The organism is Shewanella dokdonensis, assembly GCF_018394335.1.
Lineage (GTDB): Bacteria > Pseudomonadota > Gammaproteobacteria > Enterobacterales > Shewanellaceae > Shewanella > Shewanella dokdonensis.
In genome coordinates this window covers 3747215-3977900 of the sequence record NZ_CP074572.1, presented here as the reverse complement: position 1 = coordinate 3977900, position 230686 = coordinate 3747215, and the positions used below count along the sequence as shown (strand labels likewise).

At 47.3% G+C, this 230686-nt stretch carries 195 protein-coding genes, 8 tRNA genes and 49 pseudogenes (2 of these 252 cut by a window edge); 111 read left to right on the top strand and 141 right to left on the bottom strand.

Annotated features, from left to right (window positions below):
• The 3 genes and pseudogenes from KHX94_RS19240 to rmuC form a co-directional block, all read right to left on the bottom strand.
• Nucleotides 1-95, bottom strand: partial view of a transglycosylase SLT domain-containing protein gene (locus KHX94_RS19240; RefSeq protein WP_244859244.1) — the beginning only. Its footprint begins 1432 nt before the window's first position; the window shows 95 of its 1527 coding nt (coding positions 1-95); it begins with the start codon at nt 93-95; the stop codon falls past the left edge of the window.
• 32 nt (nt 96-127) lie between these two features.
• Nucleotides 128-490, bottom strand: coding sequence for a hypothetical protein (locus KHX94_RS20860; protein ID WP_244859243.1), 363 nt, complete (start codon nt 488-490; stop codon nt 128-130).
• A 37-nt stretch (nt 491-527) separates the two neighbouring features.
• Nucleotides 528-1519: pseudogene (gene rmuC / locus KHX94_RS19235) on the bottom strand (DNA recombination protein RmuC).
• Nucleotides 1520-2215: 696 nt separating this feature from the next.
• On the opposite strand from rmuC, the gene msrP reads away from it, so the two are divergent.
• Together msrP and msrQ are read left to right on the top strand one after the other, a co-directional pair.
• Nucleotides 2216-3241: a protein-methionine-sulfoxide reductase catalytic subunit MsrP gene (gene msrP / locus KHX94_RS19230; RefSeq protein WP_213681817.1), complete on the top strand. Its 1026-nt coding sequence runs from the start codon at nt 2216-2218 to the stop codon at nt 3239-3241.
• A complete protein-coding gene (gene msrQ / locus KHX94_RS19225; RefSeq protein ID WP_213681816.1) occupies nt 3241-3843 on the top strand; it encodes a protein-methionine-sulfoxide reductase heme-binding subunit MsrQ in 603 nt (200 codons plus the stop codon). The genes msrP and msrQ overlap by 1 nt, the downstream gene beginning before the upstream one ends.
• Before the next feature lie 3 nt (nt 3844-3846).
• Here the strand turns inward: msrQ and KHX94_RS19220 are convergent, their stop codons facing one another.
• From KHX94_RS19220 to KHX94_RS19210, 3 genes are all read right to left on the bottom strand, one after another.
• A complete protein-coding gene (locus KHX94_RS19220) occupies nt 3847-5163 on the bottom strand; it encodes a diguanylate cyclase domain-containing protein (RefSeq protein ID WP_213681815.1) in 1317 nt (438 codons plus the stop codon).
• Entirely contained in the window at nt 5160-6158 is a 999-nt protein-coding gene (locus tag KHX94_RS19215) for an ABC transporter substrate-binding protein (protein ID WP_213681814.1), read from the bottom strand. The genes KHX94_RS19220 and KHX94_RS19215 overlap by 4 nt, the downstream gene beginning before the upstream one ends.
• A 260-nt stretch (nt 6159-6418) precedes the next feature.
• Entirely contained in the window at nt 6419-6736 is a 318-nt protein-coding gene (locus KHX94_RS19210; protein WP_213681813.1) for a hypothetical protein, read from the bottom strand.
• A gap of 195 nt (nt 6737-6931) precedes the next feature.
• Here KHX94_RS19210 and KHX94_RS19205 point away from each other — a divergent pair.
• Nucleotides 6932-7425: pseudogene (locus KHX94_RS19205) on the top strand (putative 4-hydroxy-4-methyl-2-oxoglutarate aldolase).
• A 34-nt stretch (nt 7426-7459) separates the two neighbouring features.
• Nucleotides 7460-9299, top strand: a pseudogene (locus KHX94_RS19200) (AsmA family protein).
• A gap of 74 nt (nt 9300-9373) precedes the next feature.
• Here the strand turns inward: KHX94_RS19200 and KHX94_RS19195 are convergent.
• The 3 genes and pseudogenes from KHX94_RS19195 to gloB form a co-directional block, all read right to left on the bottom strand.
• Entirely contained in the window at nt 9374-10927 is a 1554-nt protein-coding gene (locus tag KHX94_RS19195) for a methyl-accepting chemotaxis protein (RefSeq protein WP_213681812.1), read from the bottom strand.
• 169 nt (nt 10928-11096) lie between these two features.
• Nucleotides 11097-12642: pseudogene (locus KHX94_RS19190) on the bottom strand (lytic transglycosylase).
• A gap of 248 nt (nt 12643-12890) precedes the next feature.
• Nucleotides 12891-13700, bottom strand: a complete 810-nt coding sequence (gene gloB, locus KHX94_RS19185; RefSeq protein ID WP_425314080.1) for a hydroxyacylglutathione hydrolase — start codon at nt 13698-13700, stop codon at nt 12891-12893.
• Nucleotides 13701-13829: 129 nt separating this feature from the next.
• On the opposite strand from gloB, the gene KHX94_RS19180 reads away from it, so the two are divergent.
• Complete coding sequence (locus KHX94_RS19180) at nt 13830-14549, top strand: class I SAM-dependent methyltransferase (RefSeq protein ID WP_213681810.1); 720 nt, start codon at nt 13830-13832, stop codon at nt 14547-14549.
• 28 nt (nt 14550-14577) lie between these two features.
• Nucleotides 14578-15490, top strand: a pseudogene (locus KHX94_RS19175) (LysR substrate-binding domain-containing protein).
• Here the strand turns inward: KHX94_RS19175 and rnhA are convergent.
• Complete coding sequence (rnhA, locus tag KHX94_RS19170) at nt 15472-15948, bottom strand: ribonuclease HI (protein WP_213681809.1); 477 nt, start codon at nt 15946-15948, stop codon at nt 15472-15474. The pseudogene KHX94_RS19175 and the gene rnhA sit on opposite strands and share 19 nt — an antisense overlap.
• 66 nt (nt 15949-16014) lie before the next feature.
• On the opposite strand from rnhA, the gene dnaQ reads away from it, so the two are divergent.
• The 4 genes from dnaQ (at nt 16015) to KHX94_RS19150 (ending at nt 18280) form a co-directional block, all read left to right on the top strand.
• Nucleotides 16015-16749, top strand: coding sequence for a DNA polymerase III subunit epsilon (dnaQ, locus tag KHX94_RS19165; protein WP_213681808.1), 735 nt, complete (start codon nt 16015-16017; stop codon nt 16747-16749).
• A gap of 20 nt (nt 16750-16769) precedes the next feature.
• A complete protein-coding gene (locus KHX94_RS19160) occupies nt 16770-17915 on the top strand; it encodes a TIGR03503 family protein (RefSeq protein ID WP_213681807.1) in 1146 nt (381 codons plus the stop codon).
• Entirely contained in the window at nt 17906-18082 is a 177-nt protein-coding gene (locus tag KHX94_RS19155; protein WP_213681806.1) for a hypothetical protein, read from the top strand. Before KHX94_RS19160 ends, KHX94_RS19155 begins: the two co-directional genes overlap by 10 nt.
• A 121-nt stretch (nt 18083-18203) precedes the next feature.
• Nucleotides 18204-18280, top strand: a tRNA-Asp gene (locus tag KHX94_RS19150).
• Nucleotides 18281-18533: 253 nt separating this feature from the next.
• Here the strand turns inward: KHX94_RS19150 and KHX94_RS19145 are convergent.
• Nucleotides 18534-19427, bottom strand: a complete 894-nt coding sequence (locus tag KHX94_RS19145) for a LysR family transcriptional regulator (protein WP_213681805.1) — start codon at nt 19425-19427, stop codon at nt 18534-18536.
• Between the two features lie 256 nt (nt 19428-19683).
• Between KHX94_RS19145 and KHX94_RS19140 the strand changes: the two genes are divergently transcribed.
• From KHX94_RS19140 to KHX94_RS19115, 4 genes and pseudogenes are all read left to right on the top strand, one after another.
• The gene (locus tag KHX94_RS19140) at nt 19684-20187 is read left to right on the top strand and encodes a (R)-mandelonitrile lyase (protein WP_213681804.1); all 504 of its coding nucleotides are present in this window, start codon (nt 19684-19686) and stop codon (nt 20185-20187) included.
• A 97-nt stretch (nt 20188-20284) separates the two neighbouring features.
• A pseudogene (locus KHX94_RS21965) lies at nt 20285-21138 on the top strand (DUF3737 family protein).
• A gap of 5 nt (nt 21139-21143) precedes the next feature.
• Nucleotides 21144-22309, top strand: a pseudogene (locus tag KHX94_RS19120) (MalY/PatB family protein).
• 104 nt (nt 22310-22413) lie between these two features.
• On the top strand, nt 22414-22857 hold the full coding sequence (locus KHX94_RS19115; RefSeq protein WP_213681799.1) for a (R)-mandelonitrile lyase: 444 nt from the start codon (nt 22414-22416) through the stop codon (nt 22855-22857).
• Nucleotides 22858-23044: 187 nt separating this feature from the next.
• Here the strand turns inward: KHX94_RS19115 and KHX94_RS19110 are convergent, their stop codons facing one another.
• The 5 genes from KHX94_RS19110 to KHX94_RS19095 form a co-directional block, all read right to left on the bottom strand.
• A complete protein-coding gene (locus tag KHX94_RS19110) occupies nt 23045-24094 on the bottom strand; it encodes an NAD(P)-dependent alcohol dehydrogenase (RefSeq protein WP_213681798.1) in 1050 nt (349 codons plus the stop codon).
• A 200-nt stretch (nt 24095-24294) separates the two neighbouring features.
• Nucleotides 24295-24525 carry a tautomerase PptA gene (gene pptA, locus KHX94_RS19105; protein WP_213681797.1) on the bottom strand — a complete coding sequence of 77 codons (231 nt, stop codon included), beginning with the start codon at nt 24523-24525 and terminating at the stop codon, nt 24295-24297.
• Nucleotides 24526-24591: 66 nt separating this feature from the next.
• The gene (locus tag KHX94_RS21300; protein WP_280529593.1) at nt 24592-24717 is read right to left on the bottom strand and encodes a hypothetical protein; all 126 of its coding nucleotides are present in this window, start codon (nt 24715-24717) and stop codon (nt 24592-24594) included.
• 119 nt (nt 24718-24836) lie between these two features.
• Nucleotides 24837-25190, bottom strand: coding sequence for a cyclophilin-like fold protein (locus KHX94_RS19100; protein ID WP_244859242.1), 354 nt, complete (start codon nt 25188-25190; stop codon nt 24837-24839).
• A gap of 89 nt (nt 25191-25279) precedes the next feature.
• The gene (locus KHX94_RS19095; RefSeq protein WP_213681795.1) at nt 25280-26482 is read right to left on the bottom strand and encodes an MFS transporter; all 1203 of its coding nucleotides are present in this window, start codon (nt 26480-26482) and stop codon (nt 25280-25282) included.
• A 608-nt stretch (nt 26483-27090) separates the two neighbouring features.
• Here KHX94_RS19095 and KHX94_RS19090 point away from each other — a divergent pair.
• Together KHX94_RS19090 and KHX94_RS19085 are read left to right on the top strand one after the other, a co-directional pair.
• Nucleotides 27091-28247: pseudogene (locus KHX94_RS19090) on the top strand (iron-containing alcohol dehydrogenase).
• Nucleotides 28248-28391: 144 nt separating this feature from the next.
• Nucleotides 28392-29291: an AraC family transcriptional regulator gene (locus tag KHX94_RS19085; protein WP_213681794.1), complete on the top strand. Its 900-nt coding sequence runs from the start codon at nt 28392-28394 to the stop codon at nt 29289-29291.
• A gap of 106 nt (nt 29292-29397) precedes the next feature.
• On the opposite strand, the gene KHX94_RS19080 is transcribed toward KHX94_RS19085, so the two are convergent.
• Nucleotides 29398-30552, bottom strand: a complete 1155-nt coding sequence (locus tag KHX94_RS19080; protein WP_213681793.1) for an NAD(P)-dependent alcohol dehydrogenase — start codon at nt 30550-30552, stop codon at nt 29398-29400.
• An 890-nt stretch (nt 30553-31442) separates the two neighbouring features.
• On the opposite strand from KHX94_RS19080, the gene KHX94_RS19075 reads away from it, so the two are divergent.
• Nucleotides 31443-33317 (top strand): cation:proton antiporter, encoded by a 1875-nt coding sequence (locus tag KHX94_RS19075; RefSeq protein WP_213681792.1) that lies wholly within the window; start codon nt 31443-31445, stop codon nt 33315-33317.
• A gap of 43 nt (nt 33318-33360) precedes the next feature.
• Here the strand turns inward: KHX94_RS19075 and KHX94_RS19070 are convergent.
• Both KHX94_RS19070 and fadE read right to left on the bottom strand, forming a co-directional pair.
• Nucleotides 33361-34589 (bottom strand): IS3 family transposase gene (locus tag KHX94_RS19070; RefSeq protein WP_213681791.1). Its coding sequence is split into 2 segments (ribosomal slippage): nt 33361-34238 and nt 34238-34589, totalling 1230 coding nucleotides; the frame shifts between segments, so codons are not numbered across the junction.
• 95 nt (nt 34590-34684) lie between these two features.
• A complete protein-coding gene (gene fadE / locus KHX94_RS19065) occupies nt 34685-37135 on the bottom strand; it encodes an acyl-CoA dehydrogenase FadE (protein WP_213681790.1) in 2451 nt (816 codons plus the stop codon).
• Between the two features lie 236 nt (nt 37136-37371).
• On the opposite strand from fadE, the gene KHX94_RS19060 reads away from it, so the two are divergent.
• Nucleotides 37372-38175, top strand: coding sequence for a class II glutamine amidotransferase (locus KHX94_RS19060; RefSeq protein ID WP_213681789.1), 804 nt, complete (start codon nt 37372-37374; stop codon nt 38173-38175).
• A gap of 56 nt (nt 38176-38231) precedes the next feature.
• On the opposite strand, the gene KHX94_RS19055 is transcribed toward KHX94_RS19060, so the two are convergent.
• Together KHX94_RS19055 and KHX94_RS19050 are read right to left on the bottom strand one after the other, a co-directional pair.
• Nucleotides 38232-38849, bottom strand: a complete 618-nt coding sequence (locus KHX94_RS19055) for a DUF3108 domain-containing protein (protein ID WP_213681788.1) — start codon at nt 38847-38849, stop codon at nt 38232-38234.
• Between the two features lie 16 nt (nt 38850-38865).
• Nucleotides 38866-39228 (bottom strand): MGMT family protein, encoded by a 363-nt coding sequence (locus KHX94_RS19050; RefSeq protein WP_213681787.1) that lies wholly within the window; start codon nt 39226-39228, stop codon nt 38866-38868.
• 246 nt (nt 39229-39474) lie between these two features.
• Here KHX94_RS19050 and KHX94_RS19045 point away from each other — a divergent pair, with 246 nt between their 5' ends.
• From KHX94_RS19045 to KHX94_RS19025, 5 genes and pseudogenes are all read left to right on the top strand, one after another.
• Complete coding sequence (locus KHX94_RS19045) at nt 39475-39747, top strand: LapA family protein (protein ID WP_213681786.1); 273 nt, start codon at nt 39475-39477, stop codon at nt 39745-39747.
• 18 nt (nt 39748-39765) lie between these two features.
• Nucleotides 39766-40908: a lipopolysaccharide assembly protein LapB gene (gene lapB, locus KHX94_RS19040; RefSeq protein WP_280529592.1), complete on the top strand. Its 1143-nt coding sequence runs from the start codon at nt 39766-39768 to the stop codon at nt 40906-40908.
• 30 nt (nt 40909-40938) lie between these two features.
• Nucleotides 40939-41634, top strand: a complete 696-nt coding sequence (gene pyrF, locus KHX94_RS19035; protein ID WP_213681785.1) for an orotidine-5'-phosphate decarboxylase — start codon at nt 40939-40941, stop codon at nt 41632-41634.
• Between the two features lie 9 nt (nt 41635-41643).
• Nucleotides 41644-42189, top strand: coding sequence for a DUF2058 domain-containing protein (locus KHX94_RS19030; RefSeq protein ID WP_213681784.1), 546 nt, complete (start codon nt 41644-41646; stop codon nt 42187-42189).
• 209 nt (nt 42190-42398) lie between these two features.
• Nucleotides 42399-43030, top strand: a pseudogene (locus KHX94_RS19025) (YchE family NAAT transporter).
• Nucleotides 43031-43033: 3 nt separating this feature from the next.
• On the opposite strand, the gene KHX94_RS19020 reads toward KHX94_RS19025, so the two are convergent.
• The 3 genes and pseudogenes from KHX94_RS19020 to KHX94_RS19010 all read right to left on the bottom strand — a co-directional run bounded on the left by KHX94_RS19020 (nt 43034) and on the right by KHX94_RS19010 (nt 46297).
• Complete coding sequence (locus KHX94_RS19020; protein ID WP_213681783.1) at nt 43034-44365, bottom strand: anti-phage deoxyguanosine triphosphatase; 1332 nt, start codon at nt 44363-44365, stop codon at nt 43034-43036.
• 14 nt (nt 44366-44379) lie between these two features.
• Nucleotides 44380-44967 (bottom strand): 5'-deoxynucleotidase, encoded by a 588-nt coding sequence (gene yfbR / locus KHX94_RS19015; protein WP_213681782.1) that lies wholly within the window; start codon nt 44965-44967, stop codon nt 44380-44382.
• Nucleotides 44968-45085: 118 nt separating this feature from the next.
• Nucleotides 45086-46297, bottom strand: a pseudogene (locus KHX94_RS19010) (pyridoxal phosphate-dependent aminotransferase).
• A gap of 545 nt (nt 46298-46842) precedes the next feature.
• Here KHX94_RS19010 and KHX94_RS19005 point away from each other — a divergent pair.
• Nucleotides 46843-48225, top strand: a complete 1383-nt coding sequence (locus KHX94_RS19005; protein ID WP_213681781.1) for a Na+/H+ antiporter NhaC family protein — start codon at nt 46843-46845, stop codon at nt 48223-48225.
• 158 nt (nt 48226-48383) lie between these two features.
• Here KHX94_RS19005 and gap read toward each other — a convergent pair.
• The 3 genes and pseudogenes from gap to KHX94_RS21960 form a co-directional block, all read right to left on the bottom strand.
• Nucleotides 48384-49392 (bottom strand): annotated as a pseudogene (gap, locus tag KHX94_RS19000) (type I glyceraldehyde-3-phosphate dehydrogenase).
• Between the two features lie 208 nt (nt 49393-49600).
• A pseudogene (locus KHX94_RS18995) lies at nt 49601-50248 on the bottom strand (DUF2989 domain-containing protein); the annotation flags it as partial.
• A complete protein-coding gene (locus KHX94_RS21960; protein WP_425314079.1) occupies nt 50242-50469 on the bottom strand; it encodes a DUF2989 domain-containing protein in 228 nt (75 codons plus the stop codon). The gene KHX94_RS21960 and the pseudogene KHX94_RS18995, both read right to left, overlap by 7 nt.
• A gap of 196 nt (nt 50470-50665) precedes the next feature.
• On the opposite strand from KHX94_RS21960, the pseudogene KHX94_RS18985 reads away from it, so the two are divergent.
• The 5 genes and pseudogenes from KHX94_RS18985 to KHX94_RS18965 all read left to right on the top strand — a co-directional run bounded on the left by KHX94_RS18985 (nt 50666) and on the right by KHX94_RS18965 (nt 53121).
• A pseudogene (locus KHX94_RS18985) lies at nt 50666-52107 on the top strand (glyceraldehyde-3-phosphate dehydrogenase).
• A gap of 188 nt (nt 52108-52295) precedes the next feature.
• Nucleotides 52296-52371: transfer RNA gene (locus KHX94_RS18980), tRNA-Gly, on the top strand.
• A 5-nt stretch (nt 52372-52376) separates the two neighbouring features.
• Nucleotides 52377-52450 (top strand) — tRNA-Cys (locus KHX94_RS18975).
• A gap of 11 nt (nt 52451-52461) precedes the next feature.
• A tRNA-Leu gene (locus KHX94_RS18970) sits at nt 52462-52548 on the top strand.
• Nucleotides 52549-52833: 285 nt separating this feature from the next.
• A complete protein-coding gene (locus tag KHX94_RS18965) occupies nt 52834-53121 on the top strand; it encodes a hypothetical protein (protein ID WP_213681778.1) in 288 nt (95 codons plus the stop codon).
• A gap of 38 nt (nt 53122-53159) precedes the next feature.
• On the opposite strand, the gene KHX94_RS18960 is transcribed toward KHX94_RS18965, so the two are convergent.
• The 9 genes from KHX94_RS18960 to KHX94_RS21600 form a co-directional block, all read right to left on the bottom strand.
• Entirely contained in the window at nt 53160-53864 is a 705-nt protein-coding gene (locus KHX94_RS18960) for a tyrosine-type recombinase/integrase (protein WP_213681777.1), read from the bottom strand.
• 314 nt (nt 53865-54178) lie between these two features.
• Nucleotides 54179-54400, bottom strand: coding sequence for a DUF4224 domain-containing protein (locus tag KHX94_RS18955; RefSeq protein ID WP_213681776.1), 222 nt, complete (start codon nt 54398-54400; stop codon nt 54179-54181).
• Nucleotides 54397-55008, bottom strand: a complete 612-nt coding sequence (locus KHX94_RS18950) for a DNA N-6-adenine-methyltransferase (RefSeq protein ID WP_213681775.1) — start codon at nt 55006-55008, stop codon at nt 54397-54399. The genes KHX94_RS18955 and KHX94_RS18950 overlap by 4 nt, the downstream gene beginning before the upstream one ends.
• Complete coding sequence (locus KHX94_RS18945; protein WP_213681774.1) at nt 55005-55214, bottom strand: hypothetical protein; 210 nt, start codon at nt 55212-55214, stop codon at nt 55005-55007. The genes KHX94_RS18950 and KHX94_RS18945 overlap by 4 nt, the downstream gene beginning before the upstream one ends.
• A 45-nt stretch (nt 55215-55259) precedes the next feature.
• Complete coding sequence (locus KHX94_RS18940) at nt 55260-55733, bottom strand: hypothetical protein (RefSeq protein WP_213681773.1); 474 nt, start codon at nt 55731-55733, stop codon at nt 55260-55262.
• Nucleotides 55734-55806: 73 nt separating this feature from the next.
• The gene (locus KHX94_RS18935; RefSeq protein ID WP_213681772.1) at nt 55807-56100 is read right to left on the bottom strand and encodes a hypothetical protein; all 294 of its coding nucleotides are present in this window, start codon (nt 56098-56100) and stop codon (nt 55807-55809) included.
• 104 nt (nt 56101-56204) lie between these two features.
• Nucleotides 56205-56426, bottom strand: coding sequence for a hypothetical protein (locus KHX94_RS18930; protein WP_244859241.1), 222 nt, complete (start codon nt 56424-56426; stop codon nt 56205-56207).
• Nucleotides 56423-56737: a hypothetical protein gene (locus KHX94_RS18925; RefSeq protein ID WP_213681771.1), complete on the bottom strand. Its 315-nt coding sequence runs from the start codon at nt 56735-56737 to the stop codon at nt 56423-56425. Before KHX94_RS18925 ends, KHX94_RS18930 begins: the two co-directional genes overlap by 4 nt.
• Nucleotides 56734-57336 carry a hypothetical protein gene (locus KHX94_RS21600; protein WP_342345782.1) on the bottom strand — a complete coding sequence of 201 codons (603 nt, stop codon included), beginning with the start codon at nt 57334-57336 and terminating at the stop codon, nt 56734-56736. Before KHX94_RS21600 ends, KHX94_RS18925 begins: the two co-directional genes overlap by 4 nt.
• Before the next feature lie 118 nt (nt 57337-57454).
• Here KHX94_RS21600 and KHX94_RS18915 point away from each other — a divergent pair, with 118 nt between their 5' ends.
• Complete coding sequence (locus tag KHX94_RS18915; RefSeq protein WP_213681770.1) at nt 57455-58072, top strand: hypothetical protein; 618 nt, start codon at nt 57455-57457, stop codon at nt 58070-58072.
• 443 nt (nt 58073-58515) lie between these two features.
• On the opposite strand, the gene KHX94_RS18910 is transcribed toward KHX94_RS18915, so the two are convergent.
• The 4 genes and pseudogenes from KHX94_RS18910 to KHX94_RS21955 form a co-directional block, all read right to left on the bottom strand.
• The gene (locus tag KHX94_RS18910; RefSeq protein ID WP_213681769.1) at nt 58516-58869 is read right to left on the bottom strand and encodes a hypothetical protein; all 354 of its coding nucleotides are present in this window, start codon (nt 58867-58869) and stop codon (nt 58516-58518) included.
• A 58-nt stretch (nt 58870-58927) separates the two neighbouring features.
• Nucleotides 58928-59653: a hypothetical protein gene (locus tag KHX94_RS18905; protein WP_213681768.1), complete on the bottom strand. Its 726-nt coding sequence runs from the start codon at nt 59651-59653 to the stop codon at nt 58928-58930.
• Between the two features lie 15 nt (nt 59654-59668).
• Entirely contained in the window at nt 59669-60151 is a 483-nt protein-coding gene (locus KHX94_RS18900) for a S24 family peptidase (protein WP_425314078.1), read from the bottom strand.
• Nucleotides 60152-60193: 42 nt separating this feature from the next.
• Nucleotides 60194-60373 (bottom strand): annotated as a pseudogene (locus KHX94_RS21955) (helix-turn-helix domain-containing protein); the annotation flags it as partial.
• Nucleotides 60374-60503: 130 nt separating this feature from the next.
• Here KHX94_RS21955 and KHX94_RS18895 point away from each other — a divergent pair.
• The 16 genes and pseudogenes from KHX94_RS18895 to KHX94_RS18820 all read left to right on the top strand — a co-directional run bounded on the left by KHX94_RS18895 (nt 60504) and on the right by KHX94_RS18820 (nt 67975).
• Entirely contained in the window at nt 60504-60713 is a 210-nt protein-coding gene (locus KHX94_RS18895) for a Cro/CI family transcriptional regulator (RefSeq protein ID WP_213681767.1), read from the top strand.
• A gap of 207 nt (nt 60714-60920) precedes the next feature.
• The gene (locus KHX94_RS18890) at nt 60921-61127 is read left to right on the top strand and encodes a DUF2116 family Zn-ribbon domain-containing protein (RefSeq protein ID WP_213681766.1); all 207 of its coding nucleotides are present in this window, start codon (nt 60921-60923) and stop codon (nt 61125-61127) included.
• 183 nt (nt 61128-61310) lie between these two features.
• The gene (locus KHX94_RS18885) at nt 61311-61493 is read left to right on the top strand and encodes a hypothetical protein (protein WP_213681765.1); all 183 of its coding nucleotides are present in this window, start codon (nt 61311-61313) and stop codon (nt 61491-61493) included.
• Entirely contained in the window at nt 61490-61750 is a 261-nt protein-coding gene (locus tag KHX94_RS18880; RefSeq protein ID WP_213681764.1) for a hypothetical protein, read from the top strand. Before KHX94_RS18885 ends, KHX94_RS18880 begins: the two co-directional genes overlap by 4 nt.
• Before the next feature lie 134 nt (nt 61751-61884).
• Nucleotides 61885-62118: pseudogene (locus KHX94_RS21950) on the top strand (hypothetical protein); the annotation flags it as partial.
• The gene (locus tag KHX94_RS18870; protein ID WP_213681763.1) at nt 62105-62578 is read left to right on the top strand and encodes a hypothetical protein; all 474 of its coding nucleotides are present in this window, start codon (nt 62105-62107) and stop codon (nt 62576-62578) included. The pseudogene KHX94_RS21950 and the gene KHX94_RS18870, both read left to right, overlap by 14 nt.
• A complete protein-coding gene (locus tag KHX94_RS18865) occupies nt 62575-62775 on the top strand; it encodes a P-loop NTPase family protein (protein ID WP_213681762.1) in 201 nt (66 codons plus the stop codon). Before KHX94_RS18870 ends, KHX94_RS18865 begins: the two co-directional genes overlap by 4 nt.
• 24 nt (nt 62776-62799) lie before the next feature.
• Nucleotides 62800-63300 (top strand): ATP-binding protein, encoded by a 501-nt coding sequence (locus tag KHX94_RS18860; RefSeq protein WP_213681761.1) that lies wholly within the window; start codon nt 62800-62802, stop codon nt 63298-63300.
• Entirely contained in the window at nt 63287-63685 is a 399-nt protein-coding gene (locus KHX94_RS18855; RefSeq protein ID WP_213681760.1) for a hypothetical protein, read from the top strand. The genes KHX94_RS18860 and KHX94_RS18855 overlap by 14 nt, the downstream gene beginning before the upstream one ends.
• 213 nt (nt 63686-63898) lie before the next feature.
• Complete coding sequence (locus KHX94_RS18850; protein WP_213681759.1) at nt 63899-64165, top strand: hypothetical protein; 267 nt, start codon at nt 63899-63901, stop codon at nt 64163-64165.
• Nucleotides 64162-64395 carry a hypothetical protein gene (locus KHX94_RS18845; RefSeq protein WP_213681758.1) on the top strand — a complete coding sequence of 78 codons (234 nt, stop codon included), beginning with the start codon at nt 64162-64164 and terminating at the stop codon, nt 64393-64395. Before KHX94_RS18850 ends, KHX94_RS18845 begins: the two co-directional genes overlap by 4 nt.
• Complete coding sequence (locus KHX94_RS18840) at nt 64395-65645, top strand: tyrosine-type recombinase/integrase (protein WP_213681757.1); 1251 nt, start codon at nt 64395-64397, stop codon at nt 65643-65645. Before KHX94_RS18845 ends, KHX94_RS18840 begins: the two co-directional genes overlap by 1 nt.
• Complete coding sequence (locus KHX94_RS18835) at nt 65645-65929, top strand: helix-turn-helix domain-containing protein (protein WP_244859240.1); 285 nt, start codon at nt 65645-65647, stop codon at nt 65927-65929. The genes KHX94_RS18840 and KHX94_RS18835 overlap by 1 nt, the downstream gene beginning before the upstream one ends.
• The gene (locus KHX94_RS18830) at nt 65919-66278 is read left to right on the top strand and encodes a hypothetical protein (RefSeq protein ID WP_213681756.1); all 360 of its coding nucleotides are present in this window, start codon (nt 65919-65921) and stop codon (nt 66276-66278) included. Before KHX94_RS18835 ends, KHX94_RS18830 begins: the two co-directional genes overlap by 11 nt.
• Entirely contained in the window at nt 66275-66865 is a 591-nt protein-coding gene (locus tag KHX94_RS18825) for a hypothetical protein (protein WP_213681755.1), read from the top strand. Before KHX94_RS18830 ends, KHX94_RS18825 begins: the two co-directional genes overlap by 4 nt.
• A gap of 957 nt (nt 66866-67822) precedes the next feature.
• Complete coding sequence (locus tag KHX94_RS18820) at nt 67823-67975, top strand: hypothetical protein (RefSeq protein WP_213681754.1); 153 nt, start codon at nt 67823-67825, stop codon at nt 67973-67975.
• Here the strand turns inward: KHX94_RS18820 and KHX94_RS18815 are convergent.
• A complete protein-coding gene (locus tag KHX94_RS18815) occupies nt 67972-68577 on the bottom strand; it encodes a Fic/DOC family protein (RefSeq protein WP_244859239.1) in 606 nt (201 codons plus the stop codon). The two genes, KHX94_RS18820 and KHX94_RS18815, sit on opposite strands and share 4 nt — an antisense overlap.
• Before the next feature lie 588 nt (nt 68578-69165).
• On the opposite strand from KHX94_RS18815, the gene KHX94_RS18810 reads away from it, so the two are divergent.
• Entirely contained in the window at nt 69166-69558 is a 393-nt protein-coding gene (locus KHX94_RS18810; RefSeq protein WP_213681753.1) for a hypothetical protein, read from the top strand.
• A 102-nt stretch (nt 69559-69660) separates the two neighbouring features.
• On the opposite strand, the gene KHX94_RS18805 is transcribed toward KHX94_RS18810, so the two are convergent.
• Entirely contained in the window at nt 69661-69876 is a 216-nt protein-coding gene (locus KHX94_RS18805) for a hypothetical protein (RefSeq protein WP_213681752.1), read from the bottom strand.
• A gap of 450 nt (nt 69877-70326) precedes the next feature.
• On the opposite strand from KHX94_RS18805, the pseudogene KHX94_RS18800 reads away from it, so the two are divergent.
• Together KHX94_RS18800 and KHX94_RS18795 are read left to right on the top strand one after the other, a co-directional pair.
• A pseudogene (locus tag KHX94_RS18800) lies at nt 70327-71519 on the top strand (amino acid aminotransferase).
• A 148-nt stretch (nt 71520-71667) separates the two neighbouring features.
• On the top strand, nt 71668-72495 hold the full coding sequence (locus KHX94_RS18795; RefSeq protein ID WP_213681751.1) for a glucosaminidase domain-containing protein: 828 nt from the start codon (nt 71668-71670) through the stop codon (nt 72493-72495).
• Between the two features lie 77 nt (nt 72496-72572).
• On the opposite strand, the pseudogene trxB reads toward KHX94_RS18795, so the two are convergent.
• Nucleotides 72573-73525 (bottom strand): annotated as a pseudogene (gene trxB, locus KHX94_RS18790) (thioredoxin-disulfide reductase).
• A 147-nt stretch (nt 73526-73672) separates the two neighbouring features.
• Nucleotides 73673-74788 carry an alanine dehydrogenase gene (gene ald / locus KHX94_RS18785; protein ID WP_213681750.1) on the bottom strand — a complete coding sequence of 372 codons (1116 nt, stop codon included), beginning with the start codon at nt 74786-74788 and terminating at the stop codon, nt 73673-73675.
• A 201-nt stretch (nt 74789-74989) separates the two neighbouring features.
• Between ald and lrp the strand changes: the two genes are divergently transcribed.
• The 7 genes and pseudogenes from lrp to KHX94_RS21290 all read left to right on the top strand — a co-directional run bounded on the left by lrp (nt 74990) and on the right by KHX94_RS21290 (nt 81921).
• A complete protein-coding gene (gene lrp, locus KHX94_RS18780; RefSeq protein ID WP_213683519.1) occupies nt 74990-75457 on the top strand; it encodes a leucine-responsive transcriptional regulator Lrp in 468 nt (155 codons plus the stop codon).
• 185 nt (nt 75458-75642) lie between these two features.
• Nucleotides 75643-78140 (top strand): annotated as a pseudogene (locus KHX94_RS21295) (DNA translocase FtsK).
• Nucleotides 78141-78158: 18 nt separating this feature from the next.
• The gene (lolA, locus tag KHX94_RS18770; RefSeq protein WP_213681749.1) at nt 78159-78776 is read left to right on the top strand and encodes an outer membrane lipoprotein periplasmic chaperone LolA; all 618 of its coding nucleotides are present in this window, start codon (nt 78159-78161) and stop codon (nt 78774-78776) included.
• Between the two features lie 3 nt (nt 78777-78779).
• On the top strand, nt 78780-80111 hold the full coding sequence (locus KHX94_RS18765; protein WP_213681748.1) for a replication-associated recombination protein A: 1332 nt from the start codon (nt 78780-78782) through the stop codon (nt 80109-80111).
• Entirely contained in the window at nt 80104-80478 is a 375-nt protein-coding gene (crcB, locus tag KHX94_RS18760) for a fluoride efflux transporter CrcB (RefSeq protein WP_213681747.1), read from the top strand. The genes KHX94_RS18765 and crcB overlap by 8 nt, the downstream gene beginning before the upstream one ends.
• Before the next feature lie 18 nt (nt 80479-80496).
• The gene (gene serS / locus KHX94_RS18755; protein WP_213681746.1) at nt 80497-81783 is read left to right on the top strand and encodes a serine--tRNA ligase; all 1287 of its coding nucleotides are present in this window, start codon (nt 80497-80499) and stop codon (nt 81781-81783) included.
• 15 nt (nt 81784-81798) lie between these two features.
• Nucleotides 81799-81921 (top strand): hypothetical protein, encoded by a 123-nt coding sequence (locus tag KHX94_RS21290; protein WP_280529591.1) that lies wholly within the window; start codon nt 81799-81801, stop codon nt 81919-81921.
• A gap of 222 nt (nt 81922-82143) precedes the next feature.
• On the opposite strand, the gene KHX94_RS18750 is transcribed toward KHX94_RS21290, so the two are convergent.
• From KHX94_RS18750 to punR, 6 genes and pseudogenes are all read right to left on the bottom strand, one after another.
• Nucleotides 82144-82473, bottom strand: a complete 330-nt coding sequence (locus KHX94_RS18750) for a TusE/DsrC/DsvC family sulfur relay protein (protein WP_283104931.1) — start codon at nt 82471-82473, stop codon at nt 82144-82146.
• A 2-nt stretch (nt 82474-82475) separates the two neighbouring features.
• Nucleotides 82476-82760, bottom strand: coding sequence for a sulfurtransferase complex subunit TusB (gene tusB / locus KHX94_RS18745; protein ID WP_213681744.1), 285 nt, complete (start codon nt 82758-82760; stop codon nt 82476-82478).
• On the bottom strand, nt 82757-83113 hold the full coding sequence (gene tusC / locus KHX94_RS18740) for a sulfurtransferase complex subunit TusC (protein WP_213681743.1): 357 nt from the start codon (nt 83111-83113) through the stop codon (nt 82757-82759). The genes tusB and tusC overlap by 4 nt, the downstream gene beginning before the upstream one ends.
• Nucleotides 83113-83500: pseudogene (tusD, locus tag KHX94_RS18735) on the bottom strand (sulfurtransferase complex subunit TusD). Before tusD ends, tusC begins: the two are co-directional and overlap by 1 nt.
• Before the next feature lie 61 nt (nt 83501-83561).
• Nucleotides 83562-84221 carry a Bax inhibitor-1/YccA family protein gene (locus tag KHX94_RS18730; RefSeq protein ID WP_213681742.1) on the bottom strand — a complete coding sequence of 220 codons (660 nt, stop codon included), beginning with the start codon at nt 84219-84221 and terminating at the stop codon, nt 83562-83564.
• A gap of 115 nt (nt 84222-84336) precedes the next feature.
• Nucleotides 84337-85250, bottom strand: a pseudogene (gene punR / locus KHX94_RS18725) (DNA-binding transcriptional activator PunR).
• A gap of 195 nt (nt 85251-85445) precedes the next feature.
• On the opposite strand from punR, the gene KHX94_RS18720 reads away from it, so the two are divergent.
• Together KHX94_RS18720 and KHX94_RS18715 are read left to right on the top strand one after the other, a co-directional pair.
• Nucleotides 85446-85535 (top strand) — tRNA-Ser (locus KHX94_RS18720).
• Between the two features lie 491 nt (nt 85536-86026).
• Nucleotides 86027-86542 (top strand): hypothetical protein, encoded by a 516-nt coding sequence (locus tag KHX94_RS18715; protein WP_244859238.1) that lies wholly within the window; start codon nt 86027-86029, stop codon nt 86540-86542.
• Between the two features lie 52 nt (nt 86543-86594).
• On the opposite strand, the gene KHX94_RS18710 is transcribed toward KHX94_RS18715, so the two are convergent.
• From KHX94_RS18710 to KHX94_RS18640, 15 genes are all read right to left on the bottom strand, one after another.
• Nucleotides 86595-86933, bottom strand: a complete 339-nt coding sequence (locus KHX94_RS18710; RefSeq protein WP_213681741.1) for a hypothetical protein — start codon at nt 86931-86933, stop codon at nt 86595-86597.
• Between the two features lie 77 nt (nt 86934-87010).
• Nucleotides 87011-87157, bottom strand: coding sequence for a hypothetical protein (locus KHX94_RS18705; RefSeq protein WP_213681740.1), 147 nt, complete (start codon nt 87155-87157; stop codon nt 87011-87013).
• Nucleotides 87158-87159: 2 nt separating this feature from the next.
• On the bottom strand, nt 87160-87333 hold the full coding sequence (locus tag KHX94_RS18700) for a hypothetical protein (protein ID WP_213681739.1): 174 nt from the start codon (nt 87331-87333) through the stop codon (nt 87160-87162).
• 2 nt (nt 87334-87335) lie between these two features.
• On the bottom strand, nt 87336-87809 hold the full coding sequence (locus KHX94_RS18695) for a hypothetical protein (RefSeq protein WP_213681738.1): 474 nt from the start codon (nt 87807-87809) through the stop codon (nt 87336-87338).
• 2 nt (nt 87810-87811) lie between these two features.
• A complete protein-coding gene (locus KHX94_RS18690) occupies nt 87812-88210 on the bottom strand; it encodes a hypothetical protein (RefSeq protein ID WP_213681737.1) in 399 nt (132 codons plus the stop codon).
• Complete coding sequence (locus KHX94_RS18685) at nt 88164-88577, bottom strand: virion protein (RefSeq protein WP_213681736.1); 414 nt, start codon at nt 88575-88577, stop codon at nt 88164-88166. The genes KHX94_RS18690 and KHX94_RS18685 overlap by 47 nt, the downstream gene beginning before the upstream one ends.
• Complete coding sequence (locus tag KHX94_RS18680) at nt 88574-88816, bottom strand: hypothetical protein (RefSeq protein ID WP_213681735.1); 243 nt, start codon at nt 88814-88816, stop codon at nt 88574-88576. The genes KHX94_RS18685 and KHX94_RS18680 overlap by 4 nt, the downstream gene beginning before the upstream one ends.
• Nucleotides 88813-90324, bottom strand: coding sequence for a hypothetical protein (locus tag KHX94_RS18675; protein ID WP_213681734.1), 1512 nt, complete (start codon nt 90322-90324; stop codon nt 88813-88815). The genes KHX94_RS18680 and KHX94_RS18675 overlap by 4 nt, the downstream gene beginning before the upstream one ends.
• Nucleotides 90324-91136, bottom strand: a complete 813-nt coding sequence (locus KHX94_RS18670; RefSeq protein WP_213681733.1) for a hypothetical protein — start codon at nt 91134-91136, stop codon at nt 90324-90326. The genes KHX94_RS18675 and KHX94_RS18670 overlap by 1 nt, the downstream gene beginning before the upstream one ends.
• Nucleotides 91136-91495, bottom strand: coding sequence for a hypothetical protein (locus tag KHX94_RS18665; protein WP_213681732.1), 360 nt, complete (start codon nt 91493-91495; stop codon nt 91136-91138). The genes KHX94_RS18670 and KHX94_RS18665 overlap by 1 nt, the downstream gene beginning before the upstream one ends.
• Nucleotides 91471-91656, bottom strand: coding sequence for a hypothetical protein (locus KHX94_RS22040; RefSeq protein ID WP_213681731.1), 186 nt, complete (start codon nt 91654-91656; stop codon nt 91471-91473). The genes KHX94_RS18665 and KHX94_RS22040 overlap by 25 nt, the downstream gene beginning before the upstream one ends.
• Before the next feature lie 127 nt (nt 91657-91783).
• Nucleotides 91784-92017 (bottom strand): hypothetical protein, encoded by a 234-nt coding sequence (locus tag KHX94_RS18655; protein WP_213681730.1) that lies wholly within the window; start codon nt 92015-92017, stop codon nt 91784-91786.
• An 8-nt stretch (nt 92018-92025) separates the two neighbouring features.
• The gene (locus KHX94_RS18650) at nt 92026-92169 is read right to left on the bottom strand and encodes a hypothetical protein (RefSeq protein ID WP_213681729.1); all 144 of its coding nucleotides are present in this window, start codon (nt 92167-92169) and stop codon (nt 92026-92028) included.
• Between the two features lie 8 nt (nt 92170-92177).
• Nucleotides 92178-93035, bottom strand: coding sequence for a major capsid protein P2 (locus KHX94_RS18645; protein ID WP_213681728.1), 858 nt, complete (start codon nt 93033-93035; stop codon nt 92178-92180).
• Nucleotides 93036-93265: 230 nt separating this feature from the next.
• Nucleotides 93266-94282, bottom strand: a complete 1017-nt coding sequence (locus tag KHX94_RS18640; protein ID WP_213681727.1) for a hypothetical protein — start codon at nt 94280-94282, stop codon at nt 93266-93268.
• Nucleotides 94283-95503: 1221 nt separating this feature from the next.
• Here KHX94_RS18640 and etrA point away from each other — a divergent pair.
• The 3 genes from etrA (at nt 95504) to ttcA (ending at nt 98292) form a co-directional block, all read left to right on the top strand.
• Nucleotides 95504-96247, top strand: a complete 744-nt coding sequence (gene etrA / locus KHX94_RS18635) for an electron transport transcriptional regulator EtrA (protein WP_213681726.1) — start codon at nt 95504-95506, stop codon at nt 96245-96247.
• Nucleotides 96248-96344: 97 nt separating this feature from the next.
• Nucleotides 96345-97274 (top strand): universal stress protein UspE, encoded by a 930-nt coding sequence (uspE, locus tag KHX94_RS18630; protein WP_213681725.1) that lies wholly within the window; start codon nt 96345-96347, stop codon nt 97272-97274.
• Between the two features lie 70 nt (nt 97275-97344).
• Complete coding sequence (ttcA, locus tag KHX94_RS18625; RefSeq protein WP_213681724.1) at nt 97345-98292, top strand: tRNA 2-thiocytidine(32) synthetase TtcA; 948 nt, start codon at nt 97345-97347, stop codon at nt 98290-98292.
• Between the two features lie 107 nt (nt 98293-98399).
• Here ttcA and rplT read toward each other — a convergent pair whose 3' ends face one another.
• Genes rplT through thrS form a run of 4 tightly spaced genes read right to left on the bottom strand, consistent with a single transcriptional unit; the run spans nt 98400 to nt 101523 of the window.
• Nucleotides 98400-98759, bottom strand: a complete 360-nt coding sequence (gene rplT / locus KHX94_RS18620) for a 50S ribosomal protein L20 (RefSeq protein WP_133039520.1) — start codon at nt 98757-98759, stop codon at nt 98400-98402.
• A gap of 15 nt (nt 98760-98774) precedes the next feature.
• Complete coding sequence (gene rpmI, locus KHX94_RS18615) at nt 98775-98969, bottom strand: 50S ribosomal protein L35 (RefSeq protein ID WP_011759880.1); 195 nt, start codon at nt 98967-98969, stop codon at nt 98775-98777.
• A gap of 25 nt (nt 98970-98994) precedes the next feature.
• Nucleotides 98995-99591, bottom strand: a complete 597-nt coding sequence (infC, locus tag KHX94_RS18610; RefSeq protein WP_213683517.1) for a translation initiation factor IF-3 — start codon at nt 99589-99591, stop codon at nt 98995-98997.
• Between the two features lie 3 nt (nt 99592-99594).
• A complete protein-coding gene (gene thrS / locus KHX94_RS18605; protein WP_213681723.1) occupies nt 99595-101523 on the bottom strand; it encodes a threonine--tRNA ligase in 1929 nt (642 codons plus the stop codon).
• A gap of 421 nt (nt 101524-101944) precedes the next feature.
• On the opposite strand from thrS, the gene KHX94_RS18600 reads away from it, so the two are divergent.
• Nucleotides 101945-102139, top strand: a complete 195-nt coding sequence (locus KHX94_RS18600; protein ID WP_213681722.1) for a CPXCG motif-containing cysteine-rich protein — start codon at nt 101945-101947, stop codon at nt 102137-102139.
• 1 nt (nt 102140) lies between these two features.
• Here KHX94_RS18600 and KHX94_RS18595 read toward each other — a convergent pair.
• Nucleotides 102141-102754, bottom strand: a pseudogene (locus tag KHX94_RS18595) (riboflavin synthase subunit alpha).
• Between the two features lie 28 nt (nt 102755-102782).
• Here KHX94_RS18595 and KHX94_RS18590 point away from each other — a divergent pair.
• The 5 genes from KHX94_RS18590 to KHX94_RS18570 all read left to right on the top strand — a co-directional run bounded on the left by KHX94_RS18590 (nt 102783) and on the right by KHX94_RS18570 (nt 105652).
• The gene (locus tag KHX94_RS18590) at nt 102783-104147 is read left to right on the top strand and encodes an MATE family efflux transporter (protein WP_213681721.1); all 1365 of its coding nucleotides are present in this window, start codon (nt 102783-102785) and stop codon (nt 104145-104147) included.
• 147 nt (nt 104148-104294) lie between these two features.
• Nucleotides 104295-104371 (top strand) — tRNA-Val (locus KHX94_RS18585).
• A gap of 18 nt (nt 104372-104389) precedes the next feature.
• Nucleotides 104390-104466: transfer RNA gene (locus tag KHX94_RS18580), tRNA-Val, on the top strand.
• A gap of 233 nt (nt 104467-104699) precedes the next feature.
• Nucleotides 104700-105356: a hypothetical protein gene (locus KHX94_RS18575; RefSeq protein ID WP_213681720.1), complete on the top strand. Its 657-nt coding sequence runs from the start codon at nt 104700-104702 to the stop codon at nt 105354-105356.
• A gap of 11 nt (nt 105357-105367) precedes the next feature.
• A complete protein-coding gene (locus KHX94_RS18570) occupies nt 105368-105652 on the top strand; it encodes a hypothetical protein (RefSeq protein ID WP_213681719.1) in 285 nt (94 codons plus the stop codon).
• Nucleotides 105653-105952: 300 nt separating this feature from the next.
• Here KHX94_RS18570 and KHX94_RS18565 read toward each other — a convergent pair whose 3' ends face one another.
• The 10 genes and pseudogenes from KHX94_RS18565 to radC form a co-directional block, all read right to left on the bottom strand.
• Nucleotides 105953-106315: a hypothetical protein gene (locus KHX94_RS18565; RefSeq protein WP_213681718.1), complete on the bottom strand. Its 363-nt coding sequence runs from the start codon at nt 106313-106315 to the stop codon at nt 105953-105955.
• A 5-nt stretch (nt 106316-106320) separates the two neighbouring features.
• Nucleotides 106321-106746 (bottom strand): hypothetical protein, encoded by a 426-nt coding sequence (locus KHX94_RS18560; protein ID WP_213681717.1) that lies wholly within the window; start codon nt 106744-106746, stop codon nt 106321-106323.
• Between the two features lie 382 nt (nt 106747-107128).
• On the bottom strand, nt 107129-109012 hold the full coding sequence (locus KHX94_RS18555; protein WP_213681716.1) for an ATP-dependent nuclease: 1884 nt from the start codon (nt 109010-109012) through the stop codon (nt 107129-107131).
• Between the two features lie 310 nt (nt 109013-109322).
• Nucleotides 109323-109421, bottom strand: a pseudogene (locus KHX94_RS20840) (hypothetical protein); the annotation flags it as partial.
• Nucleotides 109422-109629: 208 nt separating this feature from the next.
• Nucleotides 109630-109767 (bottom strand): hypothetical protein, encoded by a 138-nt coding sequence (locus KHX94_RS18545; RefSeq protein ID WP_213681715.1) that lies wholly within the window; start codon nt 109765-109767, stop codon nt 109630-109632.
• Nucleotides 109767-110069 carry a hypothetical protein gene (locus KHX94_RS18540; RefSeq protein WP_213681714.1) on the bottom strand — a complete coding sequence of 101 codons (303 nt, stop codon included), beginning with the start codon at nt 110067-110069 and terminating at the stop codon, nt 109767-109769. The genes KHX94_RS18545 and KHX94_RS18540 overlap by 1 nt, the downstream gene beginning before the upstream one ends.
• Before the next feature lie 52 nt (nt 110070-110121).
• Nucleotides 110122-110697 (bottom strand): hypothetical protein, encoded by a 576-nt coding sequence (locus KHX94_RS18535; protein ID WP_213681713.1) that lies wholly within the window; start codon nt 110695-110697, stop codon nt 110122-110124.
• A gap of 2 nt (nt 110698-110699) precedes the next feature.
• Nucleotides 110700-111254 (bottom strand): recombinase family protein, encoded by a 555-nt coding sequence (locus KHX94_RS18530; RefSeq protein ID WP_213681712.1) that lies wholly within the window; start codon nt 111252-111254, stop codon nt 110700-110702.
• 364 nt (nt 111255-111618) lie between these two features.
• Nucleotides 111619-112065, bottom strand: coding sequence for a DUF2787 domain-containing protein (locus tag KHX94_RS18525; protein WP_213681711.1), 447 nt, complete (start codon nt 112063-112065; stop codon nt 111619-111621).
• Entirely contained in the window at nt 112062-112547 is a 486-nt protein-coding gene (gene radC / locus KHX94_RS18520) for a RadC family protein (RefSeq protein WP_213681710.1), read from the bottom strand. The genes KHX94_RS18525 and radC overlap by 4 nt, the downstream gene beginning before the upstream one ends.
• Nucleotides 112548-112707: 160 nt before the next feature.
• On the opposite strand from radC, the gene KHX94_RS18515 reads away from it, so the two are divergent.
• Nucleotides 112708-113118: a hypothetical protein gene (locus tag KHX94_RS18515; RefSeq protein ID WP_213681709.1), complete on the top strand. Its 411-nt coding sequence runs from the start codon at nt 112708-112710 to the stop codon at nt 113116-113118.
• Between the two features lie 244 nt (nt 113119-113362).
• Here KHX94_RS18515 and KHX94_RS18510 read toward each other — a convergent pair whose 3' ends face one another.
• The 8 genes and pseudogenes from KHX94_RS18510 to KHX94_RS18480 all read right to left on the bottom strand — a co-directional run bounded on the left by KHX94_RS18510 (nt 113363) and on the right by KHX94_RS18480 (nt 121756).
• Nucleotides 113363-114067 (bottom strand): zeta toxin family protein, encoded by a 705-nt coding sequence (locus KHX94_RS18510; protein ID WP_213683516.1) that lies wholly within the window; start codon nt 114065-114067, stop codon nt 113363-113365.
• A gap of 38 nt (nt 114068-114105) precedes the next feature.
• The gene (locus tag KHX94_RS18505; RefSeq protein ID WP_213681708.1) at nt 114106-114303 is read right to left on the bottom strand and encodes a hypothetical protein; all 198 of its coding nucleotides are present in this window, start codon (nt 114301-114303) and stop codon (nt 114106-114108) included.
• Nucleotides 114304-114701: 398 nt separating this feature from the next.
• Complete coding sequence (locus KHX94_RS18500; RefSeq protein WP_244859237.1) at nt 114702-117494, bottom strand: type I restriction endonuclease subunit R; 2793 nt, start codon at nt 117492-117494, stop codon at nt 114702-114704.
• A gap of 6 nt (nt 117495-117500) precedes the next feature.
• Nucleotides 117501-117929: a type VII toxin-antitoxin system HepT family RNase toxin gene (gene hepT, locus KHX94_RS20835; protein ID WP_244859236.1), complete on the bottom strand. Its 429-nt coding sequence runs from the start codon at nt 117927-117929 to the stop codon at nt 117501-117503.
• Nucleotides 117929-118357 carry a type VII toxin-antitoxin system MntA family adenylyltransferase antitoxin gene (gene mntA, locus KHX94_RS20830; RefSeq protein WP_244859235.1) on the bottom strand — a complete coding sequence of 143 codons (429 nt, stop codon included), beginning with the start codon at nt 118355-118357 and terminating at the stop codon, nt 117929-117931. The genes hepT and mntA overlap by 1 nt, the downstream gene beginning before the upstream one ends.
• Nucleotides 118358-118429: 72 nt before the next feature.
• On the bottom strand, nt 118430-119356 hold the full coding sequence (locus tag KHX94_RS18490; protein WP_213681707.1) for a restriction endonuclease subunit S: 927 nt from the start codon (nt 119354-119356) through the stop codon (nt 118430-118432).
• On the bottom strand, nt 119332-119772 hold the full coding sequence (locus KHX94_RS18485) for a hypothetical protein (RefSeq protein WP_213681706.1): 441 nt from the start codon (nt 119770-119772) through the stop codon (nt 119332-119334). Before KHX94_RS18485 ends, KHX94_RS18490 begins: the two co-directional genes overlap by 25 nt.
• Nucleotides 119769-121756 (bottom strand): annotated as a pseudogene (locus KHX94_RS18480) (type I restriction-modification system subunit M). The gene KHX94_RS18485 and the pseudogene KHX94_RS18480 overlap by 4 nt, the downstream one beginning before the upstream one ends.
• Nucleotides 121757-122324: 568 nt before the next feature.
• Here KHX94_RS18480 and KHX94_RS18475 point away from each other — a divergent pair.
• The 3 genes from KHX94_RS18475 (at nt 122325) to KHX94_RS18470 (ending at nt 125480) form a co-directional block, all read left to right on the top strand.
• Nucleotides 122325-122648, top strand: a complete 324-nt coding sequence (locus tag KHX94_RS18475) for a helix-turn-helix domain-containing protein (protein WP_213681705.1) — start codon at nt 122325-122327, stop codon at nt 122646-122648.
• Nucleotides 122649-122785: 137 nt separating this feature from the next.
• Entirely contained in the window at nt 122786-123514 is a 729-nt protein-coding gene (locus KHX94_RS20825) for a CHC2 zinc finger domain-containing protein (protein ID WP_244859234.1), read from the top strand.
• 67 nt (nt 123515-123581) lie between these two features.
• Nucleotides 123582-125480 carry a phage/plasmid primase, P4 family gene (locus KHX94_RS18470; protein ID WP_244859233.1) on the top strand — a complete coding sequence of 633 codons (1899 nt, stop codon included), beginning with the start codon at nt 123582-123584 and terminating at the stop codon, nt 125478-125480.
• A gap of 55 nt (nt 125481-125535) precedes the next feature.
• Here the strand turns inward: KHX94_RS18470 and KHX94_RS20820 are convergent, their stop codons facing one another.
• From KHX94_RS20820 to astE, 10 genes and pseudogenes are all read right to left on the bottom strand, one after another.
• On the bottom strand, nt 125536-126216 hold the full coding sequence (locus KHX94_RS20820; RefSeq protein ID WP_244859232.1) for a site-specific integrase: 681 nt from the start codon (nt 126214-126216) through the stop codon (nt 125536-125538).
• 3 nt (nt 126217-126219) lie between these two features.
• Nucleotides 126220-126657 carry a hypothetical protein gene (locus tag KHX94_RS20815; RefSeq protein ID WP_244859231.1) on the bottom strand — a complete coding sequence of 146 codons (438 nt, stop codon included), beginning with the start codon at nt 126655-126657 and terminating at the stop codon, nt 126220-126222.
• A 91-nt stretch (nt 126658-126748) separates the two neighbouring features.
• Complete coding sequence (locus KHX94_RS20810; protein ID WP_244859230.1) at nt 126749-127165, bottom strand: DUF6538 domain-containing protein; 417 nt, start codon at nt 127163-127165, stop codon at nt 126749-126751.
• 118 nt (nt 127166-127283) lie between these two features.
• A tRNA-Ser gene (locus KHX94_RS18460) sits at nt 127284-127371 on the bottom strand.
• A gap of 166 nt (nt 127372-127537) precedes the next feature.
• A pseudogene (locus tag KHX94_RS21940) lies at nt 127538-129530 on the bottom strand (methyl-accepting chemotaxis protein).
• A gap of 132 nt (nt 129531-129662) precedes the next feature.
• Nucleotides 129663-130729 (bottom strand): annotated as a pseudogene (gene nadA / locus KHX94_RS18445) (quinolinate synthase NadA).
• 144 nt (nt 130730-130873) lie between these two features.
• Nucleotides 130874-132403: a dihydrolipoyllysine-residue acetyltransferase gene (locus KHX94_RS18440; protein ID WP_213681702.1), complete on the bottom strand. Its 1530-nt coding sequence runs from the start codon at nt 132401-132403 to the stop codon at nt 130874-130876.
• Between the two features lie 9 nt (nt 132404-132412).
• Nucleotides 132413-133388: pseudogene (locus KHX94_RS18435) on the bottom strand (alpha-ketoacid dehydrogenase subunit beta).
• Between the two features lie 2 nt (nt 133389-133390).
• The gene (locus KHX94_RS18430; RefSeq protein WP_213681701.1) at nt 133391-134569 is read right to left on the bottom strand and encodes a thiamine pyrophosphate-dependent dehydrogenase E1 component subunit alpha; all 1179 of its coding nucleotides are present in this window, start codon (nt 134567-134569) and stop codon (nt 133391-133393) included.
• 150 nt (nt 134570-134719) lie between these two features.
• Nucleotides 134720-135748: a succinylglutamate desuccinylase gene (astE, locus tag KHX94_RS18425; protein ID WP_213681700.1), complete on the bottom strand. Its 1029-nt coding sequence runs from the start codon at nt 135746-135748 to the stop codon at nt 134720-134722.
• Nucleotides 135749-135900: 152 nt separating this feature from the next.
• On the opposite strand from astE, the gene msrA reads away from it, so the two are divergent.
• Nucleotides 135901-136380, top strand: a complete 480-nt coding sequence (gene msrA / locus KHX94_RS18420; protein ID WP_213681699.1) for a peptide-methionine (S)-S-oxide reductase MsrA — start codon at nt 135901-135903, stop codon at nt 136378-136380.
• A gap of 116 nt (nt 136381-136496) precedes the next feature.
• On the opposite strand, the gene pgm is transcribed toward msrA, so the two are convergent.
• Both pgm and seqA read right to left on the bottom strand, forming a co-directional pair.
• Entirely contained in the window at nt 136497-138149 is a 1653-nt protein-coding gene (gene pgm / locus KHX94_RS18415) for a phosphoglucomutase (alpha-D-glucose-1,6-bisphosphate-dependent) (RefSeq protein ID WP_213681698.1), read from the bottom strand.
• Nucleotides 138150-138176: 27 nt separating this feature from the next.
• Nucleotides 138177-138740, bottom strand: a complete 564-nt coding sequence (gene seqA, locus KHX94_RS18410; protein ID WP_213681697.1) for a replication initiation negative regulator SeqA — start codon at nt 138738-138740, stop codon at nt 138177-138179.
• Nucleotides 138741-139031: 291 nt separating this feature from the next.
• On the opposite strand from seqA, the gene KHX94_RS18405 reads away from it, so the two are divergent.
• From KHX94_RS18405 to efp, 5 genes and pseudogenes are all read left to right on the top strand, one after another.
• Nucleotides 139032-139814 (top strand): alpha/beta fold hydrolase, encoded by a 783-nt coding sequence (locus tag KHX94_RS18405; RefSeq protein WP_213681696.1) that lies wholly within the window; start codon nt 139032-139034, stop codon nt 139812-139814.
• A gap of 227 nt (nt 139815-140041) precedes the next feature.
• The gene (ybfE, locus tag KHX94_RS18400; protein WP_213681695.1) at nt 140042-140326 is read left to right on the top strand and encodes a LexA regulated protein; all 285 of its coding nucleotides are present in this window, start codon (nt 140042-140044) and stop codon (nt 140324-140326) included.
• A 50-nt stretch (nt 140327-140376) separates the two neighbouring features.
• Nucleotides 140377-140903: pseudogene (fldA, locus tag KHX94_RS18395) on the top strand (flavodoxin FldA).
• A 58-nt stretch (nt 140904-140961) separates the two neighbouring features.
• The gene (earP, locus tag KHX94_RS18390) at nt 140962-142116 is read left to right on the top strand and encodes an elongation factor P maturation arginine rhamnosyltransferase EarP (protein ID WP_213681694.1); all 1155 of its coding nucleotides are present in this window, start codon (nt 140962-140964) and stop codon (nt 142114-142116) included.
• Nucleotides 142117-142162: 46 nt separating this feature from the next.
• Nucleotides 142163-142726: an elongation factor P gene (gene efp / locus KHX94_RS18385; RefSeq protein WP_213681693.1), complete on the top strand. Its 564-nt coding sequence runs from the start codon at nt 142163-142165 to the stop codon at nt 142724-142726.
• Between the two features lie 224 nt (nt 142727-142950).
• Here the strand turns inward: efp and KHX94_RS18380 are convergent.
• The 4 genes and pseudogenes from KHX94_RS18380 to dapA form a co-directional block, all read right to left on the bottom strand.
• A pseudogene (locus KHX94_RS18380) lies at nt 142951-146047 on the bottom strand (efflux RND transporter permease subunit).
• A 14-nt stretch (nt 146048-146061) separates the two neighbouring features.
• The gene (locus tag KHX94_RS18375; RefSeq protein ID WP_213681692.1) at nt 146062-147117 is read right to left on the bottom strand and encodes an efflux RND transporter periplasmic adaptor subunit; all 1056 of its coding nucleotides are present in this window, start codon (nt 147115-147117) and stop codon (nt 146062-146064) included.
• 310 nt (nt 147118-147427) lie between these two features.
• Nucleotides 147428-148542, bottom strand: a pseudogene (gene bamC / locus KHX94_RS18370) (outer membrane protein assembly factor BamC).
• Between the two features lie 4 nt (nt 148543-148546).
• Nucleotides 148547-149430: pseudogene (gene dapA, locus KHX94_RS18365) on the bottom strand (4-hydroxy-tetrahydrodipicolinate synthase).
• 173 nt (nt 149431-149603) lie between these two features.
• Between dapA and KHX94_RS18360 the strand changes: the two are divergent.
• Both KHX94_RS18360 and bcp read left to right on the top strand, forming a co-directional pair.
• Complete coding sequence (locus KHX94_RS18360; RefSeq protein WP_213681690.1) at nt 149604-150152, top strand: glycine cleavage system transcriptional repressor; 549 nt, start codon at nt 149604-149606, stop codon at nt 150150-150152.
• Nucleotides 150153-150174: 22 nt separating this feature from the next.
• Nucleotides 150175-150642, top strand: a complete 468-nt coding sequence (gene bcp, locus KHX94_RS18355) for a thioredoxin-dependent thiol peroxidase (RefSeq protein ID WP_213681689.1) — start codon at nt 150175-150177, stop codon at nt 150640-150642.
• A 95-nt stretch (nt 150643-150737) separates the two neighbouring features.
• On the opposite strand, the pseudogene KHX94_RS18350 reads toward bcp, so the two are convergent.
• A pseudogene (locus KHX94_RS18350) lies at nt 150738-151828 on the bottom strand (AI-2E family transporter).
• Between the two features lie 303 nt (nt 151829-152131).
• On the opposite strand from KHX94_RS18350, the pseudogene bepA reads away from it, so the two are divergent.
• From bepA to KHX94_RS18335, 3 genes and pseudogenes are all read left to right on the top strand, one after another.
• Nucleotides 152132-153603 (top strand): annotated as a pseudogene (bepA, locus tag KHX94_RS18345) (beta-barrel assembly-enhancing protease).
• Between the two features lie 89 nt (nt 153604-153692).
• Nucleotides 153693-154042: pseudogene (arsC, locus tag KHX94_RS18340) on the top strand (arsenate reductase (glutaredoxin)).
• 249 nt (nt 154043-154291) lie between these two features.
• Complete coding sequence (locus tag KHX94_RS18335; RefSeq protein ID WP_244859229.1) at nt 154292-156100, top strand: hypothetical protein; 1809 nt, start codon at nt 154292-154294, stop codon at nt 156098-156100.
• A gap of 47 nt (nt 156101-156147) precedes the next feature.
• On the opposite strand, the gene hda is transcribed toward KHX94_RS18335, so the two are convergent.
• Nucleotides 156148-156858 (bottom strand): DnaA inactivator Hda, encoded by a 711-nt coding sequence (hda, locus tag KHX94_RS18330; RefSeq protein WP_213681688.1) that lies wholly within the window; start codon nt 156856-156858, stop codon nt 156148-156150.
• Nucleotides 156859-156987: 129 nt separating this feature from the next.
• On the bottom strand, nt 156988-157971 hold the full coding sequence (locus KHX94_RS18325; RefSeq protein WP_213681687.1) for a DUF2066 domain-containing protein: 984 nt from the start codon (nt 157969-157971) through the stop codon (nt 156988-156990).
• A 218-nt stretch (nt 157972-158189) separates the two neighbouring features.
• Here KHX94_RS18325 and KHX94_RS18320 point away from each other — a divergent pair, with 218 nt between their 5' ends.
• Nucleotides 158190-159422 (top strand): uracil-xanthine permease family protein, encoded by a 1233-nt coding sequence (locus KHX94_RS18320; RefSeq protein WP_213681686.1) that lies wholly within the window; start codon nt 158190-158192, stop codon nt 159420-159422.
• Nucleotides 159423-159509: 87 nt separating this feature from the next.
• Here KHX94_RS18320 and ruvB read toward each other — a convergent pair whose 3' ends face one another.
• The 5 genes and pseudogenes from ruvB to aspS all read right to left on the bottom strand — a co-directional run bounded on the left by ruvB (nt 159510) and on the right by aspS (nt 164293).
• Nucleotides 159510-160517: a Holliday junction branch migration DNA helicase RuvB gene (ruvB, locus tag KHX94_RS18315; RefSeq protein ID WP_213681685.1), complete on the bottom strand. Its 1008-nt coding sequence runs from the start codon at nt 160515-160517 to the stop codon at nt 159510-159512.
• 15 nt (nt 160518-160532) lie between these two features.
• The gene (gene ruvA / locus KHX94_RS18310; protein WP_213681684.1) at nt 160533-161147 is read right to left on the bottom strand and encodes a Holliday junction branch migration protein RuvA; all 615 of its coding nucleotides are present in this window, start codon (nt 161145-161147) and stop codon (nt 160533-160535) included.
• Nucleotides 161144-161664: pseudogene (gene ruvC, locus KHX94_RS18305) on the bottom strand (crossover junction endodeoxyribonuclease RuvC). The gene ruvA and the pseudogene ruvC overlap by 4 nt, the downstream one beginning before the upstream one ends.
• An 8-nt stretch (nt 161665-161672) precedes the next feature.
• Nucleotides 161673-162422, bottom strand: coding sequence for a YebC/PmpR family DNA-binding transcriptional regulator (locus tag KHX94_RS18300; protein ID WP_213681683.1), 750 nt, complete (start codon nt 162420-162422; stop codon nt 161673-161675).
• A gap of 92 nt (nt 162423-162514) precedes the next feature.
• A complete protein-coding gene (gene aspS / locus KHX94_RS18295) occupies nt 162515-164293 on the bottom strand; it encodes an aspartate--tRNA ligase (protein WP_213681682.1) in 1779 nt (592 codons plus the stop codon).
• Nucleotides 164294-164593: 300 nt separating this feature from the next.
• Between aspS and cmoA the strand changes: the two genes are divergently transcribed.
• The 6 genes and pseudogenes from cmoA (at nt 164594) to KHX94_RS18265 (ending at nt 169123) form a co-directional block, all read left to right on the top strand.
• Entirely contained in the window at nt 164594-165325 is a 732-nt protein-coding gene (gene cmoA, locus KHX94_RS18290) for a carboxy-S-adenosyl-L-methionine synthase CmoA (RefSeq protein WP_213681681.1), read from the top strand.
• Between the two features lie 109 nt (nt 165326-165434).
• Nucleotides 165435-166288 (top strand): annotated as a pseudogene (gene cmoB, locus KHX94_RS18285) (tRNA 5-methoxyuridine(34)/uridine 5-oxyacetic acid(34) synthase CmoB).
• Nucleotides 166289-166364: 76 nt separating this feature from the next.
• A complete protein-coding gene (locus tag KHX94_RS18280; protein ID WP_213681680.1) occupies nt 166365-166628 on the top strand; it encodes a hypothetical protein in 264 nt (87 codons plus the stop codon).
• Nucleotides 166613-167155: a M3 family metallopeptidase gene (locus KHX94_RS18275; RefSeq protein ID WP_213681679.1), complete on the top strand. Its 543-nt coding sequence runs from the start codon at nt 166613-166615 to the stop codon at nt 167153-167155. Before KHX94_RS18280 ends, KHX94_RS18275 begins: the two co-directional genes overlap by 16 nt.
• 5 nt (nt 167156-167160) lie before the next feature.
• Entirely contained in the window at nt 167161-168009 is an 849-nt protein-coding gene (locus tag KHX94_RS18270) for a hypothetical protein (RefSeq protein WP_213681678.1), read from the top strand.
• A 205-nt stretch (nt 168010-168214) separates the two neighbouring features.
• On the top strand, nt 168215-169123 hold the full coding sequence (locus tag KHX94_RS18265; RefSeq protein ID WP_213681677.1) for a LysR family transcriptional regulator: 909 nt from the start codon (nt 168215-168217) through the stop codon (nt 169121-169123).
• 1 nt (nt 169124) lies between these two features.
• Here the strand turns inward: KHX94_RS18265 and KHX94_RS21935 are convergent, their stop codons facing one another.
• Nucleotides 169125-170075, bottom strand: coding sequence for a putative metalloprotease CJM1_0395 family protein (locus tag KHX94_RS21935; protein WP_213681676.1), 951 nt, complete (start codon nt 170073-170075; stop codon nt 169125-169127).
• 36 nt (nt 170076-170111) lie between these two features.
• A pseudogene (locus tag KHX94_RS18255) lies at nt 170112-170392 on the bottom strand (chemotaxis protein).
• A 291-nt stretch (nt 170393-170683) separates the two neighbouring features.
• On the opposite strand from KHX94_RS18255, the pseudogene trhA reads away from it, so the two are divergent.
• Nucleotides 170684-171330 (top strand): annotated as a pseudogene (gene trhA / locus KHX94_RS18250) (PAQR family membrane homeostasis protein TrhA).
• A gap of 456 nt (nt 171331-171786) precedes the next feature.
• On the opposite strand, the gene ihfB reads toward trhA, so the two are convergent.
• The 4 genes from ihfB to aroA form a co-directional block, all read right to left on the bottom strand.
• On the bottom strand, nt 171787-172074 hold the full coding sequence (ihfB, locus tag KHX94_RS18245; RefSeq protein ID WP_213681675.1) for an integration host factor subunit beta: 288 nt from the start codon (nt 172072-172074) through the stop codon (nt 171787-171789).
• Between the two features lie 73 nt (nt 172075-172147).
• A complete protein-coding gene (gene rpsA / locus KHX94_RS18240) occupies nt 172148-173815 on the bottom strand; it encodes a 30S ribosomal protein S1 (protein WP_213681674.1) in 1668 nt (555 codons plus the stop codon).
• Nucleotides 173816-173912: 97 nt separating this feature from the next.
• Nucleotides 173913-174608, bottom strand: coding sequence for a (d)CMP kinase (gene cmk / locus KHX94_RS18235; protein WP_213681673.1), 696 nt, complete (start codon nt 174606-174608; stop codon nt 173913-173915).
• Nucleotides 174609-174754: 146 nt separating this feature from the next.
• On the bottom strand, nt 174755-176035 hold the full coding sequence (gene aroA, locus KHX94_RS18230) for a 3-phosphoshikimate 1-carboxyvinyltransferase (RefSeq protein WP_213681672.1): 1281 nt from the start codon (nt 176033-176035) through the stop codon (nt 174755-174757).
• Between the two features lie 378 nt (nt 176036-176413).
• Between aroA and KHX94_RS18225 the strand changes: the two genes are divergently transcribed.
• Complete coding sequence (locus KHX94_RS18225; protein WP_213683514.1) at nt 176414-177604, top strand: amino acid aminotransferase; 1191 nt, start codon at nt 176414-176416, stop codon at nt 177602-177604.
• A 56-nt stretch (nt 177605-177660) separates the two neighbouring features.
• Here the strand turns inward: KHX94_RS18225 and serC are convergent.
• A pseudogene (gene serC, locus KHX94_RS18220) lies at nt 177661-178754 on the bottom strand (3-phosphoserine/phosphohydroxythreonine transaminase).
• 78 nt (nt 178755-178832) lie between these two features.
• Nucleotides 178833-181535, bottom strand: coding sequence for a DNA topoisomerase (ATP-hydrolyzing) subunit A (gyrA, locus tag KHX94_RS18215; protein WP_213681671.1), 2703 nt, complete (start codon nt 181533-181535; stop codon nt 178833-178835).
• A 325-nt stretch (nt 181536-181860) separates the two neighbouring features.
• On the opposite strand from gyrA, the gene ubiG reads away from it, so the two are divergent.
• The 5 genes and pseudogenes from ubiG to yfaE all read left to right on the top strand — a co-directional run bounded on the left by ubiG (nt 181861) and on the right by yfaE (nt 187410).
• Complete coding sequence (ubiG, locus tag KHX94_RS18210) at nt 181861-182571, top strand: bifunctional 2-polyprenyl-6-hydroxyphenol methylase/3-demethylubiquinol 3-O-methyltransferase UbiG (RefSeq protein WP_213681670.1); 711 nt, start codon at nt 181861-181863, stop codon at nt 182569-182571.
• A 4-nt stretch (nt 182572-182575) separates the two neighbouring features.
• The gene (locus KHX94_RS18205; protein WP_213681669.1) at nt 182576-183259 is read left to right on the top strand and encodes an HAD family hydrolase; all 684 of its coding nucleotides are present in this window, start codon (nt 182576-182578) and stop codon (nt 183257-183259) included.
• Nucleotides 183260-183639: 380 nt separating this feature from the next.
• Nucleotides 183640-185924, top strand: a pseudogene (nrdA, locus tag KHX94_RS18200) (class 1a ribonucleoside-diphosphate reductase subunit alpha).
• A 45-nt stretch (nt 185925-185969) separates the two neighbouring features.
• Nucleotides 185970-187101, top strand: a pseudogene (nrdB, locus tag KHX94_RS18195) (class Ia ribonucleoside-diphosphate reductase subunit beta).
• A pseudogene (gene yfaE, locus KHX94_RS18190) lies at nt 187076-187410 on the top strand (class I ribonucleotide reductase maintenance protein YfaE). Before nrdB ends, yfaE begins: the two co-directional pseudogenes overlap by 26 nt.
• 58 nt (nt 187411-187468) lie before the next feature.
• Here the strand turns inward: yfaE and KHX94_RS18185 are convergent.
• On the bottom strand, nt 187469-189472 hold the full coding sequence (locus KHX94_RS18185; RefSeq protein WP_213683513.1) for an NADPH-dependent 2,4-dienoyl-CoA reductase: 2004 nt from the start codon (nt 189470-189472) through the stop codon (nt 187469-187471).
• Nucleotides 189473-189659: 187 nt separating this feature from the next.
• Here KHX94_RS18185 and sppA point away from each other — a divergent pair, with 187 nt between their 5' ends.
• A complete protein-coding gene (gene sppA / locus KHX94_RS18180; protein ID WP_213681668.1) occupies nt 189660-191513 on the top strand; it encodes a signal peptide peptidase SppA in 1854 nt (617 codons plus the stop codon).
• Nucleotides 191514-191606: 93 nt separating this feature from the next.
• The gene (gene ansA / locus KHX94_RS18175; protein ID WP_213681667.1) at nt 191607-192620 is read left to right on the top strand and encodes an asparaginase; all 1014 of its coding nucleotides are present in this window, start codon (nt 191607-191609) and stop codon (nt 192618-192620) included.
• 90 nt (nt 192621-192710) lie between these two features.
• Here the strand turns inward: ansA and KHX94_RS18170 are convergent, their stop codons facing one another.
• From KHX94_RS18170 to KHX94_RS18150, 5 genes are all read right to left on the bottom strand, one after another.
• Nucleotides 192711-192992, bottom strand: a complete 282-nt coding sequence (locus KHX94_RS18170; protein ID WP_213681666.1) for a DUF1315 family protein — start codon at nt 192990-192992, stop codon at nt 192711-192713.
• Nucleotides 192989-193306 (bottom strand): zinc ribbon domain-containing protein, encoded by a 318-nt coding sequence (locus tag KHX94_RS18165; protein ID WP_213681665.1) that lies wholly within the window; start codon nt 193304-193306, stop codon nt 192989-192991. The genes KHX94_RS18170 and KHX94_RS18165 overlap by 4 nt, the downstream gene beginning before the upstream one ends.
• A 9-nt stretch (nt 193307-193315) precedes the next feature.
• A complete protein-coding gene (locus KHX94_RS18160; protein WP_213681664.1) occupies nt 193316-194443 on the bottom strand; it encodes a M14 family metallopeptidase in 1128 nt (375 codons plus the stop codon).
• Between the two features lie 155 nt (nt 194444-194598).
• Nucleotides 194599-196386 (bottom strand): DUF885 domain-containing protein, encoded by a 1788-nt coding sequence (locus KHX94_RS18155; protein ID WP_213681663.1) that lies wholly within the window; start codon nt 196384-196386, stop codon nt 194599-194601.
• Nucleotides 196387-196495: 109 nt separating this feature from the next.
• The gene (locus KHX94_RS18150; RefSeq protein WP_213681662.1) at nt 196496-196963 is read right to left on the bottom strand and encodes a hypothetical protein; all 468 of its coding nucleotides are present in this window, start codon (nt 196961-196963) and stop codon (nt 196496-196498) included.
• Between the two features lie 131 nt (nt 196964-197094).
• Between KHX94_RS18150 and dgt the strand changes: the two are divergent.
• Nucleotides 197095-198545: pseudogene (dgt, locus tag KHX94_RS18145) on the top strand (dGTPase).
• 8 nt (nt 198546-198553) lie between these two features.
• On the opposite strand, the gene KHX94_RS18140 reads toward dgt, so the two are convergent.
• The 4 genes from KHX94_RS18140 to KHX94_RS18125 all read right to left on the bottom strand — a co-directional run bounded on the left by KHX94_RS18140 (nt 198554) and on the right by KHX94_RS18125 (nt 202584).
• Nucleotides 198554-198823: a hypothetical protein gene (locus KHX94_RS18140; RefSeq protein ID WP_213681661.1), complete on the bottom strand. Its 270-nt coding sequence runs from the start codon at nt 198821-198823 to the stop codon at nt 198554-198556.
• A 488-nt stretch (nt 198824-199311) separates the two neighbouring features.
• The gene (locus tag KHX94_RS18135; protein WP_213681660.1) at nt 199312-200001 is read right to left on the bottom strand and encodes an SDR family oxidoreductase; all 690 of its coding nucleotides are present in this window, start codon (nt 199999-200001) and stop codon (nt 199312-199314) included.
• A 147-nt stretch (nt 200002-200148) separates the two neighbouring features.
• Nucleotides 200149-200931, bottom strand: a complete 783-nt coding sequence (locus KHX94_RS18130; RefSeq protein WP_213683512.1) for a CLCA_X family protein — start codon at nt 200929-200931, stop codon at nt 200149-200151.
• Nucleotides 200932-201030: 99 nt separating this feature from the next.
• Nucleotides 201031-202584, bottom strand: coding sequence for a methyl-accepting chemotaxis protein (locus KHX94_RS18125; RefSeq protein WP_213681659.1), 1554 nt, complete (start codon nt 202582-202584; stop codon nt 201031-201033).
• 499 nt (nt 202585-203083) lie between these two features.
• On the opposite strand from KHX94_RS18125, the pseudogene KHX94_RS18120 reads away from it, so the two are divergent.
• A pseudogene (locus KHX94_RS18120) lies at nt 203084-205779 on the top strand (bifunctional acetate--CoA ligase family protein/GNAT family N-acetyltransferase).
• Nucleotides 205780-205839: 60 nt separating this feature from the next.
• Here KHX94_RS18120 and KHX94_RS18115 read toward each other — a convergent pair.
• The 3 genes and pseudogenes from KHX94_RS18115 to dmeF all read right to left on the bottom strand — a co-directional run.
• Nucleotides 205840-207407, bottom strand: a pseudogene (locus KHX94_RS18115) (phosphoethanolamine transferase).
• 202 nt (nt 207408-207609) lie between these two features.
• A complete protein-coding gene (locus KHX94_RS18110) occupies nt 207610-208038 on the bottom strand; it encodes a MarR family winged helix-turn-helix transcriptional regulator (protein ID WP_213681658.1) in 429 nt (142 codons plus the stop codon).
• A gap of 141 nt (nt 208039-208179) precedes the next feature.
• Nucleotides 208180-209108 (bottom strand): annotated as a pseudogene (gene dmeF / locus KHX94_RS18105) (CDF family Co(II)/Ni(II) efflux transporter DmeF); the annotation flags it as partial.
• Between the two features lie 199 nt (nt 209109-209307).
• On the opposite strand from dmeF, the gene KHX94_RS18100 reads away from it, so the two are divergent.
• Complete coding sequence (locus tag KHX94_RS18100; protein WP_213681657.1) at nt 209308-210003, top strand: tRNA/rRNA methyltransferase; 696 nt, start codon at nt 209308-209310, stop codon at nt 210001-210003.
• A gap of 261 nt (nt 210004-210264) precedes the next feature.
• Here the strand turns inward: KHX94_RS18100 and KHX94_RS18095 are convergent, their stop codons facing one another.
• Entirely contained in the window at nt 210265-210675 is a 411-nt protein-coding gene (locus tag KHX94_RS18095) for a hypothetical protein (protein ID WP_213681656.1), read from the bottom strand.
• 576 nt (nt 210676-211251) lie between these two features.
• Between KHX94_RS18095 and hxsD the strand changes: the two genes are divergently transcribed.
• The 6 genes and pseudogenes from hxsD to hxsA all read left to right on the top strand — a co-directional run bounded on the left by hxsD (nt 211252) and on the right by hxsA (nt 214806).
• Nucleotides 211252-211566 (top strand): His-Xaa-Ser system protein HxsD, encoded by a 315-nt coding sequence (gene hxsD / locus KHX94_RS18090; RefSeq protein WP_213681655.1) that lies wholly within the window; start codon nt 211252-211254, stop codon nt 211564-211566.
• Nucleotides 211567-212160: 594 nt separating this feature from the next.
• A pseudogene (gene hxsB, locus KHX94_RS20795) lies at nt 212161-213036 on the top strand (His-Xaa-Ser system radical SAM maturase HxsB); the annotation flags it as partial.
• Entirely contained in the window at nt 213029-213403 is a 375-nt protein-coding gene (locus KHX94_RS20790; RefSeq protein ID WP_244859477.1) for a hypothetical protein, read from the top strand. The pseudogene hxsB and the gene KHX94_RS20790, both read left to right, overlap by 8 nt.
• Nucleotides 213403-213747 carry a 4Fe-4S cluster-binding domain-containing protein gene (locus KHX94_RS20785; protein ID WP_244859470.1) on the top strand — a complete coding sequence of 115 codons (345 nt, stop codon included), beginning with the start codon at nt 213403-213405 and terminating at the stop codon, nt 213745-213747. Before KHX94_RS20790 ends, KHX94_RS20785 begins: the two co-directional genes overlap by 1 nt.
• On the top strand, nt 213669-214232 hold the full coding sequence (locus KHX94_RS20780) for a hypothetical protein (RefSeq protein ID WP_244859476.1): 564 nt from the start codon (nt 213669-213671) through the stop codon (nt 214230-214232). Before KHX94_RS20785 ends, KHX94_RS20780 begins: the two co-directional genes overlap by 79 nt.
• Nucleotides 214216-214806: a His-Xaa-Ser repeat protein HxsA gene (gene hxsA / locus KHX94_RS18075; RefSeq protein ID WP_213681654.1), complete on the top strand. Its 591-nt coding sequence runs from the start codon at nt 214216-214218 to the stop codon at nt 214804-214806. Before KHX94_RS20780 ends, hxsA begins: the two co-directional genes overlap by 17 nt.
• A 238-nt stretch (nt 214807-215044) precedes the next feature.
• On the opposite strand, the gene KHX94_RS18070 is transcribed toward hxsA, so the two are convergent.
• Nucleotides 215045-215824, bottom strand: a complete 780-nt coding sequence (locus KHX94_RS18070; protein WP_244859227.1) for a tRNA-uridine aminocarboxypropyltransferase — start codon at nt 215822-215824, stop codon at nt 215045-215047.
• Nucleotides 215824-217130, bottom strand: a pseudogene (gene pssA / locus KHX94_RS18065) (CDP-diacylglycerol--serine O-phosphatidyltransferase). The gene KHX94_RS18070 and the pseudogene pssA overlap by 1 nt, the downstream one beginning before the upstream one ends.
• A 320-nt stretch (nt 217131-217450) precedes the next feature.
• On the opposite strand from pssA, the gene KHX94_RS18060 reads away from it, so the two are divergent.
• The 3 genes and pseudogenes from KHX94_RS18060 (at nt 217451) to dacB (KHX94_RS21275) (ending at nt 219075) form a co-directional block, all read left to right on the top strand.
• Nucleotides 217451-217615 carry a hypothetical protein gene (locus KHX94_RS18060; RefSeq protein WP_213681653.1) on the top strand — a complete coding sequence of 55 codons (165 nt, stop codon included), beginning with the start codon at nt 217451-217453 and terminating at the stop codon, nt 217613-217615.
• Nucleotides 217605-218389 (top strand): annotated as a pseudogene (gene dacB, locus KHX94_RS21930) (D-alanyl-D-alanine carboxypeptidase/D-alanyl-D-alanine endopeptidase). Before KHX94_RS18060 ends, dacB (KHX94_RS21930) begins: the two are co-directional and overlap by 11 nt.
• Nucleotides 218335-219075, top strand: a complete 741-nt coding sequence (gene dacB, locus KHX94_RS21275; protein ID WP_213681650.1) for a D-alanyl-D-alanine carboxypeptidase/D-alanyl-D-alanine endopeptidase — start codon at nt 218335-218337, stop codon at nt 219073-219075. The pseudogene dacB (KHX94_RS21930) and the gene dacB (KHX94_RS21275) overlap by 55 nt, the downstream one beginning before the upstream one ends.
• Before the next feature lie 35 nt (nt 219076-219110).
• Here dacB (KHX94_RS21275) and KHX94_RS18040 read toward each other — a convergent pair whose 3' ends face one another.
• The 5 genes and pseudogenes from KHX94_RS18040 to KHX94_RS18020 form a co-directional block, all read right to left on the bottom strand.
• A complete protein-coding gene (locus KHX94_RS18040; protein WP_213681649.1) occupies nt 219111-220877 on the bottom strand; it encodes an acyl-CoA dehydrogenase family protein in 1767 nt (588 codons plus the stop codon).
• Nucleotides 220878-221045: 168 nt separating this feature from the next.
• Nucleotides 221046-223247 (bottom strand): glucans biosynthesis glucosyltransferase MdoH, encoded by a 2202-nt coding sequence (mdoH, locus tag KHX94_RS18035; RefSeq protein ID WP_213681648.1) that lies wholly within the window; start codon nt 223245-223247, stop codon nt 221046-221048.
• 20 nt (nt 223248-223267) lie between these two features.
• Nucleotides 223268-224932, bottom strand: coding sequence for a glucan biosynthesis protein G (locus KHX94_RS18030; RefSeq protein ID WP_213681647.1), 1665 nt, complete (start codon nt 224930-224932; stop codon nt 223268-223270).
• Nucleotides 224933-225759: 827 nt separating this feature from the next.
• Nucleotides 225760-227820, bottom strand: a complete 2061-nt coding sequence (locus KHX94_RS18025; RefSeq protein WP_213681646.1) for a S9 family peptidase — start codon at nt 227818-227820, stop codon at nt 225760-225762.
• Between the two features lie 84 nt (nt 227821-227904).
• A pseudogene (locus KHX94_RS18020) lies at nt 227905-229424 on the bottom strand (fumarate hydratase).
• A gap of 223 nt (nt 229425-229647) precedes the next feature.
• Here KHX94_RS18020 and pabB point away from each other — a divergent pair.
• Nucleotides 229648-230686, top strand: partial view of an aminodeoxychorismate synthase component I gene (pabB, locus tag KHX94_RS18015; RefSeq protein ID WP_213681645.1) — the 5' portion only. Its footprint extends 359 nt past the window's final position; 1039 of the gene's 1398 nt are visible here — the first part of the coding sequence; the start codon lies at nt 229648-229650; its stop codon lies beyond the right edge, outside the window.

The window sequence follows — 230686 nt, the reverse complement described above, 5'->3', positions numbered from 1 at the left end:
AGTGAATGGCCGGTAAGCCACAGCTCGCCAGCGCCTTTATAGGCCGCGGAGCTATCCCCGGTATTTAATTTGGCTTGATAGTAGTAGCACTGCAACTCAGTGGCTCGCGGCAGATCGGCCGATACTTCTAAAAATCCTGCCAGCGTTTAGCGTCACCTGCCTGAAGTAGATAGCGATGGCGCGCCATGTCATACAGTGGTGAGGTAACAAACGGCTGCATGGCCGCATAGGCCTGTTTGCCGCGCATTTTCAAAATGGCATCAAGATTGGCATTAAAATCCAGATAGATCACCAACGGATAGCCATCCAGTTGTTGGCGCAATTGTTGATAGGTGTCTGTCTGGTTATTTTTCAGCGCGTCTCTGGCATCCAGATATAGTTGGCGTTGTTTTTTATAATCACTGGCGGCAGTGACAGTTGCAGGCAATAGCAGCAGTAGGGTGCTGACCACTAAGGTCTGCAGGCTACTTTTACGCCAAATCAAAGACATACACACTCCTACTGTTGAATCCTAATACTGCTGCAATCTAGGATCCGTTCACCGCTTTTCTGGCGGCATCCAAATGTCCAATTGTCTCTTCGCCATCGGCGTCATTGCCTAAAGCTTTATCCAACAAGTTGCTGTCCAGTTGTTTGCTGGTTTCGGCTCCCAGTTGTTTTATCTGCTGGGCTTGCTGGATCAGGTTGCCGCGGCCGCTTGTGAGTTTGTTCATCGCCCCACTAAAGCATTTATCTGCACTCGAAAGTGCGCGGCCGAGTTTGTCCATATCGTCAACGAATCCACAAAGTTTATCGTAGATTTTGCCTGCTTGACGGGCGATGCGCTGCGCATGTTGATTCTGATACTCGTAGCGCCAGATATTATTGATCGTTCTTAACGCCACCAACAGATTAGTGGGGCTCACCAGCATAATATTATTTTCCAGCGCGTAGTTAACCAGTTGCGGTTCTTGTTCCAGTGCCAGCAAAAAGGCGGGTTCCAGTGGTATGAACATCAACACATAGTCTAGGCTCTTGAGTCCATGTAACTTCTGGTAATCTTTTTGTCCCAGACCTTTTATGTGGGTGCGCAGCGAGTTGACGTGCTCTTTAGCTGCCAGCAGTTTTTCTTCATCAGTATTGGCATTGAAATAACGCTCATAGGCCAGCAGTGACATTTTTGAGTCAATCACGACGTCTTTGTCATCGGGCAGATGGACGATGACGTCAGGTTTGAAATGCTTGCCGCTGTCATTTTGCAGATCCTGTTGAATCTCATATTCGTGCCCCACACGCAGCCCACTTTCAGACAGCACCCGCTCCAGGATCACTTCCCCCAGTTTCCCTGCTGTTTGTTATCGCCTTTAAGGGCGCGGGTCAGATTGACCGCATCTTCACTCATCCGTTGATTGAGTTGCTTTAATTCTTCTAACTGATGTTTAAGCGAGAAACGCTCAGCCTGTTCTTTTGAATAGGATTCACTTATCTGTTGTCTAAAACCTTCAAGTTGTTGTTTGAGCGGTGCTACAAAACCATCCATTTGCTGGGCATTTTGCGATTGCAACTTAGCACTTTTGTCATCAAAAATTTTGTTTGCAAGATTCTCAAATTGGGTTTTAAGCCGCGCTTCACTGCTTTCTAACAAGGCGAGTTTGTCGTTCAGCGCTTGCTGTTCGGCGTCAAAGCGGGCGCTGAGAGTCTGTTGCATAGCATTGGATTTTGACAGATTTAGCTGGGTTTCCATCAGCTTATGTTGGGTGTCTTTAACTAACAGCTCCAAGGCGGGTACTCTTTCCGCTCTGGCTTGCGCCATGCCCAACTCATTGGTTTGCTGCTGCAACCGTTCCTGGGCACTCAACAGTTGCTCTGTGAGTTGCTGTAACTGTTGCTGATACAGTGCATCGCTGGTTTGTTGCAGTTGTGCCTGACGGCGTTTTGTCTGCCAGATGCACAGCAATCCACTCAGTATTACCGCAACTAGCAACCAGATGATAGAGAGTCTTGGGGCCAAAAGTTCACTGACCAAATCCATGCCGTTGTTCCTGTCACAAACGATTTATAGATTAGGGTCGCACGGATAAGTAGTGGCTTCAAGCCCTTGTCGTTACTGGATTTGACAGCTGCTCAAGGCTTGTACTTTGGCGGATGGCGCACGGTATTTCAGTATTTGCACATGCAACTGAATGGCACTAGTGTTGTCTAATGTAAATCCGTTATTGTCTGAGGCGTATGAGCTATGAATCGCAAATTTATCAAAGGCATCCGGCAGCAACTCCATTGGGATTTGCCTGCGTCAGAGGTGACGCCCGAGGCGGTTTTCCGCGACCGACGGCGCATCACGGCCATGTTGGGATTTGGCAGTATTGCCGCGAGTTTGCCTGGCTATGTTCAGGCGGGCATATTTGATCTGTTTGGAGAGCCTCAGACGTTATTTGCCACTCGGCAACTGAATTTCACCGTGGATCAAGGTTATCAGACCGCAGAAACACAAACGCCTTACGATAAAATCATTCGCCACAATAATTTTTATGAATTTGGTACGGGTAAGCAGGATCCGTTTGAGAATGCACAAAAACTGCAAGTGGATCCCTGGACACTGACCATTGACGGCTTGGTCGATAAACCTATGACAATAGGGTATGACGAGCTTTACAAGTTATTGCCATTGGAACAACGGACTTATCGATTGCGCTGTGTTGAAGCTTGGTCAATGGTGATCCCTTGGGTCGGGTTTCCGCTGGCGGCATTGTTACAAAAAGTCGGCGTCAACAGTAAGGCAACTCATGTAGCGTTTGAGACGCTGTTTGATCCGGAACAACTGCCTGGACAACGTAACCCTTTGATGGGGGGCGGTATTCATTATCCTTATGTTGAAGGGCTGCGGCTGGATGAAGCAACGAATGAACTGACATTTATGGCCGTTGGCCTTTACGATAAAACCTTGTCGCCGCAGAGTGGTGCACCTATTCGTTTGGTGGTGCCGTGGAAGTATGGTTTTAAGAGTATTAAGTCGGTGGTACGTATTCGACTGGTCGATAAACAGCCGCCTGCCAGCTGGAATCAGTTGGTGCCACATGAGTATGGGTTTTATGCCAATGTGAATCCGCAAGTTGATCATCCGCGTTGGTCTCAAGCCAGCGAACGGCGCATTGCGGAAGGCGGGCTGTTTAACGCTAAACGGATCCCAACCTTGCCTTTTAATGGTTATGCGGCCCAAGTTGCTGCGCTATATCAAGGGATGGATTTGAGGAAATTTTTCTGATGTGGCGTATTTCCAGACGGCAGTTGTTTTGGGGCAAAGCCTTGTTGCATCTTGCCGCTGCCTTGCCATTGTTATGGCTATTGTTAGCCGTGAATAGTGATGCCGCCGGTGGCGATCCGGTGCAATACATTATTCATTTTTTAGGGAAAGGGGCACTCAATCTGCTACTGCTGACGCTGCTGGTTTCACCGTTGGCACGCTGGAGCAAGCAAGGCATGCTGATGCAGTTGCGCCGCCCGCTGGGGTTGTGGACTTTCAGTTACGCTTGTTTGCATCTGGCTGCATATTTCAGCCTAGATCTGTTATTTGCTTGGCAATTATTAGTGCAGGAAATCGTTAAGCGCCCCTACATTGTAGTGGGAGCGAGCGCCTGGTTGATACTTTTATCATTGGCGCTGACCTCTTTTAAAGCAGCACAACGGCGCATGGGTCGACATTGGCAACAGTTACACTATGCGGTGTATCCTGCGGTGATGTTGGTGACGGTACATTATTATTGGTCAGTCAAATCGGAGATTATTGAACCCAGTATTTACATAGTGCTGGCACTGCTATTGCTGTCATTGCGAATAAAACCCCTTATTGCTCGGTGGCGGCGCTAAGCGTTACTCAGCCATTTTCGCTGGGGTGATGTCGTCAGTACGTTGGTGCCGTTGCAGCCGCTTTTTGGTTTCATACATGGCGGAGTCGGCGTGATTCAGGAGTGCGTTAAGCGTGTGTCCGTCGTTAGGATAAACGCTGATGCCAACACTTAAGCCCACATCCAGCGTCTGCTCGTAGAGGGTGATGGCTCGCCCTGTGTCCTGAACTTTTTCGGCCACCAGTTCAATTTCATCGTGATTATGTACCGGTTCCAACCACACGATGAACTCATCCCCACCGATACGGGCGATCATATCGGAAGCCCGTAGGCTGTGGTGCAGACGTTGCGCAATCTCTTTCAAGACGGCATCACCTGCGGCATGACCCAGGCTATCATTGATGGGTTTGAAACGGTCAAGGTCTATAAATAACAGTGCGGCTTGCTGTTGTTGGCGTTTGCAGCGTTCAATGGCCAGTTCAATCTGGGTGGTGGCGGCGCCACGGTTTAAGACGCCAGTCAGGTCGTCGTGTTCGGCCATATGCCGCAATTTTTCCTGTTGCTGCTGTAGGCGGCGGGTTTGCTCTTCTACTTCCTGTTGCAGTTGATCGCGCTTACGGGTTGCCACCAGCAACTCCTGTTTCATGCGGTTGAACTCTTCTGCCACTTCACCAAATTCTTCACCCTTGGGCATTCTGACTTTGCTGAATAGATCGCCATCTGCCAGATCCTTTATGCCTTTTTTCAATGTCGATAAGTGCATCTTAAAGCGCGACAGTGTTTGCAGTGAAAAGAGGGTGACCAGAACCGCAATGGCAGACAGTAAAGTGCCATTAAAATACAGATGTTGTACTTGAAGATTTCTAGCATTATCAATCACCTGAGTTTGCAGTCGTAGCAAATCTTCACTCATTGACTGGATGATGGCGCTATATCTTGCTGTCAGCACATTATTACTGCTCGACTGCGGTGCTTCCCCATTGCTGAAGTTCTGCCGGGAAAGCTCCAGCAACACCCCGATATTATCCTCATGGCGCTTAAGATTATTCAGTAATTTGGTTTCCCGGCCGTCCATTTCTAGAGCTTGTGCCGTATCGACGAAATGACGCAGATTATCCAATGCCCTGGCGGTATCGTTGATTGCTTTTTGATCCTGATATTGCTGCAACAGCCACAAATGAGAGCGTAATAGATCAACCCGTAACTGTACTTCGGTCAGGTGGTTTATCTGCTCGAAGGAACGCACCATCATAGTGCGTTGGTTGAGCAGCGCAATGCCATGAGCAACAGCGAGGATTACACACAAGGCCACCAGTAATTTCAGGCGTTTTGATATTCTCATTCTTTGCGTACCAGGGGTCGGTGTATCACTTGGTTGAGTGCCGTTGGCTCAATGTAAAAACGGTAATCAGGCACGGCCTGAGGTTTAACCAAATTAGCCTCTATTGCCCAACGGCTCTGTGACTGTAGATTACTGAGCAGCGTATTGCCTAAGGATAGTCGAAACAGGTAATCGGGCCACAATGCGGCAACTTCGGCCGTTGGTACTTTTAGGTAGTCGGACACCAACTGCTGGGATTTTTCAGGTTCGTTGATAATGTACTGAATGGCTTCATCAAGGGCTTTAAGTACGCCGATATGCTGCTGTAAATGCGTGGTAATATCGTCACGCCGCACCAACAGATTAAAGGTTAAGTTATAAATGCCTTTAGTGTTAAACCGATATATTTGTTGTGGATACTGTTGTTGTAACTGGAAGGCAAACGGTTCCCAAATTGAGATAGCATCAACCGCATCGGCCAGCAACGCATCTCCTAAATCATTCGGGGAAATATCGGTTTTTTGCACCAATTGCTGTGGGTATTCGTGCATCAATAACAGTGCATCCATGAAATATTCACTGGCACTACCGGCAACAATTCCAACATTGTGATGCAACAGTTGCTCTAGTTGCTGAATACCTGAAGCGCTTTTGGTCAGCAGCTTTATATCGTTATCGGATTCAGCAAAACTACTGATGATACTGAAATCATTACGCTGAAAACTGTTAAACATCACCACGGTTTCAGAACTGGTTGCGAGATCGGCATCTCCGCGCATCAAGGCATCAAAGCAGTTGTTCCCGCCTTTTATGGGTAGCAGTTGTACCGTGAGATGCTGTTTACTGAACATCCCCATACGCTCGGCAACGATGATCGGCGAGGAGAGTGGTGAGGTTGATACTGCGATGCGTAATGGGCGTGCTAAAGGTGAAACATAGGTGGGATCAGCGGATACTCCCAACCACAACAACACACTGCTAATCAGTAAAAATAGCAGCAAAAGGTATTTTTCCATATTATGCGCACCAAGAACCCAGATACTGATAGTGATAACACCTATAAAGGGTAGCGCTTTTAAGTCTAGTAGAAGTGCGTATGAACGCCAGTATCCAATATGCTGTACTATAAAGCAGTGGGCACTATCAGGAATATTTTATAGTAGAGGGTGTTAAATTTAATTTTGCAACAATGAATATATTAGATGTGAATAATGATTTGGCTTTATATAAAACGGTAGCCGCTAATAACCGCGGCCACTGGAAGAGTAATACAAATTTATTTACTTTGAGAGGCTGACATGTAATTGACAACCTCGTCATAGCTCATATTCAGTTCCTTGGAAAGGTTAATCACTTTGGTTTTGAATGTCTGAATTTTTTCGTGCTTTACTTGTTGATTCTGCATTTCGTCTACTAACTCATTGACCGCGTCCTGTAGCAGTTGCATACGCTTCAGGCTGTAATCCAGAGATTTAAGATAGCGGGTCATTTGCAGTTTGTTTCTAGCTTGTTCAAGATCCGTTGAATGCTTTTTATCATATCCATATTCGTCAAGTGCCGCGATAGCGCTTTGCAGGTCGAGATCTTTGCTCATGTTATTCTCTTAAATAAAAGTAAATGTTCCCACCAGGACAGGATAAATCACTGCTCTGAAAAAATAGAACAGCGGTGCGAGTTTATATTATTTTCTACTATTTACTCAAGTAGTATAACGCAACAGCTTAAACTTGAGACTGAGCAATAAGGTCGCTAGTCTTATAAGTAAATATTTGTAAAAGGCCTGTTTATCATGTTGGATTTACTTCCTGAACTTTTTGACACCTTTCCTGAACAGATACAGTTGTTGCCGCTGCCACTAAAACAATATGGTGGTCACCATATATTTTGGGGGAGGTCGTAACCGTACAGTGTTACGAAGATAATTCTATGGTCAAGCAACTGCTGGCTCGGCCGGGGAAGGGCAAAGTGCTGGTGGTTGATGGTGGTGCCTCGTGCAATAAAGCGTTGATGGGCGATTTAATCGGACAAAGTGCCGTAGATAACGGTTGGGCCGGGGTGGTGATCAATGGCGCCATTCGTGACGCGGGCGCGCTGGCTCAGATGCCGTTAGGCATTAAAGCGCTGGCAACGGTTCCCATTAAAACCGAGCGTAAAGGCGCCGGTGAAGTTAATTGTCCGTTGCTATTTGGTAATCAAACTGTGCTAAGTGGGATGATAATCTATGCCGATGACAATGGTTTAGCGATCAGCGATACAGCATTGGATCTGAGTCTGATAAGCTAATCAACTATCAGGATGCAAGTAAAAGGACTGAATAATGAGAGCATTAAAGTGGATTGTTGGCATATTACTACTGGTTGTAGTAGGCCTTGGGTTCTACCTGACAGTATTGTTTGACCCCAACGATTTTAAACCACAGATCATTGCTGCTGTTGAGAAACAGACCGGCAGAACCATGACAATTGATAGAGATCTTAGCTGGACGTTTTTCCCCTCCTTGGGTATTGAAGCGGGTGGTATCACGCTCAGCAATCCTAAAGATTTTGCAGAAAAAGATGGTGGCAGTCAACCAAATTGTGGCCAATGTTGCCTTGTTACCACTGCTAAGTAAGGATGTGCAGATTTCTGAGCTGAAGCTGGATGGATTACAGCTCAATCTTGAGACCGCCAAAGATGGACGCAACAGTTTTGATGGGTTGGCGGGTAAGGCGACATCCTCCGCACCGAAAACAGATACCCAAGTGGCTGACAGCCATAGCAATAATTTGACCTTGGCGGGATTGAATATCGGTGGCATCAGTGTCACCAATGCGCAGGTGCGTTTGCTGGATCGTCAGCAGGGTACAGAAAATATTTTTACCTTGTCCTCACTAACACTCGGGGCACTGGCCTTGGATAAATTTGCGCCACTTGCCTATCAATTCAGCGGTGAGATGCCACAGATGACGCTCGCCAGTGAAGGCGAAGGACAACTGAAAATATCTGCAAATCTGCAACAGCTTGACCTAAAAGATTTTTCAATCAAAAACACCGTAAAAGGTGGCTCGATTCCACATGGCGAAATGCAAGCTAATCTGAATGCAGACATTCATATTGATACCGCCAAACAGGCCTTGTCTTTAGTGTTAAGCCAATTAACCGTTGCTGATATCTCCGGTAGCGGCGATATGACCGTTGCCTATGGCGGCAAGGTGCCTCAGGTAGAGACTAAGCTGGCATTTGGGGATATCGACCTGGATAAGTTACTGCCAGCGGCACCAGAAACATCCAATAAGGATGCGCAGCCTAAGGCAAGTAGTCCGGCGGCGACCACCGAGCCAGATCTCAGTGGTATGAAGGCCGTTAATATGACGCTGGGACTCTCGGTCAAATCATTAAAGGTGGCAGGGTTAACCACAGAGAACTGGGTGATGAACGCCAAATTGAATAATGGCGTTTTGGAACTTCAGCAAATGACGGCGGATCTGTACCAAGGTAAATTGAACGCCTCCGCAAAAGTGGATGGCCGCCAGCCGGTGGCAAGTTACAGTTTCAATTCATCACTCAGTCAGGTGCATCTGCGCCCCTTGCTGACCGATGCCGCGCAAATCGATATGCTGGCAGGAAATGCCAATATTACCGCCAAAGGCAGTGGTAGCAGTCTGTTGCCCGATAATATTAAAAAGAATCTGGATGTGAATGGCAGTTTTAATATTGCTGATGGTGCGTTATACGGAATCAATATTCCGCTGATGATCCGTAATGCGCAGGCCAAACTGAAAGGTGATTTGAGTAGTCCCAAAGCCGAAGAACAGAAAACCGACTTTACCAGTCTTACTGGCAACTTTACGGTAAAAGATGGGGTTGCTAACAACCCAGATCTGGCCATGTCATCACCACTGATTCGGTTATCAGGGGCTGGTGGTGCGAATTTGCTGCAAGAATCTTTGGATTATCGCTTGAAAACCGCGTTGGTAGACACTCTAAAAGGGCAAGGTGGTAAAGGCTCCGAGCAATTGGCGGGTATTGAGATTCCGTTATTGATCAGTGGCTCTTTTGCCGAACCGAAATTTTCACTCGATACTGATGCCTTGTTTAAAAACAAGCTGAAAGATGAAGCAGAAAAAGCCAAAGATAAGCTAAAAGACAGCCTATTTAAAAAGCTGGGTGTGCAGTAGGTTTTATTTTAGGTGATAAAAAAGTCAGACTTTATGTCTGACTTTTCTTTTTGAAACAAATAATTAGCTCAGTTTTATTTGAATTGCGAGATCAACTCTTGTTGCCGTTCACTCTGGCGTCTTAACTCTTCACCATGGGTGCTGGCTTCCTGGCTGTTTTCCTGCAATTTAGCAACACCACTTTGCAGACGGCATGAATTCAGATGGAGCTGTTCTACCGTGTAGGCTTGCTCCTCGGTGGCTACTGCAATCTGGTGACTGTTGGCGGTGATCCGGCCAAGTGCCTGAGCTTCCTCGTTCAAACGATTCACCAGTTGCTGTTCGAGTTCCATACTGTGCTGCGTAAGTGTCTGGCTTTTATCCATTTCCGCAACCGCTTGGCGACTCTGATCACTGAGCTGATGAATGATGGCAAAAATCTCTTTAGCCGACCCCGAAGAGCGTTGCGCGAGTGCCCGGACTTCGTCGGCAACCACAGCAAAACCACGGCCAGCTTCACCCGCTCTGGCCGCTTCAATGGCGGCATTGAGTGCCAGTAAGTTAGTCTGTTCAGACAGCTGTTCAATCACTTCCAGCACGGTATTAACACTGGCGCATTGCTGATCCAATTCGGCAATCTGCGTTGCGACTTTCTGTAGTAAACCACTCATCTCTGAATTAGCGGCGCGACTAGCTTGTAGCGCTTTCATCGTATCCTGATTGCTGGTTTCAAGATCGGTGACGTCCGTGGCGGTATTGGAAGAGGTTGACGCAATTTCAGTAATGGCACTTTTCATCTGGCTAATCGCGGCCGCCAGTTCATCTAATGCTAACGCTTGCTGTGACAGCTCTTTATGGTTGGCATCAACGGATTGTTGGTGAGATTCCAGATTATTCGTCAGGTGTTCACTGGTGTCGTCAATCCGCGCGGTGATAGCGATGATCTCGGCGCGTTGCATGCGGAGACTCAACTCTGCCGCAGAGAGAACATCTGTATCCCCGGTGTAAATTGCCTGCATCAGCTTACTTTGCTGTACTTCATCACTGAGTTGTTGCAGACGACGACAGCGAGAGAGCAATTTGCCAATAGTTATCCCCATAAGTAGCAGTGCAGCTAAGACGGCTAAGATGCCAGCACTGGCAGGAATGAAGGGTAAAGTTACTAGCAATATTGATGAGAGTGCCCAAGCAATACCGATTTTGGCTGGCAGTGATAACGCCAGTTTAGGGAGCGGCAGTTTGCCTTTCTCGATGTCGGCATAGCAGGCTGTGGCACGTTGCACTAGGGCGGGATCGGCCTTGGTGCGAACGGACTGGTATTCGAAAATTTTGCCTGCGCGGCGAATCGGGGTAATAAAAGCATTGACCCAGTAATAGCCACCATCTTTGCGGCGGTTTTTTACTAGCCCCATCCAGTTTTTACCCTGTTGGATGTCATGCCATAAATCAGCAAACGCGGCTTTTGGCATGTGCGGATGGCGTACTATATTATGCCCATGCCCTAATAGTTCCTGCTTGCTATATCCACAGATATCGCAAAATTGCTGATTTATATGGGTAATTCTTCCCTTTAAATCGGTAGTGGAAATAATGCGGCCATCTTCAGGCACAGCAGTTTCCACATCAGTGATGTAGTTATCTCGCGTCATATCCACACAGCGCAGTTAATCGTTAGTTTATTTTTATTATGCTAAATTATGAGTGTCAAAATTGTGACGCCTCACTTATGGATTACTATCGGCGCAAGTGGGATTCTGAATCTTTGATTGAGGTCAAGCGAATGCCACAAAATGTGCCATTCGCCTCAAAAAACAACGGTTAACTACCGCTGGCAGTGATATCAACAAATAAGGTGAGTACCTGGCCCGGTTGTAGGTACTTCTGCCGTTGTAGCTGATTCCACTCTTGTAATTGGGTAACAGTGACATTGAACTTGTCGGCAATTCTTGCCAAAGAGTCCCCATCGCGAACCTTATATTTTACAGTACGGGTAATGGCACTGTTATCTGTGCTACGGTTGTGCCACAACACCAGCAGTTTACCCGGGCGCAATGGCGCTTTTACCGACATTCCGTTCCAACTGGCAATTTCGCTGACACTGAGGTTATTAGCCCGAGCGATTTTCCACAAAGAATCACCGCTACGCACTTTATAGGTGACCTTATATCGGCCTTTACTCTGTTTGTTTTGTAACCGATTATCAGCAGAAAGCGGATAGGCACTGGCATCTTGTAACGACACAGGGATCAGCAGATGTTTGCCCGCAATAATGTTATTGCCTTGAATATTATTGACCGAGCGGATGATATCAACGGTGGTCTGATGCTGTTTAGCAATCTGTCCGAGTGAATCCCCAGGTTGAATTTCATAACGTAGCCAGTTAAGGCGATCAGCTGGGTCGGTTGTCGCGAGTGCTACTTCGAAGTCCTGTGCTTTATCTACGGGTAACACCAGCTTGAATGGGCCTTTAGGCGCCGTGGCCCAGCGATTATAACCAGGGTTAAGTTGCTGTAACTCACTGATATCCATGCCTGCCAGTTTGGCGGCTAAAGCCAGGTCAATCTGGCTACCAATATCGACCACTTCAACCGCGGGCTGATTATCAATCGGAGACAATTGCACGCCATATTGGTCCGCATGCTTGATTACATCGGCTAACGCCAATAATTGCGGCACGTAACGCTCGGTTTCCTTAGGCAGCGACAGTGACCAAAAATCTGTGGGTTTACCCTGGCTGGCGTTGCGTCGAATGGCATTGAGCACTCGGCCCTCACCGGTATTGTATGCTGCGATAGCATACAGCCAGTTGTTTCCTGTCTTTTGATACAGATACTGCATCATGTCCAACGCGGCTTTGGTGGCGGCAGGCACATCACGCCGACCATCATACCACCAGTTTATTTTCAGCCCGAAATGACGCGCCATGGGGAGGTGAATTGCCACAGCCCTGACGCCGCACCAGGGGAATAAGCATAGGGATCAAAAGCACTTTCAACTATTGGTAACAGCGCCAGTTCCATCGGTAGGTGACGCTGTTCTATCTGATCAACGATGAGATACAGAAATGGGGCAGCACGTTCAGAAATCTGCTGCAGATGTTTGGGGTTTTGAATGTACCAGTTGCGATATTGCTGTACTAACTTGTTATCTGGAACCGAGAGCTCGAGCTGATTGCGCAGTCGTTGCCACACATCCGTCACCGCCAGTTGTGGTTGCTGTGGTTCCTGTGGCGCTTTTTGTAGCACCTCAGCGGCATTGGCCGGAGGCTTTGGGGAGCCGTTTGCGATGACTGTAACGGTACAGTCTGACAGCCCGCAAGAAACACTACTATCCCAGCGGTGGTGAATAAATTCCGTTGCTTCAAAAGCGCCTATCCTCAAAAAGCTGTCGTGCGACAGAAAACGTTATTGAACCAGCACCGTTAGTTTGTCTGGCGCAGGTGATAAAACATGCCAGACAGGTACCGGGTGAGAACCCGGCATAATGTTATTTTCGGCGAGAGGTGCTGGCCGAACTTCTGTAGTACTTCTTAATTATCATAAAGTTATACTACTAGCGCAGAGCTCAATAGCGGACTGAACTGCGCCAAAGCGACTCATTGTAACCAAGAATTCAGCAATTGTCTTTCCACTGTCGGAGAAGTTTTAAGCGGGTCACGGCAGAATCTGCTGCGGTTTGCCAATGCTGGCTTAATATGGGCGCTAAGCGTGCATCATCGCAGTGCAAAAATGGGTTGATCGCTAACTCCCGGGCAACGGAGCTGGGAAGTGTGGGGCGTTGTTGTTGCCGTAACTGTTTGGCCTGTTCGGTAAAGCTGGCTAATGCCTGGTTATCGGGTTCGGCCATGGCGGCAAATTTGAGATTGGACAGGGTATATTCATGGGCAGGGTAGATTTTGGTGTCTTGGGGTAACTGGGCAATTTTCTGTAACGACTGGTATAGCTGCTCTGCGCTGCCTTCAAACAGCCGGCCACAGCCCGCACAGAACAGCGTGTCACCGCAAAAGAGTGCATCATCGATAAGATAGGCAATGTGATCTAATGTGTGCCCCGGCACCGCATATAGTTGCAGCGATAATGTCGTATGCCCGGCTGTCAGCCGATAATCACCTTGTTTGGTAAGCGGATGACTGATGCCATGTATGGCGGTATTGTCAGGGCCATAGACAGGTGTTTGTTTGCCAAAATGGCGCAATAACGCATCTATCCCGCCAGTGTGATCCCGATGATGATGGGTGATCAGTATGCCCGCCAACCGCAGTTTCTTTTGCGTCAGGGCTGCGATAACCGGCGCTGCATCACCGGGATCGACCACCCAAACCTGGTCGCTACTTTCAGGTTGTATGCACCAGATATAGTTATCGTTAAAGGCCGCAATGGGAAAAACTGCAAAGTGCTGATGCTGAGTTGCTGGGTATTCCATAACAGACATTGGAAATCTCCTTAGTTGCACGCTAGCTGACCGTAATCAATTTTACCTGTTGCAGACCTTGCCTGCGGAGGCCGTTCATTATTAAGCTATTGTTATCGCTGTAGTCAAATCGGAGAGGTTATGTCCCCAGATCCGCATGGCTCAAACTGGGACGCGCTTCCCGGTGGACAACAATTACGTAATGATTTGCAACAGTCATTAGCTTACTGGTGGCCGAGAATATTTGGCTACCATCTATTGCAGTTAGGGCCGTTAAGCGCTGAAGTTGACAGCAGTCAATGTGCAGTAAAACACCAATTTTCTGTTTATCCTGCCCATGGAGCCACGCTACAGGGCGAATACTGGCAGTTACCACTGAAATCCGCCAGTATCGATGCCGTTGCCATGCATCTGTTGCTGGAATCAGAGCAAGATCCCTACCGTATTTTGCGTGAAGTGGACCGAGTACTGGTAAGTGGTGGTTATCTGATCATCAGTGGTATCAATCCGTTCAGTAGCGCCTATCTGGGTAAGTTATTGCCAAAATACCAACAGCGTTGGCCGTGGAATGGCTGCTTTTTTATGCCAGCACGGGTTCGAGATTGGCTCGGGCTGTTAGGCTATCAGCTAGTCGATGATCAGCGGTTGTGTTACCACGCCTTTATGCCTGACTGGGACTTTCCCTTGTTAATGCGCCAATGGCAGCACCGCTGGTTGCCAGGTACTGGCGCGGTATACCTGTTGGTGGCGCGTAAGCTTGAAGCGCCATTAACGCCAGTGGCTAATCGGCAACGAAAACGTGTGAGAGGCTGGCAACCTGCCGCCACCGCCGGTTATTCTGGACGAATGAAACGGGAATAAGGCTAGGGCCGAAAGGCAACTCACTCATATGCGCATCACGCTGAAACAATTGCAGATATTTGAGGCCATCGCCCGCAGTGGTCAAGTTGCCAAAGCGGCTGAGATGGTGAATCTATCAGCGCCGGCAACTTCCATGGCGCTGGCGCAACTGGAACGTCAATTGGCCACGCGGCTATTTGAGCGTTCAGGTAATCGGCTATTACTTAATTCACAGGGCAGCATGTTACTGCCAATGGCCAGCAAAGTATTACAACAGACTGCCGATATCGAAAGTGCCTTTGCCAATCCCTCCGCACTGTTGGCGGGGACATTGAATGTCAGTGCCAGCAACACCATCGGTAATTTTCTGCTGACCAAAGCTGCGGTGGCGTTTAGTCAGCAGCACACCGATGCCAGAATTGAACTTACCATAGACAATACCCGCAACGTGGTGCAGCAGGTGGCCGATTTTCGTGCCGAACTGGGGTTTATTGAAGGCTATTGTCTGGATAGTCGTATTGTCACTGCGCCTTGGCATCAAGATAGACTGAGTATTTTCTGTCATCCAGCCCATCCGTTGGCCGGTAAATGTGTCAGCCCTGAGCAGTTAATTGGCTGTGCGTGGGTGCTGCGTGAAGAGGGCTCGGGGACGCGAGAATATTTCGTCAATAACGCCAATCAGCTGGGGTTACATCCGGAAGTCAAATTTAGCTTTCCCACTCCTGATGCCATTAAGCCAGGCAGTAAAGCAGGGGGCAGGGCTGGGCGTGTTATCAGAGCTGACGATTGAACGAGAACTGGCAAGGCGCGAATTTGGTGTGGTGACGGTGCAAGGTATGGCGCTGACAAGGCCGTTTTACCTGATCCGTCACAAGCAACACAGCTTTACACCACTTGCCAGCGCGTTTGTGCATTTCTGCAATGATTTTTTGCAGTTATCACATCAAGTTGATGCCAAATAACCACTGTCAGTGGCTTGCGGGTGAGCCTCGGCGGCTTCGCGCGCCAAGGTATCACAACGTTCATTTTCAGCATGGCCAGCATGGCCTTTCACCCAGCGCCAGTCAATGTGATGTTTTTCGGTGGCTTTATCCAAGCGTTGCCACAAATCGACATTCTTGACGGGCGTTTTATTGGCGGTGACCCAGCCTTTACGCTTCCAGTTGTGGATCCATTGGGTTATTCCCTGGCGCATATACTGGCTATCACTGGTGAGGATAACATGGCAGGGCTCTTTCAGGCTTTCCAACGCGACAATCGGTGCCAATAGTTCCATCCGGTTATTGGTGGTGAGGGCGAATCCCCCAGAAAGTTCTTTGCTGTGTTGTTTGTAGCGCAAGACTACCCCATATCCACCCGGCCCAGGGTTGCCAAGACAGGAGCCATCGGTAAAAATTTCTATCTGTTTCAGTTCGTTCATCAAGTTGCTAACATAGCTGGCAAAGCAGTCATCTTAAGTTGTTATTGAGTAAGCAGCAAAAATAATATGAATATTGTCTCTAGTGCCGCTCGCCAGATCATTCTTGATACCGAAACCACTGGCATGAACCAGAGTGGCGGCCCTGTGTATGTTGGGCACCGGATTATTGAAATCGGCGGTGTGGAAGTGATCAATCGCCGTCTGACTGGCAAAACCTTTCACAAATATATCAACCCACAACAGGCCATTGATGAAGAAGCCATTGCGGTTCATGGTATTACCAATGAACGCGTGGCCAATGAACCGCTGTTCAAGGATATTGCTACCGAGTTTGCCGCCTTTATCGAGGGCGCTGAACTGGTGGCGCACAATGCATCGTTCGACGTGAGCTTTATCGATCACGAATTTGCGCTATTGCACCCTAAGGGGCCGAAGGTCAAAGATCTCTGTTCTATCCTTGACTCACTAGCTATCGCTAAATTCCTGCATCCAGGGCAGAAAAACAATCTGGATGCACTGTGCAAGCGCTATCAAATTGATAATTCTCGCCGTGAATATCATGGCGCGTTACTTGACGCCGAGATCCTTGCGGACGTGTATCTGGCGATGACGGGCGGGCAGACCAAATTTAACTTGAGTCTCGATGGCGGTCATGCCGAGGGGGCTGAAGGCGGTATTGTCCGGCTTGATAATAATCGTTCGAGACTTAAAGTGATCAGTGCTTCTGCCGATGAACTGACTATGCATGAGCAGCGGTTGGATTTGGTGGCTAAGTCCGGTAAGTGTTTGTGGCGTAATTAAAACAGGAAATTTCGGGTAGCATGAAGATCTCGCCCTTTGGCTGCATATTCTTGGCATTGATGGCGCTGGCGCGTCCAGCCTTCGCGGCACAGGACGTAACGTTGCCGTTGGCACAAGCCTCAGAGCTTAAGAATCGGTTTCGCATCGATCATCTGGTGGATGAACTCACCTTGGTGATACAGCGGGAGTATGGCTCTGCTCCAGTAATAGTGGTTTTGCCAGACGGCAGTAAATGGTATGCCAGTCGTCACCCTGAATCCGTGCGTTGGGAAGACGGCCTCAGCGGCGATATGATCCAAATAAAACACCCGCAGCCAGGGCCTTGGCAGCTGTTAGGCCGCATAGTTCCTGGATCACAAATTACCAAGATTTCTAAACTCGGCATCTGGGCCGAGCCGTTGCCACAGCCGCTATATCAAGGGGAACACCTCAAGCTAACTGCCGGATTGACCGGGGATAATCTGCAAATGCGTTTACCCGGTCTCGAATACATGTTGCAGTGGAATGCAAAATTTATCTCCGAGCACCAACCTAAAGATGAAAATTTTGCGGCGGGAACCCTTTCGGTTGGCAGTTATCAAGATAATGGGGAAAAGCTGGACGAACGCCCAGATGACGGTATTTTTACTGCCGATATTAATCTCAATCAACCCTGGGGCCATTACACGCTTAACTTGAAAGTTGAAAATGCGGTGTTCGAGCGGGAGTACCAACAAGCTTTTATGTTGTCGCCAAAACCGGCCGACATTCAGGTGCAAGCGCCAGAAAATCCACATGAACAATCGTGGGGATTGAAGTTGATCGTCGATACCAAAGAGCTGCAATTAGCTGAAACCTATTATCAGATAGAGATTGTCGGCCCCATGGGCTTTCAGCTATCTCTTACGGTGCGGGATTTACCACAAGCTGAACATGTGTTGGAGCTGCCCCAAGTCACCGAATTTGGTAGCTATCGTATCAAAGGGACATTATTCAGTACGAATTGGGCTGGACGCGAAATTGTGATGACCTTGCCCGAGCGGTTCTTTAACTATGTTGAACCCCCGCGCCGCCACCTAGTCCAGAGCAACTTGCGGCGATGCAGGCACAAGCGGCCTCAGAGGAAGAACGGCAAGCTAAAGATCATGCGTTACTGTGGATCATTGTTGGTAACAGTGTGTTGTTGATTGTGGGACTCGGCTTGCTGCTGTTTATGCGTAAGCGGGCATCCCTCAAACAGGCACTTGCGGCGGCAGAGCAGGAGATGCAGGCCAAACAGCAAGCGCAGACACCACCGCCTGAGTTACAGGATATCGATCTATCGATGCCGGATGAAGACGAAAAACCACAATAGCTGTTTGTGCGGCATAAAGGCGTTAATAGTATTGTTTGGCATGAGTGCTCAAAAATGCCAACAGTAAAAAAAATTGTTGACGATTTTCAATGTACTACCGTATTATTCGCAACGATTAGTTGGGGTGGTAGTTCAGTTGGTTAGAATACCGGCCTGTCACGCCGGGGGTCGCGGGTTCGAGTCCCGTCCATCCCGCCACTAAATAAAAAACCTAAGCTCTTAACCTAGCTTAGGTTTTTTATTTTTAATGGCTGAGTAAATGATATGGTAACTTCGCACTCATAACAGCATTGCACCTAGATAGCTGTATCCAAGGGTATCAGCAGCGCCCTGGTGGCATTTATCGCAAAATCATCGGTAACCACACATCACTGAAATTCACCGAGAAAACTATCTAGATAAATTTATAACCTGCTGGAATTATTTGAAATATCACAATCAAATTTTACAGTTACTGAGTATTTTTCAGTGCGTTGACGATAACATCAAACGCGGGTGATGAACGCATCCGATTGGGAAAATACAGATGATATCCTGCAAACGGTGGACACCAATCCTGTAGTACCCGAATGAGTTGGCCATCATTGCAGTAGCTCGCAAAAATATCTTCCGGCAGAAAGGCAATCCCATGCCCAGACAAGCAAGCATGAAGGATTTGACGAACGCTATTAAAGATCAATTGGCCTTCAACATTGACATTAATTTGTCTTTCACCTTTTTCAAACTCCCACGAATACAGGCCACCATAAGTTGGAAAGCGCAGATTAATGCAGTTGTGGCTGAGCAGATCATTGGGCACCAATGGTTTGGGATGGGCGGCAAAATATGCGGGTGAAGCTACAGCGGCCATACTGAGATCCTTTCCAATGCGGATGGCAATCATGTCATTGGATATCGCCTCACCAAAGCGCACCCCGGCATCGAAGCGCCGCTCAACAATATCGGTAAAACCGTAATCGACGCATAACTCAAGTTTGATGTCAGGATAATTTTTTAATACCGCATCTAGCTTCGGCCACAATACCGTATCAATGGCATGATCACTGGCAGAAATTCTGATTGTTCCGGCCGGTTTATCGCGTAGTTCACTTAATAGGGAGATCTCTGTGTCTATCTCATCAAATTTGGGCGAGATCCTCGTGAGTAAGCGTTCTCCCGCTTCAGTGAGCGAAACATTACGTGTTGTGCGACTTAATAAGCGAATACCCAAACGTTTTTCAAGCCCCTTCACGGTATGGCTTAACGCGGATTGTGTGAGCCCTAAATGGGCGGCTGCCTTGGTAAAACTACGTGCTCGTGCAACCGCGATGAAGGCGATTAGCTCATTGTAATTTTCTCTAGCCATGATGATTAATCTCTCTTATGAACCAGCAGCATATGATCAAAATTTAAAAATTAATAGGGTGATTAGTGATAGCAATATGAGCGGCGTAATAAATTAATTTGTTATTATTCATGTGGTTATTTTTATATATTAAGAGGATTCATAACTGTAAGTATAAAATAGCGATTTATTCATGTGCCAATTTGCGACAAAGTTTTAAGCAACTCCTGACTATCTGCCAGTGGATAGCCGAACGATGTTGCGAAGGACAAATGCCATGAAACACCTTATCCCATTAACCTTTTTGTACTGCTCTAGTGCCATTTTTTCAGTGGCGGCTGCGCCGCAACAACAGCCAAAAGTAGCCGCTGAGATGGAAATTATCCCCGCCGGTAGTCAGGCAGTGATTGTTGGTCCTGAAAAAATTTTTACTGGCAAGGCCATGATCGATCCTCTTTATTTGCCAACAGATCCCAAAGGGAAAGAGATATCAGCGGCATCCGTGACATTTGAGCCATGTGCGCGTTCTGCTTGGCATACCCACCCGAAAGGGCAACTGCTAATCGTTACCGCCGGGAAAGGCTGGGTGCAGCAGCAAGGACAGGCCAAACAAACTATCAACGCAGGCGATGTTATTTGGACTCCACCCGGCGTGATGCATTGGCATGGTGCAACCGATAAAACCTCGATGACACATATCGCCGTGCAGCCGTATTCCGCTGATGGCAAGAATGTGGTCTGGCTGGAAAAAGTAGCGGATAGCACATATTTCGGTAAGTAACTTTGGCATCACGAGGTTTGCACCTTCTGGCCGTGAGTTATCGCTCGCGTTGCTACTCCTTGAGCTTATCTTTTCGTCATTCAGCACTATGTAGATTATGGAATTAATTAAAGACACCTTTTTTGAAGGCGAGCGCCCCTGTTTTGCTGCCCGTAATACCCGCTTGGAATATGTCAAATTCTACCCTGGTGAATCGGCACTCAAGCACAGTAACAATATTGAAGCCTTTAAATGCGAATTCATGGGCAAATACCCGTTCTGGCACGATGAGAACGTGCTGATAGAGAACTGCCTGTTTACTGTGTATGGTCGTACCGCTATTTGGTATTCAAAAAACGTTAAGGTATTGAATACACAGGTAGATGCGCCAAAAATGTTTCGTGAGTGCGACAATATCTATGTGGCAAATGTCAACATGCCCAATGCAGAGGAAACCGGTTGGAACTGTCGTGATATTGAGCTGCACAATGTTGCAGCCAAACAGGGCGATTACTTTTTGTTAATGCCCGCAACGTCATGGCAGATAACCTGAATTTACAGGGCAACTATGGTTTTCAATATGCGCGCAATGTGGTCATTCGCAACTCCCATTTAGACTCAAAGGATGCGTTATGGGGTGCAGAGAATGTCACCGTTTATGATTCGGTCATCAATGGTGAATATATGGGCTGGCATTCTAAGAATCTGCGTTTGGTGAATTGCACTGTGCGAGGAACCCAGCCTTTGTGTTACTGCACTAATCTGATCATGGAAAACTGCATTATGGAAGACGCAGACTTGAGCTTTGAATATAGCGAAGTCGATGCCGAAATTGTCAGTGACATTATCAGTGTAAAGAATCCCAAGAGCGGGCGTATTCGCGCGCGTGAAATTGGTGAAGTGATTATTGACCAGCACTGCATTTCCCCTGGCAAGTGCGATATCAGCACCGATGCAACGGTTTGTGCTTGAGGTTTATGATGAGCTTTGATTTTGATGAACCGGTGCAGCGTCGCGGTAGCCATTCTTATAAATGGGATAGTGCTGAAGATGATGGGATGTTACCAATGTGGGTGGCGGATATGGATTTTCGCACCGCGCCCGCCATTATTGAGGCGCTACAAGCTCGTGTCGCGCATGGTATTTTTGGCTACAGCAAAGTCTCTGAGGATTATTTTAACGCGGTAATATCATGGTTTGCACGTCGCCACCAGTTTCATTTTGATGCCGGTTCGCTGTTATTTACCACAGGTGTTGTGCCAGCACTTTCGGCCATCATTCAGGCGCTAGTAAGACCAGGTGATGGCGTAATTGTGCCCACTCCTGCGTATAACTGCTTTTTTCATCGATTCGCAATGCGAAATGTCAGCAAGTTTCCAGCCCCTTGCTAAATGATAAAGGCAATTTCACATTTGATTTTGACGATATTGCCACCAAAGCTGCCGCGCCGAATAACACTATGTTGTTGTTATGCAACCCTCATAATCCTGTCGGGCGAGTATGGCGGGAAGATGAGTTGAGAAAAATTGGCGATATTTGCTTCGCCAATAATGTCATTGTTCTTGCTGATGAAATCCATTGTGATTTGATGATGCCAGGGCAACAGCACATTCCATTTGCATCGCTAGGTCGAGAGTTTCTGGAACGATCTGTTACCTGTAGTTCTCCAAGTAAGTCTTTTAACCTCGCAGGCATCCATGCGGCCAATATCTTAGTGGAAGATGCGGATTGGCGTCGGCGTATAGACAAGCAGCTCAATATCAATGAGGTCTGTGAAATTAGCCCATTTGCCATTACGGCTGTTATTGCCGCCTATGAGTTTGGTGAAACCTGGCTGGATGAACTAAGGCAGTACATAGCAAGAAACTATGCTCTTGTGCGCGAATTTATTGCTGAACATCTCCCCATGATAAAGGTTACCCCATTACAGGGCACTTACTTGGTGTGGTTGGATTGTCGAGCGCTGTCTGTAGGCAGTGGCGCTTTGGCTGCAAAACTCTATAACGACCATCATTTATGGCTAAGTGAAGGATCAACATATGGTGTTGAAGGGGAGGGCTTCTTGCGCATGAATATTGCCACCAACCAAGCACGCGTTTTGGATGGATTAAATCGCTTCAAGCGCGCTATTCATGGACGATAACACACGCTCTTCCACCACGGCCCAACCGAGTTAATAACTTGACACGATGATTTTCATTACACTTCGATACACATCGGAGCGCCCATGTTAAATAGGAGTCTTTTATGAGTGACACAGATAAATCTAATGAGGATATGCAGGTGATTCGTGCGGGTTCTCAGAACGCCATTAAAGGTCCAGAAGCCTGGTTCACCGGTACTGTGCGTATTGATAAGATGTTTAACGCCCCGGCGCCATCACGCGTTGGTGTGGCTGTTGTGAATTTTGAACCGGGTGCCCGCACCAACTGGCATACTCATCCATTGGGCCAGACACTGGTAGTAACCGATGGTTTGGGCTGGACCCAGTGTGAAGGTGGCCCGCGTACTGAACTGCGGCCAGGCGATATCATCTACTGCAATTGTGGTCGTCGTCACTGGCATGGTGCAACAGATTCTACTTACATGCAGCACATTGCTATTCAGGAATCACTGAACGGTTCACCAGTTGAATGGCTTGAACCCGTCACAGATGAAGAATATTTAGCTGGAGCTGTTAAAAAAGATTAGTTCTTTATAAAAATAAAAAATCCCTTGATGAGTTGCTACCAAGGGATTTTTTATTATCTTGCCGTTGTTATTATCACCAATAATATCCAACAGTGTGCACTTTGATTAACCACGGCGCAGTTAGCAACGCCGTGGCGAATGTTGATGCTAAAACCCGTGACCGCGTATCAAAATAATCGATAGCGATTTACGCTTCCTGTAAGGATGACATATCGATAACAAAACGATGTGCCAAATCGCCCTTTGCTAGACGAGCAAACGCATCATTAATCTGATCCATTTTGATCATCTCACAATCAGGATAGACATTGTGCTGGGCACAGAAATCCAATACTTCCTGAGTCTCCGCAATACCTCCAATCAATGAACCGGCGATACGGCGACGGCCAAACACCAATGGCACGCTCATTAACTCTTCCAGTGGCCCTACTTGCCCGACTACCACCAGTGTACCGTCGATATCCAGTAACGAAGCATAGGCACTAACATCATGTTTTACTGGTGCAGTATCTATGATCAGATCAAAGGAATTGGCCGCCGCGGCCATGGCGTTGGCATCAGTAGATGCCAAGATGCCTTTGGCGCCCATGGCAATGGCTTCTTTTTCCTTAGTTTTGGTGCGACTAATCGCGGTGACTTCGGCGCCCATGGCATGCGCCAGTTTCACCGCCATATGACCAAGGCCGCCGAGACCGATGACACCGACACGGGAGCCGTTAGTTACCTTCCAAGTACGGAGCGGCGAGAAAGTTGTAATGCCAGCGCAAAGTATCGGTGCAGCTTTTGCCATATCCATATTATCTGGAATGCGCAATACGAACTCTTCGCGCACGACAATATGTTTTGAATAACCACCTTGAGTCGTTTCACCACTGATACGATCAGGAGCGCCATAAGTGGGCGTCATCCCGTGGCGACAGAACTGTTCTTCGCCATGATGGCATTGATCACATTCCTGACAACTATCGACCATACAGCCAACAGCGACACGGTCACCTACTTGGTAGTTTTTGACATCTGAACCAACCGATTGCACTACACCCACGATTTCGTGGCCAGGGACTAAGGGATAAGGCTGTGGCCCCCAGTCACCATTGACTGTGTGCAGGTCTGAATGGCAGACACCACAGTAGAGAATCTCAATCGCGACATCATTTGCGCGCAGATCACGACGTTCAAAATGGTATGGCACCATGTGTGCGTCGGCGGAGTGAGCCGCATATCCAATAGTTTTCATAAGGTTATATCCAATATTTGTAGTGAAAAGTAACGATGAAAAGCACTTTCATAAGGCTATTATAGAAGTACTTCGCGGCGCATTGTTTGCCTAATCCTCGAACATCCTTGCTTAATTTCATCGCTTAATTGCGGCTTTTGCGTGTTGATGGACGAGTTATGCAAGACGATCACTCAGTTCAATAACAACATAGGTATTCGCTATAACTGATAACCCGGTTTTTTGGCTAATGTGCTGAGATTGGGCTTGATGATGGGGTCGTAAACTTGTGCTTTCCAGTCAGCTGCATCAACTTCATGCATGGCGATGGAAATGGCATCATCCGTGGTATTTAAGTGTTGTTTTAGCACGCTAGCGATAGCTTCCGCTAACGCCTGTTTATCTTGTGCAGTAAGATCTCGTGGATAATATTTTAAATCTACATGTGGCATCGTACAGCCCTCCAAAAACTTGTTGATCCGTGAAGCAGTGCTGCAATTTAATGTAGCGTTTAGTTATTACTGCGGTGTTTTGGCTGATTGTTCAATTGCATCAATCACTTCATGCAATGTAATTGCATCACTTTTCCCAGCATCTAACGCCGCAGTGACTAATGCCAGATGGTGTGGCACCTTAACCGCCACCGCCTCTAAGTCCACTTCTGGAGAAAAGGGGGTGTCACGGAGTACTCCTTAGTAGTAAAAGTGGTTTAGCATCACACGATTCTTCTGCGGAAATGCGCTGATAGGTGTGATTGCCGTTGTCATTCTATACGTCTGATCGTCACATCGATTGCGCCTGTTTTGCGTAATAGCGCGACACCTGAATCCAGCGTGCCGAGTTTGACTAAGCCGTTAGCATGCCCAAAAGGTTTATGAAAAATCGCTAGGTTGCCCCACGGCGCATAGTAAGTGATATCACCGGTTTGCGCGGACGTGCTTGCCGGTTCGCCCGTTGTTGCGAGGCGTTTGGGGAGATCTGCCACTTTTTCTGTTGACGCATAGTCCGTCAGCGTCAATGACAAAGGTAGCAGTGCTAAAAAATCATTCACTGCTACACTATTTGGTTTTAACGTTGCCGTGAGTGTTTGAGCTTGGATGTCGATGGCTATTTTCACTTGATTCTCCTGCTTAACCATATTCGTTGATCGCGGTGTGGTGGCAAACGCTACGCTCGAAAAACATACCCCGAGAATGCAGCCTGCAATTATCCTTGTAATCCGCATTGTTGAAATTCCCGCTGTTGATACTTCCTTGAAAAGATAACTGTGATGGCGCCGAATAACGCCAGCACGCCATAACCACAGGCGACCTGTAACAAGCTATGGTTTTCAGACATCTGCCCGGCGATCAGAGTAGGGATTGCCGCACCTGTATAAGAAGTGACATAGATAACCGATAACACATTGGCGCGTTCCTTAGGCTGTAAGTTCGCTACCATGGTTTGAATACTGCCAGTCAGTACCATGCCTTGGGCTATCCCGGCTAAGACACTGGTAATTAAGAACAGCACTAAGGTGCCTAATTGCAGAGCTAATAACAGACCGCCAACAAATACAGCAAAGCTGAGCATGCCATAGAATTGCGCATTGGTAGCCTTCATCTTGCCTGCAATGGAGGCACCAATAGTGCTTGGTGCCATAATGGACGCAAATACTAAGGCTGCGGCAATCGCATTGGATGTATGTAATTGTTCATGAGCCATAGCAGGTCCAAAGGCCTGAAAAAAGCCGCCCAATGCCCATGTGCTGATAAACGTAACCGCCGCAACCGGAAAGAACTTTTTAGCATTTGCTGGCAGACCCATGCGTGGTTTTAGTGAACCGATGGCACCCGGGGCGGATGGCATGGTTTCGTTACTTCGCATGATTAAGACGACACAGATCAGCAACAGCACCAATACCAAGTAAAATGGCAACTGACGAGGTATGGGGCCATATTCAACTAACACACCTGAGACAATGCCGCCGATGGTTAACCCTGTCATTGGGCCACAGCTAATTACCGCTGGCGCTAACCATTGGGGGACACTGTGAGCACAATCAACAATCCAAGCTGCAAGGGCTGTGGACGCCAAGCCACAGGCCAGCCCTTGTAAAAAACGTCCCACAAGGAGTGGGGTAGCATCATGTAATTGTAAGAAAGAGATAGATGCCATTGCCGCCAAAATAACCGCTGCAATCGATACTGGGCGGCGACCAAGATGGTTGGATAATCTTCCAAAAACCAGTAACGCAGTAACGGCACCGACAAAGTACACCACAGAGCTAAGTGATAGCCCCAAATAACTGATACCGTCTACCCGCTGATAAGTTCCGTATAAAGGAATGGGAGTCGCAGATGCTACAAACGTGGCAGCTAATGAGATTGCCGCGGCCCAAAATGATGCTTTATTTCCTCTATTTTCCAATCTAGGCTCCTTCATTGCGAACTTTGGAAATTTACGTGTTGACGGTTTTATACACATCAATTATCTGTAGCGGGAAACGTATATTTTCTTCTCTTTAGAAGATCTCTTGTCTTTGAGTGCTAATTGGTTAACGTATTAATATTCATTAGGTTATATAAAATATATAGTGATTTTGATGAGTGTGATTAGCGGTGTGATATTGGCAATAAACTCGATGTAACGTAATTCGCTAAGGGCAGTTTAGGGGGATGGTATATAACAAACAAGTTCAATAAAAAACTAACAGTAATGAGGAAAAATCATTAATAAATTCATTCGGCGCTAACTCGCTAAATTACCAGATTATATTGATTTTAAGTGTGAAAAGATCTGTTGCTTGGTGATATTTTGCCTCTTTGAGTATATTGCCAACAGCATATTTCACCGTTCAAAATACGCTCACCAGTAATTGCCGATCGCAATCAATATTCAACAACATTGAATAATGGCAAGCTATTTGATCCCAGCATTTTCGGGCCAAATGTTGCTACATTGTGGCTTATTGCGACCAACACTTATTATGACGGCTGATGAAATATCACCAGATAAAATTTTGGAATTAAATGGTTATGAATAATTTTAGTTTTTTCAACAATACCAAAATCCTTTTTGGTGAAGGACAAATCGCCAATCTGAAAGCAGAAATACCCACAAATGCGAAAGTCATGATTACTTTTGGTGGTGGTAGTATCAAAAAGAATGGCATTTTTGAACAAGTAACGACAGCGTTAGCAGATATCAATTGGGTCGAGTTCGGGGGATTGAACCTAATCCTCACTATGAAACCTGCCTAAAGGCGGTCGAACGAGTCAAAGCGGAAAAGGTGGATTTTCTGCTGGCTGTCGGTGGCGGTTCTGTTATCGATGCCACCAAATTCATTGCCGCAGCGGCCAAACACCAAGGTGATGCTTGGGAGATAATTCAATCTTTTGGTGGCGCGGTACAAAACGCTTTACCTATCGGCTGTGTATTAACTTTAGCGGCCACAGGATCAGAGATGAACCCCACCGCAGTGGTTACCCGCGCAGATACTCAAGACAAATTGTTCTTTAATTCAGATTTTGTGCGGCCACGGTTCTCTATTTTGGATCCACAAACCACCTACACGTTACCTGTTCGCCAAGTCGGCAATGGTGTTGTGGACTCCTTTGTACATGTGCTGGAGCAGTATGTTACTTACCCGGTTAATGCCAAGGTTCAGGATCGTTTCGCCGAAGGTTTGCTATCAACTATTTTGGAAGATGGCCCTAAAGCGCTGCTAGAACCTAAGAATTATGAGGTGCGTGCCAATCTGATGTGGGCCGCCACTATGGCCTTGAATGGTCTTATCGCATCTGGGGTTCCAGGCGATTGGGCAACGCACTTAATCGGTCAAGAGCTGACCGGGTTATATGGTCTCGACCACGGTCAAACTCTGGCGATTGTGATGCCAGCTGTATGGACATATAAGCTGGCGCAAAAGCGCGAAAAGTTGGCTCAGTATGGACGCCGGGTATTGAATATCAACGAAGCTGACGATGCGGTTGTTGCTGAACAAGCGATTGTTCGTACCCGTGAATTTTTTGAATCCATGGGGGTAAAAACCCATCTGGCCGATTACGGTTTAGGTGCCGAAGTCATTACCCCCGTTGTAGAAAAGCTGCAAGCACATCAATTTACGCAACTGGGGGAGCGTGGTGATATCACTCCAGCAGATGTGGCTAAAATCCTCGAACTGGCATTGTAATCGGGTTATTAAAGCCACTTAATTCTGTATATTGAGTGGCTTTGTGCCGCGGTATGGCCATCATAGTACGAATACCAAGACGGTGATGCACATGCCTACTGTCGCTAGCATGTAACGCCGATATTGCGAAGCAAAGGGCAAAAAATGGAAGATATTCAGCGTTCATTGTGCCGATCAATTAGCAAGTGGCAGCAGGAAGCCGGGGATTCAGATAGCGCTATCAGTGGCCTGAGTTTTTTCCGCCGAGAGTCGGTGTCAGAACCCGCATATTGTTTAATAGAGCCGAGTATTGTGTTTGTTGTGCAGGGCGCTAAACAAATTGTTATTGGAGACGAGTTTTACACTTATGACACGTCAAACTATCTCATCACTTCGTTAGATCTTCCCGGAAGTTCACGTGCCATTGCGGCGAGTAAAGATAAGCCTTGCCTTGGATTGACGCTAAAACTCGATTTTTCGCTGTTATCGGAGCTGATCCCCCAATGTAAAATTCCGCTGATAACGCCAACTGCACATACTCGAAATATTAGCGCGAGTTTAGGGGATATGGATGAACGCTTGTTATTACCATTCGAGCGATTAGTTGCATTATTAGATGAGTCTGAAGCGATCGATATTTTAGCTCCCTTGCTTAAAAAAGAGATCCATTATCGCTTGCTGATGGGAAAACTGGGGCCTTTGCTCAGGCAAATTATCTCTTTTGACAGCCAAGCTTATCGAGTATCAAAAGCAATAAACTGGTTAAAGCGCAACTATCAACAGAATATTTGTACCGAAGATTTGGCGTCTCTTGTTCAGATGAGTGTTTCATCATTTCATTCCCATTTCAGGCAATTAACGGGAATGAGTCCGTTACAATATCAAAAATGGTTACGCTTGAACGAAGCCAAACGCCTTATGTTGGCGAATAAATTTGATGCGGCTAGTGCCGCGTTTGAAGTGGGATACAGTAGTCCCTCGCAGTTTAGCCGCGAGTATAAGCGGCTGTTTGGTAAACCACCGAAACTAGACACTGCGAAGGTAGAAAATTCGATCATTTCGTAAACGGCTCATGTGTCCCAAAAACTGAGTACTATCGGTGTGTAAAAAGAAAGGGCGATAATTATTATCACCCTTTAAATTCAATGTGTTATGTTAAAAGTGGGTAGTATTAAAAGGTCGCCGCGTCGATAACATAACGATATCTGGCTTCTTTATTCACCACACTTTCCCACGCATCATTAATCTGTGCTGCTTTGATCTTTTGGATCTTAGGCAACACTTTATGCTCAGCACAGTAGTTGACCATTTCCTGGGTTTCTTTGATGCCGCCAATTAATGACGCATTGAAGTTTACCCGGGCGAATGCCAAATACAGCGCATTTACGGTCACTTCGGACTTAATCGGCATGCCAACCTGGGTAAAAGTACCATAGGGTTTTACCACTGCGGCATAAGCGGCCACATTGAAGTCATATGGAATAGTACTCAGCATATAATCCATTTTACCGTTATAGGGCGCTAGTTTACTCAGGTCATCAACGACAATCGCTTCTTTGGCTCCAAAGGCTAAGATATCCTTCACTTTGGCAGGTGAGGTCGTGAAGGCATACACCTCAGCGCCTTTGGATACTGCAATCTTAATTGCCATATGGCCTAAACCACCAATGCCGGCAATGCCCACCTTAGTGCCGGGTTGCAGATTGGCGCGCATTAGCGGCGAATATGTGGTGATACCGGCACACATCAGTGGTGCGGCTTCCTCAAAGCTGATGCTATCAGGGATATGCATCACGAAATTTTCTTCAACCACAATATTGTTAGCATAACCGCCTTGTGAAATCCCCGTAGGTGAACGGTCATCTGGATAGCCATAAGTGAAGATGGTATCTGGGTTGTACTGTTCTTCATCTGTGTCATGGTGATGGTTGTGGTTACCCACCATACAACCTACACCTGCACGATCACCCACCTTAAATTTGCTGACATTTTTACCTACTGCCGCAACAACCCCCACGATTTCGTGACCAGGTACTTGTGGGTATTTCTGTTTACCCCAGTGACCTTTTTCTTGGTGAATATCGGAGTGACAGATACTGGCAAACTTAATATCAATCAGCACATCATTATCGCCCACTGGCCGGCGTTCAAATTTCCAGGGTTTCAGCTTGCCTGACTCATCAAAAGCCGCGTAACCACGTGATTGCACATTACCTAAAGACTCACTGGCAAATACATTCATTGGCCCGGCCAACACGGCTCCCACACCCACGGCGCCTGTCAGTTTTACCACTTTCCGTCTGGTTTCATCGGTATCATTGCACATTCAAAAACTCCTTAGTCAGGTTACTTGCTATAAGGTGTGGTTACCTTGCAAAGCTATGCGCCAAAATTGTTAATCTGTTAATTATATTGAGAATTTCTACTGAATAATTACGCGTAATAAACGCTTGAAGTGGTGATAACAACAGCGACAACTACCGATAAAACGGGTCACGCTTTTGCAAAGTTCACACACGACTTACCACAAGATGTAGGCATCAATTAATACAAGCCTATTTTGGGTGATTTAAAAAAATGGCAGTAGAATGTTTCTCCAATTTTATTGCCTGATTTTACAAACTTACGCTCATCGTTCCGAAGCGGGATTATGTGGCGGCAATAAGCGTCGTAACTTTTCCCTAGTCCGCAATTCGTCGGTATTTAATACGTTGAGGCATCCGGCAAAAACGATGTTTATGTACAGTTGGATTAAATAGTGATGCAAAAATGTGTTTTTGCCGACTAAATGGGGTGCGCACAAGATCGGTATTGGTTGCTGTATGCGCTTAAAAATCGCTCATAGTCACTAAGGTTTTTGGGTGACATACCTCAGTAATGAGTGGCGCTTGCTTTAAGCGCTAAAGTAAATGTACTAAGGATTTTTACATTGATTATCAAATAATTATAACTAGTGTCTTTTGAATGATTGCAAAAAATGCTGCGCTTATGTCGGCCGCAATGGTTCTGAACTGGCCCAGCCCGGTAACATTTAAACCTATCCATTGTGCAGGTTTTTTGTTATTTATCGTTCATAAATGTCGAGTTTAATATCTTTATATTTCAGGCGAGCGTTGGGCTGGTCCAGAATTTCTTTACATACTTTCCGATGTTCACGTATGTGAACTGTCATCTACGTTTGCCTGATATCACGGAAAAAACCAGGGGTTGAACTTTATGGTAGAAAAAATTACCGCCATGCTGGCCTTTATTGGCGTGCTTTCATTGATCTGCCAGTGGTTGGGGTGGTTGTTTCGTTTGCCTGCCATTTTGCCGTTGTTGCTATGTGGGCTGTTACTGGGGCCTGGTTTAGAACTGTTACAGCCAGACGCGATATTTGGCGATCTGCTCTTTCCCATTATCTCGCTTGGGGTTGCGGTTATCTTGTTTGAAGGGGCGCTGACGCTGAATTTCAAGGAGATTAAAGATCATGGCCGGATGGTGACACATCTGGTATCTGTTGGCACCTTCATCACTTGGGGCTGCATCGCGCCCGCAGCACATTTCATGTTGGGATTTGATTGGTCTCTGGCGTTATTGTTTGGCGCCTTGGTAGTGGTGACTGGGCCAACGGTGATAGTGCCTATGTTGCGAACTGTACGTCCTAAAGCACAGTTAGCCAATATTCTGCGTTGGGAAGGTATTGTTATTGACCCTATCGGTGCCATGCTGGCGGTGTTGGTGTTTGAATATATTACGGTCAGCAGCGATCAAACCTCACATGTGTTAACCGCTTTGGGGTCAATGCTGGGAATTGGTTTCGGGCTTGGCATTTTGGCCGGTTATGCGGTCGGCATCATTCTCAGGCGCAATCTGTTACCACATTATCTGACCAACACCGCGGTACTGACAATTATGCTGGGCATTTTTGTCGGTTCCAATCTGTTACAGGAAGAGTCCGGCTTACTTACGGTTACCGTGATGGGCATTTGGCTAGCCAATATGCGCGGGGTCAATATCGCCGATATTCTTGAATTTAAAGAAACCTTAACTGTATTACTGATCTCGGCACTGTTTATTTTACTGGCCGCCAGACTGGATTCTCATGCCATGTTGGATCTGGGGTGGGGCGGTATTGGCGTATTGCTGGTGGTACTGTTTTTGGCTCGGCCGCTCAGTGTGTGGATTTCTGGAGTTGGGACATCGCTTGGCTCCCGTGATAAATGGTTTCTGAGCTGGGTAGCTCCGCGAGGCATTGTTGCGGCGGCGGTGTCTTCACTCTTCGCCATTAAACTGGAGAGCCGTGGCTTTGAAGGAGCCGATGCCTTAGTGCCGTTGGTGTTTCTGATCATTGTTGGCACGGTTGTGTTTCAGTCGCTTACCGCCAGACGTTGGGCCAACTGGTTGGGGGTTAAATCCGATAGTGCCGAAGGTTTGCTGATCTTCGGCGGCTCAAAGTTTGCCCGCGAATTTGCCAAGATTTTGGTAGGCAAGGGCATTAAAGTGATTATTGCGGATAGCAACTGGGATAACGTACGCCAAGCGAGAATGGACAATATTCAGGTCTATTTCGGCAATCCGGTGTCTGAACATGCGGAGACCTATCTGGATCTCAGTGGTATTGGTCGTGTGTTGATCCTCTCTCCATATCAGCAACTTAACCCCGTCGTCTTTTTTCATTTCCAAGATATTTTTGGGGCTGAGAAAGTGTTTGGGGTTAATACCAACGATGGCAATGGCGCCAGTGCCAGACATCAGTTATCCGAGTCTTATCTGCGGCGTATGTGTTTGTTTAGCGATAGTGTTTCATACTCGCGACTACATAGCTTAATGTCACGAGATGCGGTGATTAAAAGTACCAACATTACCGATGCATTCACTTTTCATAACTTCCGTGAACGCTACGGCGAAACTGTTATACCGCTGGCTTATATAAAGGCTGGCAAAGTGATTGTGGTAACCGCTGAAACTAAAGATTTACCTACAGGTATCGAACTTATCAGTCTGATCCCGAAAGAAGCCATGGAGTTACATCAACAAAAAGCGGCTGAAGAAAATCTTCGTAAAAAGGGTGGTGATGTACAGACGAAAACGGTCGGGCAGGTGAGTTAACGCTGTATCAATAATGTCCCGTCCTAAGATAGGTTGACAGTTTTTAGGCCAGCTCCCGTAGCTGGCCTTTTCTATTGTGCACCTGGTTGGGTGTTGCCATATCTAAACTCAGGTGCGGTCTCATTTCGTTATATATCGCTATCGATTCTCGAACAAGTATCTTCAGCTCTTCCAGCGTTTTACATCGATACAGGAAAAACTCTTGCTTCAGTATGCCATTGACTCTTTCCGCTAGTGCATTTTGATAGCAATCATAACCGTCTGTCATTGACGGCTGAATATGGTTCGCTATCAGTTCATCCTGATAAACGGCTGAGCAATATTGCACTCCCCGGTCTGAGTGATACACTGCATTAGCGATATAGCGCTTATCCCTAACCGCCATTTTCAGCGCTTTCACCACGCTGTCTGCTTTCATGTCTGTACTCAAGTGATGACCGACTATCTTGCGTGATACGGCATCGGTAACCAGTGACAAATAGTGCACGCCTTGGTCTGACTCAAGATAGGTGATATCGCTGACCAACACATGCTCTGCATCATGCAGCCCTTCCACTTTCAGTAAGTTAGGATGCTTTTTCATCCAGTGCTTGCTAAATGTGGTTTTTGTGTAGCTTTTCTTGGGTTTAACCAGTAAACCTTCACGCCTCAAATAGGTAAAAAAACCGTCTCTTCCCAGTTTAATATCATGTTCAACCAACTTGGGCTTTATCAACGAATAGAGCTTACGCGTCCCTAACCTCGGCATATATTTACGCCAGTACAGAACCCAGTCTTTGATGACCGATAGTTCAGCTCTTCGGCTTTCCATTCGAGCTACTGCTTGATAGACACTTTGCCTTGAAATACTGGCTGCACGACATGCTGCGGCTAAGTTTATTTCTCTTTGGGTTTTGGCTTGCCAGACATACCGGATAAGTACTTTTTTCTTAAACCAGCTCCGTATTCATTATCCATGATATCGACCATACCATTGAGGATTTGGTTACGCAGTTTCTCTTCGGCTAGCTCACGCTCAAGGCGCTTGATAGTTTGTGATGGGGTTTCTTTTGAATTAGGCATAAGGGGATGCTGAAAAGGTTTCGACCAATCGAGTCTACCATGCTTTCTGAGCCAAACGAGTACGGTTGTCTTGCCCTGAATGCCAAAGCGCTGCTGGGCTTGTTTGTACGTCATTTCGCCTTTTTCGACACGCTCTACGACACCTAATTTAAAGGCTAAGGTGTAATCACGTTGTGTGCGCTTACGGCTTGAGTTAGTTGATGTTGCCATAAAGAAGTCCTCTTTATGTCAACGTATTCCAGGACGGGACATAATTGCAAAAAAGAGACCGGCAACGGTCTCTTTTTCGAACTAGTTCTGATTTATCAAGCCGCTTGCTCACTGGTTTGGTCTTGATCAAGACGTTGGGCTTTTAATTCCTGTGCCGCAAAATCATCAACATTGATAGATTTCAGTCGGCCAATTTCTGCTTTCTCAAGCAGTTGCACTTCTTCGTCAGACAATACCCCCAGCGCTTTACCTTCAGCCGCAACCTTATCCAGATACATAAATGGCAGGCGTTTACCGGCGGCTTGGCAGACTTTGTCATACAATGGTTCAGCGCTCAGAATATCCCGTAGCGTCTGTTCCTGTACCCCCATGGGGTTATTGTTGCAGGCGCGCAAGAACTGGCCTTTACCAAGGCGTTCACGGCTGGCACATGGGGTTTGCATAATTCTGGCAACTCGATGATCCAGCTTGTCGCTGGGGCGCTTCAATGGTCGGCCAAAGGGGAACAATACCACGCGCAGCATGCCGCCTAAGCCAGCAGGGAAGTTATCCAGTAAATCATCCAAAGAACTCTGTAGTTTGTACAGGGCATCTTCGACCGCCCACTGAACCAACGGCAGATCCTCACTGAGTCGGCCATCGTCCTGATAACGTTTCAGTGTGGCTGATGCCAGATACAGTTGACTTAACATATCCCCCAAGCGGGCAGAGATCCGTTCTTTACGTTTCAAGCCGCCACCGAGGGTAGCCATTGCCAGATCTGACAGCAATGCTAGGTTAGCGCTGAAGCGATTCATCTGCTGATAGTAACGTTTGGTCTGATCACTGAACGGAGCATTAGACAACCGCGCGCCGGTTAAACCTAGCCATAAACTACGCACAAAGTTGCTTAAACTGAAGCCCATATGACCAAACAGTGCGGCATCAAACTGGCGTAAACCGCGGCCTTGGTTGTCATCAAAAGCTGCTTCCATCTCCGCTAGAATGTAGGGATGACAGCGGATAGCCCCTTGACCATAGATAATCATTGAACGGGTAAGGATGTTGGCCCCTTCCACCGTAATCGCAATGGGCGCCGCCTGATAAGCTCGTCCCAGATAGTTATTCGGGCCAAGACAAATACCTTTGCCACCATGAATATCCATGCCGTCAATCAGGCACTTCTGCATACGGTCAGTGAGATGATATTTAACGATGGCGGAGATCACTGAAGGTTTCTCACCCAGATCAATCCCTGTGGTGGTCAACGCGGTCACAGCATCCATCAGATAAGCATTACCACCGATACGAGCCATCGGTTCTTCAATCCCTTCGAGTTTGCCGATGGGCAGTTTGAATTGGCGGCGGATCCGGGCATACGCCCCTGTTGCCAGCGCCAGCATTTTAATACCACCAGCAGAGTTCGACGGCAGGGTGATACCGCGACCAACTGACAGACATTCTACCAACATCCGCCAGCCCTGACCGGCCATATCCGGGCCACCTATGATGAAACTCAGGGGAACAAAGACATCTTTCCCTGTGGTTGGGCCGTTCTGGAACATACAGTTAAGCGGGAAGTGGCGGCGGCCAGTTTCAACACCTTCTACATCCGTTGGAATTAAGGCACAGGTGATACCGATATCTTCTTGCTGCCCTAATAGATGCTCAGGATCGCGCAGCTTAAATGCCAATCCCAATACCGTAGCTACCGGGGCTAAGGTGATATAGCGTTTGTTCCAGGTCAGTTTCATCCCTAGCACTTCTTCCCCTTGCCACTCGCCCTTACAGACCACGCCATAATCTGGAATGGCGCCTGCGTCAGAACCCGCTTCTGGGCTGGTTAGGGCAAAGCAAGGAATTTCATCACCACATGCCAATCGGGGTAAGTAGTGGTTTTGCTGTTCTTCAGTACCATAGTGCTGTAACAACTCGCCTGGCCCGAGGGAGTTAGGAACCCCAACGGTGGATGCCAACTCACTACTCACCCCTGCGAGTTTCTGTAACACTCGTGATTGGGCATAGGCTGAAAACTCAAGACCACCAAATTTTTTCTTGATGATCATGGCGAAGAAGCCTTTGTTCTTGAGATAACTCCACACTTCTGGAGGGAGATCCGCCAATTCGTGAGAGACATGATGTTGACTGACCATGGCGCAAACTTCTTCTACCGGGCCATCAAGAAAGGCTTGTTCTTCAGCACTCAGACGTGCTTTTGGGTAGTTATGCAATTTTTTCCAGTTGGGACTGCCGGCAAACAGATCTGCCTCCCACCAAGTGGTACCAGCTTCAATGGCATCCTTTTCTGTGCTGGACATTTCCGGCATGATGCCGCGGTATAGTTTTAGCAGTGGCCGGGTGATAACACTTTGCCTGAAAGGGCTGACATTCAGCGGCAAAGCAATCGCTAAAAATACCACCCAGGCCCATCCGCCAATAACCCCAAAAAGGTTGCCAATGAGCAGCGTGGCAGCAGCGGCCAACGTTGCGGTCATCAACGAAACTCTCAGGTAGGCGGCTGCCCCCAAAATCAACAATAATGCGATGATCCAAAGCAGGGTAGTCACTGTGATTCTCCTTTTTCTTGCCTTTTTCAAGGACTGTATGCCGACAGGTTTTATCGATCACTATCACAATTTTAGTCTGTGGTCAGACCTGTGTCGCACTAAAAGTAAACGTGATTGCGATCTAACTCAAGCACTTTTCAAACAAACGTTTGAATATTTTTAATACGCACAATTTCACTTCTGCCAGCAGATGGATACAATGCCCTGAGATTACGTGATTTTCTGAGAAGTGGCTGATGTGTGAACTACTGGCGATGAGTGCCAATGTCCCTACCGATATCGTGTTCAGTTTTACTGGACTGGCAGAACGAGGTGGTGTTACCGGGCCGCATGTTGATGGCTGGGGAATTACTTTTTACGAAGGTAAGGGCAGCCGAACCTTTAAAGATGCAGCGCCCAGCAGTCGCTCTCAGGTGGCAAGATTAATTAAGTCATATCCCATCAAGAGTGAAGTGGTCGTCAGCCATATTCGTCAGGCGAATCGCGGCAAAGTGTCGCTGGAAAATACGCATCCGTTTACGCGCGAGTTATGGGGGCGTTACTGGACTTATGCTCATAACGGGCAGTTGACGGGATACCAGCAAAAATTTGTCACCCATCGCTATCAGAGTGTCGGTGAAACTGATAGTGAAATGGCGTTTTGCTGGTTGTTGGAATCGTTAGTCGCCAAATTCGGTGAACGTGAACCGGCGAACATGCAGCCCGTATTTCATTATATTGCGGTACTGGCAGAACAGATCCGCCAGCTTGGGATCTTCAACATGATCCTGAGTGATGGACGTTACCTGATGAGTTTTTGCAGTAATAACTTGTGCTATATCACCCGAAGAGCACCTTTTGGTAAGGCCAAACTTATTGATACCGATGTGGTAATCGATTTTCATCAGGAAACCACACCCAATGATGTGGTGACTGTGGTGGCAACCCGGCCGCTGACAGATAACGAGCAATGGCAACTGCTGCAACCGGGAGAATGGAAACTATTCTGCCTGGGCGAGTTGCTCCTGTCCGGTCGCGCCAGTGAACTGGACTTGCTTTAAGGTCAGCTCCATCGCGCTACCTTTTTCATCGTGGATAAATTTTACTGGCAGATAGCCTAATTCAGGCGCCATCCATACATCGGTATGGCGTTTTTGGCTCTTACGTATGAGCTGCAAGTGTACCGCTTGGTAACTGCCGCTGGGTAGCGTGACCGTTTCGCCCCCAAATTACGGAAATGGTAATCTTCTATCTCGTTATCTTTCACCATCTTGTAGTTGAATTGTTGTTTGCCTTCTGTCAGATCAAGACGAAACTGCAACTGTAGCATCATGGCGTCATACAAAGCGCCAGCATAGTCCAGTTTGCTTTTCTCACCTTTATAGACACTGAATACCTTTCCCAAATCTTTGGCAAATGCGATCTGCTCCGTGAAGTTCCTGCCAGTACCTGTGCGTTCGTGGAGAAAGCGCAGTGGTAAAAGTTGCCCATTTTCTTCGGTAAACACACTGCTGATCTTGCGCTTGTCTGATAACAACAGCAGGCTTAAATTGCTATCCATTTCATAGTGATAGGTATTACCTTGGGGCGCCGTTAAGGTAAAACGGGCACCACCGAGGCTGAAACTGCCATATTTGACCTGATATTCCACAACTTGTGGTGCTAACGGGCTGGGGGCGGCGACTACCGTTAACGGTAATAACCACAGCAACAATAGCAAACGACAGGTTTTCAAATAGTTTCTCCTTTGATTAAAACGGCAAACACAATACCAATGTTGCCAGATCTGGTTGCCACTCAAATTCAGACAAGGCAACTCGTCCATGGTTCACCGTTATCCCTTCCTTACGTAACAGATAGCATTGCTCTCTAAATGCGTCAGAATCTGAAGCGAAGGCAATTTTCCCCTGCGCATTGATCACTCGGTGCCAGGGTAATTGCAAGCTGTCAGGCGCTTGTTTTAGCGCTCTGGATACATAACGTGCTCGCCGCGGTAGTCCGGCGTAGTCTGCCACTTTACCATAGCTGCTGACTTTACCTTCTGGGATCATTGCCACTACCTGCCAGATACGCTGTTGCGGTGACGGTTTTGCAGCTTCTGTAGGGAATGACATAAGGCCAACGGCTTTCTAAAATATTTAGCGTGATTGTAGGCAAAACTACGCTTTTACTAAAGTGGCACTTATGTTGTGGTGATCTCGGCAGCAAACTCGGTCGCCGCCGCTGTTAGACTGTAACAATAGCGGAAGAATAGCCGCAATCACCGCAATTCTTTATGTTTGGCTTAAGGCAATGCTGGTCAGTTCCTGCAAATTACTGGATAATCAGCGCATTGAATGCGGCGATTCTTGGAGTTTAATGTGAAATCATTTATAGCCACGATTGTGCTGGCGTTGCTGTTTGTATTGGCGCTGCTGTTTGGTTCCCGTAATGAACAGATGGTTACCATCAGCTATTTTGTCGCACAGGGTGAGTACCGCCTGCCAATCGTCTTGGCAGTAGTATTTTTAGCTGGTTTTTTAGTGAGTTGGATTATCGCTTTCTACTACATTATCCGTCTTAAATTATCACTGAAAAGCGCCCGCAAGAAGCTGATGTCAGTAACCACCGCACCACAGGAGCACAACGCCTGATATGTTGGAACTGCTTTTTTGCTGTTGCCCATCGCCGCCGCTTATGGCTGGTATATGGGGCGCCGCAACCTGAGACAAAAGCAGAATCTTAAGCAGAAGCAGCTTAGCCGTGACTATTTCACTGGGCTGAATTTTTTATTGTCTAACGAATCTGACAAAGCGGTTGATCTGTTTATCAGCATGTTGGATGTGGACGATGAAACCATCGACACCCATTTATCCTTGGGATCCTTATTTCGCAAACGCGGTGAAGTCGACCGGGCTATCCGTATTCATCAAAATCTTATCGCTCGGCCATCGCTCGCTACAGAACAGCGAGATTTAGCCATGATGGAACTGGGCAAGGATTATCTTGCCGCGGGTTTTTATGATCGTGCTGAGGAGATTTTTCTTAATCTTGTTGGACAGGAAGATCACTCTGAAGACGCAGAGAAAGAGCTTATTGCTATTTATCAGATGACCAAAGAATGGCAAAAAGCCATTGATATTACCCGGCGATTACCGCGCAAAAGTCAGCAGTCGTTAAAACCCGTCATTGCCCATTTCTATTGTCAGTTAGCCGAAGAAACCGAAGATAAAAACTTACAGATTAAAATGCTGCGGCAGGCACTAAAACAGGATGCTGAATGCGGCAGGGCATTACTGGCACTGACCAAAATATATCTTGAATTTAAACAGTTTGACGAGGTGCGGCAGACATTGGAAAAACTCAGTGAAGCGGATGCTGAACTCTTTGCCGATGCGTTGCCTTACGCCAAACAACTGCTGAAAGCAACGGGTGATAATCACTATTATCGGCAGTTATTAGTCAGCGCCATCGATAAAGGCGCCGGGGCGTCAGTGGTCGTGGCGCTGGCATTGCAAATGTTGGATGCCGGCGATATTAAAGGGGCTGAAACATTGGTGCTTGATGCATTATACCGTCACCCGACGATGCGTGGCTTCCAACTGTTGATGCAGATGCACATCCGTCAGGCGGAGAAAGGCCAAGCGCGCGATAGTCTGGCAATGCTGGAACAGTTGGTTGAGCAGCAGATACGTTTTCGTCCCAGTTATCGTTGCCGTGAATGCGGCTTCCCGTCACATACCCTTTACTGGCATTGTCCTTCTTGCAAAAATTGGGGCAGCATTAAGCGTATTCGTGGTCTTGATGGTGAATAAGCCGTCAAAAACTGTTTTGTTGGAGTTCAAATGTTGGAAAATCCTATTGTTGTGGCACTTGATTTTGATAATAAATTTCAGGCACTACAGCTCGTAGATAAACTAGATCCTAGCCTTTGTCGGTTAAAAATCGGCAAAGAGATGTTCACCCTGTTTGGGCCTGATTTGGTAAAAGAGATCCAAAATCGTGGCTTTGATGTGTTTCTGGATCTGAAATTTCACGATATTCCTAACACAGTTGCCAAGGCGGTCACCGCGGCGGCGGAATTGGGGGTATGGATGGTGAATGTTCACGCCAGTGGTGGCCTAGCCATGATGGAAGCGGCTCGCAAGGCGTTATTACCTTACGGCGAAAATGCACCATTATTGATTGCGGTAACGGTTCTCACCTCTATGAGCAGTGATGAACTCCAATTAATTGGGGTTAATGCCTCAGCGGCTGAACAAGTCACCCGCTTAGCACAATTGAGTTTTGATGCCGGCCTGAATGGTGTGGTTTGTTCAGCACAAGAAGCTCCTATATTAAAGCAACGTTTTGGGGAAGATTTTAAGCTGGTGACACCCGGTATCCGGCCACAAGGCAGTGATGTTGGCGATCAAAAACGCATCATGACACCTAAGAGTGCATTAGACGCTGGTGCCGACTATCTGGTGATCGGTCGTCCCATCACCCAGGCTGCCGAACCTTTGGCAGCGCTGGAAGCAATATATCAGTCCATCCGCTAAGGAGGTTTTATGGCAAACGCACTCCAGGAGCAGTTACTGAAAGCGGGCTTAACCAATAAGCAGAAAATAAAAGACGTTAAAACTCAGAAGAAACGCAATCGCAAGGCTAACGTTGATGATGGCAGTGAAGCGCTAAAGCAACAGGTCGCCGCGCAAAAAGCTGAGCAGGCCAAACGTGATAAACAACTAAATGAACAGCGTTTTGCTGAAGCCAGTGAAAAAGGTCTGGTGCGCAGTCTGATCAGTGAAATTAAGAGAAAGGCAGTGAGTGTGCCCAGCGATGGTGAGATAAAATTCAATTACACGTTACTGAATAAAATCTACCCGCTGTATCTCAACAGTTCCCTGCAACAACAGTTACTTAATGGCAAACTGGGGATTGTGCGGCTAGAAGATCACAGCTATTTGGTTCCCCATAAATTGGCGGAGCGGGTTAACTTGCTGGTGCCTGATTGGGTCGGTTATTTATGGCAGGCGGATAGCACATCATCGCAACCGCAAGATGCAGAAGATCCTTACGCCGATTATGTGATCCCTGATGACCTCATGTGGTAATACATAAAGGCTCCCTCAGGAGCCTTTATTACATCGGAAATTATCAATTTTTCAGTTTCTGCCGCTGTTTTTCGATGTTCCTGCAATCCCCAATAAAATTAGGGATAACCCCAAAAATCTCATTTTGTAAAACTTTCAGGCTGGAGTAGATTATGCGCCTCGAAAATGCCGCGACGGCGTCATTCAGGTGTTATGTAAGGGTTTAAATAGTGGAACTCACTCTCTACGTGAAATTCTTTCTGGGCCTTTTAGCCATTATCAATCCTATTGGTTTGCTGCCGGTATTTGTCAGTCTCACTAGCCATCAAACTGCTGCGGAGCGGGATCAGACGGCTAAAGTTGCCAATTTTGCAGTAGTAATTATTTTGCTGAGCACTATTGTTGCTGGGCAGCTGATCTTGAATATGTTCAGTATTTCGCTGTCAGCGTTCCGCATTGCGGGGGAACGCTAATCGCCATTATCGCGATGTCGATGTTGCAAGGGAAACTCAGTGAAGTTAAACGTAACCCAGAAGAAGATCGCGAAGCCTCTATGATGGACTCAGTTGCGGTAGTGCCCTTAGCATTACCGTTAATGGCGGGGCCTGGTGCCATCAGCTCGGTGATTGTGTTTGCCGCCGAGCACAAAGGTGTTTGGAACCTGTTAGCAATGTCGTTTACTGTGGTGCTGTTTGGTTTACTCAGTTTTGCATTATTTCGTATGGCCAGTGCCATCAACAAACTGCTGGGCAAGACCGGCATCAACGTTATTACCCGGTTAATGGGGTTATTGATGTTGTCCATCGGCATTGAAGTGATGGCCGCCGGTCTTAAAGGGTTATTTCCCAGTCTGCTAGGCTGATGCCTAGATGTGACTAAACTCCATCAATGAAGCTGCCCGCGGACTGAATAGCTGCTGATGCAGCCGGGCAGCGAATTCATCTGTCATCCCGGCAATATAATCAGCAATCACCCGCAGACTGTTTCCTCCGAGCTGCTGCGCCGATTGCCAACGTTCTTGAGTATTAAATGGCAGTAACCGCAGAGGATCTGAAGCGAGTGCTTCAAACAGCTCCATCACTATCTGTTGTCCTTTATATTCCAGCATCTGGATTTCTGGTTTTCGAACCACATATTTCAAGACAAACTGTTTGAGGATCTCCAGCATCTCATCATACGGCGCCTCAAGGACGGCTTGATGGCGCAGCAGCGGTTCACTAAATAGGTCGTTTTCTTTAATACAAATCGCGGTTACCAGTGCGTTGACTAGCGTACCGATAGCGTCTTTACGGCGGTAATGTTTGCTGGAAAACAGTCTGCCGTCGATATTATCCAGTTGTTCCTTGATCCAAGGGTCTTGCAGACAGGACAAGCGGGGCGAGACAAATTCCAGCCACTGCTCACGGCTGACAATTCCCATGACGATTGCATCTTCCAGATCATGTACGGCGTAGGCAATATCATCGGCCAGCTCCATAATGGTACTGTCAAAGGACTTATGCAGCGTGCGCTGATGCCCGCCGTCAGTGGATTGGCTGCTCCGAATAAACTCGGCACGGTCGTGGGCCGTCAATGGTGCCAGTACCCAGTTGAAGACCGCGGCATCGTCATTAAAAATTGCTTTAACCGGCGGCCATTGACTGGGTTTCAACTGGCGATAATTGGTGATTGCTGGCTGTGAATATTTTTGTCGCAACGATTCCGCCAAGGCGGGATATTTAATAACCCCGAGCAAGGTTCTGCGGGTCAGGTTCATCCCGTAATGTTCGGTATAGGGCTCCAATTTCGTCAGAATGCGAAAGGTCTGCCCGTTGCCTTCAAAACCACCATGATCGCGCATCATATAATTAAGGGCCGTTTCGCCACCATGTCCATAAGGTGGATGGCCAATGTCGTGGGCCAGACACAAGGATTCAATTAGGCTCATCGAATCGAGCCAAAGCAGCATTTGTGGATAGCGCTGTTTTAATTGCGCGGCGATACCGGTACCGATTTGGGATACTTCCAGCGAATGGGTCAGGCGGGTCCGATAAAAATCATTCATCCCAACCCCTAACACCTGGGTCTTTGCCTGTAATCTGCGAAAGGCCGCTGAATGCATAATGCGCGCGCGGTCGCGTTGATATGGTGAACGATGATCATTGCGGCGCTGGCTTTGATCGCGCTCGCGGCGTTCCAGCCAAGGAGAAGTTTCCATCGAGAGATTCCCTGTTACAACAACTGATTAATCTGATCTAAATCGAGGCTAAAGCTGGGAATAAATTCCTGTCGAAAATATTGCACAGCAGGATCGGGATTACTATCCAGCATCTGTTCCAAGCGCCGTTTGGCCGAGTTGAATTCGCTGTTGCCTGCATGTTTTTCTTCCAGGCATTTGAGATAAGCACACAGTGTATCGGCTGACTTTACCAACCGCCGATAATCGCTGTCGATGTCATCGCTGATAAATAACGCCTGATAATCTTCCCGAAATATTTCTGGCACCATCTGCAATAAACGTGTTTCGGCAATCGCTTCGATTTTTTTATATTCGGTTTCAATGTCTTTGTTAAAATATTTCACCGGTGTGGGTAAATCTCCCGTCAAGACTTCACTGGCATCGTGGAATATCGCCAGTGTTGCCGCGTGTTCGGGTGAATAGTGGCCCTGATATAAACGGTTACTGATAATCGCCAGAGCATGGGCAACCATGGCAACCTGCAACGAATGCTCTTGCACATTTTCTTGACGAATATTGTGCATTAGCGGCCAGCGTTGAATTAATTTCATTCTGGCGAGGTGGGCAAACAGATGACTCATCTTTTCCTCTTCGATGACTCATAGGATGTTCACTACTTTAACGCAAGCCAGGCAGGGAATGGCAGTTGCAGTGCCAACAATCAGTCAAAGCCGTGACCAGCACGGCTTCTTCATCAGATTATTGGTGATAATGGCTCAGAAAATCGCCAAAGGCGAACAACGCCCGTTGCAGATCTTCTTTATAGGGGAGGAACACTACACGCAGATGATCCGCTGCGGCCCAGTTAAAGGCGGTTCCTTGTACCAGCAGGATTTTTCTCTTTTAATAAATCCAGCACTAGCCGTTCATCATCGCGGATACTGAAACGTTTCGCATCTAGCTTCGGAAAGGCGTACATCGCGCCTTTGGGCTTTTTACAGCTGACCCCGGGGATCTGGTTGAGTAGCTCGTAACAGGTATCGCGTTGAATGGTCAGGCGGCCTTCAGGTGCCGTCAGTTCCTTAATACTCTGATAGCCCCCAACGCTGTCTGAATTCCGTGCTGGTTGGGCACATTGGCACAAAGCCGCATGGAGGACAGCATTTCTAATCCTTCAACGTAGCTTTTGGCCGCTTTTAGATTCCCTGAAAGCATCATCCAGCCGATACGAAATCCGGCAGCGCGGTAAGCTTTTGACAGGCCATTAAACGTAACCGTCAATATGTCATCAGATAAACTGGCCGCATGGGTATGCTGAACGCCGTCATACAGAATTTTGTCGTAAATCTCATCAGCAAACAGAATTAATGAATGCTCACGGCAAATCTCTACAATTTCCAGCAACAGTTCTTTGGGATATACCGCCCCGGTGGGATTGTTTGGGTTGATGATAACAATGCCGCGAGTCCGTGGGGTAATCTTACTGCGGATATCGTCCAGATCTGGGAACCAGTCGGCTTCTTCGTCGCAAATATAATGCTGTGCTTTACCGCCAGCGAGGTTGACTGCCGCGGTCCACAACGGATAGTCCGGTGAAGGAAGCAGCACTTCATCGTCAGCATTCAGCAATCCCTGCATCGACATCATAATGAGCTCAGAAACACCATTACCTATATAAATGTCTTCAATATCCACCCCACGGATACCTTCAGACTGGTAATGCTGCACAATGGCCTTACGGGCAGAGAACAGACCTTTTGATTCACAATAACCCTGAGAAGATGGCAGGTTCAGGATCACATCACGGACAATTTCTTCAGGAGCTTCAAAGCCAAAAACGGCAGGGTTCCCTATATTGAGCTTGAGGATTCGGTGACCTTCATCTTCCAGGCGGCGGGCTTCCTTATGAACTGGACCCCGAATGTCATAACAAACGCTATCCAGTTTATGGGATTTGATTATGGGCCGCATATTACCTCGAAGTTGATGGTTTAAAACAATTTGATTGGACGAAGAACAATAGCGAATTTCTCCCCATTAAAAAAGAGGGAAATACAAAAATATCCATATTTTTCAGTTGATTTATCCGTGATAAAGAAACTTAAAATCAGATGACGATATAAAAAACTGGTGTTTTTGTTAAATGGCATATATTTCACTTAAAAATTGCGGTTGTGAGTGATAAATTTATATTCGCTTTTATCAAATAAGTATCCTTTATCTATGCCAGTCTTGCGCGCGGCGGTAGCCACATAAAGACAGGGCTAATGGTATGAATTAACGTATAAAGATGATTTCTAGCCATAGCTTGAGCAGTCGAGAGGATTAGCATAGATATTTGGTTGACTAGAATTCATAAGCGATTTATTTTCAGCCAGATGTTCTTGGAATGGTGTTCGGATCGCTGCGTCAGGGCTGAGTGAAACCTACCAAACAGTTAACAGGTGCGATGCAAGTAGAACAAAGCATCTTGGACTAGTGGCCTTGTGGCCCCTTACTTTTGAGGACCTAAGTGCATGTCTGAACCGACAGCGTTAAGTCTTATTCCCCCCATTGTGGTTTTAGTGTTTGCTATCTGGCTAAGACGGCCGATCTTGGCATTGCTCATCGGTGCGGTTACTGGCTTATTGCTGGTAGATCCTGCGGAAGTACTCAACAGTTTTGCGGATATATCACTGAAAGTGATGGGCGATGAAACCATCGGCTGGCTGATCCTTGTCTGTGGTAGCTTCGGTGCATTAATCGCGTTGTTAGTCCGTACTGGCGGTGCGCTGGCGTTCGGCCGCAATGCTATGCGTTTTGCCAAAGGCCCCAGATCATCACTATTGATGACGTTTATTCTGGGAATTGTCATTTTCATTGATGATTACCTGAATGCGCTGACGGTTGGCGAAACCATGAAACGCGTTACCGACAGATTCAAAATTTCTCGCGAAATGCTGGCTTATATTGTCGATTCTACAGCGGCACCCGTCTGCGTTATCGTGCCTTTGTCAACCTGGGCGGTGTTCTTTGGTGGCTTGCTAGTCGATAACGGCGTGGCCGCGAAAGGTGAGGGGATCCATGTTTACATGCAAGCTATCCCTTATATGCTTTACGCTTGGTTAGCGGTATTGATGGTATTGTTGGTGGCTATGGGTATAGTGCCTGCCATTGGCCCAATGAGAAAAGCCGAACGTGCAGCTAAAGCGGGGAAACCGGCCAAGGCGCAGGGCGATCGTGATGAAGTGCTGACCTCTGACGAATATGCACTGCAAGCGATTGAGAAAGAGTTCCAACATGCCGACCAGCAAGGCAAGTTGCACAACTTTTTAGTGCCTATGTTACTGCTGGTTGCCTTTACGGTTTACTTTGATATTGATGTCTGGAAAGGGCTGTTGGCGACATTAGTGATCACTGTGCCTTACTATGCGTTGCAGCGGTTAATGCCTTTGGCTGAAATGATGGATCAGATGATCGATGGCTTCAAAAGTATGTTGCCCGCCATAGGTACCGTCATCGCCGCCTTTGTTTTTAAAGATGTTTGCGATCAACTAATGCTGCCGCAGTATGTGATTAATGTGCTTAGTCCCTATATGACTGCCCAGATGTTACCTGCACTGGTGTTTGCGGCAATGGCCATCTTAGCCTTTGCGACAGGATCGAGCTGGGGGATTTTTGCCGTGACAATTCCAATTGTCATGCCATTGGCAAAATCGGTAGATGCTGATATTCCTTTGGTGATTGGTGCACTGTTATCAGCATCATCCTTTGGCAGTCAGGCGTGTTTTTATTCTGATTCCACCGTGTTAGCGGCACAGGGATCTGGATGTAATTTGGTAAGCCACGCAGTCACCCAGTTACCTTATGCGTTAATTGCCGCCATCATCGCCTTCTGTGGTTTTATTATAATTGCGTAAGCGATAGAGCGGTCAGAGAATGACTGGCCGCTCGTGACTAATACAACAGATAGCTGTCTTAAATAACGCATGCCGAGCAAAAGAAAACGGCCTCAACAGCGGCCGTTCATATTATAAAGATGCGGTGTCATCAACACCTCGACAAGTCGCCAATTAACTTATTTGGCATTCATCAAGGCTACAGCGTTATCCAACATCCGGTTACTGAATCCCCATTCATTATCGTACCAAGACATCACTTTAACGAGTCGACCATTTACGCGGGTCTGGGTTGCATCAAAGTTAGATGAGTAAGGATTGTGGTTAAAATCAATGGATACCAGCGGCTCAGTATTGATTGCTAGCACTTCATTCATCGGTGATTGCTGCGCAGCCCGAGTGATGATGTCATTCACTTCTTCAACTGTGGTATCTCGGGAAGCGATAAACGATAGATCTACCAGTGATACGTTAACGGTAGGAACTCGAACCGCCAAACCATCAAACTTCCCTTGTAGCTCAGGAACAACCAAGCCTACCGCGGCGGCAGCCCCAGTTTTGGTGGGGATCATTGACAGTGTCGCGGCTCGCGCACGGCGTACATCTTTATGGTAAACATCGGTCAAACGCTGGTCGTTGGTATAGGAATGAATGGTGGTCATTAAACCTGATTCGATACCCAACATATCGTTCAACGGTTTGGCAATGGGTGCCAGACAGTTAGTGGTACAAGAGGCGTTAGAGATCACCGTCATATCGGCTCGCAGCACCTGATTATTAACGCCATAGACCACGGTGGCATCAACATTTTCCCCGGTGCGGAAATGATCACTTTTTCGCGCCCGCATTCAGATGCGGCTGAACACTTTCTTTGCTGGTAAAAATGCCGGTACATTCAAATACAATATCAATGTTGAGTTCGGCCCATGGCAGGTTGGCAGGGTCACGCTCAGAGAATGTCAGAATTTTATCACCATTAACATAAATGGCTTGGTCATCGTGTTCTACCGTGGCGTTGAAACGGCCATGAACAGAATCATATTTAGTTAAATGTGCATTGATACTGGCATCGCCGAGATCATTAATAGCAACAATTTCAATTGGATAGTTTTTGTCGCTTTCATATAACGCCCGTAAGATGTTGCGTCCAATGCGACCATAACCGTTGATAGCTATGCGGATAGTCATGAGATATCCCTCTGATTAGATATAAACTGGTAATAAAATTACAAAACTGCATGGTTCAGTCAAGTTAAAACCGGATAAAAGCTAGAATATGTCGATATTGTGACCGGTTTTAGTATTCATCTTCAAATTTTGAAAAATAATTATGTAGGAGTAACTGGGGTGACAGCTACTGTAACAGCGTCGTGGAATAAGCAATGACAGAACCAGCTTAAGGTTTTGCTGGGGTTTCCGCTGGAGCGGCTTCCGTTGCCACTTTAGCCAGTATAGTAGGCCAGTCACTGCTGGCATATTTACCGTCACTTAATGTATCTGCCAAAGCATCAGCTTGATCATCCAGTTGTGCCAATCGCCGTTTGTCGCCCACCAGCGCATTGAGTTGTGCTTCATTTACCGGGTGGTTGCTCAGCAGCAAATTGGCTCTGGACATCAGATAACTTTGCTCTGGTAAACCCAACTGCATAAAGGCCTGACCGGCACCTAACAACCAGTCGCTGTTAAAGTCTTCCTCTGAAGCGCCTTTCATCGCCTCCAGATATAAGGCAAGCGCCTTGTGACTGTCTCGTTTTAGGTAGTAACCACCTAACGCTGCGAGGATCTCTGGGGTATGGATCTGCTGCTGTTTTTCGGCGGTTAACAGTATCGCTAATGCCGATTCATCACCTAAGCGGCTCCAGTGATAAAAGGCGAGTAGGGGATCTTGACTATTTTTCGTTTGTTCCTGCAAGGCAGAGAGTGCCTGCGAACTCATGGCATATGCTCGGGCACGATCATTACTGCGTTCTGGATGTTCAATGTGTTTCACTCCAGAACCTAACCAGACACAGTTGTTATAGCGCTCAGTGTCCAGCATTAAGCGGTAAAGCTGTTCGCCTGTTGCCGAGGGGTATTTTTAATTTCAAGCCGATCACTGACTAATGCTGTTCGCTGGGCTCGACACCAGCCATCTTTATGCAAATCAGCACAAATTTCGGGATTATTCTTACAGATTTTGGCTGTGGCTGTGAGTCTTTCACAACCACTTAGCAGGGTTATACAAGAAAATGATGTAATTATTACAAAATTCCGTGTTAACAGCATCATTTCTCCCTGAAAAATATAATAAAATTACAAAGTTACTCAGAATTCCGGACTGGCCTGTACAGTAAGATTTCTTTAAAATAGCGCCGACCAAAAATGATGGTATCGATGCCATTGTTCTGATTATTGGTCGTTTCTATTTGTTACTCAATCATTTCCTGTCATTTTTGGAGATTGAGACCTAAAGGATCTGTAAATGAGCGCTGATAAATACCTGCAAAGTTGGCAAGAACGTTTTGAACTGGCTGAAGCCATGCAGCCGATGTTGGGTAAACTGTACCGTAATCAGGGCGTTGAAGTAGTGGTTTACGGTAAACCACTGTTGAACGCTTCCACAATCGATATTATTAAGGCCCATCGTCTGGTAAGACGGCATGTTGGTGAAAAACTGCGCCTGCGGGAAAGTTTTCCTTTTTGGAAGCGCTCAGCAAATTGCCGGTAAGGCAATGCAAAGTGGATATCGGTAAGCTGGCCGTTAAGTATTGGGCCAGCAACACAGGTACCGAAGCCATTGAAAGTTACATGCGAGACGAGCTGGCAGTAGCGATTGCCTGCCAGGATGAAGTTGAACCTCGCAACGTCGTTCTTTACGGTTTTGGCCGTATTGGCCGTTTGTTGGCGCGCTTGCTAATCGAACGTACAGGTCGCAGCAATAAATTGCGTTTACGCGCCATTGTGTTGCGTGGCGGCCGCCCAGGCGATCTGGAAAAACGTGCCAGTTTACTGCGCCGGGATTCAGTGCATGGCCCCTTTAACGGCTCAGTGGAAGTCGATGAAGAAAACAACGCCATCATCGCCAATGGTACTTATATCCAGGTTATTTACGCTAACTCTCCGGATGAAGTGGATTACACCAAATATGGTATCGATAACGCATTAGTGGTTGATAATACTGGGATCTGGAAAGATGAAGCCGGGCTTGGTCAACACTTGAAATGTCCCGGTGCTGCTAAGGTGCTGTTAACTGCTCCGGCTAAAGGTAACATCAAAAACGTTGTTTACGGTGTAAATGACAGCGATATTTTGCCGGAAGATATTATTGTTTCTGCCGCTAGCTGCACTACCAACGCGATTACGCCAGTATTAAAAGCGGTGAATGACCACTATCACATCATCAACGGACATGTCGAAACTATCCATTCTTATACCAACGATCAAAACCTGATCGACAACTATCATAAGGCCGATCGCCGTGGACGCAGTGCGCCGCTGAACATGGTGATCACCGAAACCGGAGCTGCCAAAGCCGTTGCTAAGGCTCTGCCCGTATTAGCAGGTAAGTTGACAGGCAACGCTATTCGGGTGCCAACGCCAAACGTATCTTTGGCAATCTTGAGTCTTAATCTGGAAACCGACACCAGCAAAGACGACATGAACGAATACCTCAAAGGTGTTGCGTTGCATTCAGCGCTGCAGAACCAAATTGACTTCACTGAATCACACGAAATTGTGTCCAGCGACTTGGTCGGCTCTCGTTACGCCGGGGTGGTCGATTCTCAAGCAACTATTGCAGACGGCAACCGTGCCATTTTGTATGTTTGGTATGACAACGAATTCGGTTATAGCTGTCAGGTCGTTGGTGTCATGCGCAAAATGCTGGGGCTGGAATTTGTTAGTCTGCCAAAGATTGACGAGTAACAACGGAATAGGGCGAACAGGGAGGTTCGCTTAGCATTGTGAATGCGCGGGAAAATCAATCAATTGGACAAATAGGCAGCATCTGATTCAGCATTGCTTTAAAATGCCAAATTGGCGATTGACTCCCTTAACTAAATAGGTAGAATGCCAACCGCTGTCAGGGCAAAAGCTTCGACAGCGAAAGGAACGCGACATTAGCTCAGTTGGTAGAGCGATACCTTGCCAAGGTATAGGTCACCGGTTCGAACCCGGTATGTCGCTCCAAAAAAGGCGCGATGGCAGAGTGGTCATGCAGCGGATTGCAAATCCGTGGACCTCGGTTCGACTCCGGGTCGCGCCTCCATTTATCGATGAGCCCGAGTGGTGGAATCGGTAGACACAAGGGATTTAAAATCCCTCGCTGGTTACAGCGTGCCGGTTCAAGTCCGGCCTCGGGTACCACCTACATCGATAAGTAAATCAAGAGGTTAAGCTAAATTGTTTGCCTCTTTTTTTATGCCTGTAATTCACCAAAAGCTCATTTCAGAAGATTTTCAGAAGATGGTTTCAGAAGATGGAGCCAATTTTTTCTTCTTTCCATACTTATCTATGTTCTGCTTCCAACTCTGTCATTGTTAGACTGGAAGATAATTGACCTAATTTTATTGTGGGTACATATTGTCCCTGAGCTTGATGATGGAATTGAATCATCATGATAAATTTTCAAAATTGTATGGGGATAGTTGTATGGCGGTTAAAGTTGGTAAGAAACACTTACAGGAAGGTAAATACAAATACACTTGGAGCCGTGACAAAGGTGACGGTGAGTATGCAGGGAAATTGGACCAAATTAAGGTAGATAAAGATGAAGGTTATGAAGTTCTATACTTCATCCAGAGTTTTATGAATAAACATGGATTGACTACTACAGGTGACGTTCACAAAATTGAAGATGCACTTCATAGCCCTAAACTTAGCACAGTTGTTATGCGGGAATATTTAGTCTCTGGTGTCGAATCAATATTGGGATACTAATACGGAGTCAAAGGCTAAGTTAGGCGTTGGATAATTAGTCAATCCTTGCTGTTTTTTTCAGTACTAACCCGCTTAGTTTTCCGATCATATCTGGCTGTTTGTCCAGCTGACTTGTGGCCAGATATCGCTTGTTTCTCTTGCAGAGTGCCATCGATATCCGAAATGCCTTTGGCTTTGAGATCGTGAAAGGTGAAGTCTAAGGGCAGACCGGTGGTTTCCCTGGCTTTGCTTCTGTCTGTACTCCAGCGGCTATTGAAGCCGTCTCGTGTCCATTTTCCGCCATACGACTGACTTAGCACAAAGGTTGATGTAATCCCAGGCTTGGTAAGTGTTTTAGATAGCTCTATGGCTGCCCGTAAGCGTGGGGACCATAGTTTAATCTGCTCGGTTCCCGTCTTCCCCTGGGTAATAAAAATGCCTTCCTCAAGTATCTGTGATGTGCGCATAGCGAGTATGTCGCCTTGGCGGGCACAGCACAGGTAAGCCAACTCCATCGCAATTTTCACCACATCCGATGCGTGATCATACAGAGCCTGATATTCAATATCGGTGATGTAGCGTTTGCGCGCTTCTTCTTTGAACTTGCGCACCCCTTTACAGGGATTGGTTTTACATAGCCCTCGTTCAAATCCATAGCGGTAACAGCGGCTGAAAAAGGCGTGCTCTCGGTTAGCTTGCACTCGGCTTTTAAGGCCGCGTTTGTCCATGTAGATGCGAATATGCTGTGGTTCAACTTTGTCCACGTGCATCTTGCCAAACACTGCCAGAATGTTTTTGAATACTTCCGATAGTCCTTTTGAGTTTCCCTGCTAAGTTCGTGAAAGTCAGCGCTGTTGAAGAATCTTTCGACTAATCCATTGATCGTCGAGGCTATAGCAAATTCGTTGTTCAGCGTTTCCCATCTACGCCACACCTCAGAAATCGGCGCGTCTAACGCGCAAAGTCTTACAGTCGTTCCGTCTTTAGGCTTCCATTCATATGCGCTGCGCCCACGGTAAACACGGGTAGGTAGCGCGTTATCTACTTTGTTTTTCCGAATGCCTACCATGATTGCCTTCTAAATTTTTGAAAAGTCAGGGCCGTCATTAGCGGCCACGTACCGCACTGGATTGTTGAGTTGGTACCACGTTAGCCGTGGTTTACCGTTTCTATCAACAATATGATTGATACCATTTTTCGCAAGTATCGAGATTTGCAACGAGGCAATTTTAGCTCCGGTGATGTACTCAACTTCTTGCTCAGTTAAAAATGTCATTTCAGGAATAGGTTCAGCCATCATGCTGCCTCCTTGTATGGCACTTTGATTGTGCCGAGGTGTCCGAATGCCTTGGCGAACGCAGCGGTGCGGGTGCCGATGTATGTGATCACACTGCCTTTGGTGCAGCCTTTTACACGCTGGCCGTCTTGTCCGATGTAATGCACTCGGCCGTGTGGGAATAGCTGCGGCCACATCAATAGCGGTTTAAACCATGTTTCTGATGAATTGCAGAATGTGATACATACAGCTTCTGTTATATGACCAGCCATGTATTCGTGCAGCAGCTTGTTAATCCAGTCAGCATTACCTGGTATTGCCTTGGTGATGTGATAGCCGCGTTGCTGGCAGGCTTTCTTTTTGCACTTGCTGTGGTTACTGATGCAAGGCGCTTCCCCACGGTGGAAAGGGTGATTCATCCACACACGGCCATGCCACTGCTGCTTTAATCCATCATCTTCTTGCGAGAAGTAGCGATCTGCTTTTACCATTTCGTTAGCGATGGCGTTACTTGCCGGGTCCAGATCAATGGCACCCATCAGTTCACGTGCCGCAACCGTCCACACTGGCGGTGTGTAGTATTCAAAACCCGCTTCGGCGCTGGTCTGGTTTACTAAAGAGGCGTTGTTCATGCTGCCTCCTTAGGTATTACACCTTTGGTGGTAAGCACTTTAAATTCGATTACCCAAACCCAAGGGTTAGATAACCAAGATTCACCGCCATATATTGATACCCATAATTCTGAGAATTCTGAGTAACCACTTTCCCCTCCGGTAACATCATCATCATAGCCTTCACAACCTTCAGCCCAAGCATCTTGCTCGCTTATATCCTGCAAGCGCTCAACGCGAACATTGGTGATTCCATCGATTATGCGGCAGGCCTAGCGTGGCATGAACCTCGCCGCTTTATAGCACCAGCAGAATTTGTTTCCAGTATTAGGGCTAACCACATCGGTATCTGGCTTATCAGGGTGATCAGAAACGTAATAGATCGGAGCGCTGCGCAGCGGCTTGTTGCGGTACTTGGCACGGCCTGTCGGTGTAGTGCCGTTCGGGATACGTTCACACCACATCCATGCCGACTCTTTGACATAGAGTAGATCACCGCGGTGACTGCCGTAAGGGCAGGCATCGCCAGCAAGGCCCGTCCATCCGCCATATCCGTTCTGCAACTCTCCCTCGACGTGAAGCATCGACTGGTGCTTGTTGCTAGGCCACCGATGTCCTTTCTGTCCATAATAATCGTCAGGTGTTGGTTTTGGCTGCGGTTTCATGATGCGCCGTGTCTGCGTTTTACGACCTTCAATGATGGCGCGCACCATGTCGCCGTTGAAAATTATTGGACGTTCTTTCATGCGACATCCTCCACCAGTGGCCACGGTTGAAATTTCATGATCGGTTGTTTGGTTTTCGGATTCGTCCTGCCTTTCACCGGTGCTCGCTGGAATATCCGCAGGTTTTCGCAAACAGTTGTTTTTTTGCTAAAGCAATGAACTCTTTGGCGGCAGATGGTTGCGTCATATCAGCCGATATTTTGGGTGCAGTTTTCTTGCCAGCCTTGATGTCGTCAAATAACTTTTGGGCGTACTTGGTGACCTCGCTTTCCCATTCTTCAGCGGTCAATTGCACCAGGTTCTTGCCGTTACCATTAACGGGTTTAACGCGCGTTCTGGCTACCTTGGTGCAGTAGTCCAGTGATGCGCCGAATACTGCAAAGCTCATGCTGTACCTCCATTCCACTCGCGTTCTGGCAATGCATCCCAACGGCAAAAGCTGATAAAGCTATCGAAGCAATCCCCATATTCAAGAAAGCGTTGATAGCGTTGCTATGACTTTGTTGGTTTGCGGATCATGCCAATCTCTCCGTATTCAACCCGCCATATTGGATGGCAGTTTGAGATAGTACCTGGCGTATCGCTGTCGAAGTTGACACCAATGTAATTCCCACGAGCAGAAACGATGACTCCTAACCGGCCATCAACAACCACTTTGCGCCCAGTAAAAGCGTTAACGCCGTAGTATTGGTTGATATAATCAAACTCGCTCATGCTGCAACCTCCTTGTTAGCTGGCTCACAAGTGTGAGGCTGTTGAATGAAAGGGGATTTGTAGCCGAAGAGTGCCCAGTCTTCCTCTTTGCAGATTTCGACTTTGGCGGCGACAACTTCCAGACTGATACAGGTCCGTGAAAAGTTACCTTCATCCAAACCGTTGATTGCCGCAGCTGCTGTTTGGGTGTGGCCTTTCACGTAGCGGTGGTGCAGCGCGGTTTTCACATCATCGCTGGTGATATCGGTGAGTGAGATCAGCGCGTTGATCTTGCGGGCGGTTTCGTGCCCGGGAACCAGAGGCTTTATCATGCTGCCTCCTTAGCCGCTTTACGGTCTAAGCGCTCAATCTCTGCGAGGATTAATGCTGCTGCTTTAACTAAGTCTCGGCGTGGATTAGCTGGCTTCCACCACTCACTAGCCCAAGGCCATAATTGGTCTGGCTTCTTTTTGATAGTGAACTTTTCGTCAGTGAAGGAAGCTTTGAGGTAGCAAAGAGCTGCAGTGGCTAACTCGCTATCGTTGTACTTGTCATCATGGTCAGGTGTCCAACCTTCTACAGATAACTGGCGCTGACGTTCTGCAATCACATCAAGCACTGCTTTTGACGAATTTGGCACAAAGAACAGTGCAACCGGGCCATCTTCGGTGTCGTGAATACTCAACAAGAAGTTTCCTTCCTTGTTGCAACATGGGTACCAGTAGCTACAATCTGGTTCTCCAACTTCAAAATAGCGGTCTGTTAGTTCCTGCGGTGCGTTACCATCCATCCATTCAACGTGAATAGTTCCACCATTCTCTGACGCCCAAGCATCAACCTGTTCCTTCGTTGTTCCTTCATCCCACTCTGGCAAATCAGGGTGAGTCCATAACCCATCGTTATCACGAATAATATCTGCTGGCTTGATCATGCTGCTCTCCCGGTCAGAATGTGGTCTGCTTTGGCGCTGAAGGCTTCGGCGGCGTTCTGGTCGAAGGCATCGGCCTCGGTGATGCTCGCGCTTTTCCTTGGTTGTGCTTGGTGTGTTGGTGAGTATTGTCATGTGTTTCATCCCTGTAGTTATCAAGGTACGAAATCACTATAATAATAGTTATCAGGAATTAACAAGAAGATTTGATAATAAAAGTTATAATTTTTTAACTAAGGTTACTCTGCCACCATTTGCGATGTATGTTAATGGATTGAAAACAAACAACTTTACATGGATAAGTGCTATGAAATGGATTTTTATGTTGCTAATGGCTGTTTCAACAAGTACGCCAGCTGAAATTTTTAAGTGTGAGGTGGATGGTAAGGTGACTTTTAGCTCAATGCCGTGCAGTGATGATGCTGAGATTATTACGGTAAGCGAGCAGAAGAAGATGTTAACTGACAAGGGCGGTTATAGCCTAGATGAATTAGCGGAACAGTGTTTTAACGTGATTCACGAGCGGGTACAGTTTAAAGATCCAAGGTCAGCGTATATCTCAAAGTACAGACTGGATTGGGCCTCTGATGATTCAGGCCCTCGTAGGGTATTGGTAGTATCAATCAATGCCAGAGAAGTTGCCGGTGGATACGTTGGTGATGAAGAATATAAATGCTTGCTCAACTATGATGGTACTAGACTCAGCAACATCCCGTTTTTTATTGATAAGTCCAAGTAAAATTTGCTGGAAGCTATGACTGGCTTTTGTTGGTTTATGCTAACAATCCATAGTAAGTGAAATTAATTTCACTTCTAACATTGGTACAATGCGCAATCGTAGGCTAGGGAACCGATACTATCTTTAGCGCATGAACCTATCCGATGCAATGGAAAGTGTATCTGTTATGATCCATAACTATATGTAATTCTTTGATAAAAATAAACCCACATAAATTGTGGGTTTATTTAGAATGCATTAAGTTCATTTTAGACGCATTAAAATATAGCTACGGGCCAGTATAATCGCCTTTGAACATGTTCCCTCCTCAACTAAGTTCCATTTAGTGATACGTTAGCATTGTAAGATACAACAGAAATCTTGTTTTATTGTAGTTGTGGCTCGTCCAGTGTCAACTAGTTTTAGTCTATAGCCATACTTGACTGGTTCAAAGCTTGGTGAAGTCAGTCATTAGCGGTAACTGTGCAATCGGCAATTGGGACTACGACATCATCAACATCGTTGCAAGTAAGTTCGTCAAGCGTGCTTTCCAACACTAATGTTATCTTTTCATCTGGAATAAAAGAGCCAAACTCAAAATTTGTATGAGAACCTGATTTGATGGTTATATGTTCACCATTAGGATAGTTACTAGGTGATATCAGGTGGATCTTTAAATCAAATTTTAGTTCGTTATGTAATTCTAATTTCTGACTTGATGTATATCTTGCTGCTGTATATGTAATTTTTTCCCATGAAGTTTGTAACATCCAGCCACTAGAAATAAACTGAATTGACTCTTGTGCTGCTAGTTCCATTTCATATTTTTTTCAAATTTGCATTTATCATCATTTGTCAACTTCTGCTCACATGTTATCAAGTTAATTTTTTCTGATAGTTCATCTTGATTAATTTTTTTATTATAGCGAGATCATGTATTTCACCTAAAAGGTCAACATTTAGACTTGTATCTACTTTGTCAGCAGTAGCTCTAAAAATTGCACAATCATTATTATATTGATGATTGTTATGAATGTTTTTAATCAAAGAGTTTGATTTTGTGTATGTTTTTATGGCGTACTTGTCAATATCATCGAACCTAACTAGTTCTTGAAAAGTAACAACTCTATGAACTTGTGGGCTTATGCATGCCAATGCAGATATCTTATCTTGTAAAAATTTAATCAAAGACGGATCTGAGTCATAACCTGGAAAAATGTATGAAACTTTAGTTCTGAGAGTTTCATCCTCAGGTTTTTTAATAGATAACAAGAATGTTATTAACCCAATAACGATAAAAAATATTAAACTATCCAATGATGATGCAGCATATGAAACAGAAAAATCAGATGGTTCATTATTTCCTCTAAAGTGTTTAATTATAAATTCATTATTAAAAAACCAAAGATTAGCATAAGCCATCCAAAAAGTTACCCATCCAGAATATATTACTAGAGATAAAAATATAGAAAAAATAATTCTCTTATTCTTAATTTTTATTTTTTTAAATGTGTTAATGAAAAAAATTTTAAATGTTTCAAATTTATAAATAACGAAAATAAAACAAACTAAAATTAAAATTATAAATACTTTAAAATCCATTTTTAATAATCCTTTTCACAAAAGCACTGAGTACCAGAAGATCTTACCTATGACAGTGATCACTTTAGCTTGGTCGCCGGGGTAAATCTCGTCTGGGTATTCATCTTGATTATAGCTGCGAACGCGGATGCCGTTACCCGGTAGTTTGTAGAGCAGTTTGATGCGTAACATGCCATCGTGATTGATTGCGTACATCTTGCCATCAATGATGTTTTTGGTGGCAGTGTCGATGCCTACGGTGGTGTTGTTAGGGAGTACCGGCTCCATGCTGTTGCCCGCCACTTTTACACAGACTGCGGCGAGTGGATCTACTTTTTGATTGCGTAAGGTGGATTTTGAGAACCTGAGTTTTGGCCCGCGATTTTCGTTTACGGCAATAATCCCATTGCCAGCAGCCAGTTGTACTTCCGTGTAAAAAGGCAGTTCCACTTCATCCTCTCCGAGTGTGGTTGAATCATCCCAAGCGTCTAGCATCCCCATGTAACTCGCGTTTTGCACGGGATCTCTTTTAATTGGATCAATACCGTATAAAAGACGTTCAGGTGAACACTGTAATGCCTTAGATAATTCGAGGATTTTAGTCGTGCCTTTAACTTTTCCAGATATCAATTTGTGGATTGTTACTTGCGATAGTCCTGACATATCAGCAACTTCACGCTGAGTTAAATTCAGTTCCGTCATCCTTTTGTGGATGTTATCTCCAAGGCTAGATTCAGTCATACGTATAGGAATCATCATATTTACCTAAATGATATAACATAGGTTATAAGAGTTCATTAAACTTTAGCTATTGAATGCTGATAACAATTGTTATATTGTGGTATGTGTAATCACATTACAGGTGCCAATCATGACCAAATCTGACGTACTTAATGTCTTCAAAACTCAGCAAGGTGTGGCTCAGGCACTTACCAAAGCTGGGTTTCCAATATCTCAGGCGGCAGTTTCAAAGTGGCCTGAGGTCATTCCACAGCTTCGCACTTTTCAACTTGAACGCATCACCAAGGGTGAACTTAAGGCCGATGATCCGCTGCTGATGCAGTTGGATGATGCTGCCTGACTTCGGTTAGCCAGTTAACCATAACCCCACAGGGAGGGGAGTACATGAAACGTAAATCACGCATGGCGGTGATTGATTTGGGGCGGAACCCAGCAAGCAGCAGTTAATGCAGTGTCATCAGGAGTTGCGTGAATCGCGGGCAACCACTCAGGCCAGCATTGATCTGCTTGAAACTGAATATCCGTTTTTGAAGCAAGCGCAGGCCGTGTGATGGCGAATGAGGCGGATAAATCGCAGCCTTCGCAGGAGTTAGCCATTGTGCTGGCAGTGCGCCAGGCGCGTAAGGCGAGTGAGTTAACGCCTACGGGCCACTGCGGTTATTGCGGTACTGCTTTGGCGGGTGAACTGCGCTTTTGTGATGCTGATTGCCGGGACGACTATGAGCGCCAAGCGCTAAGGCGGCGGTATGGATGACATTGATATTCAAATGACCTGTGATGCCCGCGATTGGGTGTATCAGCAGCATGAGAACCGTGCTGCGTATTCTGAGGCGAAGTTGGCCGGGATACATGACGTGATGCTTGATGCCCATTTCAATGAGTTACGAGAACTGTGTCAGGAAATTGAAACCCTGCCAGATGGGCTAAAAAAGCGCGTATGGCGATTTTTATTGCGAAGTTGTCGCGGGAGTTTGACGAGCGCATTAAGCGCTTGGAGCAAGAGCAGGCGTTAACCATCGCCTGGGTGCGATTCACGCGGGAGCTGCGCGCCGCGGTCAAGCGTGAAGTCGCTGAGATTAAAGACTGGTTTGCCGCTGTCACCAGCGGATGGAGGGGATGATGAACGATAAGGTTGTGCCGTTGCATGTGCCTTTGCATGTTGAAACGGAATCACCGGAGGAGCGCGAGCTTTTCGAGCGCATGAGCAACCAGCCGCGTATTGGTGATTCACGCTGGCGTTATAACGAGCAACGGCAGCATGAGATTAACCGGATTGCTGCGGTGGTGCGACTTTCGCCCACGATGTCGGCCGAGTCGATTGCCACGTTGCTGTATGACGCGGGTTGTCAGTTACCGGAGCCGCAGGGTGCTGCGTAGGGGCTGCTTTGGGAGATAGATAATGGTAACGCTTAAAATAAAACGCCCACGCAATCTTGGCGGACGAGTGGGCGAGTGCAACATGACCATGTGGATAGTGAGCTGCGCTTGTATGTTAGCCGACAAGTTATCAGCATATTGCCGATCAATGTGAGATTGCCCATTCCACCGTGCGTAAGCACATCAAAGATCTGGAATCTGCTGGCTATTTAACAATTCATCCACGCAAGACGGAGTTAGGCCACGCATCCAACATTTACAAGCTACAACTGCCACCCAAACCTCCTGTGTCATCAGATGACGCACCTATGCCGCCAAATAGCATAGGGGTATGCCGTCATATAGCACACCCCTATGCCGTCAGATAGCACTAGAACCAGTCACTCTTTTGAACCAGTCAATGAACCTTTAAAAGCTTTACCGCACGAGGCGCAAAATTCATCGGGTAAATCAACTAAAAAATCTGCCTGTGCTGGCAAGCAAAAAGCGAGTAGTGATGATCTCGATTATTCATCGTGGCCTACCGAGCCAACTGAACAGGTTCTCAATGACTGGCTGGCTATCCGCAAAGCCAAGCGGTTGCCATTGACGCAGACGGCGGTTAATCGATTGGCGCGGCATCTTCATCAGGCAGCGCAACATGGGCTTTCAGTCGATGATTGTTTGGCTGAGTGCGCAGTGCGTGGTTGGGCAGCCTTTGAGTTTAATTGGCTGGTGAATGCCGGCATGTTGCAGCGCAATTGGCATGGAAATTCGTCATCGCTATCAGTGCCGGATCATTCATCCACAAGACAGACCGATGAACTAGGTCCGTGGGAGGGCGAATGAAACCAATCTCTGACTTAGAGCGGATCATGGCAAAAGTGCCGCCGCACATCAAACCTGCAAGCCGGGAAGAAATCGAACAGCGCAAGCGTGAAGACGAGATCAAGTTATCGCAAGAACACCGCATGCGTGTTTCAGCGGCGATTGTGGGTAAATCGGGTATTACGCCGTCATTTTTGAAATGCACGTTTGATAACTAACAGTGCAGTTGTAAAGGCCAGTATGTGGCCCGCGATGCGGCAAAACGATTTGCTGATGACTTTGCAGAGCATGCCAGCAATGGCAGCGGTTTTATGTTTATGGGCAGTTGCGGCACGGGTAAGAACCACCTGGCGAGTGCGATAGCCGTTGACCTGATGCGGCGGCATCACATTGTGGTGATGGTGTCGGTAATGGACTTAATGGCGCGTGTTCGGGAGTCATATTCCGGTGCGGTTACTGAGGAACGTTTACTGGCTGATTTATGCCGTCCTGAGCTGTTGATCATTGATGAAATTGGCTTGCAACGGGATACGTTGGACGAACGACTGTGGCTAACGCGGATCATCGATAAGCGGTTGCAAGCCAAGATGCCAACGGGGTTTATCACCAATTTGGACACCGAAGGGCTTAAAGCGATGTTAGGTGAGCGGGCATTTGATCGCTTGCGTGACGCTGTGGCCCTTAGGATTAAATTCAACTGGCCTAGCCATCGTGGTAAGGGGGTTGATCATGCTGCTGCGTAAAGACTTACCCACTAATGCCCCAGATGGTTTTGAGTTTATTCAGGCGGCTAATAGCCCTAATTGTGATGCTGCAAACGAGAGTTTGTTGCCTGAAATACCTGTTTGTTACGTGCCTGCAGATATTGGCTCTGCGGCGCATCCATATCGCCGTTATCCGATTTTTTATTATGGTCGAACCAAGATTTCTGACATCGATTGGATCATGCAGCGGCTTGCGTGCTTGCCGGATGATCCTCTGCTGGTTCACCACGTGTGCGTTGAGTACGAGCGGTTGTATTTGACCACTGAAAACGCCGATAAGCGCAAGGTGGCGAATACCTGGCTTAATTCGGTGGCGATGGCTTACAAAGCATTGGCTATGAACAAGAGGAGGGCAGTTGCATGACGATTCGAGCAGAAGCTAAAGCTGCGGAAGCGGCAGATCCATCAGCGGTGACGTTTACGTGTACTAAGCCATGCCTTGGTTGTGGTGGTACCAAGCGTTATGTGAAAGGTGGCCACGCTTGTGTAAATTGGCAGTGCAGTAAATACAAAAAAGCGTATTACCGATGCTGGTGCAAAGCGCGATATAGCCAGTGCAGAACGGATAGAAAAGGCGGTGAAATATTTCCAGACGCTGAATGTTGGGCTTTGTAAGTCGGCAAGTATGGCTGGTGTGGGTACCAACAGGCTTAAGCGTGAGTTGGCAGCGCGTGGGATTAGAAAGCTGCAAACAAAGTATTCCAGAGAAACACCAGTGAAATTATATGGATCTGGTGCGTCAGGAAACATGATGCAGGAGGAGTTTGCCGCAGCAGCTCCATCGATTAAGGCGATGGCACTGTTTAATGCCGCATATCGCAAACACCATCAGGAGGCCGCATGAGCGAAGTTAATCAAGCCCCTAAAACCCAAAAGCAGCGCTTGGTGGCGATTTTGAGTGATGGTAACTGGCACACGTTGTTTGAAATCCAGTCGTTAAGTCGTTCGATGTTCGGTGCGTTAGATAGCGAAACTGCCTTGAGTGCTCGCTGGCGTGAATTGCCAACCGAAGGCCGCGAAAAGCGAGTTCGCCCGGGTACCAACAACACGTTTGAATACAGGATGGTTGCCTGATGGCTAGTGGTGTTGATGTCGGCAAGTTGAACCGGGCAAACCTAAGGCGGTGGCTAAAGGATGGTGTAACGAGGGATTTTCGGGACACACGTTATCCATCGGTGAGGCTACGGGCAACAACTGACAGGCAACGCGCTAGCGTGTTTTTGGTCGTGAATGAACGTAATCGGACTAAGTGGGATAAGCAGGGCACTTGGCCGGATATGTGTATTGATACCTTTGTTGAGCAGTTGCCGGTGATGCTGGCGCAGCGAAGTGCAGGAGGCGATATGGTGACGGGGGCTATTGAGATGGTCAGTGGTGTGCTGCTTTGGTATGTGCAGCATGTGATGGGAAATACCACCTTAAGTGATAGTTGGCGCCGCAATGTGCAGTCAGCAGTTACTCGGCATCTGTTGCCAAGGTTAGGCCACTTGGCGTTATCTTCGCTGTCGTTTATCGAGATTGACCGCCTGTTAGTCAAACCGTTGCTAGATGAAGGCTATAAGCCGAGTTACATCACTGAGCTGGTGAATAAGCTGAAATCGGCGTTCTCGGCGGCGTCTGACATGCGGGTGATTGAGCAGAACCCGCTGGCTGGGTATCGGTCGCGGATGTCGCTAAAGGTGGCGGCTAATGATACCCGGCTGTTTGAGTCTGAGTTAAGCGAGCTTTTTAGTCGGTTGAGTGCGGCACCTATGCGCATTGCGATGTTGTTTGTGCTGATGATGATGTTTGGTAGTCGCATTAACGAAACCCGACAGGCTCGCTGGGAGCATTTTGCCGGGGGTATGTGGGTTATTCCGGCGAGTCATACCAAGACCAAGCAAGAGCACCGGATCCCGCTTACTCATGCCGCTATTGCGTTGATTGAGCATTATCGCCGTTGGCAGCTCAAGAACGTGGGTAAGCGTGCTTATTTGTTCCCTGGCACCAATGGCCCTGTGTCTATCCGCACTGCGCAGAAGTGGAGTGAGGATATTCGGTTCAAGCATTTTACTTCTCATGATCTGCGGAAGCTTTTTCGTACCATCATCGCCGATATGGGTGTTGATACCGTCATTGGCGAGAGGCTGGTTAATCACTCGCTACCGTTGCTTTTGCGTACCTATATGTTGAGTGATTTGAATAAGGGCATGAGACGGGCGATTGAGCGGTATCACGAGTATTTGATTGAGCATGGTTTTAATCAGGTTGCGCCCGAGATAATCCCTAGATCGTCCTCAGATCGTGGGAATGCTGAAACAAAGATGGCAAGCGGGTGGCTGTGATGATCGATGCATCATTGACTAAAGAGGATGCACTCAGCGAAAAACAGGGGATTTTGATGGATAAAAATGACGGTTTGAAAGGTGCTGATTTGCTGAAGTTAGGCCGCAAGTTGCGGGGGATGACGCAGGATGAAGTCGCCAGCATCTACGGGGTGAGTCGGTCAACGTATCAGCGCTGGGAGAACGGAGCCTCTGCCGTGTCATATGATGACCTGTGCGCCATCTGTGTGGGTGTTTTCAAGCTGGAACTGGATAACTTGCGGGGGATGAAGCATGCAGCATAAGCACGATGCACAGCATGAGCAGTTGATGAACATGAAGCAACTCCGGCTTGAGCTGCGCGCCTGGGCTAACTGGTGGCTGCGTCATGAGTACGGGCAGGGATACGCATCACGTAGTGCATGCGACAAGATAAAAGAGCCATTAATCCATGATGTTAGTGTGATTGAATTCGATATTCAGCCACCAAGGTACGTGGTACGGTATGACCTGAAAGTGGAAAAGCTGAGCATGGATTGCCGCCGCGCTATTCGGGCACATTATTTCTGCAGAGGGAACTGGGCGCTTGCTGGGTTCGATAGCCGCAAGACGTTCCTGTTTTGGTTGAGACGGGCTGAATTGGTGTTGGTGTGATGATGAAACGGTTTAAGTGGTTTGCGCTTGGGGTTATTGCTGTTACCTGCTTCTGGATAGGAATGGCTATCTTCCGTGTGATTACTGGTGAGCTCAGTGTGTACCAAGCCTTTGTTGATAGTGTTTCTGTGCTCGCAGGGTTGGCCACTATAACAGCATTAGGATTTGCTTATGTGACATACAAGAATTGGTCAGTGCCTATCATTAATGGAAGACTTGAGAAATGTAATGAACTCTTACTCCAAAGAAGTAAACAATTGTTAGATGCTTTAACTTCTTTAAAGAACGTAAACGATGAAAACCTTATGTTGTGGTACAACGATATGGTCATCAAAGATCAATATATTTACGCGGAGATTTTGACCTATCTCAACTTAGCTAAGATTGATAAAAAGGACATATATCTTAATGAAAGATATTTAAAAATTTACATACCTAAAGATCTGAATCAAGATTCAACAGAAATGATAGGTGAAATAGACAGAGATTCAGTTTATCGCACTATCCAGGAAGCTTTACGGGATACTCAACGCCAAAAAAGCTTTGTTAACACCGAGCTTGAAAATATCAAGGGTCCTTCCAGCTAAACCCACTGCGGGGGTGGGGACTCGCGAGTTTTGACTACATATGAAATTTTTCTGAGGTTGGTTGTTGTTTTTTCAGTGCCGATAAATTGTATACCATCAGAATTTTGTAACTGCATGAATTTGCAAGAACAAAATCTCACTTGTGACAGTGGGATTATCGACGAGTTAAAACCACAACTTTGTCAGATCGTTTTTGATCGTTACAACTCCAACCGAGATCATCAGCATGATCCCCCAATTTTCTGCATCGAATATTGTTAGCCAGCTAACAAGTTAAATGATGTAAAACACCGAAGCGTCAGATTTGAGGCTAAAAGCGTCAGATTTGAGTTTTTTACCCCCATAAAAACGTTACATTTTTGGCATACTCGCCAGAGTTACAGTTAAGCGTTCCCTCCCTGCCTGAAGCGAAACGGCTCCCATTGTGGAGCCATTTTTTTTGGAGCTTTATGAACGGTCAGATTTGTTACATCGCGGGGCCTATGAGTGGCGATTCAGTCTTGATGAAGGTAAATGATCGGACAGAGTTTTTAGAATGCTTCAGAGCAATAAACCCCCGCCGGAATTTACCCGGCAGCCAGTGGTTGAGTTGAACTCAGAGGTGGCAGAGTCCCCAGTTTTTGGTGACGACATACCATTTTAGCGAGTGGAAAAATTAGAGTTGTCGGCCGTAGAAAATCAGCGCCAGTGTTTGATTAGTTGCCCTGTAGAATTTTTATCCGAAATTTACCTGATTTGGCTGACGACCTGACACGCTTTGCCTTAATTAAGATGTATCTGCTGACCAAGATAATCCCAAGATCGTGTTTTTGTTTATGTGACGTATTGTCTTTATAAATCAATCTATTGCTGGTTACATTTCCTCCCATGCACAGGAATGGGAAATGAATGGTCAAAGTCCAGTAACATGCTACAATGTGACCATACGGTCAAAACAGCGTATGCGGATGTAGGTTAATGAAAGCAGAGAAAAAGAAAGTTACCCAAAAGATGATTTACCGTGCCGTGGCCAGTTCTACTGCTATTGAAACAGGTCAATCTGTGCGAGAAATTGAGCGGCGTATTGAAAATAACAAACGTAAGTACAGCCATCTCGCTTTAGCCGATTAAGATGTCCCTCTCGAGTCTTTCCATATGCTGATAGTTTTGCTGACACCAGCCTGGATTGATGCAATGTAAAAATCCTTGTGTTTGTCCCACAAGCTATAGTCCAACAATCCATATCCGGCATGGTTGCTCATGGTGTCCATCAGTAGTCGAGATATGCGTCCGTTACCTTCCCGAAACGGGTGTATCAAAATAAATTCAACATGGCTTGCGGCTAAATAACTGACTAGAACTTCATGGGGCATGCTCGGTAGTTGATCGTAGTTGCTTAAAAATGTGTTTTCATAGCGATCTAGGCACTTGGAAATTTGTGAAGGGGCTGTAAATAAAAAGTCCCCTTTACTCATGTTCACATTGCGGATCTTGCCAGCCCAATCATAAACGTTGGCCAACCACCACCGATGCCATGTAGCAATCGTATGAAATGTTGTTGGGGTAACGTGCCCATCGGCAGAAAAAATCTTTTCATATAGGTGTGTAAGCAGTGTGGACTCGATATCGTTCATATCTTTAAGGTTGGTTATTCCCAGCTTATTGAGCAAGACATTGTTATCCGAACCTGGTTGATATTGGGTCTCAGCAGAATCTATGTCATATTTTGACATGTTTGTTCCGACGGCAGAACGGGAGGATGTTGTGAGTTTATGATGTGATGTATCGTGATTCAATGTTCGGGATGTTTTCCTTAGATTTTCGAGTTCTGACCAAGATAATTCCAAAATCATCATTCCGATGATTGTCCCGTAAAATCCAGTAACACCAGGGTTGTAGCGGTGTCATTTCTTCCTACACTCAATAAGAGGAAATCCCACTGTTAAGTCGTCATCGTTTTTCCTTGTCGAATCTTATGGTTATGAACAGCAAGCTCTCGCGGTTCTACCAGCTTGAGCATGTTCTTACCCTTAGGTTCAAAGTCATCAGATCCCCACTGAGATATTCCCAGAACATCAACAAGCTTGTCGAGTTGGCGCTGGATTAACTTTGCTTTTTACGCAGTGCACGCGGCCGCGCCCTAATAATCGCCATGGTTTGCTCTATTCAACATGCGATCACAATTTGTGAGTAATGTGACTTAATTTATTGTTAGTCAAAAGATTACTGACTATATTTTATTCTAGTTAACGATAAGTATGTGAATGCTGATTTCCCCGAAGTTTACTGTGCCAAAATGGCGCTATTGAGAGGAGTTTCGAGTGAAAATATGTGCTGCAATCATAGCAATTATGATTTTAGTCACAGGATGTGCAGGAACAAATACTGAAGGAATTACAAAGAGTTTGATTGATAAGCGGGCCATTAAGGTCAATAGGATTTCTGAAAATATTTTTGAAATCCACATGTATGAACATAAAGTTAGTCCTATGGAACTATATGGGATAAATACCATGACATCCGATGACCGGAAGGCGGTTGCGCGTGATGTTATGAGTTTTGAGCCTAAGTTTGGTGGCAGTGTTTATCCCATTTGTTTAGTGCCTATCGAAGTTTTAAATGAAGCTGATTATCAAGTGACAGACAACCACCAACGTTGGTTGAATACCCGTTGGTGGAAGTTGACAGTTCAGTGTTCCAATGTGAACGATTGAAATATGAACCCGAATGCCATTGCGGGATTGCGATGGCAAAATTTTTATCGCGGCATGAGTAGCTTGTGCGGTCTATTCCTTTTCAGGTAATCGAATCACCTACTAATTTAAAGACACAAATTGTTGCACATCGAGCCATGGGAAGTGTTTTTGCAATATGTGCAGTTCACTGTCTAAAACCTCTTTTGAGACAGTGAGTTGGACGGCATGATTTTCAGCATTATGTTCATATTCGTGCCAATCATTTAAGTATGAAAGAAGCGCTTCCAAGCGTTCTGGTGCATCCTGCGGATATCTCAACTCTAATTCGTAAGTCATCGTTGGATCCAAGCACACAGTGGACGTTCACCTTAAGTGTAGTGCAACTGCGATATAACGCTATTTACTGTTTGATATGTAGTCTGTTTTTAGTGGTATAACGCCAACCCAGCTGGAACTCAGATTGCTAGTACCAGCGTTTTCTTAACCATCTCTCCAACACGGTTACCACCGGGATGTTGGCCGTTAACCAGCTAAATGGCCCATATGCGCCGTTACTGACATATTCCAGATAATCTGTTTCAGGTAAGATTTTATTGATGCCTTGGTAGTAAAAAGCGCTCAACACTGTGAGTTATTGGGTTTTATTGCCACTCTTTTAGAAGATGTTCATTCCTTCAGCAGTGTGTTCACATTATTTATCGATAAAGCTGTTTTGGGGGTACTGCCAGTGGTATAAATACAGCAAATTTTCGCCCTACCATTCCCATCATAGAGCAGGTATACAACATGATTTTCCCACAGATAAGCCAAGCCCCTGACGATCCAATATTGGGACTGACAGAAGCCTTTAAAAAGATCCCCGACAAGACAAAGTCAATTTAGGCGTTGGTGTATATAAAGACGAATCTGGTCTAACGCCTGTGCTGAAGTCGGTTAAGCTGGCAGAGGCTAAATTGTTAGATACCGAGACCTCTAAAACCTATTTAGGCATTGATGGCGTGCAACTGTATAACAAAGTCGTACAGGAATTGCTCTTTGGTGCCGACAGCAAAATCGTTACAGAAGGGCTGGCCGCAACGGCGCAAGCTCCTGGTGGCACTGGATCCTTGCGAATAGCCGCAGAATTTGTGGCCAATAACACCAATAGCAAAACGATTTGGGTAAGTCGGCCAACATGGGCCAACCATAAAAATATCTTCACGGCGGCTGGTCTAACGATTAAGGAATATGGTTACTACGATGCGGCCAACCAATCACTGGACTTTGGGGCGATGGTGGCTGACTTGCAACAAGCCGCCGCTGGCGATTTAGTGCTGTTGCATGGTTGCTGTCACAACCCAAGTGGTATTGACTTGTCGCCCTCTGAATGGACGCAGATTGCCCAACTGTGCCTCTCTAAACAACTGGTTCCTCTGTTTGATTTTGCCTATCAAGGCTTTGGTGATGGCGTTGAAGAAGATGCTTTGGGGCTGCGCACTGTTGCGGCAGTCGTACCAGAGTTGATCGTCGCCAACTCATTCTCCAAAAACTTTGGGCTTTACAACGAACGTATCGGCGCAGTTACACTGGTTGCCCAAGACCCGGCAACAGTGCAAAAAGCGTTCAGCCAGGTTAAGCGTACTATCCGCGCCAATTACTCAAATCCTCCGGCACATGGTGGTTTGATTGTTAGCACAGTCCTGGCTGATCCACAGTTAAAAGCATTATGGCAGGACGAAGTGACTGCCATGCGGCAACGAATTGCAGAAATGCGGCAGCTATTTGTGGATACGCTGAAAGCAGAAGGTGTTCAGCGGGATTTCAGTTTTATCTGTAATCAAAAAGGTATGTTCAGTTTTTCCGGCCTTAATAAAGCTCAGGTAGAAAGGCTTCGTGAAGAGTTCGGCATCTACATTGTTGGCTCTGGGCGGATCAGTGTAGCGGGGATGACAAAAACCAATATTCCCGTTATTTGTAAGGCGATTGCCAAGGTACTGTAACGCAGTTACGGCAAATCTGTAAAAGGACGGTTTAATCCGTCCTTTCTTTATGTGGTAGCGAGCATCATAGCACTGCAAATTTTGTGAAACCGTATGCCTGATTTATAATCAACCCCGTTTGTTAGTATGTAATGTCAAAGGAGGCTGTTTGAGAACAGGTCGCTTAGGCTCATCTATTCTGGCTATGGCGGTGGTTATTCTTGCCGTGTTAGCACTGCGAGTTATCTTCATCCCCATAGCCGAGCAAAATGACAGCGGCACCCCTCTGGTGCAGAAAAATCGGCTGGGTGTTAATTTAATCCCTGATTTCAGTGCATTTGATGATGTGAGTGCCAAAAAACAGGCATTTTTTGATTTCTTGCGCCCCGCGGTAAAAAAACAAAACCGCATCATCACAGAGGAACGGCGCTTTCTGTTACAAGTACAGAGTCATCTCAAAAATAATGTGGTACTCGATGACGCCGACGTCTATCGGGTACACAAACTGGCGGATAAATATGAATATGCTATCCGCACTATTGATGCCGCAAGTTTACGAAGTTTGCTGAGACGGGTGGATGTGATCCCCGAGTCGATGGTACTAATCCAGGCAGCGAATGAATCGGGTTGGGGAGCATCGCGTTTTGCCAAAGAAGGGTTCAACTTTTTTGGTCAATGGTGTTTTAAAGAAGGCTGTGGCTTAGTACCTCAATCACGCGGGCAGGGGCAAGTACATGAAGTCGCGGTATTCTCAAGTGTGGAAGACTCAGTAGCATCTTATATGCGCAATCTGAACTCTAACGCCGCATATGGCTTGTTCCGTTCTATTCGTGCGGATCTACGAGCACAAAAAGAACCACTAAGTGCGGAAAAGCTGGTTTATGGGCTAGTGAATTATTCGGAGCGGCAGGACGCCTATATTGATGAGCTGCTGGATATGCTGCGCCACAATCAGCAGTATTTAGATGACAACAATGCCGTTAGCAGTGCGGTTTAGCGCTTGGCAACTTGTGTTTTGCTGAGCTAGAGATAAAAAAACCGGCGATATCGCCGGTTTTTCTCATTTGCTGAATATTACTTTTGTGCATCCAGATAACGCTCTGCATCAAGTGCCGCCATACAGCCGGTTCCAGCAGAGGTAATCGCTTGACGATAATACTGATCCATCACATCGCCCGCAGCAAATACGCCTGGGATGCTGGTTTGGGTGGCGTTGCCATTGATACCACTGTTGACTTTCAGATAGCCATGATTCATCTCTAGCTGTCCTTCGAAAATAGCTGTATTGGGGCTATGACCGATAGCAACAAATACCCCGGCAACGGCAAGATCTGTCACAGAGCCGTCTTTAACGTTTTTCAGCTTAACTCCAGTAACCCCCATCTCATCGCCAGTCACTTCATCCAGTGTGCTGTCAAGATGCAAAATGATGTTGCCGTTGGCCACTTTATCCATCAAGCGGTCGATCAAGATTTTTTCCGAACGGAAACTGTCACGCCGATGGATAACGTGAACTTCAGCGGCGATATTAGACAAATAAAGTGCTTCTTCAACGGCGGTGTTACCGCCACCGATCACCGCCACTTTTTGGTTTCGGTAAAAGAAACCATCACAGGTCGCACAGGCTGAAACCCCTTGCCTTTGAAAGAGTCTTCCGATGGCAATCCCAGATAGCGGGCGGAGGCGCCAGTGGCAATAATCAGTGCATCACAGGTGTATTCTGCGTTATCACCCACAAGACGGAAAGGGCGCTGCTGCAAATCAACACGATTGATGTGATCGAAAATAATCTCGGTATTGAATTTTTCCGCATGCTTCTGCATACGTTCCATCAGCAATGGCCCGGTTAAATCGTCAGCATCACCTGGCCAATTTTCAACTTCGGTTGTGGTGGTTAACTGACCACCTTGCTGCATCCCGGTGATCATCACAGGCTTCAGGTTGGCACGAGCAGCGTAAACCGCAGCGGTGTATCCGGCAGGGCCAGACCCCAGAATAAGCAGATGACAATGTTTAGCTTGGCTCATAAATTTCTCCATGCCTTCAAAAAATTGTCAGCGATTGTAGGTAATTTGACGAGGGTGGTAAAGCGCCATTCCCCGAATTATCAAGATTGCCTCAATCGATAAAAAAGGAGCCAGCAGGCTCCTTAGTGTTGTTTCGATACTGCTGGATTATTGTAACAGGCTAGCAGCTGCTGTGTACGCTAAACCGTGAGATTCCGCCACTTCTTTGCAGGTTAATTTGCCATGCATTACGTTCAAACCTGCCAACAGATGCTTGTCATCTAGCAGCGCTTCTTTATAACCCATACGCGCTAACTTTAAGATATAAGGTAAGGTCGCATTGTTCAGTGCAAATGTTGAGGTTCTGGCAACGGCACCAGGCATATTGGCAACGCAGTAATGTACGACATCATCCACAATGTAGGTAGGATCTTGGTGCGTAGTGGCATGAGATGTTTCAACGCAACCGCCTTGGTCAATCGCAACATCCACAATAGCACTGCCAGGCTTCATCTTCTTGATCATCTCTTTGGTTACCAGTTTTGGTGTTTGCGCACCGGGGATCAATACGCCACCAATAACCAAATCAGCTTCCAAAACATGACGTTCGATAGCATCCGCGGTGGAATATACCGCTTTCACCGCTGAACCGAATTGCATGTTAAGACGGCGTAAGGCATCAACGGAGCGATCTAACACCACCACATCCGCCCCCATACCCACCGCAATCTGCGCCGCATTGGTACCTACCATGCCGCCGCCGATAATCACCACTTTAGCGGGTTCAACACCCGGAACTCCGCCAAGTAACATGCCGCGACCACCGTGAGATTTTTCCAATGCCATAGCGCCGGCTTGAATCGACATACGACCAGCCACTTCTGACATAGGAGCCAACAGTGGCAAACCACCTTTGGCATCGGTAACGGTTTCATAAGCAATACAGACCGCGCCGCTTTTGAGCAAATCTTCGGTTTGTGCCAAATCGGGTGCTAAATGCAAATAAGTAAATAAAATCTGATCGTGCCGCAACATGGCACGTTCAACTGCCAGCGGCTCTTTAACTTTCACGATCATTTCGGCAATGGCAAACACTTCCGCCGCACTATCTAAGATAGCGGCACCGGCAGCAGTATAGTCATCGTCAGTAAATCCAATGCCGAGACCCGCGTCCTTTTCTATGTATACTTCATGGCCCAGCATCGTCAGTTCACGTACGGAGGACGGTACCATGCCAACCCGGTATTCATGGTTTTTTATCTCTTTTGGAACACCAATCTTCATTTTTGAGCCTCAACATAAATTTTCCCAGATACGGGAGTAGGATATTTGTTATAATTGCTTACCTGACCTAGAACAGTCAGGAATATCTAGTATAGTCTGGCTTATGCAGTTTATGCTGCTAAACTTTTAACATACGCAACATAAAAAACCGTTTTAGAAATAAAACAAGGTTGAAAACATGGCTGATAATAAAAAAATTCCATAAAAGATCTCGATCGCATCGATCGTAACATTCTTATAGAACTTCAGAACGATGGTCGTATTTCCAATGTCGAATTATCCAAACGGGTAGGACTCAGTCCAACACCGTGCTTAGAAAGGGTGAAACGACTTGAGAAACAAGGCTTTATTAGTGGCTATACCGCACTGGTTAATCCTCATTATGTAGATGCTTCACTGTTGATATTTGTTGAGATAACCCTGACGCGTGACACGCCAGAAGTGTTCGATAAATTCAACCGTGCTGTACAGTTATTAGACGATATTCAAGAGTGCCATTTGGTTTCTGGTGATTTTGACTATTTGTTGAAAACTCGGGTATCGGATATGTCCGCCTACCGTAAGTTGCTGGGCGAAACTTTACTGAAATTGCCATCTGTGTCAGATACTCGGACATATGTGGTCATGGAAGAAGTTAAGCAAACTAACCGTATCGCAATTTCTGCTTGATACTCCAGCGTAAAACCGCCAGGAATTTTTCTGGCGGTTTTACGCTGTCAATCCTTGAGTTGGCAGGCTTAACCGCAGCTGTACCAGTGAATTATCTGTGAGTGCATCTGGTTGATGGCACTGCACATTCAAACAGATTCTGGTATCTTAAGTGCCATTCATATTTGTTCAGATGGAAGTTTCACTTGTCTCAGGGAAAAAGCGTCAGAACCCTCAGCGGTTTGCAGCGTCTCCAAGAAGGCGGACTTATTCTTTGTTGCATGTTGGCAGTCTATGTATTGCTGGCGCTCAGCAGTTTTAATCCTAGCGATCCCGGCTGGAGCCAGACGAACTTTCAAGGGGCTGTCAGCAATCTGACCGGGAAAGTTGGCGCGTGGGTGGCGGATGTACTGTTTTATTTTTTGGTTATACCGCCTTTGTGTTACCCATTGTCATTGCCGCTACTGGCTGGTTATTGTTTAAACGAGCACATCAGTTACGCGATATAGACTATTTTTCAGTGGGCTTACGACTCGTGGGCTTTTTGCTGATGATGCTGAGCCTTGCTGCCATCGCGAGCATGAATGCCAATGATATCTATGAATTTTCTGCCGGTGGTGTTGCCGGTGATGTCATATGGCAGGGCATGTTGCCTTACTTTAATCAGCTCGGCACAACGTTATTACTACTGTGTTTTGTTGGGGCTGGCTTTACCTTAATGACCGGCATTAGCTGGATAACTATTGCTGAGATGTTAGGGCTATCCACCTTATGGTGTCTGAAAAAACTCTGGCATCTTCCTCAGTGGTTTCAACGCAGCGGTGACAGTGCCGATACACAGGGGTTTATGTCGGTTGTCGATAAATACCGTCAGCGGCGCGAGAGTGAACAAGCGACACCTGATAGCACAGAAAACGATGATGATGACGAGCCTTATACTCAACCACGTAAGTTATTAGCGCGATTCCGTAAAAAAGCCGTGGCTGAAGAAACTGTGGAAGAAGAGCAGGGGAGAGTAGAGCCTTTAATTCATTTTGCCGAGCATTCGCAAGATGATGACGTGGACGATATTTTTACTGCGCCAGCCGGTAACGACAATGCCTCGATAGCCAAAGCGAAACGGCAACAGCTGAAATCACAACAGGCCCGCGTAGAAAACGGCATTATCGTGCTGCCGGGTCAGGATGCCGAGACGCTTAGAAAAGCCATGGAACCTCTACCCAGCGTTGACCTGTTAAATGTGCCCGATCGTAAGAAAAACCCAATCTCAGAGGAAGAGTTGCAGCAGGTCGCGCGGTTGGTGGAATTGAAACTCGCAGACTTTAATATTGAAGCAAAAGTGGTTGGTGTCTATCCCGGCCCGGTGATCACCCGTTTTGAGCTGGAGCTTGCGCCTGGCATTAAAGCATCGAAAATTTCTAATTTGTCCAAAGATTTAGCTCGGTCACTACTGGCAGAAAGTGTGCGCGTGGTGGAAGTGATCCCCGGCAAGGCTTATGTTGGGCTGGAGCTGCCTAATAAGTTCCGCGAAACGGTATTTTTACGCGATGTGCTCGATTGTCAGGCATTCAAAGACAACAAATCGACGCTGACGATGGTGTTGGGCCAGGATATTGCCGGTGAACCTGTCGTGGTGGATTTAGCAAAAATGCCCCATCTGCTGGTTGCCGGGACGACTGGTTCTGGTAAATCCGTTGGGGTGAATGTGATGATTACCAGCCTGCTGTATAAATCTGGCCCAGATGATGTGCGTTTCATCATGATTGACCCCAAAATGTTGGAGCTTTCTGTTTATGAAGGCATTCCGCATCTATTGTGTGAAGTTGTTACCGACATGAAAGAAGCGGCCAACGCATTGCGTTGGTGTGTGGGTGAAATGGATCGGCGCTACAAGCTGATGTCTGCGGTCGGTGTCCGTAATTTGAAAGGTTATAACGCCAAAGTCGCGGAAGCAAAAGCGGCTGGCGAGCCGTTACTCGACCCTTTGTGGCGGGAAGGGCAGAGCATGCAGGAGGCGCCTGATGAACTGGTTAAGCTGCCTTCTATCGTTGTGGTTGTTGATGAGTTTGCCGACATGATGATGATTGTCGGCAAGAAAGTCGAAGAGTTGATCGCGCGTATTGCACAAAAAGCACGAGCTGCGGGTATCCATTTGATTTTGGCGACACAGAGACCATCGGTCGATGTGATCACCGGTCTGATTAAAGCGAATATTCCGACCCGCATTGCCTTTCAGGTATCCTCTCGTATTGACTCTAGAACCATTCTCGACCAACAAGGGGCAGAGACTTTGTTGGGGATGGGGGACATGCTATATCTGCCGCCGGGCACAGGTGTGCCTATCCGGGTTCATGGGGCATTTATTGGCGATGATGAAGTACACAATGTGGTTGCCGATTGGCATGCCCGTGGTAAACCACAGTATATTGAGGAAATTTTGCAAGGCTCCAGTGATGGCGAGCAGGTATTGCTACCCGGCGAAACTGCTGAGTCTGGCGATGAAGAGTTTGATGAACTGTATGACGAAGCGGTCGCTTTTGTGACTGAAACCCGCCGCGGCTCTATCTCCAGTGTGCAACGTAAATTCAAGATTGGTTACAACCGCGCCGCTCGGATCATCGAACAGATGGAAATGCAGGGCGTGGTTAGTGCACAGGGACACAACGGTAACCGTGAAGTTCTCGCGCCACCGCCACCAAGATAATTAACTGTAGAGGTATTGATGAAAAAATTGTTGTTGTCTGCGTTGCTGTTAACCTGCATGCAGGTGCAAGCTCAAACAGCTGAGCAGGCGCTCAAAAGCAAACTGGATGCTAATCCGGCGCTAAAAGCCAGCTTTAGCCAAACGGTTACCGACATTAACGGTAAACAAATCCAGTCAGGCAGTGGTACCTTGGCATTATCTCAGCCTAACCGTTTTTATTGGCACCTGACCCAACCCGATGAGTCATTGATTGTTGCCGATGGTAAAGATGTGTGGATTTATAATCCATTTGCCGAAGAAGTGAGTGTGCTTGGATTACGGGATGCCATTGCCGCGTCCCCCATCACCTTGCTCGTCCATCGCGATAAAAGCACCTGGGCTAAATTTTCCATCCGTGCGGTAGCTAAATGTTTTGATATTGTGCCTAAAGCTGCCGATACCGGCGTTCAGCAGGTTGAAGTATGCTTTGATGGCAATAAGCTTACCCAGCTCAGTCTTAATGATACCCAAGGTAATAACAGCGTGTTTGTGTTGTCGGAGCAGCAGCCATTAGCTCAAGAAGACAAAACATTGTTTTCATTTACCCCGCCAGAAGGGGTATCTGTGGATGATCAGCGTCCACATGATGGCCAGTAAACCATGTCAAGTATGAGTTTTGATTTTGCGCCAGATTTCCGTCCGCTTGCAGCCAGAATGCGGCCGACGACCTTGGTGGAATATATCGGACAAAAGCATTTGTTAGGTGAAGGACAACCCTTACGTAAAGCGTTAGAAGCGGGCAAAGCTCATTCAATGATGTTGTGGGGGCCGCCAGGCACTGGCAAAACCACGCTGGCAGAACTGATAGCACAATACACCAATGCCCATGTTGAGCGGATTTCGGCGGTAACGTCTGGTGTAAAAGAAATCCGCGCGGCCATTGAACATGCTCAAAATGTGGCGCAATCCCGCGGGCAGCGCACCTTGTTGTTTGTGGATGAAGTGCATCGTTTCAATAAAAGCCAGCAGGATGCATTTTTGCCGTTTATTGAAGATGGCACGGTGATTTTTATCGGGGCGACGACAGAGAATCCATCATTTGAGATCAACAACGCATTGTTGTCCAGAGTCAGGGTTTATCTGATCAATAAACTGTCTGATCCTGAAATTGCCGAGCTGGTGCAGCGAGCATTGACAGATGATGAGCGCGGTCTGGGAAAACGGCAGTTGCTCATGCCGGAATCGGTATTATCGCAGTTAGCCAATGTTGCCGATGGTGATGGACGTAAAGCACTAAATTTATTGGAACTGATGAGTGATATGTTGCCTGATGGCGGTGCATTCTCTGAGGAGCTGTTAGTGCAGGTCTCGGGTCAGCAGTTGGCCCGCTTCGATAAAAATGGCGATCAGTATTACGACCTGATCTCGGCAGTGCATAAATCTATCCGGGGCTCTGCACCCGATGCCGCGCTTTACTGGTATTGCCGCATGCTGGAAGGTGGTTGCGATCCGTTATATGTTGGACGGCGGCTCTTAGCGATCGCCTCTGAAGATGTGGGCAATGCCGATCCCACCGCGATGACAGTGGCTTTGAATGCCTGGGACTGTTTTCACCGTGTCGGGCCGGCAGAAGGTGAACGTGCCATTGCTCAGGCGATTGTTTACCTGGCGTTAGCGCCCAAGAGTAATGCGGTATACACAGCGTTTAAAGCCGCTAGGCAATTGGCAAGAGAAAGTGGCGGCGAAGCCGTGCCGATGCATCTGCGAAATGCGCCCACCAAATTACTGGAAGAACTGGGCGCCGGGAAAGAGTATCGCTATGCTCATGACGAGCCAAATGCTTATGCTGCTGGGGAAAACTATTTCCCTGAAGCCCTGAAAAACAGTCGTTTCTATCATCCAACTGAGCGTGGTTTTGAAAAACGGATGGCCGAGAAATTAAAACAATTGCAACAACTCGATTTATACAGCGAGCGCAAACGTTATGAATAATCTTTTATGGGTTGCATTTGGCGGTGCAACCGGCGCAGTTTTACGCAATCTTATTTCGTTATTTATGGCTCAGCTATTTGGTAGTGCATTTCCTTTTGGTACACTGGCAGTTAATGTACTTGGCTCTTTTCTGATGGGTGTCATCTTTGCTTTGGGGCAGTTGAGTCACGTCAGTCCAGAGATTAAAGCGCTGATCGGTGTTGGTTTTCTCGGAGCACTGACCACCTTTTCAACTTTCTCTAACGAAACCTTGCTGCTTATCCAGGGCGGAGAATGGCTCAAGGCATTTTTAAATGTGGTGTTGAACCTGGGGATCTGTCTGTTGATGGTATTTCTAGGGCAACAACTGATTTTTTCACGCGTTTAATAACTAAAGACAAGAAAGATGTTAGATCCTAAATATCTGCGTAATGAACTTGCCACCACCGCTGAGCGGCTGGCGACCCGTGGTTTTATTCTCGATGTTGACCGGCTAACCCGGCTGGAAGAAAAACGTAAGGCTCTGCAAGTAGAAACTGAAGAGCTGCAAGCCAGTCGCAATGCCATGTCGAAATCGATTGGTCAGGCGAAAGCGAAGGGTGAAGATGTCTCCGAAATCATGGCGCAGGTCAATGATCTCGGTAGCAAGCTCGACACCAAAAAGCAGGAGCTGTCGCAGTTATTAGATGAATTGAACGCGATTGCAATGAGCATGCCTAACCTGCCCGATGAATCAGTTCCTATTGGTACCGATGAATCGCAAAACGTTGAAGTACGCCGCTGGGGTACTCCTCGTAGCTTTGATTTTCCGATTAAGGATCACGTGGATCTGGGCGAACAGTGCAAAGGGCTGGATTTCAAGAGTGCCGTCAAACTGACCGGGGCCCGTTTTGTGGTGATGCAAGGGCAGGTCGCACGACTGCATCGCGCACTAGCCCAATTTATGTTGGATCTGCACACTCAGGAACATGGTTACACAGAAACCTATGTGCCACTGTTGGTCAATGACGCCAGTCTGTTAGGTACTGGGCAGTTGCCTAAGTTTGCTGAAGACCTGTTTCATACCAAACCTGCGACTGAAGAAGGGCAGAGCCTGCACCTGATCCCAACCGCTGAAGTACCACTGACTAACTTGGTACGTGACAGTATTGTTGAAGAAGATGAGTTACCGATCAAACTGACCGCAGAAACCGCGTGTTTCCGCAGCGAAGCGGGCTCCTATGGTAAGGATACGCGTGGGTTGATCCGTCAGCACCAGTTCGACAAAGTAGAATTGGTTAAGCTGGTAAAACCTGAAACCTCCATGGATGAATTGGAAAGCCTGACTAAAGATGCAGAAACTGTGTTGCAAAAGCTGGGCCTGCCATATCGGGTCATCGTACTATGTACTGGCGACATGGGGTTTAGTTCTGCAAAAACTTATGATATCGAAGTCTGGTTGCCGGCACAGAATACCTATCGCGAAATCTCTTCTTGCTCCAACATGAAGGATTTCCAGGCACGGCGTATGCAAGCACGGTATCGCAGTAAAGATGATAAAAAACCTAAGTTACTACATAGCCTTAATGGTTCTGGCCTTGCCGTTGGTCGTACGTTAGTTGCCGTTCTGGAAAATTACCAGAATGCCGATGGCAGTGTCACCGTACCAGAAGTGCTACGGTCATACATGGGTGGATTGGAAAAAATCGGTTAGAGTTCAGGGTCATATATGAATAATAGCGGGCGCTATCTGCGCTGGCTGACTTATGTGGCCGTGATAGCTGTTTTTTCAGTGCTGGCACTGGCAACGATAGGTAAAGCCGCCATTTTGTTTTATCAACACTTGGTATAAAAAAACCAGGTTAAGATAACGTCAGTCAGTTAAGTAAACCCAATAAAAGTGGGCTCCAGAAGGATTGTAATAAACCCTTTTGGAGCCCTATTTGTATCTAACGTATGTTTTCTGTTTGAGAGATTATTAAGCTCTCAATAAGACTATGCGTATTGCCCGGTTGATGGGATTTCTGGCGGGCATATCCATCCAAGTTAGCGCTGATGTGCTGGTGCCTTGTAACTAGATACACTTGGCGGGTTTGGGTAACCCGGCAATTTTGGTGGCCTGTTTGGCAGGACCTATGGGAAACAAGGTGTACAAATACTTTGAATTGCCTTTATCTGGCCCCAGCTTTTGTCCTATGGCTTTGACAAGAACGCGGATAGCGGGACTAGTCTTATACTCAAGATAAAAATCTCTAACAAAGTTAACGACTTCCCAATGCGCATCAGTAAGCACTATCTGTTCACCATCGGCAATGATAGGCGCTAACGCAGGTTCCCAGTCATTGACATCCAACAAGTATCCTTGTGTATCTGTTGCTATCTGTTTCCCATTAAATTCAATCATGGTTACCACGTTATTACTTTACTATGCGTTAATGTCTGCGCTACGAATTCTGGATAATCTATCTGTCGGAATGTTGCCAGTTGCGAGTTCAAGCCTCTTGCTTCTACATCGGTTTTCATCAGGCAGAGATGCAAGTTGCTCACCGCATCTCGCCAAGCGGGGTGTAGCATCGCTGCGACAGCATTACCTGCCAACAATAAGGTGTCATCAGGCTTGATGAATCTCAAGGCACAGGCGAGGGCGTTACTTTCTGTTGGGGAACTTGTGATGTGATGTAATATTTTCAAAATACCAGTACCTCATCTACCTGCTCGAGCAGTTGCCGAATATGATTATCATCAACAAGTGTGGCCGGATACACCAATGTTGCAGCATCGAGTTGCAAATGGTTGAGTGATGTTTCACTCACAACAACGGATGCGACTTCGTACAGATCCAGTGCTTTAAACGTGGCAATGTAATCTTTACAGCCAATTAGCTCTGGTTGTTGATTGCCCAGTAGATTGAGTACACCTTCATCGATAAATATCAGGTGCACCTGCTGTTCATAGGTGGCGGCCATCAGCGCAAGATCCAATGCTTCACGTCCGGCGGCATTACCGTGCGGGCCCTGACGGAATATGATTGCAATCGCTTTCATCAGAAACTCACCATTCTATCGGCTTGTTCTATGCCGGTGACCAATTCACCTAAGCCGCCCATGACAAATGGTTCAGCAAGATTATGACTCGAATGGCCATTTTCTTTGGCATCGGCAGCAGACATAATCCCACGGCGCCAGGCCGCTGAGACACAGTTAATCAATGGCACATGATATTGATCTGCTATTTTTTGCCACTCTCGCAACAGATCGGTCTCGTCTGACGCGGGGCAAACTAACGCGTTGGATTGCGTTACGCCATTTCTGAAAAAATACGCAATGAATTTGCTCGCCAGCAGCTAATGCCGCTTGGGTAAACTGCAATGCGTGCCAACCGCTGGCCGGGCCGTAAACCTGACCAGTAACTAAGATGATTAGTTTACTCATAAATAAAAATGACCCTGATTAACAGGGCCATTCTACCGAAAACTATTACTTTTGGCGCGAACTAATCATCATTACCTGCGCCAAGCAAGTGCAACAAGCTGACGAACAGGTTAAGAAAATCCAGATACAAGGAAATCGTAGCGCGGATATAATTGGTTTCACCACCGTTGACAATACGGCTAGTATCAAACAGGATAAAACCTGTCATCAGCAAGGCAACCCCAGCATTTAACGCCATAAATACCGCGCTATTGCCGAGGAAAATATTCACAATGCCAGCCACCAGTACCACAACGAGCCCGGCGATCAGAAAACCACGCATAAAGGAAAAATCTTTCTTGGTGGTTAATGCATAACCAGACAAGGCCACAAAAATCGCCGCGGTTAATCCTAATGCCTGCATGATGAGCATTGGGCCATTAGCCATTCCGGCATAATGGTTAAGGATGTAGCCCAACGATGCACCTTCCATCCCGGTGAAGGCAAATACCCATAGCAAGCCCGCGGCTGATTCGGCTTTACGCAGCGTAACAAACAGCAAAATCAAACCACCGATGGATAATCCAAGAGACATTAATGGTGAAATCTGCAACGCCATGGCAATGCCAGCACAAACCGCAGAAAACGCCAATGTCATGGCCAGTAACATATAGGTGTTACGTAGCATCTTATTGACGACAACACCGGATGCGCGTGAGGGATAAAGGATTTCCTGATTCATATACTTCTCCAAAATTCTGTAATCATGCCAGGATATGAACTTAGACGTTGCTGCTCACCAGCAAGTTCCGCCTGACATACCAACTTGCGCCATTTTATCACATAGTTTCATGAATCTACGCTGAATGTTCATCTATCCAGTAATGACGCAGTTGCTGTTCATCCCCTAAATACTGCAGCAGCCATTGCATTGCAGGAGACTGACAACGACTATTCCACACCAATGCACAATCGCTATCAGGTAGTGGATGTGCCACTTGTTTTTCAATCAAACTACCGGATTTGATAAACCCTTGAGCCAGATGGCGCGGAAGCCAACCGATGCCAAGACCCGCACGAACCAGATTAACGGCCTGCACCCAGTCAGGAACTTGAATTCTTCTTTGTTGTGGTAACACCGAAAATTCACGGGCAACAAATTGCCAGCTAGTGTCTGTCAAACATACAGCAGGATAGGGGAGTAATGCCTCATCGCTCAGCGGCACATCAATGGCGGCTAAGGGGTGATCAGCGGCAACGACAAAACACCAATGCAGTTTTCCCATCGATTTAGCGAAGAATGGCCCCCCACTGGAATGCTAGCAGTAGCGCCTAAAGCTACATCACAGCGCCCATTACTTAAGGCTTCCCAGACACCATTGTAATTTTCTTTACGAATGACCAATTCAACGTCGGCAAAATGGGCATAAAAATCCCGGATCAGATAAGCAACACGATCTGCCCGCACCACACTATCAAGCGCGATTGATAATGTGGGCTGCCAACCGTGGGCTATCTTTATCGTGTCTTGTTTTAGCGCCTCCATTGCTTTTAAAACACGCCGAGCTTCTTCAACAAAATGTGTACCCGCCAGAGTCAAAGTGACACTACGGTGGTGACGTTCAAACAGGATGACATTGATTTCATCTTCAATTTGTTTGACAGCATAACTAACCGCCGATGGAACCTTGTTCAGATGGTTTGCTGCCGCAGTAAAGCTGCCGAGTTGTGCAACCAGGTCGATCAGTTCTAAAGCTTGTTCCGAAAGCATGATAGACAGTTCCTTTGAGTCATTTTGATGCCACAAAGGTAAAATACTAATGGCAAGTGATACAAGCAATATGGTGATTTTTTGTTAGTAATGCGAAATTAATACGCAGCTTGCGCACTGATTGAACAAACGGCGCCTGCATGCCGCAAATTATGTTTACAGCCATTCAGGTTGACGTTACTATTTCGGCCATTCGGAGGGGTGGCAGAGTGGTTTAATGCACCGGTCTTGAAAACCGGCGTGGGTTCATCCCCACCCAGGGTTCAAATCCCTGCTCCTCCGCCAAATTCTAAAAGCCAGCTTCTAACCAAGCTGGCTTTTTCTTTTCTGTTTCTTGTCTATCGTGCAACTTTACTCGTGGCGCTGACCTTAGTTTTCATTACGCGACAAATCTTATCCGATGTTGCAAGGTGCTAGCCTTGCTTGCGCCATAATTCTTATAGAGGTGGTGAGCGAACCTAACTAAGCCACCCAGACAAAGGGGAGTAAATCTTCCCAGCATTTGGCAATACCAGTAAAACGTGGCATTCCTTGAATCTAGCGTTCTCGGTGAGTGAAACCGTTTCCATCGAAAGTCGTCAGACTTGGCCCTTCATACATAATTCTTATCATGATAAATTTAACATAATATACATTGTACGCACTGGCAAATATTGCAAAATGGCGATACGCAGAGTTTTAAGGCGATTCAGTTAATCGTTGGCTAAAAGCCCTGTTTTATAAAGGTTCTTGCTTTTGGCCTCTTATGCAACTTTTAGCCTTGAGGTCTTTTAGTTATGAAAAATAAATCTAACAAAAAGGACTTTGCGCCAATGAAAACCCCAACTCGTTACTGGTTTCTCAGTAACTTCTCTAATGGAATTGGTGGCATCAACTTCGAAGAAGCTGCCAATTTCTGCTGTGTATCGCCTAGAACCGTTCGCCATTGGTGGCAACACGGTTGCCCACCTTGGATTGATAGAATGGCTGAAATCTCTAAACGCATGATTCCAGAAACTAAGGAATGGCGCGGCTTTTCGTTCAGCCATGACGGTTCACGCCTATTAACGCCATATTCAAACCAGAGCTACAGCCCGTCAGACTTGTTGCGGCATTTCTACGAAAAGCAATTTTCCGCGCTTACTCGCGTTGAACGTGACAAATTAGCCGAGCAACTGGCGGCTGTGCGTTCTGATGAAGAAGCCGAAGCGATACGAACTGAGCTGGATTACATTGCTAAGACGTTGGAAAAGCTGAAAGACAGCCCGATTCTTGCACCTGCTGGCCGATTTAATCAGGTTGTGAAGAAGTAAGTTTAAGCCGCCATTATCGGCGGCTTTTCACTCATGCGGCTACCACAATCAATTAACGAATCGCTTCTTTTATTTTTATTTTTCCATTAAACAAATAAATCTCGTGTGTTTTATCTACTGAAAAGTCAATTGTCTTTAATGCTGACTCAAGCCCTTGCCTAATGCTGTCATTACTTAGTCGTGGCTGCCCCAAAGAAGGTGTAATTAACCTCCTATTTATGTCGAAAATAATGTGTTCGTCTCCAGCAGCCATTTCTTCTTTATTTAAAATCTGATGTATTTCAAACTTTCTAATAGTTTTACCTTCACTAGGCAAAATGACATCAAATTCTTTATCCAGAATTTCAGAGATTGTTTTTGAAATAAATTCAGCTTTTTCAATAAGTTCCATGTTCATAACTAATCCTTTTGTATTTTCCAACCATGATACGACACAATTCTACAAATTAATATCGAAACACCATACAGTTAATTTCGGCGTTTCACCCAAGCAGCTGCCACAATCAGGATCCCGGCAAATATGGCAATTAGTGCCTCAGAAGGCTCTATTTTCACGACTATCGGATCCGGAGTTTTCACCGCTACGCTGTAATCTGTCGGTAAGTTGTTAAACATGGCTATTCCTTGCTTTCCAGAATTGCAATGCGTTTGTCGTGGTCATGGAGTAATGCGGTCACTGCCTCGCGTGTTTTTGACTGCTCTTGCCATAGCTTATAGATGCCAACTAGCACAGCCACGGCCATTGCTGGCGTTGACCAGCTCCCGGCTAATATTTGGATCAATCCTTCCACACTTACCCCCTGCCCTTGGCTTCGGCTCTGACGCCCCAGAAAATACGAAATAGCCGCATCAGACCAAGGGTACTGACGCAAATTCCCACGATGACGAACTCATACCACCAAGGAATGCCGGTATAACCCATCGCTACCCAACCAGCGTGCATGTAGGGTTGCAGTGCCGGGATGAAATGCGCGATAAAGATGCCAAGAAACACCGCAATAATGAACTCGTCAGCGTAGCTGTCGCGCCTGTTGGCTAATACCTGATTGTCATAGCTGCTGTCGTTTTCTTCTGTGGCGGCTGTGCGCTCTGCGTCCAGTTCCACTTTTCTGGCCTGTGCGTTGAGTTTGGCAATTTTCAGCGCTGACTTTGCCTTGGCTTCATCGGCGGCGGTTTCTGCCGCAATTTTCTTGCGTTCGGTGTAGCCGCCGACTAAATCCGCCACCGGGTTAGTGAAGAAGTTAAATACTGAGGTTAACCAGCCCATGATCACCCCTTGATAGTTGCTGACGACACTATGCCGTCGATTAAGTACAGATACTGCGGTTTGACTTGGCCGCCAGTGGTGATTTCATCGAACAGCGCGGCATTGCCGGGATGGCTTTGTTCAATGGCCTTTCGCCATGTGCTGTTGATGTAACCGTCCCGTGATACGTACTTGCTGTTAAGGATGAATCCCGCTTGTGTGGCCTCGACTGGCGACCAGCCGTTAGCCGTGGCCGCGACATCTGACCAGAGTTGTCCGGCAGGTTCGGTAATGACGGCGGCAGCGTTGTCCATCCGGTTTAGCCCTTGCGCCAACTTCCAGACGATAAATGCCGCCGCTGCGGCAATTAGCGCATTACTCCATCCCGGCGCTAACAGCATTGGCGATAAGGCTCGTTTCATATGGATTAAACCCATTTTCAAAGCGGATCATGGCCGCAACGACTTTGATATAGTCGGCAGCTCCCAAGGTTTGCGTTGCAGTAACGCCAGCATTTTTAGCCACAAAGTCAATGTAACTCTCCGTAGGATTGTTATCGCTTGGCGGTGCCCAGCGGCGGATAATACCTTGCACCGTATTAACCCCGTATTTAGTGCGGTAGTTGCGCAGAATGCGCGCTGCTGCCCGGATGCCATAAAACGGTGTTGTGAATTCTTCGAACTGTGGATCCCAATCGCCGTCCGCTTCCCCAAGCCAGTCATAGTCGACCATTTTGTTTTCGCGGATGTTGAGCGGGTTATTGTTGGTAATGCCTCTTGGTTGCATCACGTTTTCCCCTGTATTGGGTACTGTGAATTGGCCGCTGTCTCAGCGGTCGATGTTGGGAACAGATACTGATCCCAGTTGATATTCAGTAAATCTTCTCCGGCAGTCACCAGACTATCTGGGGCGGTTGTGCCTGGCTGCGGTTGGCTGACAACAGTCACGGACTGGCGGCCACGCCACCAGAGCCATGCACTAATGCCGATAGCCACTGTTCCCGCGACCAGTGCCACGTTGCGCATCACGCCAACAGCTCCATGACTTCTACTTTTACAGGCGCAAGGTTATCAGCTGTTAGCTGGTAAATACTTGCGTATTTACCAGCAGCGCTTGATCCAGAACTTCTATAAACTGTTCCGTCATTCGTGAATTGAATATTACCGCTATAAAACCCATCAACCGAGCTACCAGATGCTGGGTCTGTACCAATCACGGTTTGTAAAACTGAACTTCCATTAATTTGCAGTGCCACCAAGCTTTGATTGTCACATACAAGCCAAATACCATTGTCGACGTAACAAGGAAGTGAAAACGGTTCACTTTGAGCTACTTGCGTTGCAGACTCATACCAATTTTGTCCAAAATCATTCGTTAAAAACCAATTACCAATTAGTGAATCCCTAAGACAGAAATGTCCAGATTCATCCAAATTAAGTTTTGGTGAACCTCCGCAGGTATATAAATCATCTACCGTTGTACCTGTCCATTTTTGCAGCTTAATATTTGCAGCATTAGCTGCACCAGAATTTAAACCGACTGTATAGTATTGGTCGTTATCAATATAAATTAACGATAAAAAATACACCCAACTTGTAAAATCAAACTCTTTTACATATCCGCTATTCATATTAAATACAACAGCGCGCTTATATGTTGATGAATTTAGCGTTAAATAGTCTTCCCATTCAAAAAATGCTTTATTTCCCCACTGACTTGAACCTACTGCAATTTCTGTATTTTCAACCCTAGAAAATAACTCAAATGTTAATCCGTTGTCTTTCGACTTATAAAGCCAAAGCGTATCAACGCCGTTACATATCAACAGATATACTTCATTTCTTTTACGTGAATAATGCAAAGCAACCAGCTTTGAATTACCGATAAATTGTTGGTGTGTCGTCCAACCATCACCAGTGTTAATCGTCAAGTATGTTGCTTTTTGTAGCTTTACTGCACCATTATCCAAAACTAATCTGTGCTCGTTTGATGCATCGCCGTAGTCATCCCAAAAATTAGCATCGTTCTGAACAAATGCACTTGTTGATAAGTCGATAACGGCTGGTTTTCCGTATGCATAGACACTTCCAGCAATAGGAATTTCGGTAATTTCATTCCCTGTTAAACGCCAACCATCTTGTGATACACCAAACCCGCCAACATATATTTCATCACTTGCACGCAATCTCAGCAATTTACGCAAATAGTTAGCATCTGTTAAAAGTGTGGTTGTTTTTATGTATTTTGTTGATGTTTTTATTGCCCTAGCTGCATCATTGCTGAATGCAAAGAGTTGCATTGACACATCACCTGCCCAGAACTCGATTGCCCCGTCCTGCTCGGCGGTAATAACGATCTCGTCATAAGGCATGGCCTTATCCAGATTCATCCCCACCCACATTTTGGAATTAAGCACGGAACGGCCAGCCAGATTGAGGGTAACGTTAACAATGCCGGACGCACTGATAAGCTGGAAATAGGATCCGGTTTTGTTGACGATACAGAGGCCGTTTCGGATGGTCTGAGAAATAATCATTATTTACTCCGCATGATATAAGCGACAGCCAAGGCGGTGAGCGATACGCCGCCCAGTGCTAGCAACATGGTGCGGTTGTTCTGTGCGGCCAAGTCGGCACCGTCTGAGCGTGAATACTGCTCGGCAAAGCCCATCATGGATTCAAAGCCGCTGGCCAACTGTTTAAAGGCGTCATTGTTGGCTTCGTTTACTGAATCCAGCGCGGTCTGACTGAGGTTTTCCGCCAGAACGGCGCTGTTATCCATGCTGTATTTCGCCAGCATGGTGTTGTTATCGTTGGCCGTTTGCAGGGAATCTGCCACGATGACGGCCAAGTCCTTATTGCCTTCGATAGCGTCCTGCGTGACTTGGCGATTAGCCGTAATGGCCGTGTCTGCGGTGTCGCTGACGGCATTAATGGACTGGTCAGTAACGTTTCGCGCAAAGTCGAACGACTCTTGCTGTTGCCGGGTAAGAATATCGCCCGTATCGGTCAGCACATTTGCGCCAAGGCGCATCATTTCCTGTTGTGCATTGGAGGTTTCGCCAAATAAATCAACGCCAGCGCGTAAGAAATCCTGATTCTGATTTACTCCGGCTTGCGCCAAGTCTGTGGCGGCGTACAAGGCATCCGATGCGGCCTTGTTTGCACCTGACGCCAAATCTGGCAACAGGTAGCGCACTAGGTCATTAACGATGCTGAATGCGCCGCCATCGGTGACTGTGTTACCGCTACCATTTAACACCAGCCCGTTATTCGCCCCCTGAATGCCAAAGGTTGTCGATGCGTTGCTGGTGCTTTGGTTGCTGTTACTGCGTGAACTGGAACCCATTACAATTCCGCCCTTAAAATTGTCTCGGCCTTGTGGTAGCCAAGCCCTTTACCTAATCGCAGCATTGCATCCGGTTTCAGCGTATGCAGCCGCACGGTTTTGAAGCCCTGCGCCCTCGCCTGTTGATGAATTAATGCCGTCCATTTGGCGGCGTTTTTCCCGGCTCCGCCCACAATCACCAGCTCGTTGCCAGTGGCGGCGGTTTCTCCCCGAAGCACGGTGTAAAACTCTCCGTCACCCCAAGAGATAAGCTGTGCCAGCCCTTGCTTCACCTCGCGTTGAATAATGCGCAGGTCTGAGCCAAGAGCTGGCGCCAGCAGTTGCCATGCCCGGTCTATTTGCGTTTGGTGATTAGCCATACCACGACCGCCGCAGTCACCAAGATAAACACCGGATTAATACCAGCGCTGGAACCCGCGGCGAAATTCACAGAGCCACCTTGAAAGGCGTTTCCTCCCTGACTCTGATCGCCTGTGCCGGAACCGGACGCGCTGGAATTACTCATGCTCGGAATAGGCATTGCTATGCCTCCGTGCTGGTCGCGCTAGTAGTGCTGGTTTTCGGTTTGGTGAAGTACCACACCAGTAACCCGGCCACAGTCGCGGCGGCCACTTGTTTGAAGAACGCTTGATTCAACATGTTGCCCCCTATTTCCGCGACAGATACCAAAGCACCAAAATGCCACCACCAATCGCCAGCAGCGTTCCGGTGCCAATCTTGAGGCCGCTTGTCAGGCCAGCCGCCATCTGCTGTGCCTGTTGCTGCCCCGGTGATACATAGGTCTGATCGCTGTTTGGGTTCGGCGTCTGGACGGTTTGCTGCACTTCCTTCTGACCTGCGGTGCCAGAGTCTTTGATGTTCTGGATCTGCGTATATGTCATGTAGTTGTTCAGCGCCCCTGCCAGAAAGTCATTGGCCTGAGAAAAAAGCCAGTAGACATAGGGCTGGTTGCCAGTGTGGGTGTCTGCACCTGCACATTTGAGCTGCCGCTCAGGTAGTCGCTGACACTGCCGGTTAAAAAGTCGAAAGCCATAAGCCCCCTTAGATCCCGGCGTAACCGTCAAAGTATTCCACTACCAGAGTGGCCGGAGTTCCTGACGCTGTCCCTTCTGCCGCACTAATGCGCAGTCGCAGATCCTGCACTCCTTTCATGGGCAGCGCTTGCAACATGTCCCCTTCTAGAAAGAAGTCCAGCGCAGTCCGTCCCGCCTGTGGAGCGCGGCCATTGTCCACCTGAATTTTTTCGACAATGTTTTTCGGCATGTCAGACATGACAATGCTGTCCATTTCCAGCTCAAGCTTTTCAATGGTGGCAGCGGTGATCACATGAAGTGCCGCAATACGGGCAGTTTCAGGCCGGACAATCTTGTCTACTTCAGTCAGCCCTGCACCAATGGTGATCGGGTAATTCTTCACCTTGGTGATAAAGCCAATGGGTGCCGGGTTGCTCAGAATGGCGTAAGCAGTCAGCACTGGGTTAGTGGCCGCGCCGTCAATGTCCATACTGATCGTAACGTTCGCAATCGCCGGAGGTGTGACCATACTCACCGAGCCATCAGCATTTTGCACCGGATAAGGCGCTGAGCTGGTGCCCAGACCAAAAGAGCGAGCCTCTGGCAAGGTTTTCATTTCGTCACGGTTGAAGCACAAATCAACTACAGTGGCGCTAACATTGCGGCCATAGTATTTGTTTTCATCCTGCAACACCTGAGCGGTTTTGTATTCGCGGATGGGTTTGCCGTTCACTTCTACCCGCAGGTTTTTCATCTGGGCAAGCGTAACGCCAGAAAAGTTAATATGGATCTTGTCGTAAGTCAGACCCAGAGGGAGTTCCAGCGTTGCTGTGTTACCCGCAGTTACGTTGGAAAAACTCGGCAGTTTTTTAAATTGACGTGCCATTATTCACCCCTTAGCCGATTACACGGCGAACAGAGGTGACACGATTTGATGCGTACACCACCAGAGCGGCGACAGCAATCATGGGCAGATACTTTTTAAGCATGGTGATCCCCTTGGGAAATTGACGCCTCACGGCGTTACGGTTAAAGACGCTTCACAGCGTGTTTGCAGGGATAGGTTTACAGATTTTTACTAGTGATTGGTAGTGGACTCGTTAACGTATTTATTAACTACATGTCATTTAAAAAAGCATACTTCTGACCAGCTTCTGTTAAGAATATCGAATCTCCTTGGATATGAAATCTTTTATCCTTCGTTAATGTGTTCATAAAAAATTGTCTTCTTGAATCCTTGTCAACATTACGAGACAGCATTTCATTCAAAGACCTATAATTAACAGCGCTATTTGGATTTAATAACTTTTTAGTCATCTCATCACTGATTTTTTTGTAACTTTCAATATCATTATTAGTGAAAAAGTTTAATAATTCATTTGGTATATACATGTTAATATTAGTAGGGTCTTTATCTAACTTAATGGTATCCATTAGGTCTTTTATGTGCGTATCTTTTTCTAGAATCTCTTCATTTAGGGCAGATATTGACTCATCTGCATGTGTCAAATCATTTTGAAGTTTCAATTTATCATCTTTTAAATCATTAACAATTTTTTGTAGACTATCATGTAAAGGCTTTAGGTCATTATAGCTTCGTTTGAAAGATCTTAATTCCTCAGATTCTTGTAATAGTTCATCATATTTACTTTTAATGCTTAAAATTTCTTTATCTTTTGACTCCAACTCAAAAATCTTATTTCTTTCTAAATCATAATATCTTTGTTTCAATATAATAGCTTTATCCTCATCTATTGGCTGCTTATTTTGAGCCAGTATCCTTTCTTTCTCATTTATATTTCTTAAATGATTCCATCTTCTTATAAAATATTTTTCAACAACAGGAAATAGCAAAACATAAAATGATGCAAATAGAAATGGAACAATTAACTGCCCATATAAAGGCATATTAAAATCGATTCCTTCATCTATTATTGGAACTGATGAAAAGTGGTTGAATTTATAAAAGTGTAAATCTATATCTAATATTTTATTTCTGACCGTGTCGCTTGAGAATATGATTAATATCACTTCATAGTTTAATATCGACCATGCTATACAAAATGATGATACTAATGGACTGGAGATTTTATCATATAGTGTAGCCTTAAAAGCTTTTAATATATCATCCATAATTACATACTAATTACTGTTAAAAATTTTTTATACCTCATCATTTATCACGAATCAACTTAGTTCTTACAAATATGTTAACATACTTTATTTACAGTTTTCCCTTGCTGATTTTTCCGCTATACCCATCCCGCTCAACGTACTCCAACGGTTTTAGCTTAGAAATCATACCTACATCTATATCCACTCCTGCGCCATGTACTTTCGGTCGTTGGCGCGGTTCAGGCGGCCACAGCGCACCAGTGTAGCGTTGCCCACGGTGGTTTTGTCTGATTCGCTTGGGCGTTGTGTAATGGCGAATATGGGGGCAAGCCCCTTGCCCTGCCCCTACGAACCACTTGCCCCCAATGCGGCGGGGCTTTCCCGGCTGTTGTCACGTCTGCCAGTTCTTCGGCCACGATACAGGCGTTACACCATGCAAAGGCACAGGCCGCCCAAAACTCGAACATTTCCCGGCTTTCTGCCCTTTAGCGCGCCGTGTTGGTAGCGTTTCAGCAAATCTGCCCGCTCTTTGGAGCGAATAATACGAACGTTTGCTAGCTCGCCGTATTCATCCACAGGATCCCAGATAAGGCTCCGTGACAGTTTTAGCCGTTTAATCCCGGCTTTGATAGCGCTGGACTTGCCAGAAACCAGCTTGGTTTCTTCGGCTGTGGTAATTGTGGCACGTTAACAGGTACTGTTGGCGCGGGCTCGTTGACGGACTGACGGCTACATCAGCACTTATCTCGTAATCCTGAATACCGTTGTTACTGATAGATGGGAACTATAATGAATGACGCCTAGTCAATAGATTTGTGTCTAGGTAAGATATCCCTGATTTTGGCTTTGTGTTGAGGTATATAGAAATTGACCATAAACATCATGTACATAATTTTGCCTTTGGCAATGCTGTTGGTGCTTATTGGTTTGGGACTGCTTTTTTGGTTAAAAGTCGGTGTAAAGTCTAAGGCAAATGTGGCGTTCGACGCCGACAAACAAGTTAACTCAGGGTCAAATGCTGGTGAAACAACAAAACAAAAAATACATTAAAATCATAATATTAACATTATAGATAACATCATTTTCGCAGTTTTGCGTTTATCGAACATAGTTCAGTAGCGGTTACGGTAATCAACAACTTGCATCACGTCGTATTTTCGCAAAGGATTTTATTCGCTGACTGGTAGTGCTGCTGGTTTTTGGTTACCATGACAACGGCAGTTTCATACGAGAACGAATATGGCTATTGATAACAATAAACTTCGCCGTCCTGCAACCGGGGGCTGTGCAATTCATTGTCATGACTGCAGTATGGGGACACTTTGCATCCCATTTACGCTTAATAACAATGAATTGGATCAGCTTGATAATATCATTGAGCGCAAAAAACCGATTCAGAAAGGCGAGCAGTTGTTTAAATCTGGAGATTCGCTGAAGTCTCTATATGCCATTCGTTCTGGAACCATTAAGAGTTACACCATTACGGAACAAGGTGATGAGCAGATAACCGGGTTCCATCTTGCGGGAGATGTTATCGGTTTTGATGGCATCCACTCCCAACAACACCAAAGTTTTGCGCAAGCGCTTGAGACTTCTATGGTATGTGAAATCCCTTTCAATACTTTAGATGAACTATCTGGAGCCATGCCTAAGTTAAGGCAACAGATCATGCGAATGATGAGTAGCGAAATCATGACAGATCAGAGCATGATCCTGCTGCTCAGCAAAAAGAATGCTGAAGAAAGATTAGCCGCTTTTATCGGTAATTTAGCGGTGCGTTATGGTAACCGCGGTTTTTCCCCTCGTGAATTTCGCTTGAGTATGACGCGTGGTGACATTGGTAACTACCTTGGCCTTACTGTGGAAACCATCAGTCGTTTATTAGGACGCTTCCAGAAATCTGGGTTAATTGAAGTCAACGGTAAGTACATCACGATTGTTGACTCAGCGGCACTCTATGAACTGGGTGGTATTGCTCACTAACTCTGTAGCCGATATCATTTTTTTGATCTTCAGCAAGACAAATTGCCAGTGATGGCACATGATATAGTTATGTCATCTGGAAAAAGGAAAAACTGCCATGATGGACTATAAAAAGTTGTTGGTTGTTGTCGATCCTACCTCTGACGTACAGTCTGCCCTAGCAAGAGCATGTGAGCTTGCTAGCCGCAATAAAGCTTCGGTCACCGCATTTTTATCCATTTTTGACCTCTCCTATGAAATGACTTCCATCCTGTCTAATCAGGAACGGGAGGCCATGCGATTGGGGGTTATCAATCAGCGTAAAGCTTGGCTAGCCGATATGATTAAGCCCTACCATGAACAAGGTATTGACGTTCATTATGAAGTGGTATGGCACAACCGCCCTTTTGAAAGCATTATTAAATTTGCGATTGAAGGGAAGTTTGATCTGTTGGTTAAAGGCACTCATGAGCATGATAAATTGAAGGCCGTGATCTTTACCCCAACAGATTGGCACTTGTTACGTAAAGCTCCCCTGCCCGTGTTATTGGTAAAAGAAAAAGCTTGGCCGTTGGATGGTAAGATCCTGTGTGCAGTCAATGTGGCATCTGAAGATGAAGATCATTTATCACTGAATGGCAAAATTATTGAACATGCACAAGCACTTGCCTCTAAATTCAATGCTGAAGTTCACCTGGTTAATGGGTATCCGGGAACCCCGGTGAACCTGGCTATCGAGCTGCCAGATTTTGATGCTCATACCTATAATGAGACTATCAGGATGCAGCATGAACAGCGGGTCAACTATCTTGCCAATAATTATGGTATTGATTGTAAGAACTGCCATGTCAAAGAGGGTTTACCTGAGGATGTCATCCCCGAAGTCGCCGAAAAAATCGATGCAGAATTGGTGATCCTGGGAACCGTTGGCCGTACCGGTTTCTCTGCGGCGTTGATCGGTAATACCGCCGAACACGTGATTGACTCTGTTAATTGTGATCTGTTGGCCATTAAACCCGATGGTTATAAGTCGCCTTTGGAAGATTAGCCCTTTACCCTCAAAACATTAGCTGGAATAATACGCGCCCTGACTTTAGTAGTAATTGGGCGCGTTTTTTATGGCTGATATAGCTGAACTCGATAAAAAGCAGATAACTCGTCTCAACAAATTACAAAAGCGCTTGCGCCGCGAGGTGGGGAGCGCCATTGCCGACTACAACATGATTGAAGAAGGCGATCGGGTAATGTGTTGTCTATCTGGTGGTAAAGATAGTTACACTATGCTGGATATTCTGCTTAACCTACAGCAGCGGGCTCCGGTGAATTTTGATATTGTTGCTGTCAATCTGGATCAGAAACAGCCTGGTTTTCCAGAAGCCATACTGCCAGCCTACTTGGATAGTCTGAATATTCCTTATCATATTCTCGAAAAAGACACTTATTCCATCGTGAAGGAAAAGGTTCCTGAAGGGAAAACCACCTGCTCTTTATGCTCGCGCTTACGTAGAGGTACGCTCTATGGTTTTGCGCAGCGAATTGGGGCAACCAAAATAGCGTTGGGACATCATCGGGATGACATCATTGAAACGCTGTTTCTCAATATGTTCTATGGCGGCAAAATGAAGGCAATGCCGCCCAAGCTGTTATCAGATGACGGTGCCAATGTGGTGATCCGTCCCCTAGCCTATTCCCGAGAAAAAGATATTGCCGAATATGCCAAGCTGAAACGTTTTCCTATCATTCCTTGTAATCTGTGTGGTTCCCAGGAAAATCTCAAGCGTGCCGAAATCAAAAGTATGCTCAAAACTTGGGATAAGCAGTTCCCCGGTCGCATTGAAACTATCTTTACCGCAATGCAGAACACCGCACCATCACAAGGGGTAGATCGTAACGCATTTGACTTTGTATCGTTGCAACAAGATCCCAATGCGGAAGTATCGGGAGATGTCGCCGATGCAGATTTGCCGGCATTTGATTTTATGGATGTAGAAAACCGCGGGCATATTGACCTAGATAAGGCTGCCAAACATCAACGCATTGAAGTTGTTGGCATTTACACGCCATAGCAAGATCCCAGACGAGAAAAGTCTGCTGATGCAGACTTTTTTTATAGCTGATAAAAAAGGGACCATTTGGCCCCTTTTTAATGCAACAACAACTAATTAATGGTTAATTAGTTTGCCAGTGCTTCTTTTGCTTTCTCAACTAAAGTTGCGAATACAACTTTATCGAATACAGCGATGTCTGCCAAAATCTTACGATCAATTTCGATAGACGCTTTCTTCAGACCGTTGATAAAACGGCTGTAAGACAAACCATTCTGACGAGAAGCCGCATTGATACGTGCAATCCACAGTTGACGGAATTGACGTTTTTTCTGGCGACGGTCACGATAAGCATACTGACCAGCTTTAGTTACTGCTTGAACCGCTACACGATAAGTACGTGAACGGGCACCGTAGTAACCTTTGGCAAGTTTCAGAACTTTCTTGTGACGAGCACGTGCAGTTACACCACGCTTAACTCTTGGCATCTTTCAATCCTCCTACTAAGCGTATGGCAGTTGGCGTGCAATTGCTGGCACGTCTACTTTAGCAACTAAACACTTAGCGCGCAGGTGACGCTTACGCTTGGTGCTCTTCTTGGTCAGGATATGACGCAGATGGGCTTGTTTGCGTTTGAAACCATTAGCGGTTTTCTTAAAACGCTTAGCCACACCGCGGTCAGTTTTCATTTTTGGCATTACTAAAAACTCCGCATTGGGATAATTAATAAAACGTAAGGCGAGTTTGGAAAAGCTTCCTCACTACTTTGTATGCCCTACTATTTTTCTTCGGCGCTAGCACCATCACAGCCTGACGACCTTCCATTTTCGGGAAAGCTTCAACAACTGCGACTTCATCAAGATCGGCTTTGATACGGTTCAATAGTTCCATACCCAGCCCTTGGTGTGCCAGTTCTCGCCCGCGGAAACGCAACGTAACTTTCGCTTTGTCTCCGTCTTCTAGAAAACGAATCAGGTTGCGTAGTTTTACCTGATAGTCGTTTTCATCAGTACCGGGGCGGAATTTAATTTCCTTCACCTGGACCTGTTTCTGCTTCTTCTTCTGTTCTTTCTGGGCCTTAGCCTTGTCGAACAAAAATTTACCGTAGTCCATGATACGGCATACAGGCGGCTCGGCATTTGGGCTAATCTCAACCAGATCTAATCCGGCTTCATCAGCCTGTTCTTGGGCTTGTCTAATACCAACAACCCCAAGAGCCTCTCCTTCAATTCCTACCAAACGTACTTCTGATACGCCGGTAATTTCATCATTGATTCTGTTCGGGGCCGCCTGACGGCCTGCTGTTTTTTTGATCTTTATGACCTATTCCTCCAACAATTCAAGACTACGGAGCGAAATCTGTTTAGTTACTTGAGCGGTAAAAGCGTCTAAGCTCATTTTGCCCAAGTCGACCCCGTCCCGGGTGCGTACAGCGACTTCTCTATTTTCCATTTCCTGATCGCCTACAACCAGCAAATAGGGAACCCGTCGCAACGTGTGCTCGCGTATTTTAAAGCCAATCTTCTCATTCCTCAAGTCCTTACAAGCTCGAATGCCATGAGACTTAAAGAAACCGACGACTTCTTCAACATAATCTGACTGTTTATCGGTGATATTCATCACGACAACTTGGGATGGCGCTAACCATACTGGGAATTTACCGGCATATTCTTCAATCAGAATCCCGATAAAACGCTCTAATGAACCTAAAATTGCCCGGTGGATCATCACTGGTACCTGGCGACTGTTATCTTCAGCCACATAAGTAGCACCAAGACGACCAGGCAAAGCATAGTCCAACTGCACGGTACCGCACTGCCATGCGCGATCCAGACAATCATGCAAGGTAAATTCTATCTTAGGACCGTAGAAAGCACCCTCGCCTGGCAGAATGTCATATTCAATATGATTATTGGTCAGAGCCTGCTTTAATGCTGCTTCGGCGCGATCCCACATTGCATCATCGCCAATGCGTTTTTCTGGGCGAGTAGACAGTTTCACCACAATATTCTGGAAACCAAAAGTGGCATAGATGTCATAGACCATCTTGATACAACTGCTGACTTCCTGTTGAACTTGTTCTTCGGCGCAGAAAATATGCGCATCATCTTGGGTAAAACCACGCACACGCATCAAACCGTGCAAGGAGCCTGATGGCTCATTACGGTGGCAGCTACCAAATTCAGCCATCCGCAATGGCAGATCACGATAGGATTTGAGCCCCTGATTAAAAATCTGCACATGCCCTGGGCAGTTCATGGGCTTGATAGCATATTCACGGTTTTCACTGGAAGTGGTGAACATGGCATCGGCATATTTATCCCAGTGACCTGAACGTTCCCACAGCACCCGATCCATCATGAATGGACCTTTCACTTCCTGATAGTTGTATTCATCAAGTTTAGTGCGAACAAATCGTTCAAGTTCACGGAAGATACTCCAGCCGTCATGATGCCAGAACACCATTCCTGGAGCCTCTTCCTGCATGTGGTACAGATCAAGCTGTTTACCAATCTTGCGATGATCCCGCTTGGCGGCTTCTTCCAACCGTTGCAGATAGGCTTTAAGTGCTTTCTTATCGCCCCAAGCTGTACCGTAAATACGTTGCAGCATTTTATTGTCAGAATTGCCACGCCAATAGGCGCCCGCAACATTCATCAGTTTAAAATAATGACAAAGGCGCATGTTTGGCACGTGGGGGCCACGGCACATGTCTGTGTATTCTTGGTGATGATACAGTGCCGGATGGTCGTCCTTGCTGATATTCTCATCGAGAATCGCTATCTTATAGGGCTCGCCGCGCTCGGCAAAGGTGTCCCGCGCTTCTTGCCAACTGACAACATGCTTAACCACGTCATAATCAGTTTTGGCTAAATCGAGCATTCGCGCTTCCAGCTTATCCAGATCTTCCTGGGTCAATTTATGTTCCAGGTCAACATCATAGTAAAAGCCGTTGTCGATCACCGGGCCAATCGCCATTTTGGTTTCTGGCCACAGTTGCTTAATTGCATGGCCTAACAGGTGTGCACAGGAGTGGCGAATAATTTCCAATCCTTGCTGATCTTTGGCGGTGATGATAGAGAGTTCAGCGTCGTCAGTGATCAGATCGCAAGCATCTTTTAACTGACCATTTACGCGCCCAGCGACACAGGCTTTCGCAAGCCCTGGGCCGATATCGGCGGCAACATCCAGAGTAGAAACAGGATTAGCAAATTCGCGTTTGCTTCCGTCCGGCAAAGTAATAACAGGCATGAATAATCCTTAGTCCAGTGGTGACCCACACGCAGGGCCACTTGGCTGATTCTGTATAAATAAAGAATAAAGTGAAAACGTGTGCATTTTAGTGGAGTAAGACAATACAAGAGCCTTGTGAACCACAAAATGAGCCGTTGATTTTAAAGGATAAGCCTTTGGCGACGCAACCAAATCAACACATTCGATTGCAATTAATTTCATTACTTTTTTATTCTCTGGCATAACCAGACGAGTACGGTTCAAAACATTAGATGAAATAATTAAATAATGTAACGATTTGATAAAATTAGTATTTTTTATATTTTCTATTTTTTTCAGTTTTTGCTGTTAACTCATTAGAACGGTAGCAGTGCAGAATGCACCGTAATATTCATCATCTATAATTTAACTGAACCATAAACCGCCAAGCGAGACTGCGATGAAACAACAAACCATCTGCTGCCCCCACTGCGGGCATCAACAAACGCTAGCACTTGACTCAAGTGGTGGCGACCAAGAGTTTTACAGTGATTGTCGCATCTGTTGCAACCCTATCCATATAAGGATGCACATAGATCATCAGCACCAACGCATCGAACTGCATGTTGATGCCGATGACGAGCAGTTTTACTAACTCAACCAAGTGTTTTTTGGGCGAGTACGCGTTCTACTGTGTCCACTATGGTCTGGGTTTGACTGTCTATTTCAATGTTAAAATACATTCCCGGTCGATAATCCCCAAGATTGGTCAGCCGTAGTGTTTCAGGGATCAAGTGCAGGCTAAAGCGATTTTGCTGAATATCTCCAATAGTCAGACTACAGCCATTGATACCGATGAACCCTTTATACAGCACATACTTCATCCACGATGCAGGCAACTCCAGCAGTAAGTCATAGTGACTATCGGTATGGTCGACTTCAATAAGTTTGGCTTGGGTATGAATATGCCCCGAAAGGATATGCCCCCGATCTCCTTACCGAATTGCAATGAGCGTTCAATATTAACTTCATCACCCTGCTGTAATGAACCAAGGTTGGTCAGGTTTAACGTCTCTTCCATTACATCAAAAAACGCCCTATCATGCCCCACCTGCGTCACGGTCAGACATACGCCATTGTTGGCAACACTGGCCCCGGTTTGTAATCCCTCCAGTAATTCTGGTGATAACGCAACCTGTAGGGTATGCAACCCTGGTTTTTTCTCAATGGCCAGCACTTTGCTGCGGGCCTGAACAATACCTGTAAACATGCTTTTCTCTCTGGTTTAAAGGATAGTCATGACTCAGTCAGTTTTTCACGCCAAACGTATCATGCAGTTGGCATTGCCGGTATTGGTGGCTCAAGTCACTCAAACCATGATGGGATTCATTGATACCATGATGGCTGGGCGTGTTAGCGCCACCGATATGGCGGCCGTGGCGATAGGCACCAGTCTGTGGTTACCGGCAATACTGTTTATCAACGGACTGCTACTGACATTTACCCCAATGATCTCACACCAATTTGGCGCTGGTCATCTCGATAAGATCCGACCATTGGCATATCAAGGGGTTTATATTGCCATAATTGGCGCTATCGGTGTGATGCTGTTTCTCGATTCTGCCAGTGTCATTCTGGATCGTATGGATTTGGAACCCGCGCTTTATCGGGTCACTGAAAATTATATCCACGGACTGCTGTGGGGCGCGCCAGCGTTTTTAATCTATCAGGTATTACGCAGTTGTAGTGAAGGCATCTCCTACACTATGCCCGCCATGATCATTGGTTTTGTCGGGCTGGCGGTTAACATCCCCGCCAATTATGTCTTTATCTATGGACACTTTGGCCTACCCGCCATGGGCGGTGCCGGTTGTGGTGTGGCAACCTCTTTAGTGTTTTGGGCAATGTGCCTGACAATGTTTATCTATATGCAGTTTCATCCGAAGTTTAAGGCTATTCGGCTACCGGATGTATTTGAACGCCCACAATGGCAGACTATCATCAAGATGAGCAAACTCGGTATGCCAATTGCGCTGGCCCTGTTTTTTGAAGTGAGCCTGTTTTCTATTATTGCCTTACTGTTAGCGCCGCTTGGAGCCCAGGTGGTTGCCAGTCACCAGATAGCGCTGAACTTCTCTTCCATTGTTTTTATGGTACCGCTATCGATTGGTATCGCAGTCTCAATCCGGGTTGGTTACTATCTCGGACGTAATGAGCCGATACAGTCAGCCGTCGTCAGTAAAATCGGCTTGATCCTCGGTTTTTCTTTGGCATCAGTCACTGCACTGCTGACAGTGTTACTGCGAAAGGATATTGCCCTGCTGTATAACACAGACCCTCAAGTTGTTTCTTTGGCTTCCGGGCTGATGTTTATGGCGGCGCTATATCAGCTATCCGACTCAGTCCAGGTGATTTCTGCTGGTGCATTAAGGGGTTACAAGGATACTCGTAGCGCTTTTTATATTACTTTACTGGCTTATTGGGGCGTTGGTATGCCGTTAGGCTATCTATTGGCCTATACCGACTGTTTAACAGCAAAACTTGGGGCTTATGGCTTTTGGTGTGGGCTAATTGCTGGTTTGACTACGGCTGCGTTACTCTATGCATGGCGTTTGCGGGTTATTCAGCGGCGGATCCGTAAAGGTGATCTCATTGAATTGTGACGTTTTATTAGATTAATTTAGACAAATAGTGAAAGTTGCACAGCAAATCACCATCCGATGACAAAAAACGTTTTTTCACTTGCCAGAATCCGTTGCTGGACTTTAATATAGCGTCCGTCTGATGCATGGCATCTGGCAATCTAGTGTACACCCGTAGCTCAGCTGGTTAGAGCATTACCTTGACATGGTAGGGGTCGGTGGTTCGAGTCCACTCGGGTGTACCAATTTGCACAATCTTCAATACACCCGTAGCTCAGCTGGTTAGAGCACTACCTTGACATGGTAGGGGTCGGTGGTTCGAGTCCACTCGGGTGTACCAAGTCATTCCTCTTCCATCGTGACAATCATAGCATCAGCGCATATCCCTGTTTATCTAAGATAACGGCGTTGTTACCCGCCCTTCTTGTTCGCATATCATTAACATGCAAAATTCACAGTGTTTACTAAAATTGTAATCTTGGCAGAAATCACCTGTGGTTAACACATATCAGTGTTTCTGTTATACGGCTTACTGAAAGGTTCAACCATCTATTGAAATAATAAAGGAATATTATGAATATAAAGGGATTTTTTATTGTCTCGACGCTTGTATTGGCGGTCGCCGGCTGTACCAATACGCCACCAGAAGCGCCAGAGCTTTCCATCGAACTTGGCAACCATCTGCAAGTGTTAGAAGCCAGTCACAAGGCGTTATTACAGCAATTCTTCAACAACAAGCGCGAACAAATCGATATCTTCATGCACGAACAATGGCTTCCTGAGTTTGCGAATACTTTTTTCAGTAAACCCGCGATCGCTAAGGCATGGGATACTATCGTGTCAGAAAACAATAAGGCCGATAGACTCAAATTTTTATTACATGTGGCGCCTCAAGTGCAGGAAGCTCTCAATCAGCAGCGTCAGCAGCTACTCAAGCCGGTCAATGAGCTGGAAAGCAAACTGCTCAGTGCATTAGATGCTGAATACACGCAGGCATATGCAATCAATAACACTATTACTTCCTTCCTCACATCAGCGTCTCAAATAACAGAAAATCGTAATCGTTACCTGAAGATGATCACGGGGGATGATGGTAAATATGCTGATTATTTAAATAAAGTCGATGCGGCTGTGGCGAAATTAACACAGTATGCGGATGATGCGAGCAAGTATGAAGCCAAAGCCACTGAATTTATGGATGAAATCAACGCCCTAAAAGGCAAATTCTAAAGGAGCATACCATGCCTATCGACTGGGACACATTTAGTGATGAGGTAAAACAAGCGATCGATGACAGCGTCATTGAGACCAATGATAAGCTTGCCTCGCAACTTTCATCGCTTACATCACTCAAGGACGCGGAAGTTAAAGCCCTTTTCCCCGACACAACTGACCTCAAATCCTGTGTTGACTTGATGAAGATCGTCAATGATGCAACGAGTGAACAGGATAAAATTAACCGTATTGTCAACGGCTCGGAGGCGTTTGCCAAAGCAGCGCTTCGTCTGTTGCAAAAACTCCTGTAAGGGGCTTTAGAGTCAAGCTAGACAACATGATATCGTGCCGCGTAATTGTGCGGCACCGCACTTATGAATAAGTGCGGCTCAAGGTTCAGGAATGCTCGGATTTGATAGGGACACAGAAGGACATATAAACGGTAATTTGGTCCCAAAATGGTCCCAAAAGCAAAACGGGAACCAGTAAGTTACTGATCCCCGTCTATTAATTATGGCGGTGAAGGAGGGAGTCGAACCCTCGAATCGTGCTAAATTTTATGAACCTTTTAGAATTCAGTAGGTTATGCACCTTAATTTTTAGCTATTGTACTACGGTTTTGTACCACCAGAAAGCAAGCCTGAGGACTTAGAGCGTCCCAACTTTAGAACAAGTGGCATTTTGTCCCTTTCATTGTAAGTCCAAACCGAAAAATTGGAATCTAACTGAGTCAGCTTTTCTAACAAATTCCTACAATCATCAGGGATATGCTTGATAACCAACCAACGTTCAATATTATTGAAATCTGTAGGAGTACGCAGATTCACTGAATAGTCGAGAAGCTGACCGTAAGATTGTCTCACTTTAGTCCGATTTCCACCATTTTCACTAGCCTCGGGCTTAATCGCCTTTAGCTCTATAACTACAAAGGGATTTTTCTCGCATTGGGGTTTAGGGCTTAAAAACAAGTCCATTGACCCTACGTTAGTTTTTTCTCTTTGGAAACATCATAACTACTTAGGACATCGTCCAGATAGTTCATTAATGGTGTTTGAAGTTCGGATTTTTCCTCTAACCACGCTTCGACTTCCTCTCCACTAAGTCTCCGTTTTGAAGTCGTCGCTGTTGATGAGTCATCAGATCTGGTTTTACCTTCCCCAATTTCGCTAACTCCAAGTGAATCACTAAAAGATAAGGAACAGGTAGAAGCCCCATCAAAACATTTCTGCAAGAACTGATCATTGTGACATTTCAAAAAATCGACATAACGCTCAATTGAATCAACATCAATATCCGCTAACGTAATGCCCTTAGTTCCTTTTGTACCGAATACGTTTTTAATACCTTTAAGCTTATGGATTCTAGAGTTCTTCGCTTTGGGGTTGTTGTTCCTTGGCCACCCCAAGAGACTATAGGCCTTTTCTTCCCTTGACTATTAGGCGAGCTTACAGATAGAACTACACGATTTTTCTTATCCCCTAGTGCACCGAAACGCAATACAGGATTCCCATTTTCAGAGTTCTTAACAACAAAAAGATCTGCTTTAGGAAAACGCTTCGCGTCGCAATTAGTAGTTTCTTAACTATTTCGATCTCATTTTTTTGCAACTTGGACTCGTATTTTTTTGCCAAACTAGATGAGTCAAATTCTTCATTCATGAGTACATCCCTTTGTAATAATTAATGGCTAGCCTCTCCTCGCCGAAACCAATCCTAGTACTTGTTAGCGAGCAATTGTTAATATGTTATCACCTACCATTTCTTTATGTTCGCGCGACTAGACAAAATTTATGCTCCACTAAGACGTGGATTATCTTGCTCACCATTTACTTTCGCCCACTCTTTTAACTGCGCTAAGATTTGCTCACTAAACTTCTCATCTGTGTCATATCCAGCAGGGTCATAGAGATCGCCTTCAAACAGGCATGAAATAAGCTTTTGTACTCTGTCAGTTAAGCCGGAATCTCCATTCAAACGCTTAAATGCCTCGTATGGCTTATCTTTCCCAAGTTTTTCGCCACCTAGAAAACGTTCAAAATCAGGAATACTCCAGCGGTGATATACAGATAAGTGTTGCTCTCTACACTTTATAATTTGATCGCGGATATCCATATTGATTGACCACATCCCATTGTCAGCCCCATCTTTGGTGTAAGGCCAGTCAATATCATGCACGATTCCAAAGTTTGTCTTGAAATGACGTAACATCTTTATAAGAGGCACAAGAACCGCTTTACCGCGGGCACGAATGATACTTACCTTTCCGGAAAGTTCATGTTGAGTTTTCACTATTGCTGAAATAAAAGCTGCATGCTCAGTGTCTCCTTCGACAACTATCGGGTAGCTTCCGAAGAAAATTTCTGCAAAACCAACGTCTGTAAGTTGAAGTGCCTGTAAATTTTCCTTTTCTACAGATGAAAAGCTAGCCTCATCTGAAACATATAGCCTTGGAGTTAGTGATTTACCATCGACTGAACGCTGCATACGAGCAATGGTCGTATGGTCCTCAAGAGGATTAATAAAATATGGTGAATGTGTTGTTATTAATACTTGCCAGTCGGGATGCTTTCCTAGCTCGTAGAGGTGCATCTGTGCTGCTCTGGCGGCCATTGGATGTAAGGCGTTCTCGGGTTCATCCATTAGTAGAATATAACCAGGCAATGCTGGGTCTTCTGAATCTTCAGGAATAGAGCCCCCATTTTCAAGAGCCGCTATTTGTTGGTTAATTAATTCTTTTCCCTCTTCTCCTAGAGGCTTTTTCTTTGTTTCTTTTTTAAGCTTATCCCTTAGAGTCTTAAGTAAACCGTCTCGTTTCTCTATCTCTCTACTAATCTCATTATGGACTTGTAACATTGACCAGAATAATGCCCGCCTAGCTCCTGTGCCTTGTTGACCTATGCGAGATTGTCCTGAAGCTTCATCAACGAATAAACCTGAACCCTGTTTCAAAAGTTGTTCGAGTCTTAACTCTGGAGAGTTCATTGAGACATGGAGTTTGACGCCAAGACCTGGAAAGATACTTTGAAATCCCGTCTGAATTTGCTGCGAAATCGTTGAGAGCCGTTCTTGATGGGGGACTGCTAATGCGTTTACTGTCGCAGCTAAGGCAGCTTTATCTTTAGATATCTGAGATTCTTTATCATTTTCTAACGCCTTGAGCTGTGTAATCAGCGGACTAAGTGCGAGAGTCAGCAGGATATCTTCAGTTGTTACTGCATCATCTAGCGATTTAATACGCATAGGTTTTGGTAAACGTGATTTAAATACATTATCCGCTCCGCCAGCTTTACCGTCATCTGCCCAATCACCTGTCGGAGGGTCCCAAGTCCTTCTTATAGACTTTCCAAATTCATCCCAAACCCATGAGCTTCTTACTACTCTATTTTCACCCTCAATAATTTTCCATTTTTCATCCACATTTCCCATCCCTTCTGGAATGTGTACATCAAGAATAACTTCGGAAAGTTGTTCCGCAGTGGACCAATTACATCGATCATCGGTGATCTTGAATAAACTAGGGGTAAAAGCGAGCTCATAAGCTCGAAGAATAGTGGTTTTCCCTGAATTATTCGGTCCAACTAAGCAAAGAATATCGTCAAGCTTGACTTTCACACCGTCATCCCCGATGCACCCGATGTTCTTCACTACAATACTTAATAATTTAGATCTCATTCCTTCGTTCCTTGAAGCAGGTATATAAGTAAATTTAGTAACTTAGTGGAAGTTACATAAGTTTTTGCTTGTATTCCATGTTTTTGATCAAACTAGCAGAAACAATCCTAATGTTTCCCTAATGAAATCCGTTGAACACTTGACCGCGATATTCCAAGCCGCTTTGCAATTCCCGTTTTATGTATGTTCTTCGCCATCGCTGTTGGTACCCTTACTTTATACTTGTCTTTGGACTTTGCGATTGCAATCCTTTCCGTTTGTCGCTCCAGCATTAAATCACACTCAAATGTGACAATAGCTCCTACCATTGTCAGCATGAGTTTCGCTGAGGGGTTCCGGTATCATCTGGATTTGTGGCTAGAAACTCAGCAATTTCTAGTAGGTGGCGGGTGTTCCTTGCCAGTCGGTCTAACTTGGTGACGACGACTGAATCATCCTCGCGTACAAACTCGTATAGGAGATTTAGCTACTGTGGAGATCTGTCTAACAACATAAATTGAGTAGTATTACACCTTGAAAATCTGAGAATGCTGGACTGAGCCAGAACCGTAGATATCCATTCTCGGTATTTCCATAGTCCTCACTTTGAATATGACGAGCAGCGATATCAACAAAAATCATTTTGACAAATAATGTGAAGCTTGTTCTATGGCATCCAGCGCCTGTTCCTCGTAGGGATCTGCATGGATGATACGTCTTACTAATTCTGCATCGTCAGCATTGCATTCCATGTCATCAGCGGTTCTTTGAGCCATCAATACCCCGGCTCTTTGATTGATTGGAAGACTTGTTTAATTTCCCACTGTATCATTCCCTGATAACGGAGTTTGCTGGTTAAGCTATTCTCCCAAAATCCTATCTCTACAAAGAGCAGTGTTGCTCTGAATTTCCAGTCTTGTTCGAGTTCTTTTGGGGCTTTTTTGATGCAGGTATTTGCAACGGCCTCCCACATATAGAGTCGTTGCAGATGTTGCGAAACATCTTCTGCAAATGCTGTGGTGGAACAAAGGGATATAGTGAGTGCGGTCGATTGCAGCCAGCGATTGAGTTTGCTCATTTAGGTGTTCCTTCCATAAAAAAGCCATCAATTTGCTTGATGGCCTTAGGTATTATTTATCAAGATCTACTTGAGCAGACTGTGAGGATTCTTGTGAAATATTCCGGCTGCTTTCTAGCTCTTTCTGTTGCTCCATCGTATGGAGATATCCCCAGACACCAGCAATAGTGGCGATACATATTCCCCATCCTAGAAATGAGCCAGAGAGCCGCTCAATTAGCTCAGTTCCACTTGTATTATTTAGGTGCAAAACAGCCATGAAACTGATAATTCCGTAGGCTCCTATGACAGCATAACTAGCAAGAATAGTTTGTAGTTTATGCTTCTTGCTCCGGTATTCTGTTTGTTGTGGGCTTAGATTTTGCTCTGTGCCTTCTTCAAGCCATTTCTGTTTGACGGAGATATTCCACATACCGATTGGGGAAAAGAGTGCCATACCCATAATGATGACCCCAAAGATACTCGACCAACCGAATAAGATCGTGCTTGCGACAGGGTTCAACGCCATCATTCGCCCACTTTCACCGACGTATAGATACCATGCCAACAAAGCTAACGTGCTGATACCCGACATTCCAGCAAATACCGCATAGTAAGTCTTTAGCTGTTTCTTTCTTTTCTCGTTCATAACTAATCCTTAGATGTTAATTGTTTTGCTATCCGTTGAACGCTGGACAAGCTGATATTCAGTCTCTTAGCCACTTCTGGCTTAGGCATACCTTCCGCAAGCAATGGGGCGGCTTCTTTCGCCTTAGTGATTGCCGTGGGTTTTCGTCCTTTATATTTTCCCCGCTGTTTTGCGAGCGCTATCCCTTCCGCTTGCCGCTCTAACATCAGCTCTCGTTCAAATGTTGCGATGGCACCAACCATAGTCAGCATGAGCTTGCCTGTAGGGGTTGCTGTATCTATGCCTAGATTCTGGATTTGTAGTGAAACCTGTTTCTTGACCAAGAACTCAGCTATCTCCAACAAGTGGCGAGTGTTACGAGCAAGCCTGTCGAGCTTAGTGACAATCACAATGTCACCCTCTCTTACAAACTCAAGCATGAGTTGCAGTTGCGGACGGTCATCCTTTGCACCACTTACCTTTTCTTGGAACACTTTGTCGCAGCACATTAATGCCTTTAGTTGGGCATCTAGGCTTTGTCCCGTGGTCGAGACTCGGGCATATCCGATTTCTGCCATGTATTACTCCTGTTCAATAGGGCAAGGTACACTGACCGAGCCCTTCAAAAGGTGCAAAACAACCCATGTGACACGGGTAAACGGGCATGTCTAGCTGTGTCACATGAGCTTGGTTTATTGACTTTGCAAACAAGGTGTTAATCAGATTGTTGATCGTCATCACTTCCTTCGTTTGCCCAGGGTTTTTCCTCTGACAAATAGCGGTCAGCGAAAGCCTGAATGAGGATTGGCACAATGGTCAGTAGTGCCGCTTTAGCGACCTGTTTCAATAGCTCGTTAATGATGGATCTCCTGAGTGGGCTAGCCTCTAGGCAGTACAATGCCCACCACATGGGTACATGTAGTGAGATTGAGCTTGAAAGGATTAGTCCCAGTGAATGGTTATCTGGTAGAGGTTATCGGTGAGATAGCTTCTGAAATTGGCTTCCCAGAGCCGATAGAGGCCACTGAAATGGTTTAACGGATGGTCACCAACATAAGCTTGATACCCGATGCCAGTGCTGAAGTTGAAGTCAATCTCCTTCTCCAACTCTGGGTAATGACGTCCGAAGTAGGCAAAATCGGTGATATAGCTCAGTTGCCAGATGTTCGCGGCAGTCCGTTCTAGGCGAATTTCTACCGGGTGAAAGCCTCCACATTCAGACGAATAGTTAGGGTCTTTGAAATTCAGTGTTACAGCCTTGCTGCTGTCTGTACCAGACATTTCCACCAGCAACCGTTGTAACATCCTAGACAGGCTTAGCGTGACCGGTAACCATTTCCTTGCGGTGAGAAAATCTATCTGAATAACAGGTATTGGAAGCGTTGTCATAGCCACCCCCTTTCTGCGAATGACACCACATCAAGGTGACCAACGACTAGATGGTCTAGCGTCGACACATCAATCGTCGCTAAGGCTGTCTTTAATCGCTCTGTGATGCGTCTATCCGCATTCGATGGTTCGGCGTAACCCGATGGATGGTTGTGGGCAAAGATCACCGCAGCGGCGTTCTTAGCGAGCACCAGCTTGACGACTTCCCTTGGATAGACAGACGCGGCGTCTATGGTGCCGAAAAACAACTCCTCATAGCTCAGCAATCGATGCTGGCTATCAAGTAGAAGCACCGCAAAGACCTCTCGCTCATAGCCACTCATACGGAGCCGCAAGTAATCTCTGACAAGAGCTGGCGAGGTGAAAACCTCAGTGCAGTTTTGTCGGTTCTGATAACGGGCATCGAGTATTGCTAATGCCTCTCTTATAACCAGAGTCTCTGACTTAACGCCGTCAAAGGTTGGGTTTGATAGTTCTGACATATAAGATTCCTAAGTGTTGATTTACTTCAGGTTTCTTATGCCAACTGTCGTATGAAAAATTGATAGTATAAGCAAGTTGAGGCCAACTTGATCCGATTAAAATAGATATATCGGGGGTGACAAATTCGGCCCCTATCAAAATAATATCTGGAGAAAAATCATGAATGCAGAAGTCGCATTATCTTATCCCGCTTTACTCGTTGATGGCCGTTTTTCGCGGCATTTGCGAGACCATCAGTACAATGAAGCCTATAAAAATGGGCTTCCATTCTTCACCGTGGAAATTGTTCCCGATAAAAATGGGACTGACCAAAAGATGATGCACCTACAAGGTGAAATGGTGATGGGAACTGGACTATTCAGAGAGCCTGAAGCCATTAAAGCGTTTCTGATTGATAAAGGATTCATCCCCGAGTCAATCTTTTTAAGCAAAGATGGGAAACTTTACGCAACACATCCAAAGCAACACCTGCCCTATATGCACTGGATCGTCAGATTACTAATGCATTACCAACAGTTTGGCGAGTGGTTGGCTGTGAACTACTGGTATGGCGATTACCCTGATAGATAACGGCATCCGCTTGAAATAGAAAAGGTAGCCCTTGTGCTACCTTAGCGAAACAGAATCAGCAATTACCGCATGGACGCAGCTTGCTCTATTACTTTTCGCTGCTCCGCAGAAGATGCCTTCAAAACTTGCTTGAATACTTTCTTCTTGTCTCTTGAAGATGCATTCTGAACGAAATCTGCCAACTTAGACGTCTCGACAGTTTTTTCATTTACTTTCATTAACTTAGCAAGCATAACACCTCCACTTACTTATCATTGTCGACTATTTCGACAAGAGATTCGCGATTGTACTGATCTTTAATGTGGGCGTCAATTGAGTCCACATTGTCGAAATAACGCTCGATCTCCCCTTTAATATCCTTCACTAACACCGTTAATTCAATAGCACTGCCAAAAGATTCTTTCAAGGCGTTCACTGTCGCCCGAGAGCCTAAAAACTGTTCGATGAAAACTTCGGCGGGAACTCTACGGTCTTCTGTTTTTTCCCGTGCTTTGACAAACTGCCAAGCAACATCGGGGCGTTGGTATACGAATAATATTAGAACATCTCGTTTTTTATTGATTGAACGTTCAATATTCTGTCGAGCCTTTTCAAAGTGCGATAACGTTGTATCTAGGATAAAGCTAACTTTCTTATCTAACGCTCGGTCATGAATGGCTTCAAGTAATCGTGTCGCAGCGTCCTGAAATAACGGAGAGTTCAACCCATTGTAGCCATCAAAACGCTCTCTCAATTCATCGTTATCGATACGCAGTGTCGAATCACCAATAGCCTCGATAAACGCTTTAGATACTTCAGTTTTACCAGCTCCTGGTGAGCCAGCCATGAACACTGAAACGGGAGATTTTTCGGATGGGTAAACATCAACAATCTCTTTAGCTATCCGCTTCTTATTTGCTTTGGCGTACTCTAATGCTCGATCATGAATAGCACGCTCGGTATCGCTCATATCCAAAGTTTTGACTCCGCGTTATATCGCATTAGCACTTAACAATCTTTAGCCTCATCATAGACAGAATTAGAGGTTGTTTTTAACCGCCGTTTCAGCAACGCTAGTTCATGTTTAACATCGTCACTGATGCGGTCAGCCTTCCTCGGAGATCGGTGAGTTGAAGCCAGCTTGAGCTTAGCAATTGCATCGGCGTCAATGACGACAAACGCTCGGCTAAAAGATGATGTAGCCATCAAACACCTCCTCGAAACATTTGTGAGTTTACCCCCGCAGCTCTTTACCAAAGCCTTTCAGCAAAATATCCAGCAGGATGTTCTGTATTGCTTTGGCGGCTTCTGGGCGAGAAAGGTAGTCCATCGACATACTGTTCTGGGTGTCCATTCGCTCGATAACGGCTTGATCAGCGGCTCCAGGAAATCCCCTTGCATGATCGACTTGCGATCGTTGTTCTTGATCTGTGCCATAACGATTTCATTTTCGGAAATCTTCGTGGCCATACCATGCAACCAATCCAGCTTATCGCCGTCGGTGACGTCTTCGCCGAACAGGTCATTGAGCTTCGCCAGGATCTCAGAGAGAAAGTCTTTTTTATCGTGCTTAGGTTTCGCGGAGCCAAGTCCTGTAATCCCATCTAAGCCTTCGCCCTGACCTTCACGCAGTTCAAGGTCTTGGGTGCGTTTCTCTTTAGCTTGTAATGGCTCAGCACTAATCCATCAAGGTCGATGTCATCATCATCGAGATCCTCTTCCCGCAGCAGCGGCAACAGATACTTAGCAAAGCTGCTTAGCTGTTCTAAATCTGCCGCATCAAACAGCGTGATCTGCGAGGCAAACTCATAGAAACGGATGTAGCTGTTCAAGTCTTTCTTGAACATCACCATTTGGTTTCTGGCTTCCTCGGCCTCTGTCACGCGTTTTTCTGCGTTCGCCTTGTCAACGTCAGTGCCTGTTTGCTTAATCAGCTTGAGCTGCTGTTTAGCGGTTCTTAGGGCATCGGTAGCTAACTGATAGCGTTTACGGAATCTTTCGCGTGCCGGTGCCAAATAGTGCAGCATGTAATCGTTGCCACGTTTGGGGTCAAAGTAACATTCGGCAAAGGCTTCAACTTCACTCCAAAGGAAGATGTTTTCGTTCACCAGCTTGTGCTTCAAGTCATACACCAAGTTAGGATCAGACACAGTATCCAGCTCAGCAATCTCGTAGTATTTCTGGAACTCAGTCAGCACATCCTGCGGATCATTGACGAAGTCCAGCACAAAGGTACGGTCCTTACCTGGATAAGTGCGATTAAGCCGTGACAGCGTCTGAATACAATCCACGCCAGTCAGCTTTTTATCCACGTACATGGCACACAGTTTCGGTTGGTCAAACCCTGTTTGAAACTTATTGGCCACCAGCATCAACTGGTAGCTGTCGGTGTCAAATGCCTTTCGCATGTCCTGACCATTCAAGTCAGGGTTCATGCTACGTTCGGTATGGCCAACGCTGGTACCCGGGTCAACCACTTCGCCCGAAAACGCCACCATGGCTTGAATATGATGATAGCCCTGCTCGCTAACATACTTATCAAACGCCAGCTTGTATTTCACCGCTTCCAAGCGGCTACTGGTGACCACCATCGCTTTTGCTTGTTGGTTGAGTAACTGAGCCACGTTGGCTCTGAAGTGCTCCACAATCACCTGCACTTTTTGACCAATGTTATGAGGATGCAATCGCACCCAACGGTTCAGCAACTTTTTGGCTTTCTTACTGTCCACTTCCTGCTCGGCGTCACCATTAGCCATGGCCATACGATAGGCCAAGCTGTAGCTGGTGTAGTTCCGCAGCACATCAAGGATAAAGCCTTCCTCAATCGCCTGCCGCATGCTGTAGACATCAAACGCTTTAGGCTTGTTGTTATCGCTCAGCGGCATCATAGGGTTTTCAGGTCGGCCAAACAGCTCCAGGGTTTTGCCCTTTGGCGTCGCCGTAAAGGCGAAGTAGCTGATGTTATTGCTACCACCGCGAGCGGCTAGCGTCATGTTCATCACGTCTTCAGCACTTAGCTCGTCATTCTCATCGAGCTGTTCCGCCATCAACACTTCACGTAACTGTCTGGCGGTGCTACCGCTTTGGCTCGAATGAGCTTCGTCAGCAATCACGGCGAAGGTGTTGTCTTTGAGGCTCGTAGTTTCTTGAATTGCTTTCAGCACATGTGGGAACGTCTGAATGGTGACCACAATGATTGGCGTACCGTTGGCGAGTGACGCCGCCAGTTGTGCCGATTTGCTGCCCTCACCTTCATCACGGTTGATGCTACTGATCACACCTTCAGCATGTTCAAACTGCGAAATAGTTTCCTGCAGTTGGCTATCAAGCACTGTGCGGTCGGTAATCACAATCACCGACTTAAAGAATTTATTGCCGTTGGCTTGATACAGCGAGGCCAATTGATGGGTTAACCAAGCAATTGAGTTGGACTTGCCAGAACCTGCAGAGTGCTGAATAAGATACTTATGTCCAGTGCCTTCTTGTTGCACTGTGTTGAGTAGCTTTTGCACCACATGCCACTGGTGATAACGCGGGAAGATCATGGTCTCTTTTTTAACAATTCGCCCAAGAGCATCTTCATCACGTTTTACTTCAAGGTGGATGTAACGCCCAAGAATTCTCAGCCAGTTATCAGGTGAAAATATTTCATCCCACAAATACTCAGTTGCAAAGCCTTCACCCGATGCAGGAATATCATTACCCGCCCCACCGGCTGCTGTACCGCGGTTAAATGGCAAAAAGAAGGTATTATCACCGGCCAGCTTAGTGGTCATTGCTACTTCAAACTGATTCACAGCAAAATGCACTAATGCACCGCGGCGAAACTTAAGTAATGGCTCGTCCTTAGTGCCGGTCTTAACGGGGCGATCTTTGCGATACTGCTGTTTGGCGTTCTCAAGACTTTGCTTAAAACAAGACTTCAGCTCCAATGTTGCCACTGGCAAACCATTTAAGAACAGCGTCAAATCCAAGCGACCGTCGTAACCGTTCGGGCTATACACCAACTCAGGTACCACACGTAAACGGTTAGCTTGATAACGAGCCATTAGCTCGGGGTTTAAACCGTGATCAGGCTTAAAGGTCGCTAATCTAAGTCTCGCACCGCGATCTTCCAGATGATTTCGCAGTAACCACAGCGTCCCTTTGTCGCTATGGTCTAAGTGCCTGACGACCGCGTTAAACAGATGCTCGTTGGTATTTTGCGGATAAATCTTGGCGAACTTACTCCAAGCGTCAGGTTGGCTTTCTTGCAGATAATCCAACAGGTCCTCGGGGTAGATAGCACGCTGTTTGTCATAGTGGGCTGAATCCCCAATGAGCCAACCTTGCTGGGCTAGCTGCTTAACGATGTGATCTTGGAATGCCTTCTCGCGGGCTTTTGCTTCCATGCTCATGGATGATTAACTCTCCTGCTGTGCCAGCCAATTGAGGCCTTGTTCGGCAAAGGTAAATAACTGGTCGGTATAGCTTTGGGCGATCACGCTACGGATAATCTCTGGGTCAATGTTCAAGTAATCATGCACCAGGGCGTTTCTCAGGCCTATGACTTTACGCCAGCCTGCCAGGCCATCTGCGGGCTGTTGACCGCGTTGACAGAGGATCTCAAACGCTTGATAAGCATCTTGTGGGCTGTGTCCTGCCAACGCTTTCGCCCAATGTTTGGCTATTCCAATACAGGCTTCAATTGATACCTGCAGCGTGCGTTCTGCCGCTCGATACTCTAGGTTTGATAAAGCCCGTTCACCAAGTAAGCTCTTAATTTCAGCTAATTCCGCTTGGTAGCGACTAAGGCTCAGTCGCAATGAGGTGATATAAGCGTTGTCAGACATTATTCGCTAGTTCCTTGTTTGAGAGAGCCTTGGGCAAGCGGGTTACGGTTAGCTTGGCAATAGTCCAGCTCCATCTTTGACATAATACGAGCTTCTTCCTGCAGACGACGGCCGTCATCACGGCAGTAGATCACCTGATTAGCGTTAATGATTTCAAACGCCAGTGGAATAGGCGCCAGATTAATGTCCACCAGCGATAATTTACCTTCAGGCAAACCAAGTTGCCGTTGCCAATCGAGTGCCAGCAGCTCGGCCCGCAATCGGTTATCAAGTGGATCTGCCAATTTCACCGGATTAAACGCCACCGCCAAATCCCAATCACTCTGCTCGCTGGCGTTGCCTTTGGCCCGTGAGCCGTAGAGCCACAGCACGGCAATGTCTGCTTGGCTCTTGGCGAGAGTCACTAACGCTGCGTTAATTGACGACATGGTATCTCCCGCTGACATTCATTGAGTCAGCATAACAACTTACCGCCGTTATCGGGAAGATTAACGCTAAGTTCATGCCGCATCACTCGCTGACGCTTCTTTAAGTTTTACCCAAGCACGCACATCGATTTTGCCAGTGACTGCAGCGGAGATAAGAACTGTACGGCGTTCTTTCATTAAATTTATAGCTTCCATAGCCGTAGCTATAAGTCGACCGTATTTGATATGGTGGAGCTTAATTGTCGAAACTATCTGTTTTTGTTCAGATATTGGAGGAATCAATTGCTTAAGGTAGCTGAGCCGTTCAACTTTAATTCCTAAAGCTGTAGAACCCGTAGCGTAGGTCATTAAACCATCTTGGAACGGAGTTGATTGTATAAATAGCTTGAGATAATCATTAGTTAGAATGTTTTCCAATCCTCGAAATTTAATAATGCGTTGAGCAAATGCGACACTTTCATCATCTACTTGTGCCACTTCGCCCAAAGGTGCCTCAGTTGTGAATAAGACATCTCCAATTTTAGGCTTACCTCGTTTCATTACTTCTGGGTAATCGTTGTCAGATATAAACTCTTCAGAAAGGCTATAGTCTACATTTCCATTTTTTATATTTCTGGCGGTTACAAGAAAGACCCCTGACTCTGTTTTTTCAGGTGTCCGTCCACGATAGTCAACAATTGGCCCAATATATTTTTTAAAACCTGCCACTGTCCAATGCTCAGGCACTTGGCCGAGCCACTCGACGCCTGAGTCTTTCATTGGAGCATCAGGATTGAGGCCTTTGGTGACTGCATGGGAGATCACCGCTTGGCGTTTCTCTTTTAGCAGTTCAATCAGCCGCTGTTGCTTTTCTATCAGGCGGTCGATTCTGGCGGTTTCGTAGTCGAGGAAGGCTGCAATTTTGTGTTGTTCTATTGGGCTTGGAAACGGAAATTCCATTTCCTTAAATTCTTCAGTTGCTAAACGCCATCGACCTAGATGCGAAGCACCCTGTCCCATATGGAAGAAAATCTTTTTTGGTAGCCTAACTGATAGATATATAGGAAATATTTTGCACAGTTTTGTGCATCATCAAGGGTAAAAACTCGATAATCTGGGCTTGTAACACCCTCGTGACGTGATATATCCACATAACCAGTCAATAGGTCCATGTGGTTCATTGCAAAATCGCCAGGATAAACTAATTGATACTTTGAGTAATCGGTAGAAAGCTGACCTTCCCCACTATCGATATCTTTTTTTACGACCCCTCGTTGAGTAACAGAAAGCACATCATGCCCAAGACTCCCCGCAATTCTTTTTTTGATCGTAAATAGGAACTTTACCTTCTTCAAATGCCAAGATGATGGCATCTCACCAACCCACGCAATTTGTGAGTCCATATAAGCTGGATAACTAGTATAACTTGCACTCATGAGTGAACCTCTGAAAGCAAGTTCATGATATCTTTAGAAACGGCCTCCAGATCGGCGTCGATCTCGGCCAATGGTCGTGGTGGCTGGTACTGGTAGAAATGGCGGTTAAACGGGATTTCATAACCGACAACACCCACTTGCTCATCAAGTGGATCTATCTTGCTGGTATCAATCCAGGCTTCTGGTACATGGGGTAACACTTCCCGCTTGAAGTAAGTGTTAATGTCTTCACCGAGCGGTACGTTTTCGTAGTCCCGCAGTTCGGTGGCAGGCTCAGCAACGCCCTTAGTTTTACAAATCTCCGCCGTTTCATCCTGCTCGCCGAGATTGCTCAGCAGCAACTTGAGTACCGTTGCGGGCAGCTTGCTGGTGGAAATGGCCGCAAAGGCTTTGTTAAAGGCCTTTTTAAATACTTCGCGGGACAGGTACTTGTCTTGCGGCAACGCGGTGAGTGCTGACAGCACCGCGTGTTTAAGCTCGTCATCGAGCTTCTGCCAGGCTTTTTGCTCGATCAAACTGCTGAGTTTGTCGGCATCATGGGGATAGATAGCCAGCTTCATTGGCCGCTCAACAGTAATGCGGCGGTAACCAAAGTCGGTGGTATTAAAAATCTTGGCGACCGGACTTTGCTCATAGCGGCTATACAGCTCAACGATGGTGTTAATCGCTTCATCATCAAGGAACTTGCGTTTGCTACCGAGGGATTTACGCATGCTGGAGTGCATGTCGCTAGCGTTGATCAGCAGCACTTTGCCTTTACGCTCAGCAGGCTTGTGGTTAGACAGTACCCAAATGTAAGTGGCAATGCCGGTGTTGTAGAACATGTCGTTGGGTAAAGCGACTAAGGCATCGAGCAGATCATTTTCAAGAATGTAGCGGCGGATTTCACTCGCCACTGCCTGGCACCACCGGTAAACAGCGGTGAGCCGTTAAGGATAATGCCAATACGACTACCGGCGGATTTATCGCTGACGGGCTTCATCTTGCTAATGAGGTGCAGCAAGAACAGTAACGAACCATCAGACACCCGTGGCAAGCCTGGGCCAAAGCGGCCATTAAAGCCGTGCTTTTTGTGCTCGTTGTTCACTTGAGTTTCAACTTTCTTCCAATCCACGCCAAACGGCGGGTTAGACAGGCAGTAGTCAAAGCGTTCAAACGCCAGTTGGTCATCTGACAGAGTATTACCCAACTTGATGTTGCTGATATTCTGCCCTTTGATCAGCATATCCGCTTTACAGATAGCGTAGGACTCAGGGTTCAGCTCTTGGCCAAAGGTGGCTAAGCGAGCCTGTTGATTAATCTCGTTAAGGTATTCCATTCCAGACGACAGAAAGCCGCCCGTACCGGCGGTTGGGTCGTAGATGGAACGCACCACGCCAGGCTTAGTTAAGGCATCATCATCGCCACTAAACACCAATGAGGTGGTTAACCGCACGATATCACGCGGAGTAAAGTGCTCCCCTGCGGTTTCGTTCGAACTTTCAGCAAAGCGGCGAATAAGCTCTTCAAACACTAAGCCCATGTGGTAGTTGTCTACCGCGGCTGGCGACAGGTCAACCTCACGGAATTTTTGCACTACTTGGTAAATCAAGTCGGCATCGTCAAGGGCGTAGATAGTATTGACGAAACTGAAGTGCTCGAAAATCTCACGAGCATCTTTGGAGAAGGCCCGCACATAGGCGTCAAGGTTATCAGCGGTGTTGTTCTCACCGAGCAAGTTCAGGTTGAGTGGAGATGCGTTGTAAAAGTTCTGACCCGAGGCATTGAGCAGCAGTTTTTCACGAGCGGCATCGGGCAGAGCCTTGGTGGCTTCCACTTGAGCTAAGACTTTGCCCTTGGTGGCTTCTAGGACACATTCCAGACGGCGTAATACCGTGAATGGCAGAATGATGCGACCGTACTGAGACTGTTTGAAATCACCGCGAAGAATATCGGCAACTGACCAGATAAAACTGGCAAGCGAACTAATACTGGTTGGTTCCATGATGACCCTGATGGCTGCTTTGTTTATTTCGTGAGCAGCTCTATAAAAACAATAACTAAGGGTTGAAAGTGTACCAACTGGCCTATGGGCTGAACAGGCGTAATTTCACAGTTCGCTTATCTAGTTGGTTATCTGTTTGCTACTCGATGACACACTCTCACATTCCGCTGCCGATTTTCTCGTTAAGCCATTTCCCATTAATCACAGAACTGCTGGGCTTAATGCTTAGCTATAGCTATTTCTCTGCTGATTTTTCAGCAAATTTATAAAAGTGCTATAGGGAAAATAAGTAGGAATAGTTTGGTGAACTTGCTGATTTTCCGGCAGAGGTGGCAAGGGAGATTGATGGTTAATGATGGAGAAAAACTCATTAATTCATATACATGCATTTAACGAATGCATTATCATATTTATATAGATATATTTCATGCATCTTTTTTTAAGCAATAGTTCTGCACTATCTCTGATTCTGTTCCTTATGACTGTTTTACAACGTTCAACACTAATTCAAAACGATTAAATTAATAGTGACGGTGTGATGACATGAGAGACACCGCAGGAGTTTGAGATGCAAAACCGAGAATTCTTAGTGACAGAGTTACCAAGCCAACTGAGCAATATCAATGTTGCTTATCGAATGCCCTATGAGCTGTTCAATGATCAGCTTGGTCAGACGATGTATGAGATAAGCCGTATGCCGCTGGTGGACGGTTTGTTGATGGGCGGCAAAGTGAGCTTAGCGAAGACCTTGGTGAAACGCTGTGGTTATTCATTGAGAACAGCTCGGCGGCACATCAAACGACTGGAACAATCAGGGCTGCTGGTCAGCTCACAAACGCTCTCTTCTGCGGGATTGCAGGGGATTAATCTTTATCGTCGTTTATTCGATTGATTGAGATCTCCTCGAGACATTTCATGGTAAGAGGATGTCATCGAGGAGAGCCTTATGCGGGCAAAACGGTTCAACACAGACTAAATATTACTTCCAAATTTATTTTAGTCCGAGCCGAACAACAGGAGATGTCGAAAATGACATCATTTTATTTCAACAACACAACTTTAGACAAAATCGGATTCGAAGGCGTAAAAGCCAAGTTTGATTTACCAGAAGTAATAGCTTCACTGCTAGATAATTCAATCAAACCCACCCAAAGCGACTATTGCCAGCTTGAGGACGATAATTGTCCTTTCTGCGGGCATCAGGACTGCTTTAAGATTTTTCACGGTGATCCAGACAATCAAAATTATTACTGCTTTTCATGTGGTGAGAGTGGCGATATTTTCAATTTCCTTGTTGAGAAGGGACTTGCCAAATTTCCTCGTGATGCAGCCAACAAACTGCTCAACGGTGAGATTGAAGGGGCGTCTATCGTTACTACACCTCGCCTCAAAAAAGCTAAGCCTGAACAAATCATGCTGACACCAGAGCAATATCAGCGAAGACAAACTTTGCTGAAGGCAGCGGAGGAATATTACTTTGGTCAGATGATTGATGGTGATGCTCAGCCACTAAAACAGCTAGCGATGAAACGTAAAATTCGCTTCGACACGCCGATTGACCATCGAGTTGGATATGCTAAAGGCGAATTGTGGCGAAACCTCATTGAGCTAGGGTTTGAGATTCAAGAGCTATATGACTCAGGACTAGTGCGAGAGGGAAAATTCGAGCCATCGGACTTTTTCCCAATCAGGTCTATATCTTTCCTCATTATGATGAGTCTGGTGATATCTGCCGATTTACTTTCAAAGATCCTTTGAAAAAACGCAGTATCAACTCCCTAAACAGTATTGGCTCAATGGTATCCAGTTCTATGGACAGGACTCAATGAGTCGAGATGGTTCAGTTGCCATTGTCGAAGGTGAGCACGATCTGTTGGCGTTATACGAACATGGCTGGGAAGGTCCTATCCTAGCCACCAATGGCTCTATCGGGCAAAGCCAACTAGATTGGATCGCTGAGCACCTGCATAACCGCGATGTTGTCACCTTTTTTGATAGCGATACCGCCGGAGACAAGTACCGTGAGAAGTTGCAGGAACTCGGTTTGCCATCGCTGATTCAGGTGACTATCCCTGAAGGACAAGGTAAGGATATCGACGACTACCTGCGTACAGAGCACCATCTGCCTCTAACGGAGTTAGTCCAGCAGTGTGGCGTTAATTGCTCGTGTATAGCCGAAGATGATACCGCAGAAAGGGAAGATGCCGCGGGGACAGTTCTCGTTGAGTCAACGGAAGCACCTGCAGCAGTCTTATCACCCATTTGGCAAGGCTTTGATGAAGATACACTCAATGATGTCGGTAATGCAGATCGCTTGAAAGACTTAACCAAGGGCTCACTGATGTTTGTCCCTGAATGGAGTGGCTTCTTCGAGTTCAATGATGGCAAATGGAATTCAACGCAAGGGGCTGAATTAGAAGCAAGTCGATGCGTAGGTGAAGAAATTATTGCTCAAGCACAACGATTAATGGCAGATGCTTTATCTAAGAAGGATAGCGCCAAGCTCAAACAAGCAGATACTTTGCAGAAGTTCGGACGCAGCACGCTAAACCGCAAAAAGATTGTCGATATGCAGGAGTTATTTAAATCAGGGAATAGCATTGCGGCGAACGCGTTTGATGCTGACTCCATGCTACTCGGTGTTGAAAATGGCGTGCTTGATCTTGAACGTGGAAAGCTAATCCAAGCAAATAAAGAACACTATATCAGTCGCTCCAGCAACGTTACTTTTGATGTTACTGCCACCTGCCCTCGTTGGTTGCAGTTCATTCAAGAGATCACTTGTGGTGATGCTGTATACGGAGAGTATCTACAGCGGATTGTGGGCTATATTCTCACAGGCCGTACTGACGAGCAGGTGCTATTTTTCCTTCATGGTCATGGTTGTAACGGCAAGAGCACCTTCATGAATGTTATTCAGCGTTTGATGGGAAACTATTACCATCAAATCAACAATGAAGTGTTACTGCAGAGTAAAGGCAATAACAACGGCCCTAACCCTTCGTTGGCGAAACTCATTGGTAGTCGTTTAGTCGTGGCTAACGAGCTTGCCGAAGGCTCCCGTATGGACGAGAACTTGGTGAAGTCAATGACGGGGGACGATGTAATTGTTGCTCGCCCGCTCTACGCTAAGAAGGAACTCGAATTCCGACCAATGTTTAAGCTGATGATGATCGGCAATCATAAGCCGGTGATCCGCGATACCAGCCCGGGGATGTGGCGACGCATGATCTTATTACCGTTCAATGCGAGCTTCAGCAAAGAGCAACTTGATCCACGTTTAATGGATAAGTTGTATGCCGAACTTCCAGGCATTCTTAACTGGGCATTGGAGGGCGTACACCAGTGGCTAACTCAAGGTATTAAGGCATCCATGCCAGATAACATCAAAGCGGAGATCGACGAGTATCGCCATGAGTCAGACCTTTTGGAGATGTTCTTCGAAGAATGTATTTGCGAGGGTGAATATATTCACACCGATGAATTGTATGATGCTTTTCGTAAATGGGCTGAACGGGACGGTGATTGGAGAATGCCTCGAAAGACCATGACTAAACGCCTTGTCGAAAAAGGATTTGAGAAGACACGTAAAAACAGCAAGGCAGCCATTCTAGGCATCCGTTTGAAAAGTCCTTACGAAGATCTTCCCACTGAGAGTACAGATGGAACACACCTGTTCTTGAGCAATCAAGCCAGTACTGTGGCAACCCAGTACGTGGTGTGAGTTGTAAGTCTCCCCTTTGTGACTAAGGAAGAGGCCTATACGGCCTCTTTTGTCATTATGGGTGCCACTTGGGGATATTAATCACAGGCATTTTATTAATCGCTGCGTGCAACTCTTGGTATGAGCCATAAGTTCGCCCGACATTGCCCGCATTTGAATGACCTGTTATGGCATTTTGCACGTCTTCCCTCATGTCAATTTTACGGGCTTCAGTAGTGAAGCGATGGCGGAACGCATGCAGTGGTTCTAGCTCATCAAAATGGGGGATGTTGCAGCTTTCAAACTTGCCTCTAAGGTACCTAGCCACTGTTGCATGGTACTTTCCTTTGCTAGCCGCCTTAAGTAACGGGAAAACTCTTCCCTCTGTAGGAACGGTCTTCAGGTATTCGAAGAAACCTAAATTGATCAGCGGCTGAGCGATTGGCACCCTACGTGATTTATTACGCTTTACTGACTGATCAGGTTTAGCCGCTCGAATATGGAAATACCATTCGTCCGGCTTCTCAGCATCTTGTTCAATATCGTCTACATATAATTGGGCAATCTCCTCGGCCCGAGCACCAGTGTATGCAAGGATAACTGGTAGCCAATAAGGAGCATCACCGTAGCGAGCTTTAATCTTGGCTGGAATTTCACGGAAAAGAGGCAGTGAGAAAATAGCGCTAATGTCGGAGTTTGTGTATTCAGGTACACGTAACTTTACTTTTTCGGTACGGCTATACTCACACCGTGGCAAGGATTATTCGGGATAAGATCTAACTTGACGGCCAATTGAAAATAGCCGGATAACAGTTTGATTTCTTTGTTTGCAGTTTGCAGTTTGCAGTGATACCCGAGCTAGGTTTTCGGCATTGGCAATCTCAATCTGATTTTTCATAGGCAAACTTCTGATGTGCATTTTCGGCAGGCTTGGGCATTGGGTGACTAACTCAAGCAGCGTCCGCATATCGAGTTTTCTAATATCTCCAATGGGTTTATTACCGAAAAATTCAGATGCCCGACTGCAGGCTTTGTTACGTTCAGCTATCCAATTACCCAAATCGTCCCCTAACTCGATTTTCTTTTGCGAATGCACCCATTCAATCAACTGGGACACTGTAGAGTTCTTGGATATTTGGTCATCTGAAGAAGCGTTAGCTTGGGAAGAAACGTCGGCATCGATGACTGTAAATCCCATAGATGAGAGCGATTGTTGAAACGTTGAAGTTGATTGAATTGACGTTTCGTGATTACCAAACCGAACAGCGTCACGCCTGAGTAAACCTTGGTTATCGACGGCTGAATTGCATAATTTGTTCCAGGAGTGGGTCACTGAACCATTCAGGTACAGGTTCAAGCCCTGCATCAGACTCAAGCGTGTACCGAGATAATACATCTGGCTCACCGAGACGCTGACGTTCATTGATAAGCCAACGGCTGACTATGACATCAAGGACCGCAGGGTTTATAGCTGACTCACGCTCTTGATTGTCTTTACGAAGCCTAGCTTCTGCGAGTATTCCGTAAAGCTCATTGATTACGGCTGGAGCTTTAGCCTTAGCTTCTTGTTGGTCTTTAGTATCAAGGGAACGCTTGAATGACTGCTTTTCACCTTTGACGTACGGTATGAGAGCCTTTGGAACTCCGAGACGAAGTTCAAACATTCCCGTTCTTTTATTTCGAATAGGTTGAATCATAAAAGCCATCGCTTTGTACCACCCCAAGGTGCCAAAGGTTGGTGAGCCATTGGATTAAGCTACTATAATTCTGTAGGTTTTTGATAGGCAATAAAAAACCCGACCATGAGATCGGGTTCATAAAATATGGCGGTGAAGGAGGGAGTCGAACCCTCGATACGTTTCCGTATACACACTTTCCAGGCGTGCTCCTTCGGCCACTCGGACACCTCACCACAGGATGTTTTATAGATGTTCATCCAACATCGCATTAGCATATAGCCACGGCTGACTAGCTTGCCAACGGAGCGGTACTTTACGCAAAAGCATTTCGAGGGTCAAGCGAAAATCTCGGCTGCCTTACCATTTGGGTATTTGCTGAGCAAGTTGCTGATTTTAATCCTATGACACCCTAAATCGACTAACTTCTTTGCCCATTTTGTCGGCCTCGTCGACCAGCAATACGTTAAGTTCCCTGAATTCTGTCGCTATCTGTTGCGTATTGCGGTAGATATCGCTGATTTTCATCGCATTACGATTCACTTCTTCAGCGACAACCGACTGTTGATGAGTCGCGGCCGCTATCTGTTCGTTCATGTTTTCGATCAACGCCACATGGTCAACGATTTTATGCAGTTCCTTCCCGGCCTGCTGGGCTTCGCCAACACTGTTATTGGCCATCGTCTGACCTTTGGAGATGGCATTCAATGCCTTAACCGCGCCTATTTTCAAGCGTTCAATCATGCCTCGAATATCTTCGGTAGATGATTGTGACCGCTGGGCCAGATTACGCACCTCGTCGGCAACAACGGCGAAGCCTCGCCCCATGTCCCCCGCCCTGGCGGCTTCAATGGCGGCATTCAGCGCCAACAAATTGGTTTGTTCGGCAATACCACTAATAACTTCAAGCACATTCACAATGCCGTGAATATCGTTATCTAACTGCTTAAATGCGGAGGCGGCGACTTCAATCTCTTCTGCCAAATCGGCCATGGCATCAGCGGTTTTCAATACTTCATCATTGCCTTTTTGTGCTTCTTGCGAGGCTAAACGAGAGGCCTCAGAAACCTGCACCGCATTATTAGCGATCTCTTGTACGGTGGAACTCATTTCTGTCATCGCTGATGCTACCTGTTCGGTTTCACTGGAGCCAACAGCTACATCATCGTTGATTTGAGACGAATGAGCGTTGAGGGTATCAACTACCTGCCGCAATGTTTTGCTGCTGGCGCGAACATTAGTGATTATCCGTTCAAAGTCTCCCATCATCTCGTTAAAAGCACTGGCGACTGTCCCCAGTTCATCTGAGCTATGAAGCTCAATACGTTGGCGCAGGTCGAACTCTTTTCTGGCGGTAGTCATCCCCTGGTGAATTTTTTGAGGTTGTTACTAATAAAACGCTGGATGATCCACGAGATGGTTCCGGCGAGCAGTACACCAGCCAGAATTAAACTTCCTAACACCCAACTTTTAGTCAGGAGCCGATTATGCAGCGATGCTGTATCGCCGATAAGATTATCGGAAAGGCTTTTTCAAAGTCATGCATAAGCTCTATGCGTTTGGTTGATGCGGCAAACCAAGCCTCTGGCGATTCTTTAGCAATGTCTGCGGCTTGCTGAGCGAGTGCAATGGTGCGGTAACGGGTCACTTCGGCAATCGCGGGTTGGGCTAGCAATTGTTGGTACCGCGCCAACATAACACTATTGGTCAGCGCCTGAAATCGTTGCTGGAAGCTGTTTTGCTCAGCAACTAACGTGACAAAGCGGGTGTAAACACCACCTTTAAACCCTTGTTGCCCAAAGGTAGAACTGAGAACCGCGCGTTCAATCCCGGCGCGTTCCTTCATCTGCAAATACGCGGAAAAGGCGGCGGCATCTACGGCGATAGTTTTGTCTGTGCCAGCTTTGACGGTATCGTCCACAATAGATAACAACAAAGCATTAAGACGAGTGTAATAAGCCACTTCATCCGCCACACTGATGCTAAGTGCTGAAATTTGACCGCGGATGGTTGATAACTTGCTAAGCAAGCTGTTCACTTCGTTTAGTTCAGTGGAAAAACTTGCGGGTAAGGTGTGGTTGCTGATAAATGTTCTAAAAGTTGTCAGCACCTTGTCTGTTGTTTGCCTTTGTGTCGGCAGCTTATCCACAAATGCTTGACCTCCCGCCCCGATAAAGCCGGCACTCATGCCCCGCTCTTTTTGTAGTTCGTGGACTAATTCGCTGTTCACTTTGGCGAGTTTGCTTAACGCCAAAACCTGGCTGGCGCTGTTTGCTTGTGACAGATATTGAAATACCAGCACACAACCGAAAATAATGGCAAACAAATATGATGGGACGATAACAAACAAAAATTTTACACGAAGTGGAAGGTTGCCAATCCATTGCCAATACATGGTAATTCCTCAATGAGCACTGTTGCCGGAGTTTTCATATTGCATTCAGTATAGACAGCTTTAACGTATGCCGTTTATTAATTAAGCAATAGAAAAATACTGATAAACCAGCAGCTAATGTATAACTTTATCTTAAACGTTGCCTTTAACCGTTAATTTCAGGTTTGCGGCAAAATCCAGCATTCTTGTCAGTGGAAGTAATGCTTGCTGTCGTTGCAGATCATCGACGAAAATTTCGTGATCCTGTGGTTGTGCGAGCTCGAGGGCATTCGCAATTGCTTTAAGGCCATTCATCGCCATCCATGGACAATGCGCGCAGCTGCGGCAGGTAGCGCCATGTCCACCGGTTGGCGCTTCGATTAACTGTTTTCCTGGTGCTGCTTGTTGCATCTTATAAAAAATGCCTTTATCCGTTGCTACGATGAACGTTGCGTTGGGCAGTGTTTGTGCCGCTTTAATCAACTGACTGGTGGAACCAACCGCATCGGCCATTTCTACCACACTGGCTGGCGACTCTGGGTGCACCAAAATAGCCGCATCAGGGTATTGTGTTTGCAACGCTCGTAACGCGTTGGCCTTAAACTCATCGTGCACTACACACTCGCCTTGCCATAGCAGCATATCGGCGCCGGTTTGTTTTTGAATGTAGCTACCGAGATGTCGATCTGGCCCCCAGATGATTTTCTGTCCTAGGCTGTCCAGGTGTTCAACCACTTCCAGCGCAATACTGGACGTGACCACCCAATCGGCACGCGCCTTGACTGCCGCAGAGGTATTAGCGTAAACCACCACAGTATAATCAGGATGAGCCTCGCAGAAGGCGCTGAAGTCATCCACCGGGCAACCAACATCCAGTGAACAAGTGGCTTCCAGTGTTGGCATTAGCACGGTTTTCTCTGGGCTGAGAATTTTGGCGGTTTCCCCATGAATTTAACACCAGCGACGATCAGTGTCTGTGCCGGATGCTCTTTGCCAAATCGCGCCATTTCCAATGAATCAGCGACACAGCCACCGGTGGCTTCGGCCAGCGCCTGAATTTCAGGATCGGTATAGTAATGCGCCACCAACACAGCATCTTTCTGCTTTAATAGCTGTTTTATGTGTTCACGATAGTGGTACTTTTCAGCATCGCTCAATGGCACGGGCTTTGGAGGAAAAGCGTATTGATATGACGTAGTATTTACGGCTGACCTTTGCATAACCTACAACTGAACGGTAAAACGTCTGGACATTATACGGAATAACGACTTTTTCGGTAACTATTTTGTGACCTAGGCCCGTTTGCCAAGCGCCAAGTGGCCTGCAATCAACAAGAAAAAGCCCCAAAAATGGGGCTTTATGAGTTACTTCATTGCCAGTAACATTTCCTGAGGGCGCTCGAGATACTGTTTCCACAGATTACAGAAACGCGCGATAGTACCACCATCTATGACCCGATGATCGCCAGACCAGCTTACCTGCATAATTTTGCGGGCTTCCACCTCGCCGTTGGCATTAAAGCGCGGCAGATTCTGTAATTTTCCTAAGGCAACAATCGCCACTTCAGGTTTGTTTATAAGCGGCGTAGCTACCGTACCGCCCAAGGCGCCAATATTGGAGATAGAAATGGTGCCGTCTTTCAGATCTGCCGGAGTGACGCGGCCACTGCGTGCCGCGTCTGTAAGCCGGGTGATCTCAGCCGCGATGTCCAATATCGATTTATCCTGTACATCCTTAACGTTCGGCACCAGAAGCCCCACTTTTGAGTCAACCGCCATCCCAATGTTGTGACGCGCAAGATAAGTGAGTTCGGTGCAATCAGCATTTACCCGACTGTTGACCACCGGGAATTGCGTTAACGCCAATGACAGGGCTTTCATAAAGAACGGCATCATGGTCAGCTTCAAGGTATCTGACGCATACTTCTGCTTAAGCTGTTCTCTTAATGCCACTAAATCGGTGATATCTAACTCTTCGCAATAGGTAAAATGGGGAATGGTCGATACCGAGTCCATCATCTGCCGAGCCATCACCGCCTGCACGCCTTTGATTGGCACGACCTTATCGCCAGCAGATACCATCGTTGGCGATACAACCGCCGGGGGATTCACTGTAGGTTGGCTCGCAACCGAGGCGTTATTAACAAAACGTTCGATGTCTTCTTTGTACACCCGGCCATGTTTACCGCTGCCAGGAACCTCTGCAATATTGATATCGAGGCTTCGCGCTAAGCGCCGTACGGCAGGACTTGCCAGCGCTTTGCCCTGCTCCACTGGTACTGAGGATTGGTGCTCCAGCGCCACCGCCGGGGCAGTTACGGCCTGTTCCACAGTGTCTGCAACGGCTACATCAGCCGCTACTTCGATGGCAAACAAGGGTGCGTGGACTTTAGCCACCTGCCCTTTGTCATAATAAAGTTTGACAACTTTCCCCGCTTTAATCGCCGGGATCTGTACCAAGGCTTTATCGGTCATTACATCGCAAATAGGTTGATCTTCTTCAATCAGCTCCCCTTCAGCCACTAACCAATCGACCAGTTCGCACTCCACAATCCCTTCACCGATATCTGGCAAGAGAAAATCTTCGATCTGTTTACTGCTACTAACAGGTGTAGGTTGCGATGGCGTTGGCGCTGCGGGCTCGGTAAAACCATCATCGTCCATCGTCACCGCATAGAGTGGTGAATGTACTTTGGCAACATCGCCTTTAGCGTAATAAAGCTTGTTGATGACCCCAGGAAATGGCGCGGGGATCTGCACCAAGGCTTTGTCGGTCATGACTTCGCATATTGGCTGATCTTCTTCGACGCGATCGCCTTCTGCAACCAGCCATTCCATCAGTTCACACTCAACCACGCCTTCGCCGATATCCGGCAGAATAAAATCCTTAATCATGCGCAACTCCTAGAAATTCACCGAGGCTTTGATAGCTTCAAAGGTTTTCAGCGCATCCGGCATATATTCCTTCTCATGGATCAATGGGTATGGTGTATCCAAACCACATACGCGGGCTATTGGAGATTCCAGGTACAGGAAACACTCCTGCTGGATAGTGGCGGTAATTTCACCAGCAAAACCACCCGTTAACGGCGCTTCATGGTTAATCAGCAAGCGACCGGTTTTGCGAACCGATGTAGCAACGGTTGCAACATCCCAAGGTGCCAAGGTACGCAGATCGATCACTTCACAATCTATGTTATCTTCCGCCGCCATCTCGGCCGCTTTCTCGATAACGTCTACCTGAGCCCCCAGGCTAGCAGCGTAATATCCTTGCCCTCGCGTACGACTTCGGCTTTACCAAGCGGCAACTCGTAAGCGTCTTCTGGCACCTCATTGACGGATGCCCGGTACAGTCGTTTCGGTTCAAAGAATATCACTGGATTCGGGTCGTGAATTGCCGATAACAACAGACCTTTGGCCTGATAAGCATTACGCGGCACGACCACTTTGAGGCCCGCAACCTGTGTAAAATAGGCTTCTGGCGATTGCGAATGGTAATGTCCCCCTGCAATCCCGCCGCCGTATGGGGTGCGGAATGTCAGCCCGGCAACGTTAAACTGATTACCACTGCGATAGCGGAACTTGGCCGATTCATTCACGATTTGGTCAAATGCCGGGAAAATATAATCTGCGAACTGGATTTCTGCCACCGGCGTCATGCCGTTAGACGCTAGGCCATTGGCAAATCCGGCAATGCCTTGCTCCGTCAGTGGCGTGTTAAAACAGCGATCTTTACCAAATTTGTCCTGTAACCCAGAGGTTGCGCGGAACACACCCCGAAGTGGCCCACATCTTCGCCAAATATCAGCATCTTGTCATCCGCGGCCATCGCCAGCATCAGCGCGTTATTGATGGCTTGCAGCATATTCATCTTAGCCATGCTTATAACCTCCCTGATGACTTAGGATAGGCTTTAGGATATTTGGCAACATGCGTTTTTAAGTCCTCAAGCTGTTGTTTCAGATTGGCGGTTGGCACGTCGTAAACATCCTCAATTATCTCGTCCAGTTTGGGTGAAGGTACTTTTTCCGCGACTTTCAGCGCATCCAATACTTCCTGGCGATAACGGCTATGCAGCGCGGCATCATCTTCTTCGCTGAGCCAGCCTTTATTGATCAGCCACAATTTGAAACGTTTAACCGGATCATGTTGCTGCCAACGCGCTTCTTCATCTTTAGAACGGTAGCCAGAAGGATCGTCTGAAGATGAATGTGCGCCCAAACGATAAGTCATGGCTTCGATCAATACGGGTTCACTATGTTCTATGGCCCAAGCTCTGGCTTGTTGTGTGGCCGCCAGCACGGCCAGCATGTCGTTGCCATCAACCCGAATGGTGTGCATGCCATAACCCAAACCGCGACTGGCAATCCCGTTGCCAGCATATTGCTCCGCTGTGGGGGTAGAAATCGCGTAACCATTGTTGCGGCAGAAAAAGATCACCGGGACTTTATGCACCGATGCCATATTCATCCCAGCGTGGAAGTCACCTTCGGAGGCCGCACCTTCGCCAAAATAACAGATGGCAACGTTACGCTTGCCCTGCATTTTTAATGAATATCCCACGCCCGCCGCTTGCGGGATCTGGGTCGCCAGAGGTGAAGAAATTGTCTGGAAATGCAGTTGCTTGCTACCGTAGTGGATTGGCATTTGTCGACCTTTGCCCAGATCCTTTTCATTGCTAAACATCTGGTGCATGAACTGCTCGGTGGTGAAACCACGGTAACGTAATGCGGCGTGTTCACGATACTGCGCCAAAATGACGTCTTCAGCTTCCAGTGCCGCGGCACTGCCAATCACTGCCGCTTCTTCGCCAGTACAGGTCATATAAAAACTGATACGCCCCTGACGCTGCGCGGCCAACATGCGTTCATCCAGCGTCCTGATAAAGACACAGGCATCAAAAATTTTTCGCGACAGCGCTTCATCAATCTGGGGAAGCACAGCGTTTTCGAAGGTGGTGCCATCTGCTTGTAACAACTTCAGGATTGGGATAGTGAGAGAATCCCGTTCCAAAAACGTTGCACGATGGACAACCTGTTGGGTAAACGTAGTGTTGCTCATGATGTGCTCTTTATTCTGATGAGGCAGAATATTCCTGCCATTGGTTTTTATGCTCGTCCAGCACACTAGGGTAACTTTAAGCGGCTGGCAATCTCTGTGATCTGGCTATCATCAAGTTTGATTACTAAGGCGCGTATATCTAGCTTTACATCAAGCTAATGGAATTGCGGGATCAGCCACCACACACAATGCCGCTCGCTGTCCTACCGGGATCTGCGCGTTAGGAAAGACAATGGCTTCCCCATCCTGCGCGGCGGTAATGGCAATACCCTGTTCTTGGGCCAATAGCTCACCTTTAGCAAACTGGGTAAAATTCGGCAATTCGTTACTGAAGTTAAAGGCAAAGTCTGCATAGTGTTTATTCAAAGAACGACAAACGCGATACAGCACCAGCTTATCTGGCTGATAGGTCACGCGGGGGAATTCACGCTCAGATAGCAACACGACCAACATCTGACGCATTGCCGCCAACTTAGTCAAATCATTCTGACCAAACGGCATCACCTTGCCCAGTTCGACCGTGAAGGCTTCCGCCTGATACTTTGTCGACGACGCATAGCTAAACGTTGTTGTGGGTTCGTGATGCATGAGAAAAGCTTCAACACCTGCGGCATTCAAAAATGCCAGTTGTTGTTTCAAGTGGGGTTTATCTGGCCGATAAGGACAGACAGCAAAGCGTTCGTGGCGAGAGGCACGGATAGCCGTGTGTAAATCGTAATGCAGTCGTTGTCTATCTGCCGCCATAAAAAAGCGCTCGACATACGCTTCTAATCTCGCGGCTCGCAGCCGTTCTCCATTGCTGGCCACATGGGGATTGGCATGTTCGCCGTTAAATAAGCGGTTAAGGTTTTCGCTAACAAATCGCGTGTGATTATTGATTGTCGGAGGATTGCCGAAAATAAACATCACGCGTTGCTGTAACAATAAATTCTGGCTGACGATCGCTTGGATCAACTGATTACAGAGTTCAATCGGGGCGGTTTCATTACCGTGAATGCCACTCGACAGAACAATATCGCGAGTAGCTTCCGTGTGCAGTGGCGTAAAAACCAAGACACCACTGTCCCAGAGTTCAACTCGCGTATGCCCAGCAATCACGGCTTGTTCAGCCGCCATAGAAACGGGATTGGCAAGGGTTAGTGCCAGAAAATTTGCCTGTTGCAGCAGTTGTTGCAGCACGTTCCACTCCTTAGTTCAGTAACCGCTGATGCCACTATGCTATCACAGGGGTTAATGATGCGTCGTTATAGCTTATTCATTGCTAACGCTTGCAAGCCATTGCGCCATAGCAGATAATTTTAGCCATCTAGACTTCTAATGGCGAATTAATAATGGCAATTGCAACATTTGGCGCAGGTTGTTTCTGGGGCGTCGAATACTTTTTCCGACAGGTGCCTGGCGTGCTCAATGCAACCAGTGGTTACATGGGCGGCGGTGATAAAGCGGTAACCTACGAACAGGTAAAAAAAGGCAACACCGGCCATGCAGAGGTGGTTCAGGTAGAATATGACGCAGCGCAAGTCAGTTATGAGGATCTGCTGCAAATATTCTGGAAAAACCACAACCCAACCAGCCTCAACCAGCAAGGTGCGGATATGGGCACTCAGTATCGCAGCGTAGTGTTTTTCCATGACAAAGAGCAGAAACAACAGGCGGAAGCCTCCAAATTGGCGCTGATGCGTAGCGGCAAGTGGGGAATGCGGCAGATTGTCACTGAAATCGTACCCGCACAAACCTTTCACAAAGCGGAAGATTATCATCAGGATTACATTCGCAAGAATGATCTCCCCAGTTGCCATATTGAATATTAGCAATCACATCGCAATTATTTGATGCCCGGACATAAAAACGCACGTATTACCGTGCGTTTCTTTTACCCTTATTCCCACTATCTGCCATTGGCAATGGATACGTTTGAGTCTTGGCATTAACCTTTCAAGGCGTGTTTTATCACCTGCTGCGCTTCACTCATCAACAGATCCAGATGTTGTTCACTGACAAAACTCTCAGCATAAATTTTAAATAACGCTTCAGTGCCGGAAGGTCTGGCAGCAAACCAACCATTTGCGGTGGTCACCTTGATACCGCCGATAGCCGCATTATTGCCCGGTGCGTGGGTTAATACCGCTTCGATTTTATCGCCGGCGATGCTGTCGGCCCCCAGCGTATCTGCGTTCAAACTGCTAAAACGCGCCTTTTGTTTAGCATTGATTGGACTGTCAATCCGCCGATAATAGCAACGGCCAAATTCCGCCACCAACTCTTCATAACGCGCTGCGGGCGACTTCCCCGTCACCGCGATAATTTCAGCGGCCAGCAATCCCAAAATAATGCCGTCTTTATCGGTGCACCACGTGGTGCCATCACGTTTGAGAAATGCCGCCCCGGCACTCTCTTCGCCACCGAAGGCAAAACTGGCATCAGCTAATCCCTCAACAAACCATTTAAAGCCGACCGGCACTTCACACAATTGGCGTTGATGTGACGCAACAATTTTGTCAATCAATGCACTGGATACTAGGGTCTTACCTATTTTTAGTGCCGCTGACCACTGCGGCCGATGGCTAAGCAAATAGTCAATGGCAACCGCCAGATAATGGTTCGGATTCATTAAACCACTGCCAGGACAAACGATCCCGTGGCGGTCATAATCTGGGTCATTACCAATACAGACATCGTATTCATCCTGATGTTTCAGCAGTCCCGCCATAGCGTAAGGTGATGAACAATCCATACGGATTTTGCCGTCTTTATCCAGCGGCATGAATCCAAAAGTCGGGTCAACTTTATCGTTTACCAAGGTGATCTTAAGGCCATAAATCTCAGCAATTTTCTGCCAGTAATAGATACCGGAGCCGCCTAAAGGATCTACGCCAATATTTACCCCAGCTTTCGCAATGGCACTCATGTCAATCACCTGCGCCAACGCACTGACGTAAGGCGTGATGAGATCCTGCTGTTTAATCAAGCCGATAGCGGCAGCAGTACCATAATTGAGTTTTTTAACGCCTTCTAGCCGACACTTAAGATATTGGTTGGCGCGAGATTCAATCCAGCCCGTCACCGCACTTTCAGCCGGGCCACCATGGGGCGGATTGTATTTAATGCCGCCATCCTGTGGCGGATTGTGGGAAGGCGTAATGATAATGCCATCACAGCGGTTGCTATCGTCTTCGCTTTTGCCAACGTTCGCGGCAACAATCGCCTGAGAAACCACCGGCGTAGGAGTAAAGCTTTCCTGTTGTTGCACCACGACCGAGACATCATTGGCCAGTAAAACCTCCAGCGCGGAGATATAGGCCGCCTGCGAAAGCGCATGGGTATCCATTCCCAGGAACAGTGTGCCATTAATCCCCTGCTGCTGTCGGTAATCGGCAATGGCCTGAGAGATCGCCCAAATATGATTCTGGTTAAAACTGCTATTCAATGCCGAACCGCGGTGACCAGAAGTGCCGAAACTGACTTGCTGCGCGGGGTTTTCAACATCGGGGATCAGCCGATAATAAAAACTCATCAACTTGGGAATATTCACCAGATCGCTCTGTAGGGCTGGTTTACCTGCGCGTTCATGAATCGCCACGATTGCTCTCCTTGTCGGTTAACTGTGCTACTCAGCTTTGGCTTGCGGTAATGCTTCATCGGCAATGGCTTGGGCTCGGATGGCGCCACAGCCAAGTTTTTCCAGTGCTTCCAGCAAAATTGCATGCTTCTTGGCGGTGTTGTTATTGGTCGTCACCCAATAACCACTATTACCAATCTCTTTAGGGTTAGCCGACTGGCTGGCAGCCAGCAATGAGGCTTTTGATGTCGCAAAATACAGCCGGTCGCGCCCCTGAACCTGCAATACTTTTTCAAACTGCTGCGGCATCTGCTGATATAGCGCTTCAAGCACGAAGAGGAAACGCCCTACAGCACTTTTCTGTGCGTCCAATACACTCGAAACATACAGTTGTTCAAAATCTACCGCATTGCTGGCAGGAGGCAAATTGTTAGGAAGATAAGAAGATTCCATCCCCGGATGGCTAACGGCAACAGGCGGCGTTTCAGTATCCAAAACGAGTGATTCCAACCCCAATAAACGCCGCAATATCTCCGAAGCACTTTCACCGATACGTTCGGTTTTCCCGGCAATAAAGCGATATAGCTCTTCGTCCACTTCAATATATTTCATGCCATGGTTCCTGTCATTTGTTGCTGTAAAGGCGCAGCAAGAGGCGCGATCCAGCGCGATCATTTAGGCAAAAGTATGCCACAAACCTGCCCGGGGAAAAGAGCAAATCCATGAAAAAACGCTGAAATACCTTGGCAGATTTATGCACTGGCACTATCCGCTCATAAAGTAGTCAGCTATTGCTGTAGAAAACAGCACCGCTTGTAATGATGTGAACTTTGCCGCAAAATTTTTGCCCTGCAACCCATTTATTTCGTCATGTACTGTGGCTGTGTCGGAGTAGGAGAAACGATGTTTTTTAGTGAAAGTGGCCAAGGCGTTCCTGTAGTGCTCATTCATGGTTTATTTGGTGATGGTGATAATCTCAAAGCATTAGGCCATGAATTGGAAGCCGATTATCGGGTGATCCGTGTCGATTGCCCTAACCATGGGCGGAGTGAACATCTAGCAGACATGGACTACCCCACCATTGCCAAGATGCTACTGGCGTTGTTAGATCAATTGCAGATTAAACAAGCGCATCTGGTGGGTCATTCAATGGGCGGCAAGATAGCCATGGCCACCGCGTTAATTGCACCAGAACGGGTGTTGTCGGTGGTCGCCGCGGATATTGCGCCAGTGGCGTATTCCAATCGTCACGACAAGGTATTTGCAGCCATGCAGAGTCTGCCCCTTGATGCCAAAGATCGGCGAGTGGCACTACAACATCTGCTAGATCACGGGGTTGATGAGGCTACCGCACAATTCTTGCTGAAAAGCCTACGCCGCAATGATGTTGGGTTTGAGTGGAAACTGAATCTAGCGGGGCTCATTCATAGCTATCCCCACATTATTGGCTGGTTCAATCCGCCATCTTCGGCCGGATACCTCACCTTTGATGGCCCAATTCTGTTGCTGCACAGTGCCGATCCCGCCTATGTCAACGCCAGCTACCGAGAAGCGATAGTACAACAGTTTCCACAGGCTGAATCCAAAGCCATAGAGGGCACGGGACACTGGTTACATGCACAAAAACCGACAGTCTTTAATCGCATTGTACATGACTTCATCGATAAACACGTTTCCGGGCAATGAAGCAGCGACCGCAATATAGCGACCCTGTTGTCAATGTGCTATAGTCGCGCCTCTTTTATGCCCAATAACACATTCCGTTGATATTGAAGGAACCTCTAGGGACTTTCGTGGTCATTTCGGATGATTAGGTACCGCTTTTAGGCGCCGGGCGATGGAACACAGGTTGGGGTGCCGCCTGCAGCAAGTTAAAATTCGGACAGTGATGTCCGATAAAAAGAACAAAATAAATGGCAAAAGAATCATCTGACAGAACGACCATCGACCTTTTTGCCAACGAGAAGCGTCGGGGCCGTCCGAGAAGTAATCCCCTTCCCAGAGAGCAGCAGTTACGGGTGAATAAACGTAATCAGGTGAAACGGGACAAGGAAAAAGGATTAAAAAGGATAGAGTTAAAGGTGTCACAAGATTTGTATGACGCCTTGAACGAACAGGCAACGGCAAGTAACATCAGCCGCAGTCAACTGATCGAGCATATTTTGCAACAGAGTGTTAGCAGCATTTTCGAAGTATAGTGGATCAGGATTGTATAACGAATTTAGTTAGTTGAATTAAAGGAAAGACGATGGCAACTGTAGGTCTTTTTTCGGAAGCGACACCGGTAACACCGAAGCTGTAGCCAAAATGATCCAGAAAAAACTGGGTGAAAAAATGGTTGAGGTGAAAGATATCGCCAAGAGTACCAAAGATGATATCGCCGCCTATGATCTGCTGATCCTCGGCATCCCGACTTGGTATTATGGTGAGTCTCAGTGCGATTGGGACGACTTTTTCCCTGAATTGGAAAAGATTGATTTCACCGATAAACTGGTTGCCATCTTTGGCTGTGGCGATCAGGAAGATTATGCCGAGTATTTCCTCGATGCCATGGGGACTTTGCGTGACATTATTGAACCGCGTGGTGCCATTATCATTGGTAACTGGCCAACCGCAGGTTATGAATTTGAAGCCTCTAAGGCGTTGGTAGATGACAAACACTTTGTTGGTTTGGGCATTGATGAAGACCGCCAACCCGAGCTGACAGAAGAGCGTGTCGATGCTTGGGTTAAGCAGATTTACGAAGAGATGTGTCTCGCGGAGTTGGAAGACTAATCTGTTCCCGAACGCATTTAGGCGGCTGATGAGCCGCCTTTTTATTGGATAATGCAACATGCAAACTCACCACTCGCACTGGGATATTTTCTGTACTGTTGTTGATAATTACGGTGATATCGGTGTGACCTGGCGCCTTGCCAGACAATTAGCCGATGAATATGGCTTGGTGATCAATCTGTGGGTGGATGACTTAGCCAGTTTTGCGCATATCCTGCCACAACTAGATTCACGCAAGACTCAACAATCCTTTTATGGCGTTAACATTTTTCACTGGACGCAACCGCTGCAACATCCGTGGCAACCGGGTCAGGTCGTGATTGAGGCCTTTGCCTGTGAACTCCCACAGGAAGTACAGCAACAGCTCCCCTTACTGCCCTCTCCACCAATGTGGATCAACCTAGAATACCTCAGTGCTGAACCCTGGATAGATGATTGTCATGGTTTGCAATCTCCGGCATTGGCCGGTGTAAAGAAACTATTTTACTTCCCAGGGTTTACCGCAAAATCGGGCGGTCTCATCTGCGAACAGGATCTTTTCGAACAGCGAGAACATTGGCAACAAAATCCACAATCCAGACTCTCGCTGTGTCAATCCTTTGGCATAAGCGATATCGCGCCAGATGAGAGTGTTATCAGTTTATTTTGTTATGAAAATAACGCACTCCCAGCGTTGCTGGCGCTGTGGCGTGATGCGCCCCAGAAACTGCATCTATTGGTGCCACAAGGCAAAGGGCTAAACGCTGTAAAACAATGGCTGGAACCGCAGCCATTCGACACATCAACCGCCAATTACATTATTGGTAACTTGCATATTCACGAGCTACCGATGACAGATCAACAAGGCTACGATCGGCTGCTGTGGAGTTGTGATATGAACATAGTACGCGGCGAGGACTCTTTTCTGCGAGCCCAGTGGGCAGCAAAACCCTTTATTTGGCACATCTATCCACAAGAAGAAGATGCTCACCTGATAAAATTGGATGCTTTTATGCGTCGATATTGCCATAATCTCGCTCCAGCCGTGGCAGACGCGTGGCAACAGCTTAATCTCGCTTTTAATCAACAAGATGGCCCGGCAGTTTGCCATTACTGGCAAAAATTGGGTCTTGTCAATGGGGCGCTGTTGCAACATGCGAAACAATGGCCCATTGACGCAATAAATGACGCAGATCTTGCAAACAGGCTAGTGAAAATGGCTAAAAACGGCTAAGATGCTGCGCTGAACTGAAAAACCGTGAAATATAGGAATCTACGTAATGAAAACTGCTCAGGAAATCCGCGCAGGTAACGTGATCATGGTTGATGGCAACCCAATGGTTGTTCTGAAGACCGAATACAACAAATCTGGCCGTAACGCCGCTGTTTGTAAAATGAAACTGAAGAACCTGTTGTTAGGTTCAGGTACTGAAACTGTATTCAAAGCTGACGACAAACTGGATGACATCCAGTTGGAACGTCTGGAATGTACCTATTCCTACTTTGCTGACCCAATGTATGTTTTCATGGACGCTGAGTACAATCAGTACGACGTAGAAGCTGAAAACATGGGTGATGCTATCAACTATATCGTTGACGGCATGGAAGAAGTTTGTCAGGTGACTTTCTACAACGGTAAAGCCATTTCTGTTGAAATGCCAACCACTATCGTTCGTGAAGTAGGTTACACAGAACCTGCAGCGCGTGGCGATACTACTGGTAAGGTAATGAAGCCAGCCAAATTGATCGGTACCGACATGGAAATCATGGTTGCTGACTTCGTGAAAGAAGGCGACAAGATCGAAATCGATACCCGTACTGGTGAGTTCAAAAAACGCGTGTAATCCGTATAGGATCCACCAGCCAGTCCATAGCCTATCCATTAGCTTAAGCATTTTCGCTGATTGGCATAATCAGGCTACTGCATAAACGGCCCTATTTTAGGGCCGTTTTTCTTTCTTAAGCAAAGTGAGCCGATAAACAACAGCCACTTCATGGCGTTAAAGTAGCCGCGGGTATAAACCCTTTTCTATCACTTACCCCATTTACTCACAGCGCTGTTAGCTGCTTATACTTTCTCAGCCAATTGCTGCTCAAGCTTTTGGGTTACCGCTAGCGGTGAGCCAGAATGGCGTGCCAGTATCGAATAGGCCACCGGGATCACCAACAATGTAAACACGGTTGCCAAGAGTATGCCGAACAGTACCACTACACCAATCACAAACCGGGTTTCAGCCCCAGCGCCAGAAGCCATAACCAAGGGAACCGCCCCAGCTGCGGTAGTAATCCCTGTCATCAGTATTGGCCGCAGTCGCTGACGCGATGCCTGAATAATCGATTCATGAAAGCTAATACCGCGGTCACGTAACTGATTGGCAAACTCAACGATCAGAATGCCATTTTTAGTCGCTAAGCCCACCAACATGATGATGCCAATTTGGCTATAAATATTGAGACTCTGCGCCGTCAGCCACAGACCAATAAGCGCACCGGACATTGCTAAAGGCACAGTCAGCATGATCACCAGCGGATGAATGTAACTTTCAAACTGTGCGGCCAGCACCAGAAAAACAATACCCAACGCCAGTAGAAACACAAAATACATCGAGTTGCCCGATTCCTGATAATCCAGCGATTGCCCTTTATAACTGATCACCGCTTCAGCGGGCAGATGCTGCTGAACCAGCTCGTTAAGATATACCAGGGCCTCACCCAATGAATAACCGTCACTCAGGCTGGCTTCTATGGTGATGGCACGCATTCGATTATAGCGATTCAATTCACTGGCATCGGCGAATTCAGTGATGGTAACCAGATTGGATAACGGCACCAGCGCACCACTGCGTTCAGAACGCACATAGATATTCTGCATGTCATTTGGGGTACTTTGCTGGCGGCGATCACCTTCAATGATGACATCATATTCTTCGCCATCACGCATAAATGTTGTGACTAGACGCGACCCCAGCATAGATTCCAACGTACGGCCGATCTGCGCGTTTGATACACCTAAATCGGCGGCGCGATCTTTATCAATCACCACTCTGAGCTGTGGCTTGGTTTCCTTGTAATCAAAATCCAGCCCGGTAAGGCCAGGATTTTCTGCCGCTTTTTGCATGAGGATATCGCGCCATTGGGCCAATTCTGCGTAAGTTGGCCCCCAGCACAAACTGCACCGGTTTATTGACACCTCGACCAAAGGCCTGCCGCATCACCGGAAAGGCACGAATACCGGAAAGATCTTTCAGGCGGTTATTAATATCCGCCACAATGGCTTTTGCCGGGCGGCGTTCTGACCAATCATTGAGTACGATAATGGCCATGCCGTTTGAAAAATTAGCATTGCCGCCCCAACCTCTCGGTGCGCGCACCAGCAAGCGTTTAATTTCGCCATTAGCGACTAACGGCATCAAACGCGTTTCGACTTCATCCATATAATCAGTGATATAGTCATAACTGGCGCCTTCTGGGCCGTTGATCATCAAAAACAGCGAGCCACGGTCTTCCTGCGGCGCAAATTCCTGAGGGATCTGTTTTAACAAGTAACCACTGATCACAAACGCCAATAACACCAGCATGCTGGTGAATAATGGCTTAGCAATCGCCCGTTCTAGGCTCGTCTGGTAGAAGCGTCCGAGATGAGCCATTGAGCGATCAACCAAACGCATCAACGCGGTGTCCTGCGTTGCCGGCCGCAACACTTTAGAACACATCATGGGGCTAAGTGTTAAGGCGACCAGCGAAGAGAAAATCACCGCCGCACTCATGGTGACAGCAAACTCTTTAAATAATTTTCCTAAGTCGCCTTCCAGGAAACTAATGGGCATGAACACCGCCACCAGCACTGCGGTGGTTGCAATAACTGCAAATGCCACTTCCCGAGCGCCCAAGTACGCCGCCTTTAGCGGTGGTTCGCCGGCTTCGATGCGCCGATGAATGTTTTCCAACATCACAATGGCATCATCGACCACCATCCCAATCGCCAAAATCAGTGCCAGCAATGTCAGCAGATTGATGGTATATCCGAGCGCATACAGTACGATAAACGTTGCGAGCAGTGATACTGGTACGGCCAGTGCTGGCACCAACATGGCGCGAACACTCCCTAAAAACACATAGATAACGATAACCACCAGCGCCACTGCAATAAACAGTGTTTGGTACACTTCGTTGATGGAAGATTCGATAAACACCGAACTATCATAGGAACGTTTAATTTCCATCCCTTGTGGCAGTGTTGGGTTTATCTCATCGACCAGCTGGTTAACCGCTCTTGCAACTTCAAGGGTGTTCGCTGTTGATTGCTTGGACACGCCCAGACCAATCATGGATTCACCGTTACCGCGAAACATAATACGGTCTTCTTCAGAACCGAGTTCCACTCTGGCCACATCGCCTAACGTCACGAGATAACCATCATCACCACGGCTGATCACCAACCTGGAAAAATCTTTTTCTGTCAGAAAACCGCGTTCAAGCCGCACCGTAAAATGCCGCTCTTGCGACTCAATTGAACCGGCTGGCAGTTCAACGTTTTCAGCACGCAGTGCGGCCTCGACGTCTGCCACTGTGAGTTGCCTTGCCGCCAATGCTTGCCGGTCGAGCCAAACACGCATTGCATAGACTTTGCCGCCACCGATACGGATCATGGCAATACCATCGATCACTGAAAATCTATCGGTCAGATAACGCCGGGCATAATCGGTGAGCTGGATAGTGGATAATTGCTCTGATACCAGATTCAGCCACATGATGACTTCGTCGCCACCGTTGGCCTTTTGTACTTCTGGTGGGTCGGCTTCTTCTGGCAAATTATTGAGTAACCCTGAAACCCGGTCACGGACATCGTTGGCAGCCGCTTCAATATCGCGGTTGATATCGAACTCCAAAACCACTGACGAGCGGCCATCGCGGCTGGAAGAACTGATATGCCGAATGCCTTCAATGCCACTGATACGATCTTCCACCAGTTGGGTGATCCGGCTTTCCACAACTGCGGCGCTGGCACCACGGTAGTTAGTGTCGATGGCGACAATCGGCGGGTCGATATTGGGATATTCTCGCAGTGGCAGCTTATCGAACGATACCAGTCCGAAAGCGATAAGCAGCAAGCTGATAACCGAGGCAAACACGGGACGTTTTACTGAAATGTCAGAGAGGATCATAATGTTTGCTGCTCCTATTGACTGAAACTTTCAGCATTTTTCAGCAGCACTGGCTGACCATCACGGACTTTCATCAGCCCTCTGACGATCACTTGCTCACCAGCGGTTACGCCGCTGGTAATCTCCACCCAACCGCGAGTTCTGAGCCCGATGGTGACTTCACGACGGCTGGCAGTGTGGTTATCGGCCACAACATAGACCTGATGCTGTTGTTGGATCGGCACAATTGCCGATTCAGGCAACAACAGCGCCTCCCGGGCTTGCTTAATCAAACGGACTTTCATCAACATACCGGGAAGCAGTTTGGCATCAGAATTTGATAATACGGCTCTAACAGTGACCGCGCGGGTTTCAGGATTGATACGACTGTCAATGGTCGTTACCACACCATGAAAGATAGTATTGTCGTAAGCCACGGCGCTAGCTTCGACTTTCTTGCCGGGTTGCAGTTGCTGAATAAAGCGTTCTGGCACCGGAAAATCCAGCTTGATAGTGGCAATGTCATCTAAGGTAGTAATGACGGTGCCGGGAGTCACTAACCCACCAAGCGAGATCTGCCGCAATCCCAAACGTCCGGCAAAGGGCGCGCGGATCTGCCGATCATTTACAGCTGCGGTGGCCGCAGCGACTTGTGCCAGAGCACTGTCTATCAAGGTTTGTAAACGATCTTGTTCAGAAGCCGCAATCGTACGGTTATCGACTAATCCACGAATTCTTTTCAGCTCGCGGCGGTTCTCGGCAAGCTGTACCTGCGCTTGCTGTAACTGCGCCTGCTGCTGTGCATCGTTGAGCTGTAACAATAGTTGGCCGGCGGTCACCATATCACCATCGTGAAAGTAAATAGCTGTGACCAGATCGCTGACTTTAGGGGTGATCACTACCGACTCATTGGCAATGACATTGCCGAGAGCTTCAACTTCATCCCGTACCGCTTGGGTTTCAGCGGTATAGACCACAACTTCTGGGGGATTCTGTTGTGGCACATTCGCGCTTTGTGGCGCATGCTCAAGCAACCACCAAGCAATGACGAAAACAATGGCAATAACAGGTAGTAACAGGAATTTCTTCATCGGAACCCCAGTTTGTGGCGTTACCCCTTCTGGGCATAACGCTGTAGAAATAGTGACAGCGATGAGTGATCTTGAAAGCGAATTATGAATAGCATCTTAAAAATGATCTGAGCGCGACTATCTATCCCCATGTTTTTATTATGGATATTAGTATGAATAGAATATTTCTTATGTGGTTTCAGACAATTATAGCCAATCTGGCAGTTGTTACTGGTGATAACAAACGGCCAGCGGTTTTTTGCGAAGAAATGTAAATAAATACTTCGGGCATAAAAAAAGCGCCTGATAGGCGCTTTTCAAAAATCGATAATCAATGAACCTTACGGTCTTCACTCATGATGTCGGAGACTGCTTTATAAACGCTTTGAACTTTATCTTCGCTAAGCGGTTGGTCTTCATTATCACGGATGCGGATCTCGGTTTTATTGGCATCACTCTTGTCCTGAGCCACAAGTAACCGATAGTTGGCTTTATCTTTTAGCTTGATAGCATCATCGCTGAACAATGAACTCCAGAAACCAGAAGTGTCGTTGAACTTGACGTAATACAACCCCTTCGCTGAGTCCATATCCACGATTTCAAAACCCACGTCTGGCAATACCAGCGCTAACCGATCCCAAGTGCGTTTCAGCGGTGCATCAGCCAGCCAATACCCCTCTTCTTTTTCACTTGGTGCGGCAACGTAAGACATATCGATGCCTTTACTTTGCTGAACCTTCATATTCTGGACAATACGGGCACGCTCTTTGGCCATGAAGCCTATCGCACTGTTGAGCATATCGATGCTATAGCGTTTCTTGTCTTCACTGCTGAGGATTGTTTGGCTGTCCTCACCATTATAACTTTGCTGATGATCCAATACATTGATTATCAGGTTGCCGGTGCGGCCATGTGGGCGCACTTCCAGCACGAATTGATAACGTTGGCGCACTTTGTAGACTTTATCGGCACCGAACCAAGAACTATCGATGACATCTTCGTGTTCAATCCAGTCGGTATCAATCACACCAGTAGCATAATCTTCTTTGGCAATGCCATAGTCTTTGCTCTTGAGGAAACCTTCAACGACTGTGAACATCTCTTTTTTAAGATCCACGCTATTGTCAATGGTTTCCACCACGACTTTGACGTTATCGCTGCCCTCTTCCACATGGGTGCCATCCGCCATCGGCAGGATCTGCAACGGCGGACGAATATCCAGCGCATCGCCCACCAATGCAGGATTTACCTTGGCATTTAACGGCGGGATCGTATATTCCTGGCTGTATTTGGGCGTATTTAACCCTTCAGGAATTTTCAAAGGTTTCGTCTCTGGGGCATTTATATAATCAAAGCCGCCATCTGCCTGACGCCTTTCCAAGGGGTAGTACAGGCTGTTACAGTCAATGCAGCAACAACCAATGAAATTTCCTTCAGTTTTAACATCTAGTTATTTGACCTCTATCCGGGCTTTTTCATTGCTTGAAGCAACAGACCATGAAACTCCTCAGAAAGTTCAGTCAAAGGCAAACGAATTGTGCCATGACTGATCAGTCCCATACGGTGGGCAGCCCATTTTACTGGGATAGGGTTAGCCTCGCAGAACAGTGCTTTATACAGATCTTTAATCTCTGCTTCTGCGGCAACTGCGGCGGCATCATCACCACGCAAAGCGGCGTCACACATGGCTTTAAACGGTGCAGGTACAATATTGTTCGCGACCGAAATAACGCCGTTGCCACCTAGTTCCAGAAATTCACGAGCTGTGGCATCGTCGCCACTGAATAACAGAAAATCGTCACCGCATAATTCGCGTAATTTTTTCACCCGGCTGAGATCGCCAGTGGCTTCTTTCACCGCAATAATATTGGATACGCCGGAGAGTTGCGCCACGGTTTCCGGTTTCATATCCACCGAGGTACGCCCCGGAACATTATAAAGGATTTGTGGTATATCAGTTGCGGCAGCAACCGCTTTGTAATGAGCAACCAAGCCATGCTGTGTGGGTTTATTGTAATAAGGTGTCACACCAAGCATTGCCGCCACATCCAACTTGGACATCGCGTGAGTCAGTTCAATCGCTTCTGCTGTGGCATTCGCGCCGTTTCCACCAATAACCGGGATACGGCCTGCGGCAAATTTTATCGTATGGGCAACCACGTCCACATGCTCATGTAGTGGCAATGTGGCAGATTCCCCTGTAGTACCAACAGCAACAATAGCATCAGTACCATTGCTGACATGAAATTCAACTAAACGTTCTAAACTGGCATAATCCACTGAGCCTTCCGGGCTCATAGGGGTAATTAAGGCTACGATACTTCCGCTAATCATGAGATTTCCCCAAATATTCAGGATTCGCTATGGTACTGAGCCTGTGAAACGATCACAAGGGGCCAAGGGCTAACAATTGGAATAAGTTGTGGTAGCATTGACCAAAGCATAAAAATCTCTCCTGCGTCGCTGTGTTAGCACAACAAAACGCCCCTAGAACACGAGGAAAATTCATGGCCAATTACCTGGTCGTCACCGCCATGGGCACAGATCGCCCGGGACTGGTTGCCAAACTTGCCCGTCTGGCAACAGATTGTGATTGCGATATTGTGGACAGCCGCATGGCGCAGTTCGGTAATGAATTCACCATGATTATGATGATGGCAGGCTCGTGGCCAGCCATTACCAAACTAGAAACGTCACTGCCAGCACTCTGTGTTGAGTTAGAGCTGCTGATGGTAATGAAACGTACCTCCAAACATGTACCATTAACCTATATTTCGCGCTTGGAAGTGACCTTTAATGGGCAGGATCAACGCGGCACAATGCGCAATATCACCCAATTTTTAGCCGACCGCTCACTGGATTTAGCCATGGTGCGCTCTTTTGCTGAGGAATTAGACAACGGGCAGCCAACACAACATCTGTTGTTTACCATCAACGTACCGGAAAAAGTTGATCTGGAACTGCTAGAACAAAGCTTGCACGCGTTGGCAACAGAGCTGTCACTGAGTTGTGCTATCCGCCGTATGCAAGGCGTCCCGGTAGTCGAAATGGATTAAATTGAAGTCAAGGACCATCAATATGAATACCCTGAAAGCTGGCGCAGTCGCCCCCGCCTTCACCTTACAAAATCAGTATGGTGAAGCGGTTGCCCTGCAAGAAAAACTGCAACAACACAAAGTGTTGGTCTACTTTTACCCGAAAGCACTTACGCCAGGATGTACCGTACAAGCCTGTGGTTTACGCGACAGCAAGGCTGAACTCGCTGCCCTTGGCGTGGTAGTGTTAGGGATCAGTACAGATCCGGTTGCCAAACTGCATAAGTTTATGGAAAAACAGCAACTGAATTTTGATCTGCTCAGTGATGAAAACCATGCAGTTGCTGATGCTTTTGGTGTCTGGGGTGAAAAGAAATTTATGGGCAAAGTATACGATGGTTTGCATCGCATCAGTTTTCTTATAGCTCAGGATGGAACAATTGAAACTGTTTTTGATAAGTTCAAAACCAAAGATCATCATGAAGTGGTGTTGAATTATCTCAAAGGTTGATTGCGCTGCATCATAGTCGTGACGATTAGAAAGCCACTGTTACATTGCATACGGTAACTAAAAGTGGCTTTCTAATGAGGATTACTGGTTATGGCTCACTGAGTAATTGATGTCTTGGCGATGGCAACACTGTTATCACTGGTGTTAGGCCAGACATTAATCACCGCTTTTACCAATGAGGCCAACGGGATAGCAAAAAATACTCCCCAAACGCCCCACAAACCGCCGAAAATTAACACCGCGGCGATGATCACCACTGGATGTAAATCTACAGCATCGGAAAACAGCAGTGGCACCAGCAGGTTGCCATCAAGAGCTTGGATGATGCCGTAGCCCAGCATCAAGTAACCAAATTCCGCACTGAAACCCCATTGGAAAAACGCTACCAACACAATTGGCAGGGTTACCAGAGTGGCCCCCACGTAAGGGATCAATACCGATAATCCGGTTGCCACCCCCAACAATGCCGCATAGTTGAATCCCATCAAGGCAAAGAAGATGTAGGTGGCAATACCAACAATAACAATTTCAATCACTTTGCCACGGATGTAGTTAAAGATCTGCTGTTCCATCTCAAACCACACTTTGCGCGCCAATTCGCGATTGCTAGGGAAAAACGTTTACTGCCTTTTATCAATTGATCTTTATCTTTCAAGAAGAAAAACACCAATAATGGCACTAAAATCGCGTAAACCATCAGCACCAGCAAGGATGCCGAATAACCTAGCAACTGTTTACCTATGCCGAGCAGATGTTGCGTATCCAATAGTTTTTTCAATTCCCCTAACATGGAATCCAACTGCTCAACACTGATGAACTGCGGGTGTTGCTGTGCGAGTTGCTGCAACATGGTAATGCCTTTATCTAACATGTTAGGCAGTTCAGCCAGCAAGGCACTGCCCTGACGCCAGATACTTGGCACTAAACCGAATGAAATCAGGATCATTACCCCAATAAACAGCACTAATACTAAAGATGCCGCAGTGGTGCGATTAATGCCGATCCGCGCCATCTGTGCCACAGGCCATTCCAATAAAAATGCCAGCACTAGGGCTACCAGTAACGGCATCAGCAAACCGCCCGCAAAATACAGTATGAGGGTGATACCTAACAGAATAAATAACAGTGTTAACGCTTGTGGATCGCTGAAACGTGCGCGGTACCAGCGGCTCAAATAGTCGAACATTCAAGATTTCCTGTGTGAAAAAAGCGATTTGGCATGATTACAGGCATATCGTCTGGGGAGCGACTTATCGTCCCAGATAAATGCTCCCAATTTACAGAACTTTGCGGGAACATACTATCAATCGGGATTGTCTGATTGCACAAAGATAACTGCAATCGGATAATGTCACAGATGTTACCACCACATGACCAACAAATAACCGTATATGCTTGCTAAACATAAACTTGCCCTATTATCCTAAGTTGCAAGTCAAACCACAAGCCAGGCAGCGATGCCACTGATGCAAATTTCTGAAGGTTCAGTTTGAGTACATTGATGTTTTCCCGTTGTAAACACCTGCTACTAGCCGCCGCCGTTGCGGTTGGCCTTGGTACTTCTGTCCACAGTTTTGCGGTGGCGGATGACTTGCCCGATCTCGGAACGGCCGCCAGCCATGCACTGAGCATAGATAAAGAGCTGATCTATGGCGATGCCTACATGCGTGTCATTCGGGCACAAGCGCCGGTGTTGTATGATCCTTTACTTGAGCAGTACATCACTGAGCTGGGTAACCGCTTGGTGGCACATGCTAACGATGTCCGTACGCCATTTTATTTCTTCATGCTGCAAAATGATGAAATCAACGCCTTTGCATTCTTTGGTGGGCATGTAGCGGTTCATACTGGGTTATTTCTGTACGCCGATAATGAAAGCGAAATGGCGTCAGTCTTGGCACATGAAATCTCGCACGTGACTCAACGACATCTGGCCCGCTCCATCGAAGCGCAACAAAAAACCGGCCCAGTTACCTTAGCCGGGATGCTGGGCGCAATCTTGCTGACCATTGCTGCGCCACAAGCCGGCATGGCCGCGCTGGCGAGTACGCAAGCACTGAGTGCGCAGTCGCAGATTAACTATACTCGTCAACACGAACAGGAAGCCGACCGCTTTGGTATGCGAACTATGGTGGCAGCCGGATTCGACCCTAATGCGGCGGCAACCTTCTTCGCCAAGCTGGCAGCGAAATACCGCTATACCTCTAAACCACCACAAATGCTGCTGACCCACCCACTACCAGAATCTCGTATTTCGGAAGCTCGCGACCGAGCCGCGCAGTATCCACATATGGATGTTCCGCCCAATCTGAACTTTTACCTTGCCAAAGCTAGGATCCAGGTGCGTTTTTCCAGCTATAGCGACTCTGGAGTACTATCGCTGTTTAACCAAGCGTTAGAAAAAAGGATTATGTGTTCAAAGAAGCGGCGCTGTACGGTAAAGCATTAGCATTATTTCGCATCAAGGATTACAAAGGTGCCGAAGCCATCATTGATGATTTACGCAAACAGGATCCTGAAAATCTGTTTTACCTAGACACCAAAACTGATCTGCTGACACAAGCGAAAAAGTACGATCAGGCGATTAAATTGCTTGAAGATCAGCGGCGCCTTCGCCCCTCATCTCTGGTTATCAACACCAACCTTGCTAACGCTTATTTAGAGAATAAACAAGCCGTTAAAGCTATTCCTATCTTGGAACAAATGACCTTTGATGATAAGGAAAACCTCTTACCATTCCAGATGTTGTCAGAGGCTTATCAACAGACTGGCGACAAGGCGATGGAGTTTTACGAAAAAGCCGAAGTGATGGCATTGCGTGCCAATTATGATGGTGCCATTGATCAACTGAACTTTGCTTATCGCGCATCTGATGGGAAACCCTTACAAATCGCGCGTATTGAAGCCAAACTTAGAAAATTCCGCGATGCTCAAGAGCAGATGAAAAGCCTCAAGCAATAAGCTTGATTGACAACAAATAACGCTGCGTCTGACGTGGCGTTATTTTTTGTTATGCTCGCGCACATACATTATTTAAGGTGATGAGATCCATGCCAAACGTAACCCTGTTTCATAATCCCCGTTGTTCCAAGAGCCGTGAGGCATTAGCGTTATTAGAAAACACCGGTTGCCACATTGAAATTGTGGAGTACCTGAAAAATCCCCCGACAGTAATACCATTAAAACCCTGCTGGCCTTGCTGCAACTATCGCCAAGGGAACTGATGCGGACGAAAGAATCCGAATACAAAGCGCTGGGATTGGATAACAGTGAACTGACGGATGAACAGTTGATCACCGCCATGACCCAAACGCCCAAATTGATCGAGCGCCCTATCGCCATTGCCAACGGCAAAGCCGTTATCGGGCGGCCCCCTGAGCAAGTGCTGAGCATCCTGTAATCGCCATAAGAGCCCGACATCGTTCGGGCTCTTATGTTAATCACCAAGGTAAAGTGACACCGTTGGGGCTTTAAACTCTGTCATGTTATATTCAAGCTACAAAGCAGCAATGTTTCTATAACAGATCTTGCAGGAGGTTCCACGCATGCAACGGAGCACATTTTTTCTGCTTGCCTTAGTAATAGCGGGTTGTGGCGGTTCTAACTCGGATAGCAATACGGATATTCCCCCGATACACCAACAAGCCCAATGACGCGCTGCTCAGAACAAAGTTCGCCGCAACTGCTCAGCCGTGATGGCATCCGCTTATATCAACAGTCGCAATACCTGGCAAACCAACAAAGCAGCGTGGTAGCAACGCTCTCGGATGGGCAAAGTCGTGGATATCAGTTTCAGTGGCAGCAGACATCAGGCACACCGTTAACGCTTACAGTAACCGACAATCCGGTATTGCCGTTTGTTGCCAGCAGTTCAGGCGATTATGGTTTCCAAGTCACTATAGAGAATGCCGAACACCAATATTCCACCACAGTAAACATCTCAGTGGCTGATGGTGATGGATTAAGTGTGCGTCAAGACCATCAGGCTGTAGAAGGTGCGAATGTCAGTCTACGTTTGGATCGGCGCAATGGCAGTGCCGTGCAAAATATCGGCTGGTGTATTGCATACGGCCCCGATGTCACATTAGATCTGGACGATGCCGAAGTGCCCTTGTTCACCGCACCGCAGGTCAATAGTGATTCACTGCTGATAGTGCGAGCCACTGGGACAATCAATGGCGTACCACTCAGCGATGACGTCAGCCTATTGATCACGGATGAAGCGGCAATAACCTCCAGTTATTTTGATACAGCCGTTGCTCGAACCCATAGCTATCGCGCAGACTCACCTTGGCGTGAGGTACTTCAGCGCTGTGTCTATTCCAATCAACTCACCAGCAGTTGTACGCTCAATACGTTGCCGCTGATTGGTCAGGAAACCGCAGAAGATGCCAGTGATACCACGGCCATTATGAACCGGGTGCTGGTTTCACATGACTGGATGGGGCAAAACTTCGAGGCTTTTCTCAATAACCTCGATCCCCACAGTGACTTCGCCAAATTACTGCAATCGGTAACCGCCATTGTGATCAGTGACGATGTCAGACCCTCCTTCTATTGGGTGGTGACAGGCGCCATTTATCTCGATCCTGAAGAGCTGTGGCTGACTGCCGCACAGCGAGATACCATCAATGAAGCCCCAGACTATCGGGCAGCATATGGCGAAAACTTGCAATTTCTGGTGCCTTGGCGTTACGTAAAAAATAATGACTATGCCTCAATATACCGCAGTCCAGCATTGCGGCAGTCGCGTTCACTGGCAGAAGTAGAGCCGGATTTAGCGTCCCTGCTCTATCATGAACTGGCACATGCTAACGACTATTTCCCGCGCAGTATTCACGGTAGCTTGCAAGGGCCAACCTTGCTTGATGAATACAACAGACGCTCAGCTAACAAGGCGCTAGGTTCAGATCAGTTGACCCAAACGTTGCCATTGCAGTCCGCAGAGATGCAGTCACTCGCAGGGGTACGCTTTTTAGGCGATAGTGCTACCGCGACTGAAACAAGCTACTTACCTGCCGATGTGGCCGGATTTTTTAGCCCTGATAGCGCGAATGACTTCTACAACTACAGCACCTCCCGCGAAGATGCCGCCATGCTGTTTGAAGAAGCTATGATGAGTTATCGGCTGGGGATCCAGCGGGATGTGGCGATTACCGACAAACCGGCGGTGGTCAGTTCAAGTACAGTGACCGTCAGTTGGGGGCAGCGTGGTCGCATCGCTGAGCCGGCTGTTCAGCCGCGAGCCGCGATGATCATCGACTATCTAATGCCCGAACTCGATGGTGCAGCCATTGAAGCCGCATTACCACCACCAGTTGCTATGCGTACCGGCGAGAGTTGGCTAGCGAATCTGGTACTAAGCAGTGGTAAAAATACCCCGCAATTGGTTTCACCAATGAAGGTTCCCGAACAACCACTAAGGTTAAGTGGTGACCGTCATCCAGCTGTTCAGTAGTAGCGCTTACAAGGAGAAGGCCGCATTAAGCGGCCTTCTTAGCGAGACTAGAGTCTCAGCATCTCTTTAATAAACGGGATCGTCAGTTTACGCTGATGCACCATTGACGCTTTATCCAGCTTATCCAGTACATCAAACAATGTGCGCAGATCCCGCGCTAACCGATTAAGCAGGAATTTACCCACATCTTCAGGTAGTTGCAGCCCGCGCATAGCGGCGCGGCGTTGCAAAGCGGCCAGTTTTTCGTCATCAGCCATAGGATGCAATTGATAATTCAGCCCCCACTGCATACGTGATACCAGATCTGGCAAGCTAAAACCACAGTCTGCGGGCGCACGCCGACCACTGACAACCAGTGCACATCCCTGACGTTCCACAACCCGGTTATACAGGTCAAACAAGGCTTCTTCCCACAATGGATGACCGACAATGGCATCGACATCATCAATACATACCAGATCCATCATCTCTAAACCTTCTAATAACGCGGTAGAAATACTGGCGTGGATCCCCAGTGGGACATAAAAACTGGAACGTCCACTTTCATTGGCGTGGGCACATGCGGCATGGATCAGATGGGTTCGGCCAGACTTCTCTGGCCCCCACAAAAACAGTGCCTGAGGCCCGCGCCCTTCCGCACAGGCGATCAAAGTCTGGATAAGCTGATCATTACCCTTGGCAGGATAGTAACTTTCAAAAGTCTCGTCGTCAGGCAGGTGTACTGGCAACGATAACTGAAGTGGAGCATTCTGAGTCAAGCGGCGTTATTCCATCATACCGATTATTCACGGCAGTATTACTGGCGACTGTGCCATTCATAAGTTCCAGCACTCACGGCTGTCTCAAAGTCACTACTGTTTGACGCAGCTTGTGGCGTCATGCGCGACTCAATCCAAACAGATTTTTAAGCTCATCAACAGAGCCAAACAGCTGCAATCGATAGCTAACTCGATCCCCTGTAATTGACTCATGCTGAAAGACTTAACCGCAGTCAGCTGTTTAAGAAAGGCTTCAATCTCTACCAACTGCTTTTGGGTGATCCCCGCAAAGGAAACCGTTGTTTGTTGTGATTCCCCCGAATCCGCCACCGCATAGCGAGAAACAAAATAATCTGACAACGCCAGCATTATCGCGGCCACTGCGGCGGGTTTGTCGGCAACGGTATTTTGATCAGAGATCAGCGGTAACATAAACGGCTGATTGGTGGCAGATTTTGCATATAATGCAATCTGATAGCGAACACCATCTGCTGCGGACGCTATGCTACCCAAAGCAAAGTAGTCAGCTTGATAACGATTAGATGCAGTCGCCACCGTATCCACAAATTGACCACGAACATCATTGATATTCACCACTTGCAGATCATCCAAGTCCATCAGTGGGAATAACACCGGGATCCCCCGTTGCGATGAGGCCTCAGCAAACAGATGGCGTTCATCACTGTCGGCACCATCGGCAACCAACTGCGCTTGCCCGTCACTATCGGTTGCCAGCCAGAAAAGGGTTAATGGCCGTTGTCTGCCCCATACCGGTTCACCGGCTGTCCGTAACAGTTCGATGATCTTATCGTGTTCAAACAATGCTCGGATCTTTAACTGCCCCTGCTCATCAAAGTAACCAAACTGCGTCACCATGGCCGATGCTTGGGACAAACGTCCGGCAATCATACTGTTACTCAATACACCTCGAGCACCCGAGTTTTTCAACAATACATTGCCCAATGCCTCCCGAAGGGCTGCATCGCGATCCGCATCCGAGCGGGAGGCAACATTAACAACCGCTTGATCAAGCTGACCAACTTCAACAGCATTTGCCTGTAAACAGCCTAACAGCAAGGAACAACTTATCAGTCGAAAAAAGAGTTTGCGCATAAATTAATTAATCTGAAATGGCGCCTGTGGCGCAAGTGTACCATAGATCGGTCATGGCGGAATCGCCTAATCCATGGCATTAACAGCTTCTGTAATAGCAGGCGTTCAAGCTGTGGTGCAATTGTAAAAATTTTGAACTATATCGCTTAAAAAATCTGAAACATGTAATACGGATGCTGGTAGCATATGCCGGTTTACCTACACCATGGATAATAACGATGAAAAACCTCACCCTTCCACTGCAAGGCGCACAGATGCTGTTTGTCGCCTTCGGTGCGCTGGTGCTTGTCCCGTTGCTGACAGGACTCGATGCCAGTGTTGCTTTATTTACGGCCGGTATCGGCACCCTGATTTTCCAATTTGTCACTAAACGCCAGGTGCCTATTTTTCTGGCATCGTCGTTTGCTTTTATTGCACCTATCACCTATGGCGTAGGCCATTGGGGTGTTTCTGCCACCATGGGCGGATTGATTGCCGCAGGTGCGGTATATCTGGTGCTGTCCATTTTAGTAAAACTGCGCGGCCCAGAATTTATCACCAGACTGTTACCACCCGTTGTTGTTGGCCCGGTAATCATGATCATTGGTCTTGGTCTAGCTCCTACCGCAGTCAACATGGCGCTGGGGAAAACCGGCGATGGCAGTGCCATATTGGTGCCACAACAAACGGCGCTGATCATTTCTATCGCGTCATTGGTCACTACGATTACTGTGGCAATTTTTGGCAAAGGATTACTGCGCTTGATGCCAATTCTTGCAGGCATCATTGTGGGTTATGTGTTAAGTCTTTTTATGGGCATAGTAGATTTCAGTGCAGTTAACACGGCTGCCTGGTTTTCAGTCCCCAATTTTGTCGCGCCCGAATTTAGCTGGAAAGCGATTGCTTTTATGATCCCGGTAGCCATTGCGCCAGCAGTTGAACATATTGGGGATATCGTGGCCATCTCAAACGTTGCAGGTAAAGATTTTCTGAAAAAACCTGGACTACATCGCACCTTAGCGGGCGACGGCCTAGCGACCATGGCAGCGGTAGCCCTTGGGGGCCCACCCAATACCACTTATTCAGAAGTGACCGGAGCCGTTACCCTGACTCGCAACTTTAATCCGGTGACCATGACCTGGGCAGCGGTTACCGCAATTATCTTAGCGTTTGTGGGCAAACTGGGGGCGGCGCTACAAACCATCCCGGTGCCAGTGATGGGCGGTATTATGTGTCTGTTATTTGGTTCTATTGCCGCAATTGGTCTTAACTCCATGATCCGCGCGCAGGTAGACCTCGCACAACCGCGTAATCTGGCGATTGTTGGGGTAACCTTGGTCTTCGGTATCGGTGGCATGGCATTCGGCGTGGGGGATTTTAGTCTGACGGGGATCAGCTTGTGCGGTATTGTGGCGATTCTGATGAATCTAGTGCTGCCACATGAATCCCATCATCACGAGAGTGCTCATTAGCCAGTAAGCATCTACCACTGAGAGTATGCTTGTTGGGATAAAAACGCCGCGCAATTGCGCGGCGTTTTCGTGTTAAGGCAATGTCGATTACTCTGGCTTGAGCATCCCGAAATGGCGATATGCCCTATCGGTGGCAATGCGGCCCCTTGGCGTCCGCTGGATAAATCCCTGCTGGATTAAGAAGGGCTCCAACACGTCTTCAATGGTTTCACGCTCTTCACCAATTGCTGCTGCCACGTTATCCAATCCCACCGGGCCGCCCATAAACTTATCGATAATCGCGAACAACAGTTTACGGTCCATGTAATCAAAGCCCTCGCCGTCCACATCCAACATGTCTAGCGCCTGTTGCGCCACGACTTGAGTGATACGACCATCATGTTTAACCTCAGCAAAATCACGTACTCGCCGTAATAAACGGTTGGCGATACGCGGCGTTCCGCGAGAGCGACAAGCAATTTCACGTGCGCCATCGTCTTCCAATGGTAGCCCCAGCATAGAAGCTGAGCGGGTCACTATGGTGCTGAGATCGTCCACATTGTAAAACTCTAACCGCAGCGGAATGCCAAAACGCGCCCGCAGTGGCGAGGTCAATGCCCCAGCACGGGTAGTCGCGCCGATCAGGGTAAACGGTGGAATATCCAGTTTGATAGAACGCGCAGCCGGACCTTCACCAATCATGATATCTAACTGGTAATCTTCCATTGCCGGATAAAGAATTTCTTCCACCACTGGGCTTAACCGATGGATTTCATCAATAAACAGCACATCGCCCGCTTCCAGGTTGGTTAGGAGCGCGGCCAAATCCCCCGCTTTTTCCAACACTGGCCCAGAAGTAGACTTGATGTTCACACCCATTTCATTGGCCACGATCATCGCCAAGGTGGTTTTCCCCAGGCCGGGAGGGCCGTAGATCAACATGTGATCTAATGCTTCATTGCGGTTTTTGGCCGCCTGAATGAACACCTTTAGCTGAGTTCTCGCTTCATTCTGTCCGGTGTATTCATCCAGCAACTTTGGCCGCATCGCCCGGTCAATCAGTTCTTCTTGCGGATTATTGCTGTGTGGCTGAATAAGCCTGTCTGCCTCAATCATAACCAGACCTCATGCTTATAACATCGATTTAAGAGCGGCTTTGATGAGGGTTTCAGAATCCATCCCCTCTTCAAATGCTGCTGACACCGCTTTACTGGCCTGTGCTGGTTTGTAACCCAATGTCAGCAAGGCGGCCATGGCATCATCTTCGGCGTTGTTGACCGTTGTCGGTGTGTAGTTGGACTTGAGCACAAACTCGCGTTCATTGCCGCTGGCAGTCTCCAGCAGGCTCTTGAGTTTGTCACGCATCTCCACCAGTAACCGCTCGGCAGTTTTTTTACCAACTCCAGGCAATTTAACCAAAGTAGCAATATCGTCGCGTTCCACACAATTGACAAACTCTTGCGCGGTCATGCCGGAAAGAATGGTCAGCGCCAGTTTCGGGCCAACACCATTGGCTTTTATCAATAATCGGAACAGTGACCGCTCCTGTTTAGTAATAAAACCATATAGCAGTTGGGCGTCTTCCCGCACCACAAAATGGGTGTAAATGGTTGCCGTTTGGTTCAACTCTGGCAGTTCGTAAAAACTGGTGAGTGGCATCTGCAACTCATAGCCTACGCCCTGCACATCCAACAGCACATCTGGAGCCTGTTTTTCTAGCAGAATACCGTGTAACCGCCCAATCATTTATATCTTCCGTAAGTTCTGATACTGGCCTTGCCACCAAGCGCAACGAGGCTCTGACAGGTATGATAATGACACAGCGCCACGCTAAGTGCATCTGCCGCATCGGCCTGAGGTTTCGCGGGCAGTTGCAACAGATGCTGGATCATATGCTGCACTTGGGTTTTCTGGGCGCGACCGGTACCTACAATCGCACTTTTAATCTGGGTAGCGGTATATTCCGCCACGGGTAAGCCAGCAACGGTAGCTGCCACAATCGCGGCCCCCGCGCTTGACCAAGTTTCAGTGCAGAATCAGCATTTTTAGCCATAAACACCCGCTCAATAGCAAGTTGTTCGGGTTGATACTGACGAATGATTTCAGATATACCGTCGAAAATCTGTTTCAGACGGGAGGGAAGATCTTCAGAAGAGGTACGAATACAGCCACTGCCTAAATAAAGCTGGTGTCTTCCCTGACACTGGATGACACCGTAACCGGTGATCCTTGAGCCAGGGTCAACACCCAGAATAATCGACATAAGCCGCCTTATACGTCCAGTTTTTCCATAATTTCGTCAGAGATTTCACCGTTATGGTAAACCTCTTGTACGTCATCATGGTCTTCCAGCATGTCGATAAGACGCAGGAATTTTGCCGCGGTTTCTTCATCCAAATCAGCTTTGGTGGAAGGCACCATAGTCACTTCCGCGTTAACCGATTCAAACCCTGCCGCATCCAGTGCATCTTTCACCGCACCGAAGGCGCTGGGTGTGGTGTAAACATCAACAGAGCTGTCGTCATTGACCACGACATCATCAGCACCGGCTTCCAGTGCCACTTCCATTATGGCATCTTCGTCGGTACCTTCGTCATAGGAAATAACGCCCTGTTTGGTGAACAGGTAGGCAACTGAACCATCAGTACCTAAATTACCACCGGATTTGTTAAAGGCGTTACGCACCCCAGTCACAGTACGATTGCGGTTGTCGGTCATGCATTCCACCATCACGGCAGTACCGCCTGGGCCGTAACCTTCATAGACGATGGTTTCCAGATTTTCGCCATCCAACTCACCGGCACCACGTTTAATCGCACGATCCACGGTATCGCGGGTCATGTTGTTAGACAGGGCCTTGTCTACCGCAGCCCGCAATCGAGGGTTAGAATCGGGATCAGGGCCACCTTCACGGGCACTGACAGTCAGTTCCCGGATAAATTTGGTGAAAAGCTTACCGCGTTTAGCGTCTTGACGACCTTTGCGGTGTTTGATGTTGGCCCATTTACTATGACCTGCCATAAATCACTCCTCATGCTATCAGGCAAACAGTGGCCTGATATAAACAGACCGAGGCCACAGGCCCCGGTTTGATTGCGGGTTAAACACTATAATTATTCAGCTTTATCGCTGTTTTTTGCCACTACATTGATCCCCAATTCCGCCAACTGTTGTGGGTTAGCGGGACTTGGCGCGTTGGTCAGCGGACAAGCCGCAGTAGTGGTTTTCGGGAACGCCATCACATCACGAATAGAACTGGCACCAGTCATCAACATCACCATACGGTCAAGGCCAAACGCCAGACCTGCATGTGGTGGAGTACCGTAGCGCAGCGCTTCCAGCAAGAAGCCGAATTTTTCCTGCGCTTCCTGCTCTGCAATTCCCAGAATATTAAACACGGTGGCCTGCATTTTCTGCTTGTGAATACGCACAGAGCCGCCGCCTAATTCCACGCCGTTGAGCACCATATCGTACGCGTCAGACACTGCGGCGCCAGGGTCGGCGGCCAGTTCTTCTGCACTTACTGAACTTGGCGCAGTAAAGGGATGGTGCACAGCATGCCAGCCACCATCGGCCTTTTCGAACATCGGGAAGTCAATCACCCACAACGGACGCCACTCGCCTTGCAGCAAGTTGAAATCCTGCCCCAGTTTCAAACGCAACGCGCCCATGGCTTCAGCAACAACAGTGGCATTATCGGCACCAAACAGCAGAATGTCGCCGCTCTGGGCTTCTGTGCGCGCCAGCAGTGCTTTTACTACGTCTTCATTGAGGAACTTGAGGATTGGTGATTGGATGCCATCCATTCCAGCAGCCAGATCATTGACCTTCATCCATGCCAGACCTTTAGCACCAAACACACTGATATATTTACCATAGTCATCAATCTGTTTACGTGACATGGCAGCGCCGCCCGGTACTCGAATGGTGACTACGCGACCTTCGGCATCATTTGCCGGGCCTTTAAACACGGCAAACGCTACGTCTTTAACAAGATCGGCAATATCGACCAGCTCCAGCGGGTTACGCAGATCTGGTTTATCAGAACCAAAACGACGCATTGCTTCCTGCCAAGTCATCACCGGGAACTCACCGAGATCAACATTCAGCAGTTCCAGGAATAAGCCACGCACCATATCTTCGGTGATCTCACGCACTTGCGCGGAGGTCAGGAATGAAGTCTCGATATCAATCTGGGTAAATTCTGGCTGACGGTCGGCACGCAGGTCTTCGTCACGGAAGCATTTAACAATCTGATAGTAACGGTCAAAACCTGACATCATCAGCAACTGCTTAAACAGCTGCGGTGACTGCGGCAACGCAAAGAATTCACCTTTATAAGTACGACTTGGCACCAGGTAATCTCGCGCACCTTCCGGTGTGGCTTTGGTCAGAATTGGCGTTTCGATGTCGAGGAAACCGTGAGTATCCATATAACGGCGTACCGCACTGGTGACCTTGGCACGGAACATCAAACGCTGGGTCATCTCAGGGCGACGCAGATCCAGGTAACGATATTTTAAGCGTTGTTCTTCGCTGTTGTTCTGGTAGTTATCCATACTCAGCGGTAACGGATCGGCGGCGTTAATAATCGTCAGTTCGGTCCCCAGCACTTCGATTTCGCCGGTCCGCATCTGGCTGTTTACTTGGCTTTCAGGACGGGCACGCACGGTTCCTTTGACCTGAACACAGAATTCAGCGCGCAAACTGCTGGCAACTTTGAATACCTCTGGCATATCCGGGTCGTAGACTACCTGGATCAAACCTTCACGGTCACGCAGATCCAAAAATATCACACCACCGAGATCTCGGCTGCGGTTAACCCACCCTGCCAGGGTGACTTCTTGTCCAACGTGAGACTTGTTTACGTCTCCACAATAATGGCTGCGCATCTTATTATCCTTTGTTGCTGCCGGATGGCGCCGGAATGAATTACACAAATAAGGGCGGCATTATATGAAAAAACTGCCGTTTACCAAAGCCCTTCTGTTTCAGACGGTGAAGTATCAAACACTTTAACTGCTTTGGCTATAGTCGGTGGTTCAGTGGATCAATAACCGTTCAAATTTCCGCCAAAAAATCAGTACTGATACCATTCCGATTGTTTTTGCCCGTCGAGATGTGGTGACAAACTTGCTGCCACACTCATGCTTTCGGTAAAATGCAACGGTTTTCTCCTATCAGATATACACATGAACAGTTCTCAGGACACCATTTACGCAACAGTGCACACGCAGGTTGCAGATTTTACTTTTGATGATCGCGTTGCTGGCGTTTTCAGCGATATGATCAAGCGTTCAGTTCCCGGTTACGGCCAGATAGTCAACACCATTGGGGATTTTGCCAAGCGTCTGGTTACCCCCAACAGCAATGTTTATGACTTGGGGTGTTCACTTGGCGCTGCGACCTTAAGTATCAGGCGTCACATTGAAGACCGGCAGTGTCGCATTATTGCCGTGGATAATTCAGCCGCGATGGTGGAACGCTGTCGTGAAAACCTCGCCGCCTACGTCAGTAACACGCCGGTGGAGTTGTTGTGCGCCGATATCCGCGATATCCAGTTTGAGAACGCCTCGCTGGTGGTGCTTAATTTTACCTTACAGTTTTTGCCGCCCGCCGAACGTGATGTCCTACTAACGCATATCTATCAAGGACTATTGCCAGGTGGCGCTTTGATCATTTCAGAAAAATTGCGTTTTGAAGATGCTGCCATCCAACAGTTAATTGAAGCCCAACACTTGGATTTCAAACGCGCTAATGGTTACAGCGAGCTGGAGATCAGCCAGAAACGTAGTGCCCTGGAAAATGTCATGAAAACCGATACGCTTGAGCAACATTATGGCAGATTCGCTAAAGCGGGATTTCAACATGCCAGCCTTTGGTTTCAATGTTTCAATTTTGCCTCAATGGTAGCAATCAAGTGATTAATTTTAGTCGTTTTTATCAAAATATTGCCGATTCTCAGCTCAGTAGTTTATTGGAAAGTTTGCTGCCAAATTAGCCGACTGGCAGCGCGAGAATAGCCATGGTGCGTTGCCCAAATGGGAAAAGACACTGGCTAAACTTAACTATCCTCTGCCCGATAAGCTTGATTTCACCGAGAGTGTTAGCGTTGGCAGCGGTCAGCAGCTTTCCGCAGGTCAACGGGAGAAGTTGGAAAACCTGTTGCAGTTACTGCATCCTTGGCGCAAAGGGCCTTATGACATCCACGGTATCCACATCGATACCGAGTGGCGTTCTGACTGGAAGTGGCAACGAGTAGCGCCACATATCAGCTCACTGCAAAACCGTACCATATTGGACGTTGGTTGCGGCAGCGGCTATCACATGTGGCGCATGTTCGGTGCAGGAGCCCAAATGGTGCTAGGGATTGACCCTTCACCGCTGTTTTTATGTCAATTTGAAGCGGTAAAAAACTCGCTGGCGGCCAGTTCCCGGTACATCTGCTGCCGTTGGGGATTGAAGATATGCCCGCATCAGAAGCTTTTGATACTGTGTTTTCTATGGGAGTGCTTTACCACAGAAAATCGCCCATCGAACATTTACTGCAACTGCGCGACCAGTTACGCGATGGTGGCGAATTAATTCTGGAAACCTTGGTCATCGATGGTGATCAACAAACCGTATTGGTGCCGGAAGATCGCTATGGCAAGATGAACAACGTCTGGTTTATTCCCTCCGTTGCGGCACTGGAGCTTTGGCTCAAACGTTGTGACTTCAAAGAGATCCGTTGTGTTAATCTGGATGTCACATCACTCGCGGAGCAGCGCACAACACCCTGGATGCGTAATGAATCTTTGGTGGATTATCTTGATCCTCACAATATAGATCTTACTGTTGAAGGTTACCCAGCGCCCAAGAGAGCAACTATTATTGCGGTGAAATAAGCAAAAGTATCAACGGTAGTAAGGAATTATCGCCACCGGACGGCTTGGCAGCGTTACAGTAAAAAGGAATGCCCTATTGCCAATCTTAAAACATCAAAAATTCATTGCACTGCTGTTGTTTGGCTGGCTGTCACCGACGGTCACCGCCAGTACAGTGGCTATACCTTTGTTGGTCAACCAGTGTCTTAACTACAGTAGTGATTTTCACCCTGACTTCAGTTCTGTTACCGCGTTAGAGCGGCAAACTATCGGCCTGCAAAATATCAGTGATCAACTGAATTATTACCGCAGCTTTCCCTCCCCAATGCTGCCAGAGAAGCACTATTGCAGTGCCAATTAACACTGGCCGATGCTGTTGACCGGGTGCTGACTGCACCGCAGTTACCACAACTCATTGCCCATATGCGCCAAACCGATACGCCGGGGCTCAAACAACTGGCGCAGAAGTACCAATACTTGTTGGAACATCAACTACCACTGGAGCAAAAAGCTAGGTTGAGCACGGCCCAAGCCAGCATTCGTCAGCACTTAAAGAGCAACAATTTTCAGCTAGCATTCGGTGACTGTGCACTGCCATCGAAAACGCCGGAAACAACAACACAAGCCACCCCAGAACAAGCGCCAGTGCAGAGCAAACCGCTAGCACGTAACATTGCCAGCTACTTGTTACAGCAACCTGACGAGCACTGTCGTTATGAAGTATGGCGCCGTTACCAAACTAGGGTCAAAGATGCCGTTAAGCCCATGCTAAACAAAGTGTTGCAACAACGACAGCAGCAGGCACAGCTTGCAGGCGTCGATAACTACGCCGATTTTTTGTTGCAACAGCAGTTAGTAGGATCGGCAAAACAGTTGTCAATTTTTTGAATGCAATGGCTTCAGAGCTACCGGTAGCTCCATGGGATATAGGATTAAAACTAGCAGAACTGCCATCAACGGAAATAGATCAAATCTCAAGTGAAGCATTCCTCAAAGTGAGCCTATCGCAGTTGCAACAACTGGGGATCAGCCATGAATATATCGATAAACACTGGTTGCGACTCTGGTATAGAAACCGTTTGCTCGGGGAGATCTTGCTTTCTGAAGCGCCTAAAAATCGTCATCTGCTGATACGCCGTAGCGTCATCGGCCAACAAACGGGCCAAAGTCAGTTAGAGCTAAAACCTCAATTGCAGACCCTTTGGGATTACCAAACTGCGGTGACGGCAGTCAGTGAAGCGGTTACACAATTGGCTGCGGGCGGGCGTTATTATCTCGATAATGGTTTTGCCTTGCCACAGGATGCCGGCAGGATTGGTGAATTGTGGCTGGAACACTTTCTTAGCGCCAATTTTAGCCATCAGCTGCAACCGCAAATCGGCAGTCGTGAGCAACTTGCTGAAGACTATCGGCAACACTTAGCGTTATTTCAGGCCACGGTAGCACTGGCACTTTACCAACAACCAGATACCACACCCTCAGCAATGATTTACCGCAGCCTTTTTGCAGGAGAATGGCCGCAGTCAGAGGATTATGCTTATTCCTTCAGCGCAATAGCCGATACCGGGCCATTAGTGTACGCCCCCATCTGGCAGCAGATAGTTGCGCAAGCAATCTATCAAACCACACGTAGTTGTGCCCCAAAGCAACTATTTGAAGAACTGGTAATCAATGAAGATGGCAACGACATTCGCCCGATAATGGCACAAATCTGGGGGCGGATGCCGTCAACCGAGTTATGACACAGATCCATCAGGGGCAGTTTGTGGCGGATCATCGCCCTTCCTGGTGTCCGCTGGAACACTTCACCCCTTGAAACCGAGTTTTACAGAATACCGAACAAATTTGCGACAAAGATCATTCATGACACTTAGTTAAGTGAATTTTGTTTGAATATTTCGAAAGAAATTAGCATGATGAAGTTCAAATCAGCTAATTTTTACAATTATGCACAGACCTAAATCCACACTGGAACAATGGCGTATTCTGCAAGCAGTAGTTGACTTCGGTGGCTATGCACAGGCGGCCGATAAACTCAACAAGAGCCAATCATCGCTCAATCATGCGGTGGCTAAATTGCAGTCACAGTTGGGGATCCAGCTATTGGAAGTAAAGGGGCGCAAGGCCTACCTTACTGAACAGGGTGAAGTGTTGCTGCGCCGTTCTCGCCATGTAACCCAAGCCGTTGGTGAATTGGAGCAGTTGGCCAATAATCTTGAGCAAGGCTGGGAGCCGTCTTTAACCATCGCCCGAGAATTGGTATATCCGATGGATAAACTGACTGAGGCACTAGCGGCATTTTTACCCGAAAGTCGCGGTACGCGTATCACGGTAGTAGACACAGTGATCAATGGTACTACCGAATTAATTCAGAATAATCAGGTGGATTTGGCAATATGCGGCACGCCACCTAAAGGTTATATTGCCCAGCCACTATGCGATCTTGATTTTTATCTGGTATGTCATCCCTCTCACCCCTTGGCGCTGACCCCCGAGTTAGAAGATGACCATATGTTGGCACAGCATCTGCAGATCGTTATCAAGGATACCGGGATTAATGCTCAGCAGGAAACGGGTTGGCTGAAGGCTGAACAGCGCTGGACCGTAAGCAACTTTCATGAGGCGAAAGTGATCCTCAGTAAAGGCGTTGGCTTCTGTTGGGTACCGGCACATATGGTTGAGAAAGAGTTAGCGGACGGTGATTTGGTACGGCTAAAAATCAAAGGTTCTAGCTGTCGGCGAATCGTGCTGACACTGGTGGTGCCCCAAAGAGATAAACAAGGCCCAGCCTCTAAGCTCCTAGAAGCGTTGATTTTAGCGCAGCATCAAGAGTCCCCTTCCCCTGATAGCAATTAAGCTAGGCGATTACAAATGCCGGGGCGTCATCCTGCACAAACATGGTGGCGCCCTGTGGTTTGGTTTGTGACACCTCTAATGTTGCATTTGGCAGGCTTATATCATTCAGCGCGTGGGTCGCGATGGATGGCGCAAAGAAATTTTCAGTGGTTGCGTGTTTCTGTTGCGCATTCACCTGCCCCATGAGTCTAGTGATACCCAGCGGATAGGCATTAGCATCTGAGGATTGCGCCATCTCTGTCGTTGCTGGTGACTTGGCATTAGGTTGTTGAGTATCTTCCGGCAATGGTGCCACTCCGGCAACGTTACGCTGAGAAGTGAGCTGTTCTCTGGCCATATTATATTTTCGCATCGCTTCTGCCGCCACCTGGATATCAGCGGCGGAAGGAGCCATTGGTGCCATTGCTGCCGCATAAACCTGCTTCATTTTATTCATGGTGGCTTGCGGATCCTTAGGGATTACCGCCACATCAATGTGCACTTCTCCATCCACGGCATAACGCTTGCCATCGGTTCCATGTTCATAGTCAAACTGAGGTTGTCCCGCATAGATACCACCAACGGCAGCGTGCGCCTGCTCATGGGAGCGCACTTCCGTGTCCCGCTGCTGGAGTTGCTTCAGTTGTTGTAGTTCCTGTGCCTGTGCGCCACTATCAATATCCGATGCGTTCCCAGCCGCATCGGCCGGTGTAGTATCTGCAACAGTTTGTGCTGCGGTGGTTTCTGAACTAGTGATTTCCGAACTAGGGTCATTTATCGCTGCAGCTCCTAAAGCGCCCAATGACAGACTGAATAAAGCAGCACGATTGTTTTGCGGCAATACCACAGCAGCGTCATCGGCTGATGTGACAAACACATCAGGGCTTGAGGAAGTTGTTGCAGGATCGCGAATGGTATTAGCAGATAAAACTTCGTCGACTGGTAAAGCCGCAGCACGGCTACGGCCAGTCATGGTCGGCGCTTGCAGGAAAGCAGCGCCGGGAACATGTTAAACCTCGATATCGATAATGCTACCGAGTGTATCAGAAGCTCGTTGCAACACGTCTACAGACGCTTCCCCTGACGCTCGGAAACCATGGCAGAAACCAACGCGCTGGTAGTATCTGGACGATTACCAACCGCGGCAACAGCATTGCTACTGTTCTCTGCCGAAGACGCTGACGTTGGTTGCACCGATGCTTGAGCAACATCAACGGTCGCCTGGGTCAACCCCGACTGCGCCGCTTGTAACCCCTGCATACCAGCAGCAAATGCGGACGATATTTGCATTAACTTTCCTCCAACAATCGCAGATGCGTTGAGGTATACCACACCTCACCAATGTTTGATTATTGTACAAATCAGTGCTTATGTACAGTATCAGTCCCATATACCACAGTGAAAAAACGCGGCAAAAATACGATTAACGCCACATGATTAAACGTGTTGCTTATCACCTAGAGCGGTGACAATAGTGGCATTAAATATTTAAGCTAACACATGTTCACTTAGATATAGTAATCCACTACTGCTGTTGTTACACTCAGATCACTAACATTGACCAGCAGAGAAGCTATTGCAATGACAGTAAGAACCGCTGAAGAGCCTATTATTGGTAGCTATTCATTCAATGAAGAGTTAGCCAACAGTATCAGTCATGGTCTAGGGATCATATTAGGTATTGTGGCACTAACATTGATGCTGAATAAGGGCTGGCATTCACTCTCATCAGTTCAGTTAACAGGTGTAAGCATATACGGCGCCAGTTTCATCCTGTTATTTCTCTGCTCTACGCTCTACCACAGCATTCCGCAGTTACATTGGAAGCGACGCCTGAAAGTGTTGGATCACTGTGCTATTTATCTGCTAATCGCTGGCACTTATACCCCGATGATGCTGATCTCCATGAACGGTACCGAGACCGAATGGGTACTGGTTGCCATCTGGTCACTAGCGGCGGCGGTGTGGTTTTTAAAAGTTTCTTTGTTCATAGATTCAAAGCCTTGAGTCTGACTTTATATCTGGTGATGGGATGGCTTTGTATCGCGATTTTGCCACAGCTGATTGCACATCTCTCCACTAGCGGATTTTGGTTGTTAGTTGCTGGTGGGTTAAGCTACAGCATTGGCGTTCCCTTCTATGCAATTAAGGCCATTCCCTTCAATCATGCCATCTGGCATTTATTTGTGCTAGGGGTGCGGTGTGCCATTTCCTATGTATCTATTTGAGTGTTATCCCCGCGTAATTTGTGCTGTCGCATACATTCATACGCGGCTTACAATAGCGCGCTTTGCTCTCCAATAATTATCCCAATCATCAACCAGTTGATGGCTCTCTAAGGCTAGTTAATGGATATTATGTCATTTTGGCGATGACAGCCGATTATGAATTGATGAAGGTAGGGATGATGCGTTTGATGTGATTGCTGTCCCTGCTCTACAAAGCTAATGAGCAAGTAAGGCCTAGCAAGGGGGATTGCCGCGAAAAGTTATGGGCTGAGTTCTATAGAATAAGAACGGGCTCATCTGTAAAACAGTTGCTGGTACAGACTTTTATTGAACTGATAGCAACTACTTAAAATACATGATGGTTAATCACTACTCGTTCCCAGAACTTCTGTGAAGAATAGCAACTAACCATCATAGTAAGCCTCATGAAAACCGAGGCTTTTACAGCAGAAATAATTAAACGATAGTGGCGTCTACCCGTTCGCGCAACTCTTTGCCGGGCTTAAAGTGTGGAACGTATTTGCCATCAAGTTCAACAGAACTTCCGGTTTTAGGATTACGTCCTACACGAGGTGCGCGATAGTGTAATGAGAAACTGCCAAAGCCACGGATTTCGATGCGATCACCGCTTTCCAATGTCTTCGCCATTTGCTCCAACATCTCTTTGATGGCATTTTCCACATCTTTCGCAGACAGTTGTGCTTGATCTGCCGCGAGTTTTTCGATCAGTTCGGATTTTGTCATCCTTGCTACCCCTATTTTTAAGCCAAACATTGGCGCTTACGGGCAGGAGCTAAGCTCCTGCCATTAAGGCTCATTATTTGCGGGCTGCCTTGAATGCTTCAGCCATAGCGTTAGTCATAACGACATCTTCCTGTTTATTCAGGTTAGCCATTACTTCTTTCTCTTCGGCTTCGTCTTTCGCACGAATTGACAAGCTGATGGCACGGTTCTTACGATCCACACCCATAAACTTGGCTTCAACGCTATCACCGACATTGTATACGGTAGAAGCGTCTTCGATGCGTTCGCGGCTGATATCAGCTACACGGATGTAACCTTCAACAGTGTCCGCCAGTTCTACAGTCACGCCTTTGGCATCAACAGCAGTTACTGTACCGTTTACAATAGAACCTTTCTTCTTATCTGCCAAGTAGGCATTGAAAGGATCATCTTCAGTCTGTTTTACACCAAGGCTGATACGTTCACGTTCTGGGTCAACAGACAGTACAACAGCAGTGATTTCATCACCTTTCTTGTATTCGCCAACAGCTTCTTCGCCGTTATTGTTCCAAGAGATGTCAGACAGGTGAACCAGACCATCGATGCCACCGTCCAGACCAATGAAGATACCGAAGTCAGTGATAGATTTGATCTTACCAGTAACTTTGTCGCCCTTGGCGTAACGGTTGGAGAAGTCTTCCCATGGGTTAGTCTTACACTGTTTCAGACCCAGAGAGATACGACGACGTTCTTCGTCGATATCCAGTACCAGAACTTCCACTTCATCACCCAGGCTAACAACCTTGGATGGGTGGATGTTCTTGTTGGTCCAATCCATTTCAGATACGTGTACCAGACCTTCAACACCTTCTTCGATTTCAACGAAGCAGCCATAATCGGTCAGGTTAGTCACACGACCAGTCAGCTTGGTGTTTTCTGGATAACGTTTGCTGATTTCCAACCATGGGTCTTCACCCAGTTGTTTCAGACCCAGTGAAACACGAGTGCGTTCACGGTCATATTTCAGCACTTTAACAGTGATTTCGTCACCAACATTGACGATTTCAGATGGATGCTTAACGCGTTTCCATGCCATGTCAGTGATGTGCAGCAGACCGTCAACACCACCCAGATCCACAAATGCACCGTAGTCTGTAAGGTTTTTAACGATACCTTTAACCGCTTGACCTTCCTGCAGGTTTTCCAACAGGGCGTCACGTTCGGCGCTGCTTTCAGATTCGATAACGGCGCGGCGAGAAACCACTACGTTGTTACGTTTCTGATCCAGTTTGATAACCTTGAATTCCAATTCTTTGTTTTCCAGGTGCGCAGTGTCGCGTACTGGACGAACATCAACCAGTGAACCTGGCAGGAATGCACGGATACCATTCAATTCAACAGTGAAACCGCCTTTAACCTTACCGTTGATAATGCCGATAACGGTGGCATTTTCTTCGTAGGCTTTTTCCAGAACGATCCAGGCTTCATGGCGCTTAGCTTTTTCACGAGACAGTTGGGTTTCACCAAAGCCGTCTTCTACGCTGTCCAGCGCTACGTCAACTTGGTCACCTACAGCAATTTCCAGTTCGCCTTGGGCGTTCTTGAACTGCTCGGCAGGAATTGGGCTTTCTGATTTCAGGCCTGCATCAACCAGCACCATGCCATTTTCAATGGCAACTACAGTACCGCGGACGATAGAACCTGGACGAAATTCCAGTTGTTGAAGGGATTGTTCAAACAGATCAGCAAAAGATTCAGTCATGTTAATTACTTTAAAATTAAAGCCATACTACATCCTGAGCATGGGGTCAGTTCACTAATCCCCTGCATCCTTGCGGGAGATACTCAAACCACGTGTATTAAATACCCGCAGCGGATAATTTCTGTTCAATGTGTTTCAGTGCTAACTGAAACACCGCTTCGATACCGAGACCCGTTGTGTCAATCACCAGCGCATCATCTGCTGGTACTAACGGTGCAACAGCGCGATTCATGTCTCTGAAATCACGCTCTTTAATCTCGGTTAAAAGGCGTTCGATGTTAACATCAAAGCCCTTGTCTAGCAACTGATTATAGCGCCGTTCGGCGCGTTCTTCCGCCGTTGCGGTTAAAAACAATTTAGCGGGGGCGTTAGGAAAAACCACGGTGCCCATATCCCGGCCATCAGCAATCAGTCCAGGGGCGACATTAAACGCACGCTGACGTCGCAGCAATGCTTCGCGTACCCGCGGGAAAGCGGCAACCCGCGAGGCCGCGTCAGAACATTCCTGGGAGCGAATACTGGTGGTAACATCTTCACCTTCAAGCACTATTTTGGTAGTTTCCTTGTCGGCATCAGCCAGAAACTGCACATCGAGGTGAGTAGCGAGCAAGGTAATGGCTTCTTCGTTATCTAGCCCCACATTGTGGTGAATTGCTGCCAGTGCCAGCACACGATAGATAGCGCCGCTATCAAGCAGCTTCCATCCTAACCGGGTAGCCAACATCTGGCTAATGGTTCCTTTTCCCGCTCCGCTGGGGCCATCAATAGTGACGACAGGCGCCCGTTCAGACATAGAATCCTCCGCAATATAGTGTCGTTCCCAAACACGCACCAATCTTAATAATTGTAGTGTCCAGGAATTAAGCGGGCCGTATTATACATGAATACGGCCCGCTGCAACGGCGAAATTTAGCAAACAAACCCAGTATGACTGTTACGCTAACGTGACAAAGCCGCAAACTGGCGGAAATAGTCGGGAAAGGTTTTTGAAGTGCAGTCTGGATCGCGGATTGTCACGCCACAATCGGCAAACGCCAGCAGTGAAAAACACATCGCCATCCGATGATCGTTATAGGTATCAATCGTGGCATGCTGCACTGTTTTCGGCGGGATGATACGAATAAAGTCCTCACCCTCTTCCACCTCGGCACCCACTTTACGCAATTCTGTTGCCATGGCTGCCAACCGATCTGTTTCTTTAATGCGCCAGTTATAAATGTTACTCAGCCGCGTTTCACCAGTAGCAAATATCGCCGCCGTGGCAATCGTCATAGCCGCATCGGGAATATGATTCATATCCATATCAATCCCCTGTAGCTGGCTACCTTTGGAAATAATAAAATCATCACCCCACTCTATTTGAGCGCCCATTGCCGCCAAGGCATCTGCAAATTTTATATCGCCTTGAATGCTTTGACGTCCGACACCAGTAACCTTCACTTCGCCACCGGCAATCGCCCCGGCGGCCAAGAAATAGGAGGCGGAGGAAGCATCGCCTTCCACTAACAATCTGCCTGGCGCGGTATATTGTTGCCCGGCGGCGATGTCAAAACGCTGATAGCCATGATTCTGTACTTCAACGCCAAATTTTTGCATCAACGCTAAGGTAATATCAATGTAAGGCTTTGATACTAAATCGCCTTGAACTTCAATGGTGACGGCCGATTGTGCCAGAGGTGCCACCATTAGCAACGCGGTAAGGAATTGGCTCGATAAGGTGCCCGCAATCGTTACGGTACCACCGGTCAAGCCTGTGCCCGCAATCTGCAGTGGTGGGTAATGTGAGTTTTTTAGATATTTGATATTGGCACCAAGTTGCCGTAGGGCATTGACCAAATCACCAATTGGCCGCTCTTCCATCCGGGGTTCGCCAGTCAGTTCAAAAACACCACGTCCCAGTGTAAGTGCTGCACACAGTGGGCGCATAGCGGTTCCGGCATTGCCAAGAAAGAGCGTTAATGGTGCGGCAACAGCAAACGGCCCAGCATTACCGTTGACCAAGCAACGGCTTTTATCGGCCGATAATTCATATTGGATACCGAGTTTAGACAAGGCGGCCAACATATGGCGAATATCATCGGAATCCAGCAGGTTAGTCAGCTCAGTTGGCCCGTTAGCCAAGGCTGCAAGCAATAACGCCCGATTCGAAATGCTTTTGGAACCAGGGATATTCACTTCACCGTTAAAATGAGCGACATGCGCTAGGCGTAGTTCTTTCATAGTCAACTATCTTGATTTATCGCAGCTTTTATTCTGCGCGGAAATATTATGCAAACGCCAAGAATACGGCTCTCGGCGACTCAACCCCAAAGTGTGTCTATTGTGCTTGGCCAAGTCTCGACCAACGACACAAAACTGCTGCTATAAAGTGACTGATTGACTGCGGCAGTTCAACCGTTTTCCATCAGATTGCCGCATCTCCCCTAAACGCTGCACAAAATAACAACAAAATGCCATAAAAATAGCGATTTTGTATCGTTCTCAAAAAATACCCACGTTGTTTATGATTTAAAACGGCAAGAGGGCCACAGATAATTAACTTCTGTGGTAAATGCCGCTATGCTAGCCCGACTAACCATTACCACAATAGAAATGCCGATGTTTAACCATTTACAAGCGATGCCCGCAGACCCGATCCTGGGACTATTGAGTCAATTCCGTGATGATACTCGTCCGTTAAAAGTCGATTTAGGTGTTGGTGTCTATAAAGATCCACAAGGCAACACCCCTATCCTTGCATGTGTGAAAACCGCAGAACGCCTACGCACCGCAACGGAAACCACCAAAGTCTATATCGGTCCGGCAGGCAGCGAAAAGTTTAACCAACTCTTCTGTCGTTTAGCCTTTGGTGCCGAACATAGCATTCTCGAACAGAACCGGGTGCGTAGCGTATCAACGCCTGGTGGCACAGGTTCATTAAAAGTGGCCGCCGATTTCATCAAGCGTTGCAATCCAGATGCCACCATGTGGGTGAGCGATCCTACGTGGGCCAATCACATCAGCCTGTTTAAAGGTGCTGGGCTCAAAGTGGCAAGTTACCCTTACTATGATCAGCAAAACAACCAGCTAAAGTTTGAAGAGATGCTAGCTGCGCTGCGACAATTAGGCAGTAATGACGTGGTGTTACTGCACGCTTGTTGCCACAATCCAACCGGCCAGGATCTCAGTGAAGCACAATGGGATCAAGTCGTTGCCGTTGCCGTAGAACGTGGATTTACGCCGTTAATTGATATGGCTTACCAAGGGTTTGGGGATGGTTTAGAACGGGATGCTTATGGAGTGCGCAAAATGGCTGCTGCCGTTGATGCAATGCTGCTGTGTGCTTCCTGCTCCAAAAACTTTGGACTTTATCGTGAACGTATTGGTGCCTGTGCGGTAATCACCCAAGATTCTCCCAAAGCGGATATCGCACTGTCAGTAATGTTGCATGTGATCCGAGCCAACTATTCCATGCCGCCAGCGCATGGTGCGGCTTTGGTAGAAACCATTTTAGGTTCTGAAGAACTGACCCAGCAATGGCTGGAAGAACTGGCTATTATGCGTAACCGTATCAACGGGAATCGAGCCATGCTGGTTGATAAAATTAAAGCGGCGGGTGTCACTCGTGATTTTAGTTTTATTGCTCGCCAGAAAGGGATGTTCTCGTTTTTAGGGATCACCGCAGAACAAGTCGAACAATTAAAACGTGATTACGGCATTTATATGGTCGGCTCAAGCCGTATCAGTGTTGCCGGGATCACCGAAGAAAACGTGGATTATCTGGCGCAATCGATAGCCGCCATTCTTTAAATATTGCTAACAAAAAAGCGACTGCATGCAGTCGCTTTCTTATGCCGGTAACGTTATCAGGCTTGGTGTTTTTCAGCAAAAGCCCGCATAAAATCGACCAAGGTCTGCACTCCAGCCAATGGCATCGCATTATAAATGCTCGCTCTCATGCCGCCAACAATGCGGTGACCTTTCAGAGCAACCAGTCCGTGAGTTTCTGCTTCCGCGAGGAACGCTTTATTGAGGTCTTCATCAGCCAACTGAAAAGTCACATTCATACGTGAACGGTTTTGTGGTGCCACCCCGTTTCGGTAAAAGTCCAGTTGATCGATACATTGGTACAGTAATTCCGCTTTCTGCTTATTTTGCGCTTCAATGGCAGCCACCCCACCAAGCTGTTTCAGCCACTTAAAGACTTCTGCCGCTAAATACCAGGCAAATGTAGGTGGTGTGTTGAACATGGAATCATGTGCTGCGGCAATGCGGTAATCCATTATAGAGGATGGATTGACCGCGGGCAGTTGCAGCAGATCCTTCCTCACGATCACTATGCTCAGCCCTGAAGGGCCAATATTTTTTGTGCGCCAGCGTAGATCATGCCGAACTTACTGATGTCCACTTGGCGAGACATGATGGTGGAGGACATATCGGCAATAACGGGCCAAGGTGCATTAATCTCTTCAAATATTTCGATGCCATCAACCGTTTCGTTCGGACAGTAATGAACGTAACGATATTGCGTGGCGGGGCCAGTTAATGCTGGCAAGGCCACCTGTTTTAACCCATTGATATTAGATACTATATTTATAGTATCTACCTGTTCTTCACCGACCAGCCGCACCGCTTCATCCGCCGCCGATTTTGACCACTGGCCACTGATTAAATAAAGGGCTTTACCATTGTTGCCAAGAAAATTATTCACAACGGCAGCAAACTGACCACGACCACCGCCATGCATAAACAACACATGGTAGTTATCAGGGATATTCATGAGTTCCCGTAAATCGGCCTCTGACTGTTTGGCTAGCGCGATAAAAGGCGCACCGCGATGGCTGACTTCCATCACCGATACACCTTGTCCCTGCCAATTCAGCAACTCAGCTTGAGCTTTAGCCATTACCGGTGGTGGCAACATTGCCGGGCCGGCACAAAAATTATAAACGGTACTCACTCATATTCTCCTTGAACCATAAAATGGGTAGAGACAAAACGAGCGCCACTTAGGACGCCCGTTTTCTACTTTCGCAGTTTACTCTGCGGTGTCTTCATCGGCGGCAATATCGCCTTCATTATCCGGGGCATCGGTCAGCATATCAACCTCGGCATCGTCTAGGATATCATCGTCCTCTGCCTGGATTTCGTCAATGCGTTGCAGTCCGACCACAGTTTCGTCGTCAGCCGTGCGGATGATGGTGACCCCCTGAGTGTTACGGCCAATTAATGAAACGCCGGAAACCGGGGTTCTCACCAATGTACCTTTATCACTGATCAGCATGATTTCATCATTTTCAGCAGCCTGTACCGCGCCTACCACTGCGCCGTTACGATCGCTGACTTTGATAGAAACCACGCCTTTGGTGGCGCGGCTCTTGGCGGGGTATTCATCCAATGCGGTGCGTTTACCAAAGCCGTTCGCGGTAACGGTCAGAATCGCATCATCACCACGAGGCACGATCAGTGAAACAACTTTCTGACCGTCTTCCAAGGCGATACCACGAACACCGGTAGCGGTACGACCCATTGGGCGCACACCTTTAAAGGTGATCTGTACTTCGCCGTTTTCATCCAACACCGGATTGCCATCTTCATCGGTTATCGGTGACTCTTCCGCTTCTTTAAAGCGTACCACCTTACCCGCATCCGAGAACAACATGATTTCACTGCTACCATCGGTGATATCCACGCCTATCAACTGGTCACCGTCTTTCAGGTTCACCGCAATAATGCCATTACTCCGTGGACGGCTGTATTCAGTCAGGGCGGTTTTCTTCACGGTACCATTGGAGGTTGCCATGATGATATACTTGCCTTCTTCGTATTCTCTTACCGGCAAAATAGCGGTGATGCGCTCTTCACCTTCTAGCGGTAACAGATTCACAATTGGACGACCACGCGACTGACGGCTCGCCAATGGCAACTGATATACTTTTAACCAATACAGTTTGCCAAAGTCTGAGAAGCACAAAATGGTGTCGTGAGTATTGGCAATCAGCAACTGCTCAACGAAGTCTTCATCTTTTACCTTGGTTGCCGCTTTACCTTTACCGCCACGGCGCTGCGCCTGATAGTCGGTTAGCGGTTGATACTTGGCATAACCTAGATGTGACAAGGTCACCACGACATCTTCTTCGTTGATCAAATCTTCCAGGCTGAGATCTGCGGCGGACTCATTGATTTCGGTACGGCGAGCATCGCCGAATTGGGTCAACACTTCTTGCAGCTCTTCCTTGATCACTTCCATCAAACGCACTGAGCTGTGCAGGATATGTAATAAACCAGCGATGGTTTCCAGCAGTTCTTCATATTCCTGCAGGATTTTTTCGTGTTCCAAGCCGGTCAGTTTCTGCAAACGCAGATCCAAAATTGCCTGAGCTTGTGTCTCGGTCAGGAAATATAGCCCCTCATGGATACCAAACTGCGGCTCCAACCATTCCGGCCGTGCGGCATCATCACCGGCTTTTTCCAGCATGGCCTGCACATTGCCCAAGGCCCAGCCCTGTTCCGTCAGACGTTGTTTAGCTTCGCTCGGGCTTGGAGAATTCTTGATCAGCTCAATAATCGGATCGATATTAGCCAAGGCAACGGCTAATGCTTCCAGGATGTGCGCCCGTTCGCGGGCTTTACGCAATTCAAATACGGTACGGCGGGTAACCACTTCGCGGCGATGCAGGATAAAGGCTTCTAGCATCTCCTTGATGTTGAACAGCTTTGGTTGGCCATTTGCCAACGCCACCATATTGATACCGAAAGAACACTGCATCTGGGTCTGTGCGTACAGATTATTCAGTACCACTTCCCCGACTTCACCGCGTTTGATTTCGATAACAATCCGCATGCCGTCCTTATCGGACTCATCACGTAAGCCGCTGATCCCTTCGATTTTTTTGTCTTTAACCAACTCAGCAATCTTTTCAATCAGGCGAGCTTTATTCACCTGATAAGGGATTTCGGTCACTACGATGCGTTCACGACCGTTATCTTCGGTTTCAAAGTCAGCGCGGGCACGCATGATCACTTTGCCACGACCGGTACGATAAGCTTCCTCAATACCTTTGCGGCCATTGATAATTGCAGCAGTCGGGAAGTCAGGCCCAGGAATGCAGTTGATCAGCTCATCAATGGAAAGGTCTGGGTTTTCAATCAACGCCAAACAACCATTGACCACTTCCGTCAGATTGTGTGGTGGAATGTTGGTCGCCATCCCCACCGCAATACCGGAAGAACCGTTGACCAGCAGGTTAGGGATCCGGGTCGGTAACACTTCGGGGATCTGTTCAGTACCATCATAGTTAGGTACAAAATCCACGGTTTCTTTATCGAGGTCGGCCAGCAGGTGATGGGCCAAGCGCTGCATGCGAATTTCGGTATAACGCATAGCGGCTGCGGCATCGCCGTCCACGGAACCGAAGTTCCCCTGCCCGTCAACCAAGGTATAACGCAATGAAAATGGTTGCGCCATACGCACTATGGTATCGTATACCGCACTATCGCCATGAGGGTGATACTTACCGATAACGTCACCAACGACACGGGCGGACTTTTTATAAGGTTTGTTCCAGTCGTTTTTCAGCTCGTTCATCGCAAACAGTACACGGCGATGAACTGGTTTCAAACCGTCACGAACATCTGGCAAGGCCCGGCCAACAATTACGCTCATGGCGTAGTCGAGGTAGGAAGTTCTTAGTTCGTCTTCAATATTGATTGGCGAAATGGATGAAGCCTGATCAGTCATAAACTGCTCGATCCCCTTATATGAAAGCTGACAACTTTTTGTTCCATGTCATTGTCGAGCCCTACTAACGTAATGGGTCATTCTAACACAGTTATCGGTGCTCGGAAGACCTGAAAGCAGTTAGTACGCCATATTTACGTTATCGTCGCGCTATACCGTGTAAAAAGAGCAAAATCTGTATAGATTTCGACAAGTTGAGCATTTTTTAAACAGTTGCTTGTCGCGGTCATGGGGAAACGGCAAAAGCGTGTAAATCAACGTACCCACTGTCTGCTTAACTGTGGTTATAATGGCGCGTCTTTCTATTTGTTTTTAAGGTATTGCCATGCAAGAAAATGCCAACGTCGATCCACAAGAGATCGCTAAATTTGAAAATATGGCGGCCGGCTGGTGGGATCCTCAAGGTGAATTTAAGCCTCTGCATGAACTTAACCCGTTACGGCTCAACTACATCGACTTGAAAGCGGGCGGTATTTTTCAGAAGCAGGTACTGGATGTTGGTTGCGGCGGCGGCATTCTTTCTGAAAGCATGGCAAAGCTAGGCGCCAAGGTCACCGGGCTTGATATGGGGCATGAGCCACTGGAAATCGCTAAGTTACATGCGCTTGAGTCAGCTATCACAGTGGATTACCAGCAACTGACCGCAGAAGAACATGCACTGAAGCATCCGGCTTATTATGATGTGGTGACCTGTATGGAGATGCTGGAGCATGTGCCGGAGCCACAGTCGGTGATTAACGCCTGCTGCACCATGGTAAAAACAGGCGGCTGGGTGTTTTTCTCCACCATCAACCGCAATCTGATGTCTTGGGTGCAAACAATTGTGGGGGCTGAATATCTGCTAAAAATGCTGCCTGTCGGCACGCATGTTCACAGCAAATTTCTCCGCCCTTCTGAGCTGATCGCTATGGCAGAACACACCGACCTTATCTGCCGCGATGCACTGGGGATCAAATATAACCCGCTCAATGGCATTTTCAGTTATACCCCAAGTGTCGAAGTGAACTACATGATCGCCTGCCAGAAAGTGGACTAGCCACATGTTATCTACGCCGGTTTCAGCGTTACTGTTTGATCTTGATGGTACTTTGGTGGACACCGCGCCGGACCTGATCGCGGCGGTGCATGCCGCTTTAGCGCAGACGGGTCTTGACAGCGCGGCTGACTATCACGCGCTGCGCGCCCAGGCTTCTAACGGTTCGCTAGCAATGATCAAAGCCGCAGTGCCACAGGCCGAGGCTCAACAACAGGAGTCGCTTAGGCTGTTGATGTTACAGCATTATCAACGCATTAACGGCCAGCAATCGACCCTGTTTGACGGGCTGGCAGCGTTATTTGCTCTCGCGCAGACACGGGGTATCGCCATCGGGGTAGTGACCAATAAGCCCGCCATCTTCACTAAACCGTTATTGTTGAAACTTGGGGTGCTAGATAAGCTCCAATCTGTCATCAGTGCCGATACGACTCTTTTTCGCAAACCACACCCCGCGCCTATGTTACTGGCAGCGCAGCAACTGCGAAGCGCACCCAAGGATATTTTGTACGTGGGCGATGCCGAACGTGACATTATCGCCGCCAAAGCTGCGAATATGCCGTCAGCGGCAGCGCTGTGGGGTTATATCAATGACGACGATGCGCCACCACAGTGGCAGGCCGATATTATGCTGTCAACGCCGTCACAGTTAACAGCACTACTGACAACTGACATGGCGATAGATCGTTAACGATCGCTGCATATTTTAGCAATCGAACCGCTCGAATCTGATCGCTCATATTTTGTACTAAAGGCGTAAATCCCTATATTGACGGCGTTTGTCGCATCTGTCAGGGAAAGAATGCGAAGATATCCACAAGATATGCCCTGAATCGTCACTTGCAAAACGCCGCCAGCCTCACTATCTTGTTACTCTGTAAACACAAAAACACCACATATTGTGTGTAGGCAACAATCTCAGCCACTAGTCGCAGACTCACATTCGACGTAAATGACGGCTCAGAATCTCTAAATACAGTGTCCAGTCGTCGGCATTTGATTGTTGTACTAAGGAAGTTTTGATGGTGTTTCGCCATCGTCATTAATGATAAAAACCAGGATCTATCTCTAATGAATAGCAATATGACAGTTACCAAACGCAGTGGCAAAAGAGAAACGATTGACCTCGAAAAGATCCACCGAGTAATCACTTGGGCCGCAGATGATTTGGCCAATGTGTCTGTATCCGAAGTCGAGTTGCGTGCTCACTTGCAATTTTACGATGGTATCCCCACCGAAATTATTCATGAAACCATCATTAAAGCTGCTGCGGATCTGATTTCACCAGATGCCCCAGATTATCAGTTTTTGGCAGCACGTTTGGCAATCTTCCATCTGCGTAAGAAAGCCTTCGGTCAGTTTGAGCCGCCAAAACTTGCTGATCATGTGGCTAAATTGGTTGAGATGGGAAAATACGACCGTCATATTCTGGAAGATTACAGCCGCGAAGAGCTGGATCTGATGGACAGCTATATCGACCACTGGCGCGACATGACCTTCTCTTATGCCGCCGTAAAGCAGTTGGAAGGTAAATATCTGGTACAAAACCGGGTGACTCATGAAGTTTACGAAAGTGCCCAGTTTCTTTATATCTTAGTTGCCGCTTGTTTGTTCTCTGGTTATCCGCGGCACAACCGCCTGCAATACATCAAAGATTTCTATGATGCGGTTTCCACCTTTAAAATTTCGCTGCCAACGCCCATCATGTCAGGCGTCCGTACACCGACTCGCCAGTTCAGTTCCTGCGTGCTGATCGAATGCGGTGACAGCTTGGATTCTATCAATGCCACATCGTCTGCCATTGTAAAATATGTCAGTCAGCGGGCGGGAATTGGTATTAACGCTGGCCGTATTCGTGCACTTGGTAGCCCTATCCGTGGTGGCGAAGCATTTCACACTGGCTGTATTCCATTCTTCAAGCATTTCCAGACAGCTGTAAAGTCTTGCTCACAGGGGGCGTCCGTGGTGGTGCAGCCACCCTTTTCTACCCGCTGTGGCACCTTGAGGTTGAATCGCTGTTGGTGCTGAAAAACAACCGCGGTGTTGAAGACAACCGTATCCGCCATCTGGATTACGGGGTACAGATCAATAAGCTGATGTACCAGCGTTTGATCAAGGGCGAAAATATCACCTTGTTCAGTCCTTCCGATGTGCCCGGACTGTATGATGCCTTCTTCGCTGATCAGGAAGAATTTGAGCGCTTGTATGTCAAATATGAACAGGATGAATCTATCCGCAAGCGTTCCTTACGGGCAGTTGAACTGTTCTCATTGATGATGCAAGAGCGCGCATCAACAGGCCGTATCTATATCCAAAACGTGGATCATTGCAATACTCACAGCCCGTTCGACCCGAGTGTTGCGCCGGTACATCAGTCCAATCTGTGTCTGGAAATTGCACTCCCGACAAAACCGCTTAACGATGTGAACGATGCAAATGGCGAAATTGCCTTGTGTACTTTGTCGGCATTAAACCTTGGCGCTATCGAAAATCTTGAAGAGATGGAAAAGTTAGCCGACTTAGCGGTGCGCGCCTTGGATAATCTGCTGGACTATCAAGACTATCCGATTGCTGCGGCTCGTTCTGCCTCCATGAATCGTCGCACCCTAGGTATTGGTGTTATCAACTTTGCCAACTATCTTGCCAAACATGGTGTGAAATATTCTGATGGCAGTGCCAACGCCCTGACCCATCGTACCTTTGAAGCTTTCCAGTACTATTTGCTGAAAGCCTCTATGGAGCTGGCCAAAGAACAAGGCGCTTGCCCGTTATTTAACGAGACCACTTATGCTCAAGGCATTTTGCCTATTGATACTTATAAGCACGATCTCGATAAAATCTGCAGCGAGCCATTGCATCTCGACTGGGAACAATTGCGAGCTGACATCAAGCAATATGGTTTGCGTAATTCGACACTGTCCGCCTTGATGCCATCAGAGACTTCATCGCAGATCTCCAATGCCACTAACGGCATTGAACCTCCACGAGGTCTGATCAGTGTTAAGGCCAGCAAAGACGGGCAACTGAAGCAAGTCGTACCGGATTACGAAAAGCTCAAGCATAAGTATGAGTTGTTATGGCAGATGCCAGGTAATGATGGCTACCTGCAACTTGTGGGCATCATGCAAAAGTTCATCGATCAGTCTATTTCGGCTAACACTAACTACGACCCGTCAAAATATGACAGTGGCAAAGTGCCAATGCAGACCTTGCTCAAAGATCTGCTGACCGCCTATAAACTTGGCGTCAAAACTCTGTACTATCACAATACCCGTGATGGGGCGTCAGATCGTTTCGATGAACTCAGCATTGAAAAAGAAGATGACGGTTGCGCCGGCGGCGCTTGCAAAATTTAAGGTTAACCGGGGCTAGTTTGGCCCCTTTGTTTGGACGAATGAAACATGGCTTATTCAATTTTCTGTCAAACACCCAATGATGCCACCCGCGAACCGATGTTTTTTGGTCAGGCTGTAAACGTGGCGCGTTATGACCAACAAAAATACGAACTATTTGAAAAACTGATTGAAAAACAGCTATCGTTCTTCTGGCGGCCGGAAGAAGTAGATGTCTCCCGCGATAAAATCGATTTTGCGCAACTGCCGGAGCATGAAAAACATATTTTCCTGTCGAACCTGAAATATCAGACACTGCTTGATTCCATCCAGGGACGCTCACCTAACGTGGCATTTCTGCCCTTGGTGTCATTGCCGGAGCTGGAAACCTGGATTGAAACCTGGTCGTTTTCAGAGACCATTCACAGTCGTTCTTACACCCACATTATTCGGAATATTGTGAATGATCCTTCCGTCGTGTTTGAAGACATAGTGGTCAATCAGGAGATCCTCAAACGAGCAACCGATATTGCCGACTATTACGACCAGTTGATCCAACTGACACAGGTGTATCATCTGCACGGGGAAGGCGTGTTTACCATTGCTGGTAAGCAATTATCGGTAACGACCCGCTCACTTAAAAAAGCCTTGTACCTGTGCATGATGTCCGTCAATGCACTAGAAGCAATCCGTTTCTACGTCAGCTTTGCCTGTTCATTTGCCTTTGCTGAACGCAGACTGATGGAGGGCAACGCCAAGATTATCCGCTTGATCGCCCGTGATGAAGCGCTGCACCTTAACGGCACGCAACACATCATCAATCTGATGCAGGCTGGGCGCGACGATCCGGAAATGGGTGAGATTGCCAAGGAATGCCATGAGCCAGGCCTATGAGCTGTTTTTTAGGGCCGCCGAGCAGGAAAAAGACTGGGCCAAGTACCTCTTTAAAGATGGTTCGATGATTGGCCTTAATGAAACCATCCTCAGCCAGTATGTGGAATATATTACCAATCAGCGGATGAAAGCCGTCAATCTGCCGCTGCCTTATCCTGAACGCAGTAACCCATTGCCGTGGATGAAAAACTGGTTGGAAAGTGATGCGGTGCAAGTCGCACCACAGGAAGTGGAAGTGTCCTCTTATCTAGTAGGACAGATTGATTCGGCCGTAGACGAACATGAGTTCTCAGACTTTGATCTTTAAAAAGCGCCCCATCGTCTTGCTGCAAGGCGAGCCGTTGTTGCTGTGGAACTGGCAGTCACAACCGCAGACATTGCTGCAAGTATTGGAAGCCAAAAAGTCAGGATATTCTCCGAATGCCGCAGTGGTTACTGCGGCTGCTGTCGCACCAAGATCCGCAGTGGTTCTGTACGTTATCTGATTGAACCTCTAGCGGAACTGGCAGCTGATGAGTGTCTGCCCTGCTGCTGTGTGCCAAATGACGATCTAGATCTTGAATTGTCCTGCAATGGCGCGGAAATGCCCTTGTTGAGAGAAAAACAGCACGCTTAAAACCAGCAGCAGGGTTTTCTACAAAGAAGACAACCCTACTTGCGAAGCTTGCCGTTATCTAAATTCGCATTGCCAACTCAGCGCCATCGCGGATCGCCCGTTTGGCATCCAGTTCCGCCGCCAGTTTCGCACCACCAATAATGTGCAGCGGTTTACCCAATTGTTGTAATGCTGGCAGCAACGTCAGATTAGATTCTTGGCCAGCACATACAACGACAGTATCAACTGGTAATACCCGAGCTTTGCCTTCAACAACAATGTGCAAGCCTTCATCATCAAAGTGTTGGTAACTCACGCCTGACAACGTTTCTACCCCATGCAATTTGAGCATTGCCCGATGGATCCAGCCAGTCGTTTTCCCTAGGGTTTTGCCCGGTGTTCCCGGTTTCCGTTGCAACAGCCACAGTTGCCGTTGTGGCAGCTCTTTGGCAGTCTCGGCTAATAGTCCACCCCGTTGTTGATAGGTGGTATCAATGCCCCAGCGTTGATACCACTTTGCCGGTTGCAGGGTTGCCGAATGCGCCTCCCCTAAAAACTGCGCCACATCAAAGCCAATGCCACCGGCACCAATAATGGCAACGTTAGCGCCAGCCTGGGCTTCACCACGTAACAACTGCTGATAACTGATCACGTGCGGACTATCAAAGCCCGGCAATTGCAGCTGTCTGGGAACCACCCCTGACGCTAATATCACTTCATCAACCTCGTGCGCTGCCAGCAACTCGGCAGAAACCGGAGTATTCAATCTAAGCTCGACCTGCCAATGCGCCAATTGATAACGGAAGTAACGCAGAGTTTCACTGAACTCCTCTTTACCGGGGATCTCTTTTGCCAGATTAAACTGGCCACCGATATCGCTGCGGGCTTCAAATAACGTTACTTGATGGCCCCGCTGCGCCGCATACACAGCAAATGCCATGCCTGCCGGGCCAGCGCCGATGACGGCCAGCTTCTTCGGTGTGTATGCTTTAACGAAATTCAATTCTTTTTCATAGGCCGCGCGGGGATTCACTAAACAGGTCGCGCGCTGTAATTTGAAGGTATGATCAAGACATGCCTGATTACAGCCAATACAGGTGTTGATCGCTTCATCCTGCATGGCTGCTGCCTTGTTGACGAACTCAGGATCTGCGAGCAATGGCCGCGCCATTGACACCATATCTGCCTGCCCACTCGCTAAAATCTGTTCAATAACTTCAGGCATATTGATACGGTTGGTGGCGATTAGCGGGATGGTGACCTCTTGTCTCAACTTGGCCGTTACCCAACTGAATGCCGCCCGCGGCACACTGGTTGCTATGGTCGGAATGCGGGCTTCATGCCAGCCAATACCCGTGTTAATCAATGTCACACCCGCCATTTCCAACCGCTTTGCCAGCAATACCACTTCTTCCCAACTGGAACCATCGTCAACCAAATCCAACATGGACAAACGGAAGATCACAATAAAATCGCGGCCAACACGTCGGCGAACCTCTTCAACAATATCGATGGCAATACGGCTGCGATTGTCAAAATTACCGCCATATTCATCGGTACGCTGGTTGGTACGACTGCAAATGAACTGATTGAGCAGATACCCTTCGGAGCCCATAATTTCTACGCCATCATATCCAGCTTTTTGTGCAAGTCTGGCACTGTTGCCAAAATCGCGGATAGTCTTGCGCACTTGTCGGGCGGACATGGCCCTAGGTGTAAATGGGGTGATGGGCGATTTAAGTTTGGACGGCGCCACAGAAAACGGATGATAGGCGTAGCGTCCCGCATGCAATAATTGCATACATATTTTACCACCAGCATCATGTACGGCGCGGGTGACGATACGATGTTTTCCCACTTGCCATGAGAAGCTCAATTGCGTGGCATTAGGGGTAAGACGGCCGCGGAAATTGGGCGAAATACCGCCCGTAACAATCAAGCCAACACCGCCCACTACCCGTTCGCGGTAAAAAGCGGCCAGCTTGTCAAAGCCGCCTTTTTCCTCCTCCAGCCCGGTGTGCATTGATCCCATCACCACCCGGTTTTTCAAGCAGGTAAATCCCAGTTCGAGAGGTTCGAGCATCCGCCGTTGTGCCGCCATGTAAATACCTTTTTCAAACAGATGTTTTAATTCAGCATAACCTGCCACCAGCACAAGCTCAAGCGTGTGGTTTTAATCCGTTAGCCGTATAAGATCATTTACAAATGTATTTAGCCCAGCGGCATAAATTCAGTTAGCATTGCCCTACTCGAAGGAATAAGGAAAGGTTATGTCCGCGAAACCTCTGACAACCAAAAATACATTGATATTGATATGGAATGTCATCAACTTTATTCGTAAGTTGGTGCTGAATCTGGTGTTTTTCCCACTCTTTTTCTTGTTGTTGATCGTGTTTGTTGTAGCACTGTTCAGTAATGATGAAGTCAAGGTAGACGATGGTTCGGCACTGGTACTCAATCTGGCTGGCCGACTGGTAGACCAGAAACAAGAGATTGACCCGATAGATGCCTTGATGAAACAACGTCAAGGCCGTGATGCTAATGGTGAACTGTTACTCAACGATGTGCTTTATACCATCGACAGTGCCGCCAATGACAAACGCATCTCCGCACTGGTACTGGACTTGGCGGATTTAGCCCCCGGCGGTATCACCAAGCTCCAGACCATTGGTCATCACCTTGAGCAGTTCAAGAAAAGCGGTAAGCCCGTTATAGCCATTGGTAACTATTACAATCAATACCAGTATCTGCTCGCAACCTATGCCGATACTATCTACCTCAACCCACAAGGCATGGTCACGGTCGAAGGTTTGAGCAGTTACCGCCAATTTTATAAATCGGCGTTAGATAAACTCAAAGTGAATACTCATGTATTCCGCGTGGGCACCTACAAATCAGCGGTGGAACCCTTTATTCGGGACGATATGTCGGATGCTGCCAAAGAAGCCAACAGCGCGTTACTGAGCGATATCTGGAATGTATACACCACCACTGCGGCCAAGAATCGAGGCATACAGCCTGCCGATTTCGGACTTGATGCTGAACATTATATGACAGCGCTGAATGCGGCAGATGATCGCTCGGCTGTCATGGCCGTCAATATGAAATGGGTTGACCAGCTTGCCACGGCCGAACAGTTCCGTCAGGCGATGATTAAACTGGTGGGCAAGGCCAGCAAAGGGCACAGTTTCAAACAAGTTGACTACTATGACTACGCGGCGTTAATGGCACCAGCGCCAACTATCATATCTCATGATGCGGTGGGGATTGTGGTAGCCAAAGGCAATATTCTTAATGGTAACCAACCGGCTGGGGCGATCGGCGGCGACAGCACGTCGGCACTACTGCGCAAAGCTCGCTTTGACAATAAGATCAAGGCCGTTGTATTACGGGTTGACAGCCCTGGCGGCAGCGCATTTGCATCAGAGCAGATCCGCCAAGAAGTGCTCGCCCTGAAAGCGGCGGGCAAACCGGTAGTCGTCAGTATGAGCAGCTTGGCCGCTTCTGGTGGTTACTGGATCTCCGCCAGCGCAGATTATATCTACGCTAACCCGGCGACTTTGACTGGTTCTATCGGCATTTTTGGTATGTTAACCACGTTTGAGGATTCGCTGGCAGCCTTAGGGATCCATACCGATGGGGTGGCCACCTCTGACTGGTCGACACTGTCGGTAACCAGGCCGCTATCTGATGGGGTCAAAGAAGTGATCCAACGCAATATAGAACGCGGTTATCTGGATTTCATCTCGTTGGTGGCGAAAGAGCGCCACATGACACTGGAACAGGTTGATAAAATCGCCCAAGGCCGTGTCTGGTCCGGTGTAAAAGCCAAGGAACTTGGTTTGGTTGATGATCTTGGCGATGAAGATGCCGCCGTTAGCAAGGCTGCCGAATTAGCTGGATTATCTAATTACGATACCCGGGTCATTGAAAAAGAGTTAACACCAGAACAGCTATTCATGCAGAAACTACTCACTAATGTTGCGGCATGGGTGCCCGCGGGTATAGCGCACACAAGTGCGGCGCAACAACTGCTGGGTCAGCTAACCTCTATCGCCGAAGAATTCGCCTCGTTCGACGATCCCAACCATGTGTACCTGTACTGCGATAGTTGCAGTTATTGAAAAATCTTCAATAAGGCCCGGTTATCCGGGCTTTATTTTTTTATTGATATAATTTAGTCCTCATTTTTAACGTACCCACAATTGCTGTTCCCGATGACTAAAAAAAATATCTATATCGCCTATACCGGCGGCACCATCGGTATGCAGAAAACCGAACACGGCTTTGCACCAGTGGCAGGCTTTCTGACAGAGTGCCTTAATTCGATGCCGGAGTTTTTCCGTGAAGAAATGCCGGCATTTGTGTTACATGAATACTCACCGCTAATCGACTCATCCAACATGTCTCCGGCACATTGGCAGATGATTGCGGATGATATTGAAGCCAATTACGACAAATACGATGGCTTCGTCATCCTGCATGGCACCGACACTATGGCCTTCACCGCTTCGGCGTTGTCGTTTATGCTGCAGAATCTGTCCAAACCCGTGATTATCACGGGCTCACAAATTCCCTTGTCAGAGCTGCGCTCCGATGGGCAGACCAATCTACTCAATGCCCTGTATATTGCCGCTAACTATCCAGTGGCAGAAGTCTGTCTGTTTTTTAATAACAAATTATTCCGTGGTAACCGCACCACCAAGGCTCATGCGGATGGGTTTGATGCCTTTGCCTCGCCCAATTTCCCATTACTGTTAGAGGCAGGCATTAAAATCCGTCTGCGCGCAGGTGCCATTACTCAGTATTCGGGCACGCCACTACAGGTGACCCATATCCATCCACAACCGATAGGAATTGTGACGCTCTATCCAGGGATTTCGAACGAAATCTTCCGCAATATTCTGCAACAACCGGTAAAAGCGCTGATCCTACTCACTTACGGCGTGGGCAATGCGCCGCAAAATCCTGAGCTGTTACAAACCCTGAAACAGGCGAATGACAGCGGCATCATACTGGTTAACCTGACACAATGCCGTCAAGGGCGGGTGAATATGGGAGGCTATGCCACAGGAAACGCTCTGGCAGAAGCTGGCTTTATCAGTGGTTTTGACATGACCACCGAAGCCGCATTAGCCAAACTGCATTATCTGTTTTCGAAAAATCTTACTGTGGCGGAAATCCGTGAAAAGATGCAGCAAAATCTCTGTGGTGAGCTGACCAACGATTAATAACATTAAAGCTGGCCAGTTTAGCGAGCCGCAATAAAATTAAGGGCGGCAGCGTGATTGTTATCAAGCGCGCTGCCGCCCTTTGGGTTTTTATAGCTCGTCTTCTTTGAATTGTGCGATGTTGTCACCGCGAAACCGTTTTTTCAGTTCGGCTTTCGACAACTCAATCACCTTACCATCGCTACCTATGGTGAAATGCTCCTGTTGCTGCAGGCGACGTTGCTGAAACAACATCACCACCTGCAAAGTGGAGTCACGCTGCTCTTCAGACAAGGCGCTACCATCTTCCCACTTACCGGTTTCCGCAGCGCTTTTCAGTCGCTCATAGACTTCAAGCGGCATTTCATCAATCACTTGCAACAGATCTGTCATAGCTGTTTCCGTTTATTCAACACAATCCGTACCCGAGTGATCAGGTAGCCTACAAAACCGAAGACAAACAATACGCCACCCACAATTGCGCGTGGCCCGCTGGCAACGTCTCCGCCCCAGAACCAGACCACAACACCCGCGATGAAAATGGTCATGGCAATGAAACTGTGTGTCATCAGCCGGGTAGATTGCTCTATCTGCTTAATGCGTCTCGCAGAAGACATATCGCCATCCAGTGCACTCTGACAATGTGGACAGATCTTCGCTTTGTCAGAGATGCGCTTGTCACATATTGGACAGGTTGTAAGTGCCATATCGATTCCTTACCGCAACTGATCAACCACGGCCAACATCGCGGTTAACGATGCTTCGCCAAGGTAAATACAACGTTCAGGAGACCAACCAACCATAGGATCAGCCAGATTGTCGTTATCTTTGAAAGGCATTTCCAAGGTATTAGATAGACAGTTGAAGGTCTGGGCGACCCAGTTGGACGCTATCGTCAGATTTGCCTTTCCTGGCGCATCTTTGCCATAACCAAACTCGGTTTGAAAATCTGGGCTCACCAATAACAAGGCCTTTTCAAACGATTCTTGCAACTGCTGTAAGCGTTCATTCCAACCAGGGACGCCGTCACAACCGGCCAGAAAGACATAAGGCAGTCCTTCATCGCCATGTACGTCATAGAACAGATCCACGCCGGTCTGTTGCATTTTGTTGACCACATAATAGACTTCTGGACTGTTTTCCAGTGACGGCGTTTGCCACTCGCGATTGAGATTCACCCCTTTGGCGTTAGTACGTAGATGACCGCGCACACTGCCGTCTGGATTCATATTGGGCACCACATAAAAGTTGGCTTTATCCAGCAACTGTTTGGACACGGGATCATCCGGATCTAACAACTTATACAAGAGCCCTTCTACAAGCCATTCCGCCATGGTTTCACCTGGATGCTGACGGGCAGTGATCCAGATGGTTTTCTTGTCATTACTGTCATCGCCAATTTTTACCAGCGTCATATCACGGCCATCTAGCGTCAATCCTAAGTGTTCCAGCGACACTTTAGGATGAACTTGCACGGCGCTGAGCAAGTCCAAATGCCGTTCGTAACTGTAAGGCGCAAAATAAGCGATCTGGATAGCATCGGCATCCAGTTCCACCGTAATACTTAGGGTACCGTGCTGATATTGGGTTGGTAATCGAAACCAATGCTGCCGATCGTAACTGGCGACTGCTTGATAGTTTTCCCAGCCCTTAGGGTAAGAAGAACTGCCAGCATTCACCACGTTAAGGGTGTAGCTATTCCCCACATCACCTTCAAAACGAAAGTTAAACCACTGATAGAATTCACCACCTTCATCCTGACGGATTGCCAGTTGGATATCATCTTTATTTTCCAGGCTTAATACCTGGATATTGCCGCCATCAAAATTGGCACTGATCCGCATAAAAATTCCTTGATTGTCAGCCGGAGAAGATAAAATCCGGCAAGCTCAAAACCGCCCTAGGATAAACCAAATTAACGGCAGATTAAATGCGTAGCCTTGCCTAGACAAGGCCATAAAAAAGGCAGCCACTGCTGCCTTTTCCGCGCAAGCTAAGGCTATTTTTGCTGGAGCATCAACTGCCGGATATATTTTACTGGCGCGCTACCATAGCTGAGGAACTGCTCGTTAAATTGTTCCAAGTTAAATTGCTTCCCTTCTTTCGCCTTGATTGCGTCACGCAGATCATAAATGGCACGGAAGCCTGCATAATAACTGGTCAATTGCACTTGGCTTAAGGTTGCCCGGCGCCATTTACCTTCCGCCTCGGCTTGTTGCTGGAATGCTTCTTGTGTCATCAGCGCCATCGCCTGCTCTTTGGTCATGCCCTTCACCTGAATGCTGTAATCCAGGATGGTGTTACAAATAACCCGCAGGTTCCATTTGTAATACATCAACCATAATTCAGGCTCAAAATTACCATAGCCCTCTTCCAGCATCATCCGCTCGGCATACACCGCCCAGCCTTCAATCATGGCACCGTTACCAAACAGGCTCTTGATTAAACTCGGTGATTTATTGGCATAGACTAACTGCGCATAATGCCCGGGGATCGCCTCATGAATATTGAGGATCTGCAACACCCAGTGGTTATATTCGCGCAGATAACTCTCAGCGGCGGCGTCAGACATGCCATCCAGCGGTGTCACGTTGTAATAGGTATTGCCGCCTTTATCATAAGGCCCAGGAGCACTCACAGAAGCCCCGGCTACATCGCCAAAATAGGCGGGAGTTTCACGCACCACCAAAGGCTTATCTTTGTCGAGTTGTACCAAGTGGTGCTCATTCACAAATTTGATCAGTTGTGGCAACTGCTTTCTGATTTCTTCGACAAAATCTTCACGTTTAACGTGGTTGACAGATAACTTGTCGATGAGCTGGCGAATGGCCTGTTTTTCATCTGTTGGTTTTGCTGTTGTGAAATATTTTGACCATAACTTGTTGGTGATATTGGCCATTTCATGTTGCACTTTATCCTTGTCTGACAAGGCTTTTTCGTACAAGGCTTTGGCTGTCATACCTGACTGAATATCATAAGCAAATTTTTGCTCATAAAGTTTTTCACCAATGCGGAAGCTTCTCGCCCCCTGCTGTTGCAACTTACCTTCGAGGGTTTGCAGAAAACTGATGTAATCGTTGATTGCCGCCTTAGCCGCACTCAATCGCTGCGCAAACAACTGCTTTTCAGCCTCCGTCAGTGCCGAAGCGGCCACTGTTTTTTGTAACTCATCCGAGAGTACAGAAAACGCCCCTTGATTTTGCACAATTGCCAGTTGTGTGTGTTCCAGTGTCGGATTGTGAATATTGGCCTTGGCCGCTGCGTAATAAGCGGGCACATTTTGCAAGCGCGCTAGTACGGAGCGTAAACGTTGCTCCTGAGGGGCATAATTCTCATTGATGATCTGAGCAAAGCCACCCGCCACATTGTAATTCGAAGGGTCCCACTGCCACGACTTAAAGTCGTTGATTTCCCATTTGCTGCTAGCAAGCTGGTTTTCGATCAAGCGATAATCAATCAGATTGGCGGGCGTTAAGGCATTGGTATCAAACGCGGTTAACAATCCTTGGTATTTGGCAATAAACGCCAGCATAGCGGTACGACTCGCCGCATCAGGCACTTCCAATACGGCATCATATTTATGATAACCACTGAACAAAGCATACGTTGGCACCTGTTGCCAAAAGTCATCGATAAACTGTTGGCTAAAACGGTGGAACTGCTGGTTTTGGTCAGTTTTTATGGCGGCAATCAGTTGATTTCCGGTGGCTTCTGGGCTGGTGGACTGACAAGCACTCAGACCGCCTAACGCCAGGGCAATGGTTAACGGCAGTAGCAGTTTTTTCATTATTATCATTCCTTCCTTGCGGTTTGTTGCGACCGAGTTAACCACGCGGCGTGATTGATTGCAGCTTTAAATCGCCATATCTCACAGTTTGTTACAGTTTTACGCCGACTCACTTCAGCGGAGAATAAACCGTGGACTTGTCGATGCACCAACCTCGGCCTTTACCATCTGCGGTTTGAGGCTGAGGGAATCCCGTCAACAGTTGATTATTGGCCATATGCTGTATCACCAGTGGCTTAGGTTGGGTTTTATCATCCCAATACAGGGTAAACATGATGGCTTCGGAGCCGTCACATGTCTGCAAGTGCGCATCAGCAACTTCAGCATAAGCACTGCCGTGGTATTCACTGATGGTTGGCGCCTGACACTGGGTATTGTCATACAAGCTCGCATTACTGCGATAAGTGTCTTTACCGAACTCCATAATGAATTCCTTGCTCTTATCGCCGTCCACAATACAACCGCTGCTCCAGCTCCCCGATAACGGTAGTTGTTTTGCCCGCTGATGCTGCCAACCAAATAATCCAAGAATAACTAAACCAATCACAATCAGGGCGGTAACAATGGTTTTTGACATCTATTGACTCCAGTAACGGGCGGTAAAAATAAGCCGCTGTGACAATACCACAGATTGATTTAGACTGAGCACATAAGAGTGAATTATCTTTTGTCTATAGATCAGCAAGATAACTATTAAACGGAATTATTATGACCGATATCGATTTTTCGCGGCGCATCACCTTGTCTCGCCCTTATAACAGCCAGCATAACAGCACAGGCGAACGAGAAACCTTGCAACGCGCCTACGAAAGCGATCGTGGCCGAATTATTAACTCCGCGGCCATCCGGCGGTTACAGCAAAAAACGCAGGTGTTTCCCCTTGAGCGCAATGCGGCGGTACGCAGCCGATTAACCCATTCCCTTGAAGTACAACAAACCGGGCGTTTTATCGTACAGAAAATCTTTGAGTGCTTAACCCAACAAGGAACTGAGCTGACCGCCTTTGGCCTTGATGGCATGGCAAGACCGCTAGAAACACTGGTTGAAATGGCGTGTTTGATGCACGATGTGGGCAACCCACCATTTGGGCATTTTGGTGAGGCGGCTATCAGCGATTGGTTTAATCAGCATGTCTCGCAGATAGCGCCCGCCGATTTCCAATTACAGCAAGATCTCTGCCGTGATATCTGTCAGTTCGAAGGCAACGCTCAAGGACTGCGACTGATGCATACTTTGCTCGGACTTAATCTGACCTACAGTCAACTCGCCGGGATCTTCAAGTACACCCGCTGTGGCACCCAGCCCAAAGCCGAACGTCCAGCCGATAAATCCTACTTGATGAAAAAGTTGGCTACTATGCCAGTGAACGCACTGTGGTTGCCGATATGTGTCAAGCATTAGCCATGGCACCCGGCAACCGACATCCAGTAAGCTACATTATGGAAGCTGCCGATGATATCTCCTACTGCCTTGCCGATATTGAAGATGCCGTGGAGAAAGATGTTATCTCACTGGAGCAACTGCAACGACAACTGCTGGCAGAGTATCAACATCAGTGTCAACAAATGTCACTGCCCGAGCAGCATCTGCCGCTCATGAAAAATGCGATTCAGTATGCCACTGTCGCCGCCGCTAAAAGTGCCATTAATCCCCAGAGCCAGTTTTTTACTTTCTTGCGCGTCAAACTCATCCATCCATTGGTGGATCATGCCGCACGGCGCTTTGTGGATAACCTCGCGGCCGTCTTTCGCGGCGATCTTAATCAACCACTACTGGAAGATGAGGGTTACCAACATGCGATCACCGAAACTTTAAAACAGGTAGCCATACGTAAGGTATTCAATCATAAAGAAGTAGAACAAATGGAGCTCAGAGGCTACCGCATTGTGACTACGCTGCTGGATTGTTATCGGCCGTTACTGTGTTTACCAGAAACGCCATTCGCGGCGCTACTGGAAGGCAAAGGCCAGCAATATTTAATTGAATATCGATTACTGAAGCGGCTACCGCTCAAACATCTGGCGACCTATAAACGCGCCATTGCCGCAGGGCAGTTACCGGAATTTTACCACCGTTGCCGCCTGATACAGGATTATATCAGCGGCATGACGGACGAATACGCACTCGATGAATATCGGTTGATGATGGCGCTAGACTAAGTATTGGATCAGCTACGGCGAATACGCACAACTCGCATGGTTTCCATTTCAAACCCGGCAACCAATGTAGTTTGCGGATAATAGTCCAACGTCACTTGGGCGCCTTTCAAACTGCGATATTTTTTGGGGCGACGGAAACGAAATGGGGTTTCATAGTTTTTAAGCATCAAGGTGTGTTGCACCCATTCCCCTTCATCGCGCTGGGTATGTGACAGCACAGTACAACGTTCAGTGTGGATTAATGCAGGATGCTCCTGGGAAAAGTCAGAAACGCTCATTTTTACTTTACCTCCCGAATCTATTTTTCTGACATCTATTCAGGTCCTTGGTGGGCCTGCCACTTTTGCCAAATTGGCATCCGTGAGCCAAATACCAACGGCAAACAACACCCCATAACCTGAAAACAGGGGAACATAATATTGAAACCGGGAAGGCTCTAACGGTGTGGCCGCAGCACGGAGATTATCTCGACAACGACCAAATCAGATTGGTTATTGTAGCAAATTTAACCAGCGATGGCTCGGTAGCTGCTAATTTTATTGATAATTAAGTATATCCTTATGATTAGCGGCCGCTTTTTCCTCTTAGCAAAACGGCTCACACCTTTAAAATAGGATGGATTTGTTGTTGCCATGTTATTCGCCAGCGCGCCACTATCGTCGAGCGAGGGTTAACGAGAGAGTAAGCTTAAAGGCATCGGAGGATGCCATACCCATTGCAGGTTTTCTTCTTGGATAATAGGTTCACAGCAGGCCGCGCAATAAAGTTACCAGGCGAGATGTCTACCGTGATAATCAAAAAATTTACCGCTGTCTTGCGGCGTCAACTGCGCCAAACATGACTGAATCCCCTGAGCCGAGACATTTGCATCAATCAAACCATGCGGTCCGCCCATGTCGGTGCGCACCCAACCAGGATGGATAACGACGGCGGTAATCCCATCGGCGGCAAGATCCAGAGCTAGACTCTTGGTCACCGCATTGAGTGCCGCTTTAGAAGAGCGGTAAAGATAACTGCCACCACTCTGATTATCCTCAATACTGCCCATACTTGAACTAATACAAGCAACAGTTCCCTTGGCCGCACGCAATTGCGGTAAAAATGCCTCGGTCACTTTAAGTGGGGCGATGGTATTAATCTCCAGCACCTTACGCCATTCCTCTACCGGGATATCACCCAGCAATACCGCATTAGGGCCGTAGTAACCGGCATTATTGATCAATAAATCAATGGGCCGATCGCTGAGTTCCTGTGCCAAGTCAGCCAGGCCATCGTAATCAGTAACATCTAACTGATAAACTTCCAATCCTGGATTATCACTGATCAAATAGAGTAAGTCGTCGGCCTGGGAAGGATCGCGACAACAGGCAACGACATCCCAGCCTGAAGCCAGATAGAGTTCGGTTAAGGCTAAGCCAATGCCGCGATTAGCGCCGGTGATCAACAGTTGTGGCATAGTTTCTCCTGTAGCGATGCCAACGGCTGTCGCTGATATTGCCGGTCCATGAATGCTAGTACATTGTGTGATAACGAGAACATCCCGGTCAACCGCTGGGTTCCTGCTACTCGTACAATAATTGCAGCAGCGTGAAGTGGTTGGCATTCACTGGGCTAACATGTGTCCAAGCAGACTAAAATACTCGCGCATCGCCTCAAAAATCTGTGGTAAATCGGTATCATCCGGGTACACGCCACGGGCATATGCCGCCCCCGTGCGAGTCCCCGAAACTAAATACTGATTACGAACACTAGCGCAATGTTCAATGGCACTTTCAAATGCTCGCGCCATCAACTCTGTTGGCTGGGAAAAATAGTAGACACCTTGTGTCTTATCTAGCGCAATTGCCCGAGACACATAGCGACTGGCATCGGAACCATCAGCATTCAATAACACTAGCCGAAATAGTGCTGCCAACGCCTGATTAAGGGGATGTGATTTTAACGGCAGCTCTTGCAACCAGAGTTCGCTGGCAAAACTTATTGCGGGGATAACGGCACTGCTCTTAAACGCCACCAAGGCGAGATGGTGATCCAATGCATGCCAGAATTCGTGGGCTAAGGCACCTGCCCCAGCATTTTTGGCAAGGGCCAAGGTTCGACTGCCTGGCGCATAATGCGCCTGCACGCCCTTGCGCCCACCAATACCGAAATCCAGATTAAGTGACTGCCGTAAACCAAGGGTTATCGGAGGAACATTCACAATAAAGGCTAAATCTGCCAACGAATCAAACACCAGATTGGCGGCAATTGCTGACTCGGCATCAGACACCCAGCGGCCGACTCTGGTTGCTGCAAAACCAAAGGTATCACGCACATCCAGAAAACTTTGCTGTTCGCCAAAACGGTAATCGGGCCCTTGGCGAATATAATGACTGTTGGCTAACAACGGCACATGGCCTCAAAGAGTAAACGCATAGTATCTATGATGACATAGCCAGCGCGGCAGCGAAAAGCCCTGACGACCTGTTCATTACCGCGCCAAAATCTAGCGTGCAAATCGTTGCACAACGTCCAATAAATTCCCTGCAATCTGCTTTAGATTATGGATCCGCGAAGAGGCACCTTTGGCATCCTCTTGACTGCTGTGAGCCATGACAGAAATATTGTGGATCTGTTGATTAATATCTTCTGATACATGCGCTTGTTCTTCAGCAGCGGCTGCCATTTGCACCGCCATTTTAGAAATATTATTTAATTCAGTCGCAATACCGCAGAGCAGGCTTTCACTGTCTTTTACGCGATCCAAGCCCACCTGCGCTTTCCCTTGGCCTTGCTGGGCAACGGTGACGGCAACGTCTGCGCGCTCAGCAAGCTCTTTGATAATACCGTGGATCTCCTTAGTCGATTCCTGCGTCCGACTGGCCAATGAACGTACTTCATCAGCCACCACCGCAAAACCGCGCCCTTGCTCACCCGCCCTCGCCGCTTCAATAGCAGCATTTAAGGCGAGCAGATTAGTTTGCTCTGCAATCTGTTGGATCATCTGCGCAACGGAGGCAATTTTATCCGTTTGCTCTGACACGCTAGCAACCGAACCGGAAATGTTATCAACGGCAACCCGTAATTCTTCAATGGCTTCACTGGTTTTAACGGCTACCGCTTGGGCTTCCCCGGCAAGTGTGGTGGATTTTCTTACCCGTTCAGTCGTGTCTGAAACATGGCGAGACACTTCGGTAATCGTAGTGGTCATCTGGTTCATGGCCGTTGCCACTTGCTCAGTTTCCTGGTGTTGTCTGCCAAGCGTTTGCTCTGAACGTTCGGTCAGATTCACTGAAGCATCGGTTTCATTTACCATGCGCGTGGCAGCATGTTCCATTCGCGTCAAAACGGTATTGAGATGCGCTCGCTCACTGAGAATCGCTACCTTAATAGCTCCAAGGGTATTACGCTGATCCGTATAGCTTTGTACCGCCAGCGGATCTCTGAAACTACCGTCGAGCATGTCCATCAGGTTGTTGTAGATCTGTTTTTTAGACACATTGACGAGAACAGCATAAATAATGAAAGACAGGGTCAACAAAGATTCTGAGAAACTGCTATGCCCAGCCAAATATAACAAGGTACAAACGGTAATTGCCGCAGAGATAAACATATTCTCAACACCCAGTAAGCGCTGAGACTTTAGCCCCTTACCCGCATTCAAACGCCGATACAAGGTGTTGCAACGTTCAATATCCTGAGGCTTAGCCTTGGTTCTTACTGACTGAAAACCAACAACTTTTCCGTTATCCGTCATGGGCGTAACATATGCGTTAACCCAGTAAAAATCACCATTTTTACAGCGGTTTTTGACAATCCCCATCCATGGTTTGCCCTGCTTGAGATAATCCCACATATTACGGAATGCTTCCGGCGGCATATCGGGATGACGGACAAGGTTATGTGGCTGGCCAATAAGTTCTTCTCGGGTATAGCCACTGATATCGATAAATGCTTCATTACATTCGGTAATGACGCCAGTAAGGTCGGTGACCGATATCAGTTTTTGCTGTTCACTGAAGGTACGCTCTCGGTCATTAACAGGTAAGTTTTTTCGCATAGAGGTTTCAATCCCTTGAACTCCACAGAGGGAATCCATTAATTCGCGCTGACTCAGGTATCATAAGTATTAGCCAACTTTCGTGACCTTCAACTTTTTATAGAAAATCATTTTAATTTTATATTGTTCAAAAGATTACCAAGCAAACAGACGGCAATTTATCGCACCATTTGGTAATCTTTTGCTAATGTAGAATATTCTGTAACGCCTACCTAACAAAAAATTGATACTGTAGAACCAATTGATTAAATACTGAGCAAAGCACTATTTATAATAGCGGATAGCCATCTCAACCACCGGTAAAGCAGCAGGATCATGCCGGGGATATCGAGCTTAACCACTTGCCAACGATAAATATCGTTTCTCACACTGCCTGAGCGACATCTTTATAATGCTTGTGGGTCGCTACACCAGCAGAATTTGACTTTTGGTGTATTGTTGTAATGCCACCGCTGTGAAATCATAGGCTTGGGCCTCTCTAGATCACGGAGTTGACACAATGAGCCAGCGCAGTATCCGCAGTCTGTTTACCCCAAAATCTATCGCGGTCATCGGAGCATCGAACACGCCAACCCGCGCTGGCTGCATTATGATGAAAAATCTGCTTGGCAGCGGCTTCGATGGCCCCATTATGCCGGTCAATCCTCATGCCACTTCGGTTATGGGAGTGCTGGCCTATCCCAATATTGAATCCTTACCGGTAAAACCCGATCTCGCGATCATCTGCACTCGCGCGGAACGAGTGCCACAAATTGCTGAAACTCTCGCCCAGTTTGGTTGTAAGACGGCGGTCATTATTGCGTCTGGCATGAGCCAAAGTCTGGCTGAAGACGGGCAAACGTTGGCGCAAAAGGTTAAGGACAGCAGCAAGCGTTATGGCATGCGGATCCTTGGCCCCAATAGCCTGGGGATGATCCTGCCCAACCTTGGGCTCAATGCCAGCCTAGCGCATACCAATGCCCAGCCAGGGAAAATTGCCTTTGTGTCACAATCTGCTGCGGTATGCACCACGGTACTTGATTGGGCCAATAACAAAGGCATTGGCTTCTCCTCATTTATCTCGTTGGGCGATGCGGGAGATATCGATTTTGACGAACTGCTCGATTATCTTGGCCGCGACTCGAAAACCTCCGCCATTATGCTGTATATCGATTCCATCAATGAGCGACTAAGGTTTTTATCTGCGGCACGAGCGGCTTCCCGCCACAAACCGATATTGGTGATTAAATCTGGCCGCAGCCTCGAAGGGGAAACGCCGCCAGACACCACACTGGCGCCAGTTCAGGTAACGATGCGGTTTATGAAGCCGCCTTCCGGCGTGCGGGTATGTTGCGAGTCACAGATCTCGTAGAGTTATTTGCTGCGCTAGAGAGCTTGGCACACTTAAATCCACTTCATGGTGAACGCTTGTGTATTCTCAGCAATGGCGGTGGCCCGGCGGTATTGTCCGTCGATGAATTGATTATTAAAGGCGGGAAGCTAGCGCAACTGTCGGATGACGTGAAACTAAGACTTTCGGCCGTTTTACCAAGCACGTGGTCACAACAGAATCCGGTCGATATTATTGGCGATGCTGATGGTGAGCGTTACGCCAAGGCGCTAGATATTTTAATGGGGAGTGATGAACTAGACGCAGTGCTAGTGCTGCATTCGCCGTCAGCGTTAGGTAATGGTAACGCCATTGCCGATGCCATCATCAACTGTGTTAGCCAGCATCCGCGTAAACACCGCGTGAATGTGCTCACCAACTGGAGTGGCGAAGACTCAGCCTATGCCGCTCGCCGCCGTTTCTCTCATGCCGGCATCCCGACCTACCGGACGCCGGAAGGTGCGGTACGCGCCTTTATGCACATGGTGGAATTTCGTCGCAACCAGAAATTACTCCAAGAAGTGCCACAGTCGCTTGTCAATAATTCGGATACAGCCACGGCCCGGCGGCTGCTTGAGCAAGCGTTGCAGAGTGGTCGTAAAGTGCTGGAAACACATGATGCCAGGGCAATATTCAGCGCCTATGGCCTGAAAACCATTGATACTTGGTTTGCAAATGACGCTGATGAAGCCGTTGCCATAGCCGACCAGGCAGGTTATCCCGTAGCACTTAAAATCCAATCGCCTGATATTTTACATAAGTCAGATGTTCATGGCGTTATGCTGAATCTGGCCGATGCTGACGAGGTGCGTCACGCCGCGGCAGCCATCACCAGCCGGGTGCGCTTAGCCAACCCAGCCGCGCGGATTGAAGGCATGATAGTGCAAAAAATGGCATTGACTGCCGGAGCCCAGGAACTGCGTGTTGCGGTGCTGAATGATCCGGTATTTGGGCCAGCGATTATGCTCGGTGAGGGAGGTTCAGAATGGGAACCCACCCGCGATGCCGCCGTCGCACTGCCGCCATTAAACATGGCATTGTCACGCTATATGGTGATCCAGGCGCTAAAAACTGGCAAAATCCATGACCGTCATCTGCCCAACGGTATGGATATGCAGGCACTGTGTCGCATGTTGACGCAAATCTCTAATCTCGTCATCGATTGCCCCCAGATAGACAGCTTGGATCTCAATCCGGTTTTGGCTGCCGGTGACAATATTATTTTACTCGATATCAATCTGCGTCTGACCGAAGAGGTTAAAGACAATGCGGCCAGGTTATCCATTCTGCCCTATCCGAAGGAACTGGAAGAGACCGCTATTTTACGCAACGGCTTAAAAGTGATGTTACGGCCAATCCTGCCAGAGGATGAACCTAAGCATTTAGCATTTGATAGCTCCTTGTCTGATGAAGACAGATATAAGCGGTATTTTGGCGTCCGCTCACAGATGACCCATGAAGAAATGGCGGTATTGACCCAAATCGATTACGCCAGAGAAATGGCCTTTATTGCGACCATCAAAGATGAGCTAGGCGATGACATCACCTTAGGTGCGGTACGAGCTTCTATTGACCCAGATAACACAGAGGCAGAGTTTGCTATGGCTGTACGTAGTTCCCACCAAGGCATAGGTATCGGCAAGTTGCTGCTGGAAAAACTGATCCGCTACTTCCGTAACGCTGGAACGCCAGTTCTGACCGGCTATACCATGTTTGAAAATCGCAATATGGCAAGCCTAGCTAAGAGTTTGGGATTTGCGGTCACATTTGATATGGAGGAGCGGCTGATCCACATGCAGATGGAACTCACCCCTCCGGCAAATTAACGCTACGCGATCAATACCAAGGCCGCAACTGCGGCCTTGGTATTCACCGTGCGGAATAACTTAACGACGACACTGCTGAAACACATCTTTATCTGACTGATAAACACTGCTGTGGATATTAAACAACCCCAGTAAGGTATCAAACAGATTATCCTGCGAATAGCCACTGTGTTGTTGCAGGCTATCCAGGCAGCCTGGTTTCAGGCCATTATCATTGGCATAACCTTCAGAAATCCAAGATAACCAAGGCACAGTTGTCTGCTCTGCTGGCGCAATGCTATAAGGCGTTCCATGCAGATACAGTCCTTTTTCCCCTAATGACTCACCATGATCGGATAAATACATCATTGCTGGCGCATAAGTGGTTTGCTGCCGCAGCTGTTTCACGATTTCTGAAAGGATAAAATCGGTATATAAAATAGTATTGTCGTAGGTATTTACCAACTCGTTATGGCTGCAATTCTGGATATCACTGCGTGGGCAATCTGGCGTAAATTGCCGATGATCTTCAGGATAACGCAAATAATATGTTGGCCCATGGCTGCCCACAATATGCAGCACAATTAAGCGGTCTTGCTGTGGTTGATCTTTGGCTGATAGCAGCTCATTGAGCTTATCGACCATCACCTGATCTTTGCAAAACTCACCATCACACAGCTTGGCATCCATATTCACATCTATGGTGTAGTTGGGCACACGGTCACACACGCCTTTACAGCCGCTATCGTTATCCACCCAGAACACATTAATCCCTGCATGCTGCAACACATCCACGGCCGTATCTTGGGCACGTGCATGGCGTGCATCATAGTCTTTACGATCCATACGGGAGAACATGCAAGGCAAAGACACCGCCGTTGCCGTACCACAAGATTGCACATTGTTGAAGGCAATCAGCCCCATGTCCTTAGTGTATTGATTGGTTGGACGCTCATAACCGTAATACTGGTAGTTCATCGCCCTGGCGGTTTCCCCAACCACCAACACCAGCAGCTTTGGCTTGCTCTCACTCACGCCGGTGGGCTCAGTCACTTTGGCGTCAGTTCCCAACTGCTTATAGGTTATCGGCGCTTGTAGGTAAGTCTGGTAAATATACTTGGAAGCTGAGCCAATAAAATAGGTGGGCACTATGTAGTGCTTAATCTGGTCATTATTGCGCACAAAAGATGCGTAGTTCTGCATGTAAACAAAGGCAATAATGATAACAACTGCCAAATTTGCCAGCATAAACACTATCTTACGTAACATTTCTTGGGTAAGTGGACGGTATGCGATATCGGCTTTATAGAGCAAAAATGCTGGCAGCAACCCCGTCAATGCAAAATTTACCATTGACGCCCAGTTCACATAAGTTAGCGCTTCAGCACTGTTGGTCTGAAAGGTGTTTTCAATCATGCCGGTGTCAAACACGACACCATATTTATAGGCAGCAAAAAACACCCCAGAAGACAACAAGATAAGAACGATAAAGAAAGGTTTCAGCAGATATTTAAGGCTGAAAAAGAAAACAGAAAACCAAACGCTGCTACCAGAAAAACCGGAATAGTGGCGACAAAAATGGGGTCTACATGTGACTGATGTTCTAGCCCTTTTTTAACAATAGAAAAAAACGGAATATTGAAGATCATGACGAAAAACAACGCCAACAAAAAAGTGACGCGGTTTACGGATAACGATTTCAGCACCTTGACTCCCACGACTGTGACGATTTTCGTCCGTAACTAACGGAACATAATACTTAAAACACTGAGCGTGGTTTATAGCAACTACTACTTAAGATTTGCTTAAGCATAGTTGACGTTAGCTTAATATCTAGTCAAAGCGTGACCGTTAGAAAGTGCCATTAAGACGGGTTAAAAAACGCAGCAATTGCTGGCATTCCTGCGGCTCTAAACCGCTGGTCATCTCCCGGGTAAGTTGTAGATGTAACTGATCATGTTCAACAAACATCTGCTGGCCTTTTTCGGTCAGTTGCACTTCCACTGACCGACGATCATTCGCTGATGGCTGGCGCACAACCAGCCCCGTTTTAACCAACCGATCGACCTGTACCGTCAACGTGCCAGTGGTAATGCCCAGCTTGTCCGCCAGTTCTTTCATGCGCATTGAGCCATTAGCCCCTAAAATTTCTACCGTGTGTATCTGCGCCAACGACACGCCTTGATCACGCACAACACTCTGTTCCCAAGAGGATAACCGCTCATAAAATTCAATAATCGCGTGATTAATATCTTGTTCCAGTTGGTATTCGGCACTCATCTGGCACTCTCGCTAATAGGATTAATGGTGATGGTGAACATGGTCATGGTCATGGTCATGGTCATGGTCATGGTCATCAGCATGACAACTGCCCTGCCCATTGCAACTGTGGCGCGGATGACTTGCATCGTCACAATTTTCACAGCGGTTGACTTCAACAGTAAGATGATCAATCTGGCCAAAATCAGCAAGTAAATCATGATAATAGTCAGTATCTTTAGGTTGATGGCTCACTAAGGAAATCATCGCTGCGTGGTGATCGGCACTGACTTTCCAAACATGCACATCTGTCACTTTATGGTCACCCTCAGCTTCAATTCGCTGTACCAGTTGCTGCGCATAATGCGGATCAACGCTGGCATCCAGCAAGATTGGACTGGTTTGTCGAATAAGTCCCCAAGCCCAACGACTGATAATGACGGCACCGACAATACCCATCACCGGATCCAGCCAGTTTGCCCCCATATATTTGCCTGCCAGCAACGCGGCAATTGCCAGTAGTGAGGTCAATGCATCGGCCATCACATGAAAATACGCCGCCTTAAGATTATGGTCATCATGCTCTTGGTGTTCATGTTCATGATGATGGCTATGGCCGTGATCATGGCTGTGGTGATCTTTTAGTAGAAAGACACTGATAATATTCACAGTCAGACCGATAACCGCCACCAGAATCGCCTGGTTAAAATGGATCTGCTCCGGTGACAACAGTCTGACTACAGATTCGACCACCATCACTAATGCCACTAATCCCAACGCGACAGCACTGGTGAAGCCCCTAAAACACTCACTTTGCCGGTACCAAACGCAAAGCGAGGATTGTGGGCATTTTTACGCGCATAAGCATAAGCAAACAGTGTCAGCATAAAAGCGGCAGCATGTGTGCCCATATGCCAACCATCGGCTAACAATGCCATAGAACCATAAACGGTGCCGGCGATGATCTCTGCCAGCATAGTAATAACAGTTAGCGCCAAAACTAACTTGGTACTTTGCTCGCCACCAATATTTTCTTTATTAAAATCATGTTGTTGTTTCCAGCGAGCGATACTGTGAAATTCTGCTGTCATACCCTTACGTCCACATTGTTTGATAATCAAAATACTTGATAAGCAAAATATCTATCTGACCCAAGTTATTTGCAAGCGATAATTGTTATTACTTACCAAAATTTGCGCTACCGCACATTTCCCTTGTGTGTGGATGTTGCTGCCTTGCTGCGACTGCATAGCGTATAATCGACCATCAAAAATTTTTTGGAATGTACTGATGCAACTCAGTTTTATTCTGGTATCCCCGGCTCGCGCGGCCAATATTGGCGCTGCAGCGAGAGCCCTCAAGACCCAAGGCTTCAATTCGCTAATCGTGGTGCAATCACAAGCACATCGAGAAGATGAAGCATCCTGGGTCGCTTGCGGCGCAGTCGGTGTTTTAGAGAATATTCGCGAAGCCCCGTCTCTCAGCGCCATCGCAGATGAGTTTGATCTGCTGATTGCCACCACAGCCAGAGAACGCGGAAATCCCCGCCAGTATCTAACGCCCTCGCAGGTGGTGACATCATTGGGTTCACAACAACAATCGTTGCAAAATGTGGCTATCGTCTTTGGCTGCGAAGCCAGTGGTTTGAGCAATAGCGATCTAGAACTGTGTGATCTGTTGAGTTATATCCCGATTGCGCAGGAATATCCGTCCCTCAATTTGGCACAAGCTGTGATGGTTTATGCCTATGAACTCGGGCAGGCTTTCCACTCGACAGCGCATATGCCGGGAATACAGCAATCCACCGCCGATGCGCCGCAACTTAAAGCATTGCTAGAGAAATCTGCCTCTTTGCTACAGAAGTTAGAGGTCGATGATGATCAAAAATTGCAGCGTTGGCTGCAAGAAACCTTGAGCCAGTTTGGTGACCGGGATGTCAAGATGGCCCATCAGCTACTGGGCGATATACTGAAAAAACTCCCCTAACACTGATGAGCACTAACGATAGGAAAGGAATAACGTTTCATACTGATCACCACCACCAAGTCTGAACCAAGTGGCAACCGAGTATTAAAATATCATCTTGGCTGTCACTCGGTTTGGGACGAAAGAGCGTTATTTTTACTCTAATCAGTTCTCAGATTAAGATTTCTATGGATTAACGCCGCCAATAAACGTGAAGTGATTAGCGCGATTTGTTGCGACTTTTCAAAACTAACGAAATCCGTTTGCTTAGCCTTGTTATATTTAGTATTTACTTTTAATATCTCTTTTGTCAGCAAGTAGATCCTCTCTTTTTATATTTTCACTATTTTTAGGCGTACCATCAAAATTTAAAACAGACTCTAGATCTTGCTTCTTTCGTAGGCCAGCGCTTAAACGACATAAAAGTTCATTACCAAAATTCGATAATTTACTGCCAATAATAGGTCTGACTTTATAGCCAATAGGTGTTCCAATACATATACCAAGAAAAGCTGGCCCAAGAGCTGAAATCTGAAAAAGCAAGATAAACCAAACTCCGACTTGGCCAGAAACTGTAAAAAATATAAATAATATAATGTTACCTACTACATATATAATCGCAACGTATCTAATTTTAAGAAAGATACTAAGAACTATAAAAAACATTGTCACGACTAGTAAAAATGTAACCATAATTTAGATACCTTCCGTGGATTGCATTAAACATAGACATCATAATTTCCTGCGCATGGTATCGAGCTCCCGTTTATTAATGGGTTCGTCGAGCCAGAGCCACACTGACACTGTTAATGGACATTATCGTTAACAGAAACGGAGATCGACATGTCTAAACCTAGCACAATTTTCATCGGCATGGATGTGCACAAAGAAACCACTGATGTTGCGTTTGTTTCTACCGAGGATAGTGCCGTCTCTTTTTACGGGACTATCACTACCAACACGCGTTCTATGCTTAACCTTATCAAGAAATTTACAAGTATAGCCAGCAACTTATGTGTTTGGTTTACGAAGCTAGCCCTGTGGCTATTGGCTCTATCGGATTGTTGCCCCATCTCTCATCCCTAAAGCGCCTGAGGATGCATGGGGCATAGCTGAGCCATGTTAATTGTCACCACTTCACCTACAAGATATAAAGTTATTAATATGTAAAAATTATGATCTAGGTAAAATCTCAGTCTCTTATAGTGGTGTATTTTTATCCTCAAACTAATTCTATCTGCAGCAGCACTGCAAAGGATTGCGAGATCAATGGCCCAAGTTAAAGAGTTAAGCATATCATTTGATTGCAAAATTTTTAGCAAAGAGGCTGTTCTTAAAGCCTGCTACCAATTAGCGGATATTGCTGTATTCGACATCAGTATCCACAAAGACAAAATCGTAGTTTCCTCCACTATGCATGTAACAAGTACGACTTCAACGGAAGAACTGTCTAGTACTCTGAAAACTTCAGTTATCGACTATCAATTGCGGGAAAGAATCGATGCACAAACTAAGCATGTTAAAGAAATATTAATCCACGCGGCTCTAGGTAACTCTCTAAGGACATCAACTGATGAGAGTTAATCCCCCTCACACATTTTCAGCGCTTAGCTATCAATTGCTACCTTTTCGATTCGAACGAATAAATGATGATTTGTTTTTACTTGTCAATGAGGTTGGTGAAAATTGCTATTTGAATTTCGAAGATTTGAACGATTTGATTGATGGGCGATTAGTAACATCAGGAAAAGTTTTCCAAAAACTTGAATCAAAGTCCTTTATTTACAGCGAAAACAACAACTTTTCATTAAGAGCCTTTAGCGCAAAATACAAAGCAAGAAAATCATTTCTGTTTGATGGACCAGCACTACATATTTTTGTTTTAACGCTGAAGTGCGAAAACTCATGTGAATACTGCCAAGTTACACGAAGAAGCCCTGACACTGTTACATATGACATGCCGCTTAGTATTGCAAAACAGGCTGTGTTGCGCATGTTTGAATCACCGGCAAAAAATCTAACAGTCGAATTTCAGGGTGGCGAACCGTTACTTGCATTTGAAACACTTAGGTACATTGTAGAGCTTTGCATTGAATTAAATGAAACTCAACAAAAAAATTTACAGTTTGTTGTAGCGACAAGTCTTCAGAATATAGACATGGAAATGCTCAATTTTTTCATATCCACAACATACATATTTCTACATCGGTTGACGGTCCTAAATGGTTGCATCAACTCAATCGGCCAAATAGTTGCTCAAATAGTTATGAAAAAACGATATGTGGTCTCGAAATGGCTAGGAGTGTTCTAGAAAATGACCGAATTGCAGGAATGACCACAATTACTCGTAGCAGCTTATCTGAGCCGAAGGCCATTATCGATGAGTATGTTCGTCTTGGCTTTCATTCTATTTTCTTGCGTCCATTGAACATGTATGGGTTCGCTGTGAAGAAAGAAAATAAGGTTGGATACTCATCAGATGAATTTAATAAGTTCTATGAACAAGCCCTTAAATACATCATAAAAGTTAATCAGCAAGGCTACCGTCTCGATGAAGTGAATGCGGTTTTAGCGCTAAATAATATATTGACACCTCGGGCAACTGGATATGTCGATATGCGCTCTCCATGTGGAGATGGTACAGGTGTATTAGTATACAACTATGATGGGAAAGTGTATCCATCTGATGAGTCTAGGATGCTGGTCGAGATGGGGGATAAATCACTTGCATTAGGTTCTGTTAATGATCCGTATCAAGAGTTAATTTCATCAAGTGTATTAAACACTATTTTGCAAGCAGGGATTGCTGAAGCCCTACCTGGATGCTCTGATTGTGCTTATTTACCATACTGTGGGGCAAATCCAATACAAAACTACTCACGGTATGGCGACATGATTGGGCATCGAGCTTTTAGTGCATTCTGTGCGAAGCAAAAGTTTCTTTATCGATATATATTCAAATTACTCGACGACAAATCTCATCGCGCTGTTTTCAATAGCTGGCTGCCACATAGTATCTGTCAGACAACCGAAGAGGCTCTAACAAATGGATAAAGGAATTCCATTAAAAACCAGAGCGGAGGTGAAAGCATTCAGTGGTTCAAGGATGCTGAAAGTATTAGGACTAGATGAGTTTGTATCTACAGGCACATGTAATGATAGATACTGTTTATTTCTGCCCACTTATGATGTAAGTCAAAGAGAATTATTAACCCTCGGTTGGGGGCCGTTGTCATTCAAAGTGGTGAAATTATACCAACCAACTTACAAATCCCTGTTATCTGTAAACTGGAATATCCCGAAATCATTGCGACTGGAGATGTTATTGTTTTCACCGAAAATAGAGTTGATATTCTATATCGCCGTCGAAGCGCATCGAATCTGCTTTTTGTCACAGAGCAATGCAATCACAAGTGCATAATGTGCTCCCAGCCTCCCAGAAACTTAGATGATGACTGGCGAATAGATGAGTGCCATAAATTATTGGAACTCATCGATTCAAATATCCCTATTTTAGGAATTAGTGGAGGCGAGCCGACATTAGCACGCAACGAATTTCTATCGTTACTTAAGCATGCAAAGAAAGCTCTGCCATCAACGTTACTACATATTCTGACCAATGGGACAGCTTTTGAAGACTATCGCTATGTAAACGAGATTGTTCAGCTGGGACATCAACAAATTTTATGGGGGTTCCCATCTATGGTTCTACCCCTCAGATGCATGATTATCACACGCAAATTCCTGGTTCCTTTAACAGAGTGATGCATGGACTCTACAATCTTGGGCACGTCGGAGCTCAAATCGAACTAAGAATCGTACTTACACGACCAGTAATTGAAAACATAATAGAAATATCTGAGTTCATTGCGAGAAACCTTCCATTTGTCACTACCGTTGCCTTAATGGGTATAGAACCTACTGGATACGCCAGAACAAATTATAAAGCTGTGTGGTGTGATTTAAATGACTACCAAGAAGAGTTACGCGAAGGTACCCAAGTGCTACTGCGCTCTGGACTCGATACGGTTCTGTATAACATTCCGCGATGTCATGTTCCAAAATCACTGCGATCTATCGCTGTACAAAGTATTTCCGATTGGAAAAACAGCTACAGGAATGAATGCGAACACTGTGAAGAACAACACCTTTGTGGTGGTTTTTTCAAATCTCATACCCAACGATTTAGTCAGCAGAAAGTTAAACCTATTCAGTTAGAAAGGAGAGCTGAAAATGATAGTAGAACTTAAAAAATTTTGGCAATTAATAAGTAGTGTTCTTCCGACCATGTCTATAGCTTCTGTGGGTAGTAGTACCTTATTGGCTCCACATGCTTATGCCTTACAAACGATAACGCCGACAGATATAGATAATGCTCAGTTGAATCGTTTAGTTAGTTTTGACATGCAAATAAATTCGAATGCCAAAAACTTGTATGCGGGACATCGCTCGCATTCTAGCCACCGCTCACATTCAAGCCACAGATCTCATTATTCTTCTAGGACAGGAACCAGTTCCTACCCAACCACGTCTAGTCCTATTTATACTCAGCCTAATAGTCCTACATATCCTAGTCCTGCGGTTCAAAGCAATTCGACAGCGAGTTCAAAATCTTATCAAGGGAGTAATGATTCCCTGAAGGCATTGGTGATGAGGGTTCAAATTGCACTTGTTAGCAAAGGCTATAAGATAGGGGCTATTGATGGAATGATGGGACCGAATACATCTGCAGCATTAAAGCAGTACCAACAGAATATGTTTTTTAAGGTCACAGGAACAATGACTACTGAAACGTTAACCGGATTGGGAATCTCACTTCCATAAGACCAACTAGTAGTTCTTTAGGCTGCTACAGTTAACATCGTTTCTTTATAGTATTACGAATATTTTGGTAACAGGAATGATTTTATCGAGTCCCCCATTAAGTGAGATACAACTAAATAGGGGCATTCCGTAATTAAGAATGGCTGTATCCAAGCAGAACGCAGCCATATTAGTACGCAAAGTTTAATCTCAGTATCAATCTTTATTACTTGGTATGAGATTGCCTTGCTGTCCAACGCTACCGTGCGTTAAATTCTGCCAGTAGCGCCTGCATGCGGGCGAAACATTCTGGTGAGCGGGCACTGCGACTCCAAAGCGTGGCTTCGACAAAGATGCTGAACCACATCTGCAACATAGTGGCATTGGCTTGTTCACCCCAGGCCGCGAGTGTCATTGCAGCGACTTCCGCCGTTCCTAGTTGAAACTCCCGTTGCCCTTTACGCAGTTGGTAAGATGCCAGCGTATCGGGATGAAACGATATCAGCGGCAACTGTTGCAAGTATGGGCTCTTGCGAAACATCTTCACCGCTTCACGCCAGCAACCATCTAACAGGACAAACAGTGGTGTGCGCGCTTGGTCAAAGCGTAATGCTAAAGGCGGCATCTGTGGCTGCACTTCGATAATCTGCTGCCCCGGCAAGGCATAATCCCCTGGAAATACCAGAAACGGTTGATATTCGGGTTGCTGTAACAACGCCAATAGCTGAGGGTCTGGCTGGGTACGAGACCACAAAAACGCATGCGTATCAGGGATCAGATCGGCAATAAGCCGCCCGCTATTACTGGGTTTCAACACTTCGGTATCATACATCACCAGCGCAAAAGCGGTCTGCGACTGTAGCAGCTTACGACTGCTACAGGTACAAATCTGCTGTGGCAACAAGCAATTGCCACAACGCTGCACTTTCATGCCGCGAGCCGCATAAGGCCTGGTGGCAATCGACTGCCGATAAGCATGCAGACGATGCACCGCATGTTGCGCTGGCATCTCAGCGGCTAATGGTGGTGATATTGTCATCAGAGAATGCGACGCAGAAAGAAATCGGCGCGTAACCGCCGGATCCTTGTCAGGATCTTTTTCACCGCTGCCGGGTAGCTTTGCAAGGTTTCTAGCTGACTGTAATGCAAAATCTGCCGCGTATATTGCAATAGCTGTTGCTGCTCGTCGCGGAACTTAGGTGCTAGCACCTGCTGTTCATCGTGCAACAGAATACCGTTTTCCAAATCCAGTGCCCATGCCCGAGGGTTTAGGTTACTGCCGGTCAACAGATGTTTGCGGTCATCCATGCTAATCCCTTTCAGATGAAAGCTATTGCGTTCATGGTGCCACAGGTGGATGCGTAACAAACCGCTATCAATCGCCCACTGCTGCCGTTTGGCAAATTTTCGCAGCGATTGCTCATATAGGTAAGGTAAAGCGCCAATAGTGGAAAACGGTTGATCAACCGGTATGAAAAAATCATTTGCGGTCTTGTCGCCCACCACAATGTCTAATTTGCGACCGCTGCGCAAATGCTTCGCCAAGGCCCGCATCAACAGATATGGGGGATTGAAATAAGGCGTACAGACAAACAAGGACTGGCGCGACTCTTTTACCATTTGCAGCACTGTGTTGTTCAGCAGATTTTGCTTGCGTCCCAGACCCACCATTGGGGTCAAGCGCAGCGGCGCATGAGTTTCGCGGAAATCATAATGCGCATCGCTAAGCTGTTGCTTAAAAGCACGTAATTCGTGTCGCTCAGGCAATATATCCTGCGGCTCACTCAAGCTGACCACCGCCCGGTGTGACAAGATATATTCATCAATCATATTGCGCATGCTGGCCGCCAATTCGGCGGATTTCAGCAGATAATAGCGATCAAGCCGATACCGTTCTTGCTGGTGCAGATAGATATTATTGAGGCTAGCGCCGCTGTATATCACCGCATCGTCAATCACAAATCCCTTGAGATGTAGCACGCCCAGAAATTCACGAGACTTTACCGGAACCCCATAAATGGTGAACGGGTGCGCCGCAGTGGCCATCAGTTTACGATAGAGCTGGTAGTTACCACTGTCGCCTTTATGGCCAATCAGCCCGCGACGAGCACGATGAAAATCAACCAGTACCTTGATATCCAGTGCTGGTCGGCGAGCCTTGGCATTAAGCAATGCCGCCAGCACTTCACGCCCAGCTTCATCATCTTCAAGATATAACGCTGCAATATAGATAACCCGCTCGGCTGCGTTAATGCTATCGATCAGGGTTTCTTTGAATTTTTTGGGGTCAACAGCCACTGTATTGACTCAGGGCTTATAGCAATGCCACCTAGCTGATCCAGCAAGGCATCCTCCTACACTCTAGCTATCCCGAACCGCATGATCCCTGTACCTTTTGTCGGGACATCACATGAAAATGCCGCGATGATAAAGGTTGCGGCTGATTTAAGGCAATAGAACTTACTCACTTGTGACCAGCGGAGCAAGCGTTTTCTCCCGGAACGAGAAGTAGATGCACTCAAATTGTGCCTGTTTTGTACAATTAATGTGCGCTTGTGTCGGTGTTCACAGTAAAATGATTGCAAAGGTGCCAAATCATACCAAAGATCCACGGTTTATCGTGTCAGTATGACTGACTCACCATTGCGACAAAACAGGAATCAACATGATACGTAATATCTGGATACCGCTATTACTGACATTGGTAGCCGCTTGGGGAATTTTCCATTTTAAAGATTGGCTTGGCCCGCTGGTATTACCGCTGTATATCGTATTGGTCATCTTTGTCACACTTAAATTTTATCGGTTAATGGAAAAGGATGACAATTAGATCTAACGGGCTCCGGCGCTGGACACAAGGGCTAACAGGACTTGGCTGGTTACTGCTTTCATGCAGCCCCAGTGCCGCGATATTACCCAACTGGTTGCAACCACTGCTGCCTACTGACTCACAAACCGCCTTATGGGTACAAGATACTCACAGCGGCGAAGTGCTGGTCAGCCATAACCCCGATGTACTGATGCTGCCTGCCAGCACCCAGAAACTACTTACCGCCGTTACCGCATGGCAAGTGCTTGGGGAAGATTTCCGCTTTCATACCCGCCTGTATACTACCGGCAAAACTGAAAACGGTATACTTAACGGGGATCTGTATCTGCAATTCGATGGTGACCCCGCTTAACCCGTGCGCAACTGGCGCAGATGGCGGCTAAACTGGCCGACAGCGGGATTCAGCATATCACTGGCAAACTGGTATTGGTGGGCAGTAACGATAGCCAATGGCAGGCTCCGGGATGGGTATGGGACGACCTAGGAATTTGTTACGCAGCCCCGGTCTCCAGTTTTGTGATTGATCAAAATTGTGTCAAAGCACTACTGCTGCAACGTGACCAGACTACTCAGGTAAAACCGCTGCTACCAGCCCCAATATCCGTGCGTTCTAACGCTTATTTTGATCCCCAAAAACAACAAGCATTCTGCCAGTTGCGGTTACAGCTACAGCCCGATAATCACTATCAGTTAACCGGATGTTATGCTGGGAGTGCCCCTTGCCACTCGCCATTGCGGTTAACGATCCTTCGCGTTATGCCGCCGATGTGGTGAGCGCCATCTACCAACAGCAATTTGCCTTTAAAGGGCCGGTCAGTATTGCGACTGACATTCCCCCGGCTGCCACTTTGCTGTTTGATAACCGTTCGGAACCGCTGAGTCAGTTAATCAGTGAGATGTTACTTGATTCAGATAATCTGATTGCCGATACGCTGCTCAAACAGGCAGGCCAGCAACGCTTCGGTAAACATGCGGGTTTTGCAGCCGGTAGTCGCACCGTTAAAGAAACGCTGGAGCAGTTTGGCATCTCGATGTCCAGCAGTAATATTGCCGATGGCTCAGGGCTATCACGCTACAACTTACTCAGTGCCCGACAACTCGCCCAACTGTTACAGCAAATACAGCGTCGCCCGGCATTACAGTGGCTGACCGAGGTATTACCCAAGGCGGGGATCAGCGGCACATTGCAGTACAAGCGCCCATTTAATCGTAGCCCGTTACGTGGTGCAGTGGTGGCCAAAACCGGTAGCATGAGTGGGGTACAAAATCTTGCAGGATTTCTCTCTGGTGATGCCACACATGATAAGAACCGTTATCTGTTTGTGGTGTTGGAAAATGGGCTAAATCCTCAGGCAGAGAAACATAAACGCAGCTTTATGGCGGCAGTGATGCCTGCGCTGCAACAGCATTTACCGGTAGAACCCGCGGCAGCACTCTCGCAGCAAAAAGGTGCCCGATAATACAGGCACCGATTATTTAACGGATAATCACAAGATTAGAACCAGTCGGATACTGGCTGCATCACGGTATCATCGCCCGCGGCAACAGCCGCTAAGTGCATAGCGACTTTGGGTAACTGCTTCGCAAAATAGTAGTGACACAGTTGCTGTTTACCACTGACAAACGCCGCTGGCAGTTCTGTTGCCTTCAACGCCCGGTCAGCCATCATCAACCAGAAATGGCCATATAACAGATAACCAAAAGCATCTAGCGCATCTACGGCAACCGCGTTAATCAATGCCGGATTATCGTGTTTCTGCTGGTTAACTGCCGCAATAACATCGAGGAATTGCTGCTGTAACTGCTGTAACTGCTGTTGTTCTTTCACAAATATCGGCGCACATGACTGCTGCTGTTGCTGCAACAGGCCAAAGAACTCAGTCACAGTGGCCAGATTATCGCCTGCCAGTTTCCGTCCAAGAAAATCAATGGCTTGAATGCCGTTAGTGCCTTCATAAATCTGCGCAATACGGGTGTCTCGCACCAACTGTTCAATACCGGTTTCACTGATATAACCGTGTCCACCAAAGACCTGCTGTGCTGTGACACAGGCATCAAACCCACGATCACTGAGAAACGCCTTAGCCACCGGCGTCAATAATGCCGCAAATTTGCTGGCCTGCTGTTTTTCGCTCTCGGTGGCAGCATACTTGGCGCCATCAAGCTGCATGCCGGTCATCATAGCTAACGCACGCCCCGCTTCAGTGAGCGCCCTGATACTCATCAGCATACGCCGCACATCACCATGCACCACGAGCGGATCAGCTTTAGCCCCCGTAGGTGAACCGCCAGCCGCCAGCCCTTGCAAGCGTTCTTTGGCATAAGCAGTGGCCATTTGATAAGCGCATTGCGCGCTGCCAAGTCCCTGAATACCAATCGATAACCGTTCATAGTTCATCATGGTAAACATACAGATCAAGCCACGATTAGCTCTTCCTATCAGGTAACCCTCGGCATCATCGTAATTCATGACACAAGTGGCCGAACCTTTGAGGCCCATCTTGTGCTCTATCGCGCCGACGGTGACGCCGTTAGCATCGCCAATATCACCAGCGGCATTGACTTTGAATTTGGGGACGAGGAACAGCGAAATACCGTCGCTGCCCTGGATTTTCGCCAGCACCAGATGGATCACATTGCTGGTCAGATCATGATCACCGCCGGTAATAAACATCTTGCTGCCGTTAATGCGGTAACTGCCATCAGCCTGAGGTTCTGCACGCGTGGCAATATTGCGCAGATCGGAACCCGCTTGCGGTTCTGTCATATCCATTGCCCCTGCCCACTCACCAGAATATAACTTGGGCAGATATAAGGCTTTCAGCGCTTCAGAACCATGCGCGTGAATACACAATGCCGCACCGGCAGTGAGCGCGCCATAAAGCGTAAAAGCATTACTTGCGCTATACCCCATCTCATCCAATAGCACCCCCAACATTTTGGGCATGCCCATGCCACCAAATTCTGGCTCGCCACACAAACCAACCCAACCACCGGCGGCATACTGGCGGAATACCTCAGGATAGCCCGCTGGCGTAGTCACTTGTATGCCATCAAATCCTACGCCTTGCGCATCACCACGCTGGTTCAACGGCTGGATCTGCTCGCTGCAAAATCGGCTGCCCTCTTCCAAAATAGCCGAGGCGGTTTCCAAATCGAGTAGTTCCGCAATGGCTGGCAATTTCTGCCAAACATTGCCAGCATCGAACACCTGCTGCAGCAGAAAATTCATTTCTAATGTGGGGGCTTGGATTGGGTTCATCAGTTAACGGCCTTAATATTTCAAACGAGTGTTTTAATTTATCCTGAAGTGACTAATTTGGCAAACCCAGAAAATAAAAACAGCCGCACGGCTCACATTCGTTATCGCCATCCCCCAAGACCACAAAAAAGCCGGCACATCGGCCGGCTCTTAGCATTGCAGTGACATCTAACAGATGCTCACCAAATCACTCTCGGTATAAGATTTAGGTAAGCGCTGCATGGTCTGCAACAGTAGCGGGTTGCCTAAGATGTAACCCAACTCTTTATTGTCCAGATTAGCTAACAGCGCTTCCTGTGTCTGAGCTTCCTGAACTTTCACTCTCGCAATGGCATCCATTGACTCGATTTTGCCGCCGGGAATATGTGTTGGCAGTTTATCCATGATTTGCATGTGCAATGCCATCAGTTCAGGGTTATCCAGTAACATGCGCACATCCCAGACATCTTTAAGCGCGGCTTCATACTCTCCACGGGCCGCCGCGGCTGAGGTCAGGATCTGTGGTGGTTCAAGTTCCTCTGGTGTCGACAATAACCGCTTGGCCCGGAACCATTTACCCACTTTCTGCGATGCGGTAAATGCCGACAAAGGCACGGCAATCCACAAGCCAATCAGCGCGGGTGACATCCACGCTAACAGCGTCCAAGAATCCAGATAGGCCGCATAACCCAGCAGGATACCGGCCAGAACATGATAGCGGTGACGATAAATCACGTCTGACCAAGGCAGGCTACCATCATCACGCCGTTGTGGCGCCCAGCCGCTATCTTTGCCGGAAATAATGGCAAATACAGCCCCACAATGGATAAACATCATGATGGGTGCTATCAGCGCCGACACCAGCACTTCCAGTAGAATACTGGCAGTGATCCGCAATCTACCGCCCAAGATCTTGACGTATTGTTTATCTGTCAGCAGCAACAGTGAACCAAAGATTTTCGGCCCAAACAGAATGCCCATGGTGATGTAGAACAGCCGCAATGCTCGATCAGAGTCCATGACTGGCCATTTAGGAAACAGCGAAAACTGATCGGTAAAATATTCCGGACGGATATAGTGCGCCTGCAATGCCAGCAGCAAACCAGAGAGGATCAACAACAGCCAAAACGGCGAAGACAGATACGACATAATCCCGGTAACTAAATGCAACCGACTGATCCAGTGTAATCCTTTGGCAGGTAACACCCTACTATGTTGCAAATTCCCCTGACACCAGCGGCGATCTCGTACCGCCATATCAATAATTGATGGTGGACACTCTTCAAATGAGCCAGGAAGGTCAGCGGCAATCTGCACACTCCAGCCCGCGCGGCGGATAAGCGCGGCCTCGACAAAGTCATGACTCATGATATGTCCGCCGAAAGGTGGCTTGCCTTTGAGCACGGGTAAACCGGCGGCCTGCATAAAGGCCTGGGTGCGAATGATGGCGTTATGGCCCCAGAAGTTGCCCTCTTTTTGCACCCACCACGCCAATCCAGTGCCGATGATTGGGCCGTAAAATCGGGCGGCAAATTGCTGCAACCGAGCCAATAAGGTAACGCCTTTCACCAAGTATGGGATGGTCTGGATCAACCCGGCATCGGGATCGGCCTGCATGCGCCGCCCCAGTTCTACAATGCATTGGCTCTGCATCACACTGTCAGCGTCCAACACCAGCAGACTGTCGTAAGCACTGCCCCAACGGGTACAAAAATCTTCGACGTTGCCAGATTTACGTGCGGTATTCTTGCGCCGCCGCCGATAAAACACCCGCGCCCTGCCCGCCAACCGCCGCCGTAATAGCCAGAAGGCCTGTTCTTCTGCCAAGGCGATGCTAGGGTCGGTTGTATCAGAGAGAATAAACCAGGAAAAACATTGGTGTTCTTTGCTGTCTTGGGTGTAGTTCACCAGATCCAGTGCCATGGTTTCTACCGCCGAGAACACCCGATCCGGTTGCTCGTTATAAGTGGGCATTAATATGGCGACATTGTCGGTCAACACCTTAACCTGGGTGACGCGGGCTTTTACAAACCTATGTTTAATCAGTTCAATAAAACCGGCGACACCGCTACAAAATGCCAGGGCAATCCAACAGAAATTAACGGCAAACAATAACAGTACCAGATATTCCAGCGGTGTTACCGCCGCTACACTGAACACCTGTAGCATTTCGTAGATGGCAAATAGCGACAACAACAATGCAGAGCCCACCACCATCACCCGCGGCGGGATTTTTGAGGTCACCCCACCAGGATTAATGCTCGCACGCGGAAAGCCCGCCGACAACGCGGTGAGGCTCTGTTCCGGCATTGGCGCTGGTCGTTCTGGCGGCATGGCACTGTCGCCGTCTAACTGAGGATGTTCCTGCGCCAGTAAATTTTCCTGCAACATCCGTTTATCCTTGCGATTCATTAACGTGACCAACGATATAACCAAGTTTCAACTTTTCCAGGGGCGGCAGCATCAATACCCGCCGCGGCATCAAACTGTAATTCTGCCCGCAGTTCTGCCACCTGAGCGTCTTTAGGATCAAACTGAAATGTCAGCCGATAGCCACCGTTGTGGGGGTTGTCACGGATATCAACATTATCGATGCTACCCGCAGAAGTTTGCACTTTGGGCACGGGCATCACTGCCGGACGTTTACCATCATTTAACTGATAATCGATAACAAACAAACGTTTGGCTGTGGGCTTGGAAATATCAGCTCGACCACTCGCGGTACGAGCCACGGTGACTGTGCCAGTCTTGACTGCGGGTTCCTCGCCCCAACTGAGCCGATAGGCAAAGCGATACTGGCTACCGGCACGAATAGGTTCCATCGGCCGCCAGAACACCACGATATTGTCGTGAATTTCTGCTTGAGTTGGGATTTCGGTAAGAATGACAGACCCTTGGCCCCAGTTGCCCACTGGCTCAACCCACAGGCTTGGATGTGTCTGATAAGGGGTACGCAAATCCTGGTAAGCGCTGTAATTACGCTGCCGCTGGATTAAACCAAATCCTTGTGGCGCATTATCCATAAATGCACTGATCTGCAGCGTTTTGGGGTTAGCTAACGGCCGCCATAGGCGTTCACTACGGCCGTTGAGCATCAATAAGCCATCGGAATCATGCACTTCAGGCCGGAAGTCATCGGTATTTTGTCGCCCATTGAGCGAGTGCATATACATACTGGTGCCAGGCGCTAATCCTACTTTATCTAGGTCGACTCTGGGGAACAGCGTAGCTTCCACATCCATTTGGGTATTATCACCGGGACGCACCGAAAAACGATATGCGCCGGTAACACTAGGGCTGTCCAACAGTGCATGGATCACCAGAAGATTTGAGTCTTCATGGGGCTCTTCAATCCAGAAGGCTTTAAAGAACGGGAACTCTTCGCCCATAGGATCGGCTGTTTTTAACGCTAAACCGCGAGCCGAAACCCCATAGTTATTGCCCTTCCCTAACGCGCGGAAATAGGTTGCCCCTTGGAATACCAGTAATTCATCAAAATAGTCTTTACGATTCAAGGGATAATGCAGACGGAACCCGGAATAACCGATATCGCCTTGGGGCAAAGGTTGGGTCACAGACTTGCCGGTTTCAAAATAGTCGGGATTATAAGCTAAATGCGCCGCTTGATTGCCGCGTACCAGCGCCAGCTCCACCAACTCCTTGAAATAAAAGCCACGGTGAAACAGCTGCAACTGATAAGGCAGATTCTGATTTTTCCAGATGGCGGCATCTGCGCGGAAGCGGATATCCTGGTACTGTTCTTGGGTAAGATTTTTAAGGGAGTCTGGCAACGACTCGTCCGGCGCAACATAGGGCTTGCCCGCAAGTTGTTTTGCCAGTTTCACCACTGTGTCCTGATCAAACACACCACTCGTAGTGAATTTAGCATTGCTTACGGCCAGCGGCTTCTGGGCTGTCTGCGGCGCTGCTGGCGGATTTTTGTCAGCCAGAATGGCCTCTACTTTGTTCTCTTGATTAAGAGGTGTTTTAGGATCAGCCAGCACGTTGGCTGATTGCAACAATGCGACTCCTAACAACACAGCCAGGCTAAGCGTTTTTCCAAATCGACTGAGCATGTAGAAACAACCTTATTTATCATTAAAGCAAGAAAAGCAGGGTTTATATTCAAAAGCTGAGTGCCGCTAATATATAAACGTCTCTGGGAGGCAAATACGGACGAGGGCAATAAATTACTACTAAATTCATGACAAAGAAAGCCACTGTATCCATTGTTTTTGCTGCCATTGTTAGCTATATCGCGTATCGGCTGAAAACTGCGCAGCAGCCTGCATTCATGGCAGGTTTGCCGCATCGTCATGCTCTCACCAACACACCGCAGATAAGGCTAATTCCCATAAGACCCGGGAGATAAAATCTATCGGACTCAAAGCGGTTGAACGTAACCTACCCTGTTGATAAACATCATAATACAAGCATATGGTTACTTATGAAATCTGGCAAAGAAGATGTTTGCCACTGGCCCACTGTAAAAAACCTAACCTTAATGGCACTTTAATAAGACGGCGCAAAGCACAGTAACCCACCAGTTAAACCGCACACAGGCATGGAAATGGGATGTAACGGCATAATGACACCAAGATAATCCTGTAGCCGATATCGGCATCGAAAAAATCTGGGACATGGCTGGCCGTCACAGGGTTAAAGATGCGGCGATGTAACTTGAGCACGATGTCAGAAACATCTGCCCAATTAATGCCAATGAGCATATCTTATTGATTATATTGTTTTAAATTTGGTAAAGAATGCCAATAAATCCCCTCACCGAAGGCTTTACCGGCCAAGGTTCAGATAAACAATACCCCCAACCGCAGGGCGGTTACGTTAATAAATGGCAGTAAAAAAGCCGACAATGTCGGCTTTTACAGTGGCAGATAAAACAGACTTACTGCGCGGCTTTGCCCGTCCAACGATCCATCCACCCCAGCACTTTGCCGTACCATTGCTGTAGGTTATCAGGGTTGAGGATCCAGTGGTTTTCATCGGGGAACACCAGCAGCTCAGAAGGAATATTATTCCGCTGCATGTAGGAAAACGCGGCTAAACCTTGATCATAAGGCACGCGGAAGTCCTGTTCACCGTGGATCACCAGCATTGGCGTCTTCCAATTCTGCACATAGTTAGCCGGGTTGAACTTTTCGTACAGATCCTTGGCTTGTTCATATGTACCGCCAAACTCATGTTCCGGGAACCATAACTCCTCGGTTACATGGTACATAGAACGCATATCAAACAATCCAGCATGATCCACCAAGCACTTGAAACCATCGTTCCAATTGCCTTGGATCCAATTCATCATGTAGCCACCGTAGGAACCGCCTAAAGCACAAGCATTTGACGCATCAATCCAAGGTTGCTGTTTAGCTGCTGCCGCCAAACCTTTTTGCAGATCTTCCAGCGGCTTACCACCCCAGTCGAGACTGATTGAATCGGTAAATGCCTGACCATAACCAGTGGAGCCATGGAAATCGACCATGACGACGGCATAGCCAGCCCCGGCCCACAATTCAGGATTCCAGCGTGAGCTGAATGAGTTACCAAATGAGCCTTGTGGGCCACCGTGCACCAAAAACGCTACCGGATATTTTTTACCCTCTTCAAAATTGGCGGGTTTCAGCCAGTAGCCGAACACCTCTTCATTATTCCAGCCCTTAAAGCTGAACTGCTGGAAATCTCCAAATTTGATGTTGTCGAGTTTGGCACGGTTAACATCGGTCAGACGCTGTAAGTCCTGCCCATCAGAGTTCATCGACCAAAGGTCACCAGGTTCTACTAATGAGGCATGTTTCACTATCAGGCGGTCACCGGCAAGGCCCACCAAGCTGTTGCTGCCATCATTATATAAGGTACGAACATCACCAAACTGAGTATTGATAGCGAATACCGATACTTGCCCAACATCCTGAGCCGTAACATATAAGGTATTGTTATCCTTACCGAAGCTGATCGATGCTGGACTGCGATCCCACAGCGGCGCGACTTCCTTAGTCTGACCGGTAACCGTATCACGCAGCATGATGCGGTAACGATCGGCTTCAAATCCTGGTTTTTTCATCGCCAGATAAGCGAGATAACGGCCATCTGCGGAATAAACCGGTTGTGCATCCCAGGCTTTATTTTCCGCCGTTAGATTAACGGTGTCACCGCCATTTACCGGCACTTGCCACAGGTCATAATTGGTGGTCCAGGCCTGATCTTTTGCTGGCGCTTTAGCGCTATACACCACATATTTGCCATCGGGCGTAAAGGTAACTTCTTCCATCCCAGAAAAGGGTTTTGGCGGTGTTTCGGTGTCCAGTCCTTTTGTCACATCGACAGTTTTACCCAACTGACCATTTTCAATCGGTGCCACAATCAAGTGGTTACGGGCATGATCAAACCAAGTATCCCAATGCCGCACCATCAACTGGCTGTATTCGCGGCCAGTGCTTTTGCGGTTCTTTTCTGCATCAAATTTTTCTTTGGAGCATTCTAGCGTGTCACATTCTGGGAATACCCGAATCGACATCACCACCTGCTTACCATCCGCAGACAACTTGTAACCATCGATATCTAACGGCAGATGCGATACCTGTTGCGCTTCGCCACCAGTCAAGGACAAGCGGTACAATTGGCTGCTGCCATCGCGGGCCGCGACGAAATAGATACTGCGGTCATCTGGGCTGAAGCTGACATCATGTTCAGTCCCTTTGGCGGTGGTCAATTGCAGCGGTTTAGCCGCTTTATCTGTCAAATCCAGCAGATACAGATCGGAATTAGCTTTGCCATCATCGGCAACGGTTTTAACCCCGTATACCAGCTTAGTGCCATCGTTAGAAACGGCAGCAGAGTGTAACTTATTGAGCTTCACCAAATCCTGTACAGTAAATGGCTGCTGTCCGGCAGCCAGCGCTGGCAAGGTAATTCCTGTTGCCAACAGCGCCATACACAAAGTGTTCATTTTCATTTGTCGATCTTCTTTTGTTATTTTTCGATGGTTCAGGTTATCAATAACAAAGGGGCCATCACCGGCCCCTCTGGTTATTCATACTCACGCTTGCCGCGCCTGCTGGATATTGACTTTCCAGATGGCAGGTCCGGTTTCGTGGGCATTTACCCCTTGAGAGTCAACCGCTACAGTAACAGGCATATCCTTAACTTCAAACTCATAAATTGCTTCCATTCCCAAATCTTCGAATGCGATCACCCGCGCCTTTTTAATGGCTTTTGAGACCAAATAAGCTGCACCGCCAACGGCCATTAAATATACCGCTTTATGTTGTTTAATGGAGGCAACCGCGACTGGGCCCCGTTCAGCTTTACCTATCATGCCCATCAGACCAGTTTTTTCCAGCATCATGTCGGTAAATTTGTCCATGCGGGTAGAGGTGGTCGGGCCGGCGGGGCCAACCACTTCATCACCCACAGGATCCACCGGGCCAACGTAATAAATAAACTTACCGTGAAAATCGACGCCAGCAGGCAAGCCTTCACCGCTTTCCAGCAGGCTTTGAATACGTTTGTGGGCAGCATCACGGCCAGTCAGCATTTTGCCAGACAACAACAAAGTATCACCGCTGTTCCAGGTTTCAATCTCGGCTTGGGTGACTGTATCTAGGTTAACCCGGCGGGTATTTTCGCCAACTTCCCAAGTAATAGCTGGCCAGTCGTCCAATGACGGCGGCGTGAGTTCTGCCGGGCCAGTACCATCAAGATGAAAATGCACATGGCGGGTGGCGGCACAGTTAGGGATCATCACCACTGGCTTAGAAGCCGCATGTGTGGGCGCTGTTTTGATTTTGACATCAAGCACGGTTGTCAAACCACCCAGGCCCTGGGCACCAATCCCTAAGTTATTCGCCCGATTGAAAATATCCAAACGGAGCTTCTCTTCGGTCGTTTCGGCCCCACGAGCTTGTAACTCATGGATATCAACACTCTCCATCAGTGCTTCTTTAGCCATAACCGCCGCTTTTTCAGCCGTACCCCTATGCCAATGCCTAACATTCCTGGTGGGCACCAACCTGCCCCCATCGTTGGCAAGGTTTTCTCAACCCAGGCGGCAATATCATCGGAAGGATTCAGCATCACCATCTTGGATTTATTTTCAGAGCCGCCGCCTTTAGCCGCGATTGCCACATCCACTTTATCGCCGGGCACAGAGACAATGTGCACTACTGCTGGACTGTTATCGCGAGTATTTTTACGGGTTCCGGCAGGGTCGGCCACAATCGAAGCACGTAAAGTGTTATCGGTATTGGTATAGGCGCGACGGGTACCTTCATCAACCATCTGCTGAATGGTCATGTCGGTTTTATCCCATTGCACGCCCATCCCCACGTACACAAAACAGGTGACGATCCCGGTATCCTGACACAAAGGTCTATGCCCTTCGGCGGACATCCGTGAGTTGATCAGGATCTGGGCAATGGCGTCTTTAGCGGCCGGACTCTGCTCGCGCGCATAAGCCTCGGCCATGGCATCAATGAAATCCTTGGGATGGTAATAAGAGATGTACTGCAGGGCATCTGCGATACTGTCGATAAAGTCAGCTTGCTTGATTACAGACATGTTTGCGCTCCAATTGCTCCCTGTCCCCACCGAGGCGTCTAGCGCTTGTCAACTCATGCGCGATCCGCCTACAGTATCGATGCCCCCATGCGCACCGCAGAAAATCGTCATACTGCTCGATTTCACCTAAGGTCAGGCTGTTATGGTCATTTTTTTGGTGGCAGATATGATAACCTTTCACAGCTTTTTGGGCTACATCACATTTTTTGGAATTAATTGTTAGATGCACATCGCAAACAGCAGCCAGATTGCGCGTTATTCGTTGGACTGGAACTATACGGTGCCACAGTTGTTTAGCCATTTTTCGACACTGCCTTGGGCCGTATTGCTAGACTCCGCCGATGCCGAACATCCCGATGCCAAATTTGACCTTATCAGTGCTTGGCCATTGGCAACGCTGACCACCCATGGCAATACCAGTGAAATTTGCCAGCAACAGAAACAAAAGCAATGGTCAGCGGCCGATCCCTGGCAGTTGCTGCGGCAATTACTGGCGGACTATTTCCCTGACAGCAAACCCACAATATTGCCCTTTGGCGGTGGTGCTATCGGTTGTTTTGGTTACGACTTAGGCCGCAAGCTGGAACAATTACCTGACATCGCCGCGGATGATATTGCTTTTCCACAGTTAGCCGTGGGCATTTATGACTGGGCCTTATTGCACGACAAACAAACACAAGGCTGGCAACTGCTACATTACGCCGGGGAAGCCGCCTTAAACGCCACATTGGCGCGCTTACAGGCGTTACTGGCAACACCGCCCGCAGCAACGACTCCGTTTACCCTTGCCAGCTACTGGCAGCCGCAACTCAGCAAAAGCGAGTACCTCGAAAAATTTCAGCGCATTCAGCATTATTTGCACAGCGGTGACTGTTATCAGATTAATCTGACACAACGCTTCAGTACCGATTACCAAGGCGATGAATGGCAAGCTTACTGTGCCTTACGTCAAGCCAATACCGCGCCATTTTCAGCCTTCATGCGGTTACCACAAGGGTGCGCGCTGTCAATTTCACCGGAGCGTTTTATGACGGTCACGGCCGCCGGTCAGATCCAGACCAAACCGATTAAAGGTACGGCGCCGCGCAGTGACAATGCCGCAGCAGATCGGCAGTTGGCCGTAGAGTTACAGCAGTCAGCAAAAAACCGCGCCGAAAACCTGATGATTGTTGACCTGCTACGCAACGATATCGGGAAAATCGCCACGCCCGGCAGTGTAACAGTGCCCTCATTATTTGCCTTGGAGAGCTTCCCGGCCGTAC

Coding starts and splice junctions, on each gene's coding strand:
- KHX94_RS18025 (WP_213681646.1), bottom strand. CDS start 227,820: ATGAAAATGAACACTTTGTGTATGGCGCTGTTGGCAACAGGAATTACC.
- msrA (WP_213681699.1), top strand. CDS start 135,901: ATGGCAATTGCAACATTTGGCGCAGGTTGTTTCTGGGGCGTCGAATAC.
- dnaQ (WP_213681808.1), top strand. CDS start 16,015: ATGAATATTGTCTCTAGTGCCGCTCGCCAGATCATTCTTGATACCGAA.
- rnhA (WP_213681809.1), bottom strand. CDS start 15,948: ATGAACGAACTGAAACAGATAGAAATTTTTACCGATGGCTCCTGTCTT.
- rplT (WP_133039520.1), bottom strand. CDS start 98,759: ATGCCAAGAGTTAAGCGTGGTGTAACTGCACGTGCTCGTCACAAGAAA.
- ubiG (WP_213681670.1), top strand. CDS start 181,861: ATGCAAGAAAATGCCAACGTCGATCCACAAGAGATCGCTAAATTTGAA.
- KHX94_RS18645 (WP_213681728.1), bottom strand. CDS start 93,035: ATGGCACGTCAATTTAAAAAACTGCCGAGTTTTTCCAACGTAACTGCG.
- KHX94_RS20785 (WP_244859470.1), top strand. CDS start 213,403: ATGTGCTCCCAGCCTCCCAGAAACTTAGATGATGACTGGCGAATAGAT.
- KHX94_RS18705 (WP_213681740.1), bottom strand. CDS start 87,157: ATGTTTAACAACTTACCGACAGATTACAGCGTAGCGGTGAAAACTCCG.
- efp (WP_213681693.1), top strand. CDS start 142,163: ATGAAAACTGCTCAGGAAATCCGCGCAGGTAACGTGATCATGGTTGAT.
- KHX94_RS18070 (WP_244859227.1), bottom strand. CDS start 215,824: ATGACAATATCACCACCATTAGCCGCTGAGATGCCAGCGCAACATGCG.
- msrP (WP_213681817.1), top strand. CDS start 2,216: ATGAATCGCAAATTTATCAAAGGCATCCGGCAGCAACTCCATTGGGAT.
- KHX94_RS18820 (WP_213681754.1), top strand. CDS start 67,823: ATGAAAGCAGAGAAAAAGAAAGTTACCCAAAAGATGATTTACCGTGCC.
- KHX94_RS21960 (WP_425314079.1), bottom strand. CDS start 50,469: ATGCTGTTAACACGGAATTTTGTAATAATTACATCATTTTCTTGTATA.
- KHX94_RS18530 (WP_213681712.1), bottom strand. CDS start 111,254: ATGGCAGAAATCGGATATGCCCGAGTCTCGACCACGGGACAAAGCCTA.
- KHX94_RS18815 (WP_244859239.1), bottom strand. CDS start 68,577: ATGTCAAAATATGACATAGATTCTGCTGAGACCCAATATCAACCAGGT.
- KHX94_RS18525 (WP_213681711.1), bottom strand. CDS start 112,065: ATGACAACGCTTCCAATACCTGTTATTCAGATAGATTTTCTCACCGCA.
- yfbR (WP_213681782.1), bottom strand. CDS start 44,967: ATGAGTCATCTGTTTGCCCACCTCGCCAGAATGAAATTAATTCAACGC.
- KHX94_RS18540 (WP_213681714.1), bottom strand. CDS start 110,069: ATGAGCAAACTCAATCGCTGGCTGCAATCGACCGCACTCACTATATCC.
- KHX94_RS18715 (WP_244859238.1), top strand. CDS start 86,027: ATGAAAAATAAATCTAACAAAAAGGACTTTGCGCCAATGAAAACCCCA.
- KHX94_RS21290 (WP_280529591.1), top strand. CDS start 81,799: ATGAATAATAGCGGGCGCTATCTGCGCTGGCTGACTTATGTGGCCGTG.
- KHX94_RS18440 (WP_213681702.1), bottom strand. CDS start 132,403: ATGATTAAGGATTTTATTCTGCCGGATATCGGCGAAGGCGTGGTTGAG.
- KHX94_RS18405 (WP_213681696.1), top strand. CDS start 139,032: ATGTTTTTTAGTGAAAGTGGCCAAGGCGTTCCTGTAGTGCTCATTCAT.
- KHX94_RS19075 (WP_213681792.1), top strand. CDS start 31,443: ATGGTAGAAAAAATTACCGCCATGCTGGCCTTTATTGGCGTGCTTTCA.
- KHX94_RS18845 (WP_213681758.1), top strand. CDS start 64,162: ATGAGCGAAGTTAATCAAGCCCCTAAAACCCAAAAGCAGCGCTTGGTG.
- ybfE (WP_213681695.1), top strand. CDS start 140,042: ATGGCAAAAGAATCATCTGACAGAACGACCATCGACCTTTTTGCCAAC.
- gyrA (WP_213681671.1), bottom strand. CDS start 181,535: ATGACTGATCAGGCTTCATCCATTTCGCCAATCAATATTGAAGACGAA.
- bcp (WP_213681689.1), top strand. CDS start 150,175: ATGAATACCCTGAAAGCTGGCGCAGTCGCCCCCGCCTTCACCTTACAA.
- mdoH (WP_213681648.1), bottom strand. CDS start 223,247: ATGTTGCAGGAAAATTTACTGGCGCAGGAACATCCTCAGTTAGACGGC.
- KHX94_RS18925 (WP_213681771.1), bottom strand. CDS start 56,737: ATGATAAAGCCTCTGGTTCCCGGGCACGAAACCGCCCGCAAGATCAAC.
- ald (WP_213681750.1), bottom strand. CDS start 74,788: ATGAAGATTGGTGTTCCAAAAGAGATAAAAAACCATGAATACCGGGTT.
- KHX94_RS18375 (WP_213681692.1), bottom strand. CDS start 147,117: ATGAAGAAATTCCTGTTACTACCTGTTATTGCCATTGTTTTCGTCATT.
- KHX94_RS19180 (WP_213681810.1), top strand. CDS start 13,830: ATGTCCCCAGATCCGCATGGCTCAAACTGGGACGCGCTTCCCGGTGGA.
- KHX94_RS18320 (WP_213681686.1), top strand. CDS start 158,190: ATGAAAAACCTCACCCTTCCACTGCAAGGCGCACAGATGCTGTTTGTC.
- KHX94_RS20790 (WP_244859477.1), top strand. CDS start 213,029: ATGGATAAAGGAATTCCATTAAAAACCAGAGCGGAGGTGAAAGCATTC.
- KHX94_RS18835 (WP_244859240.1), top strand. CDS start 65,645: ATGATCGATGCATCATTGACTAAAGAGGATGCACTCAGCGAAAAACAG.
- KHX94_RS19060 (WP_213681789.1), top strand. CDS start 37,372: ATGTGTGAACTACTGGCGATGAGTGCCAATGTCCCTACCGATATCGTG.
- KHX94_RS18655 (WP_213681730.1), bottom strand. CDS start 92,017: ATGACATATACGCAGATCCAGAACATCAAAGACTCTGGCACCGCAGGT.
- KHX94_RS19220 (WP_213681815.1), bottom strand. CDS start 5,163: ATGAGAATATCAAAACGCCTGAAATTACTGGTGGCCTTGTGTGTAATC.
- KHX94_RS18930 (WP_244859241.1), bottom strand. CDS start 56,426: ATGAGCGAGTTTGATTATATCAACCAATACTACGGCGTTAACGCTTTT.
- KHX94_RS19085 (WP_213681794.1), top strand. CDS start 28,392: ATGGAAGATATTCAGCGTTCATTGTGCCGATCAATTAGCAAGTGGCAG.
- KHX94_RS18500 (WP_244859237.1), bottom strand. CDS start 117,494: ATGAGCATGGAAGCAAAAGCCCGCGAGAAGGCATTCCAAGATCACATC.
- KHX94_RS19160 (WP_213681807.1), top strand. CDS start 16,770: ATGAAGATCTCGCCCTTTGGCTGCATATTCTTGGCATTGATGGCGCTG.
- KHX94_RS19110 (WP_213681798.1), bottom strand. CDS start 24,094: ATGAAAACTATTGGATATGCGGCTCACTCCGCCGACGCACACATGGTG.
- KHX94_RS18905 (WP_213681768.1), bottom strand. CDS start 59,653: ATGGATTTTAAAGTATTTATAATTTTAATTTTAGTTTGTTTTATTTTC.
- KHX94_RS18950 (WP_213681775.1), bottom strand. CDS start 55,008: ATGAACAACGCCTCTTTAGTAAACCAGACCAGCGCCGAAGCGGGTTTT.
- KHX94_RS18515 (WP_213681709.1), top strand. CDS start 112,708: ATGAATGCAGAAGTCGCATTATCTTATCCCGCTTTACTCGTTGATGGC.
- KHX94_RS20780 (WP_244859476.1), top strand. CDS start 213,669: ATGGGGGTTCCCATCTATGGTTCTACCCCTCAGATGCATGATTATCAC.
- mntA (WP_244859235.1), bottom strand. CDS start 118,357: ATGTCGTCAATTAACGCAGCGTTAGTGACTCTCGCCAAGAGCCAAGCA.
- KHX94_RS18490 (WP_213681707.1), bottom strand. CDS start 119,356: ATGGGACAGGGTGCTTCGCATCTAGGTCGATGGCGTTTAGCAACTGAA.
- KHX94_RS18270 (WP_213681678.1), top strand. CDS start 167,161: ATGGCTTCAGAGCTACCGGTAGCTCCATGGGATATAGGATTAAAACTA.
- KHX94_RS18335 (WP_244859229.1), top strand. CDS start 154,292: ATGACGCGCTGCTCAGAACAAAGTTCGCCGCAACTGCTCAGCCGTGAT.
- KHX94_RS19030 (WP_213681784.1), top strand. CDS start 41,644: ATGGCAAACGCACTCCAGGAGCAGTTACTGAAAGCGGGCTTAACCAAT.
- hxsD (WP_213681655.1), top strand. CDS start 211,252: ATGGCCCAAGTTAAAGAGTTAAGCATATCATTTGATTGCAAAATTTTT.
- crcB (WP_213681747.1), top strand. CDS start 80,104: ATGAATAATCTTTTATGGGTTGCATTTGGCGGTGCAACCGGCGCAGTT.
- KHX94_RS18805 (WP_213681752.1), bottom strand. CDS start 69,876: ATGACTTACGAATTAGAGTTGAGATATCCGCAGGATGCACCAGAACGC.
- KHX94_RS18110 (WP_213681658.1), bottom strand. CDS start 208,038: ATGAGTGCCGAATACCAACTGGAACAAGATATTAATCACGCGATTATT.
- KHX94_RS18300 (WP_213681683.1), bottom strand. CDS start 162,422: ATGGCAGGTCATAGTAAATGGGCCAACATCAAACACCGCAAAGGTCGT.
- KHX94_RS18650 (WP_213681729.1), bottom strand. CDS start 92,169: ATGGCTTTCGACTTTTTAACCGGCAGTGTCAGCGACTACCTGAGCGGC.
- KHX94_RS18160 (WP_213681664.1), bottom strand. CDS start 194,443: ATGCGGATCAGTGCCAATTTTGATGGCGGCAATATCCAGGTATTAAGC.
- thrS (WP_213681723.1), bottom strand. CDS start 101,523: ATGCCTGTTATTACTTTGCCGGACGGAAGCAAACGCGAATTTGCTAAT.
- KHX94_RS18165 (WP_213681665.1), bottom strand. CDS start 193,306: ATGGCACTTACAACCTGTCCAATATGTGACAAGCGCATCTCTGACAAA.
- KHX94_RS18325 (WP_213681687.1), bottom strand. CDS start 157,971: ATGCGCAAACTCTTTTTTCGACTGATAAGTTGTTCCTTGCTGTTAGGC.
- KHX94_RS18855 (WP_213681760.1), top strand. CDS start 63,287: ATGCTGCTGCGTAAAGACTTACCCACTAATGCCCCAGATGGTTTTGAG.
- KHX94_RS19210 (WP_213681813.1), bottom strand. CDS start 6,736: ATGAGCAAAGATCTCGACCTGCAAAGCGCTATCGCGGCACTTGACGAA.
- KHX94_RS18040 (WP_213681649.1), bottom strand. CDS start 220,877: ATGAACCCAATCCAAGCCCCCACATTAGAAATGAATTTTCTGCTGCAG.
- KHX94_RS18690 (WP_213681737.1), bottom strand. CDS start 88,210: ATGAAACGAGCCTTATCGCCAATGCTGTTAGCGCCGGGATGGAGTAAT.
- aroA (WP_213681672.1), bottom strand. CDS start 176,035: ATGAAAGAACTACGCCTAGCGCATGTCGCTCATTTTAACGGTGAAGTG.
- pyrF (WP_213681785.1), top strand. CDS start 40,939: ATGTTGGAAAATCCTATTGTTGTGGCACTTGATTTTGATAATAAATTT.
- KHX94_RS20810 (WP_244859230.1), bottom strand. CDS start 127,165: ATGGCTTTTATGATTCAACCTATTCGAAATAAAAGAACGGGAATGTTT.
- KHX94_RS18150 (WP_213681662.1), bottom strand. CDS start 196,963: ATGTCAAAAACCATTGTTACCGCCCTGATTGTGATTGGTTTAGTTATT.
- radC (WP_213681710.1), bottom strand. CDS start 112,547: ATGTCAGAACTATCAAACCCAACCTTTGACGGCGTTAAGTCAGAGACT.
- sppA (WP_213681668.1), top strand. CDS start 189,660: ATGTCCGCGAAACCTCTGACAACCAAAAATACATTGATATTGATATGG.
- KHX94_RS18910 (WP_213681769.1), bottom strand. CDS start 58,869: ATGGAACTAGCAGCACAAGAGTCAATTCAGTTTATTTCTAGTGGCTGG.
- KHX94_RS18895 (WP_213681767.1), top strand. CDS start 60,504: ATGACCAAATCTGACGTACTTAATGTCTTCAAAACTCAGCAAGGTGTG.
- KHX94_RS18430 (WP_213681701.1), bottom strand. CDS start 134,569: ATGAGCAACACTACGTTTACCCAACAGGTTGTCCATCGTGCAACGTTT.
- serS (WP_213681746.1), top strand. CDS start 80,497: ATGTTAGATCCTAAATATCTGCGTAATGAACTTGCCACCACCGCTGAG.
- etrA (WP_213681726.1), top strand. CDS start 95,504: ATGGCTATTGATAACAATAAACTTCGCCGTCCTGCAACCGGGGGCTGT.
- KHX94_RS18265 (WP_213681677.1), top strand. CDS start 168,215: ATGCACAGACCTAAATCCACACTGGAACAATGGCGTATTCTGCAAGCA.
- KHX94_RS18880 (WP_213681764.1), top strand. CDS start 61,490: ATGATGAACGATAAGGTTGTGCCGTTGCATGTGCCTTTGCATGTTGAA.
- KHX94_RS18510 (WP_213683516.1), bottom strand. CDS start 114,067: ATGAGCGATACCGAGCGTGCTATTCATGATCGAGCATTAGAGTACGCC.
- KHX94_RS19195 (WP_213681812.1), bottom strand. CDS start 10,927: ATGACGCGAGATAACTACATCACTGATGTGGAAACTGCTGTGCCTGAA.
- KHX94_RS18060 (WP_213681653.1), top strand. CDS start 217,451: ATGATACGTAATATCTGGATACCGCTATTACTGACATTGGTAGCCGCT.
- rpmI (WP_011759880.1), bottom strand. CDS start 98,969: ATGCCAAAAATGAAAACTGACCGCGGTGTGGCTAAGCGTTTTAAGAAA.
- KHX94_RS21600 (WP_342345782.1), bottom strand. CDS start 57,336: ATGATCAAGCCAGCAGATATTATTCGTGATAACGATGGGTTATGGACT.
- KHX94_RS18710 (WP_213681741.1), bottom strand. CDS start 86,933: ATGGAACTTATTGAAAAAGCTGAATTTATTTCAAAAACAATCTCTGAA.
- KHX94_RS18830 (WP_213681756.1), top strand. CDS start 65,919: ATGCAGCATAAGCACGATGCACAGCATGAGCAGTTGATGAACATGAAG.
- KHX94_RS19140 (WP_213681804.1), top strand. CDS start 19,684: ATGAAACACCTTATCCCATTAACCTTTTTGTACTGCTCTAGTGCCATT.
- KHX94_RS18665 (WP_213681732.1), bottom strand. CDS start 91,495: ATGGCTAATCACCAAACGCAAATAGACCGGGCATGGCAACTGCTGGCG.
- KHX94_RS18750 (WP_283104931.1), bottom strand. CDS start 82,473: ATGATTGAATTTAATGGGAAACAGATAGCAACAGATACACAAGGATAC.
- KHX94_RS18545 (WP_213681715.1), bottom strand. CDS start 109,767: ATGGCTCAAAGAACCGCTGATGACATGGAATGCAATGCTGACGATGCA.
- KHX94_RS19005 (WP_213681781.1), top strand. CDS start 46,843: ATGTCTGAACCGACAGCGTTAAGTCTTATTCCCCCCATTGTGGTTTTA.
- KHX94_RS18675 (WP_213681734.1), bottom strand. CDS start 90,324: ATGATTATTTCTCAGACCATCCGAAACGGCCTCTGTATCGTCAACAAA.
- KHX94_RS18095 (WP_213681656.1), bottom strand. CDS start 210,675: ATGGTTACATTTTTACTAGTCGTGACAATGTTTTTTATAGTTCTTAGT.
- hxsA (WP_213681654.1), top strand. CDS start 214,216: ATGATAGTAGAACTTAAAAAATTTTGGCAATTAATAAGTAGTGTTCTT.
- KHX94_RS18505 (WP_213681708.1), bottom strand. CDS start 114,303: ATGGCTACATCATCTTTTAGCCGAGCGTTTGTCGTCATTGACGCCGAT.
- KHX94_RS18225 (WP_213683514.1), top strand. CDS start 176,414: ATGTTTAACCATTTACAAGCGATGCCCGCAGACCCGATCCTGGGACTA.
- KHX94_RS18030 (WP_213681647.1), bottom strand. CDS start 224,932: ATGCTCAGTCGATTTGGAAAAACGCTTAGCCTGGCTGTGTTGTTAGGA.
- KHX94_RS18955 (WP_213681776.1), bottom strand. CDS start 54,400: ATGATGGCTGAACCTATTCCTGAAATGACATTTTTAACTGAGCAAGAA.
- KHX94_RS20825 (WP_244859234.1), top strand. CDS start 122,786: ATGACATCATTTTATTTCAACAACACAACTTTAGACAAAATCGGATTC.
- KHX94_RS22040 (WP_213681731.1), bottom strand. CDS start 91,656: ATGCCTATTCCGAGCATGAGTAATTCCAGCGCGTCCGGTTCCGGCACA.
- KHX94_RS18640 (WP_213681727.1), bottom strand. CDS start 94,282: ATGGATGATATATTAAAAGCTTTTAAGGCTACACTATATGATAAAATC.
- KHX94_RS18470 (WP_244859233.1), top strand. CDS start 123,582: ATGAGTCGAGATGGTTCAGTTGCCATTGTCGAAGGTGAGCACGATCTG.
- pptA (WP_213681797.1), bottom strand. CDS start 24,525: ATGCCACATGTAGATTTAAAATATTATCCACGAGATCTTACTGCACAA.
- ruvA (WP_213681684.1), bottom strand. CDS start 161,147: ATGATTGGGCGGTTACACGGTATTCTGCTAGAAAAACAGGCTCCAGAT.
- KHX94_RS19050 (WP_213681787.1), bottom strand. CDS start 39,228: ATGTCATTCCCTACAGAAGCTGCAAAACCGTCACCGCAACAGCGTATC.
- KHX94_RS20860 (WP_244859243.1), bottom strand. CDS start 490: ATGTCTTTGATTTGGCGTAAAAGTAGCCTGCAGACCTTAGTGGTCAGC.
- KHX94_RS18565 (WP_213681718.1), bottom strand. CDS start 106,315: ATGGACTTGTTTTTAAGCCCTAAACCCCAATGCGAGAAAAATCCCTTT.
- KHX94_RS18870 (WP_213681763.1), top strand. CDS start 62,105: ATGCCGTCAGATAGCACTAGAACCAGTCACTCTTTTGAACCAGTCAAT.
- earP (WP_213681694.1), top strand. CDS start 140,962: ATGCAAACTCACCACTCGCACTGGGATATTTTCTGTACTGTTGTTGAT.
- KHX94_RS18100 (WP_213681657.1), top strand. CDS start 209,308: ATGCAACTCAGTTTTATTCTGGTATCCCCGGCTCGCGCGGCCAATATT.
- KHX94_RS18575 (WP_213681720.1), top strand. CDS start 104,700: ATGAATATAAAGGGATTTTTTATTGTCTCGACGCTTGTATTGGCGGTC.
- KHX94_RS18360 (WP_213681690.1), top strand. CDS start 149,604: ATGGCCAATTACCTGGTCGTCACCGCCATGGGCACAGATCGCCCGGGA.
- cmoA (WP_213681681.1), top strand. CDS start 164,594: ATGAACAGTTCTCAGGACACCATTTACGCAACAGTGCACACGCAGGTT.
- KHX94_RS18185 (WP_213683513.1), bottom strand. CDS start 189,472: ATGCTCGAACCTCTCGAACTGGGATTTACCTGCTTGAAAAACCGGGTG.
- KHX94_RS18170 (WP_213681666.1), bottom strand. CDS start 192,992: ATGACAGATCTGTTGCAAGTGATTGATGAAATGCCGCTTGAAGTCTAT.
- KHX94_RS18155 (WP_213681663.1), bottom strand. CDS start 196,386: ATGAAAAAACTGCTACTGCCGTTAACCATTGCCCTGGCGTTAGGCGGT.
- KHX94_RS18670 (WP_213681733.1), bottom strand. CDS start 91,136: ATGGGTTCCAGTTCACGCAGTAACAGCAACCAAAGCACCAGCAACGCA.
- uspE (WP_213681725.1), top strand. CDS start 96,345: ATGATGGACTATAAAAAGTTGTTGGTTGTTGTCGATCCTACCTCTGAC.
- KHX94_RS18765 (WP_213681748.1), top strand. CDS start 78,780: ATGTCAAGTATGAGTTTTGATTTTGCGCCAGATTTCCGTCCGCTTGCA.
- KHX94_RS18570 (WP_213681719.1), top strand. CDS start 105,368: ATGCCTATCGACTGGGACACATTTAGTGATGAGGTAAAACAAGCGATC.
- KHX94_RS18885 (WP_213681765.1), top strand. CDS start 61,311: ATGGCGATTTTTATTGCGAAGTTGTCGCGGGAGTTTGACGAGCGCATT.
- KHX94_RS18555 (WP_213681716.1), bottom strand. CDS start 109,012: ATGAGATCTAAATTATTAAGTATTGTAGTGAAGAACATCGGGTGCATC.
- KHX94_RS18600 (WP_213681722.1), top strand. CDS start 101,945: ATGAAACAACAAACCATCTGCTGCCCCCACTGCGGGCATCAACAAACG.
- gloB (WP_425314080.1), bottom strand. CDS start 13,700: ATGGAATACCCAGCAACTCAGCATCAGCACTTTGCAGTTTTTCCCATT.
- KHX94_RS18475 (WP_213681705.1), top strand. CDS start 122,325: ATGCAAAACCGAGAATTCTTAGTGACAGAGTTACCAAGCCAACTGAGC.
- ttcA (WP_213681724.1), top strand. CDS start 97,345: ATGGCTGATATAGCTGAACTCGATAAAAAGCAGATAACTCGTCTCAAC.
- KHX94_RS18535 (WP_213681713.1), bottom strand. CDS start 110,697: ATGAACGAGAAAAGAAAGAAACAGCTAAAGACTTACTATGCGGTATTT.
- KHX94_RS18940 (WP_213681773.1), bottom strand. CDS start 55,733: ATGAAAGAACGTCCAATAATTTTCAACGGCGACATGGTGCGCGCCATC.
- KHX94_RS18695 (WP_213681738.1), bottom strand. CDS start 87,809: ATGGGCTGGTTAACCTCAGTATTTAACTTCTTCACTAACCCGGTGGCG.
- lolA (WP_213681749.1), top strand. CDS start 78,159: ATGAAAAAATTGTTGTTGTCTGCGTTGCTGTTAACCTGCATGCAGGTG.
- cmk (WP_213681673.1), bottom strand. CDS start 174,608: ATGTCTGAACGGGCGCCTGTCGTCACTATTGATGGCCCCAGCGGAGCG.
- KHX94_RS18135 (WP_213681660.1), bottom strand. CDS start 200,001: ATGCCACAACTGTTGATCACCGGCGCTAATCGCGGCATTGGCTTAGCC.
- KHX94_RS18730 (WP_213681742.1), bottom strand. CDS start 84,221: ATGAATCAGGAAATCCTTTATCCCTCACGCGCATCCGGTGTTGTCGTC.
- seqA (WP_213681697.1), bottom strand. CDS start 138,740: ATGAAATATATTGAAGTGGACGAAGAGCTATATCGCTTTATTGCCGGG.
- KHX94_RS18140 (WP_213681661.1), bottom strand. CDS start 198,823: ATGAGCGTTTCTGACTTTTCCCAGGAGCATCCTGCATTAATCCACACT.
- msrQ (WP_213681816.1), top strand. CDS start 3,241: ATGTGGCGTATTTCCAGACGGCAGTTGTTTTGGGGCAAAGCCTTGTTG.
- KHX94_RS18205 (WP_213681669.1), top strand. CDS start 182,576: ATGTTATCTACGCCGGTTTCAGCGTTACTGTTTGATCTTGATGGTACT.
- KHX94_RS19020 (WP_213681783.1), bottom strand. CDS start 44,365: ATGGAAACTTCTCCTTGGCTGGAACGCCGCGAGCGCGATCAAAGCCAG.
- KHX94_RS19080 (WP_213681793.1), bottom strand. CDS start 30,552: ATGTGCAATGATACCGATGAAACCAGACGGAAAGTGGTAAAACTGACA.
- KHX94_RS19145 (WP_213681805.1), bottom strand. CDS start 19,427: ATGGCTAGAGAAAATTACAATGAGCTAATCGCCTTCATCGCGGTTGCA.
- KHX94_RS18935 (WP_213681772.1), bottom strand. CDS start 56,100: ATGAGCTTTGCAGTATTCGGCGCATCACTGGACTACTGCACCAAGGTA.
- KHX94_RS18865 (WP_213681762.1), top strand. CDS start 62,575: ATGAAACCAATCTCTGACTTAGAGCGGATCATGGCAAAAGTGCCGCCG.
- KHX94_RS18840 (WP_213681757.1), top strand. CDS start 64,395: ATGGCTAGTGGTGTTGATGTCGGCAAGTTGAACCGGGCAAACCTAAGG.
- aspS (WP_213681682.1), bottom strand. CDS start 164,293: ATGCGCAGCCATTATTGTGGAGACGTAAACAAGTCTCACGTTGGACAA.
- KHX94_RS21935 (WP_213681676.1), bottom strand. CDS start 170,075: ATGACTGGCCGTAGCCGTGCTGCGGCTTTACCAGTCGACGAAGTTTTA.
- hepT (WP_244859236.1), bottom strand. CDS start 117,929: ATGTCTGACAACGCTTATATCACCTCATTGCGACTGAGCCTTAGTCGC.
- KHX94_RS18965 (WP_213681778.1), top strand. CDS start 52,834: ATGGCGGTTAAAGTTGGTAAGAAACACTTACAGGAAGGTAAATACAAA.
- ansA (WP_213681667.1), top strand. CDS start 191,607: ATGACTAAAAAAAATATCTATATCGCCTATACCGGCGGCACCATCGGT.
- rpsA (WP_213681674.1), bottom strand. CDS start 173,815: ATGACTGAATCTTTTGCTGATCTGTTTGAACAATCCCTTCAACAACTG.
- ihfB (WP_213681675.1), bottom strand. CDS start 172,074: ATGACAAAATCCGAACTGATCGAAAAACTCGCGGCAGATCAAGCACAA.
- KHX94_RS18485 (WP_213681706.1), bottom strand. CDS start 119,772: ATGAGTGCAAGTTATACTAGTTATCCAGCTTATATGGACTCACAAATT.
- ruvB (WP_213681685.1), bottom strand. CDS start 160,517: ATGATTGAGGCAGACAGGCTTATTCAGCCACACAGCAATAATCCGCAA.
- KHX94_RS18125 (WP_213681659.1), bottom strand. CDS start 202,584: ATGCGAAAAAACTTACCTGTTAATGACCGAGAGCGTACCTTCAGTGAA.
- KHX94_RS19115 (WP_213681799.1), top strand. CDS start 22,414: ATGAGTGACACAGATAAATCTAATGAGGATATGCAGGTGATTCGTGCG.
- KHX94_RS18590 (WP_213681721.1), top strand. CDS start 102,783: ATGACTCAGTCAGTTTTTCACGCCAAACGTATCATGCAGTTGGCATTG.
- tusC (WP_213681743.1), bottom strand. CDS start 83,113: ATGAAAGCGATTGCAATCATATTCCGTCAGGGCCCGCACGGTAATGCC.
- KHX94_RS19215 (WP_213681814.1), bottom strand. CDS start 6,158: ATGGAAAAATACCTTTTGCTGCTATTTTTACTGATTAGCAGTGTGTTG.
- KHX94_RS20815 (WP_244859231.1), bottom strand. CDS start 126,657: ATGGGATTTACAGTCATCGATGCCGACGTTTCTTCCCAAGCTAACGCT.